General features: G+C 72.7%; 209 protein-coding genes, 9 pseudogenes and 2 riboswitches (1 of these 220 cut by a window edge). Of the genes and pseudogenes, 110 read left to right on the forward strand and 108 right to left on the reverse strand.

What is annotated here, in order from left to right; genetic code table 11:
- Window positions 1-189: 189 nt before the first annotated feature.
- The 10 genes from ASC82_RS04440 to ASC82_RS04485 all read left to right on the forward strand — a co-directional run bounded on the left by ASC82_RS04440 (window position 190) and on the right by ASC82_RS04485 (window position 10403).
- The gene (locus ASC82_RS04440) at window positions 190-798 is read left to right on the forward strand and encodes a CDP-alcohol phosphatidyltransferase family protein (protein ID WP_056641870.1); all 609 of its coding nucleotides are present in this window, start codon (window positions 190-192) and stop codon (window positions 796-798) included.
- 116 nt (window positions 799-914) lie between these two features.
- Window positions 915-3410, forward strand: coding sequence for a mannose-1-phosphate guanyltransferase (locus ASC82_RS04445; protein ID WP_024756905.1), 2496 nt, complete (start codon window positions 915-917; stop codon window positions 3408-3410).
- A 99-nt stretch (window positions 3411-3509) separates the two neighbouring features.
- Complete coding sequence (locus ASC82_RS04450) at window positions 3510-4439, forward strand: DUF881 domain-containing protein (RefSeq protein WP_037642863.1); 930 nt, start codon at window positions 3510-3512, stop codon at window positions 4437-4439.
- Window positions 4436-4768, forward strand: a complete 333-nt coding sequence (locus ASC82_RS04455; protein ID WP_015032176.1) for a small basic family protein — start codon at window positions 4436-4438, stop codon at window positions 4766-4768. The genes ASC82_RS04450 and ASC82_RS04455 overlap by 4 nt, the downstream gene beginning before the upstream one ends.
- Window positions 4769-4791: 23 nt before the next feature.
- Window positions 4792-5763 carry a DUF881 domain-containing protein gene (locus ASC82_RS04460; protein ID WP_242427547.1) on the forward strand — a complete coding sequence of 324 codons (972 nt, stop codon included), beginning with the start codon at window positions 4792-4794 and terminating at the stop codon, window positions 5761-5763.
- A gap of 81 nt (window positions 5764-5844) precedes the next feature.
- Window positions 5845-6786: an FHA domain-containing protein gene (locus ASC82_RS29220; RefSeq protein ID WP_185909330.1), complete on the forward strand. Its 942-nt coding sequence runs from the start codon at window positions 5845-5847 to the stop codon at window positions 6784-6786.
- 29 nt (window positions 6787-6815) lie between these two features.
- The gene (locus ASC82_RS04470; protein WP_056641873.1) at window positions 6816-7559 is read left to right on the forward strand and encodes a MerR family transcriptional regulator; all 744 of its coding nucleotides are present in this window, start codon (window positions 6816-6818) and stop codon (window positions 7557-7559) included.
- A 53-nt stretch (window positions 7560-7612) separates the two neighbouring features.
- Window positions 7613-8086 carry a bifunctional nuclease family protein gene (locus ASC82_RS04475; RefSeq protein WP_015032172.1) on the forward strand — a complete coding sequence of 158 codons (474 nt, stop codon included), beginning with the start codon at window positions 7613-7615 and terminating at the stop codon, window positions 8084-8086.
- 211 nt (window positions 8087-8297) lie between these two features.
- Window positions 8298-8915, forward strand: a complete 618-nt coding sequence (bldO, locus tag ASC82_RS04480; RefSeq protein ID WP_024756900.1) for a whiB transcriptional repressor BldO — start codon at window positions 8298-8300, stop codon at window positions 8913-8915.
- 60 nt (window positions 8916-8975) lie between these two features.
- On the forward strand, window positions 8976-10403 hold the full coding sequence (locus ASC82_RS04485) for a DNA polymerase IV (RefSeq protein WP_056641876.1): 1428 nt from the start codon (window positions 8976-8978) through the stop codon (window positions 10401-10403).
- 663 nt (window positions 10404-11066) lie between these two features.
- Here the strand turns inward: ASC82_RS04485 and ASC82_RS04490 are convergent.
- On the reverse strand, window positions 11067-11441 hold the full coding sequence (locus tag ASC82_RS04490) for a PRC-barrel domain-containing protein (RefSeq protein WP_056641879.1): 375 nt from the start codon (window positions 11439-11441) through the stop codon (window positions 11067-11069).
- Between the two features lie 113 nt (window positions 11442-11554).
- Window positions 11555-11654, forward strand: a riboswitch (glycine riboswitch).
- A gap of 177 nt (window positions 11655-11831) precedes the next feature.
- Here ASC82_RS04490 and gcvP point away from each other — a divergent pair.
- Window positions 11832-14717 (forward strand): aminomethyl-transferring glycine dehydrogenase, encoded by a 2886-nt coding sequence (gene gcvP, locus ASC82_RS04495; protein ID WP_056641883.1) that lies wholly within the window; start codon window positions 11832-11834, stop codon window positions 14715-14717.
- An 85-nt stretch (window positions 14718-14802) separates the two neighbouring features.
- Here gcvP and ASC82_RS04500 read toward each other — a convergent pair whose 3' ends face one another.
- On the reverse strand, window positions 14803-15009 hold the full coding sequence (locus tag ASC82_RS04500; protein ID WP_024756896.1) for a DUF5999 family protein: 207 nt from the start codon (window positions 15007-15009) through the stop codon (window positions 14803-14805).
- A 332-nt stretch (window positions 15010-15341) separates the two neighbouring features.
- Window positions 15342-15938 (reverse strand): hypothetical protein, encoded by a 597-nt coding sequence (locus tag ASC82_RS04505; RefSeq protein WP_056641886.1) that lies wholly within the window; start codon window positions 15936-15938, stop codon window positions 15342-15344.
- A 482-nt stretch (window positions 15939-16420) separates the two neighbouring features.
- On the opposite strand from ASC82_RS04505, the gene ASC82_RS04510 reads away from it, so the two are divergent.
- Window positions 16421-17920, forward strand: coding sequence for a hypothetical protein (locus ASC82_RS04510; RefSeq protein WP_056641889.1), 1500 nt, complete (start codon window positions 16421-16423; stop codon window positions 17918-17920).
- Window positions 17921-18134: 214 nt separating this feature from the next.
- Window positions 18135-18917 (forward strand): CPBP family intramembrane glutamic endopeptidase, encoded by a 783-nt coding sequence (locus tag ASC82_RS04515; RefSeq protein ID WP_056643217.1) that lies wholly within the window; start codon window positions 18135-18137, stop codon window positions 18915-18917.
- Between the two features lie 80 nt (window positions 18918-18997).
- Here the strand turns inward: ASC82_RS04515 and ASC82_RS04520 are convergent, their stop codons facing one another.
- On the reverse strand, window positions 18998-19807 hold the full coding sequence (locus ASC82_RS04520) for a PhzF family phenazine biosynthesis protein (protein WP_056641892.1): 810 nt from the start codon (window positions 19805-19807) through the stop codon (window positions 18998-19000).
- Between the two features lie 114 nt (window positions 19808-19921).
- Between ASC82_RS04520 and ASC82_RS04525 the strand changes: the two genes are divergently transcribed.
- Complete coding sequence (locus tag ASC82_RS04525) at window positions 19922-20275, forward strand: hypothetical protein (protein WP_056641895.1); 354 nt, start codon at window positions 19922-19924, stop codon at window positions 20273-20275.
- Here ASC82_RS04525 and ASC82_RS04530 read toward each other — a convergent pair.
- Entirely contained in the window at window positions 20264-20809 is a 546-nt protein-coding gene (locus ASC82_RS04530) for a GNAT family N-acetyltransferase (protein ID WP_056641899.1), read from the reverse strand. The two genes, ASC82_RS04525 and ASC82_RS04530, sit on opposite strands and share 12 nt — an antisense overlap.
- A 99-nt stretch (window positions 20810-20908) precedes the next feature.
- The gene (locus ASC82_RS04535; protein ID WP_056641902.1) at window positions 20909-21403 is read right to left on the reverse strand and encodes a pyridoxamine 5'-phosphate oxidase family protein; all 495 of its coding nucleotides are present in this window, start codon (window positions 21401-21403) and stop codon (window positions 20909-20911) included.
- A 217-nt stretch (window positions 21404-21620) separates the two neighbouring features.
- Between ASC82_RS04535 and ASC82_RS04540 the strand changes: the two genes are divergently transcribed.
- The 3 genes and pseudogenes from ASC82_RS04540 (at window position 21621) to ASC82_RS04550 (ending at window position 23315) form a co-directional block, all read left to right on the forward strand.
- Window positions 21621-22040, forward strand: coding sequence for an MmcQ/YjbR family DNA-binding protein (locus ASC82_RS04540; RefSeq protein ID WP_056641903.1), 420 nt, complete (start codon window positions 21621-21623; stop codon window positions 22038-22040).
- A 41-nt stretch (window positions 22041-22081) separates the two neighbouring features.
- Window positions 22082-22444 (forward strand): annotated as a pseudogene (locus tag ASC82_RS04545) (Appr-1-p processing protein); the annotation flags it as partial.
- 247 nt (window positions 22445-22691) lie between these two features.
- The gene (locus ASC82_RS04550) at window positions 22692-23315 is read left to right on the forward strand and encodes a PadR family transcriptional regulator (RefSeq protein WP_079039040.1); all 624 of its coding nucleotides are present in this window, start codon (window positions 22692-22694) and stop codon (window positions 23313-23315) included.
- Between the two features lie 58 nt (window positions 23316-23373).
- Here ASC82_RS04550 and ASC82_RS04555 read toward each other — a convergent pair whose 3' ends face one another.
- Both ASC82_RS04555 and ASC82_RS04560 read right to left on the reverse strand, forming a co-directional pair.
- The gene (locus tag ASC82_RS04555; protein ID WP_056641905.1) at window positions 23374-23802 is read right to left on the reverse strand and encodes an SRPBCC family protein; all 429 of its coding nucleotides are present in this window, start codon (window positions 23800-23802) and stop codon (window positions 23374-23376) included.
- Between the two features lie 68 nt (window positions 23803-23870).
- A complete protein-coding gene (locus tag ASC82_RS04560) occupies window positions 23871-24095 on the reverse strand; it encodes a hypothetical protein (protein ID WP_056641907.1) in 225 nt (74 codons plus the stop codon).
- Window positions 24096-24375: 280 nt separating this feature from the next.
- Between ASC82_RS04560 and ASC82_RS04565 the strand changes: the two genes are divergently transcribed.
- From ASC82_RS04565 to ASC82_RS04575, 3 genes are all read left to right on the forward strand, one after another.
- Window positions 24376-24966, forward strand: a complete 591-nt coding sequence (locus tag ASC82_RS04565; RefSeq protein ID WP_242427593.1) for a Clp protease N-terminal domain-containing protein — start codon at window positions 24376-24378, stop codon at window positions 24964-24966.
- A 41-nt stretch (window positions 24967-25007) separates the two neighbouring features.
- Window positions 25008-26063 carry an EamA family transporter gene (locus ASC82_RS04570; protein ID WP_056641913.1) on the forward strand — a complete coding sequence of 352 codons (1056 nt, stop codon included), beginning with the start codon at window positions 25008-25010 and terminating at the stop codon, window positions 26061-26063.
- Between the two features lie 178 nt (window positions 26064-26241).
- A complete protein-coding gene (locus ASC82_RS04575) occupies window positions 26242-27204 on the forward strand; it encodes an EamA family transporter (protein ID WP_056641916.1) in 963 nt (320 codons plus the stop codon).
- 13 nt (window positions 27205-27217) lie between these two features.
- Here ASC82_RS04575 and ASC82_RS04580 read toward each other — a convergent pair whose 3' ends face one another.
- Window positions 27218-27862 carry an FMN-binding negative transcriptional regulator gene (locus ASC82_RS04580; protein WP_056641918.1) on the reverse strand — a complete coding sequence of 215 codons (645 nt, stop codon included), beginning with the start codon at window positions 27860-27862 and terminating at the stop codon, window positions 27218-27220.
- A gap of 17 nt (window positions 27863-27879) precedes the next feature.
- Window positions 27880-28566 carry a pyridoxamine 5'-phosphate oxidase family protein gene (locus tag ASC82_RS04585; RefSeq protein WP_242427548.1) on the reverse strand — a complete coding sequence of 229 codons (687 nt, stop codon included), beginning with the start codon at window positions 28564-28566 and terminating at the stop codon, window positions 27880-27882.
- A 35-nt stretch (window positions 28567-28601) separates the two neighbouring features.
- Here ASC82_RS04585 and ASC82_RS04590 point away from each other — a divergent pair, with 35 nt between their 5' ends.
- Window positions 28602-29936, forward strand: a complete 1335-nt coding sequence (locus ASC82_RS04590; protein WP_079039041.1) for an aminotransferase class I/II-fold pyridoxal phosphate-dependent enzyme — start codon at window positions 28602-28604, stop codon at window positions 29934-29936.
- Here the strand turns inward: ASC82_RS04590 and ASC82_RS04595 are convergent.
- Complete coding sequence (locus ASC82_RS04595) at window positions 29927-31093, reverse strand: DMT family transporter (protein ID WP_242427549.1); 1167 nt, start codon at window positions 31091-31093, stop codon at window positions 29927-29929. The genes ASC82_RS04590 and ASC82_RS04595 overlap by 10 nt on opposite strands.
- A 73-nt stretch (window positions 31094-31166) precedes the next feature.
- On the opposite strand from ASC82_RS04595, the gene ASC82_RS04600 reads away from it, so the two are divergent.
- Complete coding sequence (locus ASC82_RS04600; RefSeq protein ID WP_056641927.1) at window positions 31167-32069, forward strand: LysR substrate-binding domain-containing protein; 903 nt, start codon at window positions 31167-31169, stop codon at window positions 32067-32069.
- Window positions 32070-32243: 174 nt separating this feature from the next.
- Here ASC82_RS04600 and ASC82_RS04605 read toward each other — a convergent pair whose 3' ends face one another.
- Window positions 32244-32702, reverse strand: coding sequence for a pyridoxamine 5'-phosphate oxidase family protein (locus ASC82_RS04605; protein ID WP_056641930.1), 459 nt, complete (start codon window positions 32700-32702; stop codon window positions 32244-32246).
- 76 nt (window positions 32703-32778) lie between these two features.
- Between ASC82_RS04605 and ASC82_RS04610 the strand changes: the two genes are divergently transcribed.
- Window positions 32779-33459: a cysteine hydrolase gene (locus ASC82_RS04610; protein ID WP_056641933.1), complete on the forward strand. Its 681-nt coding sequence runs from the start codon at window positions 32779-32781 to the stop codon at window positions 33457-33459.
- Here the strand turns inward: ASC82_RS04610 and ASC82_RS04615 are convergent.
- Complete coding sequence (locus ASC82_RS04615) at window positions 33446-33856, reverse strand: Rieske (2Fe-2S) protein (RefSeq protein ID WP_056641936.1); 411 nt, start codon at window positions 33854-33856, stop codon at window positions 33446-33448. The two genes, ASC82_RS04610 and ASC82_RS04615, sit on opposite strands and share 14 nt — an antisense overlap.
- A 154-nt stretch (window positions 33857-34010) precedes the next feature.
- On the opposite strand from ASC82_RS04615, the gene ASC82_RS04620 reads away from it, so the two are divergent.
- Window positions 34011-35126 carry an AraC family transcriptional regulator gene (locus ASC82_RS04620; protein WP_056641938.1) on the forward strand — a complete coding sequence of 372 codons (1116 nt, stop codon included), beginning with the start codon at window positions 34011-34013 and terminating at the stop codon, window positions 35124-35126.
- Between the two features lie 8 nt (window positions 35127-35134).
- Here the strand turns inward: ASC82_RS04620 and ASC82_RS04625 are convergent, their stop codons facing one another.
- Together ASC82_RS04625 and ASC82_RS04630 are read right to left on the reverse strand one after the other, a co-directional pair.
- A complete protein-coding gene (locus ASC82_RS04625; protein ID WP_079039042.1) occupies window positions 35135-36184 on the reverse strand; it encodes an RNA polymerase sigma-70 factor in 1050 nt (349 codons plus the stop codon).
- Window positions 36181-37473, reverse strand: coding sequence for an FAD-dependent oxidoreductase (locus ASC82_RS04630; RefSeq protein WP_079039043.1), 1293 nt, complete (start codon window positions 37471-37473; stop codon window positions 36181-36183). Before ASC82_RS04630 ends, ASC82_RS04625 begins: the two co-directional genes overlap by 4 nt.
- A gap of 226 nt (window positions 37474-37699) precedes the next feature.
- Here ASC82_RS04630 and lepB point away from each other — a divergent pair, with 226 nt between their 5' ends.
- The gene (gene lepB, locus ASC82_RS04635; RefSeq protein ID WP_079039044.1) at window positions 37700-38425 is read left to right on the forward strand and encodes a signal peptidase I; all 726 of its coding nucleotides are present in this window, start codon (window positions 37700-37702) and stop codon (window positions 38423-38425) included.
- A gap of 9 nt (window positions 38426-38434) precedes the next feature.
- On the opposite strand, the gene ASC82_RS04640 is transcribed toward lepB, so the two are convergent.
- Entirely contained in the window at window positions 38435-39043 is a 609-nt protein-coding gene (locus ASC82_RS04640; RefSeq protein ID WP_056641941.1) for a TetR family transcriptional regulator, read from the reverse strand.
- Between the two features lie 178 nt (window positions 39044-39221).
- On the opposite strand from ASC82_RS04640, the gene ASC82_RS04645 reads away from it, so the two are divergent.
- From ASC82_RS04645 to ASC82_RS04675, 7 genes are all read left to right on the forward strand, one after another.
- Entirely contained in the window at window positions 39222-39902 is a 681-nt protein-coding gene (locus ASC82_RS04645; protein WP_056641944.1) for a DUF6230 family protein, read from the forward strand.
- A 105-nt stretch (window positions 39903-40007) separates the two neighbouring features.
- Window positions 40008-40508, forward strand: coding sequence for a DUF6114 domain-containing protein (locus ASC82_RS04650; protein ID WP_056641947.1), 501 nt, complete (start codon window positions 40008-40010; stop codon window positions 40506-40508).
- The gene (locus tag ASC82_RS04655; RefSeq protein ID WP_056641949.1) at window positions 40505-41290 is read left to right on the forward strand and encodes a DUF6230 family protein; all 786 of its coding nucleotides are present in this window, start codon (window positions 40505-40507) and stop codon (window positions 41288-41290) included. Before ASC82_RS04650 ends, ASC82_RS04655 begins: the two co-directional genes overlap by 4 nt.
- A complete protein-coding gene (locus ASC82_RS04660; protein ID WP_242427550.1) occupies window positions 41284-41790 on the forward strand; it encodes a DUF6114 domain-containing protein in 507 nt (168 codons plus the stop codon). Before ASC82_RS04655 ends, ASC82_RS04660 begins: the two co-directional genes overlap by 7 nt.
- Window positions 41787-42404, forward strand: coding sequence for a hypothetical protein (locus ASC82_RS04665; protein WP_242427551.1), 618 nt, complete (start codon window positions 41787-41789; stop codon window positions 42402-42404). The genes ASC82_RS04660 and ASC82_RS04665 overlap by 4 nt, the downstream gene beginning before the upstream one ends.
- Window positions 42401-43129 (forward strand): DUF6230 family protein, encoded by a 729-nt coding sequence (locus ASC82_RS04670; RefSeq protein WP_242427552.1) that lies wholly within the window; start codon window positions 42401-42403, stop codon window positions 43127-43129. The genes ASC82_RS04665 and ASC82_RS04670 overlap by 4 nt, the downstream gene beginning before the upstream one ends.
- A 185-nt stretch (window positions 43130-43314) precedes the next feature.
- Window positions 43315-43980, forward strand: coding sequence for an alpha/beta fold hydrolase (locus ASC82_RS04675; RefSeq protein WP_056641952.1), 666 nt, complete (start codon window positions 43315-43317; stop codon window positions 43978-43980).
- A 6-nt stretch (window positions 43981-43986) separates the two neighbouring features.
- On the opposite strand, the gene ASC82_RS04680 is transcribed toward ASC82_RS04675, so the two are convergent.
- From ASC82_RS04680 to ASC82_RS30530, 3 genes are all read right to left on the reverse strand, one after another.
- On the reverse strand, window positions 43987-44628 hold the full coding sequence (locus tag ASC82_RS04680; protein ID WP_056643226.1) for an adenosylcobinamide amidohydrolase: 642 nt from the start codon (window positions 44626-44628) through the stop codon (window positions 43987-43989).
- A gap of 76 nt (window positions 44629-44704) precedes the next feature.
- On the reverse strand, window positions 44705-46942 hold the full coding sequence (locus ASC82_RS04685; RefSeq protein WP_056641955.1) for an alpha-N-acetylglucosaminidase: 2238 nt from the start codon (window positions 46940-46942) through the stop codon (window positions 44705-44707).
- A complete protein-coding gene (locus tag ASC82_RS30530) occupies window positions 46927-47136 on the reverse strand; it encodes a hypothetical protein (protein ID WP_056641960.1) in 210 nt (69 codons plus the stop codon). The genes ASC82_RS04685 and ASC82_RS30530 overlap by 16 nt, the downstream gene beginning before the upstream one ends.
- A gap of 136 nt (window positions 47137-47272) precedes the next feature.
- Here ASC82_RS30530 and ASC82_RS04695 point away from each other — a divergent pair.
- Window positions 47273-47581 (forward strand): annotated as a pseudogene (locus ASC82_RS04695) (cyclase); the annotation flags it as partial.
- Window positions 47582-47725: 144 nt separating this feature from the next.
- Here ASC82_RS04695 and ASC82_RS04700 read toward each other — a convergent pair.
- Window positions 47726-48403: an HAD family hydrolase gene (locus tag ASC82_RS04700; protein WP_056641963.1), complete on the reverse strand. Its 678-nt coding sequence runs from the start codon at window positions 48401-48403 to the stop codon at window positions 47726-47728.
- Window positions 48404-48619: 216 nt separating this feature from the next.
- Between ASC82_RS04700 and ASC82_RS04705 the strand changes: the two genes are divergently transcribed.
- Genes ASC82_RS04705 through ASC82_RS04720 form a run of 4 tightly spaced genes read left to right on the forward strand, consistent with a single transcriptional unit; the run spans window position 48620 to window position 50941 of the window.
- Window positions 48620-49303, forward strand: coding sequence for a nucleotidyltransferase family protein (locus tag ASC82_RS04705; protein ID WP_056641965.1), 684 nt, complete (start codon window positions 48620-48622; stop codon window positions 49301-49303).
- Complete coding sequence (locus ASC82_RS04710; protein WP_056641967.1) at window positions 49300-49554, forward strand: hypothetical protein; 255 nt, start codon at window positions 49300-49302, stop codon at window positions 49552-49554. The genes ASC82_RS04705 and ASC82_RS04710 overlap by 4 nt, the downstream gene beginning before the upstream one ends.
- On the forward strand, window positions 49551-50324 hold the full coding sequence (locus ASC82_RS04715; protein WP_056641970.1) for a metallophosphoesterase: 774 nt from the start codon (window positions 49551-49553) through the stop codon (window positions 50322-50324). The genes ASC82_RS04710 and ASC82_RS04715 overlap by 4 nt, the downstream gene beginning before the upstream one ends.
- A gap of 47 nt (window positions 50325-50371) precedes the next feature.
- A complete protein-coding gene (locus ASC82_RS04720) occupies window positions 50372-50941 on the forward strand; it encodes a type 1 glutamine amidotransferase domain-containing protein (protein ID WP_056641973.1) in 570 nt (189 codons plus the stop codon).
- Between the two features lie 129 nt (window positions 50942-51070).
- Here ASC82_RS04720 and ASC82_RS04725 read toward each other — a convergent pair whose 3' ends face one another.
- A complete protein-coding gene (locus ASC82_RS04725) occupies window positions 51071-51571 on the reverse strand; it encodes a hemerythrin domain-containing protein (protein ID WP_277914773.1) in 501 nt (166 codons plus the stop codon).
- A 143-nt stretch (window positions 51572-51714) separates the two neighbouring features.
- The gene (locus tag ASC82_RS29225) at window positions 51715-51888 is read right to left on the reverse strand and encodes a CsbD family protein (protein ID WP_079039045.1); all 174 of its coding nucleotides are present in this window, start codon (window positions 51886-51888) and stop codon (window positions 51715-51717) included.
- 237 nt (window positions 51889-52125) lie between these two features.
- Here ASC82_RS29225 and ASC82_RS04730 point away from each other — a divergent pair, with 237 nt between their 5' ends.
- Window positions 52126-53742 carry a phospholipase D-like domain-containing protein gene (locus ASC82_RS04730; RefSeq protein ID WP_056641976.1) on the forward strand — a complete coding sequence of 539 codons (1617 nt, stop codon included), beginning with the start codon at window positions 52126-52128 and terminating at the stop codon, window positions 53740-53742.
- Between the two features lie 11 nt (window positions 53743-53753).
- Here the strand turns inward: ASC82_RS04730 and ASC82_RS04735 are convergent, their stop codons facing one another.
- From ASC82_RS04735 to ASC82_RS04755, 5 genes are all read right to left on the reverse strand, one after another.
- The gene (locus tag ASC82_RS04735; protein WP_056641979.1) at window positions 53754-54179 is read right to left on the reverse strand and encodes an STAS domain-containing protein; all 426 of its coding nucleotides are present in this window, start codon (window positions 54177-54179) and stop codon (window positions 53754-53756) included.
- Window positions 54180-54203: 24 nt separating this feature from the next.
- Window positions 54204-54605, reverse strand: a complete 402-nt coding sequence (locus ASC82_RS04740) for a winged helix-turn-helix domain-containing protein (protein WP_056643233.1) — start codon at window positions 54603-54605, stop codon at window positions 54204-54206.
- 199 nt (window positions 54606-54804) lie between these two features.
- The gene (katG, locus tag ASC82_RS04745) at window positions 54805-56994 is read right to left on the reverse strand and encodes a catalase/peroxidase HPI (protein WP_056641982.1); all 2190 of its coding nucleotides are present in this window, start codon (window positions 56992-56994) and stop codon (window positions 54805-54807) included.
- A gap of 265 nt (window positions 56995-57259) precedes the next feature.
- Window positions 57260-58453, reverse strand: coding sequence for a winged helix DNA-binding domain-containing protein (locus ASC82_RS04750; RefSeq protein ID WP_056641984.1), 1194 nt, complete (start codon window positions 58451-58453; stop codon window positions 57260-57262).
- A 67-nt stretch (window positions 58454-58520) separates the two neighbouring features.
- A complete protein-coding gene (locus ASC82_RS04755) occupies window positions 58521-59009 on the reverse strand; it encodes a hypothetical protein (protein WP_056641990.1) in 489 nt (162 codons plus the stop codon).
- Window positions 59010-59169: 160 nt separating this feature from the next.
- On the opposite strand from ASC82_RS04755, the gene ASC82_RS04760 reads away from it, so the two are divergent.
- A complete protein-coding gene (locus tag ASC82_RS04760; protein WP_056641996.1) occupies window positions 59170-59493 on the forward strand; it encodes a hypothetical protein in 324 nt (107 codons plus the stop codon).
- Window positions 59494-59546: 53 nt separating this feature from the next.
- Entirely contained in the window at window positions 59547-60059 is a 513-nt protein-coding gene (locus ASC82_RS04765) for an ATP-binding protein (protein ID WP_056642001.1), read from the forward strand.
- A 76-nt stretch (window positions 60060-60135) separates the two neighbouring features.
- Here the strand turns inward: ASC82_RS04765 and ASC82_RS04770 are convergent, their stop codons facing one another.
- Window positions 60136-61035 carry a SigB/SigF/SigG family RNA polymerase sigma factor gene (locus ASC82_RS04770; RefSeq protein ID WP_056642004.1) on the reverse strand — a complete coding sequence of 300 codons (900 nt, stop codon included), beginning with the start codon at window positions 61033-61035 and terminating at the stop codon, window positions 60136-60138.
- 238 nt (window positions 61036-61273) lie between these two features.
- Complete coding sequence (locus tag ASC82_RS04775) at window positions 61274-61756, reverse strand: SMI1/KNR4 family protein (protein WP_157863435.1); 483 nt, start codon at window positions 61754-61756, stop codon at window positions 61274-61276.
- Window positions 61757-62034: 278 nt separating this feature from the next.
- Between ASC82_RS04775 and ASC82_RS04780 the strand changes: the two genes are divergently transcribed.
- Both ASC82_RS04780 and ASC82_RS04785 read left to right on the forward strand, forming a co-directional pair.
- The gene (locus tag ASC82_RS04780; RefSeq protein ID WP_199862463.1) at window positions 62035-62703 is read left to right on the forward strand and encodes a hypothetical protein; all 669 of its coding nucleotides are present in this window, start codon (window positions 62035-62037) and stop codon (window positions 62701-62703) included.
- Between the two features lie 65 nt (window positions 62704-62768).
- On the forward strand, window positions 62769-63338 hold the full coding sequence (locus ASC82_RS04785) for a hypothetical protein (RefSeq protein ID WP_242427603.1): 570 nt from the start codon (window positions 62769-62771) through the stop codon (window positions 63336-63338).
- Between the two features lie 32 nt (window positions 63339-63370).
- On the opposite strand, the pseudogene ASC82_RS29230 reads toward ASC82_RS04785, so the two are convergent.
- The 3 genes and pseudogenes from ASC82_RS29230 to ASC82_RS04790 all read right to left on the reverse strand — a co-directional run.
- A pseudogene (locus ASC82_RS29230) lies at window positions 63371-63523 on the reverse strand (IS5/IS1182 family transposase); the annotation flags it as partial.
- Window positions 63524-63551: 28 nt separating this feature from the next.
- Window positions 63552-63734: pseudogene (locus ASC82_RS30920) on the reverse strand (transposase); the annotation flags it as partial.
- A 79-nt stretch (window positions 63735-63813) separates the two neighbouring features.
- On the reverse strand, window positions 63814-64470 hold the full coding sequence (locus ASC82_RS04790) for a hypothetical protein (RefSeq protein ID WP_157863436.1): 657 nt from the start codon (window positions 64468-64470) through the stop codon (window positions 63814-63816).
- 421 nt (window positions 64471-64891) lie between these two features.
- Here ASC82_RS04790 and ASC82_RS29240 point away from each other — a divergent pair, with 421 nt between their 5' ends.
- Window positions 64892-65356 (forward strand): SUKH-4 family immunity protein, encoded by a 465-nt coding sequence (locus tag ASC82_RS29240; RefSeq protein ID WP_242427553.1) that lies wholly within the window; start codon window positions 64892-64894, stop codon window positions 65354-65356.
- Window positions 65357-65424: 68 nt separating this feature from the next.
- Window positions 65425-66075 (forward strand): annotated as a pseudogene (locus ASC82_RS04800) (transposase); the annotation flags it as partial.
- 143 nt (window positions 66076-66218) lie between these two features.
- Here the strand turns inward: ASC82_RS04800 and ASC82_RS04805 are convergent.
- Window positions 66219-66905, reverse strand: a complete 687-nt coding sequence (locus ASC82_RS04805) for an RES family NAD+ phosphorylase (protein ID WP_056642014.1) — start codon at window positions 66903-66905, stop codon at window positions 66219-66221.
- Between the two features lie 4 nt (window positions 66906-66909).
- On the reverse strand, window positions 66910-67680 hold the full coding sequence (locus ASC82_RS30535) for a hypothetical protein (protein ID WP_199862464.1): 771 nt from the start codon (window positions 67678-67680) through the stop codon (window positions 66910-66912).
- A gap of 184 nt (window positions 67681-67864) precedes the next feature.
- On the opposite strand from ASC82_RS30535, the gene ASC82_RS04815 reads away from it, so the two are divergent.
- From ASC82_RS04815 to ASC82_RS04845, 7 genes are all read left to right on the forward strand, one after another.
- Window positions 67865-69247: a hypothetical protein gene (locus tag ASC82_RS04815; RefSeq protein WP_157863437.1), complete on the forward strand. Its 1383-nt coding sequence runs from the start codon at window positions 67865-67867 to the stop codon at window positions 69245-69247.
- A complete protein-coding gene (locus ASC82_RS04820; protein WP_079039048.1) occupies window positions 69237-71408 on the forward strand; it encodes an AAA family ATPase in 2172 nt (723 codons plus the stop codon). Before ASC82_RS04815 ends, ASC82_RS04820 begins: the two co-directional genes overlap by 11 nt.
- Window positions 71399-72094 carry a 4Fe-4S single cluster domain-containing protein gene (locus tag ASC82_RS04825; protein ID WP_056642022.1) on the forward strand — a complete coding sequence of 232 codons (696 nt, stop codon included), beginning with the start codon at window positions 71399-71401 and terminating at the stop codon, window positions 72092-72094. Before ASC82_RS04820 ends, ASC82_RS04825 begins: the two co-directional genes overlap by 10 nt.
- Complete coding sequence (locus ASC82_RS04830) at window positions 72082-72777, forward strand: FHA domain-containing protein (protein WP_056642025.1); 696 nt, start codon at window positions 72082-72084, stop codon at window positions 72775-72777. Before ASC82_RS04825 ends, ASC82_RS04830 begins: the two co-directional genes overlap by 13 nt.
- Before the next feature lie 560 nt (window positions 72778-73337).
- Window positions 73338-76337, forward strand: coding sequence for a hypothetical protein (locus ASC82_RS04835; protein WP_056642027.1), 3000 nt, complete (start codon window positions 73338-73340; stop codon window positions 76335-76337).
- Window positions 76334-80749: a CHAT domain-containing protein gene (locus tag ASC82_RS04840; RefSeq protein WP_056642032.1), complete on the forward strand. Its 4416-nt coding sequence runs from the start codon at window positions 76334-76336 to the stop codon at window positions 80747-80749. Before ASC82_RS04835 ends, ASC82_RS04840 begins: the two co-directional genes overlap by 4 nt.
- 154 nt (window positions 80750-80903) lie before the next feature.
- Window positions 80904-82412: a DUF4246 domain-containing protein gene (locus ASC82_RS04845; RefSeq protein ID WP_079039050.1), complete on the forward strand. Its 1509-nt coding sequence runs from the start codon at window positions 80904-80906 to the stop codon at window positions 82410-82412.
- Between the two features lie 25 nt (window positions 82413-82437).
- On the opposite strand, the gene ASC82_RS04850 is transcribed toward ASC82_RS04845, so the two are convergent.
- The gene (locus ASC82_RS04850; RefSeq protein WP_277914774.1) at window positions 82438-84474 is read right to left on the reverse strand and encodes a protein kinase; all 2037 of its coding nucleotides are present in this window, start codon (window positions 84472-84474) and stop codon (window positions 82438-82440) included.
- A 530-nt stretch (window positions 84475-85004) separates the two neighbouring features.
- Between ASC82_RS04850 and ASC82_RS04860 the strand changes: the two genes are divergently transcribed.
- From ASC82_RS04860 to ASC82_RS04890, 7 genes are all read left to right on the forward strand, one after another.
- A complete protein-coding gene (locus ASC82_RS04860) occupies window positions 85005-85850 on the forward strand; it encodes a HipA family kinase (RefSeq protein WP_199862465.1) in 846 nt (281 codons plus the stop codon).
- Window positions 85847-86230, forward strand: coding sequence for a DUF3037 domain-containing protein (locus ASC82_RS04865; RefSeq protein ID WP_056642038.1), 384 nt, complete (start codon window positions 85847-85849; stop codon window positions 86228-86230). Before ASC82_RS04860 ends, ASC82_RS04865 begins: the two co-directional genes overlap by 4 nt.
- A 223-nt stretch (window positions 86231-86453) precedes the next feature.
- Window positions 86454-87215, forward strand: coding sequence for a 3-oxoacyl-ACP reductase FabG (gene fabG, locus ASC82_RS04870; protein WP_024760885.1), 762 nt, complete (start codon window positions 86454-86456; stop codon window positions 87213-87215).
- A gap of 29 nt (window positions 87216-87244) precedes the next feature.
- Window positions 87245-88012, forward strand: coding sequence for an SDR family oxidoreductase (locus ASC82_RS04875; RefSeq protein ID WP_056642042.1), 768 nt, complete (start codon window positions 87245-87247; stop codon window positions 88010-88012).
- 148 nt (window positions 88013-88160) lie between these two features.
- Window positions 88161-89738: an ABC transporter substrate-binding protein gene (locus tag ASC82_RS04880; protein WP_056642046.1), complete on the forward strand. Its 1578-nt coding sequence runs from the start codon at window positions 88161-88163 to the stop codon at window positions 89736-89738.
- 95 nt (window positions 89739-89833) lie between these two features.
- The gene (gene ung / locus ASC82_RS04885; protein WP_056643248.1) at window positions 89834-90517 is read left to right on the forward strand and encodes a uracil-DNA glycosylase; all 684 of its coding nucleotides are present in this window, start codon (window positions 89834-89836) and stop codon (window positions 90515-90517) included.
- A gap of 70 nt (window positions 90518-90587) precedes the next feature.
- Window positions 90588-91061, forward strand: a complete 474-nt coding sequence (locus ASC82_RS04890) for a hypothetical protein (RefSeq protein ID WP_056643251.1) — start codon at window positions 90588-90590, stop codon at window positions 91059-91061.
- An 85-nt stretch (window positions 91062-91146) separates the two neighbouring features.
- Here ASC82_RS04890 and ASC82_RS29855 read toward each other — a convergent pair whose 3' ends face one another.
- From ASC82_RS29855 to ASC82_RS04905, 3 genes are all read right to left on the reverse strand, one after another.
- Entirely contained in the window at window positions 91147-91665 is a 519-nt protein-coding gene (locus tag ASC82_RS29855) for a hypothetical protein (RefSeq protein ID WP_056642048.1), read from the reverse strand.
- A gap of 95 nt (window positions 91666-91760) precedes the next feature.
- Window positions 91761-92291: a DinB family protein gene (locus ASC82_RS04900; protein ID WP_056643253.1), complete on the reverse strand. Its 531-nt coding sequence runs from the start codon at window positions 92289-92291 to the stop codon at window positions 91761-91763.
- Window positions 92292-92324: 33 nt separating this feature from the next.
- Entirely contained in the window at window positions 92325-93020 is a 696-nt protein-coding gene (locus tag ASC82_RS04905; protein WP_056642050.1) for a TetR/AcrR family transcriptional regulator, read from the reverse strand.
- Between the two features lie 92 nt (window positions 93021-93112).
- Here ASC82_RS04905 and ASC82_RS04910 point away from each other — a divergent pair, with 92 nt between their 5' ends.
- Window positions 93113-94300: an FAD-dependent monooxygenase gene (locus ASC82_RS04910; protein ID WP_056642054.1), complete on the forward strand. Its 1188-nt coding sequence runs from the start codon at window positions 93113-93115 to the stop codon at window positions 94298-94300.
- A 77-nt stretch (window positions 94301-94377) separates the two neighbouring features.
- Window positions 94378-95283 (forward strand): Gfo/Idh/MocA family oxidoreductase, encoded by a 906-nt coding sequence (locus ASC82_RS04915; RefSeq protein ID WP_056642057.1) that lies wholly within the window; start codon window positions 94378-94380, stop codon window positions 95281-95283.
- Here the strand turns inward: ASC82_RS04915 and lnt are convergent.
- Together lnt and ASC82_RS04925 are read right to left on the reverse strand one after the other, a co-directional pair.
- Complete coding sequence (gene lnt / locus ASC82_RS04920) at window positions 95207-96832, reverse strand: apolipoprotein N-acyltransferase (protein WP_056642060.1); 1626 nt, start codon at window positions 96830-96832, stop codon at window positions 95207-95209. The two genes, ASC82_RS04915 and lnt, sit on opposite strands and share 77 nt — an antisense overlap.
- Window positions 96833-96891: 59 nt before the next feature.
- Window positions 96892-97335, reverse strand: a complete 444-nt coding sequence (locus tag ASC82_RS04925) for a nuclear transport factor 2 family protein (protein WP_056642063.1) — start codon at window positions 97333-97335, stop codon at window positions 96892-96894.
- Between the two features lie 80 nt (window positions 97336-97415).
- Here ASC82_RS04925 and ASC82_RS04930 point away from each other — a divergent pair, with 80 nt between their 5' ends.
- Window positions 97416-98009, forward strand: a complete 594-nt coding sequence (locus ASC82_RS04930; RefSeq protein ID WP_056642065.1) for a flavin reductase family protein — start codon at window positions 97416-97418, stop codon at window positions 98007-98009.
- Between the two features lie 68 nt (window positions 98010-98077).
- Here the strand turns inward: ASC82_RS04930 and ASC82_RS04935 are convergent, their stop codons facing one another.
- Together ASC82_RS04935 and ASC82_RS04940 are read right to left on the reverse strand one after the other, a co-directional pair.
- Window positions 98078-98950 carry an undecaprenyl-diphosphate phosphatase gene (locus tag ASC82_RS04935; protein ID WP_056642068.1) on the reverse strand — a complete coding sequence of 291 codons (873 nt, stop codon included), beginning with the start codon at window positions 98948-98950 and terminating at the stop codon, window positions 98078-98080.
- 104 nt (window positions 98951-99054) lie between these two features.
- Window positions 99055-99516 carry a helix-turn-helix domain-containing protein gene (locus tag ASC82_RS04940; RefSeq protein ID WP_056642071.1) on the reverse strand — a complete coding sequence of 154 codons (462 nt, stop codon included), beginning with the start codon at window positions 99514-99516 and terminating at the stop codon, window positions 99055-99057.
- 103 nt (window positions 99517-99619) lie between these two features.
- Here ASC82_RS04940 and ASC82_RS04945 point away from each other — a divergent pair, with 103 nt between their 5' ends.
- Window positions 99620-100789, forward strand: a complete 1170-nt coding sequence (locus tag ASC82_RS04945; protein ID WP_056642075.1) for a thiolase family protein — start codon at window positions 99620-99622, stop codon at window positions 100787-100789.
- Between the two features lies 1 nt (window position 100790).
- On the opposite strand, the gene ASC82_RS04950 is transcribed toward ASC82_RS04945, so the two are convergent.
- A complete protein-coding gene (locus tag ASC82_RS04950; RefSeq protein ID WP_056642078.1) occupies window positions 100791-101549 on the reverse strand; it encodes a TVP38/TMEM64 family protein in 759 nt (252 codons plus the stop codon).
- Window positions 101550-101713: 164 nt separating this feature from the next.
- Here ASC82_RS04950 and ASC82_RS04955 point away from each other — a divergent pair, with 164 nt between their 5' ends.
- From ASC82_RS04955 to ASC82_RS04960, 3 genes are read left to right on the forward strand one after another with little or no spacing between them, the layout of a single operon-like run.
- Window positions 101714-102439 (forward strand): DNA alkylation repair protein, encoded by a 726-nt coding sequence (locus tag ASC82_RS04955; protein WP_056642081.1) that lies wholly within the window; start codon window positions 101714-101716, stop codon window positions 102437-102439.
- A 47-nt stretch (window positions 102440-102486) separates the two neighbouring features.
- A complete protein-coding gene (locus ASC82_RS30925) occupies window positions 102487-102660 on the forward strand; it encodes a hypothetical protein (protein ID WP_157863438.1) in 174 nt (57 codons plus the stop codon).
- A gap of 43 nt (window positions 102661-102703) precedes the next feature.
- Window positions 102704-103549: a fused MFS/spermidine synthase gene (locus ASC82_RS04960; RefSeq protein WP_056642084.1), complete on the forward strand. Its 846-nt coding sequence runs from the start codon at window positions 102704-102706 to the stop codon at window positions 103547-103549.
- Here the strand turns inward: ASC82_RS04960 and ASC82_RS04965 are convergent.
- Both ASC82_RS04965 and ASC82_RS04970 read right to left on the reverse strand, forming a co-directional pair.
- Window positions 103511-104863: an MFS transporter gene (locus ASC82_RS04965; RefSeq protein WP_056643255.1), complete on the reverse strand. Its 1353-nt coding sequence runs from the start codon at window positions 104861-104863 to the stop codon at window positions 103511-103513. The two genes, ASC82_RS04960 and ASC82_RS04965, sit on opposite strands and share 39 nt — an antisense overlap.
- Before the next feature lie 124 nt (window positions 104864-104987).
- A complete protein-coding gene (locus tag ASC82_RS04970) occupies window positions 104988-106139 on the reverse strand; it encodes a hypothetical protein (RefSeq protein WP_056642087.1) in 1152 nt (383 codons plus the stop codon).
- A gap of 82 nt (window positions 106140-106221) precedes the next feature.
- Here ASC82_RS04970 and ASC82_RS04975 point away from each other — a divergent pair, with 82 nt between their 5' ends.
- From ASC82_RS04975 to ASC82_RS04985, 3 genes are all read left to right on the forward strand, one after another.
- Entirely contained in the window at window positions 106222-106674 is a 453-nt protein-coding gene (locus tag ASC82_RS04975; RefSeq protein WP_199862467.1) for a DUF4442 domain-containing protein, read from the forward strand.
- A gap of 158 nt (window positions 106675-106832) precedes the next feature.
- Window positions 106833-109457 carry a glycoside hydrolase family 3 C-terminal domain-containing protein gene (locus tag ASC82_RS04980; protein ID WP_347336068.1) on the forward strand — a complete coding sequence of 875 codons (2625 nt, stop codon included), beginning with the start codon at window positions 106833-106835 and terminating at the stop codon, window positions 109455-109457.
- A 66-nt stretch (window positions 109458-109523) separates the two neighbouring features.
- Complete coding sequence (locus ASC82_RS04985) at window positions 109524-110177, forward strand: DedA family protein (RefSeq protein ID WP_056642092.1); 654 nt, start codon at window positions 109524-109526, stop codon at window positions 110175-110177.
- Window positions 110178-110289: 112 nt separating this feature from the next.
- On the opposite strand, the gene ASC82_RS04990 is transcribed toward ASC82_RS04985, so the two are convergent.
- Entirely contained in the window at window positions 110290-110817 is a 528-nt protein-coding gene (locus ASC82_RS04990) for a gamma carbonic anhydrase family protein (RefSeq protein ID WP_056642095.1), read from the reverse strand.
- A gap of 131 nt (window positions 110818-110948) precedes the next feature.
- Between ASC82_RS04990 and ASC82_RS04995 the strand changes: the two genes are divergently transcribed.
- Window positions 110949-111839: an acyltransferase gene (locus tag ASC82_RS04995; protein WP_242427554.1), complete on the forward strand. Its 891-nt coding sequence runs from the start codon at window positions 110949-110951 to the stop codon at window positions 111837-111839.
- Here the strand turns inward: ASC82_RS04995 and ASC82_RS31340 are convergent.
- Together ASC82_RS31340 and ASC82_RS05000 are read right to left on the reverse strand one after the other, a co-directional pair.
- Window positions 111836-112033: pseudogene (locus tag ASC82_RS31340) on the reverse strand (hypothetical protein); the annotation flags it as partial. The gene ASC82_RS04995 and the pseudogene ASC82_RS31340 overlap by 4 nt on opposite strands.
- Before the next feature lie 73 nt (window positions 112034-112106).
- The gene (locus ASC82_RS05000; RefSeq protein WP_056642098.1) at window positions 112107-112970 is read right to left on the reverse strand and encodes an EamA family transporter; all 864 of its coding nucleotides are present in this window, start codon (window positions 112968-112970) and stop codon (window positions 112107-112109) included.
- Window positions 112971-113081: 111 nt separating this feature from the next.
- On the opposite strand from ASC82_RS05000, the gene ASC82_RS05005 reads away from it, so the two are divergent.
- Both ASC82_RS05005 and ASC82_RS05010 read left to right on the forward strand, forming a co-directional pair.
- Window positions 113082-113654 carry an XRE family transcriptional regulator gene (locus ASC82_RS05005; protein ID WP_056642101.1) on the forward strand — a complete coding sequence of 191 codons (573 nt, stop codon included), beginning with the start codon at window positions 113082-113084 and terminating at the stop codon, window positions 113652-113654.
- Between the two features lie 44 nt (window positions 113655-113698).
- Window positions 113699-114262, forward strand: coding sequence for a YbaK/EbsC family protein (locus tag ASC82_RS05010; protein ID WP_056642105.1), 564 nt, complete (start codon window positions 113699-113701; stop codon window positions 114260-114262).
- A 59-nt stretch (window positions 114263-114321) separates the two neighbouring features.
- On the opposite strand, the gene ASC82_RS05015 is transcribed toward ASC82_RS05010, so the two are convergent.
- Entirely contained in the window at window positions 114322-114729 is a 408-nt protein-coding gene (locus ASC82_RS05015; RefSeq protein ID WP_024758149.1) for a CoA-binding protein, read from the reverse strand.
- A gap of 203 nt (window positions 114730-114932) precedes the next feature.
- Between ASC82_RS05015 and ASC82_RS05020 the strand changes: the two genes are divergently transcribed.
- Window positions 114933-115274, forward strand: coding sequence for a CU044_2847 family protein (locus tag ASC82_RS05020; RefSeq protein WP_056642107.1), 342 nt, complete (start codon window positions 114933-114935; stop codon window positions 115272-115274).
- A 17-nt stretch (window positions 115275-115291) separates the two neighbouring features.
- Entirely contained in the window at window positions 115292-119536 is a 4245-nt protein-coding gene (locus ASC82_RS05025; protein ID WP_056642110.1) for a trypsin-like peptidase domain-containing protein, read from the forward strand.
- Between the two features lie 15 nt (window positions 119537-119551).
- Here ASC82_RS05025 and ASC82_RS05030 read toward each other — a convergent pair whose 3' ends face one another.
- Window positions 119552-121075 (reverse strand): carboxylesterase family protein, encoded by a 1524-nt coding sequence (locus tag ASC82_RS05030; protein WP_079039053.1) that lies wholly within the window; start codon window positions 121073-121075, stop codon window positions 119552-119554.
- 98 nt (window positions 121076-121173) lie between these two features.
- Complete coding sequence (locus ASC82_RS05035) at window positions 121174-122658, reverse strand: long-chain fatty acid--CoA ligase (RefSeq protein WP_056642113.1); 1485 nt, start codon at window positions 122656-122658, stop codon at window positions 121174-121176.
- A 187-nt stretch (window positions 122659-122845) separates the two neighbouring features.
- Between ASC82_RS05035 and ASC82_RS05040 the strand changes: the two genes are divergently transcribed.
- Both ASC82_RS05040 and ASC82_RS05045 read left to right on the forward strand, forming a co-directional pair.
- Window positions 122846-124309, forward strand: coding sequence for a PucR family transcriptional regulator (locus ASC82_RS05040; protein WP_242427555.1), 1464 nt, complete (start codon window positions 122846-122848; stop codon window positions 124307-124309).
- A 9-nt stretch (window positions 124310-124318) separates the two neighbouring features.
- Entirely contained in the window at window positions 124319-124945 is a 627-nt protein-coding gene (locus ASC82_RS05045) for a YigZ family protein (protein ID WP_056642118.1), read from the forward strand.
- Between the two features lie 63 nt (window positions 124946-125008).
- Here ASC82_RS05045 and ASC82_RS05050 read toward each other — a convergent pair whose 3' ends face one another.
- The 7 genes from ASC82_RS05050 to ASC82_RS05080 form a co-directional block, all read right to left on the reverse strand.
- The gene (locus ASC82_RS05050) at window positions 125009-125668 is read right to left on the reverse strand and encodes a pentapeptide repeat-containing protein (protein ID WP_056642121.1); all 660 of its coding nucleotides are present in this window, start codon (window positions 125666-125668) and stop codon (window positions 125009-125011) included.
- A gap of 442 nt (window positions 125669-126110) precedes the next feature.
- Window positions 126111-127076, reverse strand: coding sequence for an ABC transporter ATP-binding protein (locus ASC82_RS05055; RefSeq protein ID WP_056642124.1), 966 nt, complete (start codon window positions 127074-127076; stop codon window positions 126111-126113).
- A 2-nt stretch (window positions 127077-127078) separates the two neighbouring features.
- A complete protein-coding gene (locus tag ASC82_RS05060; protein ID WP_056642127.1) occupies window positions 127079-127969 on the reverse strand; it encodes an ABC transporter permease in 891 nt (296 codons plus the stop codon).
- A 4-nt stretch (window positions 127970-127973) separates the two neighbouring features.
- Entirely contained in the window at window positions 127974-128948 is a 975-nt protein-coding gene (locus ASC82_RS05065) for a sulfotransferase (protein WP_056642130.1), read from the reverse strand.
- 50 nt (window positions 128949-128998) lie between these two features.
- Complete coding sequence (locus ASC82_RS05070) at window positions 128999-129832, reverse strand: TauD/TfdA family dioxygenase (protein ID WP_056642133.1); 834 nt, start codon at window positions 129830-129832, stop codon at window positions 128999-129001.
- A 22-nt stretch (window positions 129833-129854) separates the two neighbouring features.
- Window positions 129855-131282: an asparagine synthase-related protein gene (locus ASC82_RS05075; protein WP_157863439.1), complete on the reverse strand. Its 1428-nt coding sequence runs from the start codon at window positions 131280-131282 to the stop codon at window positions 129855-129857.
- A 61-nt stretch (window positions 131283-131343) separates the two neighbouring features.
- Window positions 131344-132135: an enoyl-CoA hydratase/isomerase family protein gene (locus tag ASC82_RS05080; protein WP_347336069.1), complete on the reverse strand. Its 792-nt coding sequence runs from the start codon at window positions 132133-132135 to the stop codon at window positions 131344-131346.
- Window positions 132136-132624: 489 nt separating this feature from the next.
- On the opposite strand from ASC82_RS05080, the gene argJ reads away from it, so the two are divergent.
- The 3 genes from argJ (at window position 132625) to ASC82_RS05095 (ending at window position 138187) form a co-directional block, all read left to right on the forward strand.
- On the forward strand, window positions 132625-133770 hold the full coding sequence (gene argJ / locus ASC82_RS05085) for a bifunctional glutamate N-acetyltransferase/amino-acid acetyltransferase ArgJ (protein WP_056642143.1): 1146 nt from the start codon (window positions 132625-132627) through the stop codon (window positions 133768-133770).
- Between the two features lie 179 nt (window positions 133771-133949).
- Window positions 133950-135119, forward strand: coding sequence for an exonuclease SbcCD subunit D (locus ASC82_RS05090; protein ID WP_056642145.1), 1170 nt, complete (start codon window positions 133950-133952; stop codon window positions 135117-135119).
- Window positions 135116-138187 carry an SMC family ATPase gene (locus tag ASC82_RS05095; RefSeq protein ID WP_056642148.1) on the forward strand — a complete coding sequence of 1024 codons (3072 nt, stop codon included), beginning with the start codon at window positions 135116-135118 and terminating at the stop codon, window positions 138185-138187. Before ASC82_RS05090 ends, ASC82_RS05095 begins: the two co-directional genes overlap by 4 nt.
- Here the strand turns inward: ASC82_RS05095 and ASC82_RS05100 are convergent.
- From ASC82_RS05100 to ASC82_RS05110, 3 genes are all read right to left on the reverse strand, one after another.
- On the reverse strand, window positions 138177-138626 hold the full coding sequence (locus ASC82_RS05100) for an Lrp/AsnC family transcriptional regulator (RefSeq protein WP_056642151.1): 450 nt from the start codon (window positions 138624-138626) through the stop codon (window positions 138177-138179). The genes ASC82_RS05095 and ASC82_RS05100 overlap by 11 nt on opposite strands.
- A 77-nt stretch (window positions 138627-138703) precedes the next feature.
- Window positions 138704-140407 (reverse strand): DUF885 domain-containing protein, encoded by a 1704-nt coding sequence (locus ASC82_RS05105; protein WP_199862468.1) that lies wholly within the window; start codon window positions 140405-140407, stop codon window positions 138704-138706.
- Window positions 140408-140456: 49 nt separating this feature from the next.
- Window positions 140457-140954 carry an Lrp/AsnC family transcriptional regulator gene (locus ASC82_RS05110; RefSeq protein ID WP_056642158.1) on the reverse strand — a complete coding sequence of 166 codons (498 nt, stop codon included), beginning with the start codon at window positions 140952-140954 and terminating at the stop codon, window positions 140457-140459.
- 68 nt (window positions 140955-141022) lie between these two features.
- On the opposite strand from ASC82_RS05110, the gene ASC82_RS05115 reads away from it, so the two are divergent.
- Window positions 141023-142237: an aminotransferase class I/II-fold pyridoxal phosphate-dependent enzyme gene (locus ASC82_RS05115; protein WP_107105843.1), complete on the forward strand. Its 1215-nt coding sequence runs from the start codon at window positions 141023-141025 to the stop codon at window positions 142235-142237.
- On the opposite strand, the gene ASC82_RS05120 is transcribed toward ASC82_RS05115, so the two are convergent.
- The 8 genes from ASC82_RS05120 to ASC82_RS05155 form a co-directional block, all read right to left on the reverse strand.
- The gene (locus ASC82_RS05120; protein ID WP_056642164.1) at window positions 142152-143600 is read right to left on the reverse strand and encodes a GNAT family N-acetyltransferase; all 1449 of its coding nucleotides are present in this window, start codon (window positions 143598-143600) and stop codon (window positions 142152-142154) included. The two genes, ASC82_RS05115 and ASC82_RS05120, sit on opposite strands and share 86 nt — an antisense overlap.
- A gap of 130 nt (window positions 143601-143730) precedes the next feature.
- Window positions 143731-146394 (reverse strand): DUF6493 family protein, encoded by a 2664-nt coding sequence (locus tag ASC82_RS05125; RefSeq protein ID WP_242427557.1) that lies wholly within the window; start codon window positions 146392-146394, stop codon window positions 143731-143733.
- A 74-nt stretch (window positions 146395-146468) separates the two neighbouring features.
- On the reverse strand, window positions 146469-147863 hold the full coding sequence (locus tag ASC82_RS05130) for an SWIM zinc finger family protein (protein WP_056642166.1): 1395 nt from the start codon (window positions 147861-147863) through the stop codon (window positions 146469-146471).
- 145 nt (window positions 147864-148008) lie between these two features.
- Window positions 148009-149595, reverse strand: coding sequence for an alkaline phosphatase D family protein (locus ASC82_RS05135; RefSeq protein WP_056642170.1), 1587 nt, complete (start codon window positions 149593-149595; stop codon window positions 148009-148011).
- 97 nt (window positions 149596-149692) lie between these two features.
- Window positions 149693-151123 carry a PLP-dependent aminotransferase family protein gene (locus ASC82_RS05140; RefSeq protein WP_242427558.1) on the reverse strand — a complete coding sequence of 477 codons (1431 nt, stop codon included), beginning with the start codon at window positions 151121-151123 and terminating at the stop codon, window positions 149693-149695.
- A 140-nt stretch (window positions 151124-151263) separates the two neighbouring features.
- Window positions 151264-152688, reverse strand: coding sequence for a flotillin family protein (locus ASC82_RS05145; RefSeq protein WP_056642176.1), 1425 nt, complete (start codon window positions 152686-152688; stop codon window positions 151264-151266).
- 90 nt (window positions 152689-152778) lie between these two features.
- Window positions 152779-153297: a hypothetical protein gene (locus ASC82_RS05150; RefSeq protein ID WP_056642179.1), complete on the reverse strand. Its 519-nt coding sequence runs from the start codon at window positions 153295-153297 to the stop codon at window positions 152779-152781.
- Window positions 153298-153437: 140 nt separating this feature from the next.
- Window positions 153438-154499 carry a PucR family transcriptional regulator gene (locus ASC82_RS05155; RefSeq protein WP_056642182.1) on the reverse strand — a complete coding sequence of 354 codons (1062 nt, stop codon included), beginning with the start codon at window positions 154497-154499 and terminating at the stop codon, window positions 153438-153440.
- A 181-nt stretch (window positions 154500-154680) separates the two neighbouring features.
- On the opposite strand from ASC82_RS05155, the pseudogene ASC82_RS29865 reads away from it, so the two are divergent.
- A pseudogene (locus tag ASC82_RS29865) lies at window positions 154681-155517 on the forward strand (EamA family transporter); the annotation flags it as partial.
- A gap of 39 nt (window positions 155518-155556) precedes the next feature.
- Here the strand turns inward: ASC82_RS29865 and ASC82_RS29260 are convergent.
- Window positions 155557-156387: an alpha/beta fold hydrolase gene (locus ASC82_RS29260; protein WP_079039055.1), complete on the reverse strand. Its 831-nt coding sequence runs from the start codon at window positions 156385-156387 to the stop codon at window positions 155557-155559.
- 119 nt (window positions 156388-156506) lie between these two features.
- Here ASC82_RS29260 and ASC82_RS05170 point away from each other — a divergent pair, with 119 nt between their 5' ends.
- Window positions 156507-157412, forward strand: a complete 906-nt coding sequence (locus ASC82_RS05170; RefSeq protein WP_277914775.1) for an RNA polymerase sigma-70 factor — start codon at window positions 156507-156509, stop codon at window positions 157410-157412.
- A gap of 253 nt (window positions 157413-157665) precedes the next feature.
- The gene (locus tag ASC82_RS05175) at window positions 157666-158406 is read left to right on the forward strand and encodes a GntR family transcriptional regulator (protein ID WP_056642192.1); all 741 of its coding nucleotides are present in this window, start codon (window positions 157666-157668) and stop codon (window positions 158404-158406) included.
- Between the two features lie 64 nt (window positions 158407-158470).
- On the opposite strand, the gene ASC82_RS05180 is transcribed toward ASC82_RS05175, so the two are convergent.
- Window positions 158471-159628 (reverse strand): ROK family transcriptional regulator, encoded by a 1158-nt coding sequence (locus ASC82_RS05180; protein WP_056642196.1) that lies wholly within the window; start codon window positions 159626-159628, stop codon window positions 158471-158473.
- Window positions 159629-159780: 152 nt separating this feature from the next.
- On the opposite strand from ASC82_RS05180, the gene ASC82_RS05185 reads away from it, so the two are divergent.
- On the forward strand, window positions 159781-160203 hold the full coding sequence (locus ASC82_RS05185; protein ID WP_056642199.1) for a hypothetical protein: 423 nt from the start codon (window positions 159781-159783) through the stop codon (window positions 160201-160203).
- 60 nt (window positions 160204-160263) lie between these two features.
- Here ASC82_RS05185 and mug read toward each other — a convergent pair whose 3' ends face one another.
- The 3 genes from mug to ASC82_RS05200 form a co-directional block, all read right to left on the reverse strand.
- On the reverse strand, window positions 160264-160749 hold the full coding sequence (mug, locus tag ASC82_RS05190; protein WP_056642205.1) for a G/U mismatch-specific DNA glycosylase: 486 nt from the start codon (window positions 160747-160749) through the stop codon (window positions 160264-160266).
- Between the two features lie 62 nt (window positions 160750-160811).
- Window positions 160812-162254, reverse strand: a complete 1443-nt coding sequence (gene purB, locus ASC82_RS05195; RefSeq protein ID WP_056642208.1) for an adenylosuccinate lyase — start codon at window positions 162252-162254, stop codon at window positions 160812-160814.
- 127 nt (window positions 162255-162381) lie between these two features.
- Window positions 162382-163164, reverse strand: coding sequence for an SGNH/GDSL hydrolase family protein (locus tag ASC82_RS05200; RefSeq protein ID WP_056642210.1), 783 nt, complete (start codon window positions 163162-163164; stop codon window positions 162382-162384).
- A gap of 65 nt (window positions 163165-163229) precedes the next feature.
- On the opposite strand from ASC82_RS05200, the gene ASC82_RS05205 reads away from it, so the two are divergent.
- Entirely contained in the window at window positions 163230-164276 is a 1047-nt protein-coding gene (locus ASC82_RS05205) for a maleylpyruvate isomerase N-terminal domain-containing protein (protein WP_056642213.1), read from the forward strand.
- Window positions 164277-164342: 66 nt separating this feature from the next.
- Here the strand turns inward: ASC82_RS05205 and ASC82_RS05210 are convergent, their stop codons facing one another.
- The 8 genes from ASC82_RS05210 to bioB all read right to left on the reverse strand — a co-directional run bounded on the left by ASC82_RS05210 (window position 164343) and on the right by bioB (window position 171713).
- Window positions 164343-165362, reverse strand: coding sequence for a hemolysin family protein (locus ASC82_RS05210; protein WP_056642217.1), 1020 nt, complete (start codon window positions 165360-165362; stop codon window positions 164343-164345).
- On the reverse strand, window positions 165359-166702 hold the full coding sequence (locus tag ASC82_RS05215) for a hemolysin family protein (protein ID WP_056642219.1): 1344 nt from the start codon (window positions 166700-166702) through the stop codon (window positions 165359-165361). Before ASC82_RS05215 ends, ASC82_RS05210 begins: the two co-directional genes overlap by 4 nt.
- Window positions 166703-166863: 161 nt before the next feature.
- Window positions 166864-167289: a GNAT family N-acetyltransferase gene (locus tag ASC82_RS05220; protein WP_056642224.1), complete on the reverse strand. Its 426-nt coding sequence runs from the start codon at window positions 167287-167289 to the stop codon at window positions 166864-166866.
- A 64-nt stretch (window positions 167290-167353) separates the two neighbouring features.
- A complete protein-coding gene (locus ASC82_RS05225; protein ID WP_056642227.1) occupies window positions 167354-168010 on the reverse strand; it encodes a class I SAM-dependent methyltransferase in 657 nt (218 codons plus the stop codon).
- Between the two features lie 10 nt (window positions 168011-168020).
- Entirely contained in the window at window positions 168021-168365 is a 345-nt protein-coding gene (locus ASC82_RS05230; RefSeq protein ID WP_056642231.1) for a VOC family protein, read from the reverse strand.
- Window positions 168366-168393: 28 nt separating this feature from the next.
- Window positions 168394-169146: a dethiobiotin synthase gene (gene bioD, locus ASC82_RS05235; protein ID WP_056642234.1), complete on the reverse strand. Its 753-nt coding sequence runs from the start codon at window positions 169144-169146 to the stop codon at window positions 168394-168396.
- A 27-nt stretch (window positions 169147-169173) separates the two neighbouring features.
- Window positions 169174-170454 (reverse strand): adenosylmethionine--8-amino-7-oxononanoate transaminase, encoded by a 1281-nt coding sequence (locus ASC82_RS05240; RefSeq protein ID WP_199862483.1) that lies wholly within the window; start codon window positions 170452-170454, stop codon window positions 169174-169176.
- Between the two features lie 5 nt (window positions 170455-170459).
- On the reverse strand, window positions 170460-171713 hold the full coding sequence (gene bioB / locus ASC82_RS05245) for a biotin synthase BioB (protein ID WP_056642237.1): 1254 nt from the start codon (window positions 171711-171713) through the stop codon (window positions 170460-170462).
- A gap of 143 nt (window positions 171714-171856) precedes the next feature.
- On the opposite strand from bioB, the gene ASC82_RS05250 reads away from it, so the two are divergent.
- Together ASC82_RS05250 and ASC82_RS05255 are read left to right on the forward strand one after the other, a co-directional pair.
- A complete protein-coding gene (locus ASC82_RS05250; RefSeq protein WP_056642240.1) occupies window positions 171857-173038 on the forward strand; it encodes an 8-amino-7-oxononanoate synthase in 1182 nt (393 codons plus the stop codon).
- A gap of 199 nt (window positions 173039-173237) precedes the next feature.
- Complete coding sequence (locus ASC82_RS05255) at window positions 173238-173666, forward strand: ATP-binding protein (RefSeq protein WP_056642243.1); 429 nt, start codon at window positions 173238-173240, stop codon at window positions 173664-173666.
- A gap of 52 nt (window positions 173667-173718) precedes the next feature.
- Here ASC82_RS05255 and ASC82_RS05260 read toward each other — a convergent pair whose 3' ends face one another.
- The 3 genes from ASC82_RS05260 to ASC82_RS05270 all read right to left on the reverse strand — a co-directional run bounded on the left by ASC82_RS05260 (window position 173719) and on the right by ASC82_RS05270 (window position 175656).
- Entirely contained in the window at window positions 173719-174195 is a 477-nt protein-coding gene (locus ASC82_RS05260) for a C40 family peptidase (protein ID WP_056642245.1), read from the reverse strand.
- Window positions 174196-174198: 3 nt separating this feature from the next.
- A riboswitch (cyclic di-AMP (ydaO/yuaA leader) is annotated at window positions 174199-174402 on the reverse strand.
- 314 nt (window positions 174403-174716) lie between these two features.
- Complete coding sequence (locus ASC82_RS30930) at window positions 174717-175022, reverse strand: hypothetical protein (protein ID WP_056642248.1); 306 nt, start codon at window positions 175020-175022, stop codon at window positions 174717-174719.
- Window positions 175023-175029: 7 nt separating this feature from the next.
- Window positions 175030-175656 (reverse strand): ATP-dependent Clp protease proteolytic subunit, encoded by a 627-nt coding sequence (locus ASC82_RS05270; protein WP_056642251.1) that lies wholly within the window; start codon window positions 175654-175656, stop codon window positions 175030-175032.
- A gap of 67 nt (window positions 175657-175723) precedes the next feature.
- On the opposite strand from ASC82_RS05270, the gene ASC82_RS05275 reads away from it, so the two are divergent.
- Window positions 175724-176002, forward strand: coding sequence for a type II toxin-antitoxin system Phd/YefM family antitoxin (locus ASC82_RS05275; protein WP_024755736.1), 279 nt, complete (start codon window positions 175724-175726; stop codon window positions 176000-176002).
- A gap of 123 nt (window positions 176003-176125) precedes the next feature.
- Here the strand turns inward: ASC82_RS05275 and ASC82_RS05280 are convergent, their stop codons facing one another.
- Window positions 176126-177130, reverse strand: coding sequence for a hypothetical protein (locus tag ASC82_RS05280; protein WP_056642253.1), 1005 nt, complete (start codon window positions 177128-177130; stop codon window positions 176126-176128).
- 104 nt (window positions 177131-177234) lie between these two features.
- Between ASC82_RS05280 and ASC82_RS05285 the strand changes: the two genes are divergently transcribed.
- The 8 genes and pseudogenes from ASC82_RS05285 to ASC82_RS05320 all read left to right on the forward strand — a co-directional run bounded on the left by ASC82_RS05285 (window position 177235) and on the right by ASC82_RS05320 (window position 184389).
- Window positions 177235-177852 (forward strand): TetR/AcrR family transcriptional regulator, encoded by a 618-nt coding sequence (locus tag ASC82_RS05285; protein WP_056642256.1) that lies wholly within the window; start codon window positions 177235-177237, stop codon window positions 177850-177852.
- Between the two features lie 166 nt (window positions 177853-178018).
- The gene (locus tag ASC82_RS05290) at window positions 178019-178321 is read left to right on the forward strand and encodes an urease subunit gamma (protein WP_024755733.1); all 303 of its coding nucleotides are present in this window, start codon (window positions 178019-178021) and stop codon (window positions 178319-178321) included.
- Between the two features lie 14 nt (window positions 178322-178335).
- Window positions 178336-178644 (forward strand): annotated as a pseudogene (locus ASC82_RS05295) (urease subunit beta); the annotation flags it as partial.
- A 100-nt stretch (window positions 178645-178744) separates the two neighbouring features.
- Window positions 178745-180466: an urease subunit alpha gene (locus ASC82_RS05300; protein WP_056642259.1), complete on the forward strand. Its 1722-nt coding sequence runs from the start codon at window positions 178745-178747 to the stop codon at window positions 180464-180466.
- Between the two features lie 11 nt (window positions 180467-180477).
- Window positions 180478-181143, forward strand: coding sequence for an urease accessory UreF family protein (locus ASC82_RS05305; protein WP_056642262.1), 666 nt, complete (start codon window positions 180478-180480; stop codon window positions 181141-181143).
- A 28-nt stretch (window positions 181144-181171) separates the two neighbouring features.
- On the forward strand, window positions 181172-181867 hold the full coding sequence (gene ureG / locus ASC82_RS05310) for an urease accessory protein UreG (RefSeq protein ID WP_056642266.1): 696 nt from the start codon (window positions 181172-181174) through the stop codon (window positions 181865-181867).
- On the forward strand, window positions 181864-182607 hold the full coding sequence (locus tag ASC82_RS05315) for an urease accessory protein UreD (RefSeq protein WP_056643273.1): 744 nt from the start codon (window positions 181864-181866) through the stop codon (window positions 182605-182607). Before ureG ends, ASC82_RS05315 begins: the two co-directional genes overlap by 4 nt.
- Window positions 182608-182808: 201 nt before the next feature.
- Window positions 182809-184389: an alpha/beta hydrolase gene (locus ASC82_RS05320; RefSeq protein WP_079039058.1), complete on the forward strand. Its 1581-nt coding sequence runs from the start codon at window positions 182809-182811 to the stop codon at window positions 184387-184389.
- A 119-nt stretch (window positions 184390-184508) separates the two neighbouring features.
- On the opposite strand, the gene ASC82_RS05325 is transcribed toward ASC82_RS05320, so the two are convergent.
- Complete coding sequence (locus ASC82_RS05325) at window positions 184509-185543, reverse strand: NAD-dependent epimerase/dehydratase family protein (protein ID WP_079039059.1); 1035 nt, start codon at window positions 185541-185543, stop codon at window positions 184509-184511.
- Between the two features lie 64 nt (window positions 185544-185607).
- Window positions 185608-186327: a lysophospholipid acyltransferase family protein gene (locus ASC82_RS05330; protein ID WP_024755725.1), complete on the reverse strand. Its 720-nt coding sequence runs from the start codon at window positions 186325-186327 to the stop codon at window positions 185608-185610.
- An 80-nt stretch (window positions 186328-186407) separates the two neighbouring features.
- Here ASC82_RS05330 and ASC82_RS05335 point away from each other — a divergent pair, with 80 nt between their 5' ends.
- Window positions 186408-187448 carry a DUF3048 domain-containing protein gene (locus ASC82_RS05335; protein WP_056642273.1) on the forward strand — a complete coding sequence of 347 codons (1041 nt, stop codon included), beginning with the start codon at window positions 186408-186410 and terminating at the stop codon, window positions 187446-187448.
- 96 nt (window positions 187449-187544) lie between these two features.
- Here the strand turns inward: ASC82_RS05335 and ASC82_RS05340 are convergent, their stop codons facing one another.
- From ASC82_RS05340 to ASC82_RS05360, 5 genes are all read right to left on the reverse strand, one after another.
- The gene (locus tag ASC82_RS05340; protein WP_056642275.1) at window positions 187545-187763 is read right to left on the reverse strand and encodes a hypothetical protein; all 219 of its coding nucleotides are present in this window, start codon (window positions 187761-187763) and stop codon (window positions 187545-187547) included.
- A 94-nt stretch (window positions 187764-187857) separates the two neighbouring features.
- A complete protein-coding gene (locus ASC82_RS05345; protein WP_056642278.1) occupies window positions 187858-188808 on the reverse strand; it encodes a cytochrome c oxidase assembly protein in 951 nt (316 codons plus the stop codon).
- Window positions 188809-188911: 103 nt separating this feature from the next.
- The gene (locus tag ASC82_RS05350; RefSeq protein ID WP_056642280.1) at window positions 188912-189937 is read right to left on the reverse strand and encodes a 6-phosphofructokinase; all 1026 of its coding nucleotides are present in this window, start codon (window positions 189935-189937) and stop codon (window positions 188912-188914) included.
- A 146-nt stretch (window positions 189938-190083) separates the two neighbouring features.
- The gene (locus ASC82_RS05355) at window positions 190084-190812 is read right to left on the reverse strand and encodes a glutamine amidotransferase (protein ID WP_056642283.1); all 729 of its coding nucleotides are present in this window, start codon (window positions 190810-190812) and stop codon (window positions 190084-190086) included.
- A gap of 19 nt (window positions 190813-190831) precedes the next feature.
- On the reverse strand, window positions 190832-192079 hold the full coding sequence (locus ASC82_RS05360; protein WP_056642286.1) for a MurT ligase domain-containing protein: 1248 nt from the start codon (window positions 192077-192079) through the stop codon (window positions 190832-190834).
- 126 nt (window positions 192080-192205) lie between these two features.
- On the opposite strand from ASC82_RS05360, the gene def reads away from it, so the two are divergent.
- Complete coding sequence (gene def, locus ASC82_RS05365) at window positions 192206-192772, forward strand: peptide deformylase (RefSeq protein ID WP_056642289.1); 567 nt, start codon at window positions 192206-192208, stop codon at window positions 192770-192772.
- Window positions 192773-192926: 154 nt separating this feature from the next.
- On the opposite strand, the gene ASC82_RS05370 is transcribed toward def, so the two are convergent.
- A complete protein-coding gene (locus tag ASC82_RS05370) occupies window positions 192927-193574 on the reverse strand; it encodes a TetR family transcriptional regulator (RefSeq protein WP_056642292.1) in 648 nt (215 codons plus the stop codon).
- A gap of 164 nt (window positions 193575-193738) precedes the next feature.
- Here ASC82_RS05370 and ASC82_RS05375 point away from each other — a divergent pair, with 164 nt between their 5' ends.
- Window positions 193739-194956, forward strand: coding sequence for an acyl-CoA dehydrogenase family protein (locus ASC82_RS05375; RefSeq protein WP_056642295.1), 1218 nt, complete (start codon window positions 193739-193741; stop codon window positions 194954-194956).
- 106 nt (window positions 194957-195062) lie between these two features.
- Here ASC82_RS05375 and ASC82_RS05380 read toward each other — a convergent pair whose 3' ends face one another.
- Window positions 195063-195530, reverse strand: a complete 468-nt coding sequence (locus tag ASC82_RS05380; RefSeq protein WP_056642298.1) for a VOC family protein — start codon at window positions 195528-195530, stop codon at window positions 195063-195065.
- Between the two features lie 143 nt (window positions 195531-195673).
- On the opposite strand from ASC82_RS05380, the gene ASC82_RS05385 reads away from it, so the two are divergent.
- Entirely contained in the window at window positions 195674-197056 is a 1383-nt protein-coding gene (locus tag ASC82_RS05385; protein WP_056643280.1) for a cytochrome P450, read from the forward strand.
- Between the two features lie 59 nt (window positions 197057-197115).
- On the opposite strand, the gene ASC82_RS05390 is transcribed toward ASC82_RS05385, so the two are convergent.
- Window positions 197116-197598 carry a glutathione peroxidase gene (locus ASC82_RS05390; protein WP_056642301.1) on the reverse strand — a complete coding sequence of 161 codons (483 nt, stop codon included), beginning with the start codon at window positions 197596-197598 and terminating at the stop codon, window positions 197116-197118.
- A gap of 36 nt (window positions 197599-197634) precedes the next feature.
- On the opposite strand from ASC82_RS05390, the gene ASC82_RS05395 reads away from it, so the two are divergent.
- Entirely contained in the window at window positions 197635-197859 is a 225-nt protein-coding gene (locus ASC82_RS05395; RefSeq protein ID WP_024755712.1) for a DUF6011 domain-containing protein, read from the forward strand.
- Between the two features lie 23 nt (window positions 197860-197882).
- Here ASC82_RS05395 and ASC82_RS05400 read toward each other — a convergent pair whose 3' ends face one another.
- The 3 genes from ASC82_RS05400 to ASC82_RS05410 all read right to left on the reverse strand — a co-directional run bounded on the left by ASC82_RS05400 (window position 197883) and on the right by ASC82_RS05410 (window position 201868).
- Entirely contained in the window at window positions 197883-198341 is a 459-nt protein-coding gene (locus ASC82_RS05400) for a GNAT family N-acetyltransferase (protein ID WP_056642304.1), read from the reverse strand.
- A 131-nt stretch (window positions 198342-198472) separates the two neighbouring features.
- On the reverse strand, window positions 198473-199342 hold the full coding sequence (locus tag ASC82_RS05405; protein ID WP_056642307.1) for an acyl-CoA thioesterase II: 870 nt from the start codon (window positions 199340-199342) through the stop codon (window positions 198473-198475).
- A 12-nt stretch (window positions 199343-199354) separates the two neighbouring features.
- The gene (locus tag ASC82_RS05410; protein WP_056643283.1) at window positions 199355-201868 is read right to left on the reverse strand and encodes a DEAD/DEAH box helicase; all 2514 of its coding nucleotides are present in this window, start codon (window positions 201866-201868) and stop codon (window positions 199355-199357) included.
- 133 nt (window positions 201869-202001) lie between these two features.
- On the opposite strand from ASC82_RS05410, the gene ASC82_RS05415 reads away from it, so the two are divergent.
- A complete protein-coding gene (locus tag ASC82_RS05415) occupies window positions 202002-202793 on the forward strand; it encodes a metal-dependent hydrolase (RefSeq protein WP_056642313.1) in 792 nt (263 codons plus the stop codon).
- A gap of 60 nt (window positions 202794-202853) precedes the next feature.
- Here the strand turns inward: ASC82_RS05415 and ASC82_RS05420 are convergent.
- Window positions 202854-203165: pseudogene (locus ASC82_RS05420) on the reverse strand (TipAS antibiotic-recognition domain-containing protein); the annotation flags it as partial.
- Between the two features lie 48 nt (window positions 203166-203213).
- Window positions 203214-203954, reverse strand: a complete 741-nt coding sequence (locus ASC82_RS05425) for a TetR/AcrR family transcriptional regulator (RefSeq protein ID WP_056642315.1) — start codon at window positions 203952-203954, stop codon at window positions 203214-203216.
- 128 nt (window positions 203955-204082) lie between these two features.
- Here ASC82_RS05425 and ASC82_RS05430 point away from each other — a divergent pair, with 128 nt between their 5' ends.
- A complete protein-coding gene (locus ASC82_RS05430) occupies window positions 204083-204790 on the forward strand; it encodes an NAD(P)H-binding protein (RefSeq protein WP_056642318.1) in 708 nt (235 codons plus the stop codon).
- Between the two features lie 88 nt (window positions 204791-204878).
- Here ASC82_RS05430 and ASC82_RS05435 read toward each other — a convergent pair whose 3' ends face one another.
- Together ASC82_RS05435 and ASC82_RS05440 are read right to left on the reverse strand one after the other, a co-directional pair.
- Window positions 204879-206660, reverse strand: coding sequence for an ABC transporter ATP-binding protein (locus tag ASC82_RS05435; RefSeq protein ID WP_056642321.1), 1782 nt, complete (start codon window positions 206658-206660; stop codon window positions 204879-204881).
- Window positions 206657-208465 (reverse strand): ABC transporter ATP-binding protein, encoded by a 1809-nt coding sequence (locus ASC82_RS05440; protein WP_056642325.1) that lies wholly within the window; start codon window positions 208463-208465, stop codon window positions 206657-206659. The genes ASC82_RS05435 and ASC82_RS05440 overlap by 4 nt, the downstream gene beginning before the upstream one ends.
- A gap of 207 nt (window positions 208466-208672) precedes the next feature.
- On the opposite strand from ASC82_RS05440, the gene ASC82_RS05445 reads away from it, so the two are divergent.
- The gene (locus tag ASC82_RS05445; protein ID WP_056643286.1) at window positions 208673-210289 is read left to right on the forward strand and encodes a peptide-N4-asparagine amidase; all 1617 of its coding nucleotides are present in this window, start codon (window positions 208673-208675) and stop codon (window positions 210287-210289) included.
- 50 nt (window positions 210290-210339) lie between these two features.
- Here ASC82_RS05445 and ASC82_RS05450 read toward each other — a convergent pair whose 3' ends face one another.
- The 3 genes from ASC82_RS05450 to ASC82_RS05460 form a co-directional block, all read right to left on the reverse strand.
- Complete coding sequence (locus tag ASC82_RS05450; RefSeq protein WP_056642328.1) at window positions 210340-211770, reverse strand: Gfo/Idh/MocA family oxidoreductase; 1431 nt, start codon at window positions 211768-211770, stop codon at window positions 210340-210342.
- Window positions 211771-212010: 240 nt separating this feature from the next.
- Window positions 212011-214935 (reverse strand): FAD-binding and (Fe-S)-binding domain-containing protein, encoded by a 2925-nt coding sequence (locus tag ASC82_RS05455; RefSeq protein ID WP_056642331.1) that lies wholly within the window; start codon window positions 214933-214935, stop codon window positions 212011-212013.
- A 57-nt stretch (window positions 214936-214992) separates the two neighbouring features.
- A complete protein-coding gene (locus tag ASC82_RS05460) occupies window positions 214993-215472 on the reverse strand; it encodes a MarR family transcriptional regulator (RefSeq protein ID WP_056642334.1) in 480 nt (159 codons plus the stop codon).
- A 113-nt stretch (window positions 215473-215585) separates the two neighbouring features.
- Here ASC82_RS05460 and ASC82_RS05465 point away from each other — a divergent pair, with 113 nt between their 5' ends.
- Both ASC82_RS05465 and mltG read left to right on the forward strand, forming a co-directional pair.
- Complete coding sequence (locus tag ASC82_RS05465; protein WP_056642336.1) at window positions 215586-217466, forward strand: ABC transporter ATP-binding protein; 1881 nt, start codon at window positions 215586-215588, stop codon at window positions 217464-217466.
- 289 nt (window positions 217467-217755) lie between these two features.
- Window positions 217756-218649, forward strand: coding sequence for an endolytic transglycosylase MltG (gene mltG / locus ASC82_RS05470; RefSeq protein WP_056642338.1), 894 nt, complete (start codon window positions 217756-217758; stop codon window positions 218647-218649).
- A 24-nt stretch (window positions 218650-218673) separates the two neighbouring features.
- Here mltG and ASC82_RS05475 read toward each other — a convergent pair whose 3' ends face one another.
- On the reverse strand, window positions 218674-219789 hold the full coding sequence (locus ASC82_RS05475; RefSeq protein WP_056642341.1) for an NAD(P)-binding domain-containing protein: 1116 nt from the start codon (window positions 219787-219789) through the stop codon (window positions 218674-218676).
- Between the two features lie 65 nt (window positions 219790-219854).
- Window positions 219855-220988: an LLM class flavin-dependent oxidoreductase gene (locus tag ASC82_RS05480; protein WP_056642344.1), complete on the reverse strand. Its 1134-nt coding sequence runs from the start codon at window positions 220986-220988 to the stop codon at window positions 219855-219857.
- Window positions 220989-221330: 342 nt separating this feature from the next.
- On the opposite strand from ASC82_RS05480, the gene ASC82_RS05485 reads away from it, so the two are divergent.
- The 5 genes from ASC82_RS05485 to ASC82_RS05505 all read left to right on the forward strand — a co-directional run.
- On the forward strand, window positions 221331-222191 hold the full coding sequence (locus ASC82_RS05485) for an ABC transporter ATP-binding protein (RefSeq protein WP_056642347.1): 861 nt from the start codon (window positions 221331-221333) through the stop codon (window positions 222189-222191).
- On the forward strand, window positions 222188-223165 hold the full coding sequence (locus tag ASC82_RS05490) for an iron-siderophore ABC transporter substrate-binding protein (RefSeq protein WP_056642349.1): 978 nt from the start codon (window positions 222188-222190) through the stop codon (window positions 223163-223165). The genes ASC82_RS05485 and ASC82_RS05490 overlap by 4 nt, the downstream gene beginning before the upstream one ends.
- A gap of 4 nt (window positions 223166-223169) precedes the next feature.
- Window positions 223170-225236 (forward strand): iron ABC transporter permease, encoded by a 2067-nt coding sequence (locus tag ASC82_RS05495; protein ID WP_056642353.1) that lies wholly within the window; start codon window positions 223170-223172, stop codon window positions 225234-225236.
- A gap of 125 nt (window positions 225237-225361) precedes the next feature.
- Window positions 225362-225910, forward strand: a complete 549-nt coding sequence (locus ASC82_RS05500; protein WP_056642356.1) for an FABP family protein — start codon at window positions 225362-225364, stop codon at window positions 225908-225910.
- A gap of 4 nt (window positions 225911-225914) precedes the next feature.
- A protein-coding gene (locus ASC82_RS05505) for a prolyl oligopeptidase family serine peptidase (protein ID WP_056642359.1) crosses the window boundary here: on the forward strand, window positions 225915-227212 show its 5' portion. The gene runs 736 nt beyond the window's last position; the window shows 1298 of its 2034 coding nt (coding positions 1-1298); its start codon is at window positions 225915-225917; the stop codon falls past the right edge of the window.

A 227212-nucleotide genomic window follows, 5' to 3' on the forward strand; every position in this document is an offset into this window, starting at 1 on the left:
ACTGCAGGGGGGACCCTGTGGGAGAGTAGGACGCCGCCGAACAATTTTTAGCCTCAACCCCCGGACTCTGTCCGGGGGTTGAGGCATTTTTGCGTTCTGCCGGCAGTCGGGACCCTGTGCGTGGCTCCGTCGGGGCTGAGGGTAGGGTCGGGGGGCAACGTCGGCACCATCCCAGCAGGAGGCCCCCGGGTGGAGGTCCAGGAGACTCGCGTTCAGACCGACCGGGTCCTCACCATCCCCAACATTCTCAGCATGGCGCGTCTTCTCGGCGTGCCGCTGTTTCTGTGGCTCATTCTCCGTCCCGAGTTCGGCGGCCCCAAGAGCGATGGGTGGGCGCTGCTCGTCCTGATGCTCAGCGGCGTCAGCGACTATCTCGACGGCAAGCTCGCCCGGCGCTGGAACCAGATCAGCAACCTCGGCCGGCTTCTTGACCCGGCCGCCGACCGGCTGTACATCCTGTCGACGCTCGTGGGGCTCACCTGGCGCGAGATCCTGCCGCTGTGGCTGACCGCCGCCCTTCTGGCGCGCGAGGCCATGCTGCTGGTCATGGTGGGAATCCTTCGCCGGCACGGGTACCCGCCGCCGCAGGTGAACTTCCTCGGGAAAGCTGCGACTTTCAACTTGATGTACGCGTTCCCCTTGCTGCTTCTCAGTGACGGAACGGGCTGGCTGTCGTCACTCGCTGAAGTTTTCGGGTGGGCCTTCGCCGGATGGGGTACAACTCTGTATTGGTGGGCAGGGATCCTCTACGTGGTCCAGGTCCGTCGACTCGTGAAGGCGGATACCGCGGCCGATTGAGCCCGTCCGTCCCGTGCCGTGCAACGTCGCCGGCAGGAACGAGGACGCCCGAGGGCCACCGAGCGGACAGGTGAAGTCGGCAGGACCGTCGTCTCTTCAAGGAGGACGCTTCCGACATGAAGGCCGTCGTGATGGCCGGTGGCGAAGGAACTCGACTTCGCCCCATGACCTCGAGCATGCCCAAGCCTCTTCTGCCGGTGGTGAACCGGCCGATCATGGAGCACGTCCTGCGACTGCTCAAGAGGCACGGTCTCAACGAGACCGTCGTCACCGTGCAGTTTCTCGCCTCCCTCGTCAGGAACTATTTCGGGGACGGCGAAGAGCTCGGGATGGAGCTTACGTACGCCAACGAGGAGAAGCCGCTCGGTACAGCGGGCAGTGTGAAGAATGCCGAGGAGGCGTTGAAGGACGACGCTTTCCTCGTCATTTCGGGGGACGCGCTCACAGATTTCGATCTGACGGATCTCATCGCCTTCCACAAGGAGAAGGGCGCTCTCGTCACGGTCTGTCTCACCAGGGTTCCGAATCCCTTGGAATTCGGGATCACCATCGTGGACGAAGAAGGAAAGGTCGAACGTTTCCTGGAGAAGCCCACCTGGGGACAGGTCTTCTCGGACACGGTGAACACGGGCATCTACGTGATGGAGCCCGAGGTCTTCGACTACGTCGCGGCGGATGTGTCCGTGGACTGGTCGGGTGACGTCTTCCCTCAGCTCATGAAGGAGGGCAAGCCGATCTACGGCTATGTCGCCGAGGGCTACTGGGAGGACGTCGGCACTCACGAGAGCTATGTGAAGGCCCAGGCGGACGTTCTCGAGGGCAAGGTCCAGGTCGACATCGACGGCTTCGAGATCTCCCCCGGAGTGTGGGTGGCCGAAGGCGCCGAGGTGCATCCGGACGCCGTGCTCCGCGGGCCGCTCTACATCGGTGACTACGCCAAGGTCGAGGCGGGTGCCGAGATCCGGGAGCACACCGTCATCGGGTCGAACGTGGTCGTCAAGAGCGGGGCCTTCCTGCACAAGGCCGTCGTGCACGACAACGTCTACATCGGGCAGCAGAGCAATCTGCGCGGCTGTGTGATCGGCAAGAACACCGACATCATGCGGGCCGCCCGGATCGAGGACGGCGCCGTGATCGGGGACGAGTGCCTGGTCGGCGAAGAATCGATCGTGCAGGGGAACGTACGGGTCTATCCGTTCAAGACGATCGAGGCCGGTGCCTTCGTCAACACCTCGGTCATCTGGGAGTCCCGGGGGCAGGCGCATCTCTTCGGGGCGCGCGGGGTGTCCGGCATCCTCAATGTGGAGATCACGCCGGAGCTGGCCGTCCGGCTCGCCGGCGCCTATGCCACGACGCTCAAGAAGGGCGCGACCGTCACCACGGCTCGTGACCACTCCCGGGGTGCCCGGGCGCTGAAGCGGGCGGTGATCTCGGCGCTGCAGGCCAGCGCCATCGACGTACGGGACCTGGAGAACGTACCGCTGCCCGTGGCCCGGCAGCAGACCGCGCGGGGAAGCGCCGGCGGCATCATGGTCCGGACCTCGCCAGGCGTGCCGGACTCCGTCGACATCATGTTCTTCGACGAGCGGGGGGCGGACCTCTCGCAGGCCGGGCAGCGGAAGCTCGACCGGGTGTTCGCGCGGCAGGAGTACCGGAGGGCCTTCCCCGGGGAGATCGGTGACCTCTCCTTCCCGGCGAGCGTCTTCGACTCGTACACCGGGTCGCTGCTGCGGAACGTCGACACCACCGGGATCGCGGAGGCCGGGCTCAAGGTCGTCGTGGACGCCTCCAACGGCAGTGCGGGGCTCGTCCTGCCGAGCCTGCTCGGGCGGCTCCAGGTGGATTCTCTGACGATCAACCCCGGGCTCGACGAGTCCCGGCCCACCGAGTCGGCCGAGAGCCGGCGGGCCGGGCTCGTACGGCTCGGGGAGATCGTGGCCTCGGCGCGGGCGGCCTTCGGGGTGCGGTTCGACCCCGTGGGCGAGCGGCTCTCGCTCGTCGACGAGCGGGGGCGGATCATCGAGGACGACCGGGCGCTCCTGGTGATGCTGGACCTGGTGGCGGCCGAGCGGCGTTCGGGGCGGGTCGCGCTGCCCGTGACGACGACGAGGATCGCCGAGCAGGTCGCCGCGTACCACGGCACCCAGGTGGAGTGGACGACGACCTCGCCCGACGACCTCACGCGTGTGGGCCGGGAGGAGTCGACGATCTTCGGTGGTGACGGGCGCGGCGGGTTCATCGTGCCCGAGTTCAGCAGCGTCTTCGACGGGGCCGCCGCCTTCGTGCGGCTCATCGGACTCGTGGCGCGGACGCAGCTCACGCTCAGCCAGATCGACGCGCGGATTCCGCGGGCCCACGTCCTGAAGAAGGACATCGCGACCCCGTGGGCCGTGAAGGGGCTGGTCATGCGTCGGGTGGTGGAGGCGGCGGGCAGCCGGTCCGTGGACACCACCGACGGTGTGCGGGTGGTCGAGGCCGACGGGCGCTGGGTGATGGTGCTGCCCGACCCGGCGGAGGCCGTCACCCATCTGTGGGCGGAGGGCCCCGACGACGCCTCCGCGCAGGCCCTGCTCGACGAGTGGGCCGAGGTGGTCGACAGCGCGGGTCGCTGACGGAAGAGCCGTACGGCCGGGAGGTGCCCTGGGGGTGCCTCCCGGCCCTTTGTGGGGGCCATTCGGCGGTAGGCCGTGCGACGTGCGACGATGTGCGGCATGTCGCAGCAGCCCCCCGTTCGGAGCACCGGATCACCGCCGCCGCGCCCGGACGCGTCGATGTCGCTGCTGAACAACGTGATCGACCACGCGCTCGACGACGGCTACGCGGAGGCCACGGCCCGGCGCGAGGCCGAGGGCGGCGGTCTGCCCCGGAGCCTGCGGGCCAAGCTGGGTGTCGCCGCGGGCCTCGTGCTCGCCGCCGCCGTGGTGACCGTGGGTGCGGCCGAGGCGCGGATCTCGGCGCCGGTGGTCGCCAAGGAACGGCAGGACCTGATCGACCGCATCGAGGGGGAGACCTCGGCCGCCGATCAGCTGGAGCGTGACGTGGAGCGGATCCGCGTCGAGGTGGGTGACCGGCAGCGGCAGGCGCTCGAACAGCACGGCGGGGACCAGGCCGAGCTCGTCGCCCTGCTCTCCGGCGCGACCCCGGTGCACGGTCCCGGGGTGAAGCTCGTCATCGACGACGCCAAGGGCACCGACACCGGTGGCGGAGGGCCGCGGGAGAGCAGTGGCTTCTCCGACACGGGCCGGGTCCGCGACCGGGACATGCAGCGGGTGGTCAACGGTCTGTGGGAGTCGGGGGCCGAGGCCGTCTCGATCAACGGTCAGCGCCTGACGTCGCTGTCCGCGATCAGGGCCGCCGGTGACGCCATACTGGTCGACAACAAGCCGCTGGTGCCGCCGTACACCGTCCTCGCGATCGGGGACGGGAAGCGGCTGAGCACAGCGTTCCAGGACAGCGCCGACGGGCAGTATCTGCACGCGCTGGTGGAGAACTTCGGGATCAGGAGCAGCATCTCGGCCGAGGGCGACGTACGCCTGCCGGCCGCGCCGAGCCTGACCGTACGTACAGCAGAGCCGAGGGGGGCCGGGGCGGCGACGCCGTCCGGTCGGGCCACGGCCGACACAGGGAAGGGCACATCGTGATCGCCGTACTGGGCCTGATCGTCGGAGTCGTGGTCGGACTGTTGGTCCGGCCCGAGGTGCCGGCGGTGGTCGAGCCCTATCTTCCGATCGCCGTGGTCGCCGCTCTGGACGCGGTCTTCGGCGGCCTGCGGGCCATGCTCGACGGCATCTTCGTCGACAAGGTCTTCGTGGTGTCGTTCCTCTCGAACGTGGTCGTGGCCGCGCTGATCGTCTTCCTCGGCGACAAGCTGGGCGTGGGCGCGCAGCTGTCGACCGGTGTGGTCGTCGTGCTCGGCATCCGGATCTTCTCCAACGCGGCCGCCATCCGGCGCCACGTGTTCCGGGCGTGACGCCGATGAGCGAGAACCCTGAGATGCCTGAGAACCCTGAGAACCCCGAGAAGCGCGAGAAGTTCGAGAAGCGTGAGGTGTCCGAGAGCGCTCCGCGTTCGGAGAGCCCCCGGGGTCCTGAGCCCTCCGACTCGGAGGACGGCCGGACGCCGCCGAGTTCGCCGGGCCCGCAGGGCTCCGAGACGTCCGGTCAGGGCGAGGAGACGGGGGAGTCCGCCGAGAAGGCCGAGGCGGCCGGTCCTTCCGCCGCTTCCGCGGTCTCCGCCGGGGCCGGGCCCAGCGGGCGGCGCAGGCTCGCCGCCGCTCTGTGGCCGCCGCGGGTCACCCGTGCCCAGCTCATCGTCGCCCTGCTGCTGTTCGTCCTCGGCCTCGGTCTCGCCATCCAGGTCTCCTCGACCAGCGAGAACAGCGCGCTGCGGGGCGCGCGGCAGGAGGACCTCGTACGGATCCTCGACGAGCTCGACGACCGCACGCAGCGCCTGGAGGACGAGAAGGCGCGCCTGGAGAAGCAGCGCTCCGAGCTGGAGTCGAGCTCGGACCAGGCCGAAGAGGCCCGCAAGCAGACCCAGGAGAAGGAGCGACAGCTCGGGATCCTGGCCGGCACGGTCGCCGCCGAGGGGCCGGGGATCACCCTGACCGTCGGCGATCCCAGCGGGGCCGTCGAGTCCGACATGCTGCTCGACGCCATCCAGGAGCTCCGCGCGGCGGGTGCCGAGGCGATCCAGGTCAACGGCGTGCGCGTGGTGGCGGACAGTTATTTCACCGGTAGCGGTGACGACATGCGGATCGATGGAACGAAGGTGGCCGCTCCGTACGTCTTCAAGGTCATCGGCAAGCCGGAGGATCTCGAGCCCGCGCTCAACATCCCCGGCGGTGTCGTACAGACCCTCGAGAAGGAGCAGGCCACAGCCACGGTGGAGCGGGCGCCGAAGATCGTCGTCGACGCCTTGCGACCCGCGAAGCGGCCTGACTACGCTCAGTCGTCCTCGCAGTGAGACGGGGGACGAGGGGGTCCCGCGACAAGGGCATGACGTTGCGGGGGGTCGGCGCACCACAACGGTGGTGCGTGGTGGAAACTGTCCGGAGGATACGGACGTTGTGAAGGTGTCCGGGTCGGCAGGTGTGAGGGATTTCGGTTCGTCCTGCCCCACGGGCGGGTCTGTTTCGGTCAAGGGGAATCGCCCGTGAGTTTTTTTTCGAAGTTGTTCGGCAAGAGCGGACGCGAGGACGGCGGCAACGCCAAGCACCGCGCGTCGCGCCACGCCCAGAGCGAGGAGCAGAGCGGCGAGCGTCCGCTCTTCCGCGATGAGGTCGGCGGTCAGGGCGGTGACATTTCGGGCGCGCAGGGCGCGTCGTCTGTTGACCCTGCCGGGGCCGCACGCATAGGTTTCGGGGAACCATCAACCTCAAGTACGGGTGGAGGGTTTACCCCCGACCCGTACGCGACACAGACCTCCGCGGGGCTGCCGCGGCAGGAGGATGCGTCCATGCCGGTGTGTACGAGGTGCGGTCACCGCAACGCGGCCGACAGCCGCTTCTGCTCCCACTGCGGCACGCCGCTGCGGGGCGGAGTCGCCGCCGAGCGTCCGTCCGAGACGACGTCGACGATCTCCATCTCGGGGCTCGAGGCGTACGACGCGGAGGTCACCGGCCAGACCCAGCTTCCGTCGCTGTCTCCCGAGGCGCTCGCGGCCGTCGAGGCGCTGCCTCTCGGTTCCGCGCTCCTCGTGGTGCGCCGTGGGCCGAACTCCGGCAGCCGGTTCCTGCTCGACGGAGAGCTGACGACGGCGGGCCGTCACCCGCAGAGCGACATCTTCCTGGACGACTTCACCGTCTCCCGGCGTCATGTCGAGTTCCGGCGGGCCCAGGACGGCAGCTTCACCGTCGCCGATGTCGGCAGCCTCAACGGCACGTACGTCAACCGTGAGCCGATCGACTCGGTCGTTCTGTCCAACGGTGACGAGGTGCAGATCGGCAAGTACCGGCTGGTCTTCTATTCGAGCCAGCGGGGCGTGTGACGCCTCGGAGAAGCCTTCAGGGAAGGTCCATGCTGCGAACACCGACGGGCGGTGCCGGATCCGGCACCGCCACCGCGGGCGACCGGCTGGTGAGCATCGGCACGGTGCTGAACCAGCTGCGCGACGAATTTCCCGAAGTGACGATCTCCAAGATCCGGTTCCTGGAGGCCGAGGGGCTCGTGGAGCCCCGGCGGACGGCGTCCGGGTACCGGAAGTTCAGCCCGCAGGACGTGGAGCGGCTCGCTCAGATCCTGCGGATGCAGCGGGACCACTATCTTCCGCTGAAGGTCATCCGTGAGCACCTCGACGCCCTCGCCCGGGGCGAGCAGGTCAGCCTTCCGGCGCCCGGGCGCCGGGGCGAGCTGATCGACGGGCCCTGGGAACAGGACGGGGAACGGCCCACCGCCGTGCGGATCGGCCGCGCCGAGCTGATCGCCGCCGCCGAGGTGACCGAGACCGAGCTCACCGAGTGGGAGTCGTACGGCCTCATCGCCGAGGTACCGGGCGGCGGCTACGACGCCGAGGCCGTGACCGTCGCCAGACTTGTCGCGGATCTGGGGAGATTCGGTCTCGAACCCCGGCACCTGCGCGGCGTGAAGGCGGCCGCCGACCGGGAGGCCGGACTTCTCGAACAGATGGTCGCGCCGCTACGCCGGCACCGTAATCCGCAGACCAGAGCACATGCGGAGGCCACCGCGAAGGAGCTCGCCGAGCTCTCGGTGAGGCTCCACGCGGCCTTCGTTCAGACGGCTCTGGGCATCCGGCTCCCGTGATCTTGGACGGGCCCGACTATCCAAACCGGTCGGGCACGTCCTAGGGTTGCTGTGTGAACGAGCTCGACGTTGTGGGTGTCCGGGTGGAAATGCCCTCCAACCAGCCGATCGTGCTCCTGCGGGAAGTGGGAGGCGATCGGTACCTCCCCATCTGGATCGGACCGGGTGAGGCGACCGCGATCGCCTTCGCCCAGCAGGGGATGGCCCCTCCGCGGCCGCTGACGCACGACCTTTTCAAGGACGTGCTGGAGGCCGTCGGTCAGGAGCTGACCGAGGTCCGCATCACGGATCTGCGTGACGGGGTCTTCTACGCCGAGCTGGTCTTCGCCAGCGGCGTCGAGGTGAGCGCCCGGCCGTCCGACGCGATAGCACTGGCCCTGCGGACCGGTACGCCGATCTACGGCAGTGACGGTGTGCTGGACGATGCCGGCATCGCGATTCCGGACGAGCAGGAGGACGAGGTGGAGAAGTTCCGCGAGTTTCTCGACCAGATCTCACCGGAGGACTTCGGGACCAACAGCCAGTGAGACGTGCGGCCGGAAGCCGCTTGCGAGGCCGGTCGTGCGGGCCGTCCGAGGGGTGCCGTCAGAGCATTCGAGTAGCCTTTCCCCGGGGAGAGACACGGCAAACCACTCTCAGGGTGATTATCACTCGGCGTGCCGAGTGTGGCGATCGTTGACGCACCCCGAGTGACTGCCTACCTTCGTGTGGGCAGGTCAAGGACGGAGGGTCGGCGTGATGAGCAGCGCGGACGGTACGGCAGGGAGCTCGCTCGGACGCGTGTCCGGGGAGTCCGGTCCGTATCCGCTTCACGGCAGTGTGGGCGACTTCGGAACGGACGCGAGTACAGGCCCGGCGGGTGAGGTGGTCGGCTACCGCGGCCCCACGGCCTGCGCAGCGGCCGGCATCACCTATCGCCAGCTGGACTACTGGGCGCGCACCGGACTCGTGGAGCCGAGCGTGCGACCCGCGTACGGGTCGGGGACGCAGCGGCTCTACAGCTTCCGCGACGTCGTCGTGTTGAAGATCGTCAAGCGCTTCCTCGACACCGGGGTGGCCCTCCAGAACATCCGGGCGGCGGTGCAGCACCTGCGCGCGCGGGGCTTCCGCGATCTGGAGCGGATGACGCTCATGAGCGACGGGGCCACGGTCTACGAGTGCTCCTCGCCCGACGAGGTCGTCGACCTGCTCCAGGGCGGTCAGGGCGTCTTCGGGATCGCCGTAGGGGTCGTCTGGCGGGACGTGGAGGCCGCGCTCTCGCAGCTCCACGGGGAGCGGGTCGACACGGGCGAGACGCTCGTCGGTCACAACCCGGGCGACGAGCTGGCCAGGCGGCGGCGCGACAAGGCGGTCTGAGGGGCCGCTCCCGGGGTGGCCGCATGTCCGTTGTCAGTGGCATGGGGCAGCATCGGAAGTGTGAGAGCCGCGCCGACGATCCTGCATCTCGACATGGATGCGTTCTTCGCCGCCGCCGAGCAGGCGGCGAAGCCCAGCCTGCGCGGAAAGCCCGTGGTCGTCGGCGGCCTCGGGCCGCGCGGAGTGGTCGCCACCGCCTCGTACGAGGCGCGCCGCTTCGGAGTGCACTCGGCCATGCCGATGGGGCAGGCGCGGCGGCTCGCGCCGAACGCGGCCTATCTCGTGCCGCGCTTCGCCTTCTACCGGTCGATCAGTGAACAGGTCATGGAGCTGCTCGGGCGGCTCTCGCCGCTCGTGGAGCCGCTCAGCCTCGACGAGGCCTTCGTGGACCTGGAGGCCGGGGGCCTCGCCGACGACGGTGCGAGTGCGCGGGGCGTCGGCGAGCGGCTGCGGGCCGACATCCTGGCGACGACGGGGCTGACGGGGTCGGTGGGGCTCGCGGGGTCCAAGATGATCGCGAAGATCGCCTCCGAGGAGGCCAAGCCGGACGGGCTCGTCCTCATCGAGCCCGGCACCGAGAGGGAGCTGCTCGGACCCCGGTCGGTGCGGATCCTGCCGGGGGTCGGGCCGGCGACCGGCGAGCATCTGCGGCGCGCCGGGATGACCACCGTCTCCGATCTGGCCGAGGCGGGCGAGGACGAGCTCGTACGGCTCCTGGGGCGGGCGCACGGGGCCTCGCTGCACCGGATGGCCCAGGGGTACGACGACCGGCCCGTGGTGGCCGAGCGGGACGCCAAATCGGTGTCGGTCGAGGACACCTTCGACGTCGACCTGCACGACCGCGTGCGGATCAGGACCGAGGTGGAGCGGCTCGCCGAGCGGTGCGTGGCGCGGCTGCGGGCCTCCGGGCACTCCGGGCGGACGATCGTCCTCAAGGTGCGGCGGTACGACTTCTCGACGCTGACCCGGTCCGAGACGCTGCGGGGGCCCACGGACGACCCGGTGGTCGTGCGGGAGGCCGCGGGGCGGCTTCTGGAGGCGGTGGACACGACCGGGGGTGTGCGGTTGCTCGGGGTGGGGGTGAGCGGGCTTGCGGACTATACGCAGGAGGATCTGTTCGCTCAGGCGGAGGCGGAGGCGGAGGGGGAGCGGGTGGGGGCGTCTGTGGCTTCCTCTGCCTCCGCCTCTGGGGCTGTGGCTGGGGGGTCGGGTTCGACCTCCGCGGCGGCGGCCGGGGGTGCTGTGCCGGATGAGTCCGCTGCCGGCGGGGCTGCCGTCGAGCGGCGGTGGGCGCCCGGGCATGACGTGCGGCACGCGGTGCACGGGGCGGGGTGGGTGCAGGGGAGCGGCGTCGGGCGGGTCACCGTGCGGTTCGAGGAGCCGTGGTCGGCACCGGGTCGGGTGCGGACGTTCTCGGTCGACGATCCGGAGCTGGAGCCTTCGGAACCGTTGCCGTTGGTGCGGGGGGAGTGTCGGGCGGGGGCGTGACGGGGCCGTGCGGGGCCGGTGCCGGGGGCCAGTGCCGGCCGTGGGGGGTGCGCCCGGCCTTGCGGCCGGGCTGGGGTTCCCACCCGCACCACCCGTGCAGCTGGGGACACAGAGGTGCGGGTCTTCTTGTGAGGGGTGTCGCGCCGTCGGCGGCTGCCCGTGGGACGGCCTTCCGGCCCGTAGCGCGGCCTTCCGGCCCCTGGGCGGCCTCCCAGCGGCCTTCCCCCCTGGGCGGCCTCCCAGCCCCTGGGCGGCCGAGGGCCGTGGGCGCGGGCAGGAGCCGCGCCGTTATGCCGTCGCGCTTGGCTGAGGGCCGGGGCCCGGGCGGGGAGCCGTGCCGTCGTGCCCGTCGTGCCCGTCGTGCCCGTCGTGCCCGGTGTGGCCGTCGTGCCGTACGTGCGGGGCGTGCCGGGCGTGCGGTACGTGCCGGGCAGGCCGAACGTGCCGGCGTGCCGTGCGTGCGTGGCGGCCGGGCGGGCCGTACGTGCCGGGCGTGCCGTGCGTGGCGGGCCGGCAGGCCGTACGAGCTTGGCGGGCCGGGCAGGCCGTACGAGCTTGGCGTGCCGTCGTGCCGTCGTGCCGTCGTGCCGTCGTGCCGCCGCGCCGGGCGTGCGTGGCGGGCCGGCGTGTCGGGCGTGGGGTGGCCGGGGCAGGGGCTTGGGGTTAGGGGCCCTCTTGGCCGGCCAGGCGGCCGAAGTCTGTGTCCTGAGGGGGTTGGGGTGTGGGCGGGAGGGTGAGGTTGTAGTGGCGGTAGAGCTGGAGCTCCTGTTCAGGGGAGAGGTGGCGGCCCACGCCGAAGTCGGGGGCGTCCTTGATCAGCGCGCGCTCGAACGGGATGTGGAGGCCGTCTTCGAGCAGGTCGCTCGGCTCCAGGGGGACGAAGGCGTCCCGGCTGAACAGGCCGGTGCGGACCGCGGCCCATTCCGGGATGCCGGTGGCGTCGTCCAGGTACACCTCGTCCACGGTTCCGATCTTGTTTCCGTTGCGGTCGTACGCCTTGCGGCCGATCAGGCTGCGCGGATCGATGTCGGTCTGCACGGTCCCTCCAACTGGTCGCAACTGCTCTACACCCCTACGAAAGTGCACAACTGGGATGTCGGCCACTTGAGCGATGGGACCCGCAACCTCGCTGGTAGGCTGGCTGTGGCTGTCGACCCTGTGCGGGAGAGTCCCCCGGAGAAACCTTTCGGAGGGCGCCGAAGGAGCAAATCCTCCCCGGAATCTCTCAGGCCCCTGTACCGCGCGGACGAGGTCACTCTGGAAAGCAGAGCGGTGTCCGACGGCATGCGCTCTCACCGACGGTGAAAGCCGGCGTGCCGTGAGGCGTGCCGGTGAAACTCTCAGGTTGAGATGACAGAGGGGGAGGCCGTCCGGGTACCCGCGCCGTGGTGCCCCTCGCAGGTCGTGACGACCAGGAGGCCTCCGTACATGACCGCCAACCGCATTCCGCTCTCCGAGCTCGAGCAGGGCATCCCGTTCGAGCAGCGGCACATCGGGCCCGACGCCGAGGCGCGGGCCAAGATGCTCGCCCAGGTCGGTTACGGCTCGCTCGACGAGCTCACGGCCGCCGCGGTGCCGGACGTGATCAAGAACGCCGAGGCGCTGGCCCTGCCGGCCGCGCGCACCGAGGCCGAGGTACTGGCCGAGCTGCGCACGCTCGCCGACGGCAACCAGGTCCTCGCCCCCATGATCGGCCTCGGGTACTACGGGACCTTCACGCCTCCGGTGATCCTCCGGAACGTGATGGAGAACCCCGCCTGGTACACCGCGTACACGCCGTACCAGCCCGAGATCTCGCAGGGCCGCCTCGAGGCGCTGCTCAACTTCCAGACGATGGTGGCCGACCTCACCGGTCTGCCCACGTCGGGCGCCTCCCTACTCGACGAGGGCACCGCCGCCGCCGAGGCCATGTCCCTGGCCCGCCGTGTCGGCAAGGTCAAGAACGGCGTCTTCCTCGTCGACGCCGACGCCCTGCCGCAGACGATCGCCGTCATCGAGACCCGCGCCGAGCCGACCGGTGTCGAGGTCGTCGTCGCCGACCTCAGCGACGGGATTCCGGCCGAGATCGCCGAGCGCGGCGTCTTCGGCGTGCTGCTCCAGTACCCGGGTGCCTCCGGCGCCGTGCGGGACATCAAGGCCACCATCGACCAGGCCCACGAGCTCGGTGCGATCGTCACCGTCGCCGCCGACCTGCTCGCCCTGACCCTGCTCACCTCGCCCGGCGCGCTGGGCGCGGACATCGCGGTGGGTACGACGCAGCGCTTCGGCGTCCCCATGGGCTTCGGCGGTCCCCACGCCGGCTACATGGCCGTCCAGGACAAGCACGCCCGCTCCCTGCCCGGCCGCCTGGTGGGTGTCTCCGTCGACGCCGACGGCAACCGCGCGTACCGCCTGGCCCTGCAGACCCGCGAGCAGCACATCCGCCGCGAGAAGGCCACCAGCAACATCTGTACCGCTCAGGTGCTGCTCGCCGTCATGGCCGGCATGTACGCCGTCTACCACGGGCCGGACGGGCTGAAGGGGATCGCGCAGCGGACCCACCGGTACGCCACGATCCTCGCCGCGGGTCTCACCGCCGGTGGTGTCGAGGTCGTCCACGGTTCGTACTTCGACACCCTGACCGTCCGGGTGCCCGGCCGTGCCGACTCGGTCGTGGCCGCCGCCCGTGACGCCGGGGTGAACCTCTACCGCGTCGACGCCGATCTCGTCTCGATCTCCTGCGACGAGACCACCGGACGCGAGCAGCTCGCCGCCGTCTGGGGCGCCTTCGGTGTCGACGGCGACGTCGAGGCCCTGGACGCGTCCGCCGAGGACACGCTGCCCGCCGGGCTGCTGCGCTCCGACGCGTACCTGACCCACCCGGTCTTCCACGCGCACCGCTCCGAGACGTCGATGCTGCGCTACCTGCGCAAGCTCGCCGACCGCGACTACGCGCTCGACCGCGGCATGATCCCGCTCGGCTCCTGCACGATGAAGCTGAACGCGACGACCGAGATGGAGCCGGTGACCTGGCCCGAGTTCGGCCAGATCCACCCCTTCGCCCCGATCGACCAGGCGCAGGGCTACGTCACGCTCATCACCGAGCTGGAAGAGCGCCTCGCCGAGGTCACCGGCTACGACAAGGTGTCGATCCAGCCCAACGCCGGTTCCCAGGGCGAGCTGGCCGGCCTGCTGGCCGTCCGCGCCTACCACCGGGCCAACGGCGACCTCCAGCGCACCGTCTGCCTCATCCCGTCCTCCGCGCACGGCACCAACGCCGCCTCCGCGGTGATGGCCGGCATGAAGGTCGTCGTCGTCAAGACCGCCGACGACGGCGAGGTCGACGTCGCGGACCTGCGCGCCAAGATCGAGCAGTACCGCGACGAGCTGTCCGTGCTGATGATCACCTACCCGTCGACGCACGGCGTCTTCGAGGAGCACGTCGCCGACATCTGCGCCGAGGTCCACGAGGCCGGCGGTCAGGTGTACGTCGACGGCGCCAACCTCAACGCGCTGGTCGGTCTGGCCAAGCCCGGCAAGTTCGGCGGCGACGTCTCGCACCTGAACCTGCACAAGACCTTCTGCATCCCGCACGGCGGCGGCGGCCCGGGCGTCGGTCCGGTCGGCGTCCGCGCCCACCTCGCCCCGTACCTGCCGAACCACCCGCTCCAGCCCACCGCGGGCCCGGAGACCGGCGTCGGCCCGATCTCGGCGGCGCCGTGGGGCTCCGCGGGCATCCTGCCGATCTCCTGGTCGTACGTGCGCCTGATGGGCGGCGAGGGCCTCAAGCGCGCCACGCAGGTCGCCGTGCTCGCGGCGAACTACATCGCCAAGCGCCTGGAGCCGCACTTCCCGGTCCTCTACACCGGTCCGGCCGGTCTGGTCGCCCACGAGTGCATCGTGGACCTGCGTCCGCTCTCGAAGGAGACGGGCGTCACGGTCGACGACATCGCCAAGCGTCTGATCGACTACGGCTTCCACGCGCCGACGATGTCCTTCCCGGTGGCCGGCACGCTGATGATCGAGCCCACCGAGTCCGAGGACATCACCGAGCTGGACCGTTTCTGCGACACGATGATCGCGATCCGGGCCGAGATCGAGAAGGTCGCCTCGGGCCAGTGGCCCGCCGACGACAACCCGCTGCACAACGCCCCGCACACCGCGGCCGCGCTGGGCGGCGAGTGGAACCACGCGTACACCCGTGACGAGGCGGTCTTCCCGGCCGGTGTCTCGGCCGCCGACAAGTACTGGCCGCCGGTGCGCCGCATCGACGGTGCCTTCGGCGACCGGAACCTGGTCTGCTCCTGCCCGCCGATGGACGAGTACGAGCACTGAGCATGAATCGAGGGCCGGTTCGGAGGATTTCCTCCGGGCCGGCCCTCGGCGTTTCCGTCCCTCGTACGGCGATCCCCGCGCCCACTCAGGCGGCGGTCGTCACCTGTCCCGCCGTCAGCGGCCGGTGCGGGGCGATGATCTGCCCGTCCGGCAGCAGTTCACCGGTGTCCTCGAAGAGCAGAACGCCGTTGCACAGCAGGCTCCAGCCCTGTTCCGGGTGGTGTGCCATCAGGCGGGCCGCCTCCCGGTCGTTGGAGTCGGCGGTGGGACAGGCAGGCTGGTGCTGGCACATGGGTGGGTTCTTTCGCTGCGTCGTAGTGGATGTCCTGCGGCTCTTCGCGCTCACGGCCGCCCCCGTCGGTCGGTTCGGTTCCGGTCCCAGTCTTGCCCCATGGACGGTCTTCCGCAGGTATTTCGCGGCAGCTCGTCCTCTTCGGAGAAGACGCATCACCCGCAGGGGCGGTTCAGCTCAACTGCACCATCTCTTCGGGTGGTTCGCAGTGGCCCGAGCGGGCTAGTCCGTACGGGAGGGGTGTTCGGGTGGTGCGTTCGGGCGCGGTGCTCGGACAGCAGTGCGCCCCGTGACCCTGCCGGGTCACGGGGCGGGGCGGCTCGTGCGGTGTATCAGGCGGGCGCCGCCGAGCCCATGAGGGGCGGCGGCGCGAGACGCGTACTGAGCACGGGCATGAGGTCGGCGACCCGGTACGGCCGGTGGGCCGCGATCCCCGGCGGCGCGGGGGCCAGGGGTACCAGAAGGTCGGCCGAGGCCGAGGCCGAGGCGACGGTCGTGCCGTCCGCCTCCGGTTCGGCGTGCAGCCAGAGCGTCAGCATGTAGAGCTCCGGTACGGAGAGGAGCCGGGGCTGGTACGGGGTGGGCAGCGCCTCGGCGTGGAGCAGGGCCCGTTCCGTCGCGGTGACGTACGGCCCCTCGAAGAAGTGCGAGAAGGTCCAGCCGTCCGGGGTGAGCATGGTGTCCGCGGCGGCGATCGCCCGGTCCCCGTTCCGGATCAGGAACCGCCAGCCGGTGAGCCGGGTGCGGGGTGACCGTCCCGGAACTCCCGCGTCGCCGAGGACGTGGACGGGCAGCGGGAGTTCGGGGCTCAGTGGTCCCTGCGCAGCCCGCAGGGCGGGGGTGCGCGCCTCGCGGACGGCGGTCGGTGAGCCGAGGGCCGCGAGGACACTGCGGAGGGCCGGCGCGGGGGCCGGAGAGGGTCGGAGCATGGTGGGTCGCCTCTCACTCAGGAGACACGGTGATGCGTGGGCAGGTACGACGGCGCTGTCGGCGGCGCGGCCAGAGAGGGGCCTTGGGGCCATGACCGGGCACCAACACTCTGCCTCGTCCGCGGAGTTTATACGACACGTGTTCACAGAGTGTTTCCGCTAGACGTCACCGATATTCCTGACAAGACGTCATCCAGCCTTATTCGAGGGGCTGTTCAAGCGGAATCATGACGGCCGCACGGCCCTCACCTGCGTATTCCTCGCCGAGTCGGACGGCTGAATTCTTATCCCCTGCCACGGGACAATAGGACATTGGTATATGTCGACCGTGTCATGCCTGCGGGATGTGCCGGTGGAGCGCTCCTTCCAGCCTATCCCCCGAAGGGCCCGTTCCGCAGGCGTTGTGGATCAGCGAGGTGGGCATCATGGTCCGTGACGCGCGGCCGTCGTCGCGGCTGCCCACGGTGGGAGGGACGGCTTCGATGGGGGAGAAGGTCGATGCGGACGGGTTCGGCCCGGCCGACCGGCAGCAGTACCGGAGAAAGCTCCAGCAGTGTCTCGCGGGGCTCGCGAGGCTGCTGGCGGAGAAGAGGTTCGACCGGCCCCGCAATCTGATGGGCCTGGAGATCGAACTCAATCTCACGGGGCCCGACGGACTGCCCCGGATGCTCAACGCGCCGGTTCTGGAAAGGATCGCGAGCTCCGATTTCCAGACGGAACTCGGATTGTTCAATCTGGAAGTGAACATCGCTCCGCACCGGCTCGGCGGCCGGGTATTCGACCGGCTCGCGGAAGAGATCGGGACCGGCCTCGGATATGCCGACCGCAAGGCGAAGGAACTCGACGCCGGCGTCGTCATGATCGGCATACTTCCCACGCTCGCCCAGAGCGACCTGGTCTTCGAGAACCTGTCGGCCGCCGACCGCTACACGCTCCTCAACAACCAGATCCTCGCCGCCCGGGGCGAGGACTTCACCCTCGACATCCACGGGGTCGAACGGCTCCTGTGCACCTCGGAGTCGATCGTGCCGGAGGCCGCCTGCACCTCCGTCCAGCTCCACCTCCAGGTCACCCCGGCCCGGTTCGCCGCCGTCTGGAACGCGGCGCAGGCGGTGTCGGGCATCCAGATCGCCCTCGGCGCGAACGCGCCCTTCGTCTTCGGACGCGAGGTGTGGCGCGAGTCCCGGCCGCCCCTCTTCCAGCAGGCCACCGACACCCGGCCGCCCGAGCTGCAGTCCCAGGGAGTCCGGCCGCGCACCTGGTTCGGGGAGCGGTGGGTGGACTCGGTGTACGACCTCTTCGAGGAGAACCTCCGCTACTTCCCCGCCCTCCTGCCCATCTGCGACGAGGAGGACCCGCTGCTCGTCCTCGACGAGGGCGGCGTACCGAAGCTCCAGGAACTCGTCCTGCACAACGGCACGGTCTACCGCTGGAACCGGCCCGTGTACGGCTGGGTCGACGGGGTCCCGCACCTCCGCGTGGAGAACCGGGTGCTGCCCGCGGGGCCGACCGTGACCGACGTGATCGCGAACGCGGCCTTCTACTACGGGCTCGTGCGCTCGCTCGCCGACGAGCCGCGGCCGGTCTGGAAGCGGCTGGCCTTCGAGGACGCGGAGGCCAACTTCGACACGGCCTGCCGCCACGGCATCGAGGCGGAGCTCCGCTGGCCCCGCTCGGGGCGCGCCGGCGGTGTCGCGACCCTGCCGGCGGTACGGCTCGTCCTCGACGAGCTGTTGCCGCTCGCCGCGGCCGGTCTCGACGCGTGGCACATCGAGCCCGCCGACCGGGACTTCTACCTCGGGGTGATCGAGCAGCGATGTCTGCGGAAGGTGAACGGCGCCTCCTGGCAGGCCGACACCTTCCATCAGGCGCTGGATTCGGGCCTCGACAGGGAGGCGGCGCTCGCGGCGACCACCCGCCGCTACCGGACGCTCATGCACGAGGGCGAGCCGGTGCACACCTGGCCTGTGGGGATCGGCTGACGTCCTGCCCTCGTGTGGGGTGCGGGGTGCGGGGTGCGGGCAGTGTGGCGTGGGCTGCGACGGACTCCGGGCTCCGAGTGACGGGCCAGGGCGGCATCCCCGGGCATGGGTGATCATGTCAAGGTAGTCGAGGCGGCCGAGGCAGGCCGCGACCGCCGGAACGGCATGGGCCCACGACGGGGAAGTGGAGACAGGTGTGGTGTCGGAGCAAGACGTGAGGGACGCTTCCCTGCCCCCAGGAGGCCTGCCGCGGAAGGTGCTGCGCTCCGAGACCCTCATCGTGCTCGCGCTCTCCCTCGGCGCGAGCGCGTTGTCGTCCCTCATCAGCTTCATCGGGTCCCTGACCCGGCCGGGGTCGCTGAAGGAGCAGGCGGCGACGCTCAACGGCTCGTACGCGCCGGGCCGGCCCTGGCTCGACCTGTCCTGGCAGCTCTTCGGCATCGCCACGGCGCTCGTGCCGGTCGTCCTCGTCGCCCATCTGCTGATGCGGGAGGGCGCCGGGCTCCGGTCCATCGGCTTCGACCGGACCCGGCCTTGGTCGGACCTGGGACGCGGGACGCTGGTCGCGGCCGGGATCGGGAGCGCGGGGCTCGCCTTCTACCTGGCGGCGCGGGCTTCCGGGTTCAACCTCACGGTCGTGCCGGAGTCCCTGCCGGAGGTGTGGTGGAAGTACCCGGTGCTGATCCTCTCGGCGGTGCAGAACTCCGTCCTGGAAGAGGTCATCGTCGTCGGCTATCTGCTGCGCAGGCTCGGGCAGTTGGGGTGGACGCCGATGGCGGCCCTCGTCGCGAGCTCGGTGCTGCGCGGTTCGTACCACCTCTACCAGGGGATCGGCGGCTTCATCGGCAACGTGGTGATGGGCGTCGTCTTCGTCCTGCTGTACCGGCGTTGGGGGAGGGTCGGGCCGCTGGTCGTGGCGCACGCCCTGCTCGACATCGTGGCCTTCGTCGGATACGGGCTGCTGGCGGGGAAGGTGGGCTGGCTGCCGACCGGCTGACGGGACGCGGGGGACGGATCAGGGGCGTACGGCTTGAGCCGTACGCCCCTTGCTCGTTTCCGGTGCTTCGGGCGTTTCCGTCAGGCGTGCAGGTCGCCGTCGATGACCGTCACGGCGTGGCCCGTCAGCAGGGTGCGCTCGCCGCGGAGGTGGGTGCGGACGAGGCCGGTGCGGAGGCCGCCCTGAAATCCGGTGAGCTCGTCGCGGCCGAACCGGGCCGACCAGTAGGGGGCGAGCGCGGTGTGGGCGCTGCCGGTCACCGGGTCCTCCTCGATGCCGATGGCCGGGAAGAAGCCGCGGGAGACGAAGTCGTAACCGCCGTCGGGGTTCTCGGCGGTGGCGGTGACGATGATGCCGCGCGAGGAGAGGCTCACGAGGGCGGCGAGGTCCGGCGTGAGGGAGCGCACGGTGGCCTCGTCGCGGAGCTCGACGACGAGGTCGCCGATGTGGGCGGACGTGTCGTGGACGGCGACGACCTCGGCGCCGAGCGCCTTCGCCAGGCCTTCGGGGACGGGGAGGGGGGTGAGGGCGGAGGTCGGGAAGTCCATGGTGATGGTGCCGTCCGCGGCGGCGGTGGCGCTCAGGACGCCGGACCGGGTGGCGAAGCGGATGGTGCCGGTCGCCGCGCCGGTGGTGTGCAGGACGTGGGCCGTGGCGAGCGTGGCGTGGCCGCACATATCGACCTCGGTGGCCGGGGTGAACCAGCGCAGGGCCCAGTCCGCCTCGCCGCCGGCGGGCAGGGGGTGGGCGAAGGCCGTCTCGGAGAGGTTGACCTCCGCCGCGACGTTCCGGAGCCAGGAGTCCTCGGGGAAGGAGTCGAGGAGGAGGACTCCGGCCGGGTTTCCGGAGAAGGGCCGGTCGGTGAAGGCGTCGACGATTCGGATCCGCATGCCGCTGACCGTACAAGGAGTGGAAACGCGCGGGCCAAGGCCAATCGCGGAGAACTGGACCGTACTGGCCGGCGTCCCCCGAAGGGGGATCCACGGCGGCCTCGGGGGGCTTCGATGATGTTCGGATACGGCGACGACTGGTGGATGCTGTTCTTCGTCCCGGTGGTGCTGTGGGTGCCGTTCGGGCCCTTCCTCATGGGCGGGATGGGCGTCTGGTGCGCCTTCCGGCCCGGCCTGCGGGCGCGGCTGTGGTCCGTGCTGCTGCCGCTGCTCCCCGTGACGGTCTCCGCGATCGCCATCGTGATGCCGCTGGGCCAGCCGACCCGGACCGACGACCTCGTGGGCTATCTCCTCGTGTACGTCCTCGGCATCACGGTGCTGCCGTGGCTGCTGGGGTGGGGGATCACCCGGGCGGTACGGGCCGTCCGGGCCGCACGGGCCCGGCGGCGGGCGGCGCTACAGGGGTGAAAGCACCATGAGGACCTCGTCGCGGTCGTCCTCGGGCGCCAGCCGGAGGGCTCCGGGCCAGCGGCCGATCTCCTCCCAGCCGAGGCGGCCGTAGAACTCTTCGAGGCCGACGCCACCGCGTGCCGCGAGCCGCAGCTGCTCCAGGGCCATCTCGTCGCGGGCGATCACCCGGGCCTGGCGCACCAGGCCGGCTCCGATGCCCCGGCCGCGTACGTGGAGGCGGGTCTGGACGTGGTGCAGCGTTCCCCAGTGGGCGACCAGGGGGTCCGGATCGCGGCGGAGGTGCAGCCAGCCCGCGACGGTGCCGCCGACGGTCGCGACGACGAGGCGGCTGCTCACCGGGTCGAGGCCCGTGACGATGCGGTCGAGCGCGGCCGCGACCTCGGCGGGATCGACCGGCGGGAAGGGGAATCCGGCCGCGCCGCCCGCGTCGCTCACTTCGATCCAGCACTCGGTGAGGGCGGTGGCGAGGGGGCCGGTCACCGCGTCGGGGGTGAGGAGTTGGGTGAAGAGGAGGGCGTTGTCGCTGGTCATGGGCGTCATCATGAGCATGATTCTGGCCGACGCCGGTGGGTGGGCAGGTGTGGCGGCCGGGTGGCCGGCGGGTGGCCCGGTCGGCCGGTCGGTGGGTGGTCAGGCGTCGCGTTCGGCTCGCCGGTTGACCAGCTCTTCGACCGCGCTCGGGAGGGTCGTCTCGAAGTCGATCATCTTCGCCCAGGTCGGGGTCACGACGATCCGGACCATCTCGACGTAGAGCGCGCGGACCTCGGCCTCCCACTCGACCCGCTGCTCGGGCGTCATCGTGTAGGCGCCGTTCGACTGGAGGAACTCGTCGGGGATGCCCTCGACGAGGTCCAGTTCGGCGCGGCCGCGCAGGAGCAGGATCTTCGGCGGGTGGACCTCGGTGTCGATCGTGAGGGCGACCGCCGGGTTCCGGCGCAGTGACGCCAGCTTCGGGGCGTTCGGCGGGGTGCACATGACGATCTCCGTGCCGTTCCAGACGAAGCCGATCGGGATGGCGCGGGGCGTGCCGTCCTCGGCGACGTACGCCAGCCGGGTGATGTCCCGGGCCAGGAGTTCCCGGCTGACCGGCCGGTTCAGGATCTCGGTGATCTCGCTCGCCTGCATGGTCCGATCCACCTTCCCGTGGGAGCCCCCCCGGTACGCCACCAGCCTAGGACGGATGACCCGTCGCGGGCGGACCGGTGGTTGTCGGCGGAACTCCCGCCATGAACCGTGCGCCACGGGTACCGATCACGACGCACGGGGGCTCACTGCTGCCACGTGGGCTTCCCTGCCAAGAAGCGTCTGGCGCGGAAATCGCGGCGGTCGATAGTGTCGGCCTATGACCAGTCCTGGAGACGTGCCGCCGGAGATCCTGGACCGGTTGCGGTCGATCTGCCGCCAGTTGCCGGAGTCGTACGAGGAACCCGCCTGGGTCGGCGTGCGCTGGCGGATCCGCAAGCGGACGTTCGCCCATGTCTACACGCCGGACCTGGATCGCTCCCCGATCTACGCCCCGTATGTCACCGCGGATCAGGAACCGGTCGTGATGACGTTTCGGGTACCCGCCGACGACCTGATGGGCCTGACCGCCACGGGGTTCCCGTTCCTCCGTGCCGGGTGGGGCCACAACGTCGCCGCGGCCATGCTCGGCGACCACACCGACTGGACCGAGCTTGCCGAACTGATCACCGACAGCTACCGAGGGATGGCCCCGAAGTTCCTCGCCGCCCGGCTCCCTCTCCTGCCGCCGCTCGGCTGACCTGATCCGAAGCCACATGGCGTCTCGGGGGAGGCCGTAACTCCCTCTCGCGTCGCTGGCCCGAGCCGGAGCGCGAGTACCGCCGCTGGCACCGCGAGCGCGCGGGCAACGACTTCGCCCTCGGGGCGGTGCAGCTCATCCAGGTCAGAGCCGACATCCGGGTCGCGAACATGGTCGCGCAGCGTGGCATGCGGACCGGCAGCGGCGGTCCGCCCATCCGGTACGAAACCCTGGCGCGGTGCCTGGACTCCGTAGCCGAGCACGCCCTGGCCCACAGCGCCTCCGTTCACATGCCCCGCATCGGGTGCGGTCTCGCCGGCGGGACATGGGAACGCATCGAGCCGGTCATCGAGAAGACGCTGGGCGCGCGCGGCATCGCCACCACGGTCTACGACCGGGCGTAGGGCTTTCGCCCCCCCGCCCCCCTCGGCGCTTGTCCGGAGCTCGAACGTGGCGACCCTGTGGGCTGCCGGTAGCGCGCGATCCGGCTCGGCAAGGCCGGGCTCGTCGCGCTGATCGGCGTCATCGCGCCCCTCCTCGCCAACACCACCCTTCATTTCGCAGTCGCTTCTTGCTCGACGAACAGTTCCGATATATCGTTGAGGCATCGCGACAGTTCAACGATGGAAACTCGACGGAAGGAGCGTTGCGATGCGTTCACATGGACACGAGTGCGGAAACGGACACGGAGCCGGTCGTGGGGCCTGCGGCCCCGGACCTCGTGGGGACTTCGAGGGGCGGCGGGCCGCGTTCGGGCCGTTCGGGCCCGGCTTCGGTGGTGCCGGCCCCTTCGGGGGCGGGTTCGGCGGGCGTGGCCGCGGTGGTGGCCGGGGGAGGGCGCGGCGCGGTGACGTGCGTGCGTCGATCCTGGCGCTGCTCAAGGACCGCCCCATGCACGGCTACGAGATGATCCGGGAGATCGGCGAGCGCAGCGACGGGGCCTGGAAGCCCAGCCCCGGCTCGGTCTACCCCACCCTTCAGATGCTGGAGGACGAGGGGTTGATCACCAGCGCGAGCGAGGGCGGCAAGAAGCTGTTCACGCTCACCGACGCCGGGCGCGCCGAGGCTGAGGAAGGCCCCGAGGCCCCGTGGGAAGAGGCCGGGCGCGGTGTCGACTGGGAGGCCGTGAACGAGATCCGGCAGGCCGGCTTCGGGCTGATGGAGGCGTTCGGGCAGGTCTGGAAGACCGGCACCGCCGAGCAGCGTCAGAAGGCGGTCGGCGTGATCAACGACGCCCGCAAGAAGCTCTACCTCATCCTTGCCGATGAGGACTGAGTGGTGACGAAAGGGCCCCGCGGCTTGTGTCGCGGGGCCCTTTTCGTGTGTCTGCGGGTCAGGTGACCAGGCCCGCGAGTTTGCGGAGCGACTCCGTCAGGGCCGCCGTCGCCGAGTCCTTGAGCTTCCCCGCCATGAGCGACACCGCCGCGCCCGTGAACTCGCCGTCGATCCGTACCGTCGTCGCGTCCCCCTCCGCCGCGAGCGAGTAGCGGGTGGTGACCATCACCCCCATCGGGCCCTTGCCCTTGATCGCGAGCGCCCGGTCGGTCTCCAGCTCCTCGACCGTCCAGAGCACCTCGGCGGGGAAGCCCATCAGCTTCATGTTCTCGGTGAAGGTCGCGCCCGTCTCCAGGGATGCCGGGCCGCCGCTCGGGAAGCTGGTGTGCGTGGCGTTCCACTCGCCGTACGAGGAGAAGTCCGTGAGGCGTGCCCAGACCTTTCCGGCCGGCGCCTCGATCCGTGCCTCCGCGCTGACTTCGGCCATGCGACCACCCCTTCAGGCGTGCCTACTGGTTCCGGTGTCGCGGAACGTAGCCGGGTGGGCGTGAACATTCAATACTGATGAACCGTCAGTTCTGCGGCGGCCGGTCCGGCGCCGTCGCCGATCCACCAGATCTCGGCGGAGTCGAAGCAGTCGGAGGCGCGCGGCCCCCCGTCCTCCTCGTGGCAGTGGAACGCGGCCCAGAACAGGTCGGCCGGCAGCGCCTCTCGGGGTGCGTACACCCGGTACACGTACTGCCGTCCGTCGCATGCGAGCAGAGCCACCATCCAGAACACGACCGAAGGACGAACGGCAACGGGCCTGCGGTTGCAATGGGGGCGCAATGCAAGGCGGCGCGCGCCCCCGGAGGCGAACGCGGGCAATCTCCTCCGTAAGGAGGAGGAACCGTGCGCGTGTGCCCAACTCCGGTGGGATGCGGACATGCTTCTCTCCGGCGATGCTCCGACCGCCCCGGCCTGATGAGGTGGAAGGGTGCACCATCCCGTTCCTCTCCCGCAGCCGCTGCCCCCACCACTCCGGCAACCCGTCGCCCCGCGCGCCGAGCTCGCGTCCTTCCTGACGCCCTCGCTCGCGGCGGTCGTGGCGGGCGCGCGGCGCAGAGCCCTCCGGGACGGGGACCGCCAGATCGACACCGCGCACCTCCTGCACTCGCTCGTCGAGTCGGACCCGGACGTCGGCGACGTCTTCGAGGGAGGGCATCAGCTCGCCCGCATCCTCGGCTACCTCGCCCAGCGGTCCATCGGTTACGGTCTGCGCTGGCAGCGCTCGGTCGAGGACTCCGGTGCCCGGCGCCTGCTGCCCGCCGTGCGCGAGGCCGAGCCGCAGGGCGGTGGCGGACGCGCCTCCGGCTGGTCACCGGCCGCGGTCGCCGCCCTGGAGTGTGCCTTCCGGCGGGCCGCCGGGCGCGGCGACGAACGAGCGCGCGGGCTCGACCTGCTCGCCGGTGTCGCCGCCGACCCCGAGAACCGGGCCGTCGAGGTGCTGCGGCGGGCCGGGGTCGATCCGGTCGCGCTGGTCGTCCGCATCGAAGCCTGTATCGAATCCCGTATCGAAGCCCAGGTCGAGGGGCGGGTCGAGGCTCTTGGTGACGGGTCCGGTGCGGGTTCTCCCGGGGCCTTCGGCGGGGAGCCGTCTCAACAGGTGTAACGGGGGTTACGCACCTGACCGCGTCCTGTCATGATGGCCCGATGCACGCGTCTCAGGGGAGAAGCGCCGGCCTGGGACTTGCCCTGGCCTCGGCCTTCGCATTCGGTGGTTCAGGAGTGGCGGCCAAGCCACTCATCGAGGCGGGACTCGACCCGCTGCACGTGGTGTGGCTCCGGGTCGCCGGCGCCGCGCTCGTCATGCTCCCGGTGGCCTGGCGCCACCGGGACCTCCTGCGCCGCAAACCCGCCCTCCTCGTGGGCTTCGGCCTGCTCGCCGTCGCAGGTGTCCAGGCCTTCTACTTCGCCTCGATCTCCCGCATACCCGTCGGCGTCGCGCTGCTCATCGAGTACCTCGCCCCGGCCCTCGTCCTCGGCTGGGTCCGCTTCGTCCAGCGCCGGCCCGTCACCCGCGCCGCCGCCCTCGGCGTCCTCCTGGCCGTCGGCGGCCTCTCGTGCGTCGTCCAGGTCTGGTCCGGGCTGAGCTTCGACCTCATCGGTCTGCTCCTGGCCCTCGCCGCGGCCTGCTGCCAGGTCGGCTACTTCGTCCTCTCCGACCAGGGGTCCGACGAGGCGGAGCAGGCCGATCCGCTCGGTGTCATCGCGTACGGGCTGCTCATCGGCGCCCTCGTCCTCACCGTCGTGGCCCGGCCGTGGGGCATGGACTGGGCGATCCTCGGCGGCAGCGCCGACATGGACGGCAGCAGCGTGCCCGCATGGCTGCTGCTCGGCTGGATCGTGCTGATCGCCACGGTCCTCGCGTACGTCACCGGCGTCATCTCCGTCCGCCGCCTCTCGCCGCAGGTCGCGGGGGTCGTGGCCTGCCTGGAAGCCGTCGTCGCCACGGTGCTGGCCTGGGTGCTCCTCGGCGAGCACCTGGACGCGCCGCAGATCCTCGGCGGAGCGCTGGTCCTGGTCGGGGCGTTCATCGCCCAGTCCTCGACGCCCAAGGCGCCGCCTTCGGAGCCCGTGGCGGCCTCCGGGAGCGAGTCCGCGGCGGCCTCCCGTGGTGATTCCGCGGCCGTCCCCGGTGGTCATTCAGGGACCGGAGCCGTCGGGCGGGACGAAAAGGAGTTGTCGGCCGGGCGGACCGCCCCCTAGCGTGCCGCTCATGCACGTGATCGCACGTTCGACACCGCCGCCCACCGCCTAGCGCGCGACGGCATCTTCCGACGAGGACCGGGCTCGGGTGGGCGGATCTCCGCCCCCGAGCGGTTCGTCGCTGCCCGCGCGCGGAGCCGAGCGACCACCCTTCCCTCTTCCTCCTCGGAGAAGTCACGTGCCGAACTCCTCGGAATCCGCCCTGCCCGTCGGGCGGAGCCTGCTCTATCTCATCGTCGCCGGGATCGCCTGGGGCACGGCCGGTGCCGCCGCCTCGCTGATCTTCCGCGTCAGCGACATGGGCCCGCTGGCCCTCTCCTTCTGGCGCTGCGTCGGCGGGCTCGTCCTGCTGCTCGGCGCGCTGGCCCTGCGGCCCCGCCGTGCCGTCGCCCGCACCGCCGGGGAACCGCGCGGCCGGCGGACGGCCCGCATCCTCGGTACGGGGATCGGGCTGACCGTCTTCCAGAGCGCCTACTTCGCCGCCGTCCAGGACACCGGCCTCGCCGTCGGCACCGTCGTCACCCTGGGCGCGGGCCCCGTCCTCATCGCCGTCGGCGCCCGGCTCGCCATGGGTGAGCGCCTCGGCCGCGGCGGGCTCCTCGCCGTCATCGGGGCCCTCGCAGGGCTGGCCGTCCTCGTCCTCGGCGGCGGGGCCGAGGAGGTGCGACCGCTCGGCGTGGGCCTCGCGGTCGTCTCGGCCGCCGGGTACGCCGCGATCACGCTGCTCACCCGGTGGCTCGGCCGGGACGGCGGCGGGACGGACGCCCTCGCGACCACCACCTGGGCCTTCGCCATCGGAGCGGTGGGTCTGCTGCCGCTTGCGGCCGCGGAGGGACTCGTACCGCACACGGACGCGCCGGTGCAGGTCGTCCTCCTGCTGGTGTACGTGGCGGCCGTACCGACGGCCCTCGCCTACGCGCTCTACTTCGCGGGCGCGGCCGTCGTCCGGGCCGCCACCGTCTCCGTGATCATGCTCCTGGAGCCGGTGAGCGCGGCCCTGATCGCCGTCTCGCTCTTGGGCGAGCAGCTCACCGGAGCCATCGTCCTCGGCACCCTGCTGCTGCTCGTCGCCGTCACGGGCCTGGCCTTCGCCGAGGCGAGGACGGTGGCGGTGCGGCGGCGGGAGGCCGTGACGGTGTAGGGCGTCGCGGGCCCTACGTCGTGGCGCGTCGGCGCAGTTGGTGGGCGCGGGCCGCCAGGTCGCCGGGGCCCGCGCGCTCGGCCAGCCGGTCCGCGATCCGTTCCTGGACCTCGGGCGGCTTGTTGCCCGCGTACTTGAACTTGGCCCGTACCTCGGTCACCTCCAGGTTCAGGACGCGGATGCCCGAGAGGAGGCGGCCGAACGGGGCCTCGCCGGGGGCCGCGAGGGCGGTGCCGCCGTCCGGCTGGAAGTGGGCGACCTGGCGGTTGAGCAGCTCGGCCTTCTCCGCCGGGTCGTCGATCACGTGCGCCGTGCAGCGCAGTTGGACGGCCGCGTAGTACGAGGTCGGCGTTCCGTGCGCGGGGGGCGTGCCCTCGGCGACCGTCCACGGGCCCGGTGCGAAGACGTAGTCGTCGACCACGCTCAGGAGCACCGTCGGATGCGCCTCGATCGCTCGCCACAGCGGGTTGGGGCGGGCCAGGTGGGTGAGGACGCGGCCGTACGGGCCGGGCTCGGCCTCGTACCGGAAGTGCATCGGCTGCACCCACGGCGGGTCGCCGGGCAGGCCGTTGACGGCGAGCTGGCCGAAGTCGTGGCGGGTGAGCCAGTCGCGCCACTCGCTGTCGTCGAGGGGTGCGTCCCAGGGGTGGATCAGCATCGTGGTGGCTCCTGTCCTCAGAGCGCGGCGAGGTAGTCGGGCAGGGCGACGGCCGGGTCGAGGCCGTCGGCCGGGACAGGGGTGCCGTGGGCCGTGCGGACGGGGATCACGCCGGCCCAGTGGGGGAGACCGAGGTCCTCGGCGTCGTCGTTGGGGCCGCCGGTGCGGACCTTCGCCGAGACCTCGTCCAGGTCGAGCCGGATCACGGCGGTGGCGGCGAGCTCCTTGGCGTTCGCCGGGCGCGAGTCGCGGGAGCGGCCCGGGACGACCTGGTCGACGAGCGCGTCGAGGGCCGTCCGCAGCTCCGCGGGGTCGGTGACCTGGTGGGCGGTGCCGTGGACGACAACCGAGCGGTAATTGAGGGAGTGGTGGAAGGCGGAGCGGGCGAGCACCAGGCCGTCGACGTGGGTCACGGTCAGGCAGACGGGCAGACCGGGGGCCCGCACGCCGTCGCCCGCCGTGCGCAGGGGCCGCGAGCCGGTGGAGCCGTGGATGTAGAGCCGGTCGCCGACGCGGCCGTAGAGCGTCGGGAGCACGACCGGCGCCCCGTCGCGGACGAAGCCGAGGTGGCAGACGGAGGTGCCGTCGAGTATCGAGTGGACCAGGGCCCTGTCGTACGAAGCGCGGTCGCGGTTTCGGGTGGGGACGGTGCGGTCGGTGGGCGCGTAGGCGCTTGTCGAGGTGGTGTCGGCGGCGGCGGTCATTGCGGACTCCATTGCACTAGTGCATAATAACTTTTGTGCTAGGAGAGTATCGGATCGAAGGTCGTCGCGCATCGGAGATCGCCGCCAGCGTCGAGCGCGGGGTCGGCACGGGCGCCCTGGAGCCCGGGCGCCTGCTGCCGCCCATGCGGGAACTGGCGCTGACGCTGGGGGTGAACGCCAACACGGTCGCCGCCGCCTATCGCACCCTGCGTGAGCGCGGGGTCATCGAGACGGACGGGCGGCGCGGCAGCCGGGTGCGGCCACGGCCCGCCACGACCGCGCGCGGCTCGATCAGGGTGGACGCCCCCGCCGGGGTCCGGGACGTGAGCAACGGAAGCCCCGACCCGGCGCTCCTGCCACCGCTCGGCGAGGCCTTCGCGGAGGTCGCGCGACGGTACGCCGAGCGGCCCGGCCTGTACGGAGAGGCCCCCGTCGACGAGGAGTTCGGGCGGCTCGCGCGGGCCGCCTTCGACGCGGACGGCGTGCCCGCCGGGCCCGTCGGCGTCGCCTCCGGCTCCCTCGACGCCATCGAGCGGGTGCTCGCCGTGCACCTCAGGCCCGGGGACGCCGTGGCCGTCGAGGACCCGGGCTGGGGCAGCCTGCTCGACCTCGTACCGGCCCTCGGGCTGCGGCCCGTGCCCGTCGCCGTCGACGACGAGGGGCCGCTGCCGGAGGAGGTCGAGCGGGCGATCCGGCGTGACGGGGCGCGGGCGGTCATCGTGACCGACCGGGCGCAGAACCCGACCGGGGCGTGCGTGACCGAGGAGCGGGCGCGGGAGCTGCGGCGGGTCCTCGCCGCGCACCCCGACGTCCTCCTCGTGGACGACGACCACGGGCACGGGATCGTCGCGCAGCCCCTCCATCCGCTCGCCGGGGTCACCGACCGCTGGGTGCTGGTGCGTTCGGTCGCGAAGGCATACGGGCCCGACCTGCGGATCGCGGCCTTCACCGGGGACGCGGAGACCGTCGACCGGGTCCTCGGGCGGCAGCGGCTCGGCCCCGGCTGGGTCAGCCGGCTGCTCCAGCGGACCGTCGCCCACCTGTGGGCCGCGGAGGCGGTCGATCCGGCCGCCGTCGCCCGCGCGTACGGGCAGCGGCGCGACGGCCTGGTGCGGGCGCTCGCCCGGCGGGGGACCGAGGCCCACGGGCGCAGCGGCATGAACGTCTGGGTGCCGGTCGCGGACGAGACGGGCGCGGTGGCGCGGCTCGTGGCCGACGGATGGGCGGTGGCGCCGGGCGCGCGCTTCAGGATGAACGCGGGACCGGCTGTCCGCGTCACCGTCTCCGGCCTCACCGCCGAGGACGTCGAGCCCCTCGCCGAGGCCCTCGCGCGGGCGGCGGGGCCGGCTCCCGCGCGGAGTTACGGGTGAGTCTCGGCCGCCAGGTGCCCGGCCTGGGCTTCCGGGCCCGGACCCGCACCAGGTGTGCGCCGAACCGGTGACGCGGGGGCGCAGGCGCCCGCGAGGGCGGCGTCCCGTGTGCCCATCCGTTCCGCCCCGGCGGGGCGCCTGCCCGCACAGGACGGCGGGGTCTTCCGCGCACTGAGGTGCGGGCCGCCGGTTGCCCTGCGGCGCGAGGTGCGGGTCTGGGTGAGTGCGGCTCCCGCGAGGACGATCACGGCGCCGACCGGCGTGTTCCACGTGAGCTGTTCGCCCAGGACGGCCACGCCCGCCGCCGTGGCGATGACGGGGATGAAGTACGTGACCATCGAGGCCGTCGTCGGGCCGACCTCCGCCACCACGCCGTACTGGAGCAGCATCGCGTATCCGGTGCCGAGGGCGCCGAGCGCGATCACGGCGAGCAGGGGCACGACCTCCACCGAATCCGGCATCGAGGTGAACAGGGGAGTGACCACGGCCAGTTGGAGCGTCGCGAGGCCCACCTGGGAGCCGGCGAGCGAGAGGTGCGAGACGCCCGTGTCGCTCAGCGTCCTGCGGACGTAGATCCAGCCCACCGCGTAGCTGAACGAGGCCAGCAGGGCCAGCGCCGTGCCCGTCACGTCGAGACCGGAGAAGCCCTGCCAGGCGCCGAGCACCGTGAGTACGCCCATGAAGCCGATGCCCAGACCGGCGGCGCGGATCCGGGTCGGACGGTCCTCGGAGAGCGCGACGAGCGAGAGCAGCATGCCCCACAGCGGGGTCGTCGCGTTGCAGATGCCCGCCAGGGTGGAGGGGATCGTCAGCTCCGCGTACGCGAAGAGCGAGAACGGCAGCGCGTTGAGCAGGAACGCCGCCACCGTCAGATGGCCCCAGACCCGGGCGCCGCGCGGCAGCCTGTCGCGCTTCACGACCAGGGCGACGGCGAGCACCGCCGTACCGAACAGGAGCCGTCCGAACGTCACCTGGAAGGGGGCGAAGCCCTCCGTGCCGACCTTGATGAAGAGGAAGCTGAACCCCCAGATGAGGGCCAGGGCGCCGAAGCGGACGCGCCAGTCGAGCAGCCGGGCGCCGCGCGCGGCGAGCGCGGAGCCGGTGGGTGTGAGGGAGGGGGAGGCGGGTGAGGGCTGGGGCGGGGCTGCGGGACTCATGTACTCAGGGTGACGGGACCGACCTCGTAGAACAAGTGAGAATTCTTCGACCCCTCCCCTTAGGATTGCTTACATGTTGAATCTGGAGCGCCTGCGGACCCTCGACGCCGTCGCGCGGCACGGCTCGGTGAGCGGTGCCGCCGACGGGCTGCACGTCACCACCTCGGCCGTCTCCCAGCAGCTGTCCAAGCTGGAGCGCGAGGTGGGGCAGCAGCTGCTCGCCAAGAACGGCCGGGGCGTGCGCCTCACCGACGCCGGACTGCTGCTCGCCGAGCACGCCGCCCGGATCCTCTCCCAGGTCCAGCTCGCCCAGGCCGACATCGAGGCCCAGAGTGGCCGGGTCGTGGGCGAGGTGCGGCTCGCGGCCTTCCCGACGGCGGCCCGCGGGCTCATTCCCGGCGCGCTCGCCTCCCTGCGCGCCGGCCATCCCGAACTCCGCGTGCGCACCACGGAGCTGGAGCCCGAGCCGGGGGTGCGCGCGGTGCTGCGCGGCGACGCGGACCTCGCGATCGTCCTGGACTGGAGCAACAAGCGGGCGCCCGTGCCGGGCGGCCTGGAGCGGGCCCACCTCCTGGACGACTCGGCGGACGTGGCGCTGCCCGCCGGGCACCGGCTGGCCGGGCGGGAGGCCGTGGACCTGGTGGACTTCGCCGACGAGGAGTGGGTGTCCTGGCCCGAGGGCGAGTTCTGCCACGACTGGCTGATGTTCACGCTGCGCTCGCAGGGCATCGAGCCGCGCATCGGCCACCTCGCCGGCGAGCACCACACGCAGCTGGCGCTGGTCGCGGCGGGACTCGGGGTGTGCGTGACGCCCCGACTCGGCCGCCCGCTGCCGGAAGGCGTCGTCTTCGTGCCCGTACGGCAGAAGATGCGGCGCCACATCTACGCCACCTGGCGCGCCGACGCGGGCCGCCGCCCCTCCGTACGGGCGGTCGTCGGGGCGCTGCGGGCGGCGGCCGAGCCGCTCGGCAGCTGACGGACGGCTCCCTGGGGTCTGTCCGGCGGATCAGGGGCGGGATCGCCCCTGATCCGCGAGCCGCCCCTGATCCGCGAGCCGCCCCTGATCCGCGAGCCGCCCCTGATCCGCGAGCCGCCCCTGATCCGCGAGCCGCGCCTGATCCGCGAGCCGGCGTGATCGGCAAGACACCCCTTAGATCTTGCGGAAGTCCCAGGACGCGATGGCGTCCGGGGTCAGCCTCGCCCAGGCGTGGCGGCCGTCGTGCGGCATCGTGTCCAGGCCGAAGTTCTTGGCGGCGAAGAGCTGTTCGGGTGCGTCGAGTTCGGGGAGCGGCTCGCCGGTGCGGGGCGCCTCGCCGACGAACTCGACCGTGCCCGACAGCTCCACGCCGCGCAGCTCGCCGTACTCCACCCCGTCGTCCACCACCACCGCGATCCTCGGGTCGGCGCGCATCTCGGCCCAACGGCGGCTGCGCGTCAGCGAGTACAGCCAGAGCGAGCTGCCGTCCCAGGCGAACCAGAGCGCGCTCACGTGCGGGCGGCCGTCGGCGGAGACGGTCGCCACCCGGCAGGTGCGCTGTTCGGCGAGGAAGGAGTCGAGCTCCGCCGGGGTCATCATGATCCGGCGTCCACGGCGCTGTGCGACGGTCATCGTCCGCACCCTTCTGGATTTCTGATGAGACGTCAGAAAGCATGGGGGGCCATTCGCGCGCAGGCAAGGGGAGACCATGGGTGAGAATGCGAGAGACCGGCTCGGGGAGTCGATCCGTCCGGACGGCGGGGTCGTGCTCCTCACCGTCGAGTGCCAGCGGGGGGTCGTGGGCGCGGAGAGCGCCCTGCCCGAACTGGCCGCTGTGGCCCGCGCGTCGGGCGCCCTGCGGAACGTGGCGCGGCTCGTGGCCGCCGCGCACGGGGCCGGAGTCCAGGTGATCCACGCCGTCGCCGAGCGGCGCCCCGACGGCCGCGGCGCCAACACCAACGCCCGGCTCTTCCGGGCCGCCGCCCGGCTGCCCGTGCAGCAGCACAGCGGCAGCACGGCCGTACGGATCGCCGAACCGATCGAGGTCTCGGACGAGGACATCGTGGTCCGGCGCCTCCACGGCCTTTCCCCGCTCGCCGGCACGGACGTCGACGCGCTCCTCCGCAACCTCGGCTGCCGGACGCTGATCGTGACCGGCGTCTCCGCCAACGTGGCCGTACCGAACGCCGTCTTCGACGCCGTGAACCTCGGCTACACGGTCGTCGTGCCCGGGGACGCCATCGCGGGAGTGCCGGCCGACTACACCCCCGCGATGATCCGCCACACCCTCGCGCTCGTCGCCACCATCACGACCACGGACGAGGTGCTGGGCTGCTGGAAGGCCCCCCGGCGCGCGAGGCCCGCCGGGGGCCCTGTCAGCCGAGGCTGATCTCGTCGCCCACCACCTGGATCGGCGTCGGCGGCAGCGGGGCGGTCGCCGGGCCGCCCTTCACGCTGCCGTCCGACACGTCGAACCGGCTCTGGTGGCACGGGCACACGATGACGCCGTCCTTGACCTCGCTGACGGCGCAGCCCGCGTGGGTGCACTTGGACGAGAAGGCGTGGAACTCGCCGGCCTTCGGCTGGGTGATCACCAGGCCCTGACCGGCGATGACCTTGCCGCCGCCCACCGGGATGTCCCTGGTCCGCGCGAGCGTGGCGCCCGGCTGCTCCTCCGTGCCCGTGCCCTTGTCCTCGGTGCCGCCGCCCCCGCAGGCCGCGAGCGCCGCCGCCAGGCCCGCGGCGCCCGCCGCCGAGACCACCGTCCTGCGTGCCACTCCGCTCATGTACTGCCCCTCTTTCACTCGCGCACCGGTTTTCCTTCGCGCACTGGTGTGTTGGCACCCGACGGTACGGGTGTGACCTGTGCCCCGTTCACAGGATGACGCCTTCGAGAGCCTTACAGTTCTGAGTAGAGTGTCGGAACATGGACACCTTGCAATGAAAGTGTCAACGGGGTCGGTCAGCGCCCACCATGTACGGGCCGTGCTGCTGGGCGGCGAGCGGCGCGGAATCGCCCCCGCGCCGCTGCTCGCGCGGGCCGGTCTGCCCGCCGAACTCCTTGGGGGCGCGCAGGCCAGGGTGCCGGCGGAACGGTTCGGACGGCTCGTGAGGATGCTGTGGGCCATCCTCGACGACGAGCTGATCGGATTCGGCGGAGCGCCCAGCAAGGTCGGGACCTTCGCGATGATGGGCCACGTCGTGGTCCACGGCAGCCGGGACCTGCGCGACGCGCTCCGGCGCGGCCAGGACTTCTACTCCCTCTTCCCTTCGGGGCCGCGATTCCGGCTCGTCGAGCCCGGGGCGGGAGGGGAGCCCGGGGAGGTCGGGGAGTCCCGGGAGGTCGGAGAGCCCCGGGAGGTCGGAGACCCCGGGGTGGGAGGGGAGTTGGGGGCCGGAGGGAGCGACGAGGCTCGGATGGAGTTCGACATCACCGGGTACGACGACCCCCTCCACTTCGGCGCGGAGTCCACCGTGCTCGTCGCCCACCGCTTCGCGGGCTGGCTCATCCGCCGCCGGATCGGTCTGCGGCGCGTCGAGTTCGCCTACCCCGAACCCCGGCACGCCCAGGAGTACGCCCTCCTGTTCGGGGCGCCCTGCGTCTTCGGCGCCCGGCGGACAGCGGCCGTCTTCGACCGGGCCGACCTCGACGCGCCCGTCCTGCGGGACGCGGCGGCCCTCCAGGCCTTCCTCCGCCGCGCCCCGGCCGGTGTGCTCGTCCGCGCCGACCACGGCGGTACGGTGACCGGCCGCGTACGCCACCTGATCGGGAAGGCCCTGCCCGCGGAGCCGGTGCCGACGCCGCAGCAGCTCGCCGACCGGCTGTCCATGAGCCCGCAGACCCTCCGCCGCCGGCTGGCGGCGGAGGGAACCACGTACCAGCGGCTGCGTGATCAGGTGCGCCGGGACCACGCCATCGCCGAGCTCTCCGGCGGCCGGGTCTCCATCGAGCTGCTCTCGCGGCAGCTCGGTTTCTCGGAACCCAGCGCGTTCCACCGGGCGTTCCGGCGCTGGACCGGCGAGACGCCCCGGGCCTATCGGGCCCGGGGCGGGTGAGCGCGGGGTCAGCGCAGGGCGAGCGGGGTCTCGGACGCGACGCGGGACAGCTTCTCCGGGTTGCGGACGAAGTAGATGCCCGTGATGCGGGCGTTCTCGACGTGGACCGCCATGACGCCGTCGATCTCGCCGTCCAGGCGGGCGAGGAGCGCCGGGCTGCCGTTGACCATCGTGGGGCCGAGGGTGATCGCGAAGCCGGCCCCGTCGGCCCTGCCGACGAATCCCGCCATGAGGCGCGACACCTTGTCGGCCCCGAGGACGGGCCGCAGGGCGGCGTGCTTCACGCCGCCGCCGTCGCCCATGTACACGACCTCGGGGGCGAGGACGTCGAGGAGGCCCTGGACGTCCCCCGTCTCGAACGCCCGCCGGAACGACTCCAGGGCGGCCCGGGTCTCGCTCACGGAGACCGACCGGCGAGGCCGGCGGGCGTCGACGTGCCGGCGTGCGCGGTGCGCGATCTGCCGGACGGCCGCGGGGGTCTTGTCGACGGCGGTCGCGATCTCGTCGTACTCGAAGCCGAAGGCCTCGCGCAGGACGAAGACCGCGCGCTCCGTCGGCGACAGCGTCTCCAGGACGAGCATCATCGCCATCGACACGCTCTCCGCGAGCTCCACGTCCTCGGCCACGTCCGGCGCGGTGAGCATCGGCTCGGGCAGCCAGGGGCCGACGTACGACTCCCTGCGCCGGCTCGCGGTGCGCAGCCGGTTGAGCGCCTGGCGGGTCGTGACCCGGACCAGATAGGCGCGCTGGTCGCGTACCTGGTCCAGGTCGACCTCGACCCATCGCATCCAGGTCTCCTGGAGGACGTCCTCGGCGTCGGCCGCCGAGCCGAGCATCTCGTAGGCGACGGTGAAGAGGAGGTTACGGTGGGCGACGAACGCCTCGGTCGCCGCGTCGGCGGTGCGGGCGCCCGCCGCGCCGGTGGTGCCGTCGGTCGGTACGTCGGTGGTGCCGTCGGTCGGTGCGTCGGTGGTGCCGTCGTTCACCGTTTCGGTGGTCCGGTCGCTCGCGGCGCCGGTCGTGCCGTCGTTCGCCGCGCCGGTCGTGCCGTCGCTCATGCCTTCACCTCGCTCCTTCGCGGTCCGTCCAGGGCGCCGGCGGCCGGCACGTGTGCGTCCACAGCAAGATCCTTTTCGTCGGTGAGGGTCCGATCATGACCCACTGCCGCCGTGCGCTCGCGCTCGGCCCGCAGCAGCTTCTCGCGCTGGCCGCCTCCCGAGACGTTGTGCAGACCGTACGAACCGGGCTTGTCCGCCTCCGCGGCCAGGTGCTTGACGGTGCCCGCGCACACGATCTCCTTGACCTTCGCGCCGGTGCGGCCGCCGATGTGGAACCACAGCGCGATGTCGTTGCGGTGGGCGAACTGGAAGATGCCGCCGCCTCGGCCCAGGCTGATGCACTGCCCGGCGAAGACCTGGTTGAGGGGCGTCGGCGCCTCTCCCGCGATCCGGCTGAGGACCGTGTCGGCGGCCCGCGCGCCCTGCGGCGTCGCGGCCTGGCAGCTCATCCGCGCCGGCAGGTTCGACGGCGCCGCCGAGTCCCCGGCCGCGACGACGCGGTCGTCGTCCACGCTGGTCAGCGTCTCGTCCGTGAGCAACCGGCCCAGGGCGTCGGTGCTCAGCCCGCTGCGCGCGGCCAGGTCCGGCACGCCGAAGCCGGCTGTCCAGATGGTCAACCGGCTCTGCAGCGTACGGCCGTCGTCGAGCCGCACGGCGTCGCGGGTCACGGCCGTCACCTTCGCCCCGGGACCCTCGATCACGGTCACCCCGAGGGCCGCAAGGCGCTTGGCGACCGAGCGGCGGCCGCGCTTGTGCAGGTACGGGCCGAGCACCGATCCGCAGACCAGGGTCACGGTGCGGCCGGTCTCCGCCAGCTCCGCGGCCGTCTCGATGCCGGTCGGGCCTCCGCCGACCACCGTCACGGGGGCGGTCATGGGCGTGGCGTCGAGGACCGGCCGCAGCCGCTGGGCCTCCTCCAGATCGGCGATCGGGTAGGCGAACTCGGCGGCTCCCGGAACGCGCGGGTCGGCGCTGCCGCTGCCCACCGCGTAGATCAGGTAGTCGTAGCGGACGGTGTCCCCGGTCGCCAGCGTCAGGCTGCGCCCGGCCGCGTCGATCCGCGTCACGGTGTCGACCAGCAGGCCGACGCCCGGGCGCAGGACGTCAGTGAACGCGACGACCGCGTCGTCGGACCCGCCGACGAGCTGGTGGAGGCGGATCCGCTCGACGAAGTCCGGGCGCGGGTTGATCAGCGTCACGGTCACGTCGTCGCGCTGCGTCAGGCGGTTCGCGGCCATCACTCCGGCGTACCCGCCGCCGATGACGACCACTTCGGTGTTCCCGGTCACGATGTCTCCTTCGTTTCGAGCGGTTCATGCACAAGACACCGCGGGGTCCGCCCGTGTGACAGCATGTGACGCAGGTCACATGGGTGGGTGTGTGACGTGATGGCGCGCGGTCAACAACCGTGAGCGGTACGGTCACAGCCGCCGTCCGCCGCCCGGCCTACCGTCCCGCCATGACCGCATTCGACCGGTCCGGCGCCGCCCGGCCCCGAGACCCCGCCGGCCGCCGGTGAACGCGCGCCGGGCGGCCGGCGCCGTCCTCGGCACCGGCGTCCTGCTCTGTCTCCTCGCGGCGGTGGCCGTCACGTCCCTGAGTGTCCGCGTCGACGGCACGAGCATGACCCCGACGCTCGAGGACGGCGATCGCGTGCTCGTCGCGCCGGGTTCGGCGGGGGAGGCGCGCCGCTTCGACGTCGTGCTGCTCCGGGCGACCGGCAGGGATGCACTGCTCGTCAAGCGCGTCATCGGCCTTCCCGGCGACCGGGTCGCCATCGTCTCCACGCCGGAACGGCCCTTCGAGGTCCTCCTCCAGGAGCGGGGACAGGGCCCCGTCCGCCGGGTGGTGGCCTCGCAGTGGGCGGCGCAGGCGCGGCGTACGGGCGCCTGCTGCGCACCGGGCGGCACACGGTCGGCGCGGCCGGAGCTGGTGACCGTGCCGGAGGGTTCCTTCTTCTATCTGGGGGACAACCCCGATCTCTCGGACGACTCCCGGGTGTACGGCTGGGGGGAACTCGGCCGCGTCGAGGGGAGGGTCGGCCTGCGGGCCTTCCCCGTCTCGACCTCGCCGGGCCTCGGCGATCGGCCCGTCCTGGAGGAGTGGGCGGGCGTGGAGCGGTCGGCGGGCGGCCTGGAGGGGTGGGCGGGCGGCCTGGAGGGGTGGGCGGGCGTGGAGACGTCGGCGGGCGGCCTGCCGGGGTGGGCCGGGTCGGAGGGGCGGGTGGGGCCGGGGCCGTAAGCGCGCCCCCTACTGGGTGGGGGCGAGGCTCTCCTGGCCGGTGCTCAGGGCGACCCTGACCACCGTGTCGGCGATGCGGCGGGCGGACTCCTCGGGCGAGGCGGTGGACTGGACGATGTGGCTGGCGGTCAGCCGGACCGCCGCGTCCACGGCCAGCTCGCGCGCGACCGGGTCCACGCCGGGCCAGGCCTCCGTGACGTACGCGTCGGCCATCGCCGTCGCGGTCTCGAACGCGGACGCGGACCGGGTGGTGAGGTAGGGGAGGAGGCCGTCCTCGCCGGTGCTCGTCAGCATGGCCTTGATCAGCGGGTTCCGGCCGGCCAGCGTGAGCGTGAAGCCGACGGCGGCCGTGACGGCCGCGCGCAGGTCGTCCCGGTGCGCGTCCAGGCCCTGCTGGATGCCGAGCAGGCAGCGCTCCAGCTCGCGCTGGAACAGGGCCTCGCCGACCGCCTCCTTGGAGGGGAACTCCGAGTACAGCGTCTGCCGGCTGACGCCGACGGCTCCGGCGAGGTGCGCCATCCGGAGCTTGTCGAAGCCGCGGTCCGCGACCGCGTCGTACGCGGCGTCCAAGAGGCGTTCGCGCAGCAGTGTCCGGACCGTCTCCCTGAACCGTGCCATCGGCCCAGCCTAGTCCAGCCCGAATTCTTCCCAGGATTGTCCAGAGTGTTGACACATCGTCGGCAACTGTCCAATTCTCAAACAGGCAGCCGTGAACTGTCAGTTGTGGAGTGGTCCACGGCTGCTGCCGGGTTCACATCCCCCGCGCCGACGGCGCGGGACGACGGTGGGAGATCACATGCAGGAAGAGAACAGAGGCGTCACCCGCTGGCGCAGATCGGCATTCCTGGCCCTGCCCGCGACCGCGGCCGTGGCGGCCATGGCCACGGCGATGGTGCAGGGCGCGCTCGCCGCGAACCTCTCGCTGACGAGCGTCCCCTTCACCCTCAGCTCGAAGACCGTCGCCGCTCCGCAGGGCATCGGCGCGGTCATGCACACCATCGACGCCGGCGGGGCCAAGGGCGCCGCCGAGGTCGGCATCGCCAAGGCGGGCCTCGACGGCATCTGCGTCCACGCCGTCCAGTCGGTCGACCTGCCGGTCATCGGCAGCCTCGGCACCTGGTCGCTCAACATCTCCTCACCCGCGGCGGCGACCCCGCTCACCAGCGATCAACTCGTCGCCGGGGCCGGGCTCCAGGCGAACAAGCTGGTCCTCGACGCCCAGTCGCTCAAGGCGGCCACCGCCACGCTCAACGCGAGCGACGCCACCCCGAACGTGATCGGCGCCGCCGCCGACGGCGCCGGCATCAAGGGCACCGGCATCAAGGACGGCGCCGCCGGTCAGTTCGGCCTGGACGCCAGCGGCGGCCGGACCGACATCAAGAACCTCAACGCCGACGCCAACGGCGCCACGATCTCCGGCGCGATCACCCTGCCGGACCTGGCGATCGCGATCGCCCACGGCGACAGGCCCTGCTGAGTCCGGCCAGACGCCGGATGCCGGGGATCCGCGTCCAAGCGGCGCGGAGGACGCGGATCCCCGGTTCCCTCCCCACCTCGACCCATGACTGCGAGGGCTCACCCCATGACCACCGACCCGCCGCCCGAGCCGACCGGAGCTCCCGCTCCCACCTCCACCGCGCGCGGTGCGCGCCTCGCCTTCCGGCGCTGGCGCCGCACCCGCCCGTTCTGGGCGGCCTTGTGGACCGGGACCGGCGGCTTCGTCATCTTCTTCCTGCCGATGGCACCGCTCGGCCAGATCCTCCAGGTCGGCGTCGGAGGCATCGCGGGCATGTCCGGCGGCGTCGTCCTCATGGCGATGGCCCTGCTGATCCTGCTGCTCCCCGGTCAGCGCCACACCGCAGGCGTCATCGCGGTGATCGCGGGAGTCGCCTCCTTCCCCCTGTCGAACCTCGGCGGCCTCTTCGTGGGAATGGCCCTCTCCGTCCTGGGCGGTTCCATGGCTTTCGCCTGGCTGCCCGAGAAACCCGCCCGGCGGCGCGGCGGCCGTGGCCTCCTCCGTCGTACGCGGTCGGCCGCCGAAACGCCCGTACCCCCCGTATCCGTTGGGAGCGGATCCCCATGACGCACTCCTTCTCCGGTACGCGCCGCATCGGCACGTCCCTCGCCCGGATGCGGACGACCGGCACCCGTGCCGCCGCCGGGTGGAACGCCCGGATGCTCGCCGAGGCGACCGACGGCACCCGGCGCGGCACCCGCTGGGGGCGCGGAGCCCTCGCCTTCGTCCCCTCGGCCCTCGTCGTCGGCGCCCTCGGCACCGCGCTCGCCCACGGCGCGCTCGCCGCCAACTTCAGCGTCGCCGGGCAGCCGTTCACCCTGACGTCCAACGGTGTCGAGGGCAGCGGCTTCGGCGCCATCGTCAACACCCCCGCCGTCGGACGTCCGGACGGCACCACCACCACGAACACGGCCATGGCACGCGTCGGCTTCGCGAGTGCCGGGCTCGCCGGACTCTGCGGCATCGTCCACCAGTCGATTGCCGGAGTCCCGTACTCGCTGCTCCTGACGGGCGGCCAGAAGGTGACGGCCACCCCGCCGGGCACCTTCACCACCGACATTGACGCCTCGAACCTCTACATCCAGGCGACCGAACTCCAGTCGTACGGGCCGACCACCCTCCAGAACGCGGTCCTCGGCCAGTCCGCCGACCAGGTCACCGTCGCCGGCAAGCCCCTCACGGGCGCGCTGCCCGGAGGCTTCGGGCTCGGCTCGGCGGGCGGCGAGGGGGGCAGCTCCATCACGCTCCACGGACTGAACGCCACCGCGTACGACGCCGAGATGGCCGGCGCGCTCGTCCTGCCCGACCTGAAGATCAGGGTCGTCCCGGGAACGGCCACGACATGCTGAGCCGGCTGGGCTCCGCGTACGCGTGGTTCCGGGCCTTCCGCCGGACCCGGCCGTTCTGGGGCGGGGTGTGGCTGATCGCCGGCGGGTGGACCGTCCTCAAGTTCTCGCTCAGCTCCCTCCAGTTGATCGTGAGCACGGGCTTCGGGGGAGTGGCCGGCTACCTCGTCGGCGGCGGGATGATCCTGTGCGGCCTCATCCCGATGGCGCTGCCCGGTCAGCGCTACACCTTCGGAATCATCGGCGCGGTCCTCGCGGTCGTCTCGCTCGTCGTTTCCAACCTCGGCGGGTTCCTCCTCGGCATGGCGCTCGGCGTCCTCGGCGGCTCGATGACCGTCGGCTGGGGCGCCAAACGGCCGCGCGGCACGGCGGCGAAGCGGGTGATGGAGCAGGTGACGGAGCAGGTGACAGAGCGGGTGACGGAGGGGGTGTTGGACCGGGCGCCGAAGCGGGTGTCGGAACGGCCCGGGGGCCGCGTCACGGACCGGGCGGTGGAGACGTGATCCGCGTCGTACGGTCCCCGCTCGTCGCCGTCGCGGCCGCACTGCTCCTCGCCGTCGCCACGGCCGTCTGGTCCGGCCAGCCGAGCAGCGCCGCAGGTCGGGCGGCTGCCGCGCCCGAGCCGCTGGGCGTGCCCTTCCTGCCCGCGCCGGACCCGCTGCACGTGACCATCGCGAGCATGGTCGCCGTCTCGATGACCGTCGACAAGAACGTCACCATCCGGCTGTCCGACGGCACGACCCGCACGACGACCCAGTACACCTTCACCAAGCTCAAGATCCGCTCGCACATGAACGTGACCCAGCGGGCGGCCGGGCACACCCTCACCATCGACGTGCCCGACGAGGGCTCCCTCGGCGGCTACGACAGCGCGGGGAAACCCGAGACGACGACGATGTGGGGCACCATCGGCAACGTCTGCGTCCGGGTCCTCGTCAAGATCTGCGGGGTGCAGGGGCTGCTCGACTTCTTCGGCTCCCTCATCCCCCTCACCGCCGGGGCCGAGGACTTCGTCGGCGACATCTACGCGATCCGTACGGTCGACGACCACGCCGCCCTCGACTCCACCGACAACCCCGTCCACCTCCCCGGCACGATCAAGGTGACCGTCCCGTGAGCCCTGCCGACCACCCCATCCCGGTCCCAGTCCCGGTCCCGCTCCCGGAAGGCCGTACCCACTGGCGTCGCTCGCTCGCCGTCGCCGTGCCCGCGCTCCTCGCGGCGGCCGGCCTCGGGTCCGCCATGGCGAGCGGCGCGCTCGCCGTCGGCCTGCGGATCCAGGACCGGCCCGTCGACTTCACGACCAGCAGTCTGTACGGGACGCAGTACGGCGCCGCGGTCGTCGACCAGCCCGTCGTCCGGCCCGACGGCACCGCCGGCACCGTGCGGGTGCTCCGCATGGGCTTCGCGGACGGTGTGATCAACGGCCTGTGCCTGAGCCAGCGCCAGCAGATCGCGGGAGCCACGTACACGCTGCTGCTCACCCTCGGCGACGACGACCCCCGCTCGTGGGAGATCCGGACGAAGAACACCGTCCTCGACCTGCGGAACGCCACCGGGGTGCTGGACATGGACGGCATCGTCGACCTCAACGTCAACGGCGCCGACGTGAAGACGGTCAAGGACGCGTCCGGGGCGTACGTCGCCAACCCGCTGAGCAGTCCGCAGCACCGCTTCGGCATCCAGGCGCGCTACGCGAAGTTCGACCGGATCGTCGGCACCGCCCAGGACTTCCAGATACCCGGCCTCCTCACCACCCCGAAGCTCACGCTCGCCGTCCGGCCGGGCACGGTCGCCTGCCCCGCCCCACCCGGGCCCGTCGGTACGCCCGGCACGCCGTGATGGCAGACTGCGGCCCTCACCGTCGTCTCCCCGCGCGGCATGGGCGGAGCGCCCATCGCGGGGAACGGCAGGCGACTCCTGGAGGCACCCATGGCGCGGCGACCCGGACCCGCGACCCACGCGACCGATGCGACCGGCGCGATCGACGCGAGCCACGTGGCCCGTACGAGCTGCGCGGATCCCCGATGACGCCGATGACCCCGGGGGCCTGCTGCCGCGCGCGGCCGGCCGAGCCCGGCACCCTCCTGGTCCGCAGCGCGCCGGCGGCTCCCACCGCGGCGGTCCTGCTGCTCCACGGCGGCCGTGCCGACGGCCCGGAGCCGCCGCCCGCGCTCAACCTGCCCGCCCTGCGCATGCGGCCCTTCGTCAGCGCCGTGACCCGGGCCGTCCGGGGCCGGGACGTGCTGGTCGCCGAGGTGCGCTACCTCCATCGCGGCTGGAACGGCCCGCGCGCCGACGCGGCCCGGGACGCCGAGGCCGCCCTCGTACGGCTCCGGGAGCGCGTCGGGCCCGTGCCCGTCGTGCTCCTCGGCCATTCCATGGGCGGCCGCGCCGCGCTCAGCGCCGCCGGCGACCCGGCCGTCCGCGGTGTCGTCGCCCTCGCGCCGTGGTGCCCCACCGGCGAGCCCGTCGACCACCTCGGCGGCCGACGGCTCTACCTCCTCCACGACGAGGCCGACCGCGTCACCTCGGCCCGAGAGTCCTGGGACTTCGTCCGCAGGGCGCGGGCGGCGGGCGCCGACGCGGCCGGCATACCGATGCCGACCGGCGGCCACGCCATGCTCCGGGGCGCAGGCTTCTGGCACCGCCGCGCGGCCGAGCTCACGGCGGCGCTGCTCTCGCACGGCTGACGCGCCTCAGGAGCGGAGGAGACCGGCGCAGGCCTCGTACGTCGCACGGTGCACCGCACGCGCGAGCCGCGCGCCCCAGAGCGACCGCGGCCCGGCGAACGACTCGACGGACGGTCCGGCAGGCGAGGCGGTCGAGGGTGCGGCCACGCAGACGGCGTCCGTAGGCGTGCCCGAGGCGTCCGCGCCGAGTTCGACGAGGGCCTGGACCTTCGCCTCGGTGGCGGTGGCGACCGCGTTGACGAGGGCGGCGTCCGTGAGCGGCACGGGCAGCGACACGATGATGTTGATCGTCCCCGGGCGCGGGGCCGCGACGCCCCCGGTCCCCGGAACGGCCGCCCAGCCCCGTACCCCGATCCCGGCGGTGACCAAGGCTTCGGCGCCGCCGTCCGACGCGTGCCGCCGGTTCTCGACCGACGCCGCCGTCATGAGCCCCACCCCGGGGCCTTCGAGCCCGGCCCCGGAGGCCAGCGCGCGGAGGTGGGCGACGGGGTCGAGCCGGTCGTAACCGGGCGGGACCTGCGCGTTCAGCACCCACGCCCGCTCCCCGATGCCCCCGCCGAGGACGGCGCTCGACACCATCCGGACACCCGGTCCCGGGGCCCACACCAGGAGGGGCCACGTGCGGCCCTGTTCGGTGTGGGTGAGCAGGGCGGCGTCGGCGAGGGACGGGCTCGCGAGGAGAGTTCGGGGAAGCACCTCCCCAGACTAGAGACGCCGGTCCGGGTCACCGCGTCAGGGCCGCCCCCACCTCGGCCGCCAGAGCGAGGGGGTCCCCGGTCGGCGTCGTCGGATACCGCTGGTGCCCGCGCGCCCAGGCGTCGTCCCGCGCGAACCAGTCGATCGCGACCGGTTCCGTACCGCTCGCCAGCGCACTGTCGAGGCTCGCGAAGTACGCGGCCCAGCGCGGCGCGTAGACGTCCCGGACGAGCCCGGCCCATTCACGGTTGGCGTAGTCGTGCAACCCGCCCGTCTCGCTCGGCCCCCGGTCGCCCCAGGTGGTGAGGATCGAGCGGGCGTCGTACTCCAGCCGGTCGCGTTCGTCCGGGTCGGCCGCCCAGGAACGGGCGTCGGCGAGCCACGGGCCGAGCAGGAAGCGCCGGTCGGAGGCGACCAGCCGCCCGAGCAGCTCCAGATGGGCGTTCCACTCGGCCACCCGCTCCCGGAACCCCGCGAGGTCCCCCGCCTCGTACGCGGCCTTGATGCGCGGCAGCAGGACGCGGCCGCGGTTGGTGAGCGCCTGCCGCGCCACGTCCACGAGGTCGTAGCGGTACGCGTCGGTGGTCCGCAGCTCGGGAGCCACCTTCAGGAGCTCCGCGAGCGCGCGCTCCACGGTCGCGGCGTCGTACCGCATGGAGGCCGGGCTCCAGCGCGCGGCCCTGACCGTCGTCAGGCTCGGCCGCGCGGCGAAGAGACTGTCCTGCGGCTCGCTCCAGGTCCCGGAGCGCGTGCTGTACGGGCCGCGGCGCAGCTGCTCCCACGCGGCGGCGGCGTGGGGGTCGGCGCCGCCGTAGCGCCGGGCGGCGTACTCCGCGAACCAGGCGCTGTGGTCGATCGGGCCCGGCTGCCAGGCGAGTTCGGTGAACAGGTCGAACGCGGCGGGATTCCCGCCGGTGCCCTCCGGGAGGTAGGCGATGCCGCGCAGCGCGGAGCCGGGTGCCGTCAGCCACGCGTGGAAACGGGTGACCCACACGCCGGTGTTGGCGCCCAGGCTGGTGTGGCCGCCGAAGTTGCCGATCGCGCCGAACGCGTAGGGCGTGCCCTCCCACTGGGTCTCGCGGTCGAGGCCGTCGTAGCGGTCGGAGAGACCGTCGACGACGAGCACCCGGCGGCGGTCCACGCCGCTGAGGAGAGCGGTGGAGGGGTTGCGCTGCCAGCCGAGCATGACCCAGGTCGCGCCGGGGTGCGCCGCCTCCAGGGCCCGCTGGACGGCGCCGGCCGCCCCCGCCACGTCGACGGAGCCCGGGGTGCCGCCTTCGTGCAGCAGGTCCATCTTGAACATGTCGCTGTCACCGAACCGCCGCTGCTGGGCCCGGTAGTAGGCAGCGGCGAGCCGCTCGAAGACCGGCCCGGTCGGATCCAGCCAGTCGGGCCGGGCGAAACCCACCCACCGGCCCTGCGGGACCGTGACCGCGCCCGGGTTCCGCGCGGCGAAGTCCGGCGGCACCGTGCCGAAGAAGCCCGGCAGCACCGGGGTCATCCCCAGCGAACGCAGGTGCCCCGCGATCCGGCCGCCCAGCCGCGCGCGGGCCTCGATCAGCTGCTCGGAGACCGGGCCGCCGAAGCCCGACATGTTCTGCAGCAGCCACCAGCCCTGATGGGCCGGGCCCGGAATCCAGTCGCGCAACTCCGCCGCGCTGTAGCCGAATTGCCGGAGAGCGCGGTAGTACGGATACTCGGCCCCCGTCGGCACGAACACCTCGTTCACGCCGTGCAGCGCCATCAGGTCGATGTCGCGCCGGTACGAGGCGAAGTCGCGGTAGGCGCCGGAGTAGCCCTCGTCGGTGTCGTTCAGGGCGTAGCGGTGGGGCACGGCCGCGCTCCGGGTGATGGTTCCGGTGACCGCCGGGAGCGTGCCGGGCAGCCGGCCGAGGCTGTCACCCGGCCAACCGATGTCGACCCCGGCGACCCGCTCCAGGTACCAGCCCACTCCGGTGAGCAGCGTGGCCGGCGAGGTGCCGCGCACCTGGATCGCCCCGGCCGTCCCCGAGACCGTGAACGAGTCGCCGGTGGCCGGCTCCTCGACCGCGACCAGCTCGAACTGCCCCGCCACGGACGGCAGCAGACGCTCCAGGCTCGCCCGGGCGGGCGCCGGATCGAACGCGGGCCCGGCCGGCCCGGGGGCGGGCGGGGCCGCCGTCACGGCGGGCGCGGGCGCGGTGGCGGCGGGTGAGACCGCCGTCAGGGTGGCGACCGCCGCGACGGCGAGGGCGTGACGGCATCGAAGGTTCAGGCGACTGGCCATCCGGCTCCCTGATCGAGGAGGGCCCTCTTGCCCGAGGGGGCGAGCAAGACGACGAACATGACGAGGACGATGAAGTTGAGGAAAATCCAGCTCAGTGTCGGGCGTCCCGCGCCCACGAGGACGCAGGCGGAGCCGTGGACCGGCGGGTGCTCATCCTCGCGGGCGCAGCCGGAGCCGTGAACCGGCCCGCTCATGCTCCGAGAGCCCTGCGGGATTGAAGCGTGGCGGGCCGGGCAGGCGCCGCGTAGTCGACAGGTCGTCGACGCGGACGCAGGGAGGAGATCCCCCGTGAGCATGGTGAAGGAAACCTCGGTGACCGCTGACGTGGCGCAGAAGGGGGTCGTGACGTTCCAGCGTCTGGACGAGGCCCATACCCGGGTGAGCCTGGCGATGGACTTCGAGCCCCAGGGCATGGCGGAGAAGGCAGGGGACATGCTCGGGGTCCTGGACCGCCGGGTCAAGGGTGACCTCAGGCGGTTCAAGGGCTTCATCGAGGAGCGGGGCGTGGAGAGCGGCGGCTGGCGGGGGCGCATCAGCCCCACGGACGCGGTGGGCAGGCCCTCTCCCACCGGGACTACCGGGACCATCGGGACCGGAATGCCCGGTGCCGCACCGCCTGACGACAAGCGGTACGGCTGACCCCCACGGCCATGGTCCCCGGGGACCGGCCGTTCTCCGCGTCTCCGCGTGGGGGGCACCGGCATGGGTGAAGAAGCCCCCGCCATGGGTGGTTGGGTGGGCGCTGATGTGATGACGGCCGGCCGTGGGCGGTCGGCGGGAGGGCTATCGGCGGGCCAACGGGTCCTGGGAGAACGGGCTCTGGTCGAGGTGGGCCAGGAGGTCGGCCGGGTTCCGGTAGACGGCTCGGGCGCCGGCCTCTTCGAGGTCGGCGCGCGGGATGCCGCCGCAGAGCAGGCCCACGCACGTGACGCCCGCCCGAGCGCCCGCCTTCATGTCCCAGACCGTGTCGCCGACGAGGACGGCGCCGCGCGCGGGCGCGTCGGCGAGGCCGAGGGCGTGGTGGACGGGGTCGGGCGCGGGTTTGCCCTCGCTCACGTCGTCGGAACTGGCCGTCGCGGTGATGGCGTCGTCGGCGTCGACGGCCCGGCGGAGCGCGTCCAGCTCGTGGTCCTGGGCGGAGGTCACGAGCACCACCCGCCACCCCCTGCCGTGCAGCTCGCGCAGCAGCTCGGCGGCCGAGTCCAGCGGCGGCAGCCGGTCGAAGTACGTGCCGTAGAGGGTGTCGTGGGCCGCGCCCAGCGCTTCGTCCTCGTCCTTGTCGTGGTCGGCGCCCAGGAGGTGATCGAGCAGGTCCTCCCCTGGCAGACCGATCGCGCGGTGGATGTCGTGCATCATCACGTCGTGGCCGGCCTGCCGCAGGGCCTCCCACCAGCACGTGACGTGAAGGTGGTTGGTGTCGGCGAGGGTGCCGTCCACGTCGAACAGCGCGGCCCTGATCATGAGCTGCCTCCTACCGGGACCCGTGGCCGAGGCATGGCGACTCGTCCTGTGCCGGAAGGGTCGGGGCGGTCGGAATGCTCTGACGGGCATTGCCGCGCCTACCCGTCACGGCCCCGTGCACTCCCGGAGAGGGGGAGGGTTTGTGACGCTTTATTCCGGTTAGGGGCTCCAGGTGACACGCCCTCGTCATCTCCTACGTGGTTCGAGTGAGGTGCCATGGCCTCCAAGACCGCCCCGCCCACGCCGCCAGGGGTCGCCCCACCCGCCGGCCTGAGCCCCCCGGATCCGGCCGACGGCCCGCTGCCCAAGGACCACACGCAGGCGATCCTCGAAGTCACCAAGCACGTGGCGGCGCTGCTCAAACGCACCGGGAAGCCCTTCGCCCTGGCGGGCAGCGTGGCCGCCTTCGCGCACGGTCTGCCGGCCCGCTTCCAGCACGACACCGACTTCTGCGTCCGGCCGGAGGACGCCGACGCGGCGATCAAGGCCCTGGAGGGCGGCGGCATCGCCATGCGCAGGGCCCCCGAGGACTGGTTGGTCAAGGGCCGCTCGGGCGGAGAGGAGATCGACCTGATCTTCGAGCTGGCCAGGCGTCCGGTCAGCACGGAGCTGCTGGGGCGGGCGAGCGTCAAGGCGGTGGACTCGGTGTGGATGCCGGTCCTGTCGCCCACTGACCTCATGGAAAGCCGCCTCGCGGCCCTCTGCGAGCACTACTGCGACTTCGGCGACCTGCTGCCCATGGCCCGCATGCTGCGCGAACAGATCGACTGGGACCGCCTCGACCGGGATCACCGGGCCGCCCCGCTCCCCGACGCCTTCCTCCACCTGCTCGAAAGCCTCCGGGTCATCGACCGCCGTCCCGGGGACGAGGGCCCCGACGAGAGCGAGGACGCACAGTGACCTCCGTCGAGATCACCGAGTACCGCATCGAGCACCTCCGCGACCGGCTGGCGCGCGAGGAGACCGCCGTACTCGGCGTACGGGTCGAGACGCACGGCGCCCGTGTCGTCGTCCGGGGCTGGGTCCCCGACGAACAGTGCCGGTCGGCCGTCCTCCGCCTCGCGGGGGAGGAGCTGGCGGGCCTGGACTGGTACGACGACCTCACCGTGAGCCACCCCGCCCCGCCCGATCGTGCCGAGGAGCTGTCGTGATTCGCGTGGCGGCCGTCGGGGACATCCACCTGGGCCCGGACAGCGCCGGGCTGCTGCGGCCCGCCTTCGACACCCTCGGTACGTGCGCGGACGTGCTGCTGCTGGCCGGCGACCTCACCCGGCACGGCACCCCGGAGGAGGCCCGGGTGGTGGCCGCGGAGGTCGCGGGCCTGCCGGTGCCCGTCGTCGCGGTCCTCGGGAACCACGACTACCAGAGCGACCGGGAGCAGGACGTCACGCGGGAGCTGCGGGCGGCGGGCGTGCACGTCCTGGACGGCGAGGGGATCGCTCTCGACCTCGCCGGGACGAGGGTGGGAATCGCGGGGACCAAGGGCTTCTGCGGAGGCTTCGCCGGACGCAGCGGCAGCGAGTTCGGCGAGCCGGAGATGAAGGCGTTCATCCGCCACAGCCGCCGGTGCGCGGAGGCGCTGGGGCGCGCGCTGGGCGAGCTCGGCGGCGCGGCCTGCGCGCTGCGGATCGCGCTGACGCACTTCGCGCCCGTACCCGACACGCTGGCGGGCGAGCCCCGGGAGATCTACCCCTTCCTCGGCAGCTACCTGCTCGCCGAGGCCATGGACGAGCAGGGCGCCGACCTGGCCGTCCACGGCCACGCCCACCTCGGCACGGAACACGGCATGACGGCCGGCGGGATCAGGGTCCGCAACGTCGCCATGCCCGTCATCGACCGGGCCTTCGCCGTCTACCACCTCCCGGTGGACGGAGACGCGCCGCCCGTCCCGGACGGGCATACGGGCTCCCGCCCCGGGTAGGCGCGGGGCGTATCCGGAGTCGTACACCGGTGAAGGAAGTGAGCGACGTGCGCATCGCGTTCCTGACTGCGCCCAAGGGCGTGGAGGAGATCGAACTGACCGCACCCTGGAAGGCGGTCGAGGAGCACGGCTGGACCCCGCGGCTGGTCTCGACGAAGCCCGGACGGGTCCAGGCGTTCCGGCACTTCGACAAGGGCGGCACCCACCCCGTCGATCACGTACTCGCCGGTGACACCGCGGACGCGTCCGACCCGTTCGACGCGCTCGTCCTGCCCGGCGGGGTCGCCAACCCCGACGCCCTCCGCATGAGCGAGCGGGCGGTCGGCTTCGTACGGAGCTTCTTCGCGGCCGGCAAACCGGTCGCGGCGATCTGCCACGCGCCCTGGGTCCTCGTGGAGGCGGACGTCGTACGGGGCCGGACGCTGACCTCGTGGCCGAGCCTGGCCACCGACATCCGCAACGCGGGCGGCACCTGGGTGGACGAGGTGGTGCACGTCTGCCACGAGGCGCCCGCGACGCTCGTCACCAGCCGCAAGCCGGCGGATCTGGACGCGTTCTGCTCGGCCCTTGTACGGGAGTTCGCCGGCGCCCGGCACTCGGCGGCCGCGGGTACCTGAGCCGCGCGCAGGTGAAGCCTGTGGGCTGACAAGCCCGTGGGCTCATCCGCGTACCTGACAGGCCCGTGGGCTCATCCGGGTACCTGACAGGTCAGCCGTCAGGTCAGCCACCCACGATTCAGCCGCGATTCAGCCGCCCACGATCCCGCGCACGTTCTCGATGCTGCCGCAGCCCGACGCCAGCTGTTCCGCGCGTTCCTTCAGGAACGCGGCGCCCAGTTCGGCCCTGCGCTCGTCGGGGACGTTCTCCCGGGCGGCGTTGAGGATCGTCCGCTCCTCCTCGTCCACGTGGTGGGTCACCGCCTCGACCAGGTCCTCCAGCCGTCCGTCCCACTCCTCGGAGCCGACGTCGTCCACTTCCAGCAGGGCAAGCAGCGCCTCATTGCCCTCGGCGTGCTCCTTCTCGCCGTGCTCCACCTCCTCGTCGTCGACGTGCTTGAAGCGTTTGAGCGCGCCGTAGACCTCGGTCTCCTCCGCCTCGCCGTGGGCGATGAGCAGGGCCGAGAACTCCTCCAACGCCTTCGCGCGGTCGGCCTCGACGCTCCGCATCCGGCGGAACAGGTCCTCCATGGTGCGGTGGTCCTTGAGGATCACCGCCACGACGTCCTGGTCCTTTTCGTCACCTGCCACACCACTCGCCTCCTTGCCGGGGAATCACGGAATCGTGCCGGGGAACCACGCCGGGGGATCAGGGCGACCTCCCCCACCTGCCGCACCCCGCGCCGGGCCCCTGCCCGGAGCGGGGTGAGCGACACGGTCGGGTGTGGGCCCCGCTACTTCTCGAACGTGTCCTTGATCTTCTCCTTGGCCTCGCGGGCGTTGCCCTTGGCCTGCTCCGCGCGTCCCTTCGCGGTGAGACGGTCGTTGCCGACGGCGCGGCCGGTCGCTTCCTTGGCCTTGCCCACGGTCTGTTCCTTCTTGGCGCGCATCTTCTCTTCGCCGGACACGGTTCGCTCCTTTCGCCGGGAATCGGTCCTCCGCTGCGTCTAACCCGTTCCGGCGGTGCCAAACAGGTCAAACAGGACCATGGCCCGAGTGCCCGAGTGCCCGAGTGCCCGAGTGCCCGAGTGCCCGAGTGCCCGAGTGCCCGAGTGCCCGAGTGCCCGAGTGCCCGAGTGCCCGAGTTCCGGAGTTCCCGAGTGAGGGGCTGCGCAGTGGGTAGACGCCGATCGGAAGGCGATGCCGTGACGCACACAGACTGGCTCCTGACGACAGGGGAGCGGGGCAACACCGCGACCCGCCTGGACGCGCGGCACCCCGACGGGTCGCCTTGGACCGAGGGGAACCACGCACGGGCCCTCGTGCACGGCGCCACGTACTTCGCTGAGCTGCTGGCGGGCATCCGTGCGCTGCGTACGGGAGACCTGCTCCTGTTCACCGACTGGCGCGGCGACCGCGACGAGCGGCTCGACGGGCCGGGCAGTGAGATCGGGACCGTCCTCGCCCGGGCGGCGGAGCGCGGGGTCGTCGTCAAGGGGCTGCTGTGGCGCTCGCACCTGGACGGCCTCCACTTCAGCCAGCGGGAGAACATTCGCCTCGGCGAGGAGATCGAGGACGCCGGCGGCGAGTGCCTGCTCGACCTGCGCGTACGCCCCGGAGGCTCGCACCACCAAAAGCTGGTGGTGCTGCGGCACCCCGGCCGCCCCGAGCTGGACGTCGCGTACGTCGGCGGGATCGACCTCTGCCACAACCGCAACGACGACGCCGGCCACGGTGGCGACCGCCAGTCACTGCCCATGGCCACCGTCTACGGGCCGCACCCGCCGTGGCACGACGTCCAGCTCGCCCTCCGCGGACCGGCCGTCGGCGACGTCGAGACCGTCTTCCGCGAGCGCTGGCAGGACCCGGCACCGCTCAGCCGCAGCCCCCTGGTCCGCCTGCGGGAGCTAGCGCGCCGCGAGGACGTCAGCGCGGGCCGGCTGCCGCCGCAGACGGCCGATCCGGCACCGTGCGGCACCCAGGCGGTGCAGGTGCTGCGGACCTACCCGAACCGGCTGCTGCACGGTTACCCGTTCGCGCCCGACGGCGAGTTCAGCATCGCGCGGGGTTACACCAAAGCGCTGCGGCGGGCCCGGGCGCTGATCTATCTGGAGGACCAGTACCTGTGGTCGCCCCGCGTGGTGGACCGGTTCGCCCGGGCGCTGAGCGCGCACCGGGAGCTGCGGCTGATCGCCGTCATCCCCTCCGTCCCCGAGCAGGACGGCCGGCTCACCCTGCCGATGAACCTCATCGGGCGGATCACGGCCCTCGACGCACTGCGCCGCGCCGCCGGCGACCGCGTCGCCGTCTACGGCCTGGAGAATCCTGCCGGAACCCCCGTCTACGTACACGCGAAGGCGTGCGTGATCGACGACGTGTGGGCCTCCGTCGGCTCCGACAACGTCAACCTGCGTTCCTGGACGCACGATTCGGAACTCAGCTGCGTCGTGCTCGACCGGAGCGCGGACCCGCGGGCCCCCTCCGACCCGGGCGGTCTCGGCGACGGGGCGCGCGTCTTCGCCCGCGAACTGCGCCTGGAACTCATGCGTGAGCACCTGGACGCCCAGGACGCTCCGGGGCGGTCGGTCACGGACGCGCTGTGCGACCCGGTGGCCGCCTTCGCGGCCTTCGACACGGCCGCCGCCGGGCTGGACGACTGGCACGCGGGCGGTTGTCGCGGTCCGCGGCCGCCGGGTCGTCTGCGCCGGTACGTTCCGCCGGAACTGCCCACAGCGAAGCGGCTGCTCGCCACTCCGCTGCACCATCTCCTGGTCGACCCGGACGGACGGCCGATGGGTATGCGGCGGCGTAACGCGTACTGAGGGGATCCGCTTCAGTCGCCCCTCGTGAGGTCGGTGAGCGCGTCACGAGGGGACTCGTGGGAGTTCGTCCTGGCGCGGACCGTGAACACGTGCTGCGTACCGGTGAGCTCGAACAGGCGGGTGACGCGGGGGCCGGGGGCGACCAGTACGAGATCCTTGCCGGCCTCGGCGGCCGTCCCGTTCACGTCCAGCAGGACGCCGAGTCCCGAGGCGTCGCAGAAGGTCACTCCGGACAGGTCGACGTCGAGGCCGCGGCGGCTGACCTCCAAGGCCGCGAGGAGGGTCTCGCGCAGGTCGCTCGCGCAGTCGATGTCGATCTCTCCCCGCACGCCCGCCAGCACGCGGTGAGGGCCGCGCTCGACGGCCACGGCGACCGAGGCCGGGCGCACGGTGGCGGCGCTGTCCGAGGCGGGGGCGGGCTGGAAGCGGTCGGGCATGGCCTCTCTCCCTTCGAGGTCAGCTCATGCGTGCGTGCCCTTGGGTCCCGGCCGCGTCTCGGCCGTGGCGGATGGGGCGGTCGAGGTGGAGGGGGCGGTCGAGGTCGAGGGGGTCTCTTCGTCCGGTGGGGTGTCGAGTCCGGCCAGGAGGTTCAAGAGGTCCGCGATCTCGTGGGGTCCTTCGGCGGGGTGGCGGAAGTGGGTGCCGGGCGTGATCCGGTAGTGATTGCGGCGGCCGTGACGGGTCCGCGTGAGGTAGCCCGCGTTCTCCAGGTCGGTGACGATGGCCTGGGCCGCGCGTTCGGTCAGCCCACAGGCCTCGGCCATATCGCGCAGCCGCGTCTCCGGATCGCGCAGGATCATCACGAGGATCCGGGCGTGGTGGGTGACGAACGTCCAGCTGGTGCGCGGTTCGGTCGGCTCCATGTCCGACATTATATGATTTGAACTTCCGGTTTCGCCAGACCGGAATCCGGCGCCGTATGTAGCGGTGCGTATCTGCTGGAGCGGTACGCATCCGCCGTAGCGGTAGGCATCCGCCGTAGCGCTAGGCATCAGCCGTGGCGGTACGCAGCCGCCGTGGCCAGTCCGGCCGGCCCGGGGAGGGCCGGCCGGGGCGTCCGGGTCAGGCGAGGTCGAACCGGTCCAGGTTCATCACCTTGTCCCAGGCCGCCACGAAATCACCGACGAACTTCTCTCCCGCGTCCGCGGAGGCGTACACCTCGGAGAGGGCGCGAAGCTGGGAGTTCGAGCCGAAGACGAGGTCCACCGCGGTGGCGGTCCACTTGAGCTCACCCCCTGCACGGGCACGGCCTTCGTAGACGTTCTCCTCCGTGGCCGACGCCTTCCACTCCGTGCCCATGTCGAGCAGGTTGAGGAAGAAGTCGTTGGTCAGGGACTCCGGGCGCTCGGTGAACACGCCGTGTCGGTTTCCCCGGAAGCCGGTGTCCAGGACGCGCATGCCGCCGGTCAGCACCGTCATCTCGGGTGCGGAGAGGTTCAGCATGCTCGCGCGGTCCAGGAGAAGGGTCTCCGGCGACAGCTTCTCTCCGGGCCGCAGGTAGTTGCGGAACCCGTCCGCCCGGGGTTCGAGCACGGAGAACGACTCCACGTCGGTCTCCTCCTGCGAGGCGTCCGTGCGGCCCGGCGCGAACGGGACCGTGACGGTGTGCCCGGCGTTCCTCGCCGCCTGCTCGACGCCCGCGCAGCCGCCCAGCACGATCAGGTCGGCGAGCGAGACCTTCTTGCCGCCGGTCTGCGCGGCGTTGAAGTCCTGCCGGATCCGATCGAGGGTCTCCACCACCCCGGCCAGCTCGGGCGAGGCGTTGACCTCCCAGTCCTTCTGCGGCGCGAGCCGGATCCGGGCCCCGTTGGCCCCGCCCCGCTTGTCCGTGCCGCGGAAGCTCGCCGCCGCCGCCCAGGCGGTGGCGACCAGCCGGGAGACGGACAGGCCCTCGCCGAGGATGCGGGCCTTGAGGTCGGCGATCTCGGCGTCGCCGATGAGCGGGTGATCGACCGCGGGCACGGGGTCCTGCCACAGCTGCGGCGCGGGGATCCACGGTCCGAGGTAGCGCGAGAGAGGGCCCATGTCGCGGTGCAGGAGCTTGTACCAGGCCTTCGCGAAGGCATCCGCGAGCTTGGCCGGGTTCTCGTGGAAGCTCTTCGCGATCGGCGCGTAGACCGGGTCCAGCTTCAGGGAGAGGTCCGTCGTGAGCATCATCGGAGCGTGCCGCTTGGACGGATCGTGCGCATCGGGCACCGTGCCCTGCGCCGAGGGGTCCGTCGGGGTCCACTGCTGCGCACCGGCCGGGCTCGTCGTCAGCTCCCAGTCGTACCGGAAGAGGTTGTCCAGGTAGCCGTTGTCCCACTTGGTCGGCTCGGTGGTCCAGGCGCCTTCGAGCCCGCTGGTCATCGCGTCGTCGCCGACGCCGGTGCCGTACGAGTTCCGCCAGCCCAGGCCCTGGGCCTCGACGGGGCAGGCCTCGGGCTCCGGACCGATGTACTCGGGGTCGACGGCGCCGTGGCATTTGCCGAAGGTGTGGCCGCCGACGATGAGCGCCACCGTCTCCTCGTCGTTCATCGCCATACGGGCGAACGTCTCGCGAATGTCCGTGGCGGCGGCGAGCGGGTCCGGATTGCCGTTGGGGCCTTCAGGATTGACGTAGATCAGGCCCATCTGCACGGCGCCGAAGGGGCCGGTGAGTTCCCTCTCGCCGCTGTAGCGCTCGTCTCCGAGCCAGGTGTCCTCGGGTCCCCAAAAGATTTCGTCGGGCTCCCAGATGTCCTCCCGTCCGAAACCGAATCCGAACGTCTTGAAGCCCATCGATTCCATGGCGCAGTTTCCGGCGAAGACCAGAAGGTCGGCCCAGGAGATCTTCCGGCCGTACTTCTGCTTGACCGGCCAGAGCAGACGGCGGGCCTTGTCCAGGCTCGCGTTGTCCGGCCAGCTGTTGAGCGGGGCGAAACGCTGGGCGCCGGAGCCGCCGCCGCCCCGGCCGTCGGCGATCCGGTAGGTGCCGGCGGAGTGCCAGCTCATCCGGATGAACAGCGGGCCGTAGTGGCCGTAGTCGGCGGGCCACCAGTCCTGCGAGGTCGTCATCACCTCGAAGACGTCCCGCTTCAGCGCCTCGACGTCCAGGGTCGCGAACTCTTCGGCGTAGTCGAAGTCCTCGCCCATCGGATCGGCCTGGGGCGAGTTCGGGTGGAGAACCTGTAGGTCCAGTTGATTCGGCCACCAGTCGCGGTTCGTCCTGGGCCGCGTCGGTGTGGGCGTCGGGGCGGGGATTGCTGGATTCTCGCTTTCGCTGCCGGACACGTCAGCCTTCTTCCTGTCTCGGTGTTTCCGCCTGCGGTTGCCCGCGTGCTCGATCTCGATGATCTGTGCGATATCGAATCGAGCGCTGAGGCCTGCGCCCGTATGGTCGCGCACCGCGCACCGCACCACGGCGAGAACACGCGGGGCATCTCGTGCGACAAGCACGGGGAGTTTCCGATCGTCGCGATCCCGGGCGGCCGTGCAGGAATGCCCGGAGGAATGGGAATTCCGGCCGGTCGACGCCCGGATTTCTCTGCGCGAGCGGTCAGGCGTGGGGGCCGACGGTGATCGTGCCCAGGGTGAGTTCCGCCGTTGCCTCGAGCATCGCGCCCGTGCGCTCCACCTGTTCGCGCAGCGCACGCCGGTGGGCGGCGCCGAGCTTCCCCACCGGCTCCACGGTGAGCGCGATGCGGCGGCCCGAGCGGCGCTGGTGCCAGACCCCGGCGACCGTGCCGTCGACCAGCAGCACCGGATAGTTGCCGGCCTGGCCGCCGGCCAGCGCGCGGGCGGCCGCGGCGCCGGGGAAGAGCAGGTCGCGGGGGCGGGAGGCGACCACGTACGCGTCGAAGTAGGGCAGCAGTCGCACGCCGTGCGCGGGCTCGTCGGGGAAGGCGGTGTCTCCGGCGGCCAGCCAGGCACGGCCGGACCCGAAGGCCACCTCCTCGATGCGCTCCTCGTCGGCGAGGGAGGCGAAGAGCTCGGTGGCCCAGCCGGCCGGCGCCGCGAGCCAGGAGGCGAGATCCTGGGCGGTCGCGGGCCCGTAGGCGCGCAGGTACCGGTCCACGAGGCGGTGCAGCGACGGGGTGGGGGAGGCCGGGGTGCAGCCGGGGTTGGTGTAGGTGACCTTGCGACCCCGGTCGCGGCCGAAGGCCAGCACCCCGTGCTGGGCGGCGGTGTGGGTGGCCTGGCGCCAGCGCGGCCACATGGTCTGGAAGGCGGGCATCACCGGGTCCGCGGCCCACGAGCCGGTGCGCGCGACGATCGCCTCGGTGAGCTCGTCCACGGTCAGTTCGGCGCCGGCCAGCGCGTCGCCGATCGCGGCGATCACCTCGTCCGTCCGGGCGGGCGTCAACCGGGCCTCGGGGAGGAAGGGGCTGGGACGCGCGGGCACGGCGGACAGGGCCCCGGTCCACCACGCAAGGTCCCCGGCGGGCAGCAGATGGATGGTGCCGCGCGGCCCGAAGGTCTTCACCAGCGTGCCGGGCGGCGGCCCCTCGCGCTCCTCCCCGGCCGGCCGCTGCCCGTGGAACAGGGCGTCGCGCACGTCCGCGCGGATCGCGCCGTCCAGGCGCAGCGCGATCGAGAGTTCCGCCGCCGACGCCACCTGCGCGTGGGCGCCGAGCATCTGCCCGGCGATGTCGGCGGGCGAGGAAGCGGCGCTGCCGGCAGGCGCGAGGAGCCCCTGCCGGTCCATCCGCCGGGCGTTCGCGGCGTCCCAGGACACGGGGATCGACGGCATGTCCTCACGCTACGGCCCGCAGGCGCGTGCGGGCTCGCCGGCGCGTGCGGGCCCAGGGAGGGACGGGTTACGCGTCGCCGACGGTGAAGAGGTCTTCGTGTACGTCGTCGAGGACGAATCCGTTGTCCAGACGGACACGGACCGTCACGCGGAGCTGCCGCCCCTGGTGGGCGATCCACTCGGGCTCCAGGGAGCCGATCTGCTCTTCGAGCTGCCTCAGGGTCTCCGGGGGCATCTGGTGACCGAAGTCGTCCAGGAGGGACTTGAGCCGTACGTACTCCCGGGCTCCGTGGCTCTGCCGCACCTCCCGGTCACGGTGGTCGTGCACCCGCTCGACGGTGCCCTCGGTGCCCGAGGCCAGGGACAGGGACCCGCCCACGACGACGTCGTCCATGGCGCCGTCCGTGTCGGCGTCGCTGCCGGTCTCGGTCTCGATATCGGTGTCGGTTTCGGTGTCGGCATCCGTCGGCATCGGGTCGTTCCCGGCCGCGACCAGTGCCCCGGCCAGCCTGAGGTCCCTCGCCAGCTTCACCCGCAGGCCTTCTTCGAGCGTCATCGGTCCTTCGTCTCTTCGGTCGGCGGACAGCGGTCGGTGCCCACGGGTCCCGCCATTATCCGCTCGGGCCCCCACCGGCCCGCATGCCCGCCCCCGGCCCGGGTAGGCGCTCGGCATGTCCGGTCACCCCGCGGACGGACCTCGAGACCAAGGAGCCACCATGCCTCGCGGTTCCAGCCCCAAGCGTGAACGCCAGTACGAGCACATCAAGGAGAGCGCAGAGGAGCGCGGCGAGAGCCCCGGGCGGGCCAAGGAGATCGCGGCACGCACCGTCAACAAGGAACGCGCCCGCGCCGGCGAGTCGAAGACGGCGAGCCGCTCCTCCCTCGACGACATGTCCTCCTCCAGGCGTGGAGGGCTGCGCTCCCACAGCGGTGCCCAGGGCCCGACGAAGGAGCAGCTCTACAACGAGGCCAGGCAGCGCAACATCAAGGGCCGTTCCCGGATGGACAAGGCCGAACTCCAGCGCGCCCTCGGCCGCTGAAGCGTCGGCCGGGTGGCCACGCCCCGTGCAGGAGCGACCAGCGGAGGCGCAGGATGAGCGAGCGCCGCTCACCGGAACGGATCCAGGCCTATGTGCCGGGCGCCGGGGACGAGCACGTCGTCGCCAGGTGCCGGGACTTCACCCGGCACGCACTGGCCAAGTGGGAGTGGCCGCCCCCCGGAGCCGGGGACGACGGCCTCGATCCGGACGCCGAGGACGTCCTGCTCCTGGTGTCCGAACTGGTGGCCAACGCCCGCCTGCACGGCGAGGGTCTCCGCTCGCTGGTGCTCCGGCTGACCGGCGACGGTCTGCGCATCGAGGTGACCGACCGGAGCCCCGCACTCCCGACCCTCCAACGCCCCGCGGATCCCACCCGGCCCGGCGGTCACGGACTGCTCCACCACGGTCACGGACTGCTCATCGTGGACCGGCTGGCGCGGCGCTGGGGTGCGGAGCCGGTGGACGGCGGGAAGTGCGTCTGGCTGGAGGTCGCGGCACCGAGGCGGCTCACCTCGGATAGGGCCGCGGCGCGGAACCTTCCGGGCGCAGACCTGGCGGAGCCTTGAGCGCGCCCGGCTCCGGAGCGTGATCAGGCGGGATTCGCGAGCGTGATCAAGCGGAATCAAGCGGAATCAAGCGTGATCAGGCGGCGGCCTGTCCGTCGTGATCGGGCGGCGGCTCGTCCGTCAGGAGCCCGGTCCGCAGATCCGTCATGATCCGGCACAGCAGCCGGGAGACCTGCATCTGGGAAACGCCCAGCCGGTCGCCGATCTCGGCCTGCGTGAGGTCCTCCCCGAACCGCATCGAGAGGATCAGCCGGTCGCGCTCACCGAGGCCGGCCAGGAGCGGCTTGAGGGACTCCAGGCTCTCGATCAGCTCGTACGCGGGCTCTTCGACCCCCAGCGTGTGCGGCGACGGGTTCCCCTCCGGCTCCTCCCCGGCGGGCCGGTCGAAGGAACCGGCGCTGTACCCGTTGGCGGCCCGGCGCCCCTCGCTCACGGAGTCGTCGTCGACGCCCAGGTGCTCCGCGAGCTCGTGGTCGGTGGGCCCGCGGCCCAGCCGCTGCTCCAGGGTGTCCTGTGCCTTGGCGATGTCGAGCCGCAGCTCCTGGAGCCGCCGCGGCACCTTCACGGCCCACGAGGTGTCCCGGAAGAAGCGCTTCATCTCGCCGGTGATCGTGGGTAGCGCGAAGGTCGCGAACTCGACCCCGCGCTCGACGTCGTACCGGTTGATCGCCTTGATCAGGCCGATTGTCCCCACCTGGACGATGTCCTCCATCGGCTCGCTGCGGTGGCGGAACCGGCGGGCGGCGTACTTCACCAGGCTGAGGTTGAGCTCGACGAGCGTGTTGCGCACGTACGAGTACTCGGCGGTGCCCTCGGTGAGTTCGTTCAGCCGCCGGAACAGCGAGACGGACAGGGTCCGTGCCTCGTCGGTGCCGACTCCGAGCGTGTCCTCGGGGATGTCCAGGACCGCTGTGCGGACGTCCGCGCGGGAGGGCGTATGGACGGGATCCGATGTGTCGCGGGAGAGGGGTGACATGGGAATCCTTCGACGGGGTGGCCCGGCGCCCATGGGGGGCGCCGGTACCGTCGTGGTCTTCTCCCTGGGTATACCCGCCGGAGGGTGCCTCGACGCATCCCTGCGGGGATGGCGCCGAGCGCCGATGGGTGCATCACATTCCGTGGGAGCGCGACCCCGGCGTGTGCTCGCGCAGCAATGCGATGCGATCGACCGCTGTGCGCTGTCGCCCAGGAAATGGACATCCGACGAACCGACGTCAAGCTCGGAAGGTGCTCTCCGGAACAGGCGTGAAGAAGGGCTCCGGTACCAGGGCCGCGATCGAGAAGGGCTCGAACTGCGGATCGGCCACCACGCGGTAGATGAACTCGGATGTGGACATGTCGACCTGACGCCACTCCCGGTACCCGCGCCCGCGCGTCACGATGGGCCACTTGTCCGGCTCCCCGCCATCCGCCAGCCAGTAGTACTCGCCTTCGGCCTGACTGAACCCCCAGGGGATGAGCCCCACCTGGCCGGGCCGGTAGATCCGGTACGGCGCGTACAGCGGATCCTCCCCCTCGGCCGGAGCGTCGGCGTCGAGGCTCTGCCAGGTGGTGGAGAGGTCGAAGGCCCCTCCGGGTGCGACGGAAAGGATCTGGAGGAACTCCGAGAAGAGACCCGTCCCGAAGGTGGCGGCGAGGCGCTTGTAATCCTCGGGCAGGGTCAGGCCGAGACGCTCCTCGGTCTCACCCCACGGCATGTCCGCATGGCGGGGCTCCCCATGAGTGACTTCCACCAGTCGATCGATCCACATTCCGAACCTCACTCAAGACATGTGCAGAGAAGAAATCGGACGGGGCGGAGCCGGAACAGCTCTCCGCCCCGTCCGGTCATACCGTTAAGGCGCGTTGCTATGGGGAAGGTTCCCCCGCGACCGTCTGACCGTCCTCGCCGTCCGCGCTCGCGTCAAGCGGAAGCGGGGGAGGAACGACGTCCCCCCGGCATACTGCCGGGCCGGAGGACTCGAAGGGGGAACCCATGGGGGAGCAGTGGATCGCACTCGTCGTCGCCGTCGTGGGCGTCGTGGGCACTCTCGGGGCCGCGCTGCTCACCCAGTCGCGCGCCGACCGGTCGAAGCGGCTGGAGCTCAGGGCGGCCACGGAGCAGCAGCGGGTGGAGCGGCTGCATGCCGACGCCGTGCGGGTCGCCGAGCAGGCAGAGCAGCGAGTGCGGGAGCGGATCGAGTTACGGCGCGGCTGCTACATCACGCTCAACACCGCCGCCCGGCACTACCTGACGGCCCAGGTGAACCTCTCGTACGCGCTGCGCGGACAAGGTGACGTCCAGTCCTGCCTCCAAGAGCTGGAGGAGCGGCGCATCACCTTCAGGGCCGCCTACGCCGAGGCGCAGATGATCGTCCCCGACGCGGTGCTGACCGAAGTCGGCCGAGCGAACCGATGGCTCAACAGCGGTTACGGGACGCTCAAGCGGCTCATAGCGGCGGGCGGCGACCCCGCCGCGCAGAGCGAACTCGCCTCCTTCGGCGAGTTCGTCGACGGCGGCTGGGCCCTGTTGACCGTCATGCGGGGCGCGATGCGGCAAGACCTTGCCATCGACGACGACGAAGATGAGACCGAGGATGATGCAGACGAGGCCGAGGACGACGGCGAGGGCGTGAGGCAGGGCGAGGCCGTCGGAGAGGGCTAGGGCGTTTCCTTCGGATCTTCTGATCGGATCGCGCTGAGTAGAGCCGCGTGGACGATCATTGAGACGTGAGCACGGATTATTGGGTGGTCCTCGGGGACTCCGAGCGGGATCAGTGGCGGTACGTCCCTTCCCAGGTCATTGGCCCCCTGGATTTTGGAATGAGTCGGGAGGACGCCGTCGCCGCCATGGTGGGGCAGGGCTTCACTGCAGAGCAGCACAACATGGGGGGTTGGCAATCGACGGGCCGTACGCAGTGGCGGGTCGAGTTTTCCAAGCCACAGCCGCAGGCTTGGAGAAGTCGACCAGCGGTGAAGTGTTACTTCGTTGAAGAGGTGGGGTTGACGTGCGTGCTGGTGGATGGTCGGTTCGGCCCGCAGGTCACCCACGAGGGAATTCGTCTGATCGGCCGGATTCCATCGGAGCTCTTGGGGGAGATGGAGTCCTACGCCGACCGGCACGACGTGGGGCTCCGGTCCACCGGAGGAGGGGAACTGATCGTCGACGGATTCGAGATCGACCTGGGGGCACAGCGTGCCGGCGATGCCGTGGTGACCTGGGCGCTCTTCTGTAATCCCGGGGAGATTGCGTACACGTCCTGGGACGTCGCTCCCGCAGAAGTCTGGCATCACTGGTAGGGCGCTAGATTCAGTCTGACCAGCCGTTCTGCTCACCGCATCGACCAGATGAAAATGCCTGCGATGTGGAGGGCGGCGAGGTAGGTGGTGGCGGTCTCGTCGTAGCGGGTGGCCAGGCCACGCCACTGCTTGAGCTTGTTGATGCATCGCTCGACGGTGTTGCGCTGCTTGTAGGCCTCGCGGTCGAAGGTCGGCGCCTTTCCACGACCCGAAGTGCTCGGGCAGGTCCATCCACGGTGTCCCGGTGCGGTACTTGAACGCGATCGCGTCGATCACCTGCCGGTGATCACGCCACCGCCCACCCCGCCGAGGTGTCCGGTCCGGAAGCAACGGCTCGATCCTCGCCCACTGGACGTCAGTCAACGACACACATCGACCAACGCCCTGGTGGGTCACCAATCCAGTGAAACTGGGTGTGCCCAGCGCAGGGAGGTGCCCAGCGCCGTGCCGCTGGGGCCGACACCTTCCAGCCGACTCAGAAACTCTTACATTCCCCGCGCAAGTCGCCCGGACAGATATGGCTGCCGTAAAGCAGCACCCTCTCGGGCTGACCGCTCGGAAAGATGGTCACCTCGTAGCTCTCCTGTGACATGCTGCCCAAGGTCATACGGACCCGGTCGGACGACGTCCACATCGCGTCCCGGAGTCCGTCCTCCTCGCCCATGAAGCAGCCGACCTTCCAACGGCGTTCCCCGAGCAGGCCGTCCTGGTGGACGTAGAGGCAGCGCGCAGGGTCGAAGTCGTTGTACTGCACCAGTACCAGCCTGCGGTCGCTGTGGCCCGGCGCCACCTGTGTCTTCACCTCCCGGTCGTCAGGGTCGAGCAGGCCGAAGGTTCCGGCGATCCAGGTCAACGGGACGCCCAGGAGCAGCAGGAGGGTCGCCAGTGTCGCTCGCAGTGGGGACTTCACCAGACCACGCAGGGCTGCTGCGGCCAGGAGGATCAGAATCACGCCGACCAGTAGGAGCGCCTGCTCACGAGGCCAGATCAACAGCATCAGGCCACCCTGGCCTCCCGTCGCTGCACCGGCCAGCGCTGTGGTGCCGAGAAGGAACGCCAGCGTCAGCATCAGGAAGACTGACCGTCTTCGTTCGCGTATGAAGCTCATGATCCCCCGAGCGATGTGGATCACGCAGCCTAAGGGAGAACGCGAGGTAGAGGCCGGAGCTTGCCTGCGGAACGGGCCGCGAACCCTCCACCCTGTCCCGCAATGTGCTCACGGTCATCTGGAGCGGAGCCAACCTGGACCGACCAGAAGCGGCACCGCGCGAGGGCCATCCGGACGCTCACTCCTGCGGCGTCTCCTTGCCGGACTCCACCTCCCCGCCATCTCCATTTGATTGGCGAGGTGATCCGAAGGGAAACGCCCTCAGGGCTGTCCCGCAAGTGCTGCCGTGTCGTGACCTGAGACCGGCTCGATAGGGTCAGGACCACGGCCGACGGAAGAGGATCGTTCGATGGCGACCTACGACCAGCTGACCGAGTGGGCCGGTCTGGGGCATGTCACGCGAGCCGGACGGGACGTTGTGGCGGGCTGGTAGATCCCGGGCTTCATGAAGGCACAGCTCGTCGAGGTGGGCGTCCCGGTAGCTCCGCGCCTCATCGAACGAGTCGTGATGCAGAGCGAGGCTGATCCGGTCCTGCTCACGTCCCGGGGCCCGCTCTACCGTCTCACCGAGCAGGCGGACCCCGATGATCAGGCCGAGCGGTCATCGTTCGGCGTCGAGCCGGAGACTGGAACGGTCTACTTCGTCATGCCGGATGGGGAGGCATGGTTCGCCAACTCGGGTGTCGGCGTGTGGCTCAACGTCCTGCACCAATACGGCAGCTGCGTAACCGCCTCAGAGCTTCTCAGCGAGCCGGACGGCCCCGAGGAGTACCCCTCTGAAGGGGAGGAAGAGCGGGCCTTCGCCGAGCTGAACCGGCTTGCCGAGGAGCTGAAGGAGATCGACCCGGCAGCCTTCAACGGCTACGAGGGGTTTCTCTGGCCAGGGTTCCTGGACCGCTGGCTCTACTGAGCTGGGCCGGCAGATCCAGGGCCCGCAGGTCCGGACCCGTGCGGGAGGAAGGATTGCCCGTGGTTTGCAGGGGCCGTCCGTGGAGTCTTCGGCTGGAAGACCGGGTGTTGCTGGTGTCCGCGTACTGGCGGACAAACCTGACCTTGCGGCAGCTGGCCCCCTTGTTCGGGATCTCGAAGTCTGCCGCGGGCCGGATCGTGAGCCAGCTCGGCCCCTTGCTCGCGCTGCGGCCGCAGAGCCGCTTCCGCAGTGACACGGTGCTGATCGTGGACGGCACCCTGGTGCCGACGCGGGACCACAGCGTGGCGGAGCAGTCCAAGAACTACCGTTACTCGACCAACCACCAGGTCGTCATCGATGCCGTCTCACGCCTTGTCGTCTCCGTCGGCCGGCCTGTGCCGGGCAACCGCAATGACTGCAAGGCATGGGAATTGTCCGGAGCCAAGAGCTCGGTGGGCAACACCACCGTGATCGCCGACGGTGGCTACCGCGGCACTGGTCTGATCATCCCGCACCGCCGAGAACCTGGCCAGACCGAGCTACGGGCCTGGAAGGAAGCCCACAACACCTCCCACCGCAAGGTCCGCGCCCGAGTTGAGCACACCTTCGCCCGCATGAAGACCTGGAAGATCCTCCGCGACTGCCGCCTGAAAGGCGACGGCGTCCACCACGCCATGTTTGGTATCGCCAGCCTCTACAACCTCGCCCTGACCGGATAGTGGAACTATGCCGACGGCTGATGAGGAGCACGTCTGAGATCACTTGCGGGACAGCCCTTAGGCCGTCTCTTTCGGATCACGTGGGTGGTCTTACCTCACGGCCGGTGGTGTGCCGGTACGCCTGACGCTCGGAAGCTCGAGCGTCAGGTGCGCTTCCGGGGCGTTTCGACCCGGATCTTCAACGGCTCGAGCCGCGAGTTGACGTAGTCGCGGCCCTCCGGGCTGTTGAGTTCCAGCGAGTCCTCCGCGGAGGGCTTGAGCAGGTCGGGCCCGTCCTCGTCCTCGTACAGGACGTACGCGTCGGCCGTATGCGGGCCGAAGTCCTGGCGGGACGGCCAGCGGAAGCCTGTCGCCCAGGATGCCTGGCTCCGAATCCACGAGCCCCAGCGGCGTGTGCGCGCGTAGTGCCGGGCCGAGGACGTGACCAGCCAGTGGTCCTGGTGCACGGCGGTGAGGCCCTCCGCCCGTGTGAGGTCGATCAGCGGCAGGTCCGCCGCCACGATCACCTTCGACAGGAGGGTGCCCCGGATCTTGCGCTGGGTGATGCGTCGCCGTCCGTTGTCCGGCATCTCCAGGTCCCGTGCGAGGGTTTCGCACAGTGCCGTCAGCGGCGACCTCGCCGCGTACAGGTAGGGCACCTTGTCGCTTCTCAGCCCGTCCGGGATGTCGCAGAAACGGCCGCCGCCCCAGTGGAGATCCGCCGGAACCGCCTTGAACTGCGTGGCGCCCCACTGGGCGTTGTGGACGCGCCACAGTTCGGTGCCGGCCGGCAGGACGTACCGCAGCGGCGACAAGCGGACGGTGGACCGGGGGATCATCTGGTCGGGCACGTGCTCACCAATCCGGGGTCTCGGCCTGCGCCGCGGCCAGCAGGGCACCGTCCGCCCCGGTCCCGAGCAGCGTCGCGGGCGCGGCGTCGAGCCACACGTTGGACCCCAGCCACCAGTCGGCGGCGCCCCAGGGGTCGACATCGGCGGACAGGAGTCGATTGATCTCGGTCACCACCGGGTACGGCGCCCCCGACTCCCTGTCGAGCTGGAAGGACGGCACCCGCTCCACGTCGTCCTGGTAGGTCAGCGCGATGAGGTCCCGCGCCTGATCCGGCGTGAGCCCGAGTTCCGTCGAGGGAACGGCGGGCGAGGCGAGCAGCCACGCGTCGTCGGCATCCGGGCGGTACGGGCTGTCATCACGTGACGTGGCCGGGGGCGCGGACGGGAACGCGGTCGGGGACGTGTCCGGTGCCGGTGCGTCCGGGTGCGCGGCCACCGCAGCGGGCGTCTCGCCGGACAGTGCGTCGGCGCGCAGCGCACGCAGCATCGGGAGCAGCGTGGCGTCCGGGGGTGGTCCGTCCGCCGTCGGGCGGAAGCGGACGCCGGTCGGTGTGAGGGCGACCCGGGCCGGATGGTCCGGCGGCGTGAACGGCTTGATCAGTTCGCGGAGATCGCGGGCCGCGGCCACGGGATCGTTCTCCGCGTCCTCCAGGATCTCGGCCAGTTCCTCCCGAGCGGCCGGGTCGAGCAGCGCGTACAGCTCTGCCCAGTACCGCTGGATGGCCTCGACGGCCACCGCGAGGAACGCCGAGCCGCCCTGCGAGTCGAAGGCCACCGCCGCCACCCCCTCCGGACTCCCGACGCCATCGTCCTGACCGTACTCACCGTCGTCGTCACCGTAACAGCCCCCGGGGTGACCGGGGTTGTGATCACCGGAGATCCGATGACCGGCTCCGCCCGCGCGTCCCGTGCGGCATCATGGGCGTCCGAATTCACACGCGGTCCCCGGGGGAGGGTCCATGAGCAACTCCGCCGCATATCGATGGACGTACGTGGACGTGGAGGCCGAGCGGCGCCGCGAACTGCGTGCCCAACTCGCCCGCGAGACCGCCCGGTCACGCGATCTCCACGCCCAGGCGAAGGCCCTGCGCCGCGTCCACCGGACCGCCCGCGTCGACGTGCCCGTCGTGACCGCGAACTCCCAGGGGGGCTCGGCCGAACTGGCCAGGGCCCTGGAGTCCGCCCGGCGGAACAACGACCGGGCCGAGACCGAGCTGAGCCGGGCCGCCGCCCGCGTCTGGTCCGCACCGCCCGAGGAGGCCGAGCACGCCGGTCCCGCGCCGACCCGGCCCACCGGGCCGTCGGCCGCTGACATCGCCGCCGACAAGGCGCGCAGGGCTTCGGCGGTGCGGGAGGCGGCGCTCGCGGAGGCCGAGGCGCTCCTCGAACGGGACGGCTCCGCCTGTGACCCCGCCGACCTGCCGGTCTTCGCGCGTCGAATGGAGGCCCTGCGACAGGCCGGGACCGCCGAGACGGCGCGCACCCTCCTGACGGACCTGGGCGTCCTCGTCCACCGCTCGGCCGTGCGGCGACGGAAGGCCGCACGCGCCGCCGAGCTGCGGGCCACCCTGCTCGAACACCTTGAGGACGCCTCGCCCGAGGACCGGCGCCGCCTCACGCCGCTCGTGACCGACGCACCCGAACCCTCCGACCTCGCGGACGACGTGGCGCGTGCCGTGACACGCGAGACCGCCGCCCGGAACCGCACCACCGTCGCCGACACCCTCATGGAAGTGCTCCGCGAACGGGACTACGCCGTGGGCGACGACTTCGCCGATCTCCTCGCCGAGGACGGCAGCGTCGTCGTGCCCTTCGGCCCCTCGGGCACGACCGAGGGAGACCCGACGGAGGACGGTTCCGACCCCGGGCAGGAGGGGGTCGGCATGCCCGACGGGACCGGCATGCCCGAGGGGTACGGGCTGCGCATCACGCTCGCCGCCGACCGGACCGGCCTGACCACCGCTCTGGTGCGAGCCCCGGCGGCCGGATCGGACGGTGGCGCGGAGGCCTGGGTGGAGACCGATGCGGAGGCCGGAGCCGAGACCGACGCGGAAGCCGACGCCAGGATCCAGCGCTGGTTCTGCGACGAACAGTTACCGAAACTGGAGGACGCGATCCGCGGCAAGGGCGTCGCACTGGACCGCACCGCCGTTCTGCCGCCCGGCGTCCGGCCCACCGCCGAGGCGCCGGACGCGCCCTGGCCGGACCGGGCCGACGACGCACCCGGGAAGGGGCGGCACCAGGACCGCTCCGCGCCCAAGCCCAAGGCCAAGGTCAAGCCCAGGAAGTCCTCCACCTCCACGTGGTCCACCCGAAACCAGGAGCGGCAGCGTGGCCGTTGACGACAGCGTGACGACCGACGGCGCGGCGCCGGACGGCGCGGACCCGCTCCGCAAGGCCGCCGCGCCGCCCCGGCAGCCCGCCGCGCCCCTCGCCCCGGCGTGGATCCGTGAGCTGGACATGGCGCTCGCCGTCTACCCGCAGGTCCTGCTCACCGGCAACGTCCGCGACCGGTTCCTCCTGCCCGAGGACGGCGAGCGGGGCGTCGCCGCGCCGGAGCCGGACCGGCCGCTCACGCCGTACAGCCTGGAGGAGGTCATCGAGTCCGTCTGCCGCGCGCGGGGCTACGGCGCCCTGGCCCGGCAGGACAACGTGATCGACCGGGTGGTCGCCTGGCGGCTGACCCCCGAGCTGTTCGCCTTCCCGCCCGCGCTGCGCCGCATGGCGGAGGAGGACGCCCGCGCCGAACAGGAGGGGGACGGGAGCGACCCGGACGAGGAGGACGACGTCGAGGCCGGTACGGCCCGGCTGCGCGAGATCATCATCGGCGCCGTCCGGCACCGCGGCCCCGCCATCGGCCTGATCGTGCCCTACACCGACCGGCTGGGCTCCTCGCGGGGACCCGTCGCGGGCCAGGCCGCGCGACTCCTCGCCACGGTGGAGGAGTTGGGGCACACGGCGCGCCCCGTCGCCGGCACCGGCGGTGGCATCACGCCGTACAACACGATCTTCTGGATCGTGGAGAAGCAGGAGGACCTGCCGCTCGAATTCGCCATCGGAAGCCGGGCGTTGCGGGTGATCTCCGTGCCCGAGCCGCCGCACGACCAGCGCCACGCGGCCGGCCGGTACGTGGTGGACACGCTCGCCCGACACCAGGCCCGGGAGAGCGGGGAGCAGGTGCCGGAGGAGGCGCGCGGCCGATCGGCCGAGGCCCTCGCCAAGTCCTCGTACGGCCTCGGGGTCGGCGAGATCCTCGCGGTGGGACGCATGGCGGCCGACCGGCAGCTGCCGCTGGGGCGCCTCGACGAGGCCGCCCGGCTCTACCGTGTCGGTGTGCTCGACAACCCGTGGGCCACCCGGGCCGTCCGAGAGAACATCCTCCACGGCGAGGCGTATCTCAACGCCCACGTCATCGGCCAGCCGCACGCCGTCCGCCGCACGGTCGAGATCTTCATGCGCTCGGCGGCCGGCCTCACGGGTGCGCAGTCCGCCAGCTCGCCGAGCCGGCCGCGCGGCACCCTCTTCCTCTCCGGGCCGACCGGGGTCGGGAAGACCGAACTGGCCAAGGGCGTCGCGAAGATGATCCTGGGCGACGACGCCCGCCCGATCCGCTTCGACATGAGCGAGTTCGCCGAGGAGCACGCCCGCGACCGGCTCATCGGGGCTCCGCCCGGCTTCGTCGGGCACAGTGCGGGAGGCGAACTGACCAACGCCGTACGGGCGCACCCGATGAGCGTCCTGCTCTTCGACGAGATCGACAAGGCGCACCCACGACTCTTCGACCTGTTCCTGCAGATCCTGGAGGACGGCCGGCTCACCGACGGGCAGGGTGCCACGGTCCACTTCACCGAATGCGTACTGATCTTCACCTCCAACCTGGGCATCTCGGCGCAGGTCAGGCGGTCGGCCGCCCGGCGCGGGGCCGAGGACGCCGAACCGGCCGGCGAAGGCGAGGGAGGCGCGGGCGGCCCGGACGACGGGGCAGGCGGTGACGGCGGGAGTGGCGGGGGCGGCGAGGACGCCCGGGAGCGTGCGGCGCGCGAACGGGCGCGACAGCAGCCCCGGCTGACCCGACACGACAAGCCGGAGGTGGTGCGGGAGGCGCTCCGCTCGGCCTTCGACACCTTCTTCAACGAGCACATCGGCCGGCCCGAGCTCCGCAACCGCTTCGGTGACAGCTTCGTCCCGATGGACTTCATCCAGCCCGTGTCCGTGCCGCTCATCCTCAACAAGTCACTGGACTCCGTCGCCGGCCGGGTCCGCGAGGTGCACGACGCCGAACTGACCATCTCCGACGAGGCGTGGGAGGTCCTGCGCGTGGAGGCCGCGGGGCGGCTCGACCACGGCGGCCGAGGCGTGGTCACCGCCGTGGAGTCGGCCCTGGTCAACCCCCTGTCGCGCGAGCTGTTCCACCAGCCGCCCCGCGCCGGCGAGCACATCGAGGTCGAGGCGGTGGAAGGCGAGGGCGACGCGTACGCACTCACGATGCGGCGGTGGATGTGACCGGGGAAACGGGGCGGCCCGCGGGGCGGACCCTGCGCATCGCCGACCTGCTCGGGCCCGTCACCGCCTTGGGGCCCGGGCGACGGCTCGGCTTATGGGTCCAGGGGTGCCCGCTCGCCTGCCCCGGCTGCATGTCCCGGCACACCTGGGATCCCCGGGGCGGTCGGGAGATTCCGGTCGAGCGGCTCGCCGACGCCTGGCGCCGCGCCCTCGCCGACGGCTACGACGGGCTGACCGTCAGCGGCGGCGAACCCCTGGAACAACCCGCCGCGCTCGCGGAGCTCCTAGCCGCGGCGGACCGGGAGCGGCGCGCCGCCGACCGCACCGACGCCGACCTCCTCGTGTACACAGGTCGCGACGAGGACGAGATCGCCGCCTCGCCGGAGGCCCGGGCGGCGCTGGAGCTCGCCGACGCCGTCATCACCGGGCGGTACCGCGCGGGCGAACCCACCCGGCTCGTCTGGCGCGGATCGGCCAACCAGCGCCTCGTTCCCCTCACTCCGTTGGGGCGGCGCCGATACGCGGCCCATCTGCGGCGGGAGGCCGACCGCCCGGAGCTCCAGGTGCGGGTGACGGATACGGAGATCCAGGTCATCGGCGTGCCGCAGCCGGGCGAACTAGCATCACTGGAGCGGGAGTTGGCGTCCCGCGGAGTGACCTTTCGGGAGAACACATGGCGTCCTTGACGCGCTACCGCTGCCCGGTGACACCGGACGACTGCCCCACGTCGGCGAGCCGGGGCTTCTGCGCCGTCCACGAGTGGGACCAGCTCGTACCCGAACGTGTCCTCATCTCGGAGGAGTTGAACGGGTCCGGAGAGTCGGGAAGGTCGGACGGGGCTCCGGAACGGGGAGCCGACGGCGGGGGCGAGGACGCGAGCGGGCAACGTCAGGAAGGCGCCGGCTCCAGAGCGGGGACCGCGCACGAGCGCGCGGCAGAGGGCGAGGCCGAACGCCCCCGGCGTCCGTCCGGGACCCGGCCGCCACGCCCCGAACCCACCCGCCCTCCGATCGTCCGCCCCACGCCCGTTCGCGACTCGACCGTCCGGCTTGCCCTGGTCCTCGCCGGCGTGCTCGTGCCGCTGCGCGGCGAGGGCGAGGCGCCCACCCGGCTGGGCAGGGACGCCCCCGACTGCGCGCACGTGACCGGCCTCGACCTGCTCGACCAGATCTCGCGCGAACACGCCGAGTTCTTCTGGGAGTCTGGGCAGTTGTACGTCCGCGACACCTGCTCCAGCAACGGCACCTTCGTCGACGGCGAGCGCATCGAGGGCCGCGCCTCGGTCTGGCCGGGCAGCCACGAGGTCCGGCTCGCCCAGGACGTCGACCTGGTCATCGTGGAGATCGACGAGTTCGGCGCTCCGCGCTAGGGCGCCCGACGCCCAAACGCGCACGCCCCCACGCACGCACCGGCATCGACCACCGCCCGCACGCCCGTCCGCCCGTCCGCCCGTCCGCCCTTCCTTCCGCACCGCACACCGAACCGCTCACCCACAGCACGTCATCCGAACGGACCCGGCGCCAGGCCGGGGAACGGGGACACCTCATGGCCGAGAATCCGACCGACGAACCGGCGGAAGACAGCACGCCACCCGGGCGCGGCCGCCCGAGCCCGCCGACCCGGAAGCAGCGCACGGGCGTGCCGCAGCCGCGGCAGCAGAGCCCCGCCACACGGCAGCAGAAGCCGAAGCCCACGCAGCAGCCGACACCACCGTCCACACCGCCGTCCACGCCACCCTCCACACCGCCGCCCGTGCCTCCGCAGAGTCCTCCGACCCGCGTGCAGCGGAGTGGCGACGCCCCGGCGAGTCCGCCCACACGCGTACAGCCGAGGGGCCAGGAGCCGACGGATGCGCCCACGCCCGCGCGGCCGACGGACGAGGTCCCGGCGAGTCCGCCCACACGCGTACAGCCGACGGGCCAGGAGCCGATGGACGCGCCCACGCCCGCGCGGCCGACGGACGAGGTCCCGCCGAGTCCCGCCACCCGCCGGCAGCCCCGAGCAACCGCCACCCCCCAGCCCGTCCACGACTCCGAGGCCCCGACCGGCACCGCCTCCCGCACGGGCCCGCACACGCGCCGCGCGCGCGGCAGCACCCCGCACGCCGAGTTCCCGGAGACCTTGAGCGGGCGCGGCTACCACCCCATCGGCATCGCGGGCGCCGGCAGCGAGGGGACGGTCTGGCACGTGCGGCTGGAGGACGGACGGGAGAGGGCGCTGAAGATCGCCCATCCCGGTCAGTCCATGGACCTGGACATCCTCCGCCACCTCGCCGTGCCCGAGTTCCAGCGGCACGTGCCCGAGATCTTCGAGTTCGGCGAGGTCGCCGTCGGCGCCGCCCGGTGCGGCTGGGTCGCGATGGAGTACCTGCCGGACACGCTCGACGACCATCTCGCGGGACGGCCGCGCACCGGGGCCCGCCGGGGCGAGCGGATCGAGGCCGAGGAGACGGTCCGCGAACTCGCCGAGCTGCTCGACTTCTGGCAGACCCGCATCGACCGCAACCCGCTCGACCTCAAGCCCGCCAACATCCTGGTCAGGTCCCGCGCCCGGGGCCGCCACGAGTTCGTCGTCGCCGACTTCGGCGGCATCGCCCGGTTCACGGCGAGCCAGAGCTACCGCGAATTCCAGGTCACGCCGCTGTACACGGCGCCGGAACAGATCGTCCACCAGAACCTGAAGGCCACTCCCTGGTGGACCCTCGGCCTGGTGCTGTACCAGGTGTTCGTCGGCCGCCCGCTGTACGTCCTCGACGACGACGCCCGGATCACGGACACCGCCTGGACGCGCGGCCTGATCATGAACGGGGAGGTCGACCTGACGGCGGTCGCCGACCCCCGGCAGAACCTGCTGCTCCAGGGCCTCCTCACCAAGGACCCCGACGACCGGTGGACCGCGGCCGAGGTCCGGCGCTGGCTCAAGGGCGAGTCACCCGAGGTCGTCCGGCCGGACATCCCCGAGGCCCGGCCCACCGCCCGCCACGCCAACCGGCCGATCACCTTCCGCGGCGAGGCCCACCACGAGGCCGAGAGCCTCGCGGCGGCGATGGCCCGGAACTCCCAGGAGGCCGCGGACTGGCTCGCCGCCGACGGCGGACGGCGCCTGGCGGCCTGGCTGCGCGACGAACTGCACGACACCTCCTTCGACATCGGGCAGCTCCAGGGCCTCGACCGCGGCCCCGCTCGGCCCGTCCGCGCCGCCGTGGCGGCCCTCGCCTTCGTCGCCGTGTTCGCGCCCACGGCCACCCCGCAGTACCGCGGCCGGCGCGTGGACGCGGAGGGCATCGCCCGTATCGCCCAGAGCGGCGACGCCGTCACGTTCATCGACGAGCTGATCGGCGCCTCGGTGCCCACCGTCGCCGCCGGGTTCCGCTGCGGCCACGACGGCTGCGAGGACCGCTGCCGCCTCCTGCTCACCCTCGCCGACGAACTCCCGCTCACCATCGAGGGCGTACGCGCGGAGGCCCGCACCCTGGGCCACCGCGACGGCCGGAACGACGACCTCAGCCCGTACGAGCGGAACATCGCGTACGGGCTGAGCGCGGCCCTGATCGTGCGGCCCGCCGATCGCAAGCGGGCCCTGCTGCCGCTCGCCGGACTGCCCGGCGCCCTGGCACCGCTGGCGGTACGGGCACCCCTGGTACTGCTCGTCCTCCTCGCCCACCTGAACGCCGTCCGCCACCGCGTCACCGCCGCCCTGCGGCGACGCGGCGGCGAAGCCCCCTTCCTGCGCCGCTGGGCCGGCCTGCACCGCAGGGCCGCCGCCGGATCGCCGGCCGCCGTCTCCGGGCGCACGGCCCTCGTCGCCGCGGTCGCGCTGCTGCCCCGGCTGCTCCGGGCCGACGCGCTCGGACAGGACCACGAGGTCACCCTCGCCGAGTGGTGGTCGGTCACCTGGCCCCCGCTCGTACGGCGGGTCTGGGCCGCCGTCGTCCTGTTCACCGCGGTGTGGGCCCTGACCTGGTGCGGAGCCATGGCCCGTACGGTCGTCGACAGCGGCATCGGCTGGGCGGCCCTGAAGCCCGAGGAGGCGCTCGTCGGGCCGCTCACCCGGGCCGCGGACGCCGCGTCGGTGACCCTGGGAGGCCTGTGCGCGGTGGCGCTCGCGGCCGCCCTCGCCTTCGCCCTGCCCCGCACACCCGTCCCCGGGCGGGCGCTGGTCCTCGGCGCGCTCCTCGCGGTCTTCGTCGGCTACCGCCGCCCCGACCTGCCTCCGTTGGAGGTGCTGCACGCCCCCGCCTGGCTGGCGGAGCGCGCGCGGTGGCTGCTCGGGGGCTGGCGCAGCTGGAACGGCGTCGTGGCCCTCGCCGTCCTGGTCGTCGGCTTCGTCCTGCTGGCGTACGCCGCGAGGCTCCTGGCCCGGGCGCGGGCCGCCGAACAGCAGCAGACCGGACTGCGGCGCGCCCGGGCGGAACGGCGCCGCACCCAGGCGGGGCTGCCGGGGCGTCCGTACCAGAACCCGGCCGCGTGGCGAACGGGCTCCGGCGGGATGCGGGACCGCGGACTGTTCGCCCTCGCCGGCGTGGTCACCCTCGTGGTCGTGCTGGGAGCGGCCGTCGAATTCCGGCTCGCTCTCACCGGCGACCACGCGACCCTCGCCTCCTGGGGCACCGGACAGCAGGGCGCCGCCTACCAGTCGCAGTACCTCGCGGCCTGTGCCGCGCTCTGCGCCCTCGCCGCGGTGTGCACTCCGCGGACCGCCCGCCGGATCCTCGGCGGCGGCCTGCTCGCCGTCGCCGTCCTCGGAGCCTGGCCGCCGCCCGTCGAGCCCGCGCAGGCCGTCAGCGTGCCCGTCTGGGAGGCCTTCTTCGCCGAGACCGCCGCCACCTGGGGACCCGCGGCGTTCTGGGCCGCGCTGCTCCTCGCCCTGCCGCTGGCCGCCGCCACCGGTTCCTTCGCCCTGCGCCGTACCCGGAGCGTGGGCCGGTGACGGCGGCCGCGACCCGGCCGGCCGAGCCCCCGGAGGGCGCCGACCCGGAAGAACTCATCGACGCCGCCCAGAAGTTGCTGGAACACCACGATGAGCAGGAGCAGCCAGAGGAGGCCGCCCGCTCGCTGTGGCGCTGCCGTGACGTACTGCTCCGGGCCCGCGGCGCTCTCGAACGACAGGGCGCCCGGGCCGACCCGTACCAACTGGCCTTCGCCCGCTACCTGTACGGCCTGACCCTGTCCGTGGGCTACTGGCAGGCCGCCACGGGTCAGGCCGAGGCGTACGGCGTCGACGACCCGCACGCGCTGCGGCGGGAGGCGACGCCCCTGCTCGCCCTCAGCCGGGCCCTCCTGCCGGAGGACGACCCCGTCCACGCCCACGCCTCCATCCGGCTCGCGCTCCTGCTGCACGACCGGCACGAGGGGGCGGACGAGGGGGCGGAGGAGGGGGCGGAGGAGGGGGCGGAGGAGGCCCCGGACGCTGGGTCGACGGGGGAGGCCGGTGGGGGGCCGGACGCGGGGCCCGACGATCTGGACGAGGCGCTCGCCGCCTTCGAGGAAGGGCTGCGGCTGATCGACGAGGAGCCGCACCCCGGGTTCATCGTCACGTACGGCTGTGCCCTCGCCGACCGCTACGACCGCGACGGCGACTCCGCCGACCTCCTCACAGCCGCCGCCCTCCTGGAGGAACTGCTCCACGCGATGCGGCCACGCGGCGAGGCGGACTGGGCCGACGGAGCGGACTCGCTCCACCAGTCGGACTCGGTCGACCGGGCGGAATCGGACAGCCGGGCGGACTCGCTCCACCGGGCGGAATCGGTCGACCGGGCGGAATCGGCCGACGAGGCCGACCAGTTGGAGATCGAGACCCGCGTACGGCTGATCCGGCTCCTCCAGGCATCCGACGCGCCCGGCGATGCCGAACGGGCCGCCCACCACCTCGAACTGCTCGCCGCGACCGCACCCGACGATCACCCCTCGCGGATCTTCGCCGCAGGGCATCTCATCGACGTCTACCAGGAGCGGGGCGGGGGCCGGGCGCGCCCCGAGGACCGTCCCGCCCGCCTGGCCCGACTCCGTGACCTGCACCGGCTGATCGACCCCGAGGACCCGGACCACGCTCGGGCGACAGCCCTCCTCGGCTCGGCCCTCGCGGAGAGCGTCGAGCCCACGGCGCGGCCCGAGCCGGCCGAGGGAACCGCCCCGGACAGCGGTGGCTCCGGCACCGGCGAGGCGGATTCGGGACCGACGGAGAACCACCACGAGGCCGTCGAACTGCTGCGGGCGGCGCTCGACGGACTGTCGGCCGAGGACCCGCTGCGCGCGAGCGGACACGCCACGCTCGGCACCCTCCTCAACACCCTGCACGACTACGAGCCCGCTCGGTACGAGATCGCCGAGGCCGCGTTCCACCTGGAGCGCGCCGTCGAACTCCACCCCGACGACGGGCCGCTGCGCAGCGAGCTGATCAACCACCTGGCGCACGCCAACCTCGCCGACGACCGGAGCGTCCGCAGGCTCGAGCACATCGACCGGACCATCGAACTGCTCAACGAGTCGATGAGCACGCCGTCCGACACGCCCAGCTTCCGCTCCCAGGCGCACGGCGCCTACGCCGCCGCGCTCAGCCAGCGCCACGCCTTGTCGCACTCCAGCGACGACCTCGACGCGTCGATCCGGCACCTGACCGCCGCGTTCCGGCAGACCTCGCCCTCCGACGTCAACCGGGTCGTCTACCTGCAGAACCTCGGAGTCGGGCTCTACCAGCGCTATCTCGCCGGCGGCGACCTCCAGGACCTGCACGCCGCCCACCGCTACCTCAGCGATGTCACCGGCGCGGTGACCGGCGGCGGCACCACGGTCGTCACCGACCGGCGGCTGATCGGCCGGGACCGTACGGTTCTCGAACACGGCCTGACACAACTGCAGTTCATGCTCGCCAGCGTCGCGCGCGACACACCGGGCATGGCAGCCGCGGTCGCCGCGATGCGCCGGGTGCGGGACTCGTTCGCCCCGGACGACCCCCAGCGGCTGACGGTCGACGTCGACTTCGGCGTTGCCCTGTTCGTACAGGCCTTCTTCACCGGCGATCCGAAGGGCCGGATCGACGGACTCGTGATCATGCTGGAGAGCGTCGAGGTCCTCCCCGAGGACCATCACGATCGCCCCCGGCTGCTGCTGCGGACGGCCGGCGCGCTGATGGTCAGTTCGTTCACGCCGTACAACGCCGGGGGAGTCGCGAGCGCCGATCGCCTGCTGCGCGAGACGCTCGCCGCCGTCTCGCCGGACAGCCCCGAGGGCATGCGGGCCACCCTCCTCCTCGCGGCCCTGCTCTTCAACCGGTTCAAGTACACGGGGGTGCCCGCCCACGTCGACGAGGCCGTGGAGATCGCCGTCGCGGGGCTCGAGCGGATGCGGCAGCGCGCCCCCTCCCCGGTGAGCACGTTCCTCGGATACGTCCTGGCCGACGCCCTGCGCGCCCGCGCCTCCGCCGGGCACGACACCCGTGACGGGAGAGAGGGAGTCGCGCGCGCCGCCCCCGCCGCTGCCTCTGTCCCCGCACCCGCACGCGTACCCGCGCCCGACGACGAGCCCGCGCCCACCCCCGTACCCGACGACGCCCGGGCCGCGCGGGAGGCCGGGATCGCGGCGCTGCGCGAGGCCGCGAGTGTGGTGCTGCTCCAGGCCGCCGCCGAAGCGGCCCTCCAGATGGCCCGCACCGCGAGCGACCGGGCCTTGCAGATCGCCCGGTGGTGCCTCTCCGACGGTGACCTGCGGGGCGCGCTGGAGGCGCTCGAACTCGGCCGGGGCCAGGTACTGCACGCCGCCACCACCACCTCCGACCTGCCCGCGCTGCTGCGGGAGGCCGGCCGTGCCGACCTGGCGGCGGAGTGGGACCAAGGCCCGGTGGTCGCCGGGGTGGCGGGAGCGGTCACCGATCTGGGCACCCTCCTGGACGGCTCGGATTCGCTGCTCGGCACGCTCGCCGAGGGGATGGAACCGCCCCTTCCGGACGACCTGCGCCAGCGCGCACTTACGGCGCTCGCGCGTTCGGGGGCCGGTACCGCGCTCACCACCCCGCCGACTCCGGAGGAGATCGGCACCACGCTGCGCGCGGCCGGCGCCGACGCGCTGGTCTACCTCCTGCCGCCGGGCGGCGCCGAACTCCTCCCGGCGGACGCGGGCAGCGGAGGCGTGGCGGTCGTCGTGACCCGTGACGGCGAGGTCGACACCGTCGCGCTCGGCCTCCTGAGACGGCGCGGCCTGGACGTTCTGACCGCCTACCGGGATGCTCACCGCGAGCGCCAGACGGCCCTTGAGGCCGCCGCCGCGGCCTCTGCATCCGTCGACGGTCCCGACGGTCCCGACAGTCCCGACGATTGGACCGACGCGGCCGACGGCGCCGATCCGGCCGACGCGGCCGATCGGGCACGCACGACCGCGCATGCCCGCTGGAGCACGGCGCTCGCCGAACTCTGCGACTGGGCCGGGCCCGTGGTGATGGCCCCGCTCCTCCGCTCGCCCTTGATCCGCGCGGCCGGCCCTGAACCTCACCTGGTGCTCGTGCCGTTCGGCGAGCTCGGTGGCATTCCGTGGCACGCGGCCGTCCTGAGCAGCGGGCTGCGGCACGGCGGCCGGCCGGTCCGCGCCGTGGAGCGGGCGGTTCTGTCGTACGCGGCCTCGGCCCGCCAGCTCCAGGTGGTGACCAGGCGTCCCCGGCTGCCCCTGAAGGCCTCGCCGGTGATCGTCGGCAACCCGGACGAGTCCCTGCCCGGTGCGGCCACGGAGGCCCGCCAGATCCACGCGGCGATCTACCGGGAGGGACTGCTGCTGGGCAGGGTCCGGGGGGCGAAGGGGACCGGTACGCCCGCCGAGGTCCTGTCGGCGTTGCCGGGGCGCGAACGGGCAGGGGCGTCGGTGCTGCACCTGGCGTGCCACGCCTGGCCCTCGAGCGTGTCACCCCTCGACGCCTGCCTGGCCCTCGCGGGGTCGCAGGAGGGGCGGGCGGCCCCGTTGTCGGTCCGCGTGATCCTGGAGCAGGCCCGTGGTCGCCCGGCGGAGGCGCCGGGCGGGCTCGTCGTGCTCGACGCCTGCGTCAGCGACCACCTCGCGGGGGACTTCGACGAGTCCCTCACCCTCTCCACGGCCTTCCTCGCCGCCGGCGCGACCGGCGTGGTCGGCTCGCGCTGGGAGGTGGAGGACGGGCCGACGGGGTTGATCATGTACGTGTTCCACGACCGGCTCCGGCACGGCGTACCCCTCGCACGGGCGTTGCGTGAGACCCAGCTGTGGCTCCTGGACCCCGACCGGCGGCTTCCGGACGGCATGCCGAGGGCCGTGGCCGACATCCTCCACGACGCCGATCCGGCGGCTCCGGAGCTGTGGGCGGCCTTCGTCTGCCAGGGGCACTGAGCCGGGCGGCCCCGGCTCGGGCGGGACCGGCGTACGGGTCGGCCGCCGACGAAGCGGACCCCTGGCCGGGGCGGTCCCACCGGCGTCGCTGCGGTGTCAGTCGGCTGGGCTATCCTTCCGGCCCACCGCACACCGACCGTAGGGAACAAGAGAATTGTCCGGCCCGTCTGCTTTCCCGCTGCCCTTTCACGCTTCCCGTTCCATGGGGTTCGCGACACCCCGAACCCTGCGGGAACTCGAGATGATGCGGTGCAGTGCGCACCTTCGGGCGAAGCCCGGGTGGTTCGACAAGATGAACGACGCCGACATCGTCGCCCGGTGGACGCGGGAAGCGCTCGCCCAGGGCCTCACCGAGGCGCAGGTTCGTTATGTCCTTGCCGAACTCGCGCACTACGCCGGACTGCGGGACGGACGAACCGGCATCGAGGTGTCCGCCGTCGACGGGGTATGGCAGTCGGACACGCTGATCGACGACAAGCTCCGATCCCGGCTGCGCGAGGCGGTTCGGGTTCTGGAGGAGGTCCCCGCAGCCGAGCTGGACTGGCATCCCGGATCCGACGGGCAGGTACTGGATCTGGTGCATCCCTCACTGTTCTGCCTGGTGCGCGAGGTCAGTGGCGCGCCCGAACAGGCTTGGCAGAACCCGGCGAACCGCTACGCGAAGTACGAGTTCTCGGAGAAGTTCCAGTGGCTGCCCACGGACGTCGACGTCCGTGACGACGGCGATGTCGCCTTCCGTTCGTACGTCAACAACGTCCACCCCGAGGCTCATCACGAACTGGCCTCCCTCCTGCCGGACTTGTTCGCGCGCATGCTCCCGCTGTGGGAGAACGTGCTCACCGATCTGCGCCATCCGCGGCCCCTGCGGATCGAGGCCGATCCTTACGGGTGGTACGACTCGGAACCGGAGCGTCCGGACGAGGCCTCCTACAGTGATGCCGCGGCCTACGACGAAGCCCTCAGTGCCTGGGAAGAAGCTCAGGACGACTGGTGGGAGAACCGCCGCCCGGTCATCCCGGACGCCCCGGACTTCACCGCGCCCGAGCTGCCCGACGCATCCGCCCGCGTCGACCTGCGCGGCCGCGGTCTCCAGGTCATCGTCAAGCTCGCCACGATCCATCTCACCCCGGACAAGCCCGAGTACGCCGGCGGTTCCTGGCACGTCGAGGGGATGCTGAACGAGCGGATCGTCTCGACCGGGATCTACTACTGGGACAGCGAGAACATCACCGAGAGCCGACTGAGCTTCCGCGCGGCGCTCGACGACCCGTACTACGAACAGAACGACGACAACGGTCTGCGCGACGTCTACGGCCTGGAGGACGAAGACGCGCTGAACCAGATGCTCGGATCGGCATCGACGCCGGCGGGTCGCTGTCTGGCGTTCCCGAACGTCCTGCAACATCGCGTCGGCGACTTCCGCCTCGTGGACCCCACCCGCCCGGGACACCGCAAGATTCTCGCGTTCTTCCTGGTCGACCCGTCGGAGAAGATCGTCTCGACGTCCGATGTACCGCCGCAGCAACCGTGGTCCGACACCTCGACCATGACGCTTGAGCAGGCCCACGCGTACCGCGAACAGCTCATGCAGGAACGCAAGTTCTTCGTCGACGAACACAACGAGCAGCTCTACGAACGCGAATTCTCACTCTGCGAGCACTGACCCCCTGCGGTCGGTGCACGGCGGGTCACGTTTCGCAGCTCCCGGCTGATCCCCAGCGGAGAAACTGTGCGTCGCCGTCATCGTCGAGGACCGCGACCGCGTACAGGAAGTAGATCCATTCCTGGCGGGCGCGGGACTCGGTGAGGACGGCCTGACAGGCCACGTTGGCTGCCTGCTGGGCCCACTCCTGCCGTGTGGACTGGTTCCACTCGGGCTTGGTCGTCCACACGTACATCACCTTCTCGTGCGGGGCGAAGCCGATACTGGTGTTCTCGTCGCTGAGGTAACGGGGGCTGTGGACCAGGCGGGAGTTTCCGTTCCACTCGATGAAGAGCTCGTGGACCGCTTCCGTGGCCACCCGGATCTCCTCCTCGTCGGTGCTGGGAATCCGGGCCGCCGCCAGGCCACTTTCGGTGGGTTGCCAGTCGGACTCCTGGCCGTCCCCGGCGGTGTTGCGCTCGATGGCCTGTGTGACGCAGCCGGTGTTGGTGCGGAAGTCGTCCTCCCATACGATCGCCGGTGCCGTGCGAGTGGTGTCGTCCACCAGGACGTACTCGTCGTAAGGAAGTTCCTTGTAGATGTCCGCCATCATGCGGAGGCTGTAGCAGGCGTCCTTGGCGATCGCCTGGATGATGTGGGGTGCGAGGGCAGGGCCGTTGACCGCGATGTAGATCTCTCGGCGGGGCTCGGCGAAACGGATGTCGTACTGCCCGTCGTAGCCGTAGTCGGGCCCCACTCCCAGGCCGATGTCGTGACCGAGCGCAGCCGAGGTCTCCAGTTCAGCCTCGCCCTTCGGGCGACGGGCGGCGTGCCAGGCGGCGATGGTCGCCTCGTCGGTGTAATCGGCGGACGACGGCGTCGGGCGTTCCGACGCCGTGGGACCGGCCGCCTGTGAGGGTGTGGCAAGCGTCTCGGCGAGTGCGGTCGCGGAAGTCCCCCCGCGCGGGGGCAGGGAATTCGACCGGTGCGTCGTATCGTCGTCGCTCTGTAGCGAGATCGCTGCTCCCACCAGTCCGCCGATCACAGCGCCGACGGCCAGTGAGACCCCGAGGACGCGCTTGCGTGGGCGGACGGGAGGGTGCCAGGCCGTGTCCTCCGGCGTAGGCATGCCCCACTGGGTGGCGACGAGGTCTGCGGCGAGGGTCGGGTTGGTGGCGGGTGAGACGACGAGTGTGGTCTGGGCTGCCAGCAGGCCGATGCATTCCGCAGCGATGCCGCTGGCGGTCGGGCGATCAACGGGCGTCTTGGCGAGGGCTCTTCCGACGATCTCGTGGAGTGCGTCAGGGAGACTCTGAACGTCGGGCTCGTCGGACATCACGCGGTAGGCGATGACGTCGGGTGCACCGGTGCCGAAGGGCTGGCGGCCGGTGGCGGCGTATGCGACGAGCGCTCCCCAGGTGAAGACGTCGCCTTCGGGCCCGGCGGCGCCGGTGCGGTAATGCTCGGGACTGACCCAGCCGGGGGTGCCGGTCATGACTCCAGTTCGGGTCACGGACGTGCCGTCCGTGGCGTGGGCGATGCCGAAGTCGAGGACGAGGGGGCCCCCGGCGGCGAGGATGACGTTCTGCGGTTTGATGTCCCGATGGACGACGCCGGCCGCGTGGATCGTCGCGAGTGCCTGGGCCGTACCTGCAGCGAAGGCGATCAAGGTGGCGCCGATGAGGGGGCCGTGCACCGCGACGTGTCGGTCGAGGGTGAGGCCAGGCGCGAAGGCGGTTGCCAGCCAGGGGGTGTCCGCGTCAGGGTCGGCCGCGAGGAGCGGTATGAGGCACGGTCCCTGGACGCGTGCGGAGAGTTGGACCTCGCGGCGGAAGCGCGCCCGGAATTCGGGGTCGTCGGCTTGCGCGGGGTGGACGACCTTGACCGCGACCCGGCCGCCTGCGGCGTCGAGGCCGGCGTGCACGGTGCCCATGCCTCCCGAACCGAGGCGCCCGATGATGCGGTACGGGCCGACCCGCTGGGGGTCACCGGGCCGACTGGGCTGTACACGCCCGCCGGGGCGAGCAACGCTCACGGGGCATCCGTCTCTCTGGTGCGAGGGAGTGGGCGAGGCTGAACTCACCCGTCGGAGGCGACATTCGAGCCTGTTCGCAGGATGCTATCCACACGCCGTTGAAACCAGTGACGGCCGCTCACTCCTTGGCTGATGGAGATGCATGGAGTTGCTACTTCGGAATCGGAGATTCCGGGGTGCCACCCCACACCCCGTTCAGACGTCGGTGGTTGACCTGTCGATTGCCCTGAAAGCCTTCGTTCGATTGGTACTCCCGATGGCTCCAGGTTCTGGCACGCGGCGTCGTCATCGACTGTCCGGCCTCGTCCTCGAAGCCGGAGAGTCCGTCGTGACCCTGGCTCGGCGGCTCGGACACTCCTCGACGGCGATCACCCTCGGTTACAATGCTCACTTCATTCCGGAGGCGGGTAATCAGGGGCGCGGCATCATCGACGGTCTGCTTGGGGAGCGGGGAGACCGGCTCGCCGGCCGGAAATCCCCGATTCTCCCCAGCGCCGTCGACTGGTGATTCCTGCCTCTGGGCCCCGGAGGAGTCGTCCGTGGATTGCACGGTTGAAAAAGATGGGTGGCCTGGGAAAGTGCTGAAAGAGGTCGTAGCGACCCGCTATGTCACGCCTTTGCGTGAGGGCGGCTCGCTCCCCGGGATCGTCGAGGCCGACGACCTCGGCACGTACGTCATGAAGTTCACGGGCGCGGGGCAGGGGCGCAAGACCCTCGTCGCCGAGGTCGTCTGCGGGCAGCTGGCCCGGAGGCTCGGGCTGCGCGTGCCGGAGCTCGTCTCCATCCAGCTCGACCCGGTCATCGGACTCTCCGAGCCCGACCAGGAGGTCCAGGAGCTGCTCAAGGCGAGCGGCGGGCTCAACCTGGGCATGGACTTCCTGCCGGGCTCGCTGGGCTTCGACCCGCTGGCGTACGAGGTGGATCCGAAGGAGGCCGGCAAGGTCGTCTGGTTCGACGCCGTGATCAACAACGTCGACCGGTCCTGGCGGAACCCGAACATGCTGGTCTGGCACGGCGACCTGTGGCTCATCGACCACGGCGCCACCATGATCTGGCACCACAACTGGCCGGGGGCCCAGGCCTCCGCCGCCAAGGCGTACGACGCCTCCGACCACGCGCTCGCGCCCTTCGCGCCGGACGTCGCCGCCGCGGCCGCCGAGCTCGCGCCGCTCGTCACCCGCGAGCTGCTCGACGAGGTCGCCGCCGACGTGCCCGACGAGTGGCTCGTCGACGAGCCCGGCTTCTCGAGCACCGACGAGGTGCGCGCGGCCTATGTCGAGGCGCTCCTGCCCCGCGCCGCCACCATCCACGAGCGGATCACGCTCGGCCCCCGGAGCGAGAACCGGCCCCAGCAGCCCCCGGGCTGGCTGGCCGACCGGCTCGCGCCCCGGACCGCCTCCACCGAGAAGGACAGCACCACGTGACCGACCGCGACGTCTTCGAGTACGCGCTGCTGCGCGTGGTGCCGCGGGTCGAGCGCGGCGAGTGCTTCAACGCCGGCGTGGTCGTCTACTGCCGCGCCAAGTCCTACGTGGCCGCCCGTACGCACCTGGACGAGGCCAAGCTGGCGGTCCTCGACCCGGCGGCGGACGTCACGGGCGTCCGGGCCGCGCTGCGCGCGGTCGAGGGCGTCTGCCTGGGCGGCGACGACGCCGGGCAGGCCGCGCGCGACGACGCCGGGCGGCGTTTCCGCTGGCTGATCGCGCCCCGCTCCACGGTCGTGCAGCCGGGGCCCGTGCACACGGGGCTCACCGCCGACCCGGAGGCCGAGGTGGAGCGGCTCCTCGATCTGCTCGTGCGCTGACGAGGTCGGCGGAGGGTGCCGGTCGCCGCGGAGTCGCGCGCCGGTCGCCGTTCCGCCACGGGGAGTGACCTGGGGCACCCGGTGGGCCGTTGACACCGGGTGCCATCGCTTCTAGCGTCTCGTCCTGCGGACGATACTAAGCGGTCGCTCATGTGCGGGACGCATGAGCGGGACAGCCGTTCGTCCGCGGTCAGGGTCGATCCAAGGGCGAGGAGAACCAAGCATGTCCACCACCGAGCAGCGCGTAGCCGTCGTCACGGGTGCCGCACGAGGCATCGGCGCCGCCACGGCGCTCCGCCTCGCGGCCGAGGGCCGCGCCGTCGCCGTACTCGACCTCGACGAGGCGGCCTGCAAGGACACCGTCGAGAAGATCACGGCCGCGGGCGGCACCGCCCTCGCGGTCGGCTGCGACGTCTCGGACGGCGCCCAGGTGGAGGCCGCCGTCGCGCGGATCGCCGCCGAGCTCGGCGCGCCGACGATCCTCGTCAACAACGCCGGCGTGCTCCGCGACAACCTGCTCTTCAAGATGTCCGAGTCCGACTGGGACCTCGTCATGAACGTGCACCTCAAGGGCGCGTTCCTGATGGCGAAGGCCTGCCAGAAGCACATGGTGGACGCGGGCTTCGGCCGGATCGTCTCGCTCTCCTCCTCCTCGGCGCTCGGCAACCGCGGCCAGGCCAACTACTCCGCGGTCAAGGCGGGTCTGCAGGGCCTCACCAAGACGCTCGCCAAGGAGCTCGGCAAGTTCGGCATCACCGCCAACGCCGTCGCCCCCGGCTTCATCGTCACCGAGATGACCGCGCAGACCGCCGAGCGCGTCGGCATGGGCTTCGAGGAGTTCCAGGCGGCCGCCGCCTCCATGATCCCGGTCCAGCGCGTCGGCCGCCCCGAGGACGTCGCCAACGCGATCGCCTTCTTCGCGGGCGACGACGCCGGCTTTGTCTCCGGCCAGGTCATGTACGTGGCCGGCGGCCCGCTCAACTGACATCCAGGCAGCAGCGAGAGGAGGCGGTCATGACCGCGAACGAACGGCCGGAGCTCTCCGGCAAGGTCGCCCTCGTCACCGGCGCGAGCCGGGGCATCGGCTACGGCATCGCCGAGGCGCTCGTCGCCCGCGGCGACCGGGTCGTCATCACCGGGCGCGGCGAGGAGGCCCTCAAGGAGGCCGCCGAGCGGCTCGGCGCCGACCGGGTCATCGGTGTCCCGGGCAAGGCCCACGACCTGGCCCACCAGGCGGCAGCCGTCGAGGCGGCCATGGACGGCTTCGGCCGGCTGGACTTCCTGGTCAACAACGCCGGGACGAACCCGGTCTTCGGCCCCATGGCCGATCTGGACCTCGGGGTGGCCCGCAAGGTCTTCGAGACCAATGTGATCTCGGCGCTCGGTTTCGCCCAGCGGAGCTGGCACGCCTGGCAGAAGGATCACGGCGGTGCGATCGTGAACATCGCGTCCGTCGCCGCCGTCTCCGCTTCGCCGTTCATCGGCGCGTACGGGATGAGCAAAGCCGCGATGGTGAATCTGACCCTCCAGCTGGCGCACGAATTCGCGCCGCTCGTGAGGGTCAACGCCATCGCTCCCGCCGTCGTGAAGACGAAGTTCGCGCAGGCGCTGTACGAGGGCCGCGAGGCGGAGGCGGCCGCGGCGTACCCGCTCGGCCGGCTCGGCGTCCCCGAGGACATCGGCGGCGCGGCCGCCTTCCTGACCTCCGCGCAGTCGGAGTGGATCACCGGCCAGACCCTCGTCGTCGACGGCGGGATTTTCCTGAACGCCGGAGTCGGCTGACCGATATCCGGACACTTTCCGGATTTCGTGTCCGGATTGGCCCCGGTTATACGTCGAATGCCTCAAGTGCCCCGTCGGGCTCGAAGATTGACCTGACGGGGTGCTGCGGTATCGTCGGCCGACCCGTGGCTGAACGAGGAGCGTGCACGTGTTCAACCGGACCAGTCTGCAGGCCGCTGCAGCCCTTGCGTCCATATCCCTGGTGGCCGGATGCGGTGTCTTTTCGGACAGCGAATCCGCCGGGGATCAGAGAATCGTCATCGGTACGATGAGTTCTCCCACCACGCTTGATCCGGCCGCGGCCTGGGACAATTCCTGGGAGCTCTTCCGGAATGTCTTCCAGACCCTGGTGAGTTTCCCGACAGGCAGCACGGCGCCGCAGTCCGACGCCGCCGACTGCAAGTTCACGGACACGTCGAGCCGCGTCTTCGAGTGCAAGCTCCAGGAGGGCCTGAAGTTCTCCAACGGGCACAATCTGGACGCCGAGGCCGTGCGGTACTCGATCGAGCGCATTCGCACGATCAACCACAAGGGCGGCCCCAACGGGATGCTCGGCTCGCTCGGCAAGATCGAGACCGTCGGCGACCGGACCGTCGTCTTCCGGCTGAACAAGTCGGACGCCACCTTCCCGTTCGTCCTCGCGACCCCCGCGATGTCCCTCGTGGACCCGGCCGAGTACCCGGCGGACAAGCTCCGCACGGACGGCAAGCTCGTCGGCTCCGGCCCGTACGTCCTCGACTCCTACGAGGAGCGGAAGACGGCGGAGCTGACCCGGAACCCCACCTACAAGGGCTTCGCCGACCGCAAGAACGGCGGCGCGACGATCCGGTACTACGACGACTCCGAGGCGATGGTCGCCGCGCTCCGGAAGGACGAGATCGACGCCACCTACCGCGGCCTCAGCGCCGCCGAGGTCGTCGAGTTCCAGGAGGACAAGCCCGAGAACAAGCGCCTCCAGCTCGTCGAGTCCACCGGCGCCGACATCCGCTACCTGGTCTTCAACACCCAGGACCCCTCGGTCGCCAAGCCGGCCGTCCGCAAGGCCATCGCCCAGCTCGTCGACCGCGACGCCCTGGTCGAGAAGGTCTACCAGGGCACCGCCGAGCCCCTGTACTCGATGGTTCCCAAGGGCATCGCCGCCCACACCACCAAGTTCTACGACCGCTACGGCACGCCGAGCGTCTCCAAGGCCGAGAAGATCCTGAAGAACGCCGGGATCGATGAGCCCGTCGAGCTGGACTTCTGGTACACGACCGACCGGTACGGCTCCTCGACGGCGCCCGAGTTCGAGGAGCTGAAGCGCCAGCTGGAGGCGTCCAAGCTCTTCAAGGTCGAGGTGCACGGCAAGCCCTGGAAGGAGTTCCAGGCGGGCTACCAGAAGGGCGAGTACCCGGTCTTCGGGCGCGGCTGGTTCCCCGACTTCCCGGACCCGGACAACTTCGTCGCCCCCTTCGTGGGCAAGGAGAACGTCCTCGGCACGCCCTACGTGAGCGAGCGGATCACCGGCGAGCTGCTCCCGAAGTCCCGCCGCGAGAGCGACCGCGGGACGGTCACGGACGAGTTCGTGGAGGCCCAGGAGATCCTGGTCCAGGACGTCCGTCTGCTGCCCCTGTGGCAGGGCAAGCTGTACATCGCGGCCGGCGAGGACATCGGCGGCGCCGAGCGCGCCCTCGACCCGCAGACGGTCATGCAGCTGTGGGAGCTGCACCGCCGGGCCAGCTGGTAGTCCGACGGCCGGTGGACGGCCTGCGGGGGCCACTGTCAGTGGCCCCCGGTAGGTTCTCGGACGTAGACAGGAACGTCCACCGGAGGTTGTTGACCGTGACCGACACCAGCATGCTGCCCGAGTCCTGGCGGGGTGTCCTCGGCGAGGAGCTGCGCAAGCCGTACTTCGCCCAGCTCACCGAGTTCGTCGAGGAGGAGCGCGCCAGGGGACCGGTCTTCCCGCCGAAGGACGAGGTCTTCGCCGCCCTCGACGCCACCCCGTACGACAAGGTCAAGGTCCTGATCCTCGGTCAGGACCCGTACCACGGCGAGGGGCAGGGGCACGGCCTCTGCTTCTCCGTCCGCCCCGGCGTGAAGACCCCGCCCTCCCTGCGGAACATCTACAAGGAGATGCAGGCGGAACTGGGCCACCCGATCCCGGACAACGGCTATCTGATGCCGTGGGCCGAGCAGGGCGTCCTCCTGCTGAACGCGGTCCTGACGGTCCGCTCCGGCGAGGCGAACTCGCACAAGGGCAAGGGCTGGGAGAAGTTCACCGACGCCGTGATCACCGCGGTCGCCTCGCGGCCCGACCCGGCCGTCTTCGTCCTCTGGGGCAACTACGCGCAGAAGAAGCTCCCGCTCATCGACGAGGAGCGGCACGTCGTCGTGAAGGGGGCCCACCCCTCGCCCCTGTCGGCGAAGAAGTTCTTCGGCTCGCGGCCCTTCACCCAGATCGACGCGGCCGTCGCGGCCCAGGGACACGAGCCGATCGACTGGCGCATCCCGGACCTCGGCTGAGCCTCGGCCGGATCGGGGCCCGGTGCGGCTAGCGTCGGCTCTCCCAATGGGTGAGCGGGTGGAGGCCGGCATGACCGAGCAGCAGCAGGCGGCGGACGACGGGGTCATGACCAGGATCGGGCAGGCCATGATGCTGCTGCACGGCGGCGACCGGGAAGAGGCCCGCAATCGGTTCGGGGTGCTGTGGCAGCAGATCGGCCCCGACGGGGACCCGCTGCACCGCTGCACCCTCGCCCACTACATGGCCGACGCCCAGGACGACCCCGACGACGAGCTGGCCTGGGACCTGCGGGCGCTGAGCGCGGCCGGGGGGCTCGCGGAGGAGCGGCTCGCCGAGCACGACTCGGCCGTCGCGCTGCGCGCGTTGTACCCCTCGCTCCACCTCAACCTCGCCGCCGACTACGTCAAGCTCCAGCGGCCGGACGCCGCGCGGGTCCATCTGGACCGGGCCCGCGCGGCGTCGGACACGCTCGACGACGACGGCTACGGGAACGGGGTGCGGGCCGCGATCGAGCGCGTGGAGCTGCGGCTCCGGAACATGTGACGGGGCATCTCAAGGGGCATGTGACGGGGCGCCTCAAGGGGCGCGTGACGGGGCATGTGGCGGGGCGGCCGGGCGCCGTGTCGGCTCACCGGCCGTACGTGCCGTGGCAGATCCTGGCCTGATCGCTGCCCGGGTCCCAGCCTCCGTACCGCTCGCCCAGGTCGCAGACGTCCGCCCGGGAGTGCGGCGGTTCCTTCGGCAGGTCCGCGAGGCCCGGCAGCTCCGGCACGGCCGGCCAGGCTTCCGGGCGCGGAGTCTCGCGGTGCCGGGGTGTGGCGGTGGGGCGCGGCGCCGACGGCCGCGGAGGGGCCGCCGTCCGCCGGTGCCGTTCGGGTACGGCAGCGGGTGCGGGTGTCGCGCGGGGCGCGGCGGACGTCCGGGGCGCGGCCGCGGCGGGCGGAGGAGCGGGGAGCGCCGCCTCCAGGGCCTCGCGGGCCGGGCCCTCGATCATCTGCGGTGCCGCTTCCTCGGCGGGGAGGACGGAGGACTCCGCCGCGGGTGTGGGGGCGGGCGCCGCCGGCGGGGCGTCCACCGGGGCGCAGCCTGCCAGGGCGGCGACCGCCGCCCCGAACAGGATCTTCGCTGTGGTTCGGGTTCCATGCACCGCGCCACTCTGCTGGTCCGGCGGTGATCTTCGCGCCCCTACCGGCCGGGAATGCCCCGCACGGGTGAGCCGCGGCGGGCCCCGCCTTGACCTGCTCAGTCGCCGGTGGCGCCGTCGATCCGCTCGCGGAGCAGGTCCGCGTGCCCGTTGTGGCGGGCGTACTCCTCGATCATGTGCAGGTAGATCCAGCGGAGGTTGAAGGTCCGTCCCGTGCGGTGCTCGCCGACGCCCAGGTCGTCGAGGCCGTGCGGGGCGGCGAGCGTCCGGGCGTGGGCGATCTCGGCCTGCCAGGTGGCGTAGGCCTCCTCGTAGGTGTCCTCGTCCGTGGCGTGGATGTCCCGGTCGGAGTCCTCGGCGGTGGAGTAGATCCAGCCCGCCTCCTTCTCGCCGGCCAGCACGCGGCGGAACCAGCCGCGCTCGACCTCGGCCATGTGCCGGACGAGACCCAGCAGGTTGAGGTCGGACGGGGGAGCGGAGAGGGTGCGCAGCTGGGCGTCGTCGAGGCCCTCGCACTTGCTCGCGAGGGTCGCGCGATGGAAGTCGAGCCACTGCTCCAGAGCCTCGCGCTCGCCCGAGGTGGTGGACGGGTCGACGCGCGGGACGGATGCGATGCGTTCGGTGGTCATGCGCGGCATCGTCCCTCATGGCCACCGGCAGCGCTACCGGCTTTCCCGCCGTGCCCCCGGTCCGCGGGGTACGTCCTGTCGGGTGCCCAGCATGCCGCGCAGCAACTCGTCGAAGCCGGTGCGCAGTTCGGCGCGGTCGGGCACGGTCGCGTGGAACGAGCCGGCGGCGCAGGAGAACATCAGCCCCTCGCACCAGGCGATGAGGGAGAGCGCGTGCCGCTCGGGTTCCGGCGAGCCGGCCGCCGTCATCGTCGCGACCAGCGGGTCGTGGAAGGCGGAGCCCGCGGCGTCGAAGAAGGCGCGGAGCTCGGGTCGGCGGGTGGCCTCGAGGGCCAGCTCGTAGCGGGAGACGAGCAGGGCGCGGTGGTCCGTGAGGTAGCGGTGCAGGGCGAGGGCGAGCGCGTCGACGAGCGCGTCGGCGGTCGGGGGCGTGCCGCCGGCGCCCGGCAGCTCGTCCGGAGTCAGCACGCGCGCCTCCCAGTGGACCTGGCGGCGTACGGCCGTCTCCAGGAGCGCCTGGCGGGTGCGGGCGTGATTGGACGTCGACCCCTGCGGCAGCCCGGCGCGTTCGTCCACGGCGCGGTGGGTCAGGCCCCGCATGCCGCGCTCGACGAGCAGTTCGAGAGCGGCGTCCCCGATCCGCTCAGCCCGGGAGGCGACGGCGGAGGCGGAGGCGGCGGCGGAGGAGGCAGCGGGGGTTTCCGAGGCAGGGGTGGTCGGTGCGCGCATGGGGACAACGTACTACCGCTCTGACTACACCTGTAGTACGTTCATGATGTCGGACTCACTACATCTGTAGTCACGGACTCCGGGGAGCAGCCATGGAACAGCACCGTGCCGTCGTCATCGGAGCCGGAATCGGCGGACTCACCGCCGCCGTCGCCCTCCACCGGAACGGCTGGCAGGTCACCGTCCTGGAGCGCGCCGCCGACCTCGCCCCCGTTGGCGCCGGCATCGGCCTCGCCCCCAACTCCCAGCGTGCCCTGGACGTCATCGGCCTCGGCGACCGCGTCCGGGACCTCGCCGCCTGGCAGGGCGACGGCGGCATGCGCGCCCCCGACGGCCGCTGGCTCGCCCGGACGAACGCCCGCGCTGCCGCCGAGCGCTTCGGCGGGCCGCTCGTCCTCCTCCACCGCGCCACCCTCGTCGACATCCTCACCTCGGCGCTCCCCGACGGCACCGTCCGCACCGGAGCGCCCGCCTCCCTCGCCGATCCCGGCGACGACCGCCGCCCCGCCCGGCTGACCACCCCGGACGGCGACATCGAGGCCGAACTCGTCGTCGCCGCCGACGGCATCCGGTCCGCGACACGGCACACGCTCTTCCCCGAGCACCCCGGACCCCGGTACGCAGGCTGCACCACCTGGCGGGTCGTCGTCCCGGCCCCCGCACGGCCCTTCGCCCCGCACGAGACCTGGGGCCCCGGACGCCTCTGGGGCACCCAGCCCCTGAAGGACGGCCGGATCTACGCGTACGCCATGGCCGCCGCCCCCGCCGGAGGCCGCGCCCCCGACGACGAGAAGGCCGAACTCCTGCGCCTCTTCGGCGACTGGCACCACCCCGTCCCCGAGATCCTCGCCGCCGTCGACCCCGACCAGGTCCTGCGCCACGACGTCCACCACCTGCCGGACCCGCTCCCCGCCTTCCACCGGGGCCGGGTCGCCCTCCTCGGGGACGCCGCGCACGCGATGATGCCGAGCCTCGGCCAGGGCGGGAACCAGGCCATCGAGGACGCCGTCGTCCTCGCCCACCACGCCCGCTCCGCATCCGACTTCGTCCCCGGCCGCGCGCTCGCCGCCTACACCGCCGACCGACTGCCGCGCACCACCGCCATCGTCCGCAAGGCCGCCCGCACCGGAGCGGTCACCCTGCTCTCCGCCCGGCCCGCCGTCGCCCTGCGCTCGGCGCTCGTCGGAGCGGTCTCCCGCTTCGGCCCGGGCCTCGTCCTGCGCGGCTTCGACGGCATCGCCGACTGGCGGCCGCCGGTGGCACCGTCCCGTCCCGCGTAAGCTGACCGGCGCGAACGGCCCGCGCGAGCGCGGCCGGTGGACACGAACCGCATGAGCGACAGGACAAGGGAGACCCCGTGAAGGTTGGCTGCATCGGACTCGGCGACATCGCGCAGAAGGCGTACCTCCCCGTCCTCGCCACCCTCCCCGGGGTCGAACTCCACCTCCAGACCCGCACGGCCGCGACTCTGGACCGGGTCGCCGACGCCCACCACCTGCCCGCCGCGCAGCGCCACCGCGACCTCGACTCGCTGCTCGCCGCCGGACTCGACGCGGCCTTCGTCCACGCGCCGACCGCCGCCCACGCCGAGATCGCCGGCCGGCTCATCGACGCGGGCGTCCCCACGTACGTCGACAAGCCCCTCGCCTACGAGTACGCGGACTCCGAGCGGATCGTGGAGCTCGCCGAGAAGCGTGCCGTCAGCCTCGCCGTCGGCTTCAACCGGCGCCTCGCGCCTTCCTACGCCCAGTGCGCCGAGCACCCGCGCGAGCTGATCCTGCTGCAGAAGAACCGGATCGGCCTGCCCGAGGACCCCCGCACGTTCGTCCTCGACGACTTCATCCACGTCGTCGACACCCTGCGCTTCCTCCTCCCCGGCGAGATCGAGCACGTCGACGTGCGCGCCCGGATCCGCGAGGGCCTCATGCACCACGTCGTGCTCCAGCTCTCCGGCGACGGCTTCACCGCCATCGGCATGATGAACCGGCTCAACGGCTCCACCGAGGAGATCCTGGAGGTCTCGGGTCAGGACACCAAGCGCCAGGTCCTCAACCTCTCCGAGGTCGTCGACCACAAGGGCCAGCCGACCCTCCGCAAGCGCGGCGACTGGGTACCGGTGGCCCGCCAGCGCGGGATCGAGCAGGCCGTGCTCGCCTTCCTCGACGCCGTACGCGAGGGGCGGCTGCTCAGCGCGCGCGACGCCCTGCTGACCCACGAGCTGTGCGAGCGCGTGGTGCGCGAGGCGCTGATCCAGGCCTCCTGAGGGCGCCCGCGCCCTCGGCGGCGCACACGGCACCCACCACGACCAGCGCTCCGTACAACGGCCAGTCGCCCCACCGGACGTAGCCCGTCGTCGCCGTCGAGAGCGGCAGCTCGCGCACGGCGACGGCGCTCGCGTCCGTGCCGAGGACGGGCCCGATGCGGCGGCCGTCGGGGCCGTACACGGCGCTCACCCCGGTGAGCGTCGCGTGCGCGACGGGCCTGCCCGTCTCGGCCGCCCGCAGCGCCGCGAGCGAGGCGTGCTGGGCAGGCGCCCAGCTCTCCTGGAAGGTGCTGGTCGCCGACTGGACGACCAGGAGCCCGGCGCCGTCCTTGACGAGGCGCCGGCTCATGTCCGGGAAGGCCGACTCGAAGCAGATCAGCGGCCCGATCCGCAGCCCGGCGGCCCCCTCGGCGGCGGGCAGCGTCATCACGACCGGCTCGGTGCCCCGCCGCCGGTCCTCCCGGGCCGCCTCGCCGAACGACGTCACCCAGCCCAGGACCCCGCGCGCCGGGACGTACTCGCCGAACGGCACGAGCCGCATCTTGTCGTAGCGCTGACCCGTGAGCCCCGCCGGGCCGACCAGGACGGCGCTCTTGAAGATGCCGGGACGATCGGCGCCGCGTGCGTCCACGTTCACCAGGAGCGGCGCGTCGACCGCCCGCGCAAGGGCGGTGAGCCGGGCGGCGAGCTCCGGCCGTCCGGCCGGATCGGCGCCGACACCGCTCTCGCCCCAGATCACCAGGTCAAGCCGCTGCCCGGCGAGGGAACGGGTCAGCTCCTCGGCGCGGGCGAACCGCCGCTCGGCCCCGTCCGGACCGTCGAACACCCCGGGCTGTACGAGGGCCACACGCACCGTCCCGGCCTCGCGCGGCGCCCCGACGCCCCAGGCCGCGGTGCCCGCCACGAGCGCGCAGGCCGCGAGCCCCGCCACCCCGACGGCCCGCAGCCCCGGCACCGCGACGAGCAGCACCACGGCCGTGTTCGCCGCCACCACGAGCAGGCTCACCAGCCACACCCCGCCGACCGAGGCGAGCCGCAGCGCCGCCGGCACCTCCCACTGGCTCGCGCCGAGCAGCCCCCACGGACCGCCGAGGCCCTCCCAGGAGCGGACCAGCTCGATCAGCAGCCAGCCCGAGGGCACCGCGAGCAGCGCGGCGGCGGCCCGCTGCGGAGACGGCACGCCACTGAGCATGGACCGTACGAGCCACCCCCACGGCAGCCACAGCAGACCGAGCAGCGCGGCGATCGGGAGGAGGAAGACGTGCAGGCTGGGCAGCAGCCAGTGGTGGACGGCGAGCACGAAGCCCGCCCCGCCCAGCCAGCCGTCAAGACCCGCGCGGCGCGGCCCCGGAGCCGTACGGATCAGCAGCAGCCACGGGACGAGCGCCAGATACGCCCACCACCAGAGGCCGGGAGCGGGGAAGGCGAGCGCGGGGAGCGCCCCGCAGCCGAGGGCGAGCAGGGAACGGACGAGCCCGTGCGGGCGCGCCGGGACGCGGCCCGGGCCCGGTGCGGGCTCGCGGTCGCGGTTCACGAACGGCATGCGCATGGCGGCCTCCCGCCCTAGCCTTCAGTGTCGGACGTTCCCGGTCCCGGCGCGGCCCGTCGTCAGTGCCGGCGCCACCGCTCGTCGACGACGACCGAGCGGAGCCGCCAGCCCTCGGCCGTGCGCAGCGCCGCGAAGGCGTAGCGGCCGCCGCAGATGAAGTCCTCGCCCGTCGCGAAGCGCATCGGGTTCACGTAGTCGGCGCGGACGTCAGCGCCGTCGCCGGACTCCTGGTACCCGCCCGCCTCACGGAAGAGGACCCGCCGGTTCACGATGAGGTGCTGGCGTACGGGGAACAGGGTCATGGTCTCGGCGAGCCAGTCGGCTACCTCGGCCGCGGGCCCCTCGATCCCGCCCGAGCCGCGGTAGTCGGCCCGGCCGTCCGGCGTGAAGAGGGCCCGGTAGCCGGTCCAGTCGGCGTCGTCCACGGCCGCCGCGTAGCCGGTGATGAGGTCGTCGATGGCGAGCCGGTCCATCACGGTCGCGAGGTCCACGCGCTGCGTCATCGGTTCAGTCTCGGGCAGCGGGGGCCCGGCGCCAAGGGGCGTGCGGGCAGTGGCTGCCGCAGCGCCGTCATACTGTCCGGATGCGCGTGCACATAGATCCCGAAGTGACCGACCGGACGTCCTTCTACCGGTTGCTCACGGCCACCGTCGTACCCCGGCCGATCGCCTGGGTCTCCACGACCTCGGCCGACGGGACGGACAACCTCGCCCCGCACTCCTTCTTCACCATCGCCTCGGTCACGCCGCCGGTCGTGCAGTTCACGTCGGTGGGGCGCAAGGACTCCCTGCGGAACGTGGAGGAGACGGGGCAGTTCGTGGTCAACCTCGCCCCCGAAGGGCTCTTCGAGCAGATCAACGCCACGGCGACCGACTTCCCGCGCGGGGTGAGCGAGTTCGACGCCTGCGGCGTCGAGCGCGAGCAGAGCCTGCGGGTGAAGCCGCCGCGCGTCGCACAGTCGCCGGTGGCGCTGGAGTGCGAGCTGCACAGCACGGTGCGGATCGGCGACTCGACGGTCGTCTTCGGCCGGGTCGTGCACGCGGCGGTCGACGCGTCGGTCATGACCGACGGCCACCCCGAGATGACCCTGATGCGCCCCCTCACCCGGCTCGGCAAGAACGAGTGGGGCACCCTGGGCGGCATCAAGGAGATCGCCCGGGTGCCCTACCAGGGCTGACGGCGGTCACACCGGCGGGGGCGGCTGCTGCCGGCCCTCGCTCGGTGGTGCCGGGTGCGGCGGCTTCGTCAGCCCGCGGACTCGCCCGCGTGCGGGCTCAGGGTGTCCGTGCCGACGAGGATGAAGAGCAGGATGCCGAGCAGGATCCGGTAGATCACGAAGGGCATGAAGCTCTTGGTGGTGATGAACTTCATGAACCAGGCGATCACCGCGTAGCCGACGGCGAAGGCGATGATCGTGGCGAAGATCGTCGGGCCCCAGGAGACGTGGCCCTCGCCCGCGTCCTTCAGCTCGTACGCGCCCGAGGCGAGGACCGCCGGGATCGCGAGGAGGAAGGAGTAGCGGGCGGCAGCCTCGCGGGTGTAGCCCATCAGCAGGCCGCCGGAGATCGTCGCGCCCGAGCGGGAGACGCCCGGGATCAGGGCCATCGCCTGGCAGACGCCGAAGATCAGGCCGTCCTTCACGCTGAGGTCCTTGAGGGACTTGCGCTCGCGGACGACGCGGTGGCGGCCGCCGGCCTCGTCGCGCGCGGCCAGCCGGTCCGCGATGCCGAGGACGATGCCCATGACGATCAGGGTGGTCGCGATCAGCCGCAGGTCGCGGAAGGGGCCCTCGATCTGGTCCTTGAGCGTGATGCCGAGGACGCCGATCGGGATCGATCCGACGATGACCAGCCAGCCCATCTGGGCGTCGTGGTCGGAGCGCATCGCCTTGTCGGTCAGGGAGCGGAACCAGGCCGAGACGATCCGCGCGATGTCCTTGCGGAAGTAGATCAGGACGGCCGTCTCCGTGCCGATCTGGGTGATCGCGGTGAAGGCCGCGCCCGGGTCCTCCCAGCCCGCGAAGGCCGCCGTCAGCCGGAGGTGCGCGCTGGAGGAGATGGGAAGGAACTCCGTCAGCCCCTGTACGAGTCCGAGGATGAACGATTCGAACCAACTCATGGGGCTAGGGCCGTCCCGTTATGTACGTGTGCGGTCAGTAGGTCGTGCGCAGCGTACCGTCCCAAAGTGACGGGCCAGTGATCAGGTCCGTGACGTTCCCGTGATCATGACTCGCGGGGGCCCGCGGCCGTCCATCCCGGCGCCCTGACGTGGGCACGGAGGCTCCGCCGGTCGGCTTCGCCGCCGCAGTGGGCGCAGATGAGCCGGGGGCTGAGGACCTCGCCGCAGTCGTGCTCCAGGACGACGGGGCGGTCGTTCCCGTTGAGGTGGCGGTCGCCCCAGGCCATCAGCGTGACCAGGACCGGCTGGAGCTCCTCGCCGGCGGCCGTGGCCCGGTACTCGAAGCGCTGCGGGCGCTCGCTGTACGGCACCCGCTCCAGGATCCCCGCTTCGACGAGCCGCTTGAGGCGGGCGGTGAGGATGTCGCGCGGGGCGCCGGTGTTGCGGGCGATCCGGTCGAAGCGGTGCACGCCGAGGGAGACCTCGCGGAGGACGAGCAGCGCGTACTTCTCGCCGACGAGCGCGAGGGTGTCGGCGATCGAGCAGGGGCGGGGGGCGGCCTTCATGGGATCAGCGTAGGGCAGCGGCGAGGAGAGGGTTTGAAAACCCAACTCGCTGGGTTATGTTACCGACGAGTGTTGGTCCAGTTTTCCAACCCAGGAGTTGGTCATGCGCGACGCCGTCATCGTCGAAGCCGTCCGTACCCCCACGGGCAAGGGGAAGGCCGGGGGAGCCCTGTCCCACGTCCACCCCGTCGCCCTCCTCTCCCACACCCTGCGCGCCCTGGTCGAACGCAGCGGCATCGACCCCGCCCTCGTCGACGACGTCATCGGCGGAACGGTCGACCAGGTCGGCGAGCAGGCCATGAACACCACCCGCTACGCCTGGCTCGGCGCCGGATTCCCCGAGTCCGTGCCCGCCACCACCGTCGACCGGCAGTGCGGCTCCTCCCAACAGGCCGTCCACTTCGCCGCGCAGGGCGTGCTCTCGGGGGCGTACGACATCGCCGTCGCCTGCGGCGTCGAGTCGATGAGCCGGGTCCCCATGTGGTCCAACGTGCCGCCCGGCGCCGACCCCTTCGGCCCCGGCGTCGCCGAGCGCTACCCCGAGGGGCTCGTCCCGCAGGGCGTCAGCGCCGAGCTCATCGCCGCCAAGTGGTCGATCGGCCGCGAGGCCATGGACGAGTTCGCGGCCGGATCGCACACCAAGGCCGCCCGCGCCTGGGAGGCGGGACTCTTCGACGCCGAGACCGTCCCGTACGAGGGCGTCCGCCGCGACGAGTCGGTGCGCCCGGCGACCACCCCCAAGATCCTCGCCGGGCTCCGGCCCTCCTTCGAGGACCCCGGCTTCGCCGAACGCTTCCCGCAGATCGACTGGTCCGTCACCGCCGGAAACAGCAGCCCCATCAACGACGGGGCCTCCGCCGTGCTCGTCATGGCCGCCGACACCGCCCGGAGCCTCGGCCTGCGGCCGCTCGCCCGGCTGCACGGCTTCGCCGTCACCGGATCCGACCCGCTGCTCATGCTCACCGGCGTCATCCCCGCCACCGAGAAGGTCCTGCGCCGCGCGGGCCTCTCCCTCGACGACATCGACCTCTTCGAGATCAACGAGGCCTTCGCGAGCGTCGTCCTCGCCTGGCAGCAGGAGACCGGCGCCGACCCGGCCAGGGTCAACGTCCACGGCGGGGCCATCGCGCTCGGCCACCCCCTCGGCGCCAGCGGCACGCGCCTCGCGGCGACCCTCGTCCACGCCCTGCGGGCCCGGGGCGCCCGCTACGGCCTCCAGGCGATGTGCGAGGCGGGCGGACTCGCCAACGCGATGATCGTCGAGGCGCTCTGAGCTACGGGGCCGTACCGACCGGCTCCCGCTTCTCCGGAGCGGGAGCCGTGACCGGCGCCGGGGCCCGCAGGCCGTGGCGCTTGCGCCAGGCCACCACCGCCGCGCCGAGACCCGACAGGACGATGAAGCCCGCCGAGAAGAGGAAGGCCGGCGACCCCGGCGAACCCGCCTGGGCGCCCGCGATCACGTACGCCGCCGTGTTCGGCACGGTGCCGATCGCCGTCGCCAGGAGGAACGGCACGTACCTCATCCGGGAGACCGCCGCGCAGTAGTTGGCCGCCGCGAACGGGACCCCCGGGAAGAGCCGGATCGCCAGCATCGAGCGGAAGCCGTGCCGGCTCAGCTGCCCGTCCGCCGCTGTCAGCCAGCGGCCCCGCAGCATCGGCCGCAGCGCGTCCTGCCCCAGGAAACGGCCGAGGGTGAAGGAGATCCCGGCGCCGAGCACCGTCCCCGCGACCGCCGCCGTCAGACCGAAGGCCGAGCCGAAGAGCGCGCCCGCCGCCAGATTGAGCACCGGCCGCGGGACGAACGCCGCCGTGCACACGCCGTACGCGAGGCCGAAGAGCATCACCGCGCCCGCGCCGTCCGTCTGCTGCGGCCAGCCCGAGGAGAGCATCCGCTGCGGCTCGTACAGCAGCACGAGCCCCGCCGCGCAGAGCAGCAGCAGGGCGAGCAACGAGAGCCGCGCACGGGGCGAGAGCAGGGCCCGGGAGCAGCGGACGGCGAGGGAGCCCGGCGGCCGGGGCGCGGGAGCGAGCATTCGGGGAGAGTAACGGACGCGTCCGTATGATCGCCGTAATGCGCGTCATGTCCACCCGGGTGGACAGCCCCGCGGTCCGTCCGGGCCCGAGGGGCGTGCCAGGCCGGCCGGGCACGACGCGCAGGGCGACGGACCCCGGATCGCGCCGTGACAGAGAGGGCCCCATGACCGACACCGCGCCGACGGCCGGCGGCCCGACGGGCATCCCCGGCAGCGCCCTCGCCGACACCGTCCTCGACCGGCTCACCACCGCCTACCCCGCCGCCGGGAACCCCTTCCGGGCGCAGGAGATGGTCGCCTACATGAAGGGCGTCGCCCCCTTCCTCGGCGTCCGCACCCCCGAGCGCCGCGCCCTGTCCCGCACCGTCCTCGACGGCACCCCGCGCCCCGACGAGCAGGACTGCACCGCGATCGCCCTGCGCTGCTTCGCGCTCCCCGAGCGCGAGTACCACTACTTCGCCGTCGACTACCTGCGCCGCCACGTGAAGCGCTGCTCCTCCGGCTTCCTCCCCGTCGCCCGCCGGCTCGTCACCACCGTCTCCTGGTGGGACACCGTCGACCACCTCGCCGCCCACGTCGTCGGCGGCCTCGTCGCGGCCGACCCGTCCCTCGCGGACCGCATGGACGAGTGGATCGAGGACGAGGACCTGTGGGTGGCCCGCACCGCGCTCCTCCACCAGCTCCGCTACAAGGACGCGACCGACGCGGACCGGCTCTTCGCCTACTGCCTGCGCCGCGCCGCCCACCCCGACTTCTTCGTCCGCAAGGCGATCGGCTGGAGCCTGCGGGAGTACGGCAAGACGGCCCCCGGCGAGGTGCGTGCCTTCGTGGCCGCGAACCGCTCCCTGCTCTCCCCGCTCTCCGTCCGCGAGGCCCTGAAGAACCTCTGACCCACCCCGGCCGCCGCACACCCCAACTCCTTTGTCAGACTCGGTACATGACGCAGCAGGAGAAGCGGACGGAGCAGCGGACGGACGGGCGGCCGGCGCTGGTGCTCGGCGCGGGCGGCCGCAATCCGCTCGACCCGAGCCACCGGGCCGCCGCGGCCCGCGCGGGGCGCGCCCAGGCCGCGGCCCACGCCGAGGCGGTGGCCGCCGTGTGGACCGGCTGACGTCCCGGACCGAGCGCACCGGAAGCACCGGCACAATGAGAGCGTGAACGAGCACATCCCCGTCATCCGCGAGGTCGACCAGGGCACCGCGCGCCTCATGCCCGACGTGGACCGGGAGCAGGCGTGGCTCCTGACGGTCGACGGCGCACCCCAGTCGTACGTCGACCTGGACGATCCGGCCTACCTGGAGTTCGAGTACGTGCTCCGGCTCGCCCATGTCGTCGACGGCGCCGCCGACGAGGGCGAACCGCTGGACGTCCTGCACCTGGGCGGTGGGGCGCTCTCGCTGCCCCGGTACGTCTCCGTCACCCGGCCCGGCTCGCGCCAGGACGTCGTGGAGTGGGACCGGGAGCTGCTCCGCCTCGTCGCCGAGCACCTGCCGCTGCCCGAGGGCTCGGGCGTCACCGTGCACGCCGCCGACGCCCGGCGCTGGCTGGAGGAGGCGCCGGACGCCTCGGCCGATCTGATCGTCGGCGACGTCTTCGGCGGCTCGCGGGTGCCCGCCCACCTCACCTCCGTCGAGTACGCCCGGGAGGTCCGGCGCGTCCTGCGCCCCGGCGGGCTCTACGCCGCCAACCTCGCCGACGGGGCGCCCTTCGCGTTCCTCCGCTCCCAGCTCGCCACCTTCGACGCCGTCTTCCCCGAGCTGGCCCTCGTCGCCGAACCGGCAGTGCTGCGTGGCCGGCGCTTCGGGAACGCGATCCTGGTCGCCTCCGGCCGGGAGATCGACATCGCGCACCTCGCCCGGCGGGCCGCCGCGGACGCCTTCCCCGCGCGCGTGGAGCACGGGGGGACGCTCGACCGGTTCACCGGGGACGCGGAACCGGTCCTGGACTCCGGGGCCGTACCCTCACCCGTCCCGCCGGACGGCGCCTTCGGCATCGGCTGAGAGGGCCGTCGCGGTCGCCGGGGCCGTCGCGGGGGGCGACGCCGGAGCCGTCTCCGGGGTCGTGCCTGTGATCTCCTTCGCGTGCGTACGGCGGGTCAGGTTCCGTACGTCCGGCACGAGCAGGACGAGCGCGGTGACGAACACCATCAGCGCCGCCGCGCCCCACAGCGCCTCGCTCCGGCCGAACGCGCTCTCGGCCGGACCCGCGAGCGCCGTCGACAGCGGCAGCAGGGCGGTCGATCCGAACCAGTCGTAGGCGGCGACCCGGGAGAGCTTCTCCTCCGGGATCTCCTGGTGCAGGGCCGTCATCCACGAGACGCCGAAGACCTCGATCGCCGTGCCGCTGATGAACATCGCGGCCGTGAGCCCCACCGCGTCCAGCGGTACGGCGAGCGCCGCGGAGGGCAGTGCGATCGGGAAGACGCAGAGCGTCCCGACGAACAGCAGGCGGCGCGGCTTCCAGCGGGCCATCAGGACGGCGCCGACGAGCGTCCCCACGCCGTACGCGGCGAGCGCGATGCCCCACGGACGGGCGCCGCCCAGCTCGTCCCGGGCGACCAGCGGGCCGAACACCGCCTCGACCGCCCCGATCAGGCCCACGACCACAGAGAACTGGGCGACGATCGACCAGAGCCAGGGCCGTCCGACGAACTCCTGCCAGCCTTCCCGGAGATCGGCGAAGAGTCCGCCGCTCGGCGCCCGTTCGGGAGTGCCGCTCACGTCGAGGAAGGCACGCAGCCCGCCCGCGACGGCGAAGGCGAGCGCGTCGATGGCGAGGACCCAGCCGGGCCCGACGAAGGCGACCAGCGCGCCGCCGAGGGCCGCGCCGCCGATTCCGGCACCGTGCATGGCCATCCGGTAGACGGCGAACGCCCGGCCGGCCTGCTCCCCGGTGACGCTGGTCATCAGCATGCCCTCGGCGGCCGGGTTGAAGAACGCCTGCCCGGTGCCGCAGAGCGCGGTGAGCACCATCATCTGCCAGATCTGCGCCCCGCCCGCGAGCACGAGCACGGCGAAGAGGGCCTGGGAGACGCAGTTGAGGGCGTTGGCGGCGACCATCACGCGGTGGCGGGGTATGCGGTCGGCGATCGCGCCGCCGATGAGCAGGAAGAGCACGAGCGGCAGGAAGCGGGCCATCGCGACGAGTCCCACGTCGCCCGCGCTGCCGCCGCTCTCGAAGACCGCCCACGTGGTGGCGATCAGGGCGCCGTGCGCGCCGAGGTTGGTCACGACCGTGGCGGCCGTGAGCAGGACGTAGTTGCGGCCCGCCCACTCGGGGCGCCGGGAGGCGAAGGGAGTGCGGCGGGAGGCCAGGGGGGTGCGGCGGGGGGAGTCGGCGGGGTTCGTCACTCCGGGACTATCCCTGCCGCCTCCCCTTCCTGCCAAACCGATATCCGGACCGCGGGGAGCGCTGTACGGCGCTCCGCCGCCGGCCGGGTCAGGACTTGGTGGTGAGCCTGACGGTGGAGAGGATCTTCTTGATGGTGGCGTCCGGCAGTTCGTCCTTCACGCCGTCGGCCCCGTAGAGGACCCAGGTCGAGAAGTCTCCGGCGGCGTTCTTGAAGGTGAAGGCGATGGACTTGCCGTCCGTCTCGCACTTGTTGCGCTTCTTGACGCCCGGCGCGGTGGCCGTCGCCATGCTGCCCTTGAGCCCGGACGCCGTCGTGTACGGCACGGCCTTGCTGACCTTGATGGTGCTTTGCGGCATGTGCTGCGCGTAGCCGGCCCACACCCATGTGCCGGCCTCGCCGCGCGCGGCGTCCGCCGTGTTCTTGGCGCCCTGGCCGCCCTTGGTGCCCGCGGTGCTCAGCCCCCAGGTCGACGCGGTGCCGTTCTTGTCGGTGTCGTAGGCGCACCAGTTGCTCTTGAAGTGGGTGGGGCTGGACATCGTCGTGAGCGGGGAGCCGTCGCCCTTCTTCTCGTCTTCGAAGAACGTGATCGACCCCGGCTTCTGCACCTGCCACTCGGGCGGTACGTCGAACAGGGTGCCGTACTTCGGGTTGTGGACGACCTTCCAGCCGGGGATCGTCGGCTGCTGGGCGGCGCCGTCACGCGGGTTGTCGAGCGGCGGTGCGGAGGGATCGGCCTCCTCGGAGGGCTGTCCGGACGGCTGCCCGGAGGCCGGCGCCGAGGCGGACGGCTTCTGGTCGTCGGCGACCGCCTTCTTGTCGTCGTCCTTGGTGAGGACCAGGTAGCCGGTGACGCCGCCCGCGACGACCACGGCGATCGCGGCGACGATCGCGACGAGGGTCGTCTTCTTCTTCCCGCCCCCGGGGCCGCCGGGCGCCCCGGGCTGCCCCGGAACCTGCCCCGGCACCGCGTACTGCGGCACGGTCGGCTGCTGGTACGGGTTCGGCTGGCCGTATCCGGGCTGCTGCGGGTAGCCCTGCTGCCCGTACCCCTGCTGCGGGTAGCCCGGCTGCGCGGGCTGCTGGGGATAGCCGGGCTGTGTCGGCGGCTGCTGGTAACCGGGCTGGGCCGGCGGCTGCTGATACGGGTTCGGCTGCTGGTACCCCGACTGCTGGTAGGGGTTCTGACTCTGGTCCTGCGGGTTCTGCTCGCCCCCGGGCGGCTGCTGTCCTGGCCACATGGCCAGTAACGATAGAGGTGCGGGGGCGGCAGGGCCACGAGAGGGATGGCCAAGGCGGCTACTGGTGGGTAACATCACGGCCATGAGCGCAGACCAGATGTCCGTCGGCGAGATGCTCGCCGCCACGGTCCCCATGGCCGGAACCCTGAAGCTGGAGTTCCTGGAGACCACCGCCGAGCGCGCCGTCGTGCGCCTTCCGGACCAGCCCGCCTACCACAACCACGTCGGCGGCCCGCACGCCGGAGCGATGTTCACCCTGGCCGAGTCCGCCAGCGGCGCGATCGTGCTCGCCGCCTTCGGCGACCAGCTGAGCCGCGCCGTCCCGCTCGCCGTCAGCGCCGAGATCGGCTACAAGAAGCTGGCCATGGGCGTCGTCACGGCCACCGCCACCCTGGGCCGCCCCGCGGCCGAGGTCGTCGCCGAACTCGACGCCGGACAGCGGCCGGAGTTCCCGGTGCGGATCGACATCACCCGTGAGGACGGCGCCGTGACCGGCGAGATGACCGTCGTCTGGACCCTGCGCCCGAACGCCTGACCGGGTATTCCGCGCGCCGCCCCGGCACCCCCCTTCGGGTGCCGGGGCGGTCGTGTTGGGGGTCGGCGACGCGAAAACGGACATTCCGTCACGCATAGTGCGGTCAGGGCACGGACGCTTCCGGGCCGGGCCCGCACCCCGTGCCGAGGAGCCGCCCCGTGTCCGACGAACCGTCACCCGACCCCGCCGTCCCGGCAGAACCGGCGGAACCGGCAGTCCCGGCAGTACCGGCAGTACCGGCAGTACCGGCGGAAGCGACGACCACGCCCGCCGCGGCCGCCCGGTCCCGTGGGCGCGGCCCGCGGTTCTCCCGGCGGGCGCTGCTGCTCGCGCTCACCGGCGGCGCCGCCCTCGCGGCCGCCGCCTCGCCCGTGGCCGCGGCCGGCACGCGGCCACGCGGGACGGCCCCCCTCGCCCCGCCCGCAGGCCGGGTCGACGACCTCCTCGGCCGGCTCACCCTCGACGAGAAGGTCTCCCTCCTCCACGGCGCCACCGACCCCGCGAGCCTCGGCCAGGCCGGCCACGTCCCCGGCGTACCCCGCCTCGGCATCCCGCCGCTCCGGCTCGCCGACGGCCCCGCCGGGATCCGCGTCCGCCGCACCGCGACCGCCCTGCCCGCGCCCGTCATGCTCGCCGCCGCCTTCGACCCCGGCCTCGCCCGCGCCTACGGCCGGGTCATCGGCCTGGAGGGCCGCGCCCTCGGCCAGGACGTGCTGCTCTCGCCCATGGCCAACCTCATCCGCACCCCGTACGCGGGCCGGAACTTCGAGACCTTCTCCGAGGACCCGCTCCTCACCGCCGACCTCGTCGCCGAGGAGATCCGCGGCATCCAGGCCGAGGGCCTCGTCGCCACCGTCAAGCACTTCGCCCTGAACAACCAGGAACGCGACCGCACCTCCGTCGACGTCCGCGCCGGCGAACAGACCCTGCACGAGACCGAGCTGCGGGCCTTCGAGGCGGCCGTGGCTGCCGGAGCGGGCGCCGTGATGGCCGCGTACAACAAGGTCGACGGCGTCCACGCCGCCGAGAACGCCACCCTGCTCACCGCGATCCTGCGGGACCGCTGGGGCTTCGACGGCTGGGTCATGAGCGACTGGGACGCCACCCACACGACCGGCCCCGCGCTCGCCGCCGGACTCGACATGGAGATGCCCGGCGGCCGGCGCTACGGCGCTGCGCTCCGCGACGCCGTCCGCGCGGGCCGGATCGCCGAGTCCGCGGTCGACCGTGCCGTACGCCGCATCCTCTCCGTACGCGAGCGCTTCGGGCTCCTCGACGAGACGCCGTCGCGCCCGGCCAGGGACGCCGCCTCCGGGGCCCGGCTCGCCCTGCGCGTCGCCACCGCGGGCGCGACCCTCCTGCGCAACACCCGCGGGACCCTGCCGCTCACCGCCCGGGCCGCCCGCTCCCTCGCCGTCGTCGGGCCCACGGCGGCCGTGCCGTTCGTCAGCGGCGGCGGCAGCGCCCACGTCGTCCCCGACGCCGCCACGAGTCCTGTGGACGCGATCCGGGCCAGGGCGGGGGAGGACGCCTCCGTCACGTACGCCGTCGGCGAGGACCTCTTCGGGCGGCCGCTGCCGCCGCTGTCGCCCGGCGTCGACCTGGAGGGCGTCGACGTCGCCGCAGGCGCCACCTGGACCCGTACGGTCACGCTCACCGCCACCGACCCCGACGAGTGGACCTTCCTCGTCCACTACGGCGGCCCCCGGCCCACCGTCACCCTCGACGGCACCGAGCTCTTCCCCGTCCGGCAGGGCATCGCCGAGTACTTCGTGGGCGGCCTCCTCGGCCGGGCCCCCGACGGACTCCACGTCCGGCGCACCACCCTGCGCCTCGCCGCCGGACCGCACGAGCTGACCGTCACCGCCCGCGGCGGCCCCGCCGGCCAGCGCTTCCGGCTCCGCGCGGTGACCGGGGCGACCCGGGCCGCCGACGTGGCCGATGCCGTACGGGCCGCGCGCGCCGCGCACAGCGTCGTGCTCTTCGCCTACGAGGACGCCACCGAGGGCCAGGACCGCGCGACCCTCGCCCTCCCCGGCCACCAGGAGGCCCTGATCAAGGCGGTGACGGCGGCCAACGCCCGTACCACCGTCGTCCTCAACACCTCGTCGGCCGTCACCATGCCGTGGCTGGAACGGACCGGCGCCGTCCTCCAGATGTACTACCCGGGGCAGGAGGGCGCGGCCGCCACCACGGCCGTCCTCTTCGGCGACGCCGATCCCGGCGGGCGCCTCACCCAGACCTTCCCGGCCTCCGAGGACCGCCACCCCACCGCAGGGAACCCGCGCCGCTATCCGGGCGTGGACGGGGTCGAGGAGTACGGCGAGGGCGTCCACGTCGGCCACCGCTGGTACGAGGCGCAGGGCGTCACGCCGCTCTTCCCCTTCGGGCACGGGCTGTCGTACACGACCTTCCGGTACGAGGACCTGACCGTCGCTCCCGGGGGAGAGGCGGGCGCGGGCGGGCTCGACGTCACCTTCTCCGTCCGCAACACCGGCCGGCGGGACGGCGTCGAGGTCGCCCAGGTCTACCTCGGCCCCTCCCCGGACCTCACCGCCCTCGGCGTCGACCAGCCGGTCTCCGCGCTCGCCAGCTACCGCCGCCTGGAGCTCGCGGCCGGCGAGCGGCGCCGGGTGACCGTCCACGTCACCGCCCGCACCCTCTCCTCCTGGGACACCGCACGGCACGACTGGCTCCTCGGCACGGGCCGCCGGACCGTCCGCGTCGGAGCCTCGTCGGCCGACCCCGGCCTCACCGTCGGAGTCGAGGTCCGTCCCTCCTGACCGGGTAGGCTGCCCCGGCGTGCCCGACGCGGTGCACGCCGGGCGGCCGACACGGGAGGAACCGCGTTGCACGTGCAGGAATGGCTGGAGACGATCCCGGCGGTCGCGATCTACGCGCTGGTGGGCGTGGTGATCGGGCTGGAGAGCCTGGGCATCCCGCTGCCCGGCGAGATCGTGCTCGTGAGTTCGGCGCTGCTCGCCTCGCAGCACGGCGACATCAACCCGTACGTCCTCGGCGCCTGCGCCACCGCCGGCGCGATCATCGGCGACTCGATCGGCTACGCCATCGGCCGCAAGGGCGGCAGGCCACTGCTCGCCTGGCTGGGGAAGAAGTTCCCGAAGCACTTCAGCGAGGCCAATGTCGCGCTCGCCGAGCGCTCCTTCCAGAAGTGGGGCATGTGGGCGGTCTTCTTCGGCCGCTTCATCGCCCTGCTGCGCATCTTCGCCGGACCCCTCGCGGGCGTCCTGCACATGCCGTACTGGAAGTTCCTCATCGCCAACGTCTTCGGCGGCATCCTGTGGGCCGGCGGCACCACGGCCGTCATCTACTCGGTCGGCATCGTCGCCGAGGCCTGGCTGAAGCGCTTCTCCTGGCTCGGCCTCGTCCTCGCCGTGCTGATCGGCGTCGCGTCGATGCTGATCATCAAGAACCGCGCCAAGAAGGCCGCGGCGGAGCGGCCGGAGGCCGCGGATCCGGAGCCGGTCGCCGTCGGGGACTGACCGCAGGCACGGCAGGCAACGCAGGCACGGCAGGCACGGCAGGCAACGCAGGCACGGCAGGCACGGCAGAGGGCGGCACCCGCGAAGGGTGCCGCCCTCTGGCATGGAGGGCTCAGGCCTCGAAGGCCTCCGCGTGGCTCTTCGCGAGCAGCAGGTACACCTCGGCGTTGAGCTTGATGCCCGCCGCCTCCTCCTCCGTGAGCGGGCGGCGGACCTTCGCCGGGACGCCCGCGACCAGCGAGCCCGGCGGGACCTCCATGCCCTGCGGGACGAGCGCCTGGGCGGCGACGAGCGAGCCCGCGCCGATCCGGGCCCCGTTGAGGACCGTCGCGCCCATGCCGACGAGCACGTCGTCCTCGACCACGCAGCCGTGCAGGGTCGCGTTGTGGCCGACGGTCACCCGCGCCCCGATCGAGACGGGGAAGCCGGGGTCGACGTGGACCGTGGAGTTGTCCTGGATGTTGGAGTCCTCGCCGATCTCGATGGGGCCGCAGTCCGCCCGCAGCACGGCGTGGTACCAGATGCTCGCGCGGGCGCCGAGCGTCACCTCGCCCAGCACCACGGAGGTCGGGGCCGTGAACGCGGTCGGGTCGATCTGCGGCTCCTTACCGCCCACACCCTTGATCAACGCCTCTGCCATGGTTCGCTCCTGATCGTCAGCCGTCGTGTCACGCCCGGGGTCGCCCCCGGCCGCACCCTATGCCGTGCCCATGACGGACATCACAGCGCACCGCGGTGATCAGGTACGACGGCGCCGACTACCGTGGCCGGGTGCCCAGGAACAGAAACACGTTCTCATCCCTCGCCGCCTGGCGGCGCAGGACCGTCGCCCGTGCCGTACAGGGCGCCTGGCACTGGGCGCAGAAGGCCGGTTCCGTCACCGCCGAACACCCGGGGAAGCTGCGCTTCCGCCGCCTCGGCGCCGGGACCCGGCTCGCCTTCCCGCAGGGCACGGTCTTCGGCGAGCGGTGGATCGAGATCGGCGAGTGCTGCATCATCGCCGAGCAGGTCACGCTGACGGCCGGGATGCTGCCGGGCCTCGACCTCGGCACGGAGACGGTCCTGACCCTCGGGGACGGGGTGGTCCTCGGCCGCGGCAGCCACGTCATCGCCGACACGACGGTCACCATCGGCTCGGACACGTACTGCGGCCCGTACGTCTACATCACCTCGACCAACCACAGTTACGACGACCCCGACGAGCCCATCGGCCGTCAGTGGCCCCGCTCGGAACCGGTCTCCATCGGCCCCGGCTGCTGGCTCGGCACGGGCGCGGTGATCCTGCCCGGCGCGCGCATCGGCCGGAACGTCGTCGTCGCCGCGGGCGCGGTCGTCCGCGGCGAGGTGCCGGACCACTCGGTCGTGGCCGGCGCCCCGGCGAGGGTCGTCCGCAGCTGGGACCCGGAGAAGGGCTGGCAGCCCCCGCTGCGCACCCCGGCCCCCGTCCCGCTCCCGGCCGACGTGACGGCCGAACAGCTCGCCGCGCTCGCGGCCTGGGAGGTCGAGCAGGGGGAGGTCGGGCAGGTAGCGGCCGGGCAGGGGGAGGTCGAGCAGGGGGAGGTCGGGCAGGTAGCGGCCGGGCAGGGGGAGGTCGGGCAGGTAGCGGTCGAGCAGGCGGAGGCCGGGCAGGTGGCGGCCGAGCAGGCGAGCACGTCCTCCTAGCGTTCTTCCTTGCTTCCCCGGACCCGGGCCAGTCGTATCGCGTAGGCCAGGCAGAGGAGCGCCAGGGCGGGGAGCACGGCCAAGGCCGGGTTCACCCAGGCCGGGACCAGGTCGTACCCCGCGTGGCACTTGTCGTGCAGCGGGAACCACTGCGCGTACTCGTCGAAGTTCGCCCTGCGGTAGGCCTCGTCGTAGGTCTGCCCCGCCCCACCTTCCGCTTCCCGCCCGCCGCGCTGCCTGCTTGCGGTGGACGGTGAGCTTGTCCGCTCAGGCCGCGGCCAGGAGGACCGTGCCGCCCAGGGCGAGGGCCGCGCCCGCCGCCTGGACCGTGCGGAGGCGTTCCTTGAGGTAGAGGAACGCGGCGAGGGCCGTGACGACGGGGTAGAGGCTGGCGAGGACCGCCGCGACCACGACCGGTCCCTGCTGGGCGGCGATCGCGTACGTCCCGTTGGCCGCGACGTCCGCGAGGCCGACGAAGGCGAGGGCAGGGAGGGCCGCGCGGATGACGCCGGGGCCGCCCTCGGGGAGGGCCCGGCCGCCGCGGCGCACGGAGGCGTAGAGGGCGCCGCCGCCCACCAGGACGTTGGTGACGCGCTGGACGAGGAGGGCGAGGAACAGGCCCGTGACGGTGGTGGAGGACTCCGCGATGAGGGCCATCACCGAGCCGAAGCCGAAGGCCGCGAACAGGGTGAGCAGGACCGCCTGGCGCTGGACGGGCGCGCCGCGCAGTTCGGGGCCGCCCGCGAGGGTCACCCCGACGATCGCCACGACGACGCCGGCGAGCTGGAGGAGGCCGGGGCGGTCGCCCAGGAGCAGGCCGACGGTGACGGGGACGACGACGCCGAGCGAGCCGAGCGGCGAGACCACGCCCATGGGGCCGAGGGCGAGCGCCTTGTAGAAGGCGAGCATGGCAGCCGGGCCCACGACGCCGGCCCCGACCGCGTACCAGAGCTGGGGGCCCGCCTCGGTCCACGCTCCGGTCGCGAGGACGAGGGTGCCGAGGACGAGGACCGCGAGGGTCTGGGAGACCACGACGACCGTGAGGGCGGGTATCCGGCGGGTGAGCAGCCCGCCTCCGAAGTCGGCGAGGCCCCACAGCAGGGCGGTGGCCAGGGCGAACGCGGCGGTCATGGATCCTCGCAGTCGCGTGCGGCAGCACGCAGTACAGTGCAGTGAACAGTCGGGTACAGCCCACCGTAGTTCAGTTCATTGAACTCTGTCATCCAAAATATTGGACGGAATGTGTCGGACCTCGATCAGCTCACGCAGTCGCTCGCCCGGAACCTGAAGCGCTGGCGCAAGGAGCGGGGCTTCACCCTGGACGCGCTCGCCGCCCGGGCCGGAGTCAGCCGGGGCATGATCATCCAGATCGAGCAGGCCAGGACCAACCCCAGCGTCGGCACCACCGTGAAGCTGGCGGACGCCCTCGGCGTCTCCATCACGACGCTCCTCGACTACGAGCAGGGCCCCCAGGTCCGGCTCGTCCCGCCGGACCAGGCCGTCCGCATGTGGTCCACCTCCACCGGCAGCCACACCACCCTCCTCGTCGGCACGGAGGCCCGCGGCCCGCTGGAACTCTGGTCCTGGACCCTCATGCCGGGCGAGGGCAGCGACTCCGACCCGCACCCGGAGGGCACGACCGAGCTCCTGCACGTCACCACCGGAGTCCTCACGCTCGTCGTCGACGACGCGGAGCACACGCTGCCGGCCGGTACGTCCGCGGTCTTCGAGGCGAGCGTCTCGCACACCTACCGCAACGACGGCGACGAGCCGGTCGAGATGACGATGGCCGTCTCCATCCCGCCCGCACGCTGAGACGGGCGTCCACGACCCGGGCCGCGGTTGTTAGCGTGCGGCGCATGCGCGCACCCATCGGAGACTTCGACAACGCCCGCCCCGCCCCCGACTGCCTCGACGAGCTGACCGGGCCCGTCGCCGCCGCCCTCCGCGCCTGGGAGGGCGCCGTACCGGCCGACCGGGTCGTGTACGTGGACACCGACCCGGCCGTCGCCGACACCGCCGTCTTCCTGGAGCACTACGGGCTCGCGCTGCTCGACGAGTCCGCCAACTGCGTGGTCGTCGCGGGCAAGCGGGGCGAGACGACGACCCTGGCCGCCTGCGTCGTGAAGTCCGCGACCCGGGTCGACGTCAACGGCGTCGTCCGCAAGCACCTCGGCGCGCGCAAGGCCTCGTTCGCGCCGATGGACACCGCGACCGGCGGGACCGGCATGGAGTACGGCGGGATCACTCCCATCGGTCTCCCGGCCGACTGGCCGCTCCTCGTGGACGCCGCCGTCGTGGACACCGAGTGGGTCCTCGTCGGCAGCGGCCGGAGGCGCGGCAAGCTCATCGTGCCGGGGAAGGCGTTCGCCCAACTCCCCGGCGCGGTCGTCCTGGAAGGCCTCGGCGTCCCGGTCGCCTGAGGCTACGGGGCGCGTGGAGGTGGGGCCCGTTCTCGGAGCCGGGCCCCTCACCGACCTCGTCAGCCGAGGCGCGGAAGCTCTATCGCGGGGCAGCGGTCCATGACCATGTCCAGGCCCGCCTCGCGGGTACGGGCGTAGGCCGCCTCGTCGATCACGTCCAGCTGGAACCAGACCGCCTTGGCGCCGATCGCGACGGCCTCGTCGGCGACCTTCCCCGCCTGCTCGCCGTTCACGAACACGTCCACGACGTCGACCGGGAAGGGGATGGCGTCGAGGGACGGGTAGCCCTGCTCGCCGTGGACCGTCTCGGCCTTCGGGTGCACGGGGACGATCCGCTTGCCGTGGCGCTGCAGGAACGCCGCGACTCCGTGGGCGGCCCGCCGCTCGTTCGACGACAGGCCCACGATGGCCCAGGTGTCGCCGCTCCCGGTGAGGATCCGGCGGATTGTCTCTGGGGTGCCGTACACGCTCTGCCTCCTGAGGGCCGTGACTCGACAGTGCCGGTCCGGCCTGTCGGACAGTCCAACAGGCGCGGCCGCGGAGGGATTCCCGTATCGCCAACTGTGCTGTCCAGGACAGCAGTTGGCGCCTTGTGGCCTTGACTGCACCGCTCGCCCTGATGTCAGCTCGTGTCAGGGGAGTGGCCGACGGGGACGGGAGTGCGCACGCGATGGCCGAGGTGACGGTGCAGGTCCCGACGGGACGGCCCGGCGACGAGCCGGTACTGGTGCGGATCAGGGAGACCGACGACCCGGTCACCCGCGTCGGACGCGGTACGCGTGCCGCCGTCCAGGCGACGCGCACGCTGGACCAGATGCTGGACGCGGTACGGCCCGTGGCGGAGAGCTTCGTGTCCCGGTTCACGCAGATGGAGAACCCTCCGGACGAGATCGGTCTGGAGTTCGGCATCTCGCTCACCGCCGGCGCCGACGTCGTCATCGCGACGACGGGGACCGAGGCGAACTTCACAGTCACCCTGAACTGGTCGGACATCTCGCGCCGAGCCGGCTGAGGGGGAGCGGGCGAGTCATGACCGGGCATCCCCCCTCCCATGACGAGATCGCGGAGGAGATGCTCTCCGCCGCCACGGTACGGATCGCCGGACCGGCCGGAGTCGCCGGTGTCGGCGTACTGATCGCGCCCCGGCTGGTCCTGACCTGCGCGCACGTCGTCACCGACGCGGCAGGCCTGGAGCGCGGACACCCCGAGCCGCCGCCGACCGCCCTGGACGTCCGGCTCCTGCAGTCCGGCGCGAGCGCGGCGACCGTGACGGCGCGGATACGGGACTGGGTGCCCGAGCGGCCGGACGGCCGCGGGGACCTCGCGGTGCTCCGGCTCGGCGAAGCCCTGCCCGGCGCGCGGCCGGTCAGCATGGCCGATCCGCCCTCGACCATGGCGCACCCGGCCGTCGTCCTCGGACTGCCCGACAACGTGGCGGAGGGCGGCTGGCACACCGCCGTGCTCCACGGACACACGGGCATCGGCTGGCTGCAGATGTCCCCGGACGGCGTGTCGGACCCGATCCGCCCAGGCTTCAGCGGCGCGGCCGTGTGGGACAAGGTGACGGGGGCCGTGGTGGGCGTCGTCACGGCGACCGCCTCCCCGGCCACCGGGCAGAGCTTCTGCATCCCGACGCGCACCATCACCGCGCAGATCCCCGCACTCGCCGGGCTGCTGTCCCCGCGCTCCCCGTTTCCCGGCCTGCATCCGTTCACCGAGCACGGCGCCCGGGACTTCTTCGGCCGGGACGCCGATGTCGCGGCGGTCCTCGGACTCCTGGAGGCCGGCGGGCCGACGGGCTGCGTCACCCTGACCGGACCGTCGGGGTCCGGCAAGTCCTCCCTCCTCATGGCCGGAGTGCTGCCGCGCCTCAGGGAGCAGGGCGCCGAGGTCGTCCTGGTGCGCGCCGTCTCCGGCCGCCCGATCACGCCGTCGGCGGTCGGCGGTGGTCGGCGCGTCGTCATCGCCGTCGACCAGGCCGAAGCCCTCCTCACCCTCCCGGAATCCGAGCTGCGCGCCACCGTCGGCGATCTCCTGGAGGCCGCCGCACACCCCGGTACATCGGTCCTGACGGTGGTCCGCTCCGACTTCCAGGACGCGATGCTCGGCCATCCGGACCTGGGCCGGCTCGTCGGTGGCGCGCCCGCCCACCAGCTGGGGCCGATGACCGCGCGGCAGCTCGCCGACGCGGTCGTCCGGCCGCTGGAGGACGTACCCGGAATCACGTACAGCGCCGGTCTCGCGGCCCGGATCGTCGAGGACACGGTGGGGCGGCCCGGGGCGCTCCCGCTGCTCGGATTCCTCCTGGAGACGCTGTGGGAGCGACGCCGGGACGGACGCCTCCGGTTCGATGTGTACGAGCGGCTCGGCGGCGTCGGCCGCGCTCTCGGCGAGCGGGCCGACGCCGCCTGGGACGCCCTGGAGGGCGACTCTCCCTCACCGGCCGCGACCGGCCTCCTGCGCGCACTCGTACGCATCCCTCCCGGGACGCGCACGGCGCTGCGCGCGCGGCTGCTCCGGAGCGACGCGGGCGAGGAACGATGGGCCGTCGCCCGCGCCCTGGCCGACGCCCGCATCCTCGTGCTCGGCGCGGACGAGGAGGGGCGAGAGACGGTGGAGCTGGCGCACGAGGCGCTCATCGAGCACTGGCGTCCCCTCGCCGAGCTGCTCGCCGGCGACCGCGCCTTCCTGGAGTGGCTGGGCGGCCTGCGCTACGACGCGCAGCGCTGGCGCGAGGAGGACGAACCGGACGGCCGGCTCCTCGAGGATCCCGCCCTGGCCCTGGCCGAACAGCGGATCACGACCCACGGGGACGAACTCACGGCAGACGACCGCGAGTTCATCAGGCGCAGTGGGGAACTGCGCGACCGCAGAGGCCGGGAGGCCGCGCGCAGCGCCACCCGCGCCCGGCGGGTGCGGCAGCTCACCGCGCTCGTCGCCGTCGTCTCCACCCTGGCCCTGCTCGTGGGGTCGTACTACTACCGGGGCATGGAGGCGGAGCAGCGGCGGCTCACCTCCGACCGCCTGGCCCAGCAGGCGGCCACCCTGGACAGCGTGTCCCTCACCGCCTCGTCGCTGCTCGCCGTCGCCGCCTTCGCGACCGAGGACCGGCAGCCGGCCCGCTCGACGCTGATCGCCCAACACCTGCGGATGATGGACGTCGAACACGTCGTCATGGAGGGGCAGTCCGAGGTCGAGTCGCTCTCCTTCGCCCCGTCCGGCGAGCAGTTGTACGCCCTGCTCGACAGCGGCGACGTCATCCGGCTCGACCTGCGCACGGCGGACGCCGAACGGCCCGTGCCGACGGCGCGGACCCGTACCGGCGACAACGCGCGGTTCGTCGTCTCGCCGGACGGCCGGGTCATGGCGCGGTCGAGCGGATGGGGGGTCGTCTCCCTGGGAGTCCACGCGTCCCGGGAAGCGGCCTTCGACCCCAAGGCGAAGGTGCGGTACGTCTCGCTGCGCGGGACCGATGCCGCGCGGAGGAATCCGCGCCCCGCGAGCGACCTCCGCTTCGACGGCACCGGGGAGCGGGTCCTCGCGGCGATCCGCAAGGAAGGGGTGCTGGTGTGGCGCACCGCCGACGCGGGCCGCGTCGGCCGGACGCTCACCCCGCCGAAGGGCTGGGACGTGGTCGAGGCGTGGTTCGGGGCGGGCGACACGGTGGTGGGCAGGATCGTGCCCGTCGGCGGCCGCGGCGACGCGCCGGGCCGCCTGCTCGCCTGGGACCTCGCGACGGGTGCGGCGAAGCGTCCCTGGGGCGAGCGGGCGGCCCCCGCCGCCTCCGCGACCGTGAGCGGGGACGGCGGGACCCTGGTGACCTGCACCCCGCAGGGGGCTCTCGAAGTGTGGCGGCTCGGCGCCCGGCCGCGGCGAGTGCAGTCGTACGCCACGACGGCGGTGCAGCTCTGCCCCCTCCAGGTGCCCCGGCTCGACGCCACGGGCCGCTACCTCGTCAACCCGGTGGGCCGGATGGGCGGTGACCTCGGCCGGATGCGCTTCCTCGTGGTCGACCTGGAGCGAGGGTGGCCGGGCACGTTCGACGTGCCGTCCACCGCACCCGAGGACGTCTCCATCACGGGTCGGACCGGCTTTCCCCCGGTGGCCCTCACCGGACCGCCGGACGGCCTGCGGGCCGCGGTCGGCGTCGGCGGCAGCATCGTCACCGTTCGCGTACGCCCCCCGGACGCCTTCGACACCCATGTCCTGCTGAGCGGCTTCCGCACCGCAGACGGGGAACACGAACGCCTCGCGATCGTCGACTCCCGCGGGGACGGCCTGGGGATGTGGAACCTGAAGACCCGCGAACGGATGGGGTTCGGCCGGTCGCCGAAGCAGCTGGCCAGTATGCCCGCATCCTTCACCCCCGACGGGTCCCGCGTCCTGACCGTCACCGAGGACCGGCGGAGCATGCTCGTCTGGCGGCTGACCGAGGGGGCGTCCGGGGCCGGCACCACGCACCGCCTCGCGGTGGAGCACGAGCTGGAGCTGCCGGCCCCGCCCGATCTCACCGCCAAGGGAGCCGACCCGCTGACGGGACTCACCCCGTCCTGGATCTTCGCCTCCTTCCCCGACGACCGGCACGCCGTCATCTCGGGGCTCTCCTACATGTCGCGCTGGAACCTCGACACGGGCCGGCAGGACGGCAGGCCGTACCGGCCGTCGGAACAGGAGAAGGGGGCCCTCGCCAACGCGGCGGCGGGCACCTGGGGCGCCGCCCTGCCCGGCACGCGCAAGGCCGTCGTGCGGACCGTCGGCGAGGTCGGCGCGTGGGACTTCGACACGGGCGAGTACACCCGGTGGATCGCCCGGGGCGAGCACGGCGAATCCGTCCGCGGCCTGCTCGTCTCCCCGGACGGGAAACGCCTCGCCGTGCACTACGCGGGCGGATCCGTCAGCCTCTGGAACATCGAGCGCAAGGAGTGGGACGGCACCGTCACCGAGAACGGCGTCCACGCGCTCGGCCGCTTCCTCGACGCGAAGGGCGACACCCTGCACACGACGACCCGGGCCGGTGAGCAAGTCGTCTGGGACACCCGGAAGAAGGACATGCTCTACCGCTACTGGGTGCGCTACGACACCACCCTGGCGCCGAACTCCACCGGCGACCGCATCACCGCGGTCGAGGGCTCCCACCCCTACACGGTCCCTCTCGACCCCGACGCGTCGATCGAGCGGCTCTGCGCACTCGCCCAGCGCGGACCGACCGACGGCGAGAAGGACCGGGTCGGCGACAGCGACGAGTTCGCCGAAGCCTGCCGGCCCGGGGCGTGACGCACTCCGGGGAGCTCAGACTTCCCAGGCGCGCCGCTCCGCCTCGCGCGGCGCCTCGACCAGGGACGGAAGGCCCGGACCGAACGTCATCACCGGACGCGCCGGGTCCCACGGACGCCAGCCCGGCTCGCCCGTCGCGGCGAAGGCCACCCAGGCGGCGTGCATCGCCGTCGCCAGCTCCTGGGGAGCCTCCGGCCCGGTCAGCGCCTGGGTCTCCGGCAGGTCGAGCGTGTCGAAGACGAAGCCCAGTTCGAGCGCGTGGCAGGCGCCGAGGTCCAGGACGGGGGAGCGCCAGCCGAACTCGTAGAGGTACGTCCCTGCGGACGCGCCCGCGCGCAGCCGGGCGTCCGCGAGCGCGTTCAGCGGGATCCGCAGCAGCTTGTCCGTGGCGAGCGCCCCCAGCACCTCGCCCGGCTTCTCCTGGGGCCTGCCCGCGCGGTACACCCTGGCCGTCCGGGACGGCACCTTCGCCTTCCGGAGCAGCAGCCGCTGCACCCACGGCCCCACCCGGTCGGTGACGCCGCTCGGCACGAACCACAGCCGGTACTCCTCGGTGGTCGTGCCCATCAGCAGATCCACCTCCGCCGAGGCGCCGTCCGCGAGCGCCTCGGCCGGATCGCGCGGCAGGACCTCGCCGTCCACGACGATCTGGAAGGAGTGCCCGCCGCTCAGCGGCGAGCCCTTGCCCGTCACCGCGGTCTGCGCCGCGAGCAGCCGCTCCCGGTCCACGCGCGCGAACGCCTCCGCCGTCGCCGGCACCTTGAGCCGCGCGGCCACCGCTTCGGTGGTCCGGCGGGCCGTGGCGAGCGGCTGGGCGATGGGCGCGCCGCTCTGCACCACGGCCCGCCGGAACAGGCCCTTCGCGAGCGGCGAGGCCAGCAGGGCGGATATCGAGATCGCGCCGGCCGACTCGCCGAAGACGGTCACCCGTTCCGGGTCCCCGCCGAACGCCGCGGCGTTCTCCCGCACCCAGGCCAGCGCGGCGATCTGGTCGCGCAGCCCGAGATTGGCGGGCGCGTCGGGGAAGACCCCGAAGCCCTCGACGCCGAGCCGGTAGTTGACCGAGACGAGGACCACCCCGTCCCGGGCGAAGGCGGTGCCGTCGTAGACGGGGACGGCCGAGGAGCCGTGGATCAGCGACCCGCCGTGGATCCAGACCATCACCGGCCGCCCGCCCCGGTCCTCGGCGTTTCCGTCCTCCGGTACCGCAGGTCCCGAAGGACCCCACGGCGCCCACACGTTGAGGTTGAGGCAGTCGTCGCCCTCGACGTCCGGGTCGGGGAGCAGCGCGTCGAGCGGCGGGGAGTACGGGCGCTTCGGCGCCGTCGGCCCGAAGGCCATGGCCTCCCGCACCCCGGCCCAGGGCACGGCCGGCTCCGGCGCGCGGAAGCGCAGCGCGCCGACCGGGGCCTGCGCGTAGGGCACGCCGAGGAAGGCCACCACGCCGTCCTTCAGGCTGCCGCGCAGCGCCCCGCCCCGCGTACGGACCTCGGGCCCGTCCTGGACCCGCTCCGACACGTCCGCAGCGTTCTCCGCCATCGATTCAGCCCTTCCTCGGGTCGACGGTGACCACACCGTCCGGATCATGGGTCAGCGTGCCGTCCGGACGCGCCACGCCGACCGGGACGGGGTACGCCCTAAGGGTGCGCCACCAGCGCGCGCTTGAGGACCTTGCCGGTGGGGCCGAGCGGCAGAGCCTCGACGAAACGCACGATCCGGGGGTACTTGTGGCGGCCGAGGCGCTCCCGCGACCACTCCACGAGCTCGTCCTCGGAGAGCGGGGCGCCCGCCCGGCGCACCACCACCGCGCACACCTCCTCGCCCTTCGCCTCGTCGGGGACGCCGATCACCGCGACCTCCGAGACCGCGGGATGACGCACGAGCACCTCCTCGACCTCGCGCGGATAGATGTTGAAGCCGCCCCGGATGACCAGGTCCTTCTTCCGGTCCACGATCCGCAGGAAGCCGCCCTCGTCCAGGACGCCCAGGTCGCCCGTACGGAACCAGCCGTCCACGACCGCCGCCGCCGTCGCCTCCGCGTCGTCGAGGTAGCCCGCGAAGATGTTGTGCCCGCGCACCACGACCTCGCCGACCTCGCCGTCCGCGAGCAGCAGCACCTCCCCCTCCACGGCGGCGTCCGCGATCCCCACGTCCACGCCCCACACCGGGTGCCCGACCGTCCCCGGCCTGCGGCCCAGGTGCGGCTGGTTGAAGGTGGCGATCGGGGACGTCTCCGTCAGGCCGTACCCCTCCAGGACCTGCGTACGGAAGGTCTCCTCGAAGCGCTCCAGGACGGCGACCGGCAGGGCGGCGCCGCCCGAGACGGCGACGCGCAGGGCCGCCGGGCGCCGGTCGGAGACCGCCGCGGCCTCCACCAGCGCGTGGTACATCGTCGGCACCCCCATGAAGACCGTCACGCCCTCGTCGGCGAGCACCTCCAGGGCCGCCGGGCCGCTGAACCGGGGCATGAGCACGAGCGTCGCGCCCCGGCGCAGCGTCCCGTTCATCGCGCAGGTCTGGCCGTAGCTGTGGAAGAGCGGCAGACAGCCGAGGACGACGTCGCCCTCGCCGAGGCCGAGGAGGTCCTGCGCGGCGACCGAGGCGTTCATGACGATGTTCAGGTGGGTCAGCAGCGCCCCCTTGGGGCGGCCCGTCGTCCCGCTCGTGTAGAGGATCACGGCGACGTCCCCGGGGTCGGCCGGCTCGCTCGCGGCGAGCGGTGCGGCCGCCGAGGGCGCTCCCTGGAAGGCGCGCACCCCGGCCGCCCTGGCGGCCTCCTCGGCCACCTCCCACAGCGGCCCGCCGCTCACGATGCCGGCCGCGCCGCTGTGCTCCAGGACGTACCGCACCTCGTCGGCGACGAGCAGCGCGTGCACCGGCACGACGGTCACGCCGGCCGCGAGCGCGCCGTAGTACACGCGCAGGAACTCCGTCGTGTTCGGCAGCAGCACGGCCAGCCGGTCGCCCGGCTTCAGGCCCGCCTCCCGCAGCCCGGCGCCGCAGCGCAGGGCCTCCGCCCACAGCTCGCTGTAGGTGAGCCGGGCCGCGCCCTCGACGACCGCGATCCGGTCGGGGAAGTGACGGGCCGACTCGCCGAGGACACCGGCGACGCTCAGTGACATGACACGCTCCAGAGGCGCGGAGTGAACAGCGCCGTAAACGATCGGGTGACACGGCACAGAATCCGCCGCCGCACCGCCCGGATGCCATGTGCAGGTGCCCACCATGTGCCGTACGGGGGTGGGCAGCGGCCCCGCCGCCGCGCGCGACCCGTGGCATTCGCCAAATCCGGGGGCTACGGTGCGAGCCATGACGCACAGCCCGGCCACCCCTCGCCCCGGAGCCACGCGACCTGGCGACGTCCGGCCGGCGGCCGTCCGACCGGGCGCAGCAGGTTCCGCCGCCCCGCACTCCGGCTCCCCGCGCTCCACCGCCCCGCACCCCGGCTCCCCGCGCTCCGGCGGAGCCCACACGCCCCTCGGGTCCGAGGCCGGTTCCGGGGCGCTCCGGCGCGCGCTCTCCACGGCGATGCTCGCCGACGTCGACCGCCTCACCGACCGGGCCGTCGACGACATCCGCGCCCACTCCGGTACGTACGCCTCCGACGCCCCCGTCACCCGCGACGACCTCTGGGAGATCTGCCGCGACAACCTCCTGCGCGCCCTGGAGGACTTCGGCGGCCTCGCCCCGACCGGCGGCGACTTCGAGCGGGCGGCCCGCCAGACCGGCCGCCGCCGCGCCGAGCAGGGCGTCCCCCTCGACACCGTCCTCCAGGCCTACCGGCGCGGCGGCCGGGTCCTCTGGCAGGTCATGGCCGAGCACCTCAGGGCCCGGGCCGGCCGCGAGTCCGACAGCAGGGACGTCGAGCTCGACATGGCCGGCGGCGTCTGGGAGACCATCGACCGCTACTCCGTCGCGATGGCCGACGAGTACCGGCTCGCCCAGCTGGAGCTCCAGAGCCGCCAGGACACCCGGCGCGTCGCCCTCTTCGAGGCGCTGCTCGACGGCCGCGCCGACGACCCCGCCGTCGCCGCGGCCGCGGCCGCCGCGCTCGGCGTCCCCGCCCACGACCGGTACGTCGTCGTGGTCGCCGCCCAGGACCCGGCCGCCCCGCCGCACCCGGCGCCCGTCCTGGAGGCCCAGGGCATGTGGTCGTTCTGGCGGCCCCGCTCCGGCCGCTACGCCGGGATCGTCCGGCTGCCCCGCCGCGACACGCCCCCCGGCCGCCCCTCCGCGGGCCCCCGGGGCTCCGCCGACCCGGCCGCGCGCGCCCTCCTCGACGTCCTGCGGGACCTCACCGGCGCGACCGCCGGGATCTCCCCGGAGTTCGAGCGGCTCTCCCACGCGGGCCGCGCCCTGCGGCTCGCCGAGCAGACCCTCCGTACCCTCCCGGCGGGCAGCGGGGAGGCCGCCGCCTTCGACGACCGGCTCGCGCAGGTGCTCCTCGGCGGGCGCACCGACATCGCGGAGCGGATCGTCACCGTCCACCTCGGACCCGTGCTCGCGACCGGCGGCGAGCGGGCCGCGCTCCTGACCACCCTCCGGGTCTGGCTGGACCACGGCTGCTCGGCCGCCCGGGCCGCCGAGCTGCTCTACTGCCACCGCAACACCGTCCTCAACCGCATCGGCCGCATCGCCGAGCTCACCGGCCGCTCCAGCGAGTCCGGCGAGGCCCGCCTCGGCTGGGCCCTCGCGCTGCGCGCGCTGCCGTACGCGGGCCTGGCGGACGCCCCCGAACCGGCCGCCGGGGAGTACGAGGCGGAGGGAACGTAGGCTGGCGGGATGCAGGAGCAGTACCGCACGCTGGCCCACGAGGGTGTGCACGAGACCGAGATCAACCGCTCGCGCTTCCTCTGCGCGCTCGCACCCGTCGCCGACGAGCGGGAGGCGCAGGAGTTCGTCGCGCGCATCCGCAAGGAGCACCCCACCGCCACGCACAACTGTTTCGCGTACGTCCTCGGCGCCGACGCCTCCGTCCAGAAGGCGAGCGACGACGGCGAGCCGGGCGGCACGGCGGGCGTCCCGATGCTCCAGATGCTCCTGCGCCGCGAGATGCGTTACGTCGCCGCCGTCGTCACCCGCTACTACGGCGGCGTGAAGCTGGGCGCGGGCGGTCTGATCCGCGCGTACGGCGGAGTCGTCGGCGAGGCGCTGGACGAGCTCGGCACGGTGACCCGGCAGCGCTTCCGGCTCGCGACCGTCACCGTCGACCACCAGCGGGCCGGGAAGCTGGAGAACGACCTGCGGGCGACCGGCCGCGCCGTCCGGGACGTCCGGTACGCCGAGGCCGTCACGATCGAGATCGGCCTCCCGGACGCGGACGTCCCCGACTTCCGGGCCTGGCTCGCCGACACCACGGCGGGCACGGCCGGGTTCGAACTCGGCGGAGAGGCGTACGGCGACGCCTGAGCGGCACGGGCCCCTGAGCGGCACCCGCCCCTGAGCGGCACCGGCCCCCGGAAACCCGTGGGGTCAGGCGTCCTTGACGGTGAGGCCGATGTGCTGGGCCAGGGCGGGGGCGAGGTCGAGCAGCTGGGGAGCACTGATGGTGGCGCCCTTGAGGGCCGCCACGCCGGACGTGATGCCCAGTGCGGTCGCCTCGCTCAGGTCGACGCGGGTGAGGGTGGCCTTGGTGAGGTCGACTCCGTCGAGCGTCGTTCCCGGGAAGGAGACGCCGTTCAGGGTCGCGCCCGCGAAGTCGACGTCGCGCAGCAGGCAGTCGACGAAGGTGACGTTCGCCAGCTGAGCCGCGCGCAGGTTGACCGAGTCGAACTTGCAGTGGTGGAAGACGGCACGGCGCATCTGGGTCCCGTGGAGCTGGGTGCCGGCCAGGAGGCTGGAGAGGCATTCGGTGTCCAGCCAGGTGGTTTCCGCGAGGTCACTGCCCACGGTGCGGATGTTGTGCATCCATACGGTGTCGAAGCGCGCGCGCCGGAACCGGCCGCCGGTGAAGGTCACCGAGGACAGGGCCGACTCGCTGAAGCGCGCCATGCCGCCGTCGACGTCGTCGAACGTGCGGTCGTCGAGGTGGAGCCACTCGTAGACCTCCTCCCGGTCCAGGTCCCCGGTGAACGGTTCGAGGCGATGCGCGTAGGGCAGGGCGGGCAGGTCGCGGGGGGCGGGTACGCGCATCAGGGTCCTTCCGGGGCGGCTACAGGTCACCCCTGAGGCGACCCGGTCAGGGGCCGCCCGAGGTGCAGGGGGATGTCTTCATGCTGACCCGGTCCCGAGGATTCCGCCTAATCGCGCCGAAGGCGGGAACCGCCGCACCGGACCGCGCGGTCACGGGCTCCACAAGTGCCCAAATGCGGCATAAAGGATGAATCGGCGCTGTGGTGTGAGGACCCCCGCCGTCCCCAGGGAGCGCGGCGGCCCCGTCCGGCACCTCCTCGACGGAGCCAACGAGCCTGCTCCGCAAGCTGGTTGGCTCACCAGGGTGATGGTCCGGGCGTCGAGCGCCGGTCGGCCCCGGGCTTCCCTGAGATTCATTGTGCGCCTCAGGCCCGATTGTCCCGCCAGGAAGATCGCGCCCTCGGCCCGTCCTGGACAAGCTCGAGGTCGTCGAACCCTTCCGTCACTGACCTCGATAGGCCCGTCCGGTCAGTTCGAGGAAGACGTCCTCCAGGCTCGTGCGCCGGGTGGTCAGGTCGAGGACCGTGAGTCCGTGCGCGGCGCCGGCTTCGACCAGGGTGCCGACGAGGGCTTCGGGGCTTGCCGCCCGCACCCGGAGCCGGCGGCCGTCGGACGAGGCCAGGCGTAGGTCGGACCGTGCGGTGAGGAGGGTGGCGACGACGGGTGCGGCGTCGCCGTCGTAGCTGCAGACCACTTCCGTGCCCGCACCGATGCCGCGTCCGAGTTCCTCGACCGTCCCGGTGGCCAGGACGGTCCCGCCGTCGACGATGGCGAGCCGTTCGCAGAGCGCCTCGGCCTCCTCCAGGTGATGTGTCGTCAGGAGCACGGTGCGACCGCTCGCGTGGAGGTCCCGCAGGACCTCCCAGAGCCTGAGCCGGCTCTGCGGGTCGATTCCGGTCGTGGGCTCGTCGAGGAAGAGCACGTCGGGCCCGTGCATCAGGGCCCTGGCGATCATCACGCGCTGCGCCTGGCCCCCGGACAGCTCGGAGGGGTGGGCGCGTGCCCGTCCGGCCAGGTCGAAGGTGGTGAGCAGCTCGGTGGCGCGGGCCCGGGCGGCGGCGGCCCGCAACCCGAAGAAGCGGCCGCGGAACTCCAGGTTCTCGTGGACCGAGAGTCCGCGGTCCAGCGTGTTGGCCTGGGACACGACGCCGATCCGGCGCTTCACCTCGACCGGTTCGCGGAGGACGTCGGCGCCGGCCACCCGCGCGGTGCCGGCGGTCGGCCGGACGCGGGTGGTCAGCATGCCGATGGTGGTGGACTTGCCGGCTCCGTTGGGGCCGAGGAGTCCGAAGAACCGGCCCCGTTCCACCGTGAGGTCGACTCCGGAGACGGCGTGGACCTCGCCGGTGGCCGTGCGGTAGGTCTTGCGGAGCCCCACCGCCCTGATCGCGAAAGGTGAGTCGCCCACGGTCAGAGCACCGCCCGGCGCCGGAAGCGGAGCAGGCCGCACAGGCCCAGCACGGCCGTGCCCGTCAGCAGGACCGGCAGGCTGACCGCCAGGGGCAGGTGGGCCACGTCCGGGGTCAGGACCGCGCGCAGCGCCTCGCTCATGTAGGTCACCGGGTCGATCAGCGTGAGCACCTGCAGCCACGGCGTCCCGTCCAGGGACTCCCAGCTGAAGTAGGCGCAGCCGAGCATCGCCAGCGGCACCCGGACGGTGGCGAACAGCAGGTTGGCCTGCTGGATCTCGATCAGGGTGCCGAGCAGCAGGCCCAGCGAGGAGCCGAACAGGGCGGCGCCGGTGAGGACGAGCAGGAACAGCGCCCAGTTGTCGAACGTCAACTCGGGTGCCTGGCCGGGGGCGTGGACCAGCAGGGTCACCGGGAGGACGATCAGCCCCGCCAGCATCGCCTGCACGGTCGACGAGGTGATCTTCTGGAGGCCGAGCGTGGTGGTCCGGAGCGGCGCGAGCAGGCGGTCCTCGATCTCACGGCCCGGTCCGAACTCCGCGATGAGCGGTGTGATCGTCGCCGTCACCGCCTGGATGGTCACGCAGACCGCCAGCAGGCCCGGCGCGAGCGTGGTGGCGTAGCGGGGGCCCGTCGCCGTCAGGGCCGCTCCGGAGGTCGCCGGGATCACGTAGGCGAAGATGAAGGCGAAGGAGAAGGGCTGCATGACCGCCTGGACCACGAACATGCCGAAAGAGCGGCGGATGACGCGGAGGTCGCGGGCGAGCAGTGCGGAGAACGCGCGGCCGGCGGTGCCACCGCCTCCCGCCGTGCCGCTGCCTCCCGCCGTGCCACCGCCTCCCGCCGTGCCACCGCCTCCCGCGGTGCCGTGTGACAGGGCGAGCGGGGACACCGGCTCACCCGCCCATCAGGACGCGCTGGAGCGCCTGCCGGTCCCGATCGGCACTTCGGAGGTCCGCGGTGCCGTCCGGGTGGTGCGGCGACCCGGGTACCTCGTAGCCGAGTTCGCGCATGGTGTCGCCGGTGATGGCCACGAGTCGGGCGAGGGTGTCGGGCTGGAGCGTGCGCCAGCGGCCGAGGGCTGCCGTGTCGATGGAGTCCTTCGACCAGGTCTTCCAGTCGCCCTTCCCGAAGTTCTCGCGGTTGGCCAGCGCCGCGGTGGCGAGGTCCGGTGCTTCGGGGACGCCGAGGAAGCGGGTGACCTCGGCCAGGACCGGATCCGGGCCGGTGACGAGGTCCTCGTAGGTGATCCGCAGGACGCGGTCACCCGCCCGGGCGGCGAGCTCGGCCATGGCGCGGTTGATGTCCACCCAGGCGTGCGCGCACGCCTCGACCACGACGGGGTGCCTGGTCAGGTAGCCGTGGAACTCGTGGGGGTAGGCGCCCTGGCGGGCGAACAGCTCCGCCATCGAGACCACCACGTCGAGAGGATGGCGGACCAGCCAGACGTAGCGCGCCGTGCCCGCGAAGAGCAGCTCCAACTCCGGGACGAACAGTCCGCTGAACACGTCCTTGTCGACCCACACCGACTTGCCCGCGGACCGTGCGAGGTCGGAGTACACCTCCGCCACCACGCCGCGCAGGCGGTCCAGTACGAGGTGTTCGGGGTAGCCGGCGCACCGGAAGCTGCTCAGCAGCCCTACCGGAAGGCCCTGGGCGAGGTGCTGGTCCCGCAGCATCCGGGCGGTGGAGGAGACCAGGTTGAGCTCGGGCGGGCAGAAGACCCGGGGGTGGGCGTCGATCAGTCTCCGCAGCAGCGTGGTCCCGGACCGGGGGCTGCCGATGAGCAGCGCACCCATCGCGGGGGACGGCGTGCCCCGGGCCGGGGCGGCGGGGGTGTCCGGTGGGCCGGCAGGGGTGTGTGAGGTCATGGCGATCCCTGGGGTGAGTCGAATGCGGGCCGGTCGGCGGTGCGGCTCGCTCAGGAGGGCTGCAGCACGACCTGGCCGCGGAAGAGCACCCTGGTGCGGGCGTCCGCGAGGGCGGTGCGGCCGTGCAGGGTCTGCTGGTTGTCGATGACGAGCAGGTCGCCGGTGCGCCAGTGGTGCGTGTAGCAGTACTCCGGCGCGTGCAGCCACCTCCCCAGGTCCGCGAAGAACGCCTCGGTGGCGGGCTCGTCGAGCCCGTTCACGCGCACCTCCCAGCCGGCTTCGGCGTCGTCCGCGAACGGCAGGGTGATGTTGAGCGAGCGGATCCGGCCGTAGTCGCGGTGGACCGGGACCGTGACCCACCCGTCCTGCACGTCGTCGGGGAAGTGGGAGGAGTCCCTGCCCCGGTACTGGAACTCCCGGGCCTCCAGGACGGTCCGCAGGTCTTCGGGCAGGTCACGCCAGGCCGAGAGCTGGTCGCAGACCACGGTCCCGTCCGTCGCGTCGGGGCCCTGGACGTCGGCGGCGTACAGCACGATCAGGTCGACCTGCTGTCCGAGCAGCAGTCCGTCCGTGTGGAGGGGGAGCGCGCCCCGGCCGTTGATCACGGCGCCCGGATCGATCCTGCCCTGGAGGCGGAGGAGGTCGGAACCGCCGCTGCGGTAGTGGTTGTCGACCGTGTGGCCGAGGTGGTGGACCAGGGTGCGGAAGTCCTGCTCGGTCAGCCGCAGATCGCGGACCAGGGCGAGACCGGATCCGAGCGCGGCGCTGCGGACCGCCGCCGCGACCGCCGGAACGTCCTGGAGCGAGGCGGCTTCCACGGTCCGGCCGAGGCCGGAGCCGGTCAGGGGCCGTCCGGCTGGGCGGGCGCTGGGAGGTGTGGGCACGAGGGAACTCCTTGGCGATGGGTCAATGGCGGTTGTCGGAGAGGGCCTTGAGCGCGGAGTCGTGGATCCGGACGGGGTCCAGACGGTCCAACCCACCGCGGCCGGTCTCGTCCATGAGGGCACGGAAGTGCTCGAAGTAGAGGGCCTCCCGCGGGCGTTCCCCGATGTCCCGGGTGATGCGCCGGGCGAGCCCGCCCTGGAGGCCTCCTCCGTGGTGCACGGCGACCTTTCGCCGCCACGCCACCTCGTACGGCACGTGCTCCTGCATCGCGGTCCGCAGGTGGTACTTCTCGCGCCCGTCCCGGACCTTGCAGGAAGCCGCCGTCTCCAGAGCCGCCTTCATCACCGGCCAGTGCCAGAACGGATGGTGGACCTTCCGGCGGTACGCCAGCTCGGCCCGGCCGTTGAGCTCGTTGGAGAACCGGGTGTCGTGGACGCTCCGCACGACGCCTGCGGTGATCTCGGCTTCGGTGGCGTCCACGCCGTGCACTCCGGCGTTGATGAGGTCGCTTCCGTAGCCGGTGAGCAGCGGGAGGTCCTCGGGCACCGCACGGAGCCGCTGCACCGTGACCATGGTCAGCGCGACTTCGACGGTCTCCGCCGAGACGACCCCCAGCCACCGGACGGCGTCGGGCAGGCTGAGTACGAAGTCGTCCTCGTCGAAGCGCAGTCGACGCAGCTCGGCGCCGACGTGCCGGCACAGCTGGGCCGCGTCCGCGAACTCGTCCCCCCAGGGCGTCCCGACGCTGTACGCCGTCACGGCCCGGCCGCGCCGGGCGGCCAGCATGGTGACCGTGCCGGAGTCGATGCCGCCGGAGAGCAGCGTGGCGCAGGAGGTGGAGTCGCCGAGCGAGCTGTCGACCGCCGACGCCAGTGCCTCCAACTGGTGGCGCCCGGCCGCCAACGGGCTGTGCCGGGTGGGTCGGTGGTAGCGCCCGAGGAGGTCGGCGGAGCGGACCTCCTTCGTGATCCAGCCCCGCCTGGTGTGCCGCGATTCGTGGACAAGGCCGTAGCCCAGCCGCTCCACTCCGGGGACCAGGGTCTCGTTCCCGACCGTACGGCGCGGTGTCGGGCCGAGGTCGACGGCCAGACCCAGAGCGGGCAGTACGAGGGCCGACAGGAAGAGGTCGGTGAAGTACGCGAAGCGGCCGGTGACGCGCTCCGCGGCGTAGTACACCTGATCCTCGTTCAACATCGAGGTGACGACGGTCGCCGCGTCCTCCTCCAACCTGATGAAGGTCGGACGGGTGGACGGAGCCGAGTACAGGAGGTCGTCGGCGGGGGTGGCGGTCACGCTGCGGACGTCGAGGTCGAGGCCGAGCGCCGGTCCGTCGAGCCCGGTCGCGTTCCGGTGGTAGACGTGGAGTCCGCCCAGGCGGATCGAGGCGGCGAGACCGTTCAGGCTGCTGATCGGGGCGTTGGAGACGACCACCCACGAGCCCGTGGGCATCGCACCCGGGTCCGCCGCCGGCGTCGGGACGGGGTGGACGGGAGTGCGGGGATCACCCGGATCACCCACGGCCGATCACCGTCGCCATGATCTCCTGCGGGCGGCCGGAGGCGAACCCGGCTCGGTGGGAGGCCTTGGCCTCCTCCTTGAGCTGCCGGATGCCGTTGACGTACTCGCGGTTGAGGAACGCCTTGGTGCCGCGGAACGCGGCGGGGTTGTACCCCGCGAACCGCACGGCGTGCGCGAGGGCGTCGGCCTCCAGGTCGGCCTCGGGTGTGACCCGGTGCACCAGACCGTCGTGCTCGGCGGTGGCGGCGTCCCAGAAGTCGCCGGTCATCAGCATCCGCTGCATGACCGACCGGCCGACCACCCGCTCCAGCATGTAGCCGCCGAAGTTGCACGCGGTGCCGAGCGGGAATTCCGGCATGCGGAGCTTCGCCTTGTCCGAGGCGATGCGGAAGTCCGCAGTCAGGGCGATCTCCAGGCCCAGGCCGATCGCGTATCCGTCGATCGCGGCGACCAGCGGTTTATTCACGCCGAGACACGAGACGAAGAGGTCGGCGATGTCGTCGATCCAGTCGTCGACCTCCGAACCACCGGTGAATTCGATGACCTCGTTGAAATCCCCGCCGGAGGCGAAGGACCTTTCCGGCCCGCCGTAGAGAACGATCGAATTGACCGCGTCGTCGGAATCCAGGTCGCGGAGGATGCGCGACAGCTCGCGCATTCGCGGACGGCTCATCGAATTGGTGCTCTTCCCGCCGGCGAAGGTCACCTGCGCGACATCCCCGACCCGCGAAACCGCGAACGGCGACTGTTCCGGAGCATCACTGGTTGCCATTGTTTCCCCCATCGGTTGTCGTGCGTCAGGAACGTGGAACGTCGCCAGCGGCCGTGAGCGGTGGCGGCCGGGAGGTGGGCCGGATTTCAGCCGTGCCGGAGCCGGGTCAAAGGAGTGGGAGGTGAATTCGCGCCACTCGTGATCTCGCCGACGAGCGGCTTTTGGCTTCGCCGTCGAACTGGCCCGATGATCATGTCAGCCGGGACAGGTCTCGAACAACGGAGTCGCCGATCCCGAAACACGCGGCAATATTCCCGACACGTTCGAGCAATGCGGCCGAAGCGCCACGCGCGATCGGTTCGTCGACGTTTCCGCTGGTCGTCGCGGCAGTGGGGCCGTCCGGTCGGGCGTCTCGGCGTACCGTCACACATTCGGCGGGTTCTCATAATGTGAGACCGGCGGCGCGGGGGATCTCGGGCCGGGACCGTTCCGTGATCATGCTGCTACCATGCCGGAGCTCGCAGGGAGCGCTTTACGGGTGCATCGAATCGGAGAATTCCCGTGTCAGAGCTGAACCCCGTCGGATTCCGCACCTTCGTCGCGAACCTCGGCGTCAAGGACGATTCCAAGGACTTCTCGGTGGTGGCGTCGGAGCACCCGTGCACGGCCGCGGCGGTGTTCACCCAGTCCCGGTTCGCCGGGCCGAGCGTGCTGCTCAGCCGCGAGCACGTGGCCGGCGGCGCGGCGCGCACGGTCGTCACGGTCTCGAAGAACGCCAACGTGGCCAACGGCGAACGCGGGCGGCGGGACGCCGAGGAGGTGGCCCGGCTGGCCGCCGACCTGGTCGGCTGCGCACCGCAGGAGGTGCTGATCGGCTCGACCGGCGTGATCGGCCGCCCCTACCCGATGGAGCTGATCCGCACGCGCGTGCCGGGAGTGGTGGCCACCGAGGCGCCCGACTTCCAGGCGGTGGCCGAGGCGATCATGACCACCGACACGCACGCCAAGCTGGTGCGCACCCGGATCGGCCCGGCCGTGCTCGTCGGGATCGCCAAGGGCGTCGGGATGATCGAGCCCGACATGGCGACGCTGCTCACCTACTACTTCACCGACGCCCGCATTCCGGCCGCCGACCTCGACGCCCTCTTCCGCCGGGTGATGGACCGGACCTTCAACTGCGTGAGCGTCGACACCGACACCTCCACCAGTGACACGGCCGTCATCCTGGCCAACGGGCAGGCCGGTGCGGTGGACCTCGGCGCCTTCGAGGAGGCGCTCTACTCGGTCGCGGAGGACTTGACCAGGCAGGTGGCCCGGGACGGTGAGGGTGCCACCACACTGATCGAGGTGGTGGTCGACGAGGCGCGGGACGAGGCCCAGGCACGCCGGGTCGCCAAGGCGATCGTCAACTCGCCGCTGGTGAAGACCGCCGTGCACGGGTCCGACCCGAACTGGGGCCGGGTCGCGATGGCCGTCGGCAAGTGCAAGGACGACACCGACATCGACCCGGACCGGGTGGTGATCCGCTTCGGCGATCTGGTGGTCTACCCCGAGGCCGCGCCGGACCTGGAACGGCTGACCGGGATCATGGCCGCCGACGAGGTGCTCATCCACGTCTCGCTGGCCACCGGCACCGCACGGGCCAAGGTCTGGGGCTGCGACCTGAGCGACGGCTACGTCCGGATCAACGCCGACTACACCACCTGAAGGCCCGTCGGTCCGACTCCGTGGTCACCTGACCCCGGACGCCGGTGGCAGACTGAGGTCCGTGAGGGATGAGGTGCCGGCTGCCGCTAGCGTGGTGGGTACCGACCGCGGCGCCCGTGCTGGTTCCGTGCCGGGTTCGGAGGTGGAGGAGCGGTAAAAGTGCAGGTCGGAGCCGGATCTTGAGAATTCTGCACACCTCGGACTGGCACCTCGGCCGGTCCTTCCACCGCGTCGGGCTCCTCGAGGCCCAGGCCACGTTCCTCGATCACCTCGTGGCGACCGTGCACGAGCACCGCGTGGACGCCGTGCTCGTCGCCGGAGACGTCTACGACCGGGCCGTGCCGCCGCTGCCCGCCGTCGAGCTCTTCGACACGGCCCTCCACCGCCTCGCCGAGGCCGGGGTGCCGACCGTCATGATCTCCGGCAACCACGACTCGGCCCGCCGCCTCGGCGTCGGCGCCGGGCTCATCGAGCGGGCGGGCATCCACCTCCGTACCGACCCGGCCGGCATCGGCACCCCCGTCGTCCTCACCGACGCCCACGGCGATGTCGCCCTCTACGGCCTGCCGTACCTCGAACCCGCCCTCGTGCGCGAACAGCTCGGCGCCGCGAAGGGCGGCCACGAGGCCGTCCTCGCCGCGGCCATGGACCGGGTCCGCGCCGACCTCGCGGGCCGGCCCGCCGGCACCCGCTCCGTCGTCCTCGCCCACGCCTTCGTGGCGGGCGGCGCTCCCAGCGACAGTGAGAGGGACATCACCGTCGGCGGCGTCGCCGCCGTCCCCGCCGGCGTCTTCGACGGCGTCGACTACGTCGCCCTCGGCCATCTCCACGGCAGCCAGACCCTCACCCCACGGGTGCGCTACTCCGGCTCCCCGCTCGCCTACTCCTTCTCCGAGGCCGACCACCGCAAGACGATGTGGCTCGTCGACCTCGACGCGGACGGCGCCGTCGCCACCGCCGAGCGCCTCGACTGCCCCGTCCCGCGGCCCCTCGCCCGGATCCGGGGACGGCTCGACGACCTCCTCGCCGACCCCGCGCTCGCGCCCCACGAACAGTCCTGGGTCGAGGCCACCCTCACCGACCCTGTACGCCCCGCCGACCCCATGGCCCGGCTCACCGAGCGCTTCCCGCACACCCTGAACCTCGTCTTCGACCCCGAGCGGACCGACGACGACCCCGGCGCCTCCTACGCCCAGCGGCTCCGGGACCGCAGCGACCAGCAGATCGCGGAGGACTTCGTGGCCCACGTCCGCGGCGGCACCGGGCTCGACGGACCCGAGCGTGCCGTGCTGTACGGCGCCTTCGACGACGTACGCGTCGACGCGGCCGAGCGCGAGGTGGGCCGGTGAGGCTGCACCGCCTGGAGATCACCGCGTTCGGGCCCTTCGGCACCACGCAGACCGTCGACTTCGACACCCTCTCCTCCGCCGGACTCTTCCTCCTCCACGGGCCGACCGGCGCCGGGAAGACCTCCGTCCTCGACGCCGTCTGCTTCGCCCTGTACGGAAGCGTGCCCGGCGTCCGCCAGAGCCCCGGCGCCTCCCTGCGCTCCGACCACGCCCCCGTCGGCACGTACACCGAGGTCCTCCTCGAGCTGACCGTGGGGGAGCGGCGCCTGGAGATCACCCGCCGCCCCGCCCAGCAGCGGCCCAAGAAGCGCGGCACCCCCGGCTTCACCACCGAGAAGGCCCAGACCTGGCTGCGCGAGTACGACCCCGCCACCGGCGAGTGGGCCGGACTCAGCCGCTCCCACCAGGAGATCGGCGAGGAGATCACCCAGCTCGTCGGCATGAGCCGCGAGCAGTTCTGCCAGGTCGTCCTCCTCCCGCAGGGCGACTTCGCGAAGTTTCTGCGCGCCGACGCCGAGGCCCGGGGCAAGCTCCTCGGCCGGCTCTTCGACACCCGCCGCTTCGCTGCCGTCGAGGAACGCCTCGCCGACCTCCGGCGCGCCGCCGAGCAGCAGGTACGGGAAGGGGACGAGCGGCTCCTCACCCTCGCCCACCGCATGACGCAGGCCGCCGGCGGCCTCGACGCCGCCCGCACGCCCGTCGAGGGGCGCCCCGGCGACCCCGGCCTCGCCGAGTCCGTCCTGACCTGGGCCGCCGTCGCCCGCACCGAGGCCCGCGAGGCCCTCGACATCGCCGGCGTACGGTTCGCCGCGGCCGAACACGGACAGGCCGCCGCGCGCGCCGCCCTCGACGCCGAGAAGGAGCTCGCCGACCGCCAGGCCCGGCACGCCGACGCCCTCCGGCGACGCGAGCAGCTCACCGCCCGCGCCCCCGAGCGCGACCGCCACCAGGCCGCCCTCGACCGGTCCCTCAAGGCCGAGCGCGTCGCGCCCGCCCTCGGGCTGCGCCAGGACGCCGAGCGCGAGCACGCCACCGCCCGGGCGGCCCGCGAACGCTCCCGCGCCCACCTTCCCCCCGACCTCGCGGACCAGGGCGCCGAGCACCTGTCTGCCCTCGAACACCGGCTGCGCGGGGAGCTCGGCGGGCTCGGCTCGGCCCGCCGCGCCGAGCAGCGCGCCGCCGCGCTCGCCGAGGAGCGCGCCGCACTCGCGCGCGAGGCCCGGGCCGACGAGGACGCCCTCCAGGACGCGGCCGGCTGGCTCGCCGACTGGGAACCCCGCAGGACCGCCCTCGCCGAACGCGTCGAGGCCACGACGGACGCCGCGGCCCGGGCCGAGCACCTCGCAGGCCGCCTGGAGCCCGCCCGCCGCCGCCTCGCCGCGGCCCGCCGCCGCGACGCCCTGGAGCGGGACACGGCGGCCGCGGAGGCCCGGCTCACGGAGGCCCGCGAGCACCGGAACACGGCCCACGAGGCCTGGCTCGACGTCAAGTCCCGGCGCCTGCAGGGCATCGCCGCCGAACTGGCCGCCACCCTCACCGACGGCGACGCCTGCCAGGTCTGCGGCTCCACCGCCCACCCGGCGCCCGCCCGCACCGCCGCCGACCACGTCGACCGCGCCACCGAGGACGCCGCCTACGCGGCCTACACCCGCGCCGACGAGTCCCGCACCGCCGTCGAACGCGAGCTGGCCGTGACCCGGGAGGCCTGGTCCACGGCCCGCGCGGACGTCCTGTCCGCCGCCGACGGATCCGACCCCGCCGACGGGTCCGCATCCGCTCCCGGATCCGACCCCACGGTCGACGAACTCGCCCGCGAGGTCGAGGAGTTGGCCAGGCTGCACGGCGAGGCGCACGCGCTCGCCGGACAGACGCACCACGCCCGCGAGGCGCTCGCGCGGGCCGAGCGGGAGTACGAGGAGCGGGTCGGCGCGCAGCGCGAGGCCGAGCGGCGGGTCGCCGCGCGCACCTCGCGCCGCGAGGCACTCGACGGGGAGCAGGCGACGCTCGACGAGGAACTCGTGCGCGGGCGCGGCGCGTTCGGCAGCGTGGCCGAGCACGCCACGCGCCTGGAACGGCAGATCGCCGTCCTGGTCGAGGCCGCCGCGACCGTACGCTCCGCCGAACAGGCCGCCCAGCGGCTCAAGGAGGCCGACGACCGGCTCGCCGACGCCGCCTACCGCGCGGGCTTCACCACCCCCGCCGAGGCCCGCGACGCCCTCGTCGGCGAGGCCGAGCGCCGCGCCCTCCAGCAGCACGTCGACGTCTGGCAGGCCGAGGCGGCGGCCGTCGCGGACCGGCTCGCCGAGCCCGGCACCGCCGCTGCCGCAGCCCTTCCGCCCGCCGACCCGGAGGCCGCGGCGGCCGCCCACACGGCGGCGGACCGCGGGCTCCGGCAGGCAGCGTCCGACCTGGCGGCCGCCCGCGAGCGGGAGACCGGCCTCACCGGCCTCTCCCGGCAGGCCGGCACCGAGGTCCGCCGTCTCGGACCGCTCCGCGAGGAGTACGACCGGGTGGCCCGGCTCGCCGCGCTCACCGCCGGCACTTCCGCCGAGAACGAGCGCCGGATGCGCCTGGAGTCGTACGTCCTGGCCGCCCGCCTCGAACAGGTCGCCGCCGCCGCGACCGCCCGCCTCCAGCGCATGTCCTCCGGCCGCTACACCCTCGTCCACTCCGACGCGCGCTCCGGCGGCAAGCGGGCCGGCCTCGGGCTGCACGTGGTCGACGCCTGGACGGGCAACGAACGCGACACCGCGACGCTCTCCGGCGGCGAGACCTTCTTCGCCTCCCTCGCCCTCGCCCTCGGCCTCGCCGACGTCGTCACCGACGAGGCGGGCGGCGTCCGGCTCGACACCCTCTTCATCGACGAGGGCTTCGGCAGCCTCGACGAGCAGACGCTCGACGAGGTCCTCGACGTCCTCGACTCGCTGCGCGAGCGCGACCGCAGCGTCGGCATCGTCAGCCACGTCGGCGACCTGCGCCGCCGCATCCCGGCCCAGCTGGAGGTCGTCAAGGCGCGGCACGGCTCCGCGGTGCGGCTGCGCACCGGCGGGGACGCGCTCAGCGGCTGATGGAGCGCCGGGGGAGCGGCGAGGAGTAGACGACGCTCGTCGTCACCGAGCCGAGCGTGGAGATCTTCCCGGTGATCTCCTCCAGGTGCCTCATGGAGCGGGCCGCGACCTTGAGGACGAAGCAGTCGTCGCCCGTCACGTGGTGGGCCTCCAGGACCTCCGGCGTGGCGGCGAGGAGGTCGTGGAACGGCTTGTAGTTGCCGTGCGGGTAGCGCAGCCGTACGAAGGCGAGGATGGGCAGCCCGAGCCGGTCCTGGTCGACGATCGCGGTGTACCCGGCGATCACCCCGGCCTCCTCCAGGCGCCGCACCCGCTCGGTCACCGCGGACGGCGACATCGACACGGCGCGCGCCAGCTCGGCGAAGCTCGCCCGGCCCTCGGACTGGAGGGCTTCGAGAATGCGCCAATCGGTGGCGTCCGGAGTGTAGTCGGTGGTCATACCGCAGAGATAGCAGGGGAATCCCCGGCCGATCAACCGAGCGGCCGGGGATTCTCGCGCTGTGGAGGTGTTCTGCCCTAGAGCCGCGACAGCGCGTCGACCAGGTCGTCCAGGCCCAGCGGACCTTGGGAGAGGGCCGCCATGTGCCAGGCCTTCGCGTCGAACGCGTCGCCGTGCGCGGCCCGCGCGTTGGCGCGGCCGAGCAGCCAGGCCCGCTCGCCCAGCTTGTAGCCGATCGCCTGGCCCGGCATCGAGAGGTAGCGGGTCATCTCGCTCTCCACGAAGGCCGGCGGGCGGCTGCTGTGCAGCTGGAAGAACTCCTGCGCGAGCTCCGGGGTCCACCGCTCGCCCGGCCGGAAGGGCGAGTCCGCCGGGATCTCCAGGCCCAGGTGCATGCCGATGTCCACGATCACCCGGCACGCGCGCATCATCTGGCCGTCGAGGTAGCCGAGCCGCCGCTCCGCGTCGGGCAGGAAGCCGAGCTCGTCCATCAGCCGCTCCGCGTAGAGCGCCCAGCCCTCCATGTTGGCGCTCACCTTGCCGATGGTCGCCTGGTAGCGGGAGAGCCGGTCGGCGACGTGCACCCACTGCGCGATCTGGAGGTGATGGCCCGGCACGCCCTCGTGGTACCAGGTCGACACCATGTCGTACACCGGGAAGCGGGTCGTGCCGTCCACCGGCAGCCAGGTGCGGCCGGGGCGCGAGAAGTCCTCGGACGGACCGGTGTAGTACGGCGCGGCGGCGCCGCCGGGCGGGGCGATCCGGGACTCCACCCGCCGTACGCGGTCGGCGAGTTCGAAGTGGGTGCCGTCGAGCGCCTCGATGGCCTCGTCCATCAGCCCCTGGAGCCAGACCCGTACCTCCTCCACGCCCTCGACGTGCGTGCCGTGCTCGTCGAGGTGGGCGAGCGCCTCCCAGGGGCCCGCGCCGGGCAGGATCCGCTCGGCCTCGGTCCGCATCTCCCCGAGGAGCCGGTGGTACTCGGACCAGCCGTACGCGTACGCCTGGTCGAGGTCCAGGTCGGTGCCGTTGAAGTAGCGGGTCCAGCGCTGGTAGCGCTCACGGCCCACGGTGTTCGGCGCGTCCGCGACGGTCGGGGCGTACACGTCCCGCATCCAGTCCCGCAGCGCCACCACCGCACCGGTGGCGCCCCGGGAGGCAGCCGCGAGCTCGGCCCTGAGCTCCTCGGACAGCGTGTCGGGACAGGCCGCGGCGAACTCCTCGAACCAGCCCGGCCGTCCGCTCTCCCCGCCCGCCCACTCGGTGAGCTGGCCGACGAAGGTCGCGGTGGGGCGCGGGCCGGCGAAGAGCTTGCGCTCCAGGCCGAGCGCGAGTGCGGAGCGGTAGCCCTCCAGCGCGGCGGGGACGGCCCGCAGCCGGGTGGCGACCGCCGTCCAGTCCTCCGCGGTCTCCGTCGGCATCATCGTGAAGACGATGCGCACGCTGTGGGCGGGCGACCGCATGTTGCTGACCGCGCAGAGGCCCTCGTCGGCCTCGTGCACGGCGAGTTCGGCCGTGAGGCGTTCCCGCAGCAGCCGGGCGCACCGCTGCTCCGCGTCGCCCTCGGCGCCCGGGACGCGCTCCGCCGCGTCGAGGGCGGCGAGCGTGCGCCGGGCGAGGTCGGCCACGGCCTTCTGCCCGGCGGGCGAGAAGTCGGGCAGCCGGCCGGCGCTCTGCTTGACTCCCAGGTACGTACCGGTGATCGGGTCGAGGGCGATGAGTGCGTCGACGTGGGCGTCGGCGACCTGGCGGGGCAGCGGGCTGCTGGAAGTCTCTGGCATGGGGGCCATCCTGGCGTCTCCCGCGGGCCCCCGTCACCCTCGCTCGATCTCAGTCGGCCGACATGCTAGGGCCCGTCGCGGGCGGCAGGAGCGGGCCGCACTCCCACTGCTGGAAGATCAGCCGCGTCTCGACCCGGGCCACCTCGCGGCGGGACGTGAACTCGTCGAGCACGAGTCGTTGCAGGTCGGTGGGGTCCGCCACGGCCACGTGGACCAAGTAGTCGTCGGGGCCCGTCAGATGGAAGAGCGCCCGGGACTCGGGCAGGGCCCGGATCCGGTCGACGAACGGACCGATCAGTTCCCGCCGGTGGGGGCGGACCTGCACGAGGAGAAGGGCTTCCAGCCCACGGCCGAGTTTGGCCGGATCCAGTCGTAGCTGGTGACCGAGGATCACGCCCGTGCGGCGAAGCCGGGCCACTCGGTCCAGGCAGGTCGAGGGCGCCACCCCCACCTCGGCGGCGAGTTCGCGGTAGGTGGTCCGGGCGTCGTTCTGCAGGAGGCGAAGAATGTGCAGATCGACCGCGTCCAGTACGACAGATTCAGCCATCGGCCGAACGTAGCACGGCTTTCTCCCGCTACCTTCCGGTAAACGTTCACAGTGCCGCCATGGACGCCATGGACCGCGACCCCTCGGCCACCCCGAGGGCGCTCGCCACCGAAGCCGTGCACGCCGGCCGCGAGGACCTCGCCACGCTCGGAGTGCACGCCCCGCCGCTCGACCTGTCGACCACCTACCCCTCGTACGACGCCCGGGCCGAGGCCGCCCGCATCGACGAGTTCGCCACCACGGGCGCCCGGCTCGACGGCCCGCCCGTCTACGCCCGGCTCGACAACCCCACCGTGGCCCGCTTCGAGGAGGCCCTCGCCCGCCTGGAGGGCACCGAGGCCGCCGTGGCCTTCGCCAGCGGCATGGCGGCCTTCACCGCCGTCCTCCTCGCCCGGGCGAGCCAGGGGCTGCGCCACGTGGTCGCGGTCCGTCCGCTCTACGGCTGCAGCGACCACCTCCTGGAGGCCGGGCTGCTCGGCACCGAGGTGACGTGGACCGACCCGGCGGGCATCGCCGACGCGATCCGCCCCGACACCGGCCTCGTCATGGTCGAGTCGCCGGCGAACCCCACCCTCGCCGAGGCCGACATCCGCGCCCTCGCCCACTCCTGCGGCTCCGTGCCGCTCCTGGTGGACAACACCTTCGCCACGCCGGTCCTCCAGCGGCCCGTCGAGCAGGGCGCGCGGATCGTGCTGCACAGCGCGACCAAGTACCTGGGCGGGCACGGCGACGTCATGGGCGGGATCGTCGCCTGCGACGAGGAGTTCGCCCGTACCCTCCGCCAGGTCCGCTTCGCCACCGGCGGCGTGCTCCACCCGCTCGCCGGCTATCTGCTGCTCCGGGGCCTGTCCACCCTTCCGGTGCGGGTGCGGGCGGCGTCGAACTCGGCCGCGGAGCTCGTCCGGCGGCTTGCCACCGACCCCCGGATCGCCCGCGTCCACTACCCGCGGATCGGCGGCGCGATGATCGCCTTCGAGGTCTACGGCGACCCGCACGACGTGATCGCCGGAGTGCGGCTGATCACCCCGGCGGTCAGCCTCGGCAGCGTCGACACCCTCATCCAGCACCCGGCCTCCATCAGCCACCGCATCGTGGCCGAGGGGGACCGGCGCTCGGCGGGCGTCAGCGACCGGCTGCTGCGCATGTCGGTCGGCCTGGAGGACGTCGAGGACCTCTGGAGGGACCTGACGCAGGCGCTCAGCGCTCCGCCGGTCGCACCTCCTCGTGAGGCCGCGACGGCGAGCGAGGGCTCTGGCGCGGTGCTGCGGCCAGTCGCGCGGTGATGACGAGCGTGCCCTCCTCGATCTGGTAGTCGAGGGGGAGCTGGAGCGCCCGCATGGCGGCCACCATCCCGGTGTTGGACGCCTGCGTCACGGCGTACACGCTCTCGCAGCCGGCCTCCTCGGCCATCGCCACCAGCCGGCCGAGGAGCTCGGAGCCGATGCCGCGCCGCTGCCAGTCGTCCTCGACCATCAGGGCGACCTCGGTCTCGTCGCCGTCCCACAGGAGGTGGCCGAGGGCGACGAGCCGGCCGGAGGTCGTCTGGACGGCGAGCGTGCGTCCGAAGCGGGGGCTGAGCAGGTGGTCGAGGTAGCGGTCGGCGTCGCCGACGGGGCCGTGGTAGCGCAGGCCGAGGGTACGGGCCGAGCAGCGGTCGTGCATGGCCCGCGCGGCCCGCAGGTCGCGCTGGTCCGCGCGGCGGACGGTGATCTCGTTGCCCTCCGGCAGGGTCAGCACGTCCTGGCTGCGGGGGAGACGCGGGCCGAGCCGGGCGTCGAGCTCGACCAGCGCGCGGGCCCGGGCGAACTCGGTCGGGGTGAAGGGGAGATAGGGCCGCTCGACGATGAGCGTGCCGCCGTGCGGGTCGCGCAGCCGCATCACGGTCTCCTCCAGGACTCCTTCGACCGGGGCCTGTTCGCCGGTGGGACGGCCGGTGAGCGAGAGCGCGGGCACGGAGTGGAGGGTGCAGCGGCCGAGGAGCTGGCGCAGCGCCAGCGGCAGTTCGGCCGCGTCGAGCGCGGTACGGGTGGCGAGGCCGAGGACCCGGGTCGGCGTGTCGACCAGGTCGTGGGCGTCGGCCCGCTCGGTCCAGGTGTCGCGGCCGCCGGCCGCCGCGGTCTCGCGGGCGAGGGCCTGGGCGGAGAGGTCGGCGGGGGCGCGCAGCAGGAACTCGTCGACCGTGCCCCGGGCGAGCGGATGGGTCTGGAGGGTCAGGATGTCCACGCCCAGCCGGGCGAGCACCGTGCACAGCGCGGCGAGACTGCCCGGGGTGTCCTCGACGGTGGTCCGCATGCGCCAGAGCACGGTCTCGGCGGGCGGCCGCGGGGCGTCCTCGGCGCCGTCACCTTCGGCGGCCGTCGGAGCCGTGGCGGAGCGCTCGCCGGTGTCACCCCCTGAGGCTCCTGCGGGCGGCGGCGCATGACTGGCATGACTGTGCCTCCGCGCCCACCAGGTGTGGAACGCGGCGGTGGCGACCAGCGCGATCGCAGAGAACACCAGGAGGTACTGGCCGTCGGGGCCCTTGACGATGGTCTTGGCGATCGTGTCGGCCACCACCACGGCGGTGAAGAGGGCGGCGAGCTCGATCAGGTCGTGCCGCCAGTGGTGCGGACGGCGGGCGGTCTTCGAAGACGTCACATCGGTCATGGCTTCACTGTGACCCAGCGGTGTTGCGTGATCACGAACGTTTTGTGACTGACGGGTTAAGCGCCGATCTGGTGCCTTAGGGGCCGATTCGGACCGTTTGAGTCAGAGTCTGATCGGCCCCTTGAGCGGCTCATGGGCGGAGCGCGTCCCGCAGCCGCTTCGCCTGCACCACGAGCTGTGAGGAGCCCTTGCCCGAAGCGAGGCCGTCGAGCCCGGGAAGGTCACCCCGCGCCCCGCACCGCTCCACGCAGTCGGCCGCCACCGCGAGCACCTCGCCGAGGCCGCGCACCGGCTTCCCGCCGTCCAGCAGCTCGGGGAGCGCCGCCCCGAGCACCGCCCACACCGTCCCGTACGCCCCCGTGATCGCCGCCGTCCGGGCGGCGTCCGCCAGCCGGTTCGGCTTCACCGAGCCCTCGGCGACGAGCCACGCCAGCTCCTCGCCGACCTGCCGCCCGTCCAGGTCGCCCCGGGACGCGAGCACGAGCAGCGCGTCCACGGCCCGCAGCCGGTCGTCGGCGTCCCCGGCGCCCAGGGCGAGCGCGAGGGCGACGGCGACGGCCCGGCCCACCCGGCCCTCCGCCTCGGCCAGCCCGGTCAGCGGTTCGGTCGTCTCCCGCGAGCTGCCGCCTCGCGCGAGCGACGGTACGAAGCAGGCGGCGAGCACCTCACGGTCGGCCGGCAGGACGGGGGCCCAGTGCTCCACGCCGGTGACCCAGTGGTAGCAGCGGCGGGGCGCCGTCTCCAGCGTGCCGCCCAGCCACCGGAAGGCGGGCGGGAACTCCTCCCGCACCACGGCCCGGTCGGCGAGCTCGACCACCAGCCGCTGGAAGACGGACCACGTCTCCAGGGACCGGTCCTCCTCCCGCCCGAGGAACCGCACGGTCGCCGCCAGCGGCTCGTCCGCCCGCAGCCACGCGCCGAGCCGCCGCCCGGCCACGGTGCCGAGGGCGGACGCCTCCTCCTCCGCCCGCCCGGCATCGGGGCCGGTCCGCAGGACCCGCAGCAGGGCCTGGGCCAGATCGGCGGGGGCGGGCTCGACGCCCGCGTCCCGGTAGACGCGCAGACGCTCGACGAGCACCAGAGGATCGATACCGCCCGTGCTCACGGTCGGCGAGGCGAGCAGCAGCGGCAGCGCGTCCGTGCCGATCAGCGCGGAGGCCTCCCACAGCCGCGCGTCCCTGATGCCCGTCAGTGCCTCGTGGAAGCAGGCCGTGCTTTCCGGTTCCCGGGCCCGCCGGTCCTCGATCCACGACGGCTCCAGCAGCCCGAGCAACCCCGCGAGCACCGCGTGGAGCGCGCGGAAGTCGTTGGAGAAGTGGTGCGGCTCCTGCCAGACCTCGATGGCGAACGCCTCCCGCACCGCCCGAGCCACCGCCTCCCGGTCCCGGTGCGCGTGCCGCACCACACCGTCGAGGGCACGCTCGAACCGCACCGGATCCTCGGAGACCCCCTTCGCCAGCAGGTCCTCCACCAACTCCTCGACCGTCGACGCCGGCGGCCCGACCGGCTGCGCCCCGGGCACGGGCGGCAGGATCTCCTCGTACGGGAACCCGGGCTCCTCCTCCAGGGCCTCCCCGAACAGCGCCACGGCGGTCTGCCGGTGCGCCGGGCTCAGCAGCCCGGCCTGAGCGGCCAGTTCCCGCCGTACGGAGTCGTCCACGGCGGACAGATGACGGGCCACCAGCTTCAGCGCGCGCCCCTGGAGGTCGGTGTCCTCGTTCCCGAAGACCTCCGCCACCGCGGGCAGCAGCTCGTCCGCCGCGCCCGCATCGCGCGCCAGCGCCTTGCCGACCAGAGTCAACTGGGCCCGCACGAGCTTCTTCTCGGTCCGGAACAGCACCGCACTCGTCATCTCGGCCAGCGCGGCCGTCGACAGCGCCCCCTCCTCCGCCAGCTCCGCCAGCACCTCCTGCGCGTACCCCGCGATCGGAGACGGCGTGTCCGCCGTCATCCCGACCAGGTCCGGGATCCGCTCCCGGAACTCCGCCGCGGTCGGCTCGACCAACCGCAGCACGTCCAGCGGGAACCTCAGGTCGCGCGGACGGCCGCCCCGCAACAACCGGGAGACGGCGGCGTCCAGGACCGCGGCCCGGTCCACCACGCCCTCCGCGACGAGCGCCGCGACCGCGGTGGGCCAGTGCGCGTGGGGAGCCTCGGTGACCGTCCAGGTCAACTGGTCGGGGCTCTCCGCCATCGAGAGGGCATGGACCACCAGGGCCGGTGTCTGCGGATCCTCCCGCAGCCGCTCCAGGAGCGAGGGGCCCTCGAACGACCGCCTCCAGCGACTGCCGGCGCGGAACTGCCACGCCCAGCCCAGGACGTAGCCGTCGGTCGCCGGCACCGGGCGGCCGGACCGCTCCACAAGGCCGCGGATCAACTCGTAGCTGTGCTCCGCCACCGCCGGCCGCGAGGCGAGCCGGCCGGCCAGGTCGGCCAGCCACTCCGGAGGGAGACCGTCGACCACCCGGAGGACCAGACCACCGTCCTCCGAGCGCCAGGCCAGCAGATCACGGCCACCGAGCCAGGTCGCCGCCCCGGCCGCCCCCGGGTGACAGCCCGCCCCCGCCACGTACAGCGCGCGCCGGACGTCGGCCGCGTCCCTCGGGCGCTGCCGCTCCCAGCCCCGTACCTCGGTGCGCAGCGACTTCAGCTCGGCGAGGACCGTCCGTCGCTCCGCCGCGCCCAGCCCCTCCAGGAGCGCGGGCACCTCGTCGGCGCGCCCGCCGCGCACCGCCTCGATCAGCTTCTCGACCCCCACCGGCTGCCCGTTCCCCTCGGCCTTCGTCGTCCCCACGGCCTTCTCCGTCCTTCGCGTCACTGCCCCGACCCCCACGCTCGACTCCTCCGGCTCCTCCGGCTCACGCCCTGTCACCGCACCACCGCTTCTCCGGCCCCCGGCACCGGCTCGGCGCCCGACGCGCCCCGCCGGGCCATCCGCACCGCGAGCGCGTGCTTGCACGGGCCCCGCCGCCCCCGGTGGTCCGCCCACCATTGGCACGTACAGTTCAGCGCCCCGCCCGACTCCCGCACCCGGTAGCGCCGCTCGCCCGAGGCCACCGTGGCCAGCTCGCCTTCGAGCTCCACCGCGCCCTCCGCGACCAGCCGGCGCGCGCTCACCAGGCGCGGGTTGTGCCGCTCGGCGCGGTCCGCGTCATAGGGCAGCTCCCGGTGGAAGTAGGCCGCCTCCGCCACGTCGTACCCCACCCGGCCCGCCGTGCCCAGCCGGGTCAGCGCCGCCCGCACCCGCTCGACCGTGAGACCGGCCTGCGCCGCGAGGTCCGCCGGGTCGATGCGCGGCTCCCACGCCAGGAGCACGGCCACCAGCTCCGCGTCCCCCGCAGCGTCCTCCGTCGACAGGGCCTCCAGCACCCCGCCCTCCCCGGAGAAGCCCCGCGCCGGGTCGGGCGACAGCGTCAGCGTGAGCCGCATGCCCGGCAGGGTCACCTCCCAGGCGCTCGCGGTGGCCGCGCCGTCCGGCACCGGCCCGTACACCCGCAGCCCCGTCGCGTGCCGCAGCACCCGCTCCAGGGCGACCAGCCGGTCGGGACCCGGCAGACACACCGCACCAGGACCCGGCCGCGTCGTCGGACGCAGCGTCCGGCCCGCCGGGACGATCCACAGCGGTCCGCGCCCCCGGGCCTGCCCGCGCGGCAGGGACCGCAGGAAGCGGACGGCATCCGCCCCCGGCAGCTCGGCCCGCAGGTCGAACCGGGCCGAGGCGACCTGCGCCTCGGCGAAGCCCCGCAGCCACCGGTCCGGCAGCGGGACCTTCTTCTCCACGACCGCCCCCGCGAGCGTGGTCACCGCCATCTCCTCGGGGCCGACCCGCAGATGCAGCGGATCGTCCCCCGTCATCCGCGACAGCGCCTCGCGCAGCGGATCGTTGACGTCCACATTGGTCGTGCCGTGCCCCGTCTCCGCACCGCCCAGGCCCTCGTCGAGCACGTCCAGGCGCGCGTACACCCCGCCGCAGCCCGAGAAGGACTCGAACCGCAGCCGGTCCCCGTTCCCCGTCACCACCGGGTCCAGCGAAGCCGGCCGCACCCGCTGGTGATAGCGCGCCGCCGCCACGTCGGCGACCGCGAGCAGACCGCGGGCCGCCACCTGCGGAGCGGTCAGGAAGCCCGAGAAGAAGCGCGGATGGGCCTCGCCGCCGCGGGGCGTGAGACCCCCCGCCGTCTCCAGCCCGAGCAGCCGACCGGAGCCCGTCGCCTCCAGGGCGGACGGGCGTGCGTAGGCGAGCGCATGTACGGATCGCGTCATGAGGAAGACAGTAGGGCCCCCCACTGACAATCCCGGGGGACCCTCTCCGCACCACCTCCGAACAGGACTTACCGCCCGACGAGCCCTGGCCGCAGGCCCTACGAGCCCCGGCCGGAGGACGCCTGACGAGCCCTGGCCGCAGGCCCTACTGCCCGACCAGCCCCGGCCGCAGGACCTTGCTGAACAGCACCGACCCGCCCTCGGCCCGGAGCCGCACCGTCAGCTCGCCGCTGTGCCCGTCGATGTCGACCTCGCCGAAGTACTGCGGGCTCTCCATCGGCGACAGGTTCGCCCGCTCCGGCGCCCGGACGAACACCCGCTCAGGACCGAACGTCCCGTCCAGCGCGTTCGCCGGGAAGCCGCCCGCCGCGAGCGGGCCCGACACGAACTCCCAGAAGGGCTCGAAGTCCTGGAAGGCCGCCCGCTCCGGCGCGTAGTGCTGCGCCGACGTGTAGTGCACGTCCGCCGTCAGCCACACCGTGCCCGTGATCCGGCGGTGCTTGACGAACCGCAGCAGCTCCGCGATCTGGAGCTCACGGCCCAGCGGCGCACCCGGGTCGCCCTGCGCGACCGCCTCGAAGTTCGCGGCGCCGTCCGGCACGACCAGGCCCAGCGGCATGTCCGCGGCGAGCACCTTCCACACCGCCGTGGACGAGGCCAGCTCCCGCTTCAGCCAGGCCAGCTGCTCCGCGCCCAGGATGCCCGTCGTGTCGTCGGCCTGCCGGCCGGGGGAGTTGGCGTTCCGGTACGACCGCATGTCGAGCACGAACACGTCGAGCAGCGGCCCGTACCGCACCACGCGGTGCATGCGGCCGGTCTTCCCGCGCGCGTGGAGGGTGGACACCGGCGTGTACTCGCCGAACGCCCGCAGCGCCCGGGCAGCGAGGACGTCCACGTCCTTCTCCGTGTAGCGCGCGTCGTCCAGGATCTGGCCGGGGTACCAGTTGTTGCGCACCTCGTGGTCGTCCCACTGCACCACCGAAGGCACCTGCGCGTTGAACGCCCGGACGTTGTGGTCGAGGAGGTTGTACCGGAAGTTGCCCCGGTACTCGTCGAGCGTCTCCGCGACCTTCGACTTCTCCGGCGTCGTGACGTTCCGCCAGATCCGCCCGTCGGGCAGCGTCACGCTCGGCTGGATGACCCCGTCGGCGTAGATCGAGTCGCCGCTGCACAGGAAGAAGTCCGGATCCAGGCGGCGCATCTCCTCGTACGCGCGAAAGCCGCCGATGTCCGGGTTGATGCCCCAGCCCTGCCCCGCGATGTCCCCCGACCACAGGAACCGGACGCCGTCGCGCCGCCGCTCCGGGGCCGTACGGAAGGTGCCGACGACCGGCTCGCCCGTCCGGCGCGGATCGTCCGGGTCCGCCAGCGTCACGCGGTAGTGGATCTGCTCGCCCGCCGGCAGCCCGCGCAGCGCCACCGTGCCGGTGTGGTCCGTGCCCGCGCCGATCAGCGGCCCGTGGTGGCGGCGCACCCGCCGGAACGACTCGCTCGCCGAGGTCTCGACGAGCATCCGCGCGGGCCGGTCCGACCGCACCCACACCAGCCCCGAGGAGGCCGTGACGTCGCCCGTCTGCACGCCCCAGGCGGCCCGCGGCCGCCCCGAGAGCGCGAACGCCGGGGCCGCGAGGCCGGCGCCGCCGAGCGCGAGCGCCGCCGAGGCCGCCAGCGACCCGCGCAGCAGACCGCGCCGCGCGGGGGAGAGCGGGGAACCGGGCACGGGGTGGGACATGAAGAACCTCCAAGAGCGCGTCCGGGCGCGGGAGTCGCGCCGCCGTCCCCTGCCTAACGGCCGGGGGCGGCGCCCACACGAACCCCGCGTGAACAGATCACTCCCGGCCGGGCCGGCCCACCGCCTCCGCCACGAGCCGGACGCCCCGCGCGATGACCGAGGGCGACAGATGCGCGTACCCGACGACGAGCCGGACGTCCCCGTCGGCCGGCCGCGCCGTGCCGTACTCCTCCAGCGGCCGTACGGCCACCCCCGCCTCCGCCGCCCGCGTCAGGAACCGCGCCGGGGGCCCGAACCGCCCCGGCACGCGCGCGATGACGTGCAGCCCGGCCGCGATCCCGCTCACCCGCGTGCCCGGCAGGTGCTCGTCGAGCGCGGCGAGCAGCGCGTCCCGCCGCTCCCGGTAGGCCCGCTGACAGCGCCGCAGCTGCCGGTCGTACCCGCCGCGCGTCACGAACTCCGCGAGCACCGCCTGATCGAGTACGGGATTGCCCAGGTCCATCGTCCGCTTGCGCTCCACGACCTCGCCGAGCAGCGCCCCCGGGACGAGCATCCAGCCGAGCCGCAGCCCCGGCGCCAGCGACTTGCTGACCGAGCCCGCGTAGACGACGCGCTCCGGGTCGAGCCCCTGGAGCGCGCCGACCGGCGCCCGGTCGTACCGGAAGTCGCCGTCGTAGTCGTCCTCCATGACGTACCCGTCCACCCGCCGCGCCCAGTCGAGGAGCGCGGCGCGCCGCCCCGCGGACCAGCTGATCCCGGACGGGAACTGGTGCGAGGGCGTCACGACCACCGCGCGCACGCCGGAGTCGGCGAGCGGCCCGGGCAGCAGCCCCTCCTCGTCCAGCGGCAGCCACCTCGTGTCCATGCCGGTCGCGGCGAACAGCCGCCCGTGCTCCGGGCTGCCCGGATCCTCGACGCCGACCGTGCGCAGCCCCCGCGCCCGCAGCACGAATCCGAGCAGCGTCGACGCCTGCGCCACGCCCGAACAGACCACGAGCCGCTCCGGGTCGGCCACCACGCCCCGCCGCCGTGTCAGCATCCCGGCCAGCGCCTCGCGCAGCTCGGGCAGCCCGCGCGGGTCGGGGTAGCCGAGCGCCGGGTGCGGCAGCCGCGCGAGGACGGTCCGCTGGGCAGCCGCCCACGCGGCCCTCGGGAACAGGGACAGGTCGGGGGTGCCCGGGTGGAAGTCCACCTGGACCCCGGTCACTCCGGGCGCCCGATCGTGGGCTCCGCGCACGGCCGAACGGGCCGCTCCGCCCACCCACGTTCCCGCGCCCCGGTCGCTGCGCAGGTACCCCTCGGCGGTCAGCTGTTCGTACGCCTCGGTGACCAGGCCCCGCGAGACGCCGAGGTCGGCCGCGAGCTCACGGCTCGACGGCAGCCGGGTCCCCGGCGTCAGCCGCCCGGAGCGCACCGCGTCCCGCAGCGCCTCCTGGAGGGCCCGCCCCCGCCGCCGGGCCGGTGCGCCGGCCGCCGGAAGCAGCAACTCCCAGGCCGGCTGGGTCTGTCTCGTCCCGGGCGATGCCACGTCCGCCTCACGATCCTGTTCCTGGGGGTCCGCTCCCGACGAGTATGTCGTGCCCGTGCCCCGGCCCTCCGCAGAGGGGCCGGGGCACGGTGACCCGAGGAGGAGAGGGGCCGGGGCGCGGTGACCCGAGGAGGGCAGGCCTACTCGCCGATCTCCACCGGAGTGCCGACGGTGGCCGGTGCCGGGACCGGAACCGGCTTCCGCTGCGTGATGCCCTGGAGGAGCTGCGTCAGGTCGACGCCGGTCGTGGAGGAGAGGAGCTCCATGCCCTGGGCGACGTTGTCGGTGACGGTGCGGGTCAACTGGCTCGCGCCGTCGGTGGAGATGACCGTCAGCTTGTCGACGGCCGAGAGCGGCTCGGACGCCTTCGCGACGACCTGCGGCAGGACCTCGACGACCATCTGGAGGACGGCGGCGTCGCCGTACCGGGCGAAGGCGTCGGCCTTCTTCTCCATCGCCTCGGCCTCGGCGGCGCCCCGCGCCGCGATGGCCGCGGCCTGCGCCTCGCCCTCGATGCGTACGGCGTCGGCGAGCGCCGCGCGGTGGGCCTTCTCGCCCTCACCGGTGAGCCTCGCCCGCTGGGCGTCCGCCTCGGCCTCCTTGACCAGGGCGATGCGGCGCGCCTCGGCCTCCTGCTCGGCCTGGTAGCGGGCGGCGTCGGCGGGCTTGCGGACCTGCGTGTCGAGCTGGCGGTCGGTGAGCGCGGCCTGGCGCGCCGCGACCTTCTCCTGCTCGGCCAGGATGTCCTGCTGACGGGCGGCGTCGGCGAGCGGGCCGGCCGCGTTCGCCTGGGCCGCGGCCTCGTCGGTCTGGGCCTTGATCTCGGCCTGCTTCAGGTAGAGGGTCCGCTGCGCGATCGCGATCTCCTCCTCCGCCTTCAGCCGGGCCTGTTCGGCGGCCCGGCGGGCGACGGCCTCGGCGATGTCCGCCTCCTGCTTGGCCCGGGCGGCCTCGGGTCGCCCGAGGTCCTCCAGGTAGGAGCCCTCGGTGGTGATGTCCTGGATCTGGAAGGCGTCGAGGACCAGGCCCTGCCCGGACAGGCTGGCCTCGGCCTCCTCGGCGACCTGCCCGGCGAAGGCGGCGCGGTCCCGGATGATGTCCTCCACCGACATGCGGCCGACGATGGAGCGCAGCGCGCCGGACAGCACCTCCTGGGTGAAACCGACGATGCCGCCCTGCTGCATGAGGAACCGCTGCGCGGCCGCCCGGATCGAGTCCTCGGTGCCGCCGACCTTGACGATCGCGACGCCCTCCAGATTGGCCTTCACCCCGCGCAGGGTGACGGCGCCGCGCACCGCGACCGGGATGTGCCGGCTCGACAGGTCGAGGGTGAACTTCTGCTGCACGAACGGCACGACGAACACTCCTCCGCCGACCACGACCTTCTGGCCGCTGTTGTCGGTGAACACCCGCCCGGTGGCGGGATCCGTCGCCTGCTTGCCGCGCCTGCCGGTGATGATGAACGCCTCGCTGGGCCCGGCGACCTTGTAGCGGGTGACGACGGCCAGGCCGAGGAGCACGACGAGGACGACGATGCCCACGACGGCGGCCAGGACAGGACTCATGAGGAATTCCCCTTGCTTCGAAATGAGTGGGAGGGGGGCGGGGCCGGCATTCGACCGGGCGCGGAGTCGGCCTTCGACGGGGTCGGGGACTCAGCGTTCGACGGGGCGGACGGTCACCGACGTCGGTGACGGCACGGACTCCACCCACACCTCGGTGCCCCGCGCGACCGGCCCCGCGGCCTTCGCCGCGTACTTGACCGGCTGCCCGCCCAGAGAGAGCAGGACCTCGCCGTAGCCGCCGGCGGGAATCGCCGTGACCACCGCACCCGACGTACCCGTCAGGTCCTCGCCCCGCGGCGCGGACGCCGCGCCGTCCCGGAGCAGCGCCCGGCTGAACCGCCAGGTGAGCCAGGCCACGAGGGCGCCCACGGCGGTGCCCGTGAGGGTCGCGGCCAGGACTCCGGCGCCCGCGGCGCCCGTCGCGATGGCCCCGGTGAAACCGAGGGCCGAGACGAAGCCGGCGATCACCGGAAGCGAGAGGAGCCCGTCGAGCCCGCCGCCAAGCCCGCCGCCGATCGAGTCGGCGATCCCTTCGAGGATGCCGTCGAAGAGCAGTGAGAGAGCCAGCAGGACGAGGCCCGCACTGCCGAGACCGAGAAACCACCCCATGCGCGCCCCCGTCCCGTACGACCTCGTTCCGCCCTCTGCGAGGAGGCTTTCACGGAACAGCACGCATGTTCATTGCCGGATCCCGGCAATCTTTACGCGTTCTTGATGCCGTGATGAAAGGGACGGGCGGAGCTCCGGGGTCACAGCGGCTGATCGGGCCAGCCGAGGAGCCGGGCCCCGACGACGGCCGTCTGGAGGGTGTAGCGCTGGACCGGATCGCCGGGATCCGAACCCGTCAGACGGTGGATGCGGTCGAGGCGGTACGTCATCGCCCGCACGCTGAGGCCGAGCCGGCGGGCGGCCTGCGCGGTGACGCAACCGGTGTCGAAGTACGCGGTGAGGGTGTCGAGCAGGGGCTTCGGGCCGCCGCGCGCCTGCTGGAGCGGTCCGAGCACGGTGTGGACGAGATCGGCCATGGCCTGCCGGTCGCGGGCGAGGACCGGATAGACCAGGAGGTCCGCCGCGTGGAGCACCGGGTCGTCCAGCTCCATGCGGGTCGCGAGGTCGAGGGCGTTGAGGGCCTCTTCGTAGGAGTGGACGACACCGCCGGCGCCCGGGTGCGCACGGCCGACGGCGACCTGACCGCCGCCGGTCGCCGCGTACGCCTGCTTGGCGAAGTGGGTGAGCACCTCGGGCTCGTCCGCCGGGGCCAGGCAGATCAGCCGCCCGTCCTTGGTGGTGAGCAGGATCCGGCGGTCGCCGAAGCGGGCGAGGAGCGAGGTCTCGACGGCCCGCGTGACCGCGCAGCCGTCGTCGTACGGCTCCGGGCCCCGCGCGACGGCCACGGCATGGGCGTGGGACAGGAGCAGCCCGAAGCGCACCGCGCGCTCCGCGAGCCTCCCGAGGTCGCTGCGCCCGTAGAGGAGGTCGTCGACGAACTCCCGTCGCGCGGCCTCCTCCTGGCGTATCGCCAGGCGCTGGGCCCGCTCGTGCCCCTCGGCGAAGGCGTCGACGGCCTGCTCCACGGCGCCCAGCAGATGCCGGACGGCGGAGTGCGGCACGCCGGGCAGGACCTGCTGCGCGGCCGAGAGGTGGGCGCGGACGAGGTCCCGCATGCCGATGCCGACCTCCGCGGCCCGCTCGCCCCGGGAGCGCAGGGCCTCGCGCTCGTCGCGGGTGAGCCTGCGGCCGGCCGCGCACACACCCGTGAGGATCTCGGCGTACCCCTCCAGATACGCCTCGATCGGCTCCTTCTCCGTCACGGCCCCTCCCGCCCCTGCCCTGCGCGTCCTGACGAGTTCTTGACGCGCGGAGACCAAGCGTGACACGCCCCGCGCGCGGGCGAGGAACGGAAGAGGGGCGCAAGCGGAGCGGAAGTGGTCCCCGATGGCGAAGGGAAAGTGGACCTTAACCGGGGCCGCGCCGCTTCCTAGCGTCGACACCATGAACGCGAACTCCCTGCGCGGCGTCCTCCTCGTGACGCTCGCCTACGCCCTGGTGGGCGCCTCCTTCACCGCGAACAGCCTCCTCGGCGCCTATCCGTACGCGGGCGGGCAGGCGCTGCGGTACGCGGCCGCCTGTCTGCTCCTGCTCCCGCTGCTCGGCCGCGGCGGGCTCGCCCCGCTCCGCACCCTGACGCTCCGTCATTGGCTGCGGCTCGGCGCGGTCGCGGCCGTCGGCATGGTCGGCTTCAACCTCGCGGTGCTCGCCGCCGAGCGGACCGCCGAACCGGCTGTCCCCGGCGTCCTCGTCGGCTGCGCCCCGGTCGTCGTCGCCGTCCTCGTCCCGCTGACCGAGGGCCGCAAGCCCGCCCCCGCCGTCCTGTACGGGGCCCTCCTCGTCGCCGCGGGCGCCTTCACCGTGCAGGGCTGGGGGCGGACGGACCTGGCCGGGATCGGCTGGTCGGTGGCGGCGCTCGCGGGCGAGGTCGGGTTCACGGTGCTCGCAGTCCCGGTGCTGCGGCTGCTCGGGCCGAAGCTGCTGACCGCCGCCGTGTGCGGGGTCGGCGCGGTCGAGGCGGCACTCCTCGGCCTCGCCGTCGACGGGGCCGGTTTCGTCCGGGTGCCGACGGCCGTGGAGACGGGCGCCCTGATCTGGCAGGCGGCCCTGGCCACGGTCGTCGGCTTCGTCCTCTTCTACATGGGCGTCCAGCGGATCGGCATGGAGCGCGCCACTCTCTATACCGGGGCGATCCCGGTCGCCGCCGCGCTGAGCGCCGCCCTCGTCGCGGGCGCCGCCTTCGGGCTCCCGCAGGCGGCAGGCGGCCTCCTCGTGGGGGCCGGGGCCGCGCTCGGCACCGGCCTCTTCAGCCGTACGCGGTCAGCGGCTGCCGTCGAGGATCACCCGCGCGACGAGAGCCGGGTCGTCGTTCATGGGCACGTGACCGCAGCCGGGCAGCCGCACGAGCCGGGCGCCGGGCAGGGCGTGCTTGGCGCGGACGCCCTGGCGGCGCAGGAGCAGCCGGTCCCTGCTGCCCCAGGCGACGGTGACGGGGACGGCGGGCACGTCGCCGGGGACGGGCGCGGTCCGGCCGGCGGCCAGGGTCTGGTGGAAGCCGGCGGCCCCGCGCAGCGCGAGGGTCTCGGCGACGACCGCCTCGGGTGAACGGCGGCCGGGGCGCGCGTAGATGGTGCTGGTGAGCACGGCCCGACCGGCGGGCGTACGGGCGAGCCGCTCGATCGCCGGCACGGGCAGCGACCGGGCCGCGCCCCGCATGGCCCGCAGCGTCCCGAAGGCGTACCGTCGCTCGGCCTCCGACCAGAAGCCGGCGGGGGAGAGGGCGGTCACCGAGCGCACGAGCTTCTCCCGGCCGAGCTCCAGCGCGAGCAGCCCGCCCAGCGAGTTCCCCGCGACGTGCGGCCGGTCGAAGCCGACGGCCTCGCAGAAGGCGCCGAGCACCGTGACGACGGAGGGGAGGCCGTAGGGGCAGTCCTCCGGCAGCGGGTCCGAGGCGCCGAAGCCGGGCAGGTCGACGGCGATCACCTCGCGGTCGGCGGCGAGGACGTCGAGCACCGGTTCCCAGGCCTGCCAGTGGTGGCCGATGCCGTGGAGCAGCAGCAGCGGTTCCCCCGCGCCCCTCCGCTCGTACGCGAGGGACACCGTACGGGGACCCGACGGGGTCCCGACCGAGAACGCGATCCGTGCGGACATACGGACTCCCCTGCAGTTCTTTAGACGACGCGTCAGCAAGAATTACCGGCCGGTAGCGAGGAGTTCAAGTCCCCGGGCCGAAACTGGACAGGACGGTGACGGTCGGCTGGGATGGACGCGTGCCCACCGATATCCCGACCACGCCGACCGACACCCTGACCGACGTCTTCGAGGAGCACCGCCGGATGCTCCTCGGTGTCGCCTACCGGATGCTCGGGCGCGCCGCCGACGCCGAGGACGTCGTCCAGGAGGCCTGGCTCCGCTGGACCGCCGAGGACCGCGCCGCCGTCCGCGAACCGCGCGCCTTCCTCGTACGCGTCACCACCCGGCTCGCCATCGACCGGCTGCGGCAGTCCCAGGCCCGCCGCGAGTCCTACGTCGGCCCCTGGCTGCCCGAGCCCGTCGTCACCGACTTCGGCCCGACCGCCCCCGACACCGCAGAGCGCGCCCTCCTCGCCGACTCCGTCTCGCTGGCGGTCCTCGTCGTCCTGGAATCCCTCTCCCCCCTGGAGCGGGCCGTCTTCGTGCTGCGCGAGGCCTTCGGCTTCCCCTTCGGGGAGATCGCCACCGCCCTCGACCGCTCCGAGGCGGCCGTGCGCCAGCTCGCCGGGCGGGCCCGGCGCCACGTCGACGAGGGCAAGCCGCGCTACGACGTCGACCCGACCGAGCGCCGCGACCTCACCGAGCGCTTCCTCTCCGCCGCGTCCGGCGGCGACCTCGGCGAGCTCCTCGCCCTCCTCGCCCCGGACGCGCGCCTCGTCGGCGACAGCGGAGGCAAGTCCAAGGCCCCGCTGCGGATCATCGACGGCGCCGACAAGATCGGCCGCTTCTTCCGCGGCGTGGCGACCGGGGCCCAGGAGACGTACGAGTACCGCTTCGCCGAACTCAACGGCGCTCCCGCCGTGGTCGCCTTCCTGGACGGCAGGCCGGACTCGGTCTTCCAGGTCGAGGTGCGCGACGGGCACATCCAGTGCGTCTACATCATCCGGAACCCCGACAAGCTCCAGGGCCTCGCCGACCTCTGACCCCGGCGCCCACCGCAGTACCGCCCCGCCCCCGTCCCCGGGTGGCGGGGCCTTTTGCTGCGCCGCGCTCACGGGGGCGCGAACGTCCTGTGAACGATCTAGGTCAGAGGGTCACATTCGGGGCCGGTTGACGGAGGATTGGTCTTGACCAAGGGGGTGGCTCGCCTTATGGTCGCAGAGTTAGTGCAGGAACCTTTAATAAACAAGGGCGCGGAAAAACGCCGCGGGACACGGCGAATTGCGGAGGATCAGGGTGGGGACCACGCAGCTGGCATCGGTACCGGAGCCGAAGTACCAGCACCTCAAGACAGTGATCGGCGAAGCGCTCGACTCGGACTTCGCCGTCGGAGAGATCCTGCCCAACGAGCGGGAGCTCGCGGCGCGCTTCGGCGTCGCCCGGGCCACGCTCCGCCAGGCCCTGGAGCAGCTGGAGCTGGAAGGCCGCCTCCAGCGCCGCCGCGGCGTCGGCACCACGGTCGCGCCGCCGCGCGTCGGCGTGGACGTCTCCACCGCACAGCACGCCTGGCCCGGCGTCGGCGACGAGACCTGGGAATCCCAGGACTCCGCCAGCGACGTGGCCCCGGCCGCCGTCGCGCGCGTCCTGGAGACCGCCGCGGACGAGCGCGTGCACGTCGTGCGCCGCATCCGCGTCACCCAGGGCCAGCCGGTCGCCGCCGAGCTGCTGTACGTGCCGGCCGCCTCCGTGCCCGGCCTCAGCGCCATCGACGCCCCGGTGGGCCCCGCCCGGGCCCGTACTGTGCTGCGCGAGCTCCAGCACCTCGCCCTCGACGGCCAGGACCGCTCCGTGGAGCTCGGTTCGGCCCGCGCCGACGATGCCAAGGAGCTCGACCGGCTGCCGGGCGCGCCCGTCCTCGTCGTGACGACCCGCTACCTCTCCGAGGGGCGCACCGCCGCCGTCTCGGTCGCCACGTACCGCGCCGACACCTGCCGCCTCACCTTCGGCGACTCGGGCGACCTGGTCATGGCCTCCTGACACCCCGCGCACCACACCCCGCGCTCCGCGCGACGGCCCGTCGAGGGACCGCCACTCCGGCGGTTCAGCGGCGGGCCGTCACCGTTCCGTCGACCGCGAACAGCTGCTCCTCGACGTGGTCCAGGGCCAGTCGCAGCGCACCCGTGCCCACGGCGGCCTCGCCGAGCAGCGAGAGCACCACGCGCGGCGGCCGCAGGCAGAAACGCGCCAGCTCCTCGCGGAGCGGCGGCAGGACGCCGTCGAGCCCGGCGGCCCAGCCGCCGACGACCACCAGCTCGGGGTCGATCGCGAGGACCAGCGCCGCCACGTCGTGCACGAGCCGCTGGATGAACCGGTCCACGGCCGCCTCGGCCCGCGCGTCGCCCTTGCGGGCCAGCGCGAAGACCTCGGCGACCGCCTGCTCGTCCAGCGGGTGCAGCGGCTCGTCGGTGGTCGACAGGAGGTGCTCGGGGGTGACCCCGCGGCCCAGGAGGTGCAGGGCGCCGATCTCCCCGGCCGCCCCGCCGAAGCCGCGGTGCAGCCGGCCGCCGATCAGCGAACCGGCGCCCGGGCTCAGCCCCGCCAGGACGAAGACGATGTCGTCGGAGTCGGTCGCGGCGCCCTTCCAGTGCTCGGCCACCGCCGCCGCGTTCGCGTCGTTCTCGACGATCACGGGGCAGCGGAAGGAGCGGCGCAGCCGCTCGCCGAGCGCGAGGCCCGTCCAGCCGGGCAGCGCCGTACCGAGGCGCACCGTGCCGTCGGCCTCCACGATGCCGGGCGTCCCGACGCCCACGGCGCGCAGATTGGACCGGGCGACCCCGGCCCTGCGCAGCACGTCGGCGACGACCGTGCGCACCCTGTCCAGGCGCTCGTCCTCGGGGGCCGTCTCCGACACCTCGCGGGACCCGGCGCCAATGATCCGGCCGTCGAGACCGGAGAGCAGGGCGGCCACGCGGTGCGGGCCGATCTCGATGCCGAGGAGATGACCGGCCTCCGCGCGGAAGCGGAACCTCCGCGCCGGACGCCCCTGACGCCGGGCCTCGCCCTCCTCGGGCGCGGACTCGACGACGAGCCCGCCCTCCATGAGTCCCTCGACGACGCCTTCGACCGTCGGCCGGGACAGACCCGTGATCCGGGTCAGGTCCGTGAGCGTGGGCGCGTCGGCGCCCCGCAGAGCATGAAGTACCACCGCGGAGTTGATCCGCCGCAGCAGAGACGGATCCCCGCCGGTCAGCCGCCCCACAGTGTGTCCTCCCAGCTCGTGCACCTCTTCGGCGGATGGTACTCAATGGGCCGGGGCGCGGCGAGTGCCGCCCCAAGGAGCGGACGGCCGAGACCCCCGCCGACGCCCCTGACGCCACGCCAACTGTCAGTGCCGGCCGCTTTACTGGCCCCATGACCACGGCACGGCGACTGGCGACGATCGACGAGCTCCGCTCCCGCCCTTGCGGCGGTCCCGGGGGCGCTCCGGGCTTCCACCTGGCGGAGCTCGCGACGAGCGAGGACTTCTGGGAGGACGACGGCACCCGCCGGGCGCTCGCCGAGGAGCAGTACGAAGCGGAACGGGACGGGCTCGCCGCCCTGCTCACCGCCCGCTGGGGCCCGCCGACGGAGCTCGACCTCTGGCCCGTCCTGGAGCGGAGCCTGGCCGGCGAGTCCTTACCCGAGCCCTGGTCCACCCTCTGCGCCCACACCCCGGAGCTGAGCCTGTGGCGGGACGGCGACCGGTGGATAGGCCTGGGGGTCTCCCAGTGGGACAAGGAACTGCCGCTGCAGCTCCTCGCCCTGGTGACCACGGTGGATCCGCCTCGAGCGTAGGGGGTGTCCGGAAAGTCCCGCCTGGCCCGCGGGCAGACGGCGCTACTTTCCGGACACCACCTAGGACGCGGCCTCCCGCAGCCTCGCGTACTCCTCCGCCATCGTCGCCGCCGTCCAGTGCGCGTTGAGACCGCTCGGGTTGGGCAGCGCCCAGACCCGGGTGGAGCCGATCACGCGCTCCTGCGGCCCGATGGCCGCCTTCGGCTCACCGAAGGCCGTCCGGTACGCCGTGACGCCGACGACCGCGAGCCACCGCGGCGCGAGCCGCTCCACCTTCTCGACCAGGATCCGTCCGCCCTCGCGGTACTCCTCCCGGCTCAGCTCGTCGGCCCGTGCCGTCGCCCGCGCCACCACGTTCGTGATGCCGAGACCGTACGACAGGAGCTCGTCCTGCTCGTCCGGCCGCAGCTGCCGCGGCGTGAACCCGGACAGGTGCAGCACCGGCCAGAAGCGGTTGCCGGGGCGGGCGAAGTGGTGGCCCGTCGCCGCCGTCATGAGACCCGGGTTGATCCCGCAGAAGAGCACGGAAAGGCCGCCCGCCACCACGTCGGGAACGACGCGGTCGCGAGCGGCCTCCAGCTCCTGCTGGGTGAACCGGGGAGTCCGGGTCAGAGGATCGCGCCGGGTGCGTAGGCGGCGGCCTCGGGGTGCTGCTTGAGGATCTCCTCGATGCGGGAGACCACGGAGGCGACCTGGTCGGCGGCGGCGCCCGTGAAGGACAGCTTGTCCGCCATCAGCTCGTCGAGCTGGGCCCGGTCCAGCGGGATCCGGTCGTCGGCGGCCAGCTTGTCGAGGAGCTCGTTGCGCTCGGCGCCCTGCTCGCGCATGGCGAGGGCGGAGGCGACGGCGTTCTCCTTGATGGCCTCGTGGGCGACCTCGCGGCCGACCCCGGCGCGCACGGCGCCCATGAGGACCTTGGTGGTCGCCAGGAACGGCAGGTACCGGTCGAGCTCGCGGGCGACGACGGCCGGGAAGGCGCCGAACTCGTCGAGCACGGTCAGGAAGGTCTCCAGGAGGCCGTCCAGCGCGAAGAAGGCGTCCGGCAGGGCGACACGGCGGACCACGGAGCAGGACACGTCGCCCTCGTTCCACTGGTCGCCGGCGAGCTCGCCGGTCATCGACGCGTAGCCGCGCAGGATGACCATCAGGCCGTTGACGCGCTCGCAGGAGCGGGTGTTCATCTTGTGCGGCATCGCCGAGGAGCCGACCTGGCCGGGCTTGAAGCCCTCCGTGACCAGCTCGTGGCCCGCCATCAGGCGGATCGTCTTGGCGATCGACGACGGCGCGGCGGCCAGCTGCACCAGCGAGGTGACCACGTCGTAGTCGAGCGAGCGCGGGTAGACCTGGCCGACCGAGGTGAAGGCGTTGGCGAAGCCGAGGTGACCGGCGATCCGCTGCTCCAGGTCCGCCAGCTTGCCCGCGTCGCCGCCGAGCAGGTCCAGCATGTCCTGCGCGGTGCCGACCGGGCCCTTGATGCCGCGGAGCGGGTAGCGGCCGAGGAGCTCCTCCAGGCGGGCGTACGCCACGAGCAGCTCGTCCGCCGCCGTCGCGAAGCGCTTGCCGAGGGTGGTCGCCTGGGCGGCGACGTTGTGCGAGCGGCCGGCCATGACCAGCTCCGCGTACTCGGCGGAGAGCTTGCCGAGGCGGCCGAGGACGGCGACCGTACGGTCGCGCATCAGCTCGAGGGAGAGGCGGATCTGGAGCTGCTCGACGTTCTCGGTGAGGTCGCGCGAGGTCATGCCCTTGTGGACGTGCTCGTGGCCGGCGAGGGCGTTGAACTCCTCGATGCGGGCCTTCACGTCGTGCCGGGTGACCTTCTCGCGCTCGGCGATGGAGCCGAGGTCGACCTGGTCGAGGACGCGCTCGTAGTCGGCGAGGGCGGCGTCCGGAACCTCGATCCCGAGGTCCTTCTGCGCACGCAGCACGGCGAGCCACAGCTGACGCTCCAGCTTCACCTTCTGCTCGGGGGACCAGAGGACGGCGAGCTCCGCGGAGGCGTAGCGGCCGGCCAGAACGTTGGGGATGCGGGGCTTCGCAGTCACAGCAGTCACGTGGAGAGATTCTACTGGCGGTTTATGCAGGCCAGCGCCACGGTGGGGTGTGGAGCTTGCTACGAGACGCAGGTCACGGCGCCGGTGCCCGTGACCCGGAGGCGGCGCCGGTGCCCCGGCGTCCGGCTCACGAGCCGGCCGGCGCCTCGTACGGCAGGAGTTCGGGACGCTTCGGGGCGCGGCCGTCGCCGGAGGAGCGGCCGGTGAGGCGCCGTCCGATCCACGGCCCCAGGTGCTCCTTGGCGAAACGGGCGTCCGCGATCCGCCGGCTCGCCCAGCCGGTCCGCCCGGCCGGGGGCAGCGGGGTCCGCCAGTCGTCCTCGGCCGGGAGGCCGAGCGTCTGCCACACGGCCTCGGCCACCCGCCGGTGCCCGTCGGCGGTCAGGTGGAGCCGGTCCACGTCCCACAGTCGGGGATCGCCGAGCGTCGACGACCCGTACAGGTCGACGACGAGGGCGCCGTGCCGGCCGGCGAGTTCGTCGAGGTGGGCGAAGAGCTCCTCCATGCGCGGGCGGAAGCGCTCCATGACCGGTCCTTCGCGGCCGGGGCTGCGCATGAGGACCAGCTGTCCGCAGGAGGGTGTGAGGCGTTCCACTGCCTCGGTCAGCAGGTCCCGCACCCGGACCATGTCGACCTTGGGGCGGAGGGTGTCGTTGAGCCCGCCGACGAGGGTCACCACATCGGCCTTCATGCCTGCGGCCAGGTCGACTTGCTCGTCGACGATCTGGCCGATGAGCTTTCCGCGGACGGCGAGGTTCGCGTAGCGGAAGCCGGGCGTGCGGGCGGCGAGCCGGCCCGCGAGGACGTCGGCCCAGCCCCGGTACGAACCGTCGGGCTTCAGGTCCGACATACCCTCGGTGAAGCTGTCGCCGAGGGCGACGAGACTGGTGTAGGTGGCATTGATCTCCATGGCGGAGAGATCATACCGCGCGGTATGCGCGGGATGCCGTGGAGAACGCGGGAGGGGAAGACCCGATGAGCGACGCGCTGCTGAGCACGCTGGCCGAGGCCCTGGCCGACCTGGTGACGGCCGTCGAGACCAGCGATGACGAGACCCTGGACCCCGACACGGCGGTGAAGTGGCTGGAGGTCACGGCCGACACGCTCGCCGGGCTCCCGGCGGCCGACCGGCGCGTCCTCGACGGGCACTTCCGCGCGGCGGCCCTGCGCCGGCCGGAGGGACCCTGGCGGGACGAGCTGCTCAGGGTCTCGGAAGGCTTCGGCCTCACCGAGGACACCTACGCCGCCGCCTGCGAGGCCGTCGCCGAGCGGGCCCGCCGCTTCGTCGCCACCGTCCGGGACGCCGACCCCGCCACCCCCGTGCCCACCTGCCCCGGCTGGACCCTCGCCGACCTGACCCGGCACCTCGGCACCGTCCACCGCTGGGCGGACCACCTCGTCCGCACCGGGGCCACCGCCCGGGTCCCCGCCCGGGACGTCCCGCTCGACCTGCCGCAGGACCCCGCCGCGTACCCCGGCTGGCTCGCCGCCGGCGCCGAGACCCTCGTCGCGACCCTGCGCGCCGCCGACCCGGACACCCCGCTCTGGTCCCCGGGACCCGAACCGCGCGCCGGGTACTACCCGCGCCACGTCCTCTTCGAGGCCGTCGTGCACCTCGCCGACGCCGAGATCGCCCTCGGCGGGACGGCGGGAACGATCGACCCCGGTACGGCCGCGGAGGGCATCGAGCACCACCTCGCCACCCTCCTCTACGTCCCCAGGACCGCCGAACGGATCGCCCAGCTCGGCCGCGACGGCGACCTTCTCCGGCTCACGGCCCGCGACACCGGGACCGTCTGGACGCTCACGCTCGGCGGGGGCGGCTTCACCTGGCGGCGCGGAAGCACGGCGTCCGCCGCGCGCACGGCACCGGCGGAACCGGCACCGACCGCGAGCGTCACCGGCGACGGCGCCGAGCTGCTCCTCCTCCTGCACCGCCGGTACGCCGCCGACGACCCGCGCTTCACCCGCTCCGGGGACCGCGGCCTCCTCGACGCCTGGCTGACCGCCACCGCGCTCTGAACTGCCCGAAGGGCCCCGGGAATCATCCCGGGGCCCTTCGTCATGCCGCATGCGTACGTGTACGGGTCACGGCGCCGTCGGGCGCCCCACCAGCTCGCGCAGCACGTCCTCCATCGTCACGAGACCGGCCGGCTTGCCGTCCTCGTCGAGGACCGCCGCCAGATGCGTACGGCTCCGGCGCATCGCGGTCAGGACGTCGTCCAGCGGTGTGGCCGCCCGGACCCGGGCGATCGGCCGCAGCGCCGTCACCGGGAACGGCAGATCGCGCGGGGAGACGTCCAGGGCGTCCTTGACGTGCAGATAGCCCAGGATCCGGCGCTCCCCGTCCACCACCGGGAAGCGGGAGAAGCCCGTCGACGCCGACAGCGCCTCCAGCTCCTCGGGAGTCGTGCCGACCTGCGCGTACACCACCTTCTCCGCCGGCATCACGACGTCCCGGACCGGACGGCGGCCCAGCTCCAGGGCGTCGTGCAGCCGCTCGGCGGCCCGGTCGTCGAGCAGTCCGGCGTGGCCCGCGTCGGTGACCATACGGGCCAGCTCGTCGTCCGAGAACGTCGCCGCGACCTCGTCCTTGACCTCCACCCGCAGCAGCTTGAGCAGCGCGTTGGCGAAGGCGTTGATCGTGAAGATCACCGGCCGCAGCGCCCGTGCGAGCGTCACCAGCGGCGGGCCGAGGAGCAGCGCGGAACGCGTCGGCTCCGCGAGCGCGATGTTCTTCGGCACCATCTCGCCCAGCAGCATGTGCAGGTACGTCGCCACCGACAGCGCGATCACGAACGAGATCGGGTGCACCAGACCGTGCGGCACGCCCACCGCGTCGAAGACCGGCTCCAGGAGGTGCGCGATGGCCGGCTCGGCGACGATGCCGAGGACCAGGGTGCACAGGGTGATGCCGAGCTGCGCCGCCGCGAGCAGCGCGGAGACGTGCTCCAGGCCCCAGATGACGCTGCGCGCCCGCCGGTCCCCGGCCTCGGCCAGCGGCTCGACCTGACTGCGGCGCACCGAGATCAGGGCGAACTCGGCGCCGACGAAGAACGCGTTGACGACCAGGGTCAGCAGACCGATCAACAGCTGGATGGCGATCATCGGCCGGCCTCCCCGGTCTCGTCCACGGTCGTGTCGTGCGCGGGGGCGTGCAGCAGCACGCGCGCCGCGCGCCGCCCCGAGGCGTCCACCACGTCGAGCTTCCAGCCGGCCAGCTCCAGGCTGTCGCCGACGGCCGGGATGCGGCCCAGCTCGTTCGCGACGACACCCGCGAGCGTCTCGTACGGGCCGTCCGGCACGCGGAGGCCGATCGCCTCCACCTGGTCCGTACGGGCGGCGCCGTCCGCGGACCACAGCTCGCGGCCGTCGGTGTCCTCGCCCGCCCGCGCCAGGTCCGGCGTCTCGTGCGGGTCGTGCTCGTCGCGGACCTCGCCGACGACCTCCTCGACGATGTCCTCCAGGGTCACGACGCCGGCCGTACCGCCGTACTCGTCGATGACGACCGCCATCGTCTGCTTGCCGGACAGCCGGTCGAGGAGACGGTCCACGGTCAGGGTCTCCGGGACGAGCAGCGGCTCGCGGAGCATCTCGCCGATCCGGCGGCGCGCGCGCTCGTCGGCCGGTATGGCCAGCACGTCCTTGATGTGCGCGATGCCGACGACCGAGTCGAGGCTGCCCCGGTAGACGGGGAAGCGGGACAGGCCGGTCGCGCGGGTCGCGTTCGCGACGTCCTCGGCGGTGGCCTGCACCTCAAGGGCGGTGACCTGGACGCGGGGCGTCATCACGTTCTCGGCGGTCAGCTCCGCCAGGTTGAGCGTCCGGACGAACAGCTCGGCCGTGTCCGCCTCCAGGGCGCCCTCCTTCGCGGAGTGCCGGGCGAGCGCCACGAGCTCCTTCGGGGAACGCGCGGAGGCCAGCTCCTCGGTCGGCTCCATGCCGAGACGGCGCAGGATCCGGTTCGCGGTGTTGTTGAGGTGGCTGATCAGCGGCTTGAAGGCGGCCGTGAACACCCGCTGAGGGGTCGCCACCACCTTGGCGACCGCGAGGGGCGAGGAGATCGCCCAGTTCTTCGGGACCAGCTCGCCGACGACCATGAGGACGACGGTCGAGAAGGCCGTGCCGAGGACGAGGGCGACCGAGGAGGCCACGGAGGGGGAGAGGCCGAGGGCCTCGACCGGGCCCCGGATCAGCTTGGCGATCGAGGGCTCGGCGAGCATGCCGACGACCAGGTTGGTGACGGTGATGCCGAGCTGGGCGCCGGAGAGCTGGAAGGTCAGCGAACGGACTGCCTTGAGGGCGCTCGCCGCGCCGCGCTCGCCGCGCTCCACGGCCTCTTCGAGCTCGCCGCGCTGGACCGTCGTCAGCGAGAACTCGGCCGCGACGAAGGCGCCGCACGCGAGCGACAGCAGGAGCGCCAGCACGAGCAGAAGCACTTCGGTCATCGGTTCACCTCCGTCCCATGATCAGCCAGAGGGGAGAGGATCGCTCGATGTCGGAACGTGGAACCAGTGCTACTGGGAGGCTCGCCCATGGGCGGACGCTCACACCTTTCGATAGTCGGAATGAAGAACCATAGTAAAGGACGGGCAAAGCGGGGTGGTGGTCAGCCGTGAAGCGGCTTCACCCATCGTCGCCAGCGCTCCTCGCGCTCGTACCCGGCCGCCGCCCACAGCCGGCGGCCCGTCTCGTTCGCCTCCAGGACCATCGCGTCCGCACGCCGGCCGCCGAGCGCGGCGAACCGTTCCTCCGCCGCGCGCAGCAGCGCCGTCGAGATGCCCCGCCGACGGTGGGAGGGCAGCACGGCGAGCCGGTAGAGGGAGGCGCGCCAGCCGTCCCAGCCGGCGATCACGGACCCCACGATCAGACCGTCGGCCAGCGCGAGGATGAGCGCCTCCGGATCCCGCTCGACGAGCCGGGTCACCCCGTGCACGTCGTCCGAGATGGACGTCCCCTCGGCGGACTCCTTCCAGAAGGCCAGGACGGCCTCGGCCTCGTCGGGCAGGGCGGCGCGTATCTGCAGATCGATCATGGCCGGATCCCATCACGCGGGCCCGAGCCCGTGCCAGGGAGTTCCGGCGGGTGGGACACGCCGCTCACCGCCGGGCCACACCCAGCACGCACGGCGAGCTCGGCAGGCGCGGTCCGCTCTCCGGGATGTCGAAGGAGCGGTACGGGCCGAGGGCGAAGCCCGCCGCCCCGATCTCCGCGAGCGCGTCCCGCGAGGTGTGGCAGCCGCCGAAGAGCAGCGGCCAGACCGTACGGTCCAGGCCCCGTTGTACGCGCGCGAGCCCGGGTGTCCCCGCCGCCACGTGCTCGAAGAAGCGGAGCTCGCCGCCGGGGCGCAGGACGCGCCGCGCCTCCGCGAGGGCCTGCGGCACGCTCCGTACCGTGCAGAGCACCAGCGAGGCCACGGCCGCGTCGAAGACGCCGTCCTCGGCCGGCAGCGCCTCCGCCGTGCCGGTCCGCACGGTCACCGGGACGGCCGCCCGCCGCGCGGCCTCCTCGGCGAGCCGCCGCAGGCGGGGTTCCGGTTCGACGGCCACGACCTCGGTGACCGAGGCCGGGTAGTGCGCGAAGTTCAGCCCGTTCCCGGCGCCGATCTCGATCACCCGGCCGGTGAGCCCGGAGAGCAGCTCCGCGCGCAGGGCCGCGAGCCCGCCGCGCGTGTCGGCCGAGACGCTGACGCGGGCGTAGAAGCGCGCGAAGAGTGGGTGGTGGACGCGGGGCGCCGGGGGAGTCGGAGGGGTCATCGGTCGCCCCTCACCCGGTCACGAAGCAGAACTCGTTGCCCTCCGGGTCCCGCATGACCTGGAAGGAGCCCTGCTCGTCCGTGACGAGGTCGCCGACGCGGACCGCCCCCGAAGGACCGGCCTCGGTGGCGGCCCGGTCCGGGTCCGCCACCTCCAGGTCGAGATGGACGCGGTTCTTCACCGACTTGCCCTCCGGCACGCGCTGGAAGGCGAGGCGGACGAACTCCGGCGGATCGACGTACGACCAGTCACCGGAGCGGTCGACCGGATCACCGCCGAGGAGCCCCGCCCAGAAACGGACGAGGGCGGCCGGATCGGCACAGTCGAAGACGATCTCCTGAACGTGAGCGCGCATGCGCCCAGCGTACGGAGTCGGACACGGATCAGCCGGGCAGATCCGCCCCGAAGTCCGCCGTGAACTCCGCCGTGAAGTCCGACGTGAACGTCTTCGCGTCCCACGTCCCGCCGAGCGCCGGCGCCAGCCAGCCGCCCGCCGCCGCGCGGAACTCCGCCGGGCCGAGCGCGCCCGAACCCTCCGGTACGGCCCCGAGCAGCGGCGCGCCCGCCGACTCCGGCAGGTCCGCCAGGTTGCAGCGGGCCGCCAGGTCCGGCGCGGCCGGCCAGCTGCCGACCACGACGCCGAGCTGTTCGATGCCGCGTGCCGCCAGCGCCTCGGCCGTCAGCGTCGTCGAGTTGAGCGTCCCGAGCCCCGCCGGGACCACGCACAGGACCGGAGCGCCGAGCAGCGCCGCCGCGTCCGCGAGCGTGCCGCCCTCCTCGTCGAAGCGGACGAGCAGCCCGCCCGCCCCCTCCACGAGCACCAGGTCGTGCTCGGCGGCCAGGGCACGGGCCGCCTCGGCGACCTGGAGGGGCCCGACCGGGGCGAGTCCGGCCCGCCGGGCGGCCGTGCCCGGAGCCAGCGGCTCCGGGAAACGCCCCAGCTCGACCGAGGCCGCGGCGCCCGAGAGCCGGACCACCTCGTCCGCGTCCCCCGTCTCGTCCGGCCCGACCCCGGTCTGCGCGGGCTTCAGGACCGCGACGGACCGACCCGCGGCCGTGGCCACGGCGGCCACCGCCGCGGTCACGACCGTCTTGCCGATCTCCGTGCCCGTACCGCTGACGACGATGATTCCCACTGCTGTCCTCGCTCTTCCGACTTCCGATCAGCCCGCGGCCGCAGCCGCGCGTACCGCGGCGCAGATCCGGGCCAGGTCCTCGTCGCCCGTCACGTACGGCGGCATCGTGTAGATGAGGTCGCGGAACGGGCGCACCCACACGCCCTCCCGGACCGCGGCCCGCGTCGCCGCCGCCATGTCGACCGGGTGGTCGAGCTGGACGACACCGATCGCGCCGAGCACCCGCACCTCGCGGACGCCGGGCAGCTCGGCGGCGGGGGCGAGCCCCTCGCGCAGTCCCGCCTCGATCCGCTTCACCTCGACCTGCCAGTCCTGCGAGAGCAGCAGGTCGATCGAGGCGCAGGCCACCGCCGACGCGAGCGGGTTGCCCATGAAGGTCGGCCCGTGCGCCAGGACCGGGACCTCGCCCTGGGAGATGCCGTCGGCGACCCGGCTCGTGCAGAGCGTCGCCGCCATCGACAGATAACCGCCGGTCAGCGCCTTGCCCAGGCACATGACATCGGGGGAGACCCCCACCTGGTCCGCGGCGAACAGCGTGCCCGTCCGCCCGAAGCCGGTCGCGATCTCGTCGAAGACGAGCAGCACGTCGTGCGCGTCGCAGGCCTCCCGCAGCACCGTCAGGTACGCCGGGTCGTGGAAGCGCATCCCGCCCGCGCCCTGCACCACCGGCTCCACGATCACCGCGGCCAGCTCGTGCGCGTGCTTCCCGATCTCGGTCCGCAGGAGCTCCGCGTACGACTCCTCGTAGCTCGCCGGAGGGGCGTCCACGAACACCTGCGGCTGGAGGACGCCGGTCCACAGCTCGTGCATCCCGCCGTCGGGGTCACACACGGACATGGGCTGCCAGGTGTCCCCGTGGTATCCGCCGCGCCAGGTGAACATCCGCTGCTTCTCGGGGCGGCCCAGGGAGCGCCAGTACTGCAGGCACATCTTGACCGCGACTTCGACGGAGACGGAGCCCGAGTCGGAGAGGAAGACGTGCCGCAGCGGCTCGGGGGTGATCTCGACGAGCTTCGCGGCGAGCCGGACGGCCGGCTCGTGGGTGAGCCCGCCGAACATGACGTGGCTCATCCGGTCGAGCTGGCCGCGCACGGCGTCGTTGAGCACCGGGTGGTTGTAGCCGTGGATCGCCGACCACCAGGAGGACATGCCGTCGATCAACTCGGCCCGGCCCTCCGAGGGTTCGGCGAGCCGCAGGCGTACGCCGGACGCGGACTCGACGACCAGCGGGTCCGTACGGCCCGGCATGGGGCCGTACGGATGCCAGACGTGCGCCCGGTCCAGGGCGATCAGTTCGTCGTTGCGCACGGACGTCACGCGTTCGGCGCGAGGTCCGTGCCGGCGCCCCGGCGGCGCACGGCGACCAGGTCGGTCCGCGCCTGGTTCGCCGCGGCCTCGGCGGGCTCCGCGGGCTCGGGCACCGCGTGGCCGCCGCAGGGACCGCAGCCGCCCGCGTGCGAACCGCAGCCCGCGCCCTCCGCCGCGTCGTGCGAGCCGCAGCCCGCCGACGCCTGCGAACCGCAGCCGCCCGCCGCGACCGCACCCGCCGCCGCGAGCGCGTCCGCCCGGTGCGCGGGCAGCGTCGTCGTGCCCGCGCCCTCCACCTCGAAGCCCGCGTCCGCGATCATGTCGAGGTCGGCCTGGCCCGCCTGGCCCTCGCTCGTCAGGTAGTCGCCGAGGAAGATCGAGTTCGCGATGTTCAGCGCCACCGGCTGCATCGAGCGCAGGTGCACCTCACGGCCGCCCGCGATCCGGACCTCGACGTCGGGGCAGACGAACCGCACCATCGCGAGGATCCGCAGACAGCGCTGCGGGGTGAGGTTCCACTCCTTGGCGAGCGGCGTGCCCTCGAAGGGGATGAGGAAGTTGACCGGCACCGAGTCCGAGTCCAGCTCGCGCAGCGCGTAGACGACGTCGACGAGGTCCTCGTCGGTCTCGCCCATGCCCGCGATCAGACCCGAGCAGGCCGACAGACCGGCGGCGTGCGCCTTCTGCACGGTGTCGACGCGGTCCGCGTAGGTGTGGGTCTTGGTGATTCCCTCGTACGTCGCCTCGGACGTGTTGAGGTTGTGGTTGTACGCGTCGGCGCCGGCCTCCCGCAGCCGCTCCGCCTGACCGTCCGAGAGGAGACCGAGGCAGGCGCACACCTCGACGCCCTCGTTCTGCTCCTTGATCGCCTCGATGGTCCTGCCGACGCGCTCGACGTCCCGGTCCGTCGGACCGCGGCCGCTCGCGACGAGGCAGACCCGCTTGGCCCCGCCCGCGACACCCGCCGCGGCGGCCTGGGAGGCCTCGTCCGGCTTCAGCCACGTGTACTTGAGGATCTCGGCCTTGGAGCCGAGCCGCTGCGAGCAGTACGAGCAGTCCTCGGGGCACAGCCCCGACTTGAGGTTGACGAGGTAGTTGAGCTTCACCCGCCGCCCGAACCACTGACGGCGCACCTTGCCGGCCGCCGCCACCACATCGAGCAGCTCGTCGTCGGACGTCGCCAGTACGGCGAGCGCTTCTTCACGGGTCGGCAGCTCGCGCCGCAGCCCCTTCTCCACCAGCGTGTTCAGCAGGTCCATAAGCGCTGATCCTTGCCTACCGCCCACCCCCTGGCCAAGGAGGATCCGAACAAACGCCCCCGAACGAGGTGTGTGGATGACCACATCCCGACCTCCGCATACTCCGGTTAGGGTCTGTGCGCTGCCTACAAAAGGATCGCCGCATGCCACAGGCCGACGACGCCAGGGCCGAGGGCCCGCGCCGGACCGCGTTCGACTGGACCGACGCCGAGGCGCGCCGCCGGGCGGAGGCCGGTCTCGTCCGTACGCTGCGGCCCCGGGCGGCCGAGTCGGAGCTCCTCGACCTGGCGAGCAACGACTACCTCGGACTCACCCGCCGGCCGGAGGTCACCGAGGCGGCGGCCGAGGCGGCCAGGCGCTGGGGCGCCGGCGCCACGGGCTCGCGGCTCGTCACCGGAACGACCCGGCTGCACACCCGGCTCGAACGCGAACTCGCCGAGTTCTGCGGCTTCGAGGCGGCCCTCGTCCTCTCCTCCGGCTACGCCGCCAACCTGGCCGCGCTCACGGCCCTCGGCGGCCGGGACTCGCTGATCGTGTCGGACGCCTCCAACCACGCCTCGATCGTGGACGGCTGCCGGCTCGCGCGCGCGGAGACGGCCGTCGTGCCGCACGCCGACCCCGAGTCCGTTCGCAAGACCCTGGAGGCGCGGCCGGAGCTCCGGGCGCTCGTGGTCAGCGACTCCGTCTTCTCCGTCGACGGCGACAAGGCGCCGCTGCCCGAGCTCGCCGACGCCTGCCGCGCGCACGGCGCCGGGCTCGTCGTCGACGACGCCCACGGCTTCGGCGTCCTCGGCGACGGCGGCCGGGGCGCCCTGCACGAGGCCGGCCTCGCGGGCGACGAGGACGTCGTCGCCACGCTCACGCTCTCCAAGTCCCTGGGCAGCCAGGGCGGTGCGGTCCTCGGCCCGGCCCGGGTCGTCGAGCACCTGGTGAACACGGCCCGCACCTTCATCTTCGACACCGGGCTCGCCCCGGCCGCCGCCGGCGGTGCGCTCGCGAGCCTGCGGCTGATCGCCGCCGAACCGGTGCTCGCCGGCCGTGCGCGGACCGTCGCCACCACCCTGTACGAACTCCTCACGGCGGCCGGACTGACCGCCGCGCGGCCGGACGCGGCCGTCGTCTCGGTGCGCGCTCCCTCACCGGAGGCGGCGCTGCGCTGGGCGGCCGACTGCCGTGCACAGGGTCTTGCCGTCGGGTGCTTCCGGCCCCCGTCCGTGCCGGACGGCATCTCGCGGCTGCGGCTCACGGCCCGCGCGGACCTGACGGACGCCGAGCTCCAGCGGGCGGTGGACACGATCCTGCGGACCGCGCCCGCCGCAGGCTGACCCCGCCGCCGACCGCCGCCGCCGGCCGACGCCGCCGATTCCGCTGCCCAAGAGCGTGTGTGGGTAGCAGAGTTCACCGCTTCGGGCGATAGATGCGCACATATCGTGGTGGAACGCCGTACGGGGCGGCACGATCGGAGCCTCTGACGCGAAGCGCAATCCGGGGTGGTGTCCCCGGCGGGAAAGGGACAGCGCCGCCATGGCAGACCATCAGGAAGCATCCGTCACTCTGCCGAGCGATCCCGCCTCGGTCCCCACGGCACGGCGATACGTCGCGGAGGTCCTGGGGGACTGGGGGCTGGACGGCGCCACGGAGATCGCGGACTCGATCCGGCTGATCGTGTCGGAACTGGCCACGAACGCCGTCCAGCACACTTTCGGGCAGTCGCCCACCTTCACGGTCGACCTCCGGCTCGAGCGGGAGGAGCGCCTGCACATCGGCGTGACCGACAGTCATCCCCGCTGGCCCCGCCGCCTTCCGGCGGCGGTCCAGCAGGACAACGGGCGGGGCATGGTCATCATCCGGGTCCTCGCGGCGGAGGCCGGTGGCCGTCTCTCGGTCACGCCGACCCAGGAGGGCGGCAAGACGGTCTGGATCACCCTGCCGTGGACGATGGCCCCGGTGTAGGGGTGCGGCGGCGCCACCGCATCCCTCATCGGAGGTCAGCGCCCGGGGTCCGTCACCGGACGCGGCCGTAGTAGACCTTCGACGACCAGATCTTGTCGAGCTTCACCCAGGAGCCCGTCTTGGGCGAGTGCCAGATCTTGCCGCTGCCGGCGTAGATGCCGACGTGGTAGACCCTCCCACCGGAGTGGAAGAAGACCAGGTCCCCCTTCTGCCGGCTGGCCGAGGAGATGTGCCGGGTCTTGTTGTACTGCTGCTGCGCGGTGCGGGGCAGCGACTTGCCCGCCTTCTTGTACGCGTAGAGCGTCAGACCGGAGCAGTCGAACCGGGTGGGTCCGGTGGATCCGTACCGGTAGGGAGCGCCCTTCTTGGACGCGGCGACGGTCAGTGCCTTGTTCGCGTGTGTCGTCGCCGCCTGGGCCTCCGATGCCGCACCTGGTGCGAACAGCGTGCCGCCGACGGCGGCGAGGGTGAGAGCCGAGACGGCTCCGGCCCGGGACAGCAGGGACGGGACGTGCATCTGCGCGGTCATGCGCAACCCTTCGTCAGCCGCCTGCGAAGGATGACCTGTCGGGTTCGGGCTGGCGAAGATGCCCGGCCGCGGCTGCGGCTTCACCCCAAGGAACGGTCTCGCTGGGACAGCGCGAACGTTCCGTACTGATTGGGTCCTCCACTCCTGCCGATCCACTCCTGTCGACCAGACGTCCGGGACAGCGGCAGGACTCGGCGTCCGCCCGGACCGCCCCGCCGCGGTGGCGGGGGCTTGTCGTCGACAGGGATCTTGACCCACGGCAGGGGCGAAAACCGAGCTGAAACGGCGATATGTGAGGCTCCTCACGACTGATCCGTTCGGGTGGACAGAGACCCTTTGTGATCTTCGGAGGTTTGGCCGACGAGCCGCGTACCAGCGATGGAACGTTCGATTCCGCCAGATGCGTACACCTGTTGCGCAACTCGCCCGCTTCATATGTCGACTCGTCGACTACGCCGAACGGGGGAGGGATTCTGCGGTGCGTGTCGGCCGACCGGACCTCGACACGACACGCGACTATGTCAACTCGCCCGAGTCTGCGGGACGGTGACGCGGCCGGTCCTGCGCTCCCCGTCCAACACCCTTAGGGCGCGCGCCAATGTGTCCGCGTGGACCTCGCTCTCGCCCCGTTTATGCATGAGCGTCAGGGCTTCGCGCAGCGCCTCCGCGCGTCCCACCAGGGCCTGGGCCGCACGCAACGCCCCATAAGTATGCGTGCTCCTGGATGGATTGATCTTCCCCAGGAGGTCGACGACTTCCAGGTAGGCGTCGACGAGTTCACCCTCGGCCCGCGTCAGGGCCGGCAGCGGGGGCAGCTCGGGGACCACGGCCGGTTCACCGGGCCGTGCCGCCGGCGGCAGCGGCGCGCCGGCTCGTGACCACGTGGTCCGCCAGGCCGTACGCGACGGCCGCCGGCGCGTCCAGGACGGTCAGGCGGTCGATGTCGGCGTCGATCCGGTCCCGGTCCTGCCCGGTGTGCTCGGCGAGCATCCCGGCGACCAGCTCGCGCAGTCGCAGCATCTCGCTCGCCTGGAGGTCGAGATCGCTGAGCTGCCCCTGGAGGGGCTCGTCCAGCGTCGGCTGCCGGAGCGTCACCCGGGCGCCGGGCAGGATCAGGCGCTTGCCCGGGGTGCCGGCCGCGAGCAGGACGGCGGCGGTGGAGACGGCCTGGCCCAGGCACGTGGTCTCCACGTCGCAGGAGAGCGACCGCATCGTGTCGTAGATCGACGTCATGGCGCTGATGGAGCCGCCGGGGGAGTTGATGTAGAGCGAGATGTCCTGCCCCGGCGCCGCGTGGTCGAGATAGAGGAACTGGGCGATGGCGTCATTGGCCGAGGTCTCGTCGACCGGCGTGCCGAGGAAGACGATCCGGGACTCGAGGAGCTTCGAGTACGGGTCGAGGGTCCGGGTCCCGAAGCTGGTCCGCTCCGTGAACTCGGGCAGAACGTAGCGAGCGTCCATGGCAGAGAACCTCCGTCGATCTGTCTGTAAAAAATGTACAGGACGTACAGCCCGTAAGATGGGGAGCATGACCTACGAGATCCCGGTGACGCAAGCGAGGGCTGAGCTCGCCGACCTGATCAACCGCGTCGTGTACGGCGGTGAGCGCGTGGTCGTCACCCGCCACGGGAAGCCGCTCGTCGCCCTGGTCTCCGCCGCTGACCTGGAAGCTTTGGAGACGGCGGGCGAGCCGGCGGAGGAGCGCGTGATCAGTTCGGTCTCCACGCTGCGCCCGCTCGACTCCGCCACGGGCGAACAGCGCCGCTTCGGCATCGCCGCCCACCACCGCGACCCCGGCGCCTCCTAGGGCCTGCCCGGCGGATCAGGGCCGGATGGGCCCTGGCCGCCCCGCCTTCCTCGTACGCACAAAAGCCGCGTGCCCCCGTCCGCTACAGCGGGGGCACGCGGCCGTCTTCTGTGGTGCTCGGGCTCAGCCCGCCGGAACGGGAACCCGGACCGGGGCGGTCTCCGGCACCGCGCGACGCCTGCGGGCGCCCAGCAGCGTCGCGGTCAGGCCCGCCGCCGCCCAGAGGGCGAGGACGAGGAGCGGCCCGCCCGCCGCCGCGCCGTCGAAGGAGGAGACGGAGCGGAGTGCCGAACCCCCGGCGCCCGGCGGCAGCCACTGGCCGAGCGTGCCGACCGCGGTCGGCAGCAGCTCCGGCGCGCTCGCCACCCCTGAGAACGGATTGCCGATCAGGACCATCAGGAGGGCTGCCACGCCGAGGCCCGGCTTCCCGAGCAGCGAGGCCAGCCCCGCGAACGTCGCGCCGATCGCCAGGACGGTGAGGCCCAGGGTCCCCGCCTCGGCCCACCAGTTCCCGCCGAGAGCACCGAGCCAGCTGTCGGCGAGCGTCGCCCCGACGAGCCCGGTGAGCGTCGCGGCGCCGGCGAGAGCGGCCACCGCCCGGCCACCGCGCAGGCCGGCGAGGGTCGTGACGACACCCGCCGCCGCCCCGGCCAGAGTGAGCGGCAGCAGGGTCGAGGCGAGTACGGCTCCGCGCGGGTCGCCCGCCGGTGCGGCGACCACGTCCGTGACCGGGACCGTCGTGCCCGCGGGGGCCTGCGCGCTCACGGCCTCGCGCAGGAGTCCGGCCGCCACGGGGCTCGCGGCCGAGGCCGTCAGGAGCTCCGTACCACGCGGGGTCACGACGACCGCTCCGTATACGTCCCGGTCCTCGATGGCCGCGCGGGCCGCGGCGGCGTCCTCGTAGCGGTGTACCTCGAAGGCCCCCTCGTGCCGGGCGAGCCCCTGCTCCACGGCCGCGGCGGCCGCCGCGGGCCCGGCGACGCCGATCGGCAGGTCGCGGGGGGCCGTCCGGGCCGCGGGCCACGCGAACGCGCAGAGGGCGAGGGTCACGACGGCCGGGATGAGCACCATCACCGCGATGGTTCGGCGCCCGAGTCCGATGGCGGTTTCGTCGGTGGCGGCGGACATGGCGTCCTCGATTCAAAGAGAAGGATCGTTCGTTTTTCTTTGATGTCACTCTGCGGCGAGGTCGGGAAGTTGTCAAGAATGAATATTCGTTTTAGCTTCTTCCCATGGCTCGTGTCTCCCAGGAACACCTCGACGCCCGGCGGCGGCAGATCCTCGACGGAGCGGCGCGCTGCTTCGCCCGCAACGGCTTCCACGCGACCTCGATGCAGGACGTGCTGGCCGAGGTGGGCCTGTCGGCGGGCGCGGTCTACCGGTACTTCCGCGGCAAGGACGACCTCATCGCGGCCATCGCCGCCGAGGCGTTCGACCGCATTCGCGGGGCGTTCGAGGAGGCCTCGAAGGCGACGCCGCCGCCCACGCCCGACGTCCTGCTCGGTGCGGTGATCCGGGTCTTCCTGGAGGAGCGGATCGCGGGGGCCGACCGGCAGGCCTTCGCGCGCCTGATCATCCAGGTGTGGGCGGAGACGGTGCGCGACGAGGAACTGGCGAAGACCCTCTCCGGGCTCTTCGGCGGGATGCGCGCCGCTTGGACGGAGCTCGTCATCGTCTACCGCGAGACCGGCCTCCTGCCTGCCGACGTCCCCGCCGACCACATGGCTCGCACGCTCATCGCCGTCGCCCAGGGATTCATCGCCCAGCAGGCGCTCTTCGGGGACGTGGACGTGGAGATCCTGGAGGACGGGCTCAGGGGGCTGATGTCCATGTCCGTCGATCCGGTCTGATGATCATGGAAACGCAAAGCCGGAGTTAACGAGCCGGAAAAACTTCCGCCCTAACGTGCAATGTCTGGCCGCCGACCGCTTCTCCGCAGCTCAACAAGGTGTTGACGCTGGGTAGGGTCCGCAGCTGTCCGGGTCCCGTCCCGGTCGACGACTGTGAGGTGGAAGAGTGCAACTGAGCCCGCACGAACAGGAACGCCTGCTCGTTCATGTCGCCGCCGACGTGGCGGAGAAGCGCCGGGCGCGGGGTGTGAGGCTCAATCACCCCGAGGCCGTCGCCCTGATCACCTCGCACATCCTGGAGGGCGCCCGCGACGGCCGCACGGTCGCGGAGCTCATGGCCTCCGGGCGCAAAGTGCTCTCCCGCGCGGACGTCATGGACGGCATCCCCGAGATGATCCACGACGTCCAGGTCGAGGCGACCTTCCCGGACGGCACCAAGCTCGTCACCGTCCACGACCCCATCGTCTGACCGGGGGAGTGCCGATGATCCCCGGAGAGATCCTGTACGCGGAGGACCCCGTCGCCCTCAACGAGGGGCGCCCCGTCACTCGCGTGACCGTGCTCAACGCCGCCGACCGGCCCGTCCAGGTCGGCTCCCACTACCACTTCGCCGAGGTCAACCCCGGCCTGGAGTTCGACCGCGCCGCCGCGCGCGGGCAGCGGCTCCACATCGCCGCCGGGACCGCCGTCCGCTTCGAACCCGGCATCCCCGTCGAGGTCGAGCTCGTCCCGATCGCCGGCCGCCGGATCGTCCCCGGCCTGCGCGGCGAGACGGCGGGTCCCCTCGACGCCGATGCCGCCGGGGCCACCGCCGATGCCCCCGTGGTCACTGCCGACGCCGCCGGGGCCACCGCCACCGCCGCCGGGTTCGCCGGCCCGAACGGAGGCCCCCGTGCCTGACCTGCACCGCGCCGTCTACGCCGATCTCTTCGGCCCCACGACAGGCGACCGCATCCGGCTCGCCGACACCGACCTCCTCGTCGAGATCGAGCAGGACCGCTCCGGAGGCCCAGGCCGCGCCGGCGATGAGGCCGTCTTCGGCGGCGGCAAGGTCGTCCGCGAGTCCATGGGCCAGGCGCGCACCACCCGCGCCGAGGGCGCCCCCGACACCGTGATCACCGGAGCCGTGATCATCGACCACTGGGGCGTCGTCAAGGCCGACATCGGCATCCGCGACGGCCGGATCACCGGCATCGGCAAGGCCGGCAACCCCGACACCATGGACGGCGTCCACCCCGACCTCGTGATCGGCCCCGAGACCGAGATCATCGTCGGCAACGGCCGGATCGTCACCGCGGGCGCCGTCGACACCCACGTCCACTTCATCTCCCCGACCGTCGTCGAGCAGGCGCTCGCCACCGGCGTCACCACGCTCGTCGGCGGCGGCACCGGACCGGCCGAGGGCACCAAGGCGACCACCATCACGCCCGGCCCGTGGCACCTGGCCCGGATGTTCGAGGCCCTGGACACCTTCCCCGTGAACATCGGTCTGCTCGGCAAGGGCAACACCATGTCCCGGGAGGCCATGCACTCCCAACTCCGCGGCGGCGCCCTCGGATTCAAGATCCACGAGGACTGGGGCGCCACCCCGGCCGTCATCGACGCCTGTCTGGGCGTCTGCGAGGAGACCGGCGCCCAGCTCGCCATCCACACGGACACCCTGAACGAAGCGGGCTTCGTCGACGACACCCTCGCCGCCATCGCCGGCCGGACCGTCCACGCGTACCACACGGAGGGCGCCGGCGGCGGGCACGCCCCCGACATCATCACGGTCGTCTCCGAGCCGTACATACTGCCCAGCTCGACCAACCCGACCCGCCCGCACACCGTCAACACCATCGAGGAACACCTCGACATGCTGATGGTCTGCCACCACCTCAACCCGGCCGTCCCCGAGGACCTCGCCTTCGCCGAGTCCCGCATCCGGCCCTCCACGATCGCCGCGGAGGACGTCCTCCACGACCTGGGCGCCATCTCGATCATCTCCTCCGACGCCCAGGCCATGGGCCGCGTCGGCGAGGTGATCATGCGGACCTGGCAGACCGCCCACGTCATGAAGAAGCGGCGCGGCGCCCTGCCCGGCGACGGCCGCGCCGACAACCACCGGGCCCGCCGCTACGTCGCCAAGTACACGATCAACCCGGCCGTCGCCCAGGGCATGGACCACCTCATCGGCTCGGTCGAGACCGGCAAGCTCGCCGACCTCGTGCTCTGGGAGCCCGCCTTCTTCGGCGTGAAGCCCCTCGTCGTCGTCAAGGGCGGCCAGATCGCGTACGCGCAGATGGGCGACGCCAACGCCTCCATCCCCACCCCCCAGCCCGTCCTGCCCCGGCCGATGTTCGGCGCGCTCGGCAGGGCTGCCGCGGCCGGCTCCGTCAACTTCACCGCCCGCGCGGCGATCGAGGACGACCTGCCCCAGCGGCTCGGCCTGCACAAGGAGTTCGTCGCCATCGGCGACACCCGGCGGGTGACCAAGGCCGACATGCGGGAGAACGACGCCCTGCCGCGGGTCGAGGTCGACGCCGACACCTTCTCGGTGACCATCGACGGCGACCCGGTGGAGCCGGCACCCGCCGCCGAACTCCCCATGGCCCAGCGTTACTTCCTCTTCTGACGGGGCCTCCGATGACGTCACGCTCCGCCCTGCTCGTGCTCGCCGACGGGCGCTTCCCCGCCGGCGGGCACGCCCACTCCGGCGGCGCGGAGGCCGCCGTCAAGGCCGGCCGCATCAAGGACGCGGCCGGTCTGGAGGCCTTCTGCCGCGGCCGGCTCCACACCACCGGCCTCACCTCGGCGGGCCTGGCCGCGGCCGCCGCCCACGGACTCGACCCGTACGAGCTCGACGCCGCCGCCGACGCCCGTACGCCCTCGCCCGCGCTGCGCGCCGCCGCCCGCAGGCTGGGCCGCCAGCTCATGCGGGCCGCCCGCGCCGCCTGGCCGAGCCCCGAACTCGACGCGCTCGCGGCGGCCTTCCCGCGCGGCGCCCATCAGCCCGTCGTCCTCGGCACCACCGCCCGGGCCGCCGGACTCGGACCCGAGGACGCCGCCCACTGCGTCGCGTACGAGACGGTCGGCGGCCCCGCCACCGCCGCCGTACGCCTCCTCAGCCTCGACCCCTACCAGGCGACCGCCGTCCTCGCCCGCCTCGCACCCGACATGGACCGCGTCGCCGCACGCGCGGCCGCCGCCGCCCGCCAGGGCGTCGACGCGCTGCCGGCCGCCTCCGCGCCGCTGCTCGACCTCACCGCCGAACAGCACGCGACCTGGCCCGTCCGCCTCTTCGCCTCCTGACCCGAACCACCCTCAAGGGAGCCGCCCCATGCACCTCGACCACGGCCACACCCACCACACCGCGGTCTCCGCCGATGCCCACCGCCCCGACGGCACCCGCCGCGCCCTGCGCATCGGCCTCGGCGGACCGGTCGGCTCCGGCAAGACCGCCACCGTCGCCGCCCTCTGCCGGGCCCTGCGGGACACCCTCTCGATCGCCGTCGTCACCAACGACATCTACACCCGCGAGGACGCCGAGTTCCTCCTCCGCAACGCCGTCCTGCCGCCCGAGCGCATCCAGGCCGTGGAGACCGGCGCCTGCCCGCACACCGCCATCCGCGACGACATCTCCGCCAACCTCGAAGCCGTCGAGGAGCTGGAGGAGACCGTCGGCCCGCTCGACCTCATCCTGGTCGAGTCCGGCGGCGACAACCTCACCGCCACCTTCTCCAAGGGGCTCGTCGACGCCCAGGTGTTCGTCATCGACGTCGCCGGCGGCGACGACATCCCCCGCAAGGGCGGCCCCGGCGTCACCACCGCCGACCTCCTCGTCGTCAACAAGACCGACCTCGCCCCCTACGTCGGTTCCGACCTTGACCGGATGGCCCGCGACGCGAAGGAGCAGCGCGGCGAACTGCCCGTCGCCTTCACGTCCCTGCGCGCCGAGAACGGCGTCGGGCCCGTCGCCGACTGGGTCCGCGGCCGGCTCGACGCGTGGACCGCGGCCGGGGCGCGGACCGCGTGAGCCTGCGCGCCACCGCACGGATCGCGGCCGCGGCCGACGGCGGGCTGCCGCTCCTGGAGAGCGACGGCCCCCTCGCCCTGCGCCGCACCAGGGCCGCCGCCGGCTGGACCCGGGTCACCGTCGTCGGGGCGATGAGCGCCCCGCTCGGCGGTGACCGGCTCGCGATCGAGACCGACGTACGGGACGGGGCCCGGCTCCTCGTGGACTCCGCCGCCGCCACCCTCGCCCTGCCGGGCCGGAGCGCCGAGCCCGCCACGTACGACCTCGGGATCGCCGTGGGGGAGGAGGGCGTCCTGCGCTGGCTGCCCGAGCAGCTCGTCTCCGCGCACGGCTCGGACCTGCGGATGCGCACCACCGTCGAGCTCGCCCCCACGGCCCGGCTCGTCCTCCGTGAGGAGCAGATCCTCGGCCGGCACGGCGAACGGCCCGGCACCCTCGTCACCCGCCTCACCGTCCGCCGCGCCGGGCGCCCCCTGCTCGACCAGGAGCTGGCGTACGGCCCCGGGGCCCCCGGCGGCTGGGACGGCGGCGCGGTCCTCGGCGGCCACCGCGCCACCGGTCAACTACTGGTCGTCGATCCCGACTTCACGGACAAACCGGTGGAAGCCCGACTCCTCGGCGAGCAGGCCGTCATCGCCCCGCTCGCCGGGCCCGCGGCCCTCGTCACCGCCGTCGCCCCCGACGCCCTCGCACTCCGCCGCCTCCTCGACGCGGCTCTGTCCGAACTCGCCCCGCTCTGAGGCGAATCCGAGGCGCGTCCGGAGCGATTCCGCAGCGAACGCGGAAGATCACCGCTCAGCGGTACACCGTTCACCGGTTATTGGTTCGGCAAAGAAACAGGTGTACGCCCTTACCTCGCGAGCCCCCCGAGGGACAAGATCGCACGGACAACCCGACACACGGGGCTGCCACGGGGGCAGCGCCCACCCTGGGGGAGACACATGCGACGTACGGCAATGCTCGGTTCGGCCGGCACTCTGATAGCGGGCACGCTTGTCGTGGGCGCGCTCACGGCTCCGGCGGCCAGCGCCGACAGCGGCCGGCAGCTGCGCGACGCGGAGGCGATCGGCGTCGCCGTCGCCGCGGCCCGCGCCGCCCAGACGGGCATCGACTGGCAGGACTGCCCGGCCGACTGGGGCCTGGAGAAGCCGATCCAGTGCGGTTTCGTCACCGTCCCGGTCGACTACGCCAAGCCCAACGGCAAGAAGATCAAGATCGCGGTCGACCGCATCAACGCCACCGGCACCCCCGCCGAGCGCCAGGGCGCCCTGCTCTACAACCCGGGCGGCCCCGGCGGCTCCGGCCTCCGCTTCCCGCGCCGCGTCACCACCAAGAACGCGATCTGGGCGAACACCGCCAAGGCCTACGACTTCGTGGGCTTCGACCCCCGCGGCGTCGGCAAGTCCGCCCCCATCTCCTGCGTCGACCCGACAGAGTTCGTCAAGGGCCCCAAGCTCGACCCGGTCCCCGACACCGAGGCCGACAAGCTCGCGCAGCGCAAGCTCGCCGCCGAGTACGCCAAGGGCTGCGCCGAGAAGAGCGGCGACATGCTGCCCTTCATGACCACCCGCAACACCGCGCGCGACCTCGACGTCGTCCGTGCCGCCCTCGGCGAGAAGAAGCTCAACTTCGTCGGCGTCTCCTACGGCACCTACCTCGGCGCGGTCTACGGCACGCTGTTCCCGACGCACGTCCGCCGCATGGTCCTGGACAGCGTCGTGAACCCGTCGAAGCGCTCGATCTGGTACGGCGCCAACCTCGGCCAGGACATCGCCTTCGAGGGCCGCCTGACGGACTGGATGACCTGGGTCGCCCAGAACGACGCCACCTACCACCTCGGCGACACCCTGGCGGAGGTCCGGCAGCAGTGGGACACCCTGCGCGCCGCCGCCAAGAAGGAGCCCCTCGGCGGCAAGGTCGGCCCGGCCGAGCTCATCGGCTTCTTCCAGAACGCCCCGTACTACGACTCCATGTGGGCCCCGGTCGCCGAGGCCTGGAGCGCGTACGCCGCCGGTGACCCGCAGCCGCTGATCGACTCGGCCGCCGCGGACCTCACGGACACCGCGGGCAACGCCGCGTCGGAGAACGGCAACGCCGTCTACACCGCCGTCGAGTGCGCCGACGCCCCCTGGCCGACCAGCTGGAAGAAGTGGGACCGGGACAACTCCCGCCTCCACGAGAAGTACCCGTTCATGACCTGGTCCAACGCCTGGATGAACCTGCCCTGCGCCACCTGGTCCGCCCCGCGCCAGCGCCCGACCGACGTGAAGACCAACAAGGGTCTGCCGCCGGTGCTCATCGCCCAGTCCGAGCGCGACGCCGCCACGCCGTACGAGGGCGCGGTCGAGCTGCACAAGCGCTTCAAGGGCTCGCGCCTGATCACGGAGAAGGACGCCGGCTCGCACGGCATCACCGGTCTGCTCAACCCGTGCATCAACACCAAGGTCGAGGCCTACCTGCTCAGCGGCAAGCTGGACGCGACGGACCAGACGTGCGCACCGCACGCCACCCCGAAGCCGTAACAGCCTTCGCGCAGCGATGAGGAGAGGGGCGGCCGCCCGACGGCCGCCCCTCTTCCCTCGTTCGGCCGCCCTCTTCCCCCGTACGTCACCCCGTACGTCAGCGCCTCTCTCCCCGTGCGTCAGCCCCGGGCCTTCAGCCAGACGTCCTCCGCCGCGTAGTCGAACAGGTCCACGCCGTACTTCGCGAGACCCGTGAAGGCCTCCCGCCACTCCCGGTCGCCCAGGTGCGCGGTCAGCCACTCCACCGTCTCCGGGAGCGTCTCGGCGTACGACACCACCGGCCGGTAGCCCAACTCCCGCTCGGCCGCCGTCATGTCGTAGACGACGGGGTGTGGCGCGGTCCACGGAGTGGACCCCACCGTGCCCTCCGGCGCCCCCTCCATGAGGATCGTCTCGCTGCGCACGCCCATGACCGCGTCGATCGCCGCACCGATCTCCGCCACCGTCGGCGCCTCCGGGTCGCCGCCGTTGAGCACCCGGCTGCCCGGGTTCGCCGCCGCGAGCCGGACCAGCTCCGCGAGGTTGTCCACGTGCACCGGGTGGAACCGCGAGGTGCCGCCGTACGCGAGGACGCGCACCGGCCGCCCGTCGAGCGCCCGCTTGACGAACCACAGCTCGCGCGGACCCGGGCTGTACGGACCGTGGATCGCGCCCGCGCGCAGGAGCGTCGTCGGCAGCGCGTCGCCCGCCGCCAGCAGCTCCCGCTCCAGGGCGATCTTCCGCGTGCTGTACGTCGTGTCGCCGGGCGCGACCGTCCGCCACTCTTCCGCCGTGGGCACCGGGAAGGCGGGGAAGCCGTCGGGCCGGTCCTGGGTGTCGAAGCTGCGGCCCTGCGCGTCCTCGTAGACGGCGCCGCTCGACACCACCACCGCCGAACCGATCCGGTCGGCGAGACCGGTCAGCTGCCTGCCGTGCGCGCCGTCGTACGCGACGATGTCGACGAGCACGTCACAGCCCTCGCCGAGCCCCGCCGCCAGCGCCCCCTCCTCGGTCCGGTCGAGCCGCACCGACCGGACCTCGTCCGGCCACCTCTCGTCCCTGACGCCACGCCGCGAAGCGGCCGTCACCTCCCAGCCGTCCGCGACGAGCGCCCGCACGGCCGCCCGCCCCACCTGTCCCGATGCACCCAGTACGAACGCGTTTCCCTTGGTCATGATCTCGACGCTAGGGCCGAACGGGACGCCGGCCCAGGGGTTTGCGCCGTGCGCGGATCCGCCCTCAGCGTTCCCGTCGGCGGAACTTTCGGGCGGGTACGTCGTTCCCCGCCTCCGCCGCCTTCACGACCGCCGCGTACTCGTCCACGTACTCCTGCCCGGAGAGCCGCAGGATCTCGTACATGATCTCGTCGGTCACCGCGCGGACCACTGCCCGCTCGCCCGCCGACCCCGCGAAGCGGGAGAAGTCCAGCGGTGCCCCGAAACGGATCGTGACCCGCCGGATCCGCGGCACGACCTTCCCCGGCGGCTGGATCTCGAACGTGCCGACCATCGCGCACGGCACCACCGGCACCCCGGCGGTCAGCGCCATCACCGCCACCCCCACCTTGCCCTTGTAGAGCCTCCCGTCATGGGAGCGCGTCCCCTCGGGATAGATGCCGAGCAGCTCGCCCTTGTCCAGGACGCCGAGCCCCTCGCGGATCGCCGCCTGCCCGGCCTCCTTCCCCGACCGGTCCACCGGGATCTGCCCGGCGGCCCGGAAGAAGGCCGCCGTCAGCCGGCCCTTGAGGCCCGGACCCGTGAAGTACTCCTGTTTGGCGAGGAAGGTGATCCGCCGGTCGAGCACGACCGGCATCAGGAAGTGGTCGGAGAAGGAGAGGTGATTGCCCGCGACGATCGCCGCGCCCTCCGCCGGGACGTGCTCAAGACCCTCGATCCGCGGCCGGAAGAGCAGCCTGAGCAGCGGACCCAGCAGTACGTGCTTCATCAGGTGGTAGAACACCCGCGACCCCCGTTCGTCGTTCGTCACTGCCCGTTGTATCGGCGCGCGGGCCCGTGGTCCACTGGTGGGGGAGCGTCATCATGACGGGCGACCGAGGGACCAGGCGTCCCGGCCGCGCCCTCACCGCGCTGCTCTGCGCGCTGACGGCGGCCGGTCTGTACGGCTGCTCCGACCCGGGCACGCGGGAGCCGAGCCCCACCCCGACGCCCCCACCGGCCACGACGGCCCCGGCACCCACCACCACGGCCCCCGCGCCCACCAAGCCCGCCCCTCGCTCACCGCTCACCGGGCTCCCCGCGCGGCCCGCCCCCGTCGTCGCCGTGAAGATCGACAACGTGGCCGCGGCCCGCCCCCACACGGGTCTCGGCGCCGCCGACATCGTCTACGTCGAACAGGTCGAGGGCGGCGTGACCCGGCTCCTGGCCGTCTACTCCTCGCGGCTCCCCGAGCTCACCGGCCCTGTGCGCAGCGCCCGCGAGTCCGACATCTCGCTCCTCGCCCCCTTCGGCAGGCCGGTGCTCGGCTACTCGGGCGCGCAGTCCGCCCTGAACCCCCTCCTGAACGCCGCCCCGCTGCACCTCGTCACCGAGTCCACCGCGCCGGGCGCCTTCCGGCGCTCCCCGGACCGGGCCGCCCCGCACAACCTCTACCTCCGCCCGGAGCGCGCCCTCGCCACCGACCCCGGAGCCCCGAACGCCCAGGACATCGGCTTCCGCTTCGGGCCCGCGCCGACCGGCGGCACCGCGGTCGACTCCTCGACCGTCCGCTTCCCCGCCGCCCGCTACACCTTCACCTGGTCCGCCGCCGACCGCGCCTGGCGCGTGGCGATGGACGGCCGCGAGGCCCGCGCCACGGACAGCGGACCCCTCACTCCGGAGACGGTCGTCGTCCAGCGCGTCACGATCCGCCCGTCCCGCTTCCAGGACCGGTTCGGCGCGGTCTCCCCGTACACCGAGACGACCGGCAGCGGCACCGCCGTCGTCCTGCGCGACGGCCGCTCGTACGAGGCACGCTGGTCCCGGCCCTCGGCCACGGCGGACACCACCTTCACCACCCCGAGCGGGGCGCCCCTCCCCTTGGCCCCGGGACAGACCTGGGTCGTCCTCGCCCCGCGCGCATAGCGATCAGGGCGGCGAGTGGGCAGTGGCGCAGGGCCGTGCCATCAAGACCGTGTCATCAAGACCGTGCCGTCAAGGCCGTGCCGTCAGGGCCGGCCGTCAGGGCTGTGTCGGACCCGGGCGGGGCGGTGGGCGCCGGCGGCGGCGTGGGGCGGCCGGCACCGTGCTGTCCGCGGCCGCCATCCCGATCGTGGCCACCACCAGCACCACCAGACCGAACCAGAGCCAGCCGCTGCTGCCGAGCGCTACCGTGTAGGTCGTCGTCAGCACCAGTGCCGCGCCGGTGAGCGCCGCCATCGTCTTCGTGGGACCGGACATCGATCCGCCTCCTCCCGGCCGGGGCCGCGGAAGTCGTCGTCCCCATCGTGACCCCGGAAGGGGGGCGTGCGCTACTCCCGGGGAGCGGGCTTCGTCACCGGCCCCGGGCCTGGAGCGAGGCCAGGTAGGCGTTGTACGCCTCCAGGTCCTTGTCCCCGTTCCGGTCGGCGGCCCGGTCCATGCGGACCGCTTGCCGCTGCTCGGAGTGGTACCACTGGTAGACCAGCGCGATCAGCACCAGCACGGACGGGATCTCGCTGAACGCCCAGGCGATGCCGCCCGCCGCGTTCTGGTCGGCGAGGGCGTCGATCCCCAGCGAGGCGGGCGGGCTCTGGTAAGCCTTCACCATCGGCTCGCTGGCCATCATCAGCGCGATGCCGAAGAACGCGTGGAACGGCATGCCCGCGAACAGCTCCAGCATCCGCATCACGTACCCCGGCCGGTGCGGACCCGGGTCCACGCCCATGATCGGCCAGAAGAAGACCACGCCGACCATCAGGAAGTGCACCATCATCCCGATGTGCCCGGGCTTGGACTCCATCAGGAAGTCGAACAGCGGCGTGAAGTACAGCGCGTACAGGCTCGCGATGAACATCGGGATCGTGAAGCCGGGGTGCGTGATCACCTTCATGTACCGGCTGTGCAGCAGCTTCAGGAGCAGCTCGCGCGGCCCCGTCGCCCCCCGGCCCGCCACCGGCAGCGCCCGCAGCGCCAGCGTCACCGGCGCGCCGAGCAGCAGCAGGATCGGCGACAGCATGGAGATCACCATGTGCTGCACCATGTGCACGCTGAACATGACCATGCCGTAGTCGTTGAGCTTGGTGCACATCACCAGGGCGATGGTCAGGACGCCGACGACGAAGAACACCGTCCGGCTCACCGGCCACGCGTCACCGCGCCGCCGCAGCCGCGCCACACCCCAGCCGTACAGACCGAGCCCCGCGAGGCAGCCGATCAGGAAGAACAGGTCGGGAGAGAACTCCAGGCCACGCCCCAGCGTGAACGGCGGCAGATCCGTGGTCATGCCGTGCCCGCTGTGATCCATCTGAGTACTCCTGGAGCCCGATTCGCGCTTGTTGTCCGCACCAGACTAGAACCGCCCCCGGCCGCGACTGCGACCGGGGGCGGTTCTCACCTCGTGGCGTGGATCAGAGGACGCACTCGGCCTCGGCGTAGCGGTCCTCGGGGACCGTCTTCAGGGACTCGACGGCCTGCGCCAGCGGGACCATGACGATGTCCGTGCCGCGCAGCGCGGTGAGCATGCCGAACTCGCCGCGGTGCGCCGCTTCCACCGCGTGCCAGCCGAAGCGGGTGGCGAGGACGCGGTCGTACGCGGTCGGGGTGCCGCCGCGCTGGACGTGGCCGAGGATGACCGGGCGGGCCTCCTTGCCGAGGCGCCGCTCCAGCTCCACGGAGAGCTGGTTCGCTATGCCGGTGAACCGCTCGTGGCCGTAGATGTCCGTGCCCGCGGACTTGAAGTCCATCGAGCCCTCGCGCGGCTTCGCGCCCTCGGCGACGACCACGATCGCGAACCGCTTGCCGGCCTCGAAGCGCTCGCCGACCCGGGAGGTCAGCTCGTCGATGTCGAAGGGGCGCTCCGGGACGACGACGGCGTGTGCACCGGCGGCCATGCCGGAGTGCAGCGCGATCCACCCGGTGTGGCGGCCCATGACCTCGACGACGAGGACCCGCTGGTGCGACTCGGCTGTCGTCTTCAGCCGGTCGAGGGCCTCGGTGGCGACGGTGACGGCCGTGTCGAAGCCGAAGGTGACGTCGGTGGAGGCGATGTCGTTGTCGATGGTCTTCGGGACCCCGACGATCGGCAGGCCCGCCTCGGAGAGGAGGTTCGCCGCCTTCAGGGTGCCCTCGCCGCCGATCGGGATGATGGCGTCCAGGCCCAGGTCCGCGACGTGGCCGCGGGCGGTCTCGACGCCGCCGACCAGGTGCGCGGGCTGGACCCGGGAGGAGCCGAGGATGGTGCCGCCGCGGGCGAGTATGCCGCCCACCGCGTCGAGGTCGAGCTTGCGGTAGTCACACTCCAGCAGGCCCTTCCACCCGTCGTGGAAGCCGATGACCTCGTCACCGTGGTCGACGACGGCGCGGTGCACGACGGAACGGATGACGGCATTCAGACCGGGGCAGTCTCCGCCGGAGGTGAGCACACCAATGCGCATAGCCCAAAAACCTTTGCAACGTGGGCCGACTCCCGGACCACGTCGTCCGGCTGGATCCCCGCCACCCTATCGGTGCAGGGTGGCGGGGCCGAAACGGATGTCCGCACAGTGGACACCGTACGTTCGTACGAGCCCGTGAGGGTGCGTCAGGCGGGCTGCGTGGCCGCCGCGATGCGCTCGGCGCGCAGCGCCTCGTACCACCGGTCGTCGGTCGGCGGCAGCGCGTTCACATCGAGGGCCAGCTTCAGGAGCAGGTCCGCGATCTGCGGGTTCCGGGCCATGACGGGGCCGTGCATGTACGTACCGAAGACGGTGTCGTTGTACGCGCCCTCGGTGCCGTCGCCGGTGCCGTTGCCGTTGCCGAAGACGGTCCGGGCGAACGGCCGGGCCGTCGGGCCGAGGTGGGTGATGCCCTGGTGGTTCTCGAAACCGGTGAGCTGGGGCAGGCCGAGGCGCGGGTCGATGTCCGCGAGGACGTCGCCGACGCACCGGGCGCCCTCGCCGCGGGTCGAGATCACGTCGATCAGACCGAGACCGGCCTCGCGCTCGCCGAGGTCGTTGATGAACTCGTGGCCCAGGATCTGGTAACCGGCGCAGACCGAGAAGATGATCGCGCCGTTGGACGCGGCCCGGCTGAGGCCGCCGTCCCGCCGGAGCCGCTCGGCCGCGAGCCGCTGCGGGCGGTCCTCACCGCCGCCGATCAGGTAGATGTCGCCGGAGGTCGGCACCGGCTGGTCGCTGCGGACGTCGACGCGCTCGACGTGGAGTCCGCGCTGCTCGGCGCGGCGCTGGACGACGAGGACGTTGCCCTGGTCGCCGTAGGTGCTGAGCAGGTCCGGGTAGACCCAGACCAGGCGCAGGCTGCTGTCAGTCATGCTGCATGTCCTCTACGGGTCAGTTGCCGACGCGGCGGCGGACGTCCTGGAAGGCGGTGTAGTTGGCGATCAGCTCGATCTGCCCGGGCGGGGCCATGGCGACGGCCTCGTCGAGCGTCTCGCAGACGCGGAAGTCCACGCCCGCGACCTCCAGGCGGACCGCCAGGTCCAGCTTCCGGTCGCCGATGACCATGATCGGGTGGCCCGCGAGCCGCCCGTAGTCCACGTCCCACAGCCAGGAGGTGTCCGTGCCGTCGGCGCCGCGCGCGTTGACGGAGAGGATCACCGGGGTCGGCGGCTGGTCGATGAGGGAGAACGTCTCCAGCCAGCCTGCCGGGTTCTTTGCCAGCAGCAGGCGCAGGTCGCGGTTCTGGAAGGAGACCACGTCATAGCGTCCGGCGACGGCCTGCACCTGGTACATGCGCTCCAGGGCCACCTGCGGCGGCACCCCGAAGACCGCGGCGACCGCGGCGGAGGTGGCGGCGTTCGCCTTGTTGGCGCGGCCGGGCAGCTGCAGGCGGATCGGCCAGGCCGAACCGTGCGGGTCGAGCACGTGGTCGCCGCTGAGCGCCCAGCTCGGCGCGGGACGGCGGAAGCCGCACTCGCCGCAGAACCAGTCGTCGCCCGGACGCTGCATCACACCGCCGCAGGCGGGGCACGACCAGGCGTCGTCCTTCCACTCCTGGCCCGCGGCCACCCACACCACGTTGGGGGAGGAGGAGGCGGCCCACACGATGAGCGGGTCGTCGGCGTTGGCGATGACCACGGCCTTGGTGCCGTTGAGGCCCTCGCGCCACTTCTCGGCGAGCATCCGGGTCTCGGCGGCGCGGTCGAGCTGGTCGCGGGAGAGGTTGAGCAGCGCGATCACCTTGGGCGTGGTGTCGCGGGCGACGCCGGCGAGGTACTTCTCGTCGACCTCGATGACGCCGTACTTGGCGTCCGAGCCGCCGGCCAGCGCCGAGGTGATGCCCGCCGGCATGTTGGCGCCGAGCGCGTTCGAGACCACGGGGCCGGCGGCGCGGAGCGCCTCGGCGATCAGCCGGGTCGTCGTCGTCTTGCCGTTGGTCGCCGACACCAGGACGACGTCCAGGTGCTGCGCGAGCCGCCCGAGGAGGTCCGGGTCGAGCTTCAGCGCCACCTTGCCGCCGATCACGGATCCGCTGCCGCGCCCGGCCGCACGCGACACCGCGGCCGCGGCCTTGCCCGCCGTCACGGCCAGCTTGGCGCGCGGCGAAAGCGGCTCTGGATTACCGGGGTGTCCTGACATCGTTCTTGTTCCTCCTTGCGTCGGTCCGGGCTCAGCCTATCGAGATCCGGCCAGCAGCCCGAACAGCGGCACCGCCGAGAGGCCGTGCGAAACAGCCTGGTCACGGCGGACCGTACCCTTACGGCCATGCGAAACCGCCCCATCCCCGGCAGTTCCGGCCTCGTCCGAGCGATGACTCTGCTCGGCGACCCCGTCCTGCACACTCCCTGCGCGCCCGTCACCGACTTCGGCCCCGAACTGGCCCGGCTCGTCGAGGACATGTTCGCCACGATGTACGCGGCGCACGGCGTGGGTCTGGCGGCGAACCAGGTCGGCGTGGGCCTGCGGGTGTTCGTGTACGACTGCCCCGACGACGAGGACGTGCGTCACCTGGGACATGTGGTGAATCCGACGCTGGTGGAGGCGGACGGCGACGTGATCCGGGGCCCGGAGGGCTGTCTCTCCCTGCCGGGCCTGGAGGCGCCGACGCCGCGATTCGACCGCGCCGTGGTGGAGGGCGTCCGGCTGGACGGCACTCCGGTACGGATCGAGGGCACGGGTTTCTTCGCCCGCTGCCTCCAGCACGAGACCGACCACCTGGAGGGCGGGGTCTATGCCGACCACGTGACGGGGTGGCGCAAGTCACGTCTGCTGCGCGCGATCCGCAAGCAGCCGTGGGGCGCCGACGCGTCCGTACTGGAGGGTTCCCGCTGAACCCGCGGGGCCCACTCGCCGGGACCCGGCGAGTGAGCCGAAGGGGCGCGGCCGGGGGAACACCCCCGAGCGCGCGGAGCCTCCTGAGGAACGAAGGAGGCGAGCACGGTCGGGGGCGTTCCCCCGGCCGCGCCCCGGAGGCGAACCGAGCCTTCTAAAATCCGGGCCCGCCGGCCAGGTCGTCGGCCGCCGCGAGGCGGCCCCACAGGAGGTCGGCGAGGCTGCTGACGAGCTCGGCGCGGGAGCAGGGGCGCTCGCCGAGCCACCAGTCGCCGGCCGCGTGCATCATGCCGACGATGCCGTGGCCCCAGATCCGGGCCTGGACCTCGGCGGCGGGGCCGAGGTCGACGCGCTCGGCGATGACCTGGCCGAGCTCCTCGCCCATGCGGCGCAGCAGCGGGGCCGAGTGGCGGCCGACGTCGAAGCCCTGCTCGGACTGGTGCGACTCCTCCGCCGGGTGCATGAGGAAGCGGTAGACCTGGGGCATCGCCTCGATCGAGGCGAGGTACGTGTCGAGGGTGGACTCGACGCGGCGGCGCCGGTCGGCGGGGGCGTCGAGCGCGGCCCGGAGCGCCGAGAGGAGCGCGTCGGTGTGGCGGGTGGCGAGGGCGCGGTAGAGGCCGCCCTTGTCGCCGAAGTGCCGGTAGAGGATCGGCTTGGTGATGCCGGCCTCCGCCGCGATGGCGTTCATGGACGCCTTGGGTCCGTCCCGGAGCACCACCCGGTCCGCCGCCTCCAGCAGTTCGCGCCGTCGCTGTTCCACGGGCTTCTGCTGGTCGGTGGTCCGGTGTGTGATGTCCATAAGCGTGTCTCCCCGCCCGTGCGATTCCGTGAGGCTGTCGCAACGTAACACCCGAGCGGTGTTCGGTGCCGGGCGGCCCGAACCGCTCCGCCGCAGGTTGACAGCCCGTACCCGCCGGTAACAGACTGCTGTTACCGCAAGTAACGTACTGCTGGGAGGGAACTATGGCCGAGTTCACGCTCGAACTCAACGACGACCAGAAGCAGGTCCGCGACTGGCTGCACGGTTTCGCCGCCGATGTGATGCGTCCGGCCGCGGCCGAATGGGACGAGCGTGAGGAGACCCCCTGGCCGATCATCCAGGAGGCCGCCAAGCTCGGAATCTACTCCCTCGACTTCTACGCCCAGCAGTTCTTCGACCCGACCGGCCTCGGCGTCCCCATGACGATGGAGGAGCTCTTCTGGGGCGACGCGGGCATAGCCCTCTCCATCGTCGGCACCGGCCTCGCCGCCGTCGGCGTCCTCGCCAACGGCACCGAGGAGCAGATCGGCACCTGGGTGCCGGAGATGTACGGCGACGCGAACGACGTCAAGGTCGCCGCCTTCTGCTCCTCCGAGCCCGACGCCGGCTCCGACGTCGCCGCCATGCGGACCCGGGCCGTGTACGACGAGGCCAAGGACGAGTGGGTCCTCAACGGCACCAAGACCTGGGCGACCAACGGCGGCATCGCCAACGTCCATGTCGTCGTCGCCGTCGTCGACGCCGAGCTCGGCTCCCGGGGCCACGCCTCCTTCATCGTGCCGCCGAACACCCCCGGCCTCTCGCAGGGCCAGAAGTTCCAGAAGCACGGCATCCGCGCCTCCCACACCGCCGAGGTCGTCCTGGAAGACGTCCGCGTCCCCGGCCACTGCCTCCTCGGCGGCAAGGACAAGCTCGACGAGCGCCTCGCCCGGGCCCGCGAGAAGGCGAAGGCGGGCGGCGGCGAGCGCGTGAAGAACGCCGCCATGGCCACCTTCGAGGCCTCCCGCCCGGCGGTCGGCGCCATGGCCGTCGGCACCGCCCGCGCCGCGTACGAGGTCGCCCTCGACTACGCGAAGACCCGCGTCCAGTTCGGCCGCCCGATCATCGAGAACCAGGGCGTCGCCTTCCAGCTCGCCGACATGGCCACCCAGATCGACGCCGCCCGCCTCCTCGTCTGGCGTGCCTCCTGGATGGCCACCGCCGGCAAGCCCTTCACCGCGGCCGAGGGCTCCATGTCCAAGCTGTACGCGAGCGAGGTCGCCAAGCAGGTCACCGGCCAGGCCATCCAGATCCTCGGCGGCAACGGCTACACCCGTGAGTACCCGGTGGAGCGGATGCACCGCGACGCCGCGATCTACACCATCTTCGAGGGCACGAGCGAGATCCAGCGCATGGTGATCAGCCGCGCGCTCGCGAAGTAGCCGAAGCGGACAAGGCGGGGCGGACGAGGCGGGGAGGACGAGGCGGGGAGGATGCGGCGGGGCGGACCCGTCCCGCCCCGTCCCGCCCTCCCGGGATCTCCGCTGCTCACACGAGACAGAACTCGTTGCCCTCCGGGTCCTGGAGCACCACCGCGTAGTAGTCCATGCCGTTCGGCTCGTCCATCGCGTACAGGATGGTGGCGCCCAGGGCCGTCAGGCGGGCGACCTCGCCGTCCACGCGCTCGCGGCGCAGTGCCAGCGGGACGCCGCGGCCGCCGCCGACCTTGAGGTCGAGGTGGAGCCGGTTCTTGACGGTCTTGGGCTCCGGGACCTTCTGGAACCAGACGCGGGGACCCGCGCCCTTGGGGTCGACGATGGACTCCGGCAGCTCCCCGGCGTCCTCGCCCAGCTCGTCCTCGGGCACGCCGATCGCCTGCCAGTACTCCCGCCAGGTGGCGTGTCCCTCGGGCGGCGGATCCGGGATGTACCGCAGCGCGTCCAGCCAGAACGGCACGAGGCGCTGGGGGTCGGCGCAGTCGATCGTCAGTTGCAGCGTGAGCTCGGGTCGGTTCATGGAACGAGCCTCGCAGACGCCACTGACAGCCGCCCGGGACGGACCAACCGCCCACATTCGGACGGGTGTTCACCCCGGCCTGCCTGTGGGTTACTTCCTGGGGGAGAATCGCCCCGACGGTGACGATCAAGGGGGAACCGATCATGGCCACCACCACCCGGGCCGAAGCGCCCGAACTCGCGGGACTTCCGCTGCTCGGCTCCATGTTCGACCTCAAGAACGACTCCCTGGGCACCTTCCTGCGGGCCCAGCGCGAGCACGGCGACGTCGTCCGGATCACCGCGGGGCCGCCCGGGATCCGCGCCACCGTCTACGGCGTCTTCTCCGCCGAGGGCGCGCAGCAGGTCCTCGCCGGCGAATCGGCCAACTTCCGCAAGGACAACCACTTCTACCAGGAGGTCCGCGAGTCCTTCGGGAACGGCCTCCTCACCAGCCAGGACGAGGACTACCTCCGCCAGCGCCGACTCGTCCAGCCCCTCTTCACCAAGCGCCGCGTCGACGGCTACGCCGCCGCGATCGCCGCCGAGGTCACCGCCCTCATGGCCGAGTGGCCCGAGGAGACGGACTCCGTCGTCGACGTCCTCCAGGAGATGACCCGGCTCGCGCTCCGCGCCGTCGCCCGCATCCTCTTCGGCACCGACGTCGACGCGGCCGTCGAGGTCGTCGAGAACTGCTTCCCCGAGGTCGGCGCCTATGTGCTCCGCCGCGGCTACTCCCCGCTCAACACGCCCCGCGACTGGCCGACCCCCGGCAACCGCAGGGCCGCCGCCGTCCACAAGGCGCTGTACGAGGTCTGCGACCGGATCATCGCCGAGCGCCGGGAGTCCGGCCGCGCCCCCGGCGACGGACAGGACCTCCTCACGCTCCTCGCCGAGACCGAGAGCGCCGAGGACGGCAGCTTCAGCGCCACCGAACTGCGCGAGCAGGTCCTCGTCTTCCTCGTCGCCGGCCACGAGACGACCGCGACCTCCCTCGGCTTCGCCCTCCACCTCCTCGCCCGTCACCCGGAGGCCCTGAAGCGGGCGCACGAGGAGGTCGACCGGGTCCTCGACGGCCGCACCCCCGGCGCCGCCGACCTGGACTCCCTGCCGTACGTCACCCGGGTCCTCAAGGAGGCCATGCGGCTCTTCCCGGCCGCGCCGGTCATCGGCCGCCGTGCCGTCGCCGCCACCGAGATCGACGGCGTGACCATCCCGGCGGGCGCGGACGTCATCGTCGCCCCGTGGGTCACCCACCGCCACCCCGCCTACTGGGAGGACGCGGAGCGCTTCGACCCCGACCGCTTCACGCCCGAGGCGGAGGCGGCCCGCCCCCGGTACGCCTGGTTCCCCTTCGGCGGCGGCCCGCGCGCCTGCATCGGCCAGCACTTCTCGATGCTGGAGTCGGTGGTCGCCCTGGCGATGATCCTCCAGCGGTACGAGTTCGACGCCGTCGACGCCGAGGTGCCGGTCGCGCCCGCGATCACCCTCCAGGCGGCGGGCCCGGCCCGCTGCCGGCTCCGCCCGCGTACCCCCCGTACTCCCTGAGAACGCCGCTGCCCCCGGACACCGTCGGCCGACGGCGTCCGGGGGCAGGTCGGTCCGCCTCAGGCGAGCTGCGCCTCGATCGCGGAGACGACCTCCGCGGCCTCCGGCTCGGTGCGCGGACGGAAACGGGTGATCCCGCCGTCCTTGCCGATGAGGAACTTCTCGAAGTTCCACTGGATGTCTCCGGCCTCGCCCTCGGCGTCCGCGACCCGGGTCAGCTCCGTGTAGAGCGGGTGACGGCCCTCGCCGTTCACGTCCGCCTTCTCCAGGAGCGGGAACGACACCCCGTACGTCGCCGAGCAGAAGGTCTGGATCTCGTCCGCGCTGCCCGGCTCCTGGCCCGCGAACTGGTTGCAGGGGACACCGAGCACGGTGAAGCCGCGCTCCCCGTACGCCTTCTGCAGCCGCTCCAGACCCGCGTACTGCGGGGTCAGGCCGCACTTCGAGGCCACGTTCACGACGAGGACGGCGTGGTCCCGGTAGTCGGCGAGGGAGACGGGCTCCCCGGTCAGGGTCTTCAGGGGGATGTCGTACAGGCTCATGGACCGCTCCAGGGGGAAATGGGGTTTGATCTCACCATGGGTGACGAACGACTGGCAATCGCGATCGATTCCGCTGAGCAGGAAGAACCCGGCCGGGTCTGCTGCCGCCTCTGCGGCCGCCCCCTGACCGGCGCGGACTCCCGCCGTACGGGCCTCGGGCCGACCTGCGACGCCAAACTCCACCCGCCGGGCCCCGACATCCGCTCCCGCCGCCACGAAGTGGAGCAGGACCCCCTGCCCGGCCTCGACCGGGCCCTGTAGGGACCGGCGGGCGCCGCCCGGTCTCAGCTGCCGGGCTTCATGTCGTACGTGACCCACATGGTGCGGGTCGCCACCCGGTCGTACTTCGAGCGGGCCCGGTGGTTGTCGTCCGCCGTGATCCAGCGTACGACGCTCCAGCCGCGCTCGGCCGCGATCCCGCGCAGGGCCGCCAGCAGCAGGTCGGCGGCGCCGGAGCCGCGGCTCTCCGGGGCGACGAACAGGTCGTCGAGGAAGCCGCCGGTGGTGGCCGAGAGCGGCCGGGCGAAGGGCCGGTAGTGGGTGAGGCCGACCAGCCGGCCGGCGCCGTCCTCGGCCACGAGGGCCTCGACCTCGTGGCCGGGGTCGTTCACCCACGACCAGACGCGCTCGGCGGCCTCCTCGCTCTGTTCGACCTCGTAGAAGTCGGCGTAGCCGCGGTAGAGCGCGCGCCACTGCGGGAAGTCCTCCGCGCGGACGGCACGGACCTGGAGATCGGTCGACATCACTGCACACTTTCCTCGGGCGGATCAGGGAGGGGGAATCAGAGAACGATCATGCTGGAGACACATGATCCTGTGCTCTGCCACCCTGTCGAAAGCGAGGACCCCGAAACGCCCGGATGGACCGTTGACCGTCAGCCGTCGTAGGCGCGGAACAGGCCCTCCTGGACCACCGACACCAGGAGCCGCCCCTCGCGGTCGTAGATCCGGCCGCGCGCGAGCCCCCGGCCGCCGGTCGCGATCGGCGACTCCTGGTCGTACAGGAACCACTCGTCCGCCCGGAACGGCCGGTGGAACCACATCGCGTGGTCCAGCGACGCCATGTCGAACCCGCGCGGACCCCACAGGGGCTCCACCGGGATCCGGACCGCGTCCAGGAGCGTCATGTCCGAGGCGTAGGTGAGCGCGCAGGTGTGGACCAGCGGGTCGTCGCCCAGCGGCCCCACGGCCCGCATCCACACCGCGGAGCGCGGGTCCGCGCCCTTGGCCTCCTCCTTGGTCCAGCGCAGCCGGTCCACGTACCGGATGTCGAAGGGCTGGCGGCGGGCCATCCGCTCCAGGGCCTCCGGCAGCGCCCCCAGGTGCTCGCGGATCTCGTCCGCGAGGTTCGGCAGGCTCTCCGGGTCGGTCAGGTGCCGCGGCGGCAGCTGGTGCTCGAAGGCGCCCTCCTCGGGCTTGTGGAAGGAGGCCGTCAGATTGAAGATCGTCCGCCCCTCCTGGACCGCCGTCACCCGGCGGGTCGTGAACGACCGGCCGTCCCGCACCCGCTCCACCTGGTACACGATCGGCACCCCGGGCCGGCCCGGCCGCAGGAAGTAGGCGTGCAGAGAGTGCACCGGCCGGTCGCCCTCGGTGGTCCGGCCGGCCGCCACCAGGGCCTGCCCGGCGACCTGCCCGCCGAAGACCCGTTGCAAAGACTCCTGCGGGCTGCGCCCACGGAAGATGTTCACCTCGATCCGCTCCAGATCGAGCAGATCGACGAGCCTTTCGGCGGGATTGGTCACCGTCACTTCTCCTTAGAGCTGTCCGACGGACGTCACGCGCACGATCGCCCGCCCCTCCTCGTCGGAGGCCGCGAGATCCACCTCCGCGCTGATGCCCCAGTCATGGTCGCCGTTCGGGTCGGCGAAGGTCTGCCGGACGCGCCACAGGCCGTGCGCCGCGTCCTCCTCGATGGCGAGGAGCTTCGGTCCGCGCGCGTCCGGACCCGTACCGAGGTCGTCGTACTCGTCCCAGTACGCGTCCATCGCGTCGCCCCACGCGTCCGCGTCCCAGCCGGAATCCGCGTCGAGGTCGCCCAGCGCGTCCACGTTGTCGAGGGCCGCCAGCTCCACCCGGCGGAACATCGCGTTGCGCACGAGGACCCGGAAGGCGCGGGCGTTCGCCGTGACCGGCTTGACCTGGTCGGCCTTCTCCTGGGCCTCCTCGGCCGTCTGGATCTCGGGGTTCGCCAGCTGCTCCCACTCGTCGAGCAGCGAGGAGTCCACCTGCCGCACCATCTCGCCCAGCCAGGCGATCAGGTCCTCCAGGTCCTCGGTCTTCAGGTCGTCCGGGATGGTGTGGTCGAGCGCCTTGTACGCGCTCGCCAGGTAGCGCAGCACGATGCCCTCGGTCCGCGCCAGCTCGTACCAGGACGTGAACTCCGTGAACGTCATGGCGCGTTCGTACATGTCACGGATGACCGACTTCGGCGACACCGGGTGGTCGCCGACCCACGGGTGCGACTTCCGGTAGACGTCGTACGCGTGCCAGAGCAGCTCCTCCAGCGGCTTCGGGTACGAGATCTCCTGGAGCCGCTCCATCCGCTCCTCGTACTCGACGCCGTCGCGCTTCATCTGCCCGACGGCCTCACCGCGCGCCTTGTTCTGCATCGCGGCGAGGATCTGGCGCGGGTCGTCGAGCGTCGACTCCACCACCGACACCATGTCGAGGGCGTACGACGGGGACTCGGGGTCCAGCAGGTCGAAGGCGGCCAGCGCGAACGTCGACAGCGGCTGGTTGAGCGCGAAGTCCTGCTGGAGGTCGACCGTCAGCCGGATCGTGCGGCCCTCGGCGTCCGGGGTGTCCAGCTGCTCCACCACACCGCCGTCGAGCAGCGAGCGGTAGATCGCGATGGCCCGGCGGATGTGCCGCAGCTGCGCCTTGCGCGGCTCGTGATTGTCCTCCAGGAGCTTGCGCATCGCCTCGAAGGCGTTGCCCGGGCGGGCGATCACCGAGAGCAGCATGATGTTGGTGACCTTGAAGCGCGAGGTCAGCGGCTCGGGCTCGGAGCCGATCAGCTTCTCGAAGGTGGTGTCGCTCCAGGCGACGAAGCCCTCCGGCGCCTTCTTGCGGACCACCTTGCGGCGCTTCTTCGGGTCGTCGCCCGCCTTCGCGAGCGCCTTCTCGTTCTCGATGACGTGCTCGGGCGCCTGCGCGACCACGTAACCGGCGGTGTCGAAGCCGGCCCGCCCGGCCCGGCCCGCGATCTGGTGGAACTCACGGGCCCGCAGCGTGCGCACCCGGCTGCCGTCGTACTTCGTCAGCGCCGTGAACAGCACCGTACGGATGGGCACGTTGACGCCGACGCCCAGCGTGTCCGTCCCGCAGATCACCTTCAGCAGACCGGCCTGGGCCAGCTTCTCGACGAGCCGCCGGTACTTGGGCAGCATGCCCGCGTGGTGGACGCCGATGCCGTGGCGGACGTACCGCGAGAGGTTCTGCCCGAACTTGGTGGTGAAGCGGAAGTTGCCGATCAGCTCGGCGATCCGGTCCTTCTCCTCGCGCGTGCACATGTTGATGCTCATGAGCGACTGGGCCCGCTCGACGGCCTGCGCCTGCGTGAAGTGGACGATGTAGACGGGGGCCTGCTTGGTCTCCAGGAGCTCCGTCAGGGTGTCGGTGATCGGCGTGAGCTCGTACTCGTACGAGAGCGGAACCGGCCGCGTCGCCGAGCGGACCACCGAGGTCGGCTTGCCGGTCCGCCGGGTCAGGTCCTTCTCGAACATCGACACGTCACCGAGCGTCGCCGACATGAGGATGAACTGCGCCTGCGGCAGTTCGAGGATCGGGATCTGCCAGGCCCAGCCGCGGTCGGCCTCCGCGTAGAAGTGGAACTCGTCCATGACGACCTGGCCGATGTCGGCGTACTTGCCGTCCCGCAGCGCGATCGAGGCGAGGACCTCGGCCGTACAGCAGATGACCGGCGCGTCCGCGTTCACCGAGGCGTCGCCGGTGAGCATGCCGACGTTCTCCGTGCCGAAGAGCTTGCACAGGTCGAAGAACTTCTCCGACACCAGCGCCTTGATCGGCGCCGTGTAGAAGGTGACCTGGTCGTTCGCGAGGGCCGTGAAGTGGGCCCCCGCGGCGACGAGCGACTTCCCGGAGCCGGTCGGGGTGGACAGGATCACGTTCGCCCCGGACACCACCTCGATCAGCGCCTCCTCCTGGGCCGGGTAGAGCGTGATGCCCTGGTCCTCTGCCCATGAGGAGAAGGCCTCGAAGAGGGCGTCGGGGTCGGCGGTCGGCGGAAGCTGATCGATAAGGGTCACGCCCCCCATCTTGCCTGGATTCCGCCCGGATGAGGGAACCGGCGGCCGGGCTCCTTGATCACGGACGGTAGGCTCGTCCGTCGACCGGTCGTCAACTGAGCGCCGGCACACGAGAAACGGGGCGGCAGCAACCATGATGGGACCGGCGCACTCACTGTCCGGAGCGGCGGCCTGGCTGGGTGTGGGAGCGGCCGCGGCCGCCTTCGACAAGCCCATGCCGTGGCCGGTCCTCCTCGTCGGGGCCCTCATCTGCGCGGGCGCCGCCCTCGCCCCGGACCTCGACCACAAGTCGGCGACGATCTCCCGCGCCTTCGGCCCGGTCTCGCGGGGCCTCTGCGAGGTCGTCGACAAGCTCTCGTACGCCGTCTACAAGGCCACCCGCTCCTCGGCCGACCCCCGCAGGTCCGGTGGGCACCGCACCCTCACCCACACCTGGCTCTGGGCCGTTCTGATCGGCGCCGGCGCCTCCGCCGCGGCGGTCACCGGCGGCCGGTGGGCGGTCCTGGCCATCCTCTTCGTCCACCTCGTCCTCGCGGTGGAGGGCCTGCTGTGGCGGGCCGCCCGGATGTCGAGCGACGTCCTGGTCTGGCTGCTCGGCGCGACCAGCGCCTGGATCCTCGCGGGCGTCCTCGACAAGCCCGGCAACGGCGCGGACTGGTTCTTCACAGGGCCCGGCCAGGAGTACCTGTGGCTCGGCCTGCCGATCGTCCTCGGCGCCCTCGTCCACGACATCGGCGACGCCCTGACGGTCTCCGGCTGCCCGGTCCTGTGGCCCATCCCGGTGGGCCGCAAGCGCTGGTACCCGATCGGCCCGCCCAAGGGCATGCGCTTCCGGGCCGGCAGCTGGGTCGAGCTGAAGGTCCTCATGCCCGCCTTCATGGTGCTCGGCGGGGTCGGCGGAGCCTCGGCACTCGGCTTCTTCTAGTAGTTCACGGGCACGAACAGCGCCGTCGCGGGGGAGCCCGCGACGGCGCTGTTCCGATTCTCAGCTCAGCCGGGCCGTGGCGTAGACCTCGATCGCGTCCCGCTGGTAGGCGGCGAGACCCGTGGCGATCGCGTCGTACGCGGCGTGCCAGACGTCGTTGTCCACGCAGGCGCGGCCGATCGCCCGGTACTCCTCGGCCGAGACGGTACGGAGCTCGGTCAGCGCCCGGTACTGGGCGTCGATCTCGGCCTGCACCGGCTCGGCGCCGGGCGCGTGGCCCGCGGCCATGAGCTCGGCCAGCCGGATCATCTGGGCCGTGCGCGCGCGGTGCGCGGCGTCGGCGTCGGTCCGGCTCATGGTTGCCGCGCGCCGACGGTAGGAGCTGCCGCAGCGGCAACTTCAACCCCGCTGTCCGGCGGATCACGGCCGGGGGACGTCCAAGGTCCTGAGCAGCTGGTCCAGTTCCTCCTGGAAGAGTTTGTCCGGGCTTGCGGTCTGGCGCCGTAGGTGCCCGTACACCTCCAGGGTCACCAGGCCGTGGAGATGGCCCCAGACGCGCAGCGCCAGGGCGACGGCCGCGGGCGGCAGGTCGGGGAAGGCGGGGCGCACCTTGTCGAGGAGTCCGGCGTCGAAGTCGGACCAGGCGAACGTGCTGTCCCGGTAGAGGGGTTCGGCGTGCGGCCAGGCCGCAGCGGCGAGCCCGGCGAGGCCGGTGCACACCCGGCGGGCCGCGTCCGGGGCGGGTCCGCCCTCCGGGGCCCGGTAGCCGGGGACGGGATCGCCGTAGATCAGCCGGAAGCCCTCCGGGTTGGCGAGGGCCCAGTCGCGGAAGGCGCGGGACCAGGCGAGGATCCGGGCGGCCGGGTCCTCGGCGGTGGTGTTCGCCCAGGCCGCGTCGACGGCGTCGGCCAGCGCGGAGTACACGTCGTCGATGAGCGTGGTGACCAGGTCGTCGCGGGTGGCGAAGTAGCCGTAGATCGCGTTGGCCGTCATGCCCATCTCGCGGGCGATGGCCCGCAGCGTGATGGCGTCGGGTCCGCCGGAGGCCATCAGGCGCAGGGCCGTGGCCTTGATCTCGGCCGTCGTCTCGGCGCGGAGCCGCTCGCGGCGTCCCCGGCCGGCCGGCGGCGTCCCTGTCCGTGCTTCCGAAGTCCCGGTCATCCGGGAACCCTACCTCTCCACTGAGGGGTGTAGGAAAACTGCACGCCGTGAACTTCACGGCGTATAGTTTTCTCACGGCGTCACGCCACAGTGGTGTCACGCCAGAGCCGTGATCACAGGGGAGAGTCATGCGCATCGGGGTTATCGGCGCCACCGGCACCATCGGCAGCCGCGTCGTCGCGGAGGCCCTCGCACGCGGGCACGACATCAGGGCCTTCGGCCGCGACACCACCGGGGCCGCGGCCGCCGAGACCCGCGAGAACATCACCTGGACGAGCCTCGACGTCCTCGACCCCGAGGGCATCGCCGCCGTCCTGCCGGGACTCGACGTCCTGATCAGCGCCTTCCAGCCCGGCAACGCCGCCCGGGACCTCGCGGACACCATCGAGCGCTCCATCGCCGACGCCGGCGTCTACGCCACCGCGGCCCGGGCCCTGCTCAAGGCCCTGGAGACCCATCCCAGGACCCGGCTGATCGTCATCGGCGGCGCCGGCAGCCTGGAGTCCGAGCCCGGAGTGGTGCTCGCCGACGCGGAGGAGCGGCTCCACGAGACCCTCGACTCCGTCGGACTGCCCCGCGCCTACGCGGCGGCGGTACGCGGCCACCGGGACGCCCTGAACGTGCTGCGCACCTCCAACCGCCGCTGGACCTACTTCAGCCCCGCCGAGGACATCGCGCCCGGCGAGCGCACCGGCCGCTTCCGCATCGGCGAGGACCAGCCGGTCCGGGACGCCGAGGGACGCAGCCGCGTCTCGGCGGAGGACGCGGCCGTGGCCCTCGTCGACGAGGCGGAGCTGCCCCGCTTCGTCCAGCGCCGGTTCACGATCGGCTACTGAGAGACGGGTGGGGCGAGCCCTTCGCCGGCACGCCCCACCCGTCGGCCGGCCGGGGCGTGCCTTGCGCAGGCGCGCCCCCACCCGTCTCTCAGCCGTGCCAGGACCGCCACAGCGCCGCGTACGCGCCGTCCGCCGCGACCAGCTCGTCGTGGCTGCCGAGCTCGCTGATCCGGCCGGCCTCGACCACCGCGATCAGATCGGCGTCGTGCGCGGTGTGCAGCCGGTGCGCGATGGCCACGACCGTACGCCCGTCCAGGACCCGGGCGAGGGACCGCTCCAGGTGCCGGGCCGCGCGCGGGTCGAGCAGCGAGGTCGCCTCGTCCAGGACCAGCGTGTGCGGGTCCGCGAGGACGAGCCGGGCCAGCGCCACCTGCTGGGCCTGAGCCGGCGTCAGCGAACGGCCGCCCGAGCCGACCTCGGTGTCCAGGCCCTCGTCGAGGCCCCGCGCCCAGCTCTCCGCGTCCACCGCGGCGAGGGCCTCCCACAGCTCGGCGTCGACGGCGCCGGTCCTGGCCAGCAGGAGATTGTCCCGGAGCGAGCCGACGAAGACGTGGTGCTCCTGATTGACCAGGGCCACGTGCTCGCGGACCCGCTCGGCGGGCATCCGGGCCAGCTCGGCGGCGCCGAGGGTGACCGAGCCCGTCCTCGGGGAGTAGATGCCCGCGAGCAGCCGGCCGAGGGTGGACTTGCCCGCGCCCGAGGGGCCGACCAGGGCGAGCCGGGTGCCAGGTGCCACCTTCAGGGACACCTCGTGCAGCACGTCGACGCCCTCGCGGTAGCCGAAGCGGACCTCGTCCGCCCGGACGGCACGCCCGTCGGGCCGCACCTCGTGGTCCCCGGCGTCCGGCTCGATGTCCCGGACGCCGACGAGCCGGCCCAGCGAGACCTGCGCGACCTGGAGCTCGTCGTACCAGCGGAGCACGATCCCGATCGGGTCCACCAGCATCTGCGCGAGCAGCGCGCCCGTCGTCAGCTGGCCCACGTCGATCCAGCCCTGGAAGACGAAGACCCCGCCGAGGAGGAGGACACCGCACAGGACCGTCGTGTGGGTGAGCGTGACGACCGGGAAGAGCACCGATCGCAGGAAAAGTGTGTACCTTTCCCACGCGACCCATTCAGTAATGCGCTTGTCGGAGAGCGCGATCCGGCGCGCGCCCAGGCGGTGCGCCTCCACCGTGCGGCCCGCGTCGACCGTCTCGGCCAGCGCGGCGGCCACGGCCGCGTATCCCGCGGACTCCGAGCGGTACGCCGAGGGCGCCCGCTTGAAGTACCAGCGGCAGCCCACGATCAGCACCGGGGCGGCGAGCAGGGCCGCGAGCGCGAGCGGGGGCGCGGTCACCGCGAGCCCGCCGAGCAGCAGGCCCACCCAGACCACGCCGATCGCCAGCTGGGGCACCGCCTCGCGCATCGCGTTGGCGAGCCGGTCGACGTCCGTGGTGATCCGGGAGAGCAGGTCGCCCGTCCCGGCCCGTTCGAGGACGCCGGGCGGCAGGCCGACCGAGCGGACGAGGAAGTCCTCGCGCAGATCGGCGAGCATCTCCTCGCCGAGCATCGCGCCGCGCAGCCGGACGAGCCGCACGAAGACCGTCTGCACGAGCAGGGCGACCGCGAACAGCGCGACCGTCCGCTCCAGATGGAGGTCACGGGCCCCCGAGCTCAGCTCGTCCACCACCGAACCGAGGAGGTACGGGCCGGCCATCGAGGCGATCACGGCGACCGCGTTCACCCCGATGAGCAGCGCGAACGCCCTGCGGTGGCGGCGCAGCAGCTCCCGTACGTAGATCCGTACGGTCGCGCCGGCCGCGACGGGCAGCGTCGTCGCCGTCGTGGGGGCCGCCGGGTCGTACTCCGGTGGCGCCAGGCCGATCATGCCGTTTCCCCTTCCAGTGCTTCGAGTTCGGCGGCGAGGCGGGTCGCCGTGGCGAGCTCCTCGTCCGTCTCGCGCGTGACGACCGCGCGGTAGCGGGGCTCCCCGGCGAGGAGTTCGCGGTGGGTGCCGACGGCGACGGCCTGGCCCTCGTGGACCAGGACGACGCGGTCGGCGCGGTCCAGGAGCAGCGGCGAGGAGGCGAGGACCACGGTGGTCCCGCCCTCGCGCAGCCGGGCGATGCCCTCGGCCACCCGGGACTCGGTGTGCGAGTCGACCGCAGAGGTCGGCTCGTCGAGGACGAGCACCTCCGGGTCGGTGACCAGCGAGCGGGCGAGTGCGAGCCGCTGGCGCTGGCCGCCCGAGAGCGACCGGCCCCGCTCGGTGATCCGGGTCCGCATCGGGTCCCCGTCGGTGTCGACGGAGGCCTGGGCGAGCGCGTCGAGGACGTCGCCGCACTGGGCGGCGGCGAGCGCGTCCTCGGCCTTGACCGCGCCCGAGGAGGGCACGTCGAAGAGGTCCTGGAGCGTGCCCGAGAGCAGGACCGGGTCCTTGTCCTGGACGAGGACGGCCGTCCGGGCCGCCACCAGCGGCAGCTCGTCCAGCGGGACCCCGCCGAGCAGCACCGAGGTGTGGTCCTCGTCGGCTTCGGTCGGGTGGCCGCCGAGCCGGTCCGCGAGCCGTCCGGCCACGTCCGGGTCGCCGCAGACGACGGCGGTGAACCGGCCGGCCGGGGCGAGCAGCCCGGTCAGCGGGTCGTACAGGTCGCCGGTCGCCGCCCGCTCCTCGCCCGCGGTGTCCGTGGTGGTCGTCGTGCGGGTCAGCGCGAGGACCCGGGCGGCCCGCTTCGCCGACGGCCGCGAGAAGGAGAAGGCCATGGCGATCTCCTCGAAGTTCCGCATCGGATGATGGGTCAGGGCCACGGCGCCGTAGACGGTGACGAGCTCGCCGACCGTGATCCGCCCGTCGAGCGCGAGCCGCGCCCCGTACGCCACGACGACGATGAGCAGGATGCCGGGCAGCACGACCTGGATCGAGGCGATCAGCGCCCACATCCGCGCGCTGTGCACGGCCGCCTTGCGGACCTCCTGGGAGGCGGCGCGGTAGCGGCCGAGGAACAGCTCCTCGCCGCCGATGCCGCGCAGGACGCGGAGCCCGGCGACGGTGTCGGAGGCCAGTTCCGTGGCCTTGCCCGCCTTCTCGCGCTGGACGTCCGCCCGGCGCGTGGCGCGGGGGAGGAGCGGCAGCACGGCGAGGGCGAGGACCGGGACGCCGATCGCGACGACGATGCCGAGGGCCGGCTGGTAGACGACGAGCGCCACACAGACGATCAGGAGGGAGACGGCGGCCGCGGCGAACCGGGACAGCGCCTCGACGAACCATCCAATTTTCTCGACGTCACCTGTGGAAACGGCCACCACTTCGCCCGCCGCGACCCGCCGGGTCAGGACGGAGCCCAGTTCGGCGGTCTTGCGGGACAGGAGCTGCTGGACCCGGGCGGCGGCGGTGATCCAGTTGGTGACGGCGGTGCGGTGCAGCATGGTGTCCCCGACCGCGATCGCGAGCCCGAAGCCCACGAGCAGGCCACCGGCGAGGGCGAGCCGCCCGCCGTCACGGTCCACGACCGCCTGCACGGCGACGCCGACGCCGAGCGGCAGCCCGGCGATGCCCAGTTGCAGGAGCAGCCCCCAGAGCAGGGCCTTCACCTGCCCGCCGAGCTGGTTGCGGCCGAGCCAGAGGAGGAACCGGGTGCCCGAGCGGACATCGGGGACCCCTGGGTCGGCGTAGGGAAGGTCGCGAATCTGCATGGTGTCCCAGAGTCTTCGGGTCTGTCCGGGGGGATCACGCACGGGGGTGCGTGGATACGGCTGCCCGGCGGCGGTGTGGAAACCGTGCAAGGTTCGCTTTTTCCCCCGCGCGCGGCAATCGATTTTCCCCATGAGGGAACAGATCGCGCCATGTCCGCTCATCGTCCTCTGGACCGGGCCCTGGTGACCGCGCTTCACTTCCGCCCCATGAGATCACTCAAGATCATGAGCATGCTCAGCGGTCTGGTCCTGGCCGCCGGAGCACTGCTCACCGCCCACCCGGCCGCCGCCGACGGTCCGAACGGCCCGACGCCCCCCGCCGAGTTCGCCGGCGACTGGCACGACCCGGTCACCGCCGCGCCGCCCGTCGAGACCCCCGGCACCCGCAGTTGCGAGGTCACGCTCGCCGCCGCGCAGTTCCGCGACTTCACCCCGTACCAGGGCGGATACACCCCGCCGAAGGAGTGCGGCACCCGCTGGAACAAGGTCGTCCTCCGCCTGGAGGGAAGCGTCAAGGGCCGCCAGTACGACCGCCTCGGCTACGTCACCGTCGGCGGCGTGGAGATCCTCCGCACGTCCACGCCGCAGCCCTCGCCCGACGGCATCACCTGGTCCGTGGAGAAGGACGTCACCCGCTACCGCGACACCCTCAGCCGCCCGCAGCCCGTCGAGATGCTCATCGGCAATGTCGTGAACGAGACGTACACCGGCGTCCTCGACGTCCGGGTCACCCTCACCTTCCACACCGCGGAGGGCCGCGTGAAGCCCGCCGCCGGTACACCCGACCGGGTGATCCCCCTCACCGGCCCCACCCTCACGACCCCGCGCAACACCGAACGGCTGCTCGCCGAGGTGTACGCCACCGGCTCCGGAGGCGGCTGCGAGGAGTACTGGTACCTCTCCGTCCCCGACGCCGCCCCGTACTCCTGCCGGGCGACCGACGGCCCCCACCGCGAGGTCCGCGTCTCCGTCGACGGCCGGCTCGCGGGCATCGCGGCCCCCTTCCCCACGGTCTGGACCGGAGGCTGGTCCAACCCCTTCCTCTGGTACGTCACCCCCGGCCCGCGCGCCTTCGACGTCCAGCCGATCGTCTACGACCTGACCCCCTTCGCCGCCCTCCTCAACGACGGCGGCGCCCACCGCGTGGAGGTCTCCGTCGCCGGCGTCCCGGCCGGGCTGAGCGGCTGGTCCCTCCCCACCAACGTGCTGCTCTGGCAGGACGAGGGCAGCCGGGTCGTCACCGGCGGGCTCGACCGCCACGAGGAGGGCGCCCCGCGCAACTCCTCCGTCTACACGGCGGGCTCGGCGGACACGCTCCACCGGCTCGACACCGAGGCCGGTCACCGGCTGACCGTCGCCGGGCACCTGAACACCTCCCACGGCAGGGTCGCCACCACCGTCGACCGGACCGTCGGCCACACCTCCGTCCACCGCTGGGGCGAGGGCGAGAACCCCGACGCCTTCACCGCGCGCTGGACCGACCGCGAGACGGTGACCACCGGCCGCACCGTCACCCGCGCCGACCGCGCGTACACGATGGACGGCGAGACGACGATCGGCGCGGGCGACCGGCTGCGGACGGTCCTCACCCTCGGGGACCGCGCCGACACCCTCGTCCTGCGCGACGGCCGGCGCCTCTCCTGGTCGCACCTCGACGACACGTACACCGGGGACGCGACGTACACGACCGGTGTCCCGCGCGACCAGCGGCACGCCGTCGGCACGACGACCGAGCGGTACCGGCTCTACGGCTCCGACGGCTGCCACGACCGCAGCCTGACGACGGTTCAGGGCACGCTCACCGAGGACCGGCTGCGCTGCTGAACACGACGGTGCCCGGCCCCCGCGCGCGCGGGGACCGGGCACCGTACCCCTCAGGAGGGCTTGACCGAGTCCACGCCCGAGCGTGCCTTGCGCCACTCCCCGCGGGTGAAGTCGGGGATCTCCTGCGGCGCGCCCTTCGCCTTGATCGAGGCGTGGCTCAGCGGCACCGGAGCCGTCCAGGTGGCGGCGTCGTACACGTCGAAGTCCGGGACGAGTCCCCGCTGCACGCACTGCATCAGGCGGTAGATCATGATGTAGTCCATGCCGCCGTGGCCGCCGGGCGGATTCGCGTGCTCCTTCCACAGCCAGTGGTCGAACTCGGCGGCGTAGGACGAGAAGTCCGCCCACTCGTCGTTCGTGTGGTCCGGCTCCAGATAGATCCGCGCCGGGTAGTCCTCGAAGACGCCCTTCGTCCCGCCCAGGCTGTTGATCCTGCTGTACGGGTGCGGGGTGGAGACGTCGTGCTCCAGCCGGATGAGCCGCCCCTTGGCCGTCTGGACCATGCTGATCGTCCGGTCGCTCTCGATGTACGTCTCCTTCCAGCTCGGGTCGTCCGGAGGCATGTGCTCCGCGCGGTACTCGGCGAGGCCGAGCGCCGGGGTGCCGAAGCTGCTGATGCTCACCACCCGGTCGCCGCGGTTGACGTCCATGTAGTTGGCGACGGGACCGAAGCCGTGGTTGGGGTAGAGGTCGCCGCGCAGCTGCGTGTGCCACTGCCGGCGCCAGGGCCCCTCGTAGTAGGTCGGCGAGAACATCAGACCGCGCAGGTCGTGGTTGTACGCCCCCGCGCCGTGCAGCAGCTGCCCGAACTTCCCGGCGTGCGCCATGCGCAGGACCCGCATCTCGTTCCGCCCGTAGCAGCAGTTCTCCAGCTGCATGCAGTGGCGGCGGGTCTGCTCGGACAGGTCGACCAGCTCCCAGAGCTCGTCGATCCGCATCGCGATCGGACACTCGACGCCGACGTGCTTGCCGTTGAGCATCGCCGCCTTGGCCATGGCGAAGTGCCGGTCCCAGGGCGTGGCCACGTACACGAAGTCGAGGTCGGAGCGGGCGCAGAGGTTCTCGTAGTCGTCCTCGCCGTTGGTGTAGACGGCGGGGGCCGGCTGCCCGGCGGCGACGACCTTGGCGGCGGCCCGCTCGGTCTTCTCCCGCACCGGGTCGCAGACGGCCACCACCCGCACCCAGGGCAGCGCGAGGAACAGGCCGATCATGCCGTTGCCCCGGTTGCCGAGACCGACGATCCCGACGCGGACCGTGGAACGGCGTTCGAAGGGGACCCCGGCCATGGTCGATCCGCGGCGCCTCGGCGTGTCCGGCGCCGCCTCCGCGGCCGCCGGGGGCATCGCGGAGGCGGATCCGGGGGCGGATCCGGCGGCGGCCTGGGCGGCCGGAGCGCCGGCGGCGATGCCGATACCCGCTCCCGCCGCTCCGGCGGTGGTCTTGAGGACCGTGCGACGGCTCGGGATGTGCTGCTCGTTCATGGAACCTCCAGGAGCTGTGTGCACGGCTGTTTCATGAATCCCGCACAGGACCCTGGCCCCGGTGACCGACAGTGCGCAAGGGCGCGGATAGGACTCTTGCGACGGGTAGTTGGACCATACTGTTCCGGATATCGAGTGGAGCCGTACCGGACACGAAGCGTCACCCGAACATACGAAGGACCCCTCACCACGGGGGGTGAGGGGCCTGGTCGGCGGGGTGCGCCGCGGGCTGACGGAGGATCAGGGCCGGGTCGCGCGCTCCAGGGAGAGCAGCACCGACTGGTAGCTCCGGCCCGTCGCCCGCTCCATGCCGATCTCGCACATCCGGTTGGCCGAGAGATGCGCGTCGAAGGGGCGGGCCGTGACCTCGGCCGCCTCGCGCGCCGTCGCCGAGGCCGTCAGCTCCGGGTGCAGCATGCCCCGGTCGCCCGCGAAGGCGCAGCAGCCCGCGTCGACGGGGACGACGACCTCCTCGGCACACGCCTCGGCGAGGCGGGTCAGCTGCTCCTCGTCGCCGAGGTGGCGCATGGAACAGGTGGGGTGGACGACGGCGGAGGTGACCCGGCGGCGGACCTCGAGCCGGGGGAGCAGCTCGTCGGCGGCCCAGACGAGGGAGTCGAGGACCGTGAGCTCGGCGTGGAGTTCGCGGTTGTCGTCGGTGAGGTAGGGGACGACCTCGTCGGCGATGCCGAGGGTGCACGAGGAGGCGTCGACGACGAGGGGGAGCTTCCCGCCCGCGGTCCAGCCCCAGGCGGCCTCGACGATGCGGTTGGCCATGATCTCGTTGCCCAGCAGGTAGCCCTTGGAGTGCCAGATGGTGGCGCAGCAGGTTCCGGAGACGTCGTCGGGGATCCAGACGGGCTTCCCCGCGCGGGCGGACAGGGCGACGACGGCCTCGGGCAGGGAGGGGCCGTCATGGGTGTCGGGGGCACCGAAGATGCGGTTGACGCAGGCCGGGTAGTAGACGGCGACGGCCGCGGGGCGGTGGGTGCGGGGCAGACGGCGCGCGGCCGCGCCGGGGATCTCCGGCAGCCACTCCGGTACGAGGTCGGGGCGGACGGCCTTGCGGGCCACGCCGGTCACCCGCTCCAGGACCCGGTCGCCGATCCGGTCCGCCGCGGCGACGGCGAGCCGGGCCGAGGCCTCCACGGCACGGAAGTTCTTCGCGGCGCGGGCGGCGATCCGTTCCTCACGGGGCGAGTGCCGCTGGTGCCGGAAGTCCTTCATCAGGGCGCCGGTGTCGATGCCGACGGGGCAGGCGAGCTTGCAGGTGGAGTCGCCGGCGCAGGTGTCGACGGCGTCGTAGCCGTACGCCTCCAGGAGCCGGGCCTCGACGGCGGAGCCGTCCGGCTGCCGCATCATCTCGCGGCGCAGCACGATCCGCTGGCGCGGAGTGGTCGTCAGGTCGTGGCTGGGGCAGGTCGGTTCGCAGAAACCGCACTCGATGCAGGGGTCGGCGATCGGCTCGACCTTGGGGATGGTCTTCAGGCCGCGCAGATGGGCCTGGGGGTCGCGGTCGAGGACGATCCTGGGGGCGAGGACCCCGTCGGGGTCGATGACCTCCTTGGTCCGCCACATCAGCTCGGTCGCCGTCGTCCCCCACTCCAGTTCGAGGAACGGCGCGATGTTGCGGCCGGTGGCGTGCTCGGCCTTGAGCGAGCCGTCGAAGCGCTCGACGGTCAGCTTGCAGAACTCGTCCATGAAGGCCGCGTACCGCTCGACGTCGGAGCGGTCGCCGGCGTCGAAGGCGAGGAGGAAGTGGAGGTTGCCGTGGGCCGCGTGACCGGCCACGGCCGCGTCGAAGCCGTGCCGGGACTGGAGGTCGAGGAGCTCGGCGCAGGCCTCTGCGAGCCGGTCCGGCGGCACCGCGAAGTCCTCGGTGATGAGGGTCGTGCCCGAGGGGCGTGAGCCGCCGACGGCCGTCACGAAGGCCTTCCGGGCCTTCCAGTACCCGTTGATCGTCTTCGGGTCGCGGGTGAACGCGTTCTCCACGGAGGCCACCGGGGCGACCAGGTCGAGACCGGCGAGGACCGTCTCCGCCGCCCGCTCGTACGCCTCCCGCGCCGCCGCGTCCGGCGCCCGGAACTCGACCAGCAGCGCCGCCGTCTCCTTCGGGAGCTCCGCCCAGTCGGCGGGGACGCCCGCCACGCTCACCGAGGCCCGCAGCGTGTTGCCGTCCATCAGCTCCACCGCGAGCGCCCCGGCCTCGTTGAACAGCGGAACCGCCGCCGCGGCGGCCGGGAGCGAGGGGAAGAAGAGCAGGGCCGTGGAGACCTCGCGGTCCAGCGGGAGGGTGTCGAAGACGGTCTCGGCGATGAAACCGAACGTGCCCTCGGAGCCGACCATCAGACCCCGCAGGATCTGCACCGGCGTCGATCCGTCGAGGAAGGCGTCCAGCCGGTAGCCGTTGGTGTTCTTGATCGCGTACTTGGCCCGGATCCGGGCCGTGAGCTCGGCGTCCGCCTCGATCTCGGCCTTGAGCGCGAGGAGCCCGGCGCACAGCCTCGGCTCGGCCCGCGCGAGCTCCTCGTCCGCCGCCGGGTCGGCCGTGTCGACCACCGTCCCCGACGGCAGGACGAAGGTGAGCGAGGCCAGCGTCCGGTACGAGTTCCTTGTGGTCCCCGCGGTCATCCCCGAGGCGTTGTTGGCGACGACCCCGCCGAGCGTGCAGGCGATCGCGCTGGCCGGATCGGGCCCCAGGACCCGGCCGTGCGGGGCGAGTGCCGCGTTCGCCCGGACAACCGTGGTGCCGGGGCGGATCCGGGCGCGGGAGCCGCCGTCCAGGACCTCGACGCCCACCCAGTGACGGCGCACGTCGACGAGGATGTCCTCGCCCTGCGCCTGTCCGTTCAGACTCGTCCCCGCCGCCCGGAAGACGACCTCGCGGCCCTTGCCGTGCGCGTACGACAGGACCGCGGAGATGTCGTCGATGTCCTCGGCGACCACGACGACCCGCGGCACGAAGCGGTACGGGCTGGCGTCGGAGGCGTACCGGACGAGGTCGGAGAGGTCCGACAGGACCTTCTCCGGGCCGAGGAGCTCCGCGAGCTCCTCCCGCAGCCGCCGCGGCGTCCCCCGCGACTGGAGCTCGGGAACCCTGTCCGGGGCCGGACTCCGCTTCGTACCGGGGCGAAGGGCCTGCGGGTTCGGCTCAAGCAGCGGCATGTCACGGCTCCCCTTCGGCGCGGCCCCGTGTCCAGGGGGCCTCCGGACCCCCAGGGATCAGCAGCCGCTCTCCGGGACGCGGTCGACGAGAGCGGACAGCAGACCTCCGAGCACCTCGCGCTGATCGACGGTCAATGGAGCAAGGATGTCCTCTGCGGCCGCCCGGCGCGCGCTGCGCAGCTCGCGCAGCGTGGCGCGCCCCGCGTCGGTGAGCTCGATCCGGACCACGCGGCGGTTGCTCGGATCGGGGACCCTGCGCACCCGGCCGACCGCCTCCAGGCCGTCGACGAGGCTGGTCACGGCTCTGGGGACGACTTCGAGCCGGGTCGCGAGATCGGCCATCCGCGGTGGCTCCCCGAAGTGCGAGACCGTGCGCAGGAGCCGAGACTGCGCGGGGGTGATGCCGACCGGCTGCAGGTGATGCTTCTGGATGCGGTGCAGGCGCCGCGTGAGCCGCAGGAGCTGCTCGGCGAGGAGGCCGTCGGTGTCGGCCCCGCTCAGGCGGTCGGATCCACTCAGGCGGTCGGAGGTGCTCATACCGGGAACAATATCAGGACCTGGTTCATTGTGAGTATAGGTAACAATGAGCTAGGGTCCTTATCGACCACCGAACCGGATCGACTCCGGAACGTCCCCTCTCGAAGGAGCCCATGCGCCCCCACGACCAGTCCGACTGGACGCCCCCGCCCCGCGACTCCGGCCAGCCGAAGGAGCCCGCGCAGGTGCGGCGCATCCTGCGGCTCTTCCGTCCCTACCGCGCCCGCCTCGCGCTCGTCGGCCTCCTGGTCGGCGCCGCCTCGCTGGTCTCGGTCGCCTCCCCGTTCCTGCTCAGGGAGATCCTGGACACCGCGATCCCCGAGGGGCGTACGGGGCTGCTCAGCCTGCTCGCCCTCGGCATGATCGCCACCGCCGTCCTGACCAGCGTCTTCGGCGTGCTCCAGACCCTGATCTCCACGACCGTCGGCCAGCGCGTCATGCACGACCTGCGCACCGGGGTCTACGAGCAGCTCCAGCGGATGCCCCTGGCCTTCTTCACGCGCACGCGCACCGGCGAGGTCCAGTCCCGCATCGCCAACGACATCGGCGGCATGCAGGCGACCGTCACCTCCACGGCGACCTCGCTCGTCTCCAACCTCACGGCCGTCGTCGCGACCGTCGTCGCCATGCTCGCGCTCGACTGGCGGCTCACCGTCGTCTCCCTGCTCCTGCTGCCCGTCTTCGTCTGGATCAGCCGCCGCGTCGGCCGCGAGCGCAAGGCGATCACCACCCAGCGCCAGAAGCAGATGGCCGCCATGGCCGCGACCGTCACCGAGTCCCTCTCGGTCAGCGGCATCCTCCTCGGCCGCACCATGGGCCGAGCCGACTCCCTGACCAGGTCCTTCGCCGAGGAGTCCGAGCGCCTCGTCGACCTCGAAGTGCGCTCCTCCATGGCCGGACGGTGGCGCATGTCCACCATCGGCATCGTCATGGCCGCCATGCCCGCCCTGATCTACTGGGCCGCCGGCATCGCGCTCCAGTCGGGCGGCCCCGCGATATCGCTCGGCACGCTCGTCGCCTTCGTCTCGCTCCAGCAGGGCCTCTTCCGGCCCGCCGTGAGCCTGCTCTCCACCGGCGTGCAGATGCAGACCTCGCTCGCCCTCTTCCAGCGCATCTTCGAGTACCTGGACCTGCCCGTCGACATCACCGAGCCCGCCGAGCCCGTCCGGCTCGCGAAGGTCCGCGGCGAGGTGACCTTCGAGAAGGTCGAGTTCCGTTACGACCCCGAGGGTCGGGAGCGCGCGACCCTTGACGGGATCGACGTCACCGTCCCGGCCGGCGGCAGCCTGGCCGTCGTCGGCCCCACCGGCTCGGGGAAGTCCACCCTCAGCTACCTCGTGCCCCGGCTGTACGACGTCACCGGCGGCCGCGTCGCCCTCGACGGCGTCGACGTGCGCGACCTCGACTTCGACACCCTGGCCCGGGCCGTCGGCGTGGTCTCCCAGGAGACCTACCTCTTCCACGCCTCCGTCGCCGACAACCTCCGCTTCGCCAAGCCGGACGCCACGGACGAGGAGATCGAGGCCGCCGCGCGCGCCGCGCAGATCCACGACCACATCGCCTCGCTGCCCGACGGGTACGACACCCTCGTCGGCGAGCGCGGCTACCGCTTCTCGGGCGGCGAGAAGCAGCGGCTGGCCATCGCGCGCACGATCCTGCGCGACCCGCCGGTGCTCATCCTCGACGAGGCGACCAGCGCCCTCGACACCCGTACGGAACACGCCGTGCAGCAGGCCATCGACGCGCTCTCGGCCGGCCGCACCACCATCACCATCGCCCACCGGCTCTCCACCGTCCGCGACGCCGACCAGATCGTCGTCCTGGAGGCGGGGCAGATCGCGGAGCGCGGGACGCACGAGGAGCTGCTCGCGCGGGACGGGCGGTACGCGGCACTGGTCCGCAGGGACGCCCGGACCGCAGGGCAGGGCGCGGTGCGGGACGCCGGGCGAGGCGAACAAACGAACGTGGGAGCGGTTGTTCCCCAGAACGTGTGATCGTTCCGGGAATCGTTGCCCAACTCCCGTACGGCATCGGAAGATTACGGAGTGCGAGCGACGGGCTGCAGACCGCGACCGCACCGTCCCACTGATGTACCTGTACGAGGAGAAGCACCACCATGAACGTCATCACCGATCTGCTCGCCGGCGTCCTCCACTTCCTGGGTTGGCTCGTCTGACGATCGCAGTGCCCGGCGCCGTCGGTCCCCCGTCCCAGGGGACCGGCGGCGCCGCCGCGTGCGCGGGGCTCCCCGGAATCCCGCACGGGGCGGGTTAGCGTGCGGCCATGACGTACCGGCAGTCGTCACCGTACGCACCCCCCCGCCGCCCCCGCCGCCCCTCACTTCCCCGGCCGCCCCGCCGCGCCCGCCTCACCCGGCGCGGACGCCTCGCGCTCCTGCTCGGCGCCGTCGTCGCCGCGGCCGCCGCGATCACCGTCCCGCTCCTGCTGCTCCCGGGCGACGAACCGGCCGTCGAAAAGCCCCGAACCCTCCTCGTCCCCGAAGGATGGCGCTCGGGGCAGGTCTACACGGCCGTCGACCGGGCCCTCGGCCTGCCCGAAGGGACCACGCGCAAGGCCGCCTCCGCACCCGGCGCCGTCCTCCCGCTCCCCGCCGCGGCCGGGGGCAACCCTGAGGGCTACCTCTTCCCCGCCACCTATCCGGTCGTCGCCGCCAGCACCCCCGAAGGGCTCCTCCGCTACATGGCGGAGACCGCGGGCAAACGATTCGGCACCCAGCGGATCGCCGAGGGCGCCAAGGCGTACGGGATGAGCACGTACCAGGCGGTGATCGCGGCCAGCATCGTGCAGGCGGAGGCCGACAGCCCCGAGGACATGGCCAAGGTCGCCCGAGTCGTCCACAACCGGCTCGCCCGGGGCATGGCCCTCCAGATGGACTCGACCCTGAACTACGCCCTGGGCCGCAGCACCGTCGACACGACCACCGCGGACACGAAGATCGCCAGTCCGTACAACACGTACGAACGGAAGGGTCTGCCACCGACACCCATCGGGAACCCGGGGGAGCAGGCACTGGGCGCGGTCATCCGCCCGGCGGACGGCGACTGGCTGTACTTCGTCACGGTGGCCCCGGGGGACACCCGCTTCACCGCCGACTACGCGCTCCACCAGGAGAACGTCGCGGAGTTCAACGCGAACCGGCGCGCCGCGACGTCCTGAGGGCGACGGGGGACGCCCGATTCCTCAGGCGGTCGCGACGGCAGCGGCAGCGGCGAGTTCGCGGGTCAGAAGGCGGCGGATGTCGGAGACGGCCGCGCGGCCCGCGCGGTTGGCGCCGATGGTCGAGGCCGAGGGGCCGTAGCCGACGAGGTGGACGCGCTCGTCGCGGACCGCCCGCGTCCCCTCCAGTCGGATGCCGCCGCCCGGCTCCCGCAGGCGGAGGGGCGTCAGGTGGTCGATGGCGGCACGGAAACCGGTCGCCCACAGGATCACGTCCGCGTCGACGGTCCGCCCGTCGTCCCAGGCCACCCCGGTCGGGGTGAGCCGGTCGAACATCGGCAGCCGGTCCAGGACGCCGCTCTCCCGCGCCGCGCGGATCGCGTCGTTGAGGGGGAGGCCGGTGACCGAGACGACGCTCTGCGGCGGCAGTCCGAGGCGTACGCGCTCCTCGACGAGCGCCACGGCCGCCCGGCCCTCGGCCTCGCCGAAGGGGCCTTCGCGGAAGACGGGCTCGCGCCGGGTCACCCAGGTCGTCGCGGCGGCGACCTCGGCGATCTCCATGAGGTGCTGGGTCCCGGAGGCGCCGCCGCCGACGACGATCACCCGCTTCCCGGCGAACTCCTCCGGGCCCGGGTAGCCGGAAGTGTGCAGCTGGCGGCCCCGGAAGGTCTCCTGCCCCTGGTAGCGCGGCCAGAAGGGGCGGTCCCAGGTGCCCGTCGCGTTGATCAGGGCGCGCGTGGCGTACGCCCCCTCGGAGGTCTCGACGAGCAGCCGCCCGCCGTCGCCCTCCCGGACGGCGGTGACGTCGACGGGCCGGTGGACCCGCAGGTCGAAGGTCCGCTCGTACGTGTCGAAGTACGCGCCGATCACCTCCGAGGAGGGTCGCGCGGGGTCGGCGCCGGTCAGCTCCATGCCGGGCAGCGCGTACATGCCGTGCACCTTGCCGTACGTGAGGGAGGGCCACCGGAACTGCCAGGCGCCGCCCGCGCGCGGGGCGTGGTCGAGGACGACGAAGTCCCGGTCCGGCTCCAGGCCGGTGCGCCGCAGGTGGAAGGCGGCCGAGAGGCCCGCCTGCCCGGCGCCGATGACGACGACGTCCACGGTCGTGGCCTGCTCCGCTGCTCCACCAAATTCGTTCACGGTTCTACTAACTCTTCGGGGGTCGGAGATCTTCCCGCCCGGGCGACGGGTCCCCGCGACCCGATCTAGAACACCACGGGCGCCGGTGCCACGAGCCCGCGTGCCACGAGCTCCGGCGTCACGCCCTCGCCGAACCAGTACGCCTCCTCCAGGTGCGGGTAGCCCGACAGGACGAAGTGCTCCACGCCCAGGTCGTGGTACTCCTCGATCCGGTCCGCGACATCGGCGTGACTGCCGACCAGCGCGGTGCCGGCCCCGCCCCGCACGAGGCCGACCCCCGCCCACAGGTTCGGCGAGATCTCCAGCTTGTCCCGGTCCAGGGAGCCGCGTCCGTGCAGGGCCAGCATCCGCTGCTGGCCGACGGACTCGCTGCGGCCGAGCTGCTCCTGTGCGGAGGCGACCGTCCCGGCGTCGAGGTCGGCGAGCAGCCGTTCGGCGGTCGCCCAGGCCTCGCGCGCCGAGTCGCGCGACACCGTGTGCAGCCGGATCCCGAAACGGACCTTCCGCCCGCGCTCCTCCGCGAGGCGCCGGATCCAGTCGATCTTCTCCTTCACCTGCCACGGCGGCTCGCCCCAGGTCAGGTACACGTCCGCGTGCTCCGCCGCGACCGGGCCCGCCGCCGCGGACGAGCCGCCGAAGAAGACCTCCGGCAGCGGGTCCGGCGGCAGGGCGGTCAGCCCGCCCTCGATCCGGAAGTGCTCGCCGTCGAAGTCGTACGGCCGCCCGCTCCAGACGCCCCGCACTACCGAGAGGAACTCGGCCGTGCGCGCGTACCGCCGGTCGTGGTCGAGTCGGTCGCCGAAGCGGCGCTGCTCGGCGGAGTCCCCGCCGGTCACCACGTTGAGGAGCAGCCGGCCCCGGGTGATCCGCTGGTACGTGGCCGCCATCTGCGCCGCGAGGACGGGGGAGATGACCCCGGGCCGGAACGCGACCAGGAACTTGAGGCGCTCGGTGTGCTGGGCGAGCGCGACGGTGGTCAGCCAGGCGTCCTCGCAGAAGGTCCCGGTCGGGGTCAGGACCGCTTCAAAGCCCAACTGCTCGGCGGCTTTGGCGATTTGGGTCAGGTAGGTGATGTCGGGGGCGCGCAGGCCGGGCACGGTGCCGTTCCGGGTGATCCCGCCGTCGGCATAGGCGTGCCGGTCGACGAGGGTCCGGCCGTCGCCGCCGGTCGGCAGGAACCAGTGCAGGTGGACGGTCATGAGGGGGCCTTTCCGTCAGCGCGTCGAAGGTGCGCCTCGGTGGTCGCGGGCGCGGAGCGGGCACGCGCGCGCGACGTCAGGGCGCCAGGGCTTCTGAAGGGGAGTGGTGAGAGGGCGTCAGCAGCCGCGGCGACACGCGGCGGAGGCCACCCGCAGCAGGTCGATGTGACCGCGCGTGGTGAGCAGAGCTGTACGCAACATGGCGCGAACGTATCCGCCCCCGTGTGCCGGGTCAACGGCCTCTCCGGGGCGTGGACCCGCACGCTTGGCCGGAATTCGCCTTGTGGTCGGGTTCCGGACCCCCCTTTTGCGACTAGCTAAGGTTAGGCTAACCTTCGGGACGTGCAAGCAGGTGAACAGACCTCCGCGGCCCCGGGCCCCCACGGTCATCAACTCTCGGCCATGGGCGTCACCGTGGCGTACGAAGGCGTCGACGTCGTCCACGACGCGTCCATGACGCTGCGCCCCGGCGAAGTGACCGTCCTGGTCGGCCCGAACGGCAGCGGCAAGTCGACGCTGCTGCGCACCATCGCGCGCCTCCAGCAGCCGCGGACCGCCACGCTCGTCCTCGACGACACCACCGACGGTCTCGCGCTGAGCCCCCGTGAATTCTCGCGCCACGTCGCCCTGCTCACCCAGGGACGCCCCACCCCCAGCGGGCTCACCGTGCGGGACGTGGTCGAATTCGGCCGCTACCCGTACCGGGGACGCTGGGGCAAGGCCGACCCGGGCGGCAGGGAAGCCGTGGACCGCGCCCTCGCCATGACGGGCGTCACGGAACTCGCGGAGCGCGGCGCCGAGCACCTCTCCGGCGGCCAGCTCCAGCGCGTCTGGCTCGCCGGCTGCCTCGCGCAGCAGACGGGCGTGCTGCTGCTCGACGAACCCACGACCTACCTCGACCTCCGCTACCAGGTCGAACTCCTCGACCTCATGCGCGATCTGGCGGACGACCACGGCATCGCCGTCGGCGCCGTCCTCCACGACCTCGACCAGGCCGCGGCCGTCGCCGACCGGATCGTCCTGCTCGACGCGGGACGGGTCGTCGCGGACGGCGACCCCGAGGACGTCCTGACACCACAGCGGCTCTCCGACACGTACGGCATCCGCATCGAGGTCGACACCGACCCTCTCACCGGACGGCTGCGCACGCGCGCCATCGGCCGGCACCACTCGCGAAGCGAAAGGCTCAGCACCACCTCATGAAGCGCCTCCTCCTCACCACGGCGATCGCGACCACCGCGGCCCTGGCCCTCACGGCCTGCGGCACCACCGAGCCCGCCGCCGACGACGCGAAGAAGTCCGCTGAGCCCATCACCCTCACCGACTCCACGGGCGAGAAGGTCGAGCTCGACGGCCCCGCCAAGAAGGTCGTCGGCACCGAGTGGAACGTCGTCGAGCACCTGATCACGCTGGGCGTCGACCCGGTCGGCGTCGCCGACGTCAAGGGCTACAAGACCTGGGACACCGCCGTCCCGCTCAAGAACGAGCCGAAGGACATCGGCACGCGCGGCGAGCCGAGCGTCGAGACCGTCGCCGCCCTGAAGCCCGACCTCATCGTCGCCACCACCGACCTGCCGCCGGCCGCCGTCAAGCAGCTGCGCAAGGTCGCCCCCGTCCTGACCCTGAAGTCCGCCGACGCCGCCGACCCGATCGGCCGGATGAACGCGGACCTCGACGCCATCGCCAAGGCCACGGGCACCACGCAGAAGTCCGAGGAGCTCAAGAAGCAGTTCCAGGCGAAGCTCGACGAGGGCAAGAAGAAGCTCGCCGACGCCGGTCTCGCCGGCACGAAGTACGCCTTCGCCGACGGCTACGTCATGTCCAACCAGGTCTCGATCCGCCCCTACACCAGCGGTTCGCTGATCGGCGCGGTCAACGAGAAGCTCGGTCTGAAGAACGCCTGGACCGTCAAGGGCGACCCGGCCTACGGCCTCGGCTCCACCGACGTCGAGGGCCTCACCAAGCTCGGTGACGTGCAGTTCGCCTATGTCGGCAACGACGGCGACGCCGGCAGCACGCCGTTCACCGGCGTCCTCGCCAAGGACAAGGTCTGGACGTCCCTGCCGTTCGTCAAGAAGGGCAACGTCCACCGACTGCCCGACGGCATCTGGATGTTCGGCGGCCCCCAGTCGATGAGCACGTACGTCGACTCCGTCGTCGCCGCTCTGACGAAGTAACACCATGGCCGTCACCGCAACCACCCCCGCCACCCGTCCGCCGACGGCCACGTCCCGGACGGGCGCGGCCCCGGTGACGGCCGCCCTGGTCCTCCTCGTCGCGGCCCTCGCGCTCGTGGACATCACCCAGGGCACCGCCGCGGTCGGCGCGCCCGAGGTGTGGAAGGCGTTCACGGGCCGGGCCGATCCGGCCGACGCGTCCGTCGTCATCGCCTCCCGCCTGCCGAGGATGACCGCCGGCCTCCTGGTCGGCGCCGTCCTCGGCATCGCGGGCGCCGCCCTCCAGGCCGTCAGCCGCAACGTCCTCGCCTCGCCCGACACCCTCGCCGTCAACGCGGGCTCCTACTTCGCGCTCGGCCTCGGCGCCGCCTTCGGTCTGTCGCTGCCGCTGTTCGCCTCCTCCGCCCTCGCCTTCGTCGGCGGTCTCGCGGCGGCCGCCGTCGTCCTCGCCCTCTCGGGCCTCGGCGCCGGCACCGTCCGGCTCGTCCTCGCGGGCAGCGCCCTCACCCTCGGCCTCACCGCCCTCACCGAGGGCCTGCTCCTGCTGTTCCCCCGGCAGACCGAGGGCCTGTTCGACTGGAACCAGGGCAGCATCGGCCAGAACGGCTTCGACGGCATCCTGCAGATGGCCCCGATCGCCGTCATCGGCCTCGTCGGACTGCTGCTCCTCGCCCGCCGGGTCGACGCCCTCGCCCTCGGCGACGACGCCGCCCGCGGCCTCGGCGTGCCCGTCCGCGCCACCCGGGTCACCGCCGTCGTCCTCGCCGCCCTGCTCTCCACGGCCGCCGTCACCCTCGCCGGACCCGTCGGGTACGTCGGCCTCTGCGCCCCCGCGCTCGTCCGGCCCCTCGCCCGCAGGTTCCGGGGCTTCACCAAGTCGCGCGGCTTCCTGCCCGTCGCCGGACTCACCGGTGCCGCCCTCGTGCTCGGCTCCGACGTGCTCCTGCGCGCCCTCGTCCCCGCGGACGTGGTGGTCTCCGTGCCGACCGGCGTCGTCACCAGCCTCGTCGGCGCCGTCTTCCTGATCGTCATGGCCACCCGCGTCCGGGACTCGTCCGGCGCCGCCGCCACCGAGCGGCTCCACATCAGGAGCAGGGCCCGCTTCCTCACCGTCACCGCCGTCCTGGTGGCCGTCGTGATCGGCGTCGGCATCGCCGGGGTGCTCCTCGGCGACAGCAAGCTGCTCCTCGGCGACGTCGTGAACTGGGCCCAGGGCCAGGCCGGCAGGACCGTCACCTTCGTCCTCGACACGCGGGTGCCCCGCGTCCTCGCCGCCCTCTTCGCGGGCGCCGCGCTCGCCCTGGCCGGCACCCTCGTCCAGGCCGTCACCCGCAACCCGCTCGCCGAACCCGGCATCCTGGGCGTCTCCGGCGGCGCCGCGCTCGGCGCCGTACTCCTCGTGACGACCGTGCCCATGGCCGGTTCGTGGGGCATGGCCGGCGCCGCGTTCGCGGGCGCTGCGGCCAGCTCCGTCCTCGTCTTCGGACTGGCCGCGCGGGGCGGGTTCCAGCAGAACCGGCTCGTGCTCCTCGGCTTCGGCGTCGCCATCGCCGCCTCCGCCCTGATCAGCCTCATGATCATCCTCACCGACCCGTTCAACGCGACGAAGGCCCTCACCTGGCTGTCGGGCTCCACCTACGGGCGGACCCTGCCCGACGTGATCCCCCTCGTCGTCGTCCTCGCCGTGGGCGCGGCCGTCGCGTTCGCCCGGCGCACCGAACTCGACCTCGTCTCCCTCGACGAGGACACCCCGCGCCTCCTCGGCCTCGGCCTGGGACGCGCCCGCCTCGGGTTCCTCGCGCTCTCCGTCCTGCTCACCGCCACCGCCGTGGCCGCCGCCGGCACGATCGGCTTCGTGGGACTCGTGGCACCGCACGCGGCCCGCGCCCTCGTCGGCCGGCAGCACGCCCGCGTCGTCCCGGTCGCGGTGCTCCTCGGCGCCGTCCTCGTCTGCACCGCGGACATGGTGGGCCGCACCGTCATCGCCCCGGCCCAGCTCGGCGCCGGCCTCATGACGGCCGTGATCGGCACCCCGTACTTCCTCTACCTGCTGATACGCAGCCGGGGATAGCCGCGGGCAGGAGCACGCCGGCCGGGGCGGAGGAACTCCGGCCGGCGTGCCGACGCCCCCGGACCGCCGGCCGGACAGGCCCTAAGCTGCGATCCTGCACAGGCCCCGACCCAGGAGCGCACCTCATGCTCGACCGCGACCGGAAGCACCCGTACCCCGACGCCCTCCGCCCGGACGAGGCACCCGCGCCGCACGCGCTGCTGGCGCCCGTGACCGGCCTCCTCGGCACCTGGGTCGGCCGGGGCCGCGGCGCGTACCCGACGCTGGCCGAGGAGTTCACGTACGAGCAGGAGGTCACCTTCAGCCACGACGGACGCCCCTTCCTCCACTACGTGGCCCGCGCCTGGATCATCGACGCCGACGGCACCCCGCAGCGGCCCGCCGCCCGCGAGAGCGGCTGGTGGCGGATGCAGCCCGACGGGCGCGTCGAGGCGCTGATCACCCAGCCCACCGGGATCGCGGAGATCCTGGTCGGCGGCGCGACCGACGACGGGGTCGACCTCACGACCCATCAGGTGGCGCTGACCCCCACCGCCAAGGACGTGACCGCCACCCGGCGCCGCTACACCCTCACCGACGAGGGCGCGCTCGACTTCCGCCACGACCTCGCGGCGGTCGGACAGCCCCTGCAGTACCACCTTTCGGCAACCCTCCGACGCGAGAACGGGAACTGAGGCCATGCGGAGCACGCAGCGCGTGAGCGACGAGGACCCGTACCTGTGGCTGGAAGAGGTCTCGGGCGAGGAGGCCCTGGCCTGGGTGGCCGAGCGGAACGCCGAGACGGCCGGCGTCCTGGCCGACGACCCCGCCTTCGCCCCGCTCAAGGAGCGGCTGCGCGAGGTGATGGACGCCGCGGACCGCATCCCGTACACCGTGCGGCGCGGCGCGCACCTCTACAACTTCTGGCGTGACGCCGAGCACGTCCGCGGCGTGTGGCGGCGCACCACCCTGGAGCAGTACCGCAAGGACGCACCCGAGTGGGAGATCCTCCTCGACGTCGACGCGCTCGCCGAGGCCGAGGACGAGAAGTGGGTCTGGGACGGGGCCCGCGTACGCCGGCCCGAGTACGACCGGGCGCTGGTGCGGCTTTCGCGCGACGGCGGCGACGCCGTCGTGGTCCGCGAGTTCGACCTCGGCACCCGGCGGTTCGTCGATGACGGCTTCCGCGTGGCCGAGGCGAAGACCCGCGCCGGCTGGATCGACGCCGACACCGTCTTCGTCGGTACGGACACGGGGCCCGGCTCGCTGACCGGCTCGGGCTACCCCCGCCAGGTCCGCAGGTGGCGGCGGGGCACCCCGGTCGAGGAGGCCGAGCTCGTCTTCGAGGCCGAGCCGGGCGACGTGTCGGCCTGGGGATACCGCGACTCCACGCCCGGCTACGAGAGGGACTTCGTCGGCCGCGCCCTCGACTTCTTCCGCAGCGAGACGCACCTCCTGCGCCCCGACTCCACCCTCGTCAGGATCGACGTCCCCGAGGACGCCGTCGCGTACGCCCACCGGCGGCACCTGATCGTCACCCTGAAGTCCGCCTGGCTCGGGCAGCCGACGGGCTCCCTCCTCGCCTTCGACTTCGACGCCTTCCTGGCGGGCGACCGCACCCCCGAGGTGCTGTTCACCCCGGACGAGCGGACCGCCCTCGCCGGGCACGCGTGGACCCGTCACCATCTGATCCTGGAGACGATGCACGACGTCAGCACCCGCATCGAGGTCCTCACCCCCGCCCCCGACGGCGGCTGGACCCGCGAACCGCTCGTCGGCGTCCCCGAGCTGTCCGCCGTCAGCGTCGTCGACACCGACCCCGACGTCTCCGACGAGTACTTCCTCGACGTGTCCGGGTTCCTGCAACCGTCCACCCTGTACCGCGGGAGCATCGGCGCCGACACGGAACTCCTCAAGCAGGCCCCGGACCGCTTCTCGGCGGCCGGACTCTCGGTCGAGCAGTACTTCGCCACCTCCCAGGACGGCACGAGCGTCCC

It is taken from the genome of Streptomyces sp. Root431 (assembly GCF_001426585.1).
Taxonomy (GTDB): domain Bacteria; phylum Actinomycetota; class Actinomycetes; order Streptomycetales; family Streptomycetaceae; genus Streptomyces; species Streptomyces stackebrandtii.

Coding starts and splice junctions, on each gene's coding strand:
- ASC82_RS04445 (WP_024756905.1), top strand. CDS start 915: ATGAAGGCCGTCGTGATGGCCGGTGGCGAAGGAACTCGACTTCGCCCC.
- ASC82_RS04450 (WP_037642863.1), top strand. CDS start 3,510: ATGTCGCAGCAGCCCCCCGTTCGGAGCACCGGATCACCGCCGCCGCGC.
- ASC82_RS04460 (WP_242427547.1), top strand. CDS start 4,792: ATGCCTGAGAACCCTGAGAACCCCGAGAAGCGCGAGAAGTTCGAGAAG.
- ASC82_RS04470 (WP_056641873.1), top strand. CDS start 6,816: ATGCTGCGAACACCGACGGGCGGTGCCGGATCCGGCACCGCCACCGCG.
- bldO (WP_024756900.1), top strand. CDS start 8,298: ATGAGCAGCGCGGACGGTACGGCAGGGAGCTCGCTCGGACGCGTGTCC.
- gcvP (WP_056641883.1), top strand. CDS start 11,832: ATGACCGCCAACCGCATTCCGCTCTCCGAGCTCGAGCAGGGCATCCCG.
- ASC82_RS04500 (WP_024756896.1), bottom strand. CDS start 15,009: ATGTGCCAGCACCAGCCTGCCTGTCCCACCGCCGACTCCAACGACCGG.
- ASC82_RS04505 (WP_056641886.1), bottom strand. CDS start 15,938: ATGCTCCGACCCTCTCCGGCCCCCGCGCCGGCCCTCCGCAGTGTCCTC.
- ASC82_RS04510 (WP_056641889.1), top strand. CDS start 16,421: ATGGGGGAGAAGGTCGATGCGGACGGGTTCGGCCCGGCCGACCGGCAG.
- ASC82_RS04520 (WP_056641892.1), bottom strand. CDS start 19,807: ATGCGGATCCGAATCGTCGACGCCTTCACCGACCGGCCCTTCTCCGGA.
- ASC82_RS04525 (WP_056641895.1), top strand. CDS start 19,922: ATGATGTTCGGATACGGCGACGACTGGTGGATGCTGTTCTTCGTCCCG.
- ASC82_RS04530 (WP_056641899.1), bottom strand. CDS start 20,809: ATGACCAGCGACAACGCCCTCCTCTTCACCCAACTCCTCACCCCCGAC.
- ASC82_RS04535 (WP_056641902.1), bottom strand. CDS start 21,403: ATGCAGGCGAGCGAGATCACCGAGATCCTGAACCGGCCGGTCAGCCGG.
- ASC82_RS04540 (WP_056641903.1), top strand. CDS start 21,621: ATGACCAGTCCTGGAGACGTGCCGCCGGAGATCCTGGACCGGTTGCGG.
- ASC82_RS04550 (WP_079039040.1), top strand. CDS start 22,692: ATGCGTTCACATGGACACGAGTGCGGAAACGGACACGGAGCCGGTCGT.
- ASC82_RS04555 (WP_056641905.1), bottom strand. CDS start 23,802: ATGGCCGAAGTCAGCGCGGAGGCACGGATCGAGGCGCCGGCCGGAAAG.
- ASC82_RS04570 (WP_056641913.1), top strand. CDS start 25,008: ATGCACGCGTCTCAGGGGAGAAGCGCCGGCCTGGGACTTGCCCTGGCC.
- ASC82_RS04580 (WP_056641918.1), bottom strand. CDS start 27,862: ATGCTGATCCACCCCTGGGACGCACCCCTCGACGACAGCGAGTGGCGC.
- ASC82_RS04585 (WP_242427548.1), bottom strand. CDS start 28,566: ATGACCGCCGCCGCCGACACCACCTCGACAAGCGCCTACGCGCCCACC.
- ASC82_RS04595 (WP_242427549.1), bottom strand. CDS start 31,093: ATGAGTCCCGCAGCCCCGCCCCAGCCCTCACCCGCCTCCCCCTCCCTC.
- ASC82_RS04600 (WP_056641927.1), top strand. CDS start 31,167: ATGTTGAATCTGGAGCGCCTGCGGACCCTCGACGCCGTCGCGCGGCAC.
- ASC82_RS04605 (WP_056641930.1), bottom strand. CDS start 32,702: ATGACCGTCGCACAGCGCCGTGGACGCCGGATCATGATGACCCCGGCG.
- ASC82_RS04610 (WP_056641933.1), top strand. CDS start 32,779: ATGGGTGAGAATGCGAGAGACCGGCTCGGGGAGTCGATCCGTCCGGAC.
- ASC82_RS04615 (WP_056641936.1), bottom strand. CDS start 33,856: ATGAGCGGAGTGGCACGCAGGACGGTGGTCTCGGCGGCGGGCGCCGCG.
- ASC82_RS04620 (WP_056641938.1), top strand. CDS start 34,011: ATGAAAGTGTCAACGGGGTCGGTCAGCGCCCACCATGTACGGGCCGTG.
- ASC82_RS04625 (WP_079039042.1), bottom strand. CDS start 36,184: ATGAGCGACGGCACGACCGGCGCGGCGAACGACGGCACGACCGGCGCC.
- ASC82_RS04640 (WP_056641941.1), bottom strand. CDS start 39,043: ATGGCACGGTTCAGGGAGACGGTCCGGACACTGCTGCGCGAACGCCTC.
- ASC82_RS04645 (WP_056641944.1), top strand. CDS start 39,222: ATGCAGGAAGAGAACAGAGGCGTCACCCGCTGGCGCAGATCGGCATTC.
- ASC82_RS04650 (WP_056641947.1), top strand. CDS start 40,008: ATGACCACCGACCCGCCGCCCGAGCCGACCGGAGCTCCCGCTCCCACC.
- ASC82_RS04655 (WP_056641949.1), top strand. CDS start 40,505: ATGACGCACTCCTTCTCCGGTACGCGCCGCATCGGCACGTCCCTCGCC.
- ASC82_RS04660 (WP_242427550.1), top strand. CDS start 41,284: ATGCTGAGCCGGCTGGGCTCCGCGTACGCGTGGTTCCGGGCCTTCCGC.
- ASC82_RS04675 (WP_056641952.1), top strand. CDS start 43,315: ATGACGCCGATGACCCCGGGGGCCTGCTGCCGCGCGCGGCCGGCCGAG.
- ASC82_RS04685 (WP_056641955.1), bottom strand. CDS start 46,942: ATGGCCAGTCGCCTGAACCTTCGATGCCGTCACGCCCTCGCCGTCGCG.
- ASC82_RS30530 (WP_056641960.1), bottom strand. CDS start 47,136: ATGAGCGGGCCGGTTCACGGCTCCGGCTGCGCCCGCGAGGATGAGCAC.
- ASC82_RS04700 (WP_056641963.1), bottom strand. CDS start 48,403: ATGATCAGGGCCGCGCTGTTCGACGTGGACGGCACCCTCGCCGACACC.
- ASC82_RS04705 (WP_056641965.1), top strand. CDS start 48,620: ATGGCCTCCAAGACCGCCCCGCCCACGCCGCCAGGGGTCGCCCCACCC.
- ASC82_RS04735 (WP_056641979.1), bottom strand. CDS start 54,179: ATGCCCGACCGCTTCCAGCCCGCCCCCGCCTCGGACAGCGCCGCCACC.
- ASC82_RS04740 (WP_056643233.1), bottom strand. CDS start 54,605: ATGGAGCCGACCGAACCGCGCACCAGCTGGACGTTCGTCACCCACCAC.
- ASC82_RS04750 (WP_056641984.1), bottom strand. CDS start 58,453: ATGCCGTCGATCCCCGTGTCCTGGGACGCCGCGAACGCCCGGCGGATG.
- ASC82_RS04755 (WP_056641990.1), bottom strand. CDS start 59,009: ATGACGCTCGAAGAAGGCCTGCGGGTGAAGCTGGCGAGGGACCTCAGG.
- ASC82_RS04760 (WP_056641996.1), top strand. CDS start 59,170: ATGCCTCGCGGTTCCAGCCCCAAGCGTGAACGCCAGTACGAGCACATC.
- ASC82_RS04765 (WP_056642001.1), top strand. CDS start 59,547: ATGAGCGAGCGCCGCTCACCGGAACGGATCCAGGCCTATGTGCCGGGC.
- ASC82_RS04770 (WP_056642004.1), bottom strand. CDS start 61,035: ATGTCACCCCTCTCCCGCGACACATCGGATCCCGTCCATACGCCCTCC.
- ASC82_RS04775 (WP_157863435.1), bottom strand. CDS start 61,756: ATGCCGTGGGGTGAGACCGAGGAGCGTCTCGGCCTGACCCTGCCCGAG.
- ASC82_RS04780 (WP_199862463.1), top strand. CDS start 62,035: ATGGGGGAGCAGTGGATCGCACTCGTCGTCGCCGTCGTGGGCGTCGTG.
- ASC82_RS29240 (WP_242427553.1), top strand. CDS start 64,892: ATGAAGGCACAGCTCGTCGAGGTGGGCGTCCCGGTAGCTCCGCGCCTC.
- ASC82_RS04815 (WP_157863437.1), top strand. CDS start 67,865: ATGAGCAACTCCGCCGCATATCGATGGACGTACGTGGACGTGGAGGCC.
- ASC82_RS04830 (WP_056642025.1), top strand. CDS start 72,082: ATGGCGTCCTTGACGCGCTACCGCTGCCCGGTGACACCGGACGACTGC.
- ASC82_RS04835 (WP_056642027.1), top strand. CDS start 73,338: ATGGACGCGCCCACGCCCGCGCGGCCGACGGACGAGGTCCCGCCGAGT.
- fabG (WP_024760885.1), top strand. CDS start 86,454: ATGTCCACCACCGAGCAGCGCGTAGCCGTCGTCACGGGTGCCGCACGA.
- ASC82_RS04875 (WP_056642042.1), top strand. CDS start 87,245: ATGACCGCGAACGAACGGCCGGAGCTCTCCGGCAAGGTCGCCCTCGTC.
- ASC82_RS04890 (WP_056643251.1), top strand. CDS start 90,588: ATGACCGAGCAGCAGCAGGCGGCGGACGACGGGGTCATGACCAGGATC.
- ASC82_RS04900 (WP_056643253.1), bottom strand. CDS start 92,291: ATGACCACCGAACGCATCGCATCCGTCCCGCGCGTCGACCCGTCCACC.
- ASC82_RS04905 (WP_056642050.1), bottom strand. CDS start 93,020: ATGCGCGCACCGACCACCCCTGCCTCGGAAACCCCCGCTGCCTCCTCC.
- ASC82_RS04910 (WP_056642054.1), top strand. CDS start 93,113: ATGGAACAGCACCGTGCCGTCGTCATCGGAGCCGGAATCGGCGGACTC.
- lnt (WP_056642060.1), bottom strand. CDS start 96,832: ATGCGCATGCCGTTCGTGAACCGCGACCGCGAGCCCGCACCGGGCCCG.
- ASC82_RS04925 (WP_056642063.1), bottom strand. CDS start 97,335: ATGACGCAGCGCGTGGACCTCGCGACCGTGATGGACCGGCTCGCCATC.
- ASC82_RS04930 (WP_056642065.1), top strand. CDS start 97,416: ATGCGCGTGCACATAGATCCCGAAGTGACCGACCGGACGTCCTTCTAC.
- ASC82_RS04935 (WP_056642068.1), bottom strand. CDS start 98,950: ATGAGTTGGTTCGAATCGTTCATCCTCGGACTCGTACAGGGGCTGACG.
- ASC82_RS04940 (WP_056642071.1), bottom strand. CDS start 99,516: ATGAAGGCCGCCCCCCGCCCCTGCTCGATCGCCGACACCCTCGCGCTC.
- ASC82_RS04945 (WP_056642075.1), top strand. CDS start 99,620: ATGCGCGACGCCGTCATCGTCGAAGCCGTCCGTACCCCCACGGGCAAG.
- ASC82_RS04950 (WP_056642078.1), bottom strand. CDS start 101,549: ATGCTCGCTCCCGCGCCCCGGCCGCCGGGCTCCCTCGCCGTCCGCTGC.
- ASC82_RS04955 (WP_056642081.1), top strand. CDS start 101,714: ATGACCGACACCGCGCCGACGGCCGGCGGCCCGACGGGCATCCCCGGC.
- ASC82_RS30925 (WP_157863438.1), top strand. CDS start 102,487: ATGACGCAGCAGGAGAAGCGGACGGAGCAGCGGACGGACGGGCGGCCG.
- ASC82_RS04970 (WP_056642087.1), bottom strand. CDS start 106,139: ATGTGGCCAGGACAGCAGCCGCCCGGGGGCGAGCAGAACCCGCAGGAC.
- ASC82_RS04975 (WP_199862467.1), top strand. CDS start 106,222: ATGAGCGCAGACCAGATGTCCGTCGGCGAGATGCTCGCCGCCACGGTC.
- ASC82_RS04990 (WP_056642095.1), bottom strand. CDS start 110,817: ATGGCAGAGGCGTTGATCAAGGGTGTGGGCGGTAAGGAGCCGCAGATC.
- ASC82_RS05000 (WP_056642098.1), bottom strand. CDS start 112,970: ATGACCGCCGCGTTCGCCCTGGCCACCGCCCTGCTGTGGGGCCTCGCC.
- ASC82_RS05010 (WP_056642105.1), top strand. CDS start 113,699: ATGCGCGCACCCATCGGAGACTTCGACAACGCCCGCCCCGCCCCCGAC.
- ASC82_RS05020 (WP_056642107.1), top strand. CDS start 114,933: ATGGCCGAGGTGACGGTGCAGGTCCCGACGGGACGGCCCGGCGACGAG.
- ASC82_RS05025 (WP_056642110.1), top strand. CDS start 115,292: ATGACCGGGCATCCCCCCTCCCATGACGAGATCGCGGAGGAGATGCTC.
- ASC82_RS05030 (WP_079039053.1), bottom strand. CDS start 121,075: ATGGCGGAGAACGCTGCGGACGTGTCGGAGCGGGTCCAGGACGGGCCC.
- ASC82_RS05035 (WP_056642113.1), bottom strand. CDS start 122,658: ATGTCACTGAGCGTCGCCGGTGTCCTCGGCGAGTCGGCCCGTCACTTC.
- ASC82_RS05040 (WP_242427555.1), top strand. CDS start 122,846: ATGACGCACAGCCCGGCCACCCCTCGCCCCGGAGCCACGCGACCTGGC.
- ASC82_RS05045 (WP_056642118.1), top strand. CDS start 124,319: ATGCAGGAGCAGTACCGCACGCTGGCCCACGAGGGTGTGCACGAGACC.
- ASC82_RS05050 (WP_056642121.1), bottom strand. CDS start 125,668: ATGCGCGTACCCGCCCCCCGCGACCTGCCCGCCCTGCCCTACGCGCAT.
- ASC82_RS05065 (WP_056642130.1), bottom strand. CDS start 128,948: ATGACCTCACACACCCCTGCCGGCCCACCGGACACCCCCGCCGCCCCG.
- ASC82_RS05075 (WP_157863439.1), bottom strand. CDS start 131,282: ATGCCCACGGGCTCGTGGGTGGTCGTCTCCAACGCCCCGATCAGCAGC.
- ASC82_RS05080 (WP_347336069.1), bottom strand. CDS start 132,135: ATGGGGGAAACAATGGCAACCAGTGATGCTCCGGAACAGTCGCCGTTC.
- ASC82_RS05100 (WP_056642151.1), bottom strand. CDS start 138,626: ATGACCACCGACTACACTCCGGACGCCACCGATTGGCGCATTCTCGAA.
- ASC82_RS05105 (WP_199862468.1), bottom strand. CDS start 140,407: ATGCCAGAGACTTCCAGCAGCCCGCTGCCCCGCCAGGTCGCCGACGCC.
- ASC82_RS05110 (WP_056642158.1), bottom strand. CDS start 140,954: ATGGCTGAATCTGTCGTACTGGACGCGGTCGATCTGCACATTCTTCGC.
- ASC82_RS05115 (WP_107105843.1), top strand. CDS start 141,023: ATGGACCGCGACCCCTCGGCCACCCCGAGGGCGCTCGCCACCGAAGCC.
- ASC82_RS05120 (WP_056642164.1), bottom strand. CDS start 143,600: ATGACCGATGTGACGTCTTCGAAGACCGCCCGCCGTCCGCACCACTGG.
- ASC82_RS05130 (WP_056642166.1), bottom strand. CDS start 147,863: ATGACGCGATCCGTACATGCGCTCGCCTACGCACGCCCGTCCGCCCTG.
- ASC82_RS05135 (WP_056642170.1), bottom strand. CDS start 149,595: ATGTCCCACCCCGTGCCCGGTTCCCCGCTCTCCCCCGCGCGGCGCGGT.
- ASC82_RS05145 (WP_056642176.1), bottom strand. CDS start 152,688: ATGAGTCCTGTCCTGGCCGCCGTCGTGGGCATCGTCGTCCTCGTCGTG.
- ASC82_RS05150 (WP_056642179.1), bottom strand. CDS start 153,297: ATGGGGTGGTTTCTCGGTCTCGGCAGTGCGGGCCTCGTCCTGCTGGCT.
- ASC82_RS29260 (WP_079039055.1), bottom strand. CDS start 156,387: ATGTCCGCACGGATCGCGTTCTCGGTCGGGACCCCGTCGGGTCCCCGT.
- ASC82_RS05185 (WP_056642199.1), top strand. CDS start 159,781: ATGACCACGGCACGGCGACTGGCGACGATCGACGAGCTCCGCTCCCGC.
- ASC82_RS05200 (WP_056642210.1), bottom strand. CDS start 163,164: ATGGAGATCAATGCCACCTACACCAGTCTCGTCGCCCTCGGCGACAGC.
- ASC82_RS05205 (WP_056642213.1), top strand. CDS start 163,230: ATGAGCGACGCGCTGCTGAGCACGCTGGCCGAGGCCCTGGCCGACCTG.
- ASC82_RS05210 (WP_056642217.1), bottom strand. CDS start 165,362: ATGATCGCCATCCAGCTGTTGATCGGTCTGCTGACCCTGGTCGTCAAC.
- ASC82_RS05215 (WP_056642219.1), bottom strand. CDS start 166,702: ATGACCGAAGTGCTTCTGCTCGTGCTGGCGCTCCTGCTGTCGCTCGCG.
- ASC82_RS05220 (WP_056642224.1), bottom strand. CDS start 167,289: ATGATCGATCTGCAGATACGCGCCGCCCTGCCCGACGAGGCCGAGGCC.
- ASC82_RS05225 (WP_056642227.1), bottom strand. CDS start 168,010: ATGACCCCTCCGACTCCCCCGGCGCCCCGCGTCCACCACCCACTCTTC.
- ASC82_RS05230 (WP_056642231.1), bottom strand. CDS start 168,365: ATGCGCGCTCACGTTCAGGAGATCGTCTTCGACTGTGCCGATCCGGCC.
- bioB (WP_056642237.1), bottom strand. CDS start 171,713: ATGGACCTGCTGAACACGCTGGTGGAGAAGGGGCTGCGGCGCGAGCTG.
- ASC82_RS05250 (WP_056642240.1), top strand. CDS start 171,857: ATGCCACAGGCCGACGACGCCAGGGCCGAGGGCCCGCGCCGGACCGCG.
- ASC82_RS05255 (WP_056642243.1), top strand. CDS start 173,238: ATGGCAGACCATCAGGAAGCATCCGTCACTCTGCCGAGCGATCCCGCC.
- ASC82_RS05260 (WP_056642245.1), bottom strand. CDS start 174,195: ATGACCGCGCAGATGCACGTCCCGTCCCTGCTGTCCCGGGCCGGAGCC.
- ASC82_RS05270 (WP_056642251.1), bottom strand. CDS start 175,656: ATGGACGCTCGCTACGTTCTGCCCGAGTTCACGGAGCGGACCAGCTTC.
- ASC82_RS05275 (WP_024755736.1), top strand. CDS start 175,724: ATGACCTACGAGATCCCGGTGACGCAAGCGAGGGCTGAGCTCGCCGAC.
- ASC82_RS05280 (WP_056642253.1), bottom strand. CDS start 177,130: ATGTCCGCCGCCACCGACGAAACCGCCATCGGACTCGGGCGCCGAACC.
- ASC82_RS05285 (WP_056642256.1), top strand. CDS start 177,235: ATGGCTCGTGTCTCCCAGGAACACCTCGACGCCCGGCGGCGGCAGATC.
- ASC82_RS05305 (WP_056642262.1), top strand. CDS start 180,478: ATGACGTCACGCTCCGCCCTGCTCGTGCTCGCCGACGGGCGCTTCCCC.
- ureG (WP_056642266.1), top strand. CDS start 181,172: ATGCACCTCGACCACGGCCACACCCACCACACCGCGGTCTCCGCCGAT.
- ASC82_RS05320 (WP_079039058.1), top strand. CDS start 182,809: ATGCGACGTACGGCAATGCTCGGTTCGGCCGGCACTCTGATAGCGGGC.
- ASC82_RS05325 (WP_079039059.1), bottom strand. CDS start 185,543: ATGACCAAGGGAAACGCGTTCGTACTGGGTGCATCGGGACAGGTGGGG.
- ASC82_RS05335 (WP_056642273.1), top strand. CDS start 186,408: ATGACGGGCGACCGAGGGACCAGGCGTCCCGGCCGCGCCCTCACCGCG.
- ASC82_RS05340 (WP_056642275.1), bottom strand. CDS start 187,763: ATGTCCGGTCCCACGAAGACGATGGCGGCGCTCACCGGCGCGGCACTG.
- ASC82_RS05345 (WP_056642278.1), bottom strand. CDS start 188,808: ATGGATCACAGCGGGCACGGCATGACCACGGATCTGCCGCCGTTCACG.
- ASC82_RS05350 (WP_056642280.1), bottom strand. CDS start 189,937: ATGCGCATTGGTGTGCTCACCTCCGGCGGAGACTGCCCCGGTCTGAAT.
- ASC82_RS05355 (WP_056642283.1), bottom strand. CDS start 190,812: ATGACTGACAGCAGCCTGCGCCTGGTCTGGGTCTACCCGGACCTGCTC.
- ASC82_RS05360 (WP_056642286.1), bottom strand. CDS start 192,079: ATGTCAGGACACCCCGGTAATCCAGAGCCGCTTTCGCCGCGCGCCAAG.
- def (WP_056642289.1), top strand. CDS start 192,206: ATGCGAAACCGCCCCATCCCCGGCAGTTCCGGCCTCGTCCGAGCGATG.
- ASC82_RS05370 (WP_056642292.1), bottom strand. CDS start 193,574: ATGGACATCACACACCGGACCACCGACCAGCAGAAGCCCGTGGAACAG.
- ASC82_RS05375 (WP_056642295.1), top strand. CDS start 193,739: ATGGCCGAGTTCACGCTCGAACTCAACGACGACCAGAAGCAGGTCCGC.
- ASC82_RS05380 (WP_056642298.1), bottom strand. CDS start 195,530: ATGAACCGACCCGAGCTCACGCTGCAACTGACGATCGACTGCGCCGAC.
- ASC82_RS05385 (WP_056643280.1), top strand. CDS start 195,674: ATGGCCACCACCACCCGGGCCGAAGCGCCCGAACTCGCGGGACTTCCG.
- ASC82_RS05390 (WP_056642301.1), bottom strand. CDS start 197,598: ATGAGCCTGTACGACATCCCCCTGAAGACCCTGACCGGGGAGCCCGTC.
- ASC82_RS05395 (WP_024755712.1), top strand. CDS start 197,635: ATGGGTGACGAACGACTGGCAATCGCGATCGATTCCGCTGAGCAGGAA.
- ASC82_RS05400 (WP_056642304.1), bottom strand. CDS start 198,341: ATGTCGACCGATCTCCAGGTCCGTGCCGTCCGCGCGGAGGACTTCCCG.
- ASC82_RS05415 (WP_056642313.1), top strand. CDS start 202,002: ATGATGGGACCGGCGCACTCACTGTCCGGAGCGGCGGCCTGGCTGGGT.
- ASC82_RS05425 (WP_056642315.1), bottom strand. CDS start 203,954: ATGACCGGGACTTCGGAAGCACGGACAGGGACGCCGCCGGCCGGCCGG.
- ASC82_RS05430 (WP_056642318.1), top strand. CDS start 204,083: ATGCGCATCGGGGTTATCGGCGCCACCGGCACCATCGGCAGCCGCGTC.
- ASC82_RS05435 (WP_056642321.1), bottom strand. CDS start 206,660: ATGATCGGCCTGGCGCCACCGGAGTACGACCCGGCGGCCCCCACGACG.
- ASC82_RS05440 (WP_056642325.1), bottom strand. CDS start 208,465: ATGCAGATTCGCGACCTTCCCTACGCCGACCCAGGGGTCCCCGATGTC.
- ASC82_RS05445 (WP_056643286.1), top strand. CDS start 208,673: ATGAGATCACTCAAGATCATGAGCATGCTCAGCGGTCTGGTCCTGGCC.
- ASC82_RS05450 (WP_056642328.1), bottom strand. CDS start 211,770: ATGAACGAGCAGCACATCCCGAGCCGTCGCACGGTCCTCAAGACCACC.
- ASC82_RS05455 (WP_056642331.1), bottom strand. CDS start 214,935: ATGCCGCTGCTTGAGCCGAACCCGCAGGCCCTTCGCCCCGGTACGAAG.
- ASC82_RS05460 (WP_056642334.1), bottom strand. CDS start 215,472: ATGAGCACCTCCGACCGCCTGAGTGGATCCGACCGCCTGAGCGGGGCC.
- ASC82_RS05465 (WP_056642336.1), top strand. CDS start 215,586: ATGCGCCCCCACGACCAGTCCGACTGGACGCCCCCGCCCCGCGACTCC.
- mltG (WP_056642338.1), top strand. CDS start 217,756: ATGACGTACCGGCAGTCGTCACCGTACGCACCCCCCCGCCGCCCCCGC.
- ASC82_RS05480 (WP_056642344.1), bottom strand. CDS start 220,988: ATGACCGTCCACCTGCACTGGTTCCTGCCGACCGGCGGCGACGGCCGG.
- ASC82_RS05490 (WP_056642349.1), top strand. CDS start 222,188: ATGAAGCGCCTCCTCCTCACCACGGCGATCGCGACCACCGCGGCCCTG.
- ASC82_RS05495 (WP_056642353.1), top strand. CDS start 223,170: ATGGCCGTCACCGCAACCACCCCCGCCACCCGTCCGCCGACGGCCACG.
- ASC82_RS05500 (WP_056642356.1), top strand. CDS start 225,362: ATGCTCGACCGCGACCGGAAGCACCCGTACCCCGACGCCCTCCGCCCG.